The organism is Bacillus sp. MC1252, assembly GCF_056838025.1.
Genome location: NZ_CM166369.1, coordinates 3,044,381 through 3,275,066 on the forward strand (window position 1 = coordinate 3,044,381; position 230,686 = coordinate 3,275,066).

Sequence of the window (230,686 nt, forward strand, 5' to 3'; positions counted from 1 at the left end):
CGCGTTCATCAGTCATTGTCCGAAATTTATATAGCATAAAAGGCCGGCCATATAGACCAGGCCGTTCCTGCCGAAACACCACAGGCGTCCCAATTTTCCACCGAATAAGCCCATAAATAAGAAGAAAAAGAAGGCTGCCTGCGATAAGCAGAGTCAGTGCCACGATCACATCTATCATTCTTTTCATCATTGCACCTCCTTTTCACACTAGCGGGAGACCGCTCGTTCAGCAGCAGCTTGTTTCACCTTACGCATCAGCTGCATCCGCTCTTGTTTTGTTCCTGCAAATTGATACAAGTAGCCCATGTAAACAATGAAACAAAGTCCACCAATACAAAACAGCTCCCACCATGAGGTCACGTCATATACAAACTGAATCCCTGCGCATACGCCCCAAATCAATAGAGCTCCCACTAGCGGAACCATTGTATGTTTGTAAAAGATTGTGCGTTTCTGTTTCGTGATCTTGGACGTATAAAATGGGAGAAACACAATATTTTTGATCAATAAAACAATGGCACCCGCTGATGCAATGCCATATAAACCAAGCTGGAGCATATGAGTCAAACCATAGGCTAAAAGTACATTGGCAGCGCCTAATATCAGCGTGACAACTGCTGGTACTTTAAAACGATTAAAGGCGGTCGGCACATATGTCAGTGGTAAAAACATCAACGTCAAACATAAATAAGCAGCATGAATCATGAGGAGCCATTTCAGCTCCTCAAAGGCTGGTCCAAGCCATAGAAGCATAAGCGGGCCGGCAAGACCTCCTAGGAGTGCGGCTGGGAACGCAACAAATAAACCACTCCACTTAATGGCGTTGGCGGCATATTGAATGAGTCCCTCTTTGTCCTGATTCGAATAGAACCTCGTAATCGTTGGCGCAAACACAACCGCAAGTGTCCCTGCAAGCGTGCGCAATAATAAAGGGAATTGTAAAATGGCGGCATACTGGCCAGTCGCTTCCGCACCAATCAGCAAGTTGGTCATCAATAAATCAATTTGTAAAAACAACAAAATCCCCATTTGCTCAAATGAATGCCATACCCCTGATCGAACAAGAGTGAGACTAGAAGAGAAAGAGACATGCCGCCACTTAAACGAAAACCAAGGAATGAGTTTCTTAAAATAATAGATACCGATTCCCATAGCCGCTAAGCTCCCAATGACGGCCGCAAGCGGTATATGCCAAATGGCTGGGGTCGTCAATGTAAACAACATCACAATGACAAGCGCCCTGCAAAACATCTGAATGGCCTGCCCAGCACTTGATACATATAACTTGTTCGCATAAAACGGCGCAGCCCCAATACCGGACATGACGAAATTGAGCATAAATAAAAGACCCCCTAAAACAAAGGCGATCTGTGTGTCTTTGACGAGATGAATAGGCACATGAAGCCACTCAACCAGCTGCTGAGACAATAAAAGGCAAAGCAAAAAGAGACTGATTGATAAAAAAATCGAACTGACGAAATAGGAAGCGAGAAAGCGCTGCGCCTTTTCCATCTCTCCCTTATGAGCCGCCACAGAAAAAAAACGCACAACAACAGCACTTAATGAAGCTGTAATGACTGATAGATAGTTGATCATATTTTGTGTAAGATGAATTAAGCCAAATGCTTCTACTCCAAGCGTATGAACAATGTAAGGCGTTAAACAAACAGACATGAGCATCATCAAGACAAACGTCATTAAGTTCGCACTGACATTGTAAAGAAACGCACGATTCATTGTGTTGTCACGCAGCGTCTAAGGGCCTTCATCCAGCTTCCTCTCCCTTTTGATCGCCTGTTTTTATAAGCTGAATCATCGCCTCTTTCACAGCTGTCTCATTTGGTTCTTTTAAAAGGGTTACAAACGGAAGTTGCGACACCCATTCATACCCTTCCATCACCTTATGATCAAACGACCTGAGGACAACACATGGTGTATGTGTAATCGCACAAAAGATCATGCCATGCAGCCGGTCTGTCACGACGACTTGCGCTTGTCTTAACTCGGTCCACAAGGCCGATAATTCCTCTAAGCGAGTTGTTCGATCGACTCGTTTGCCAATTGTCGTCGTGATGAAACCAACTTGATCATACGTCTCTTTGACATGCTGCTGTAGTTGCTGCCGCTCTTTTTGGGTGAGATACGCTTCCTTATCCTCTCGCAGACAAAGCAGAACCCCTTCACGCTTTTGATCCTTTGATGATTCGTCTAATGTCAGCACCATATCAGGCTGTTTCCACACATCTTTATCAGGAAAATGCTGCTTCATCCAATCATAGGTTGTTTGATCTCTCGCCATAAGGAGCAGTCTCGGGTGACGTTTGTACGTTTGAATGGCGCGCCGTTCTTCTCTTTTCCCTCTTTTTGTTTCTGTGAAATGAGCAGTAGCGGGCAGCTGAATGACGGGATAGGACTTGAAGATGTTCATGATAAATTGCCTTGTCCATTCTTCGTACCGGTATAAATCCCCCATATTACCCCCACCAATGATACAGACGATGTCCTCCGGGTGCCGCATGCTCTTTAACGGGCGGGCGAGTCGATACATCTCTTTCATGTCTACTTCTATGATTTCATAGGCTGGAAAGTGCTTCTTTAAAAAACAATAGCTCGCATAGGCAATGGCATGGTCCCCCAAATTATCATGCGCTGGCAGCAGCGTGAGAATGATTTTTTTCTGATGGCTCATCTCTGGCAGCTTGCGGCGGCTCAGCCTATACTCAAGCGGATATTTGACCTTTAAGAGCAGCCACTCTGCGGCGTGTGCCTTCAATTGCTGTAATGTCAATCTCATCCCCCCTATTTCCTTGTTTGATATTCAATCCATTTTTGATAGCTTGAAGCGGCGGCAGAAAGCGGATGAACCCACTGACACCTGGCAAGAAATAAAATCATTCGTTTTCGAACGGTGAGCTTCGATCGCTCCACTCGTTTGACTGCATGCTGAAAAGCCTCGTGTGTCACCATTTCCCGCATGTGATCAAGCTTTTCCTGGAAGGAGAGGGAATTCTGGCTTTTCCATTCATTGAGCATACAGTGAAGCGTATGATTGACCATAAAAAAATCTAGGGCCTTCTCATACGGAGGCAGCTCATCATGCTCTTTTAAGAACAAGCGCTGTGCATGATAAAAGGTCAGTCCATGCTGAAAATACTGCTTTTGGTATCGCTGCACAATCGATGACAGATGAACCCGGTAATAATAGAGAGGCTCATGAACAAAGGCAATGACACGTGATAAAGAAAAACAGCGCAGCGTCACATACTGATCTTCAATGTTCTCAAGCTCACCCCGCAGTGGAAAACGGATGTGGTGTTCTTCGATAAAAGCACGCCGATACAGCTTATTCCATGAGAATCCAGTGATGGCTCCATGTAATAACGCTTCTATTAAACTCGTTTTATCGGCTGATCGATGGGTTAAAAGAGTCGTTGGTATTGTTCGTTTTGATTGTTCGAATTGAATCCAATACTCACTTACAACAAGATCAGCCCCAGTCATTTCAGCTCTTTCATACAAGGCTTCACAGTAATGAGGAGCGAGAATATCGTCTGAATCAACAAAGGCGAAATACGTCCCTCTTGCTTCTTCTATGCCCCGGTTTCTCACAGCCCCTAACCCTTGATTGGTTTGATGAATCACCCGAAAACGCTTATCACGCTCAGCAAACGCTTCAAGCAATGCTCCGCTGTGATCTGTAGATCCATCATTGACGAGAATGACCTCTATATCTGAAAAGCTTTGATCTGCAATCGATTGAAGGCATTGCTCCACATATTGACTCGTATTGTAGACTGCGACCAATAGACTGATAGCTGGCATTACAGCATGCCCCACCTTTCTTCAAATCTATTTTGTAAAAATCGTTCTATACGGTAAAACAGAAGAATCGAACGGCATCAGCATGATGCTGTACAAAATATAGCAAACAGCAATCCCTACATACATAAAGACATTAGACCGCTGATCAAAAATGCGTGTGAAATATGGCAGTAAAATGAGCTGATATAAACCAAAATAAATATGAAATCTTGCATAAATGACATCCTTTGTTGCAAGAATGCCAAACAAGAAACCAAGCAAGCAAAAATTCACAACGTAATCACTCTCAGGTGTCAGTTCACGAAGTCGTTTTCGATAAAAGAAAGCAAGCAGGAGCGGCAGAATCAATACACCGATTTTTGTCATATTCATTCCATTCGTATTCGTTGTGAGCCATTCCTCATAATGACCATAAGAACTCCCTTGCAGCATCACCACAAACACAGAGATAAAACGGTCATAAAGAGCGGTTAAGCCTAAGAAAATCATGCATAAGACAAACATCATCCATGACCAAGCCTTTGTTCTCACGATAAAATAAACTGGAATCATGATGAGAGCCGATGAATGAAACAACGAACACACAAGAACGAGCGGAAAATACAATTTCCATTCACCATTGATAACGAGCCGGATGGCATAAAAAAGAACCGCAGCCACCATATACTGACGCATTCCATTAAATGAAGCGTAATAATGAAAGGTGCCGAGAAAAAGCAGCATACTGAGCTCAAAGGGCCGTCCATATCGCACCAGCGTCTTGATAATAAAAAAATAGGTGATGACCCCGACCGAGATATACATCATTTGCGGCTCATGTGATAGTTGATTAAGCATCCATAAGATGAACGTAAACCCCGGATCGGTTGCGGCTTTGTCCACACCGAATCCAAATATATGCCAAGGCTTTTCATAGTTGACGGAGAACTCATACATCTGTCCATAGGTCACAAAATCGGTTCCCACTTTGTACCGAATACCAGCTACGATACAAAGAAATAAAAACGGAAAAAACACCAGAAGCTTGTTAGGCCGCCATCCGCTTTGAATGGTATCATCACGCCTGCCGTAAAATGCAGCAAAGCTCGACCATAAATAGACCATGATCATGTTCACCAAATATACCGCCATCTGCCAATCCTTCCTTACAATCCATATACATTCATCACACGTGTGATGTTCTGCTTCACATCAAATCCTCTTTGGCCAAGCTGAGAAGTAATGGTCTCTTGAAGAGGAGGTTCTGCATGATACGCTTCAAGAATCGCTTTCATCCACTCATGTGCTGAATCGCGCAGTGATTTCCGTTTAACGAGTCCGCAGCCTAGATCAACTTCCTGTGTAATGTGATCTGAGATCACACAAGGCAGTCCAGATGCCTGTGCTTCTACTAATACAAGCGGAAGACCTTCAAACAAGGAAGGCATCACAAACACATCAAATGCTTTCATATACTGCGGAACGTCCGATACGACCCCGGTAAAGACAATGTCCTCCATTAATCCTGCTTTTTTCGCATACGATTCGACCACTTGTCTCAGCGGTCCATCTCCTACGAGGACAAGCTGAAATGAGACCCCCTGCTTCTTTAAAGTCTGTGCCAGCTCGATGAAAAAAACATGGTTTTTTTGCTCATGAAATCGCCCAATATGACCAATAACCAGTTTCTTTTCATGAAGATGAAGCTGCTTTTTCATCTCCACCTTTTCGTCTGGCCCAGGCTGAAAGAAAAGGTTCAAATCAATCCCATTTGGCAAAACCTCAACTCGTCCATTTTTCATTTTTTTCTGCCCGAATAAAAAAACACCGGCATCTTCGCCACATGCGACGAGCTGTGTAGAAAAGGCAAAGATCAGCTGACGAAACCCTTTGAGCATCAAGTGGTCAAGCCAGGTTGAAGACTGTCTCCAAGCCGTATTATGTGAATGACAAATGCGCACCTTAACGCCCGCAAGTTTAGCAGCAAGTGCGGAAAAACCTGTTTGAAAATCCGTATGTGCATGCACTGCCTGATAAGGTCCTGTTCGCTTGATCGTCTTTGTCAATGTTTTCACAAAAGCCAAAGGAGAGGACGCCCCAATACTTGGGACGTAAAAGATGCGCCCCCCGAGCCGACGAATTTCCTCATCATAATCACAGACGTCCTGTCGGTGGGTAATGAAATCAAATTGAAGGACATTTCTGTCGAGTGCACGATAGATGTTCATAATCATCGTTTCTGCTCCGCCGCGGTTCATCCCGCCCACAATATGGAGTACACGCTTTGGCTCACTCATCCCGAATCGTCCTCCTTTTCAGCATAGACGCCTCCAGCTTCCGCTGATGATAAAGCCTCATGGTCTTCGGTGACAAACAGGCCCGGATCACCGGCTTGAGAGCAAATAAATAATCTAGCGGCGACAACTTTAATAGCCAGCATGCTTTTAAAACGAGCATGGCATTATCCATGGAATATCGGAACTTTCGGCGCTGAAAGGCCGCTTCATCCTCTCTCACAAGGTATAACGGCTCTTGCAAGTTAAAGCCTTTCCTTCCAGCAGCAAAAAAGCGAATCCAAAGATCGATATCTTCCATACGCCTTGTTGTTTTCACAGAACGATATCCATTTAAAGCCTTGTATGCAGAAGCTCTCATCATAATGGTCCCGTGACAAAAAGGAGTTCCTCTTGCCAGCACCTTTCGATTAGGTTCTGAGGCAAGTGCACGAACGCCCTTCGTTCCAGACTCATCAAAAATCGTCATCGCCGTACCGACCACATCATATTCAGGATGTGTTTCGAGGAAATAAACCTGTGTTTCTAAACGTGTTGACACCGATAGATCATCACCATCCTGTCTGGCGATCAATTCTCCACTCGCTTCAGCTAGACAGCGATTCAGACTGGCGGCAAGTCTTAGGTTGTGTTTATTTCGGATGAGGCGAATTCTTTCAGGATCATGCTTTGTATAAGGCAGTACTTTCTCATAGGTCCCATCTGTTGATGCGTCATCACATATGATGAGCTCCCAGTTTTTATAGGTTTGATGAAGAATCGATTCAATGCTTTCTTCTACTGTCTCTTGGCAATTGTAGACGCCCATGATGATAGACACCTTCGGCTTACGCATGCTGCATCACCTTCTCTGCATGACCCATATAGGTTGTATAAATCTCTTCCATGGCACTCACCGTCTGCTCCTGTGCAAATGCATGAGCCATGGAACGCCCCGCTTTTCCCATGAGGTGCAGCTGGTCCTTTTGGTGATAAAGCTGCTGCAAATAATCAGCTAAACCATTCACATCTTGCGGTTCGACTAAAAAGCCGTTCACTCCATGTTTGATAAGCTCACAGTGCCCTCTATTTTCAGTGGCAATGATCGGCTTCTCAGCAGACATCGCTTCAAGAAGGTTCATGCCGAGCCCTTCTCTCAGACTCGTTGACACACATACATCACTCACATGCATCCATTCCTCGATTTGTTTGCAAAAACCAGCAAATTGGACATGCTGCTCAAGATTCATCTGGCGTACCAGCTTTTCATAGAACGGCCTGCTTGCCCCTTCCCCGGCAAACACGACCTTCACATTCGGTATTTTCCTATACAGCTGTGCACATGCTTTAATAAGCATCCTTTGATTTTTATTGACGTTTAATTCGCCAGCACACAGCACGATGAAATCTTGCGGGGTAAATCCATATACTGTACGAAGGCGTTGCTTTTCTTTGTCATCGACAGGTGCAAACCGCTTCATATCCACACCCATGCCGGGAACATAATGGACAGATGCCTTCTCTTTTGACAGACGATCCGCTCTTTCATAATCTTCTCCATTAATGGTGATGAGCGCGTCTGTATATTGCACGAGCCATCTCTCAATTGGATAATAGAGCAGCCAGTTTTGAAGCGGCGCCCCCTTCCAAAAGTGAAACCCATGTGCGGTGTAAAGAACCTTCGCCCCTTTTTTGCGCGTGCTTTTGGCTGCAAGCCTGCCAATGACACTTCCCATCGGTGTATGACAATGGATCAAGTCGTAATGCTCTTTCTCTAGCAGCTTCTTCAGCTCCACATACGCGAGCCGGTTGCGCAAATGAAAAGGGGAGCGCTGAATCGGAATGGAATGAGCTTGATCCACATGCGGCAGCTCCAGCTGACCATTTGCCGCTGTGTGCACTTCCCATCCTTGTTCCTGAAACCACCGAAAATACGGAAGGTGGAATGCCTTAAAATGATAATCAACCGTTGCGCAAAACAAGACTTTTTTCTTCATTGGCAAGCGTCTCCTCCTCTCTTTTCATCTGTTCAGACAACAAATCATGCGACTCAATGGCAGCAAATAACGCTTGTCTCATTTGCTCGTCACTCATCATGTCAAATTCATGGATAAAGCGGTTCAGCACATATGGATCACCATCCAGTGCGTGACCGATATGAATTTTCGGGAAAATTTGCTCCTGTGCTTTTTCATGCTGGTTGAGTAACTCCTCGTACATTTTCTCTCCGGGACGAATGCCCGTGAAGGTAATCGGAATCTGGTCTGTAGTGTAGCCTGAGAGGTGAATGAGGTTTTCTGCGAGGTCGACAATTTTCACTGGCTCCCCCATATCTAATACAAAGATCTGTCTTCCTTCTGCCAGTGCGCCTGCTTGAATGACCAGCCTTGATGCTTCTGGGATGGTCATAAAATATCTTGTCATGGCTGGATGCGTGACCGTCACCGGTCCACCTTTTTCGATTTGTTTTTTAAAGATTGGTATGACGCTCCCCCTGCTTCCGAGTACATTCCCAAATCGAACGGCCACAAACTTCGTCTCACTGCTTGCCCCCATTTGCATGATCAGCATTTCAGCAAACCGCTTTGTGGCTCCCATTACATTGGCAGGGTTGACCGCTTTATCAGATGAAATGAGGACGAAGGTTTCGATTCCGTGCTCATGTGCGGCTTCTGCAACATTTTTTGTCCCGATAATATTGTTTTTCACCGCTTCTTTCGGACTGATCTCCATGAGCGGGACGTGCTTATGTGCGGCAGCATGATAAATCATATCCGGCTGAAAATGACCAACGATTTCACTCATTTTCTGTTTATCTTGAATATCCGCAATTTGTGGATAGAGGCTGATGCTGCCCTCATATAATTCTTTCAGCTCTAGTAAAATAGAATGAATGCTGAATTCTCCATGTCCCACTAGCACAATCGCTTGAGGGGCAAACACACAAATTTGACGACAGATTTCTGATCCAATCGACCCGCCTGCCCCTGTCACCATGATCGTTTTTCCCTTTAAGTGAACAGATAGACGACTTGTATCTAATTGAATCGGCTCTCTTCCTAGTAAATCCTCTGGCTGTACATCCCGTAATTGATTCAGTGCATGGGTTCCTTTTAAAATCTGCTCCATTTCCGGCATAATCTGTGTTTTGACGCCAGTCGCTACACATTCCTTATACAGCCCTTTTAAGGTGTGGCTGCTTTTGGACGGAATGGCGATGATGATCTTTTGAATATCCATCATCACGACTGCTGTTTGAATATGTTCTTTTCCCCCTAGGACGGGCAGACCCATGATTTCAAGCTTATGCTTCGTCTTGTCATCATCGATGAAGGCGACTGGCTCAATATGGACATCACTCGACTGCTGAAGCTGACGAACAATAATGGCCCCAGCTGATCCGGCACCAATGATTAATGCCCGTTCCTTTTCTATGTGCAGCCGCTTTGCGCCATCATGAAATAGTCTAGATGCCATACGAGATGCCCCGATGAACAAGATATGGAAAAGCCAAACGATGAATAAAAATCGAAATGGCCATGTCTGTACGAAAAGGTACAGCATCGTCATTGAAAATAAAAAAGAACACACAAAGGTTTTCATTAAAGAAAATAGCTCTCTAACCCCTGTATATGCCCATACTTGCTTGTACACGTGAAAAATGTAGGAAAATACATGGTGCCCAATGAGCAGACTGAGCGAAGAAATGACGAGCATTTCAAATGTATATACGGTTAACGCCGCTTCTTGGACAAATTGAAAGCCAAAAAAGACGGCAACTAAGATGAGATATGAATCTAGTGCCACGATAATTGATAATCTTTGGGCGTAAGTCAACGCTCCTCCCCCTTTTTCAATCACTATTCTTACGTCAAATGGGCATCAAACCCGTCCTCACACCCCACTATTGATGACGAGCATCTAAGGCATCTGATATGCCCACAGCAGGATCGAGTGCCTCCGTTGTTAAAGATTAGGAGACATCACCTATCAATCTTTTTAATACATATACAGCCTGCCCTTTTTCTCTTTCTTTCCATTTAGCATAGCGCCAAGCAGTTTGCCTGTTGTTCCTTCTAATACTTCTTTTGACTTCTTTACGGCAGCGATCTTTGTTTTGCCGCTTAATACAACGAGAATGCTTCCATCCGTACGGTTCGCCAGGATCTTCGCATCGGCAACAGGCAGAAGCGGTGCGGAATCAACGATCACCATGTCATATTGCTGTTCAATCTCATAAAATAGCTGCTTCATCACAGAAGAGGAGAGCAGCTCAGCTGGATTCGGCGGAATGGTTCCGCTCGGAAGCAGCTCTAAATGCTCAATCGGTGTAGGTAAAACGGCTTCCTCCAAACTGCAGTTATTTAATAGCACGTTGGTTAAACCCGTGTGATGACTCAGGTCAAAATATTCATGAACGGCCGGCTTTCGCAAATCAGCATCCATGAGCAGGACCCGCTTTTTCTGCTGTGCAAAAACAGCTGCTAAGTTTGCAGCCGCAAATGATTTCCCTTCCTTCGGCAAGGAGGATGTCACCAATATCGACTTCAGCCTTGTTTGGATCGATGTGAATTCGATGTTCGTTCGGATCGTACGAAATTGTTCCGCAATGACAGAGTGAGGATTTAATACAGAAATACAGGATAAATCTCTCTTTTCTCTTTTCTTCCTCTTAAAGATCAATGTTCTGTCCTCCCGTTATGACGGACTGCTTGTCTTTTTTTGCCCTCCTGTCTGCTTGCATCTGATAGACACTGCCGAGCGACGGCAATCCGATCTCTTCTCTTATTTGATGTGTTCGTTTTACAGTATCATCGAGTAGATTCATTAAGAAAATGAGTGTAATTCCTCCTAATAAAGAGGCGCCTAGTGCCAGAACGATATGAACGAATTTCCTTGAATTCATGAGAATCGTGTTGGACAGCTTGGCTTCAGACAAAACATTAATGCGATCCATATTCATGGTTTTTTTGATTTCTTCTTGCAGCACCTCTGTTGCGGTATTAGCAATCGCTACTGCCTTCGCGCGATCCTCATCTTGTACAGAAATATTTATGACCTCAGACTCATTTTCTGTACTTGTGGCAATTTTGTGTTTTAATCCTTCAGCTGATTCTGTGAGATTGAGCGTTTCTTTTACTTTTTCAATGACGATCGGACTTTTTAATAGGACTTGAAAGGTACGTGTATATTGAAGGTTCATCTGAATATCGTTTAAATTCGCTTGTGCGTCATTGCTGCGTTTATGAACAAGAATTTGAGTGGTTGCCTGATATACAGGAGTCGAGACATAGAACTGATAGTAGGCTGAAATGCCCGTTACGATCAGGACAATCAGGATCAGAAGGGCCATTTTCTCTTTAATGACAGAAAACAGCTGCTTAAAACCTATATTCTCATTCATAGATACCTCCCGATTTCATCATAAAAAGGTTATATATGGTTTCTTTTTGTTAATGATTGGATTATAAAAGATAATACCCGCAAAGAAAAATGTCATAATAGGTCTTATAGTTCTTTTTAAAGAACGAAATCGTTCGTTTTCTTTTGTTTACTTCCTGTTTCTTACGTTTTTGAATTTTATAAAGAACAATTTATTTCTTATAATGAACGAAAAGGTCGCAGAACTATTCGCAAGGGAGAAGGGAGATCATTTATCGAATGATAGGCAAGGTGATACGCATTTACCGAAAGAGGAAAGGATACTCGATTCAGCAGCTGGCTGAAGATGCCCATGTTTCTAAGTCGTATTTGAGTAAAATTGAGCGTGGTGTCCATCGGAATCCATCTGTCCAGTTTTTAAAAAAGGTATCCTCTTCACTAGAAATTGATTTACAAGAGCTGTTTGATGCAGAGACGATGATGTTTCATTACTCTGAGGGCGGTGAACAGGAATGGCGGGAGCATATAGTCAATGCCGTCCAATCCGGCATGCCTAAAGAGGGATTATATCAGCTGCTCCAAACCTACCGAAAGGAGCAGGAAGAAAAGACGTTACATGTCACCCATAGAAAGCTGACCGATTCGAATATGTCAGAGTGGAAGCGTCTTATGAGTGAAGCGAAAGCTATTGGCTTAAGCACTGAGGAAGTGAAAGCATTCCTCACCAACATGGGAGAACGCCGGTCGTAAGCCTTTCAGGAAGAATCAAATTGCGGGGAGAGGCGTTTGACGCTTCGATGAAACAGAGCCTTATATCATGAAAAGGCTCTGTTTTCTCTTATTCTTCTTTTTTTGTTCGTGCTTTTTTCGTAATATCATTGTTTTTCCAATAGGCCCATAGTGATGTAATCCCAAGAAAAGCTAAGGTGATGAATTGCTGAACACCTTCTTCATCAATAGGAATTGGGCTTTTTCCCGCAGCGGTTAGAGCACTGTTAACAAGCGCTAACAAAAGCAGCACAAGCCTTGCAATCGTACCTGCACTAATTTTTTGAACTTCCAACTGTATCCCTCCCTTTCCCCTTCACGCGGGCGGTACTGCTCGTTCCCTCTCATATGTATGCAAAAAGCGAATGAATAGAAGAACGAATCAAAAAAAGAGACATCATTCCTATGTGCGGAATGATGCCTTGATTCATGTGCTTTTTATTTAGAAAACATCTCTTTTGCTTCATCCAATGCCATTTTATTGCCTAGTGCTGAGTAATCAAGCCATGGCTGATCAGCGATCGGATAGACTTGGTTTTTCTTCACGGCTTTTAGGCCTTTCCAGATCGGTGTCTGTTCTAACTGTTTGAATGCCTGCTGCGCTTTATCGTCACGGTTGACGACGACAAAAATAGCATCTGCATCATAGTCAGGAAGAACCTCTTGAGAAATCACTTCGAATGGTCTTTTGCTGTCCAGCTTTTTCACACCATCGACAGGCGTGAGACCTAAATCTTCGTATAAAATAGGACCCATTGGACGCTTCATGCTAAATACTCGAAGCTCCTTTGCTGTCACACGGATCGCCATTACTTTTCCGTTTCCAATCTTATGGTGGATGAGTGATTTCACTTCTTTAGCTTCTTGATTGTAATCCTTGATATATTGATCGGCTTCTTTTTCTTTATTGACGAGCTTGCCGATTTTTTTCAAATGATCCCGCCACGTGCCATCATTTAAATTAAACACTTCGGTCTTGGCAATTTTCTTGTATTTCGATAAGTCTTGTCCAGCTAGTTCTTCATCGACATAAATGACATCTGGTTTTAAAGCAAGCAGTGACTCCATGTCTGGATCTGCTGCAATGCCGAGCTTCTTCGTATGGCTCAGCTGCTTTTTCGCATGTGGAAGGAAATCTTTTAAGTCTCCTCCTACGACAGAGCCGGCGGGCTTGATACCGAGTGCTAGTAAGTCATTTGTTAAATGAATAGACAAAGAAGCAATCTTAGGTGTTCCATGATCATTTTGATTTGTCGTATTTTTTGTTTCCTGTTGACCGCAAGCGGCAAGAAGCAAGAAACAGATCGTTAAACCAAACACAAGTAATTTTTTCATGATGGGTTCCTCTTTCATTTTTTATTTCGTTTTTGTCAATAAATAGAGAAAATAAGGGGCTCCGATAAAGGCCACAACCACACCCGCTGGTATGGCATTTGGAGCAAATATGGAACGTCCGATTGTATCGGCGCTGACCAAAATCAACAAACCAAGCAGCGCACTAACCGGTAAAAAATACTGATGCAGTGACCCGACAAGCCGCCTGGCCAAATGCGGGGCGACGAGGCCAATAAAGCCAATTCCGCCTGTCATCGAAACACTTGCACTAGCCAGGCCAACAGCTAAGGTAAGCAAAAAGAGGCGTTTACGCTGGACACGTACACCTACACTTGAGGCGACAGCATCTCCTAACGTCAATGCATTAAGCGTGCTTGACTGCATAAGCGTAAGCGGCACAAGGCATACAATCCAAGGCAGAAGCGCTAATACATGAATCCAGTCTCTCCCCCATACATTGCCCACAAGCCATCTTGAAGCAAACGTGTATGTATCTTCATCAAGCTTCAATGACAAATATAAGGTCAATGCACTAAATCCCGCCGCAACCGCGATTCCTACTAGGATCAGCCGGATGGGAACAAGCCCTTCATGCCGGTCATACGCAAGGAGCACGATGACCGCTGCCGCAAGCATTCCACCACCAAATGTAAAGAGCGGAATAAGAAGAGATGGATTGCCTTCAAGTGCATGGAAATACGTCACAAAAATAATTAAGCCAAATGCTGCCCCTGCATTCAGTCCAATAATCCCAGGATCGGCCAGTGGATTACGAGATAAACTCTGCAAAATGCCGCCTGCGATGCCAAGACCAATTCCCGCTAGAATGGTCACCACAATTCGTGGCAGACGATAGTCAAACAGCACCGTTTCGCTTTGGAAATCCCCAAAGCCAAATAAGGTTTTGACGACAACGATGGGACTGAGTTTCAGCGTGCCGGTATTTAAACTATACAGCATCACAGCAGCACTCAGACAAAGCAAGACGACTGTCACAACAAGAGCACGCTGTTTCTCCTTCATGACAGGTTCCTCCCTTCTTTTCTGGCAATATATAAGAAGAAAGGAACACCGACAAGTGCCACCATCACGCCAATGGCAAGCTCTCTTGGCGGATTCACTGTGCGGCTGGCAAGATCAGCGAAGACAAGCAGCATAGCGCCTAAAATCGCTGACATCGGAATGACGAAACGATAGTTTACACCAACCAGCCTGCGTGCAATATGCGGGATGACGAGCCCGACAAACCCAATGGACCCAACTGCTGATACAGAAACCCCTGCTAATAAGACAGCAGCTGCCATTCCTAGTATTCGCACTTGTCGTGTTTTCACCCCTAAATTCGCCGCTACATCTTCACCGAGCGATAGTAGCGACAGTGAACGCCCTAATAGCATCGCCCATACGATCACAATCAGAATAACCGGGGCGAGAATCGTCAGCTGCGGCCATTTCACACCAGCCACACCGCCTGCATACCAAAAAGCCAGATCCTGACTCAAATCAAAATAAATGGCGATCCCAGAGCTGAGCGCATGAAGCAACGCGGCAACAACTGCTCCCGCAACAGTCAGGCGCATCGGTGTCAATACACCACCAGCTGCCCCAATGGCAAAGATGAGCAGCGTACTCAGTACAGCACCGATAAAAGAAAAAAACATGAGCGCTGAATAAGGCATGCCTGGGAAAAAAGCAAAACAGAGAGCGACAACAAACATCGCACCGCCATTAATGCCCAAAATCCCCGCATCTGCCAGCGGGTTTCTTGTGATGCCCTGCATGAGAGCACCCGCTACAGCAAAGGCTGCTCCAACAAGGGCTGCGCCTAGAACACGCGGAAGTCTTAATTCATGGATGATCTGCTGCTCTGTTACATCTGACTGGTAGTCAAATACAGCTGTCCAAACCGTTTGCAGAGACAATGTTTTTGCACCGTAAGAAACAGCAAAAAACATAGCAGTAAGCAAACCAATGACTGCGAGAAAAAATATCAAAAAGAACAGAATACGTGATGATCGTTTTTGTTGAAGTGTTCGCTTATCGTGCAAAATCGGTGTCATCCTTTTCTTCATTAAAAGTCAATTTGAAAATGAGAATCATAATCATCAAAATTATAGCCGCCAGCCTCTGAAAAATCAATGTACACCACATTTTTTAATTATTGAAGGTATGTGTGAGACAACAAGATGAGATGATTCTTTTCCTCTGCTTTTTTTTCATTCTGAAAGACCTATCATTTTTTCCGATAGTTTAATAGTAAAATAGTTGACATTCCGCATGAAAATCACCTAAAATTACAAAAGTAAGTCAAATGTTATAAAAATATTACAAACAGATGTCAAACTGATAAAGAATGACCCGTCATGAGAGGAGATTTGAAAGTTGTGTCAGTAAAGGGAAAATGGAGTATCATCTTATTTGCGCTTGCGATCGTCATTGGAGCAGTTGCTTTCTTTCAAAACCAACAAGCAAGCGGTACAGAGAAGAAAAATGTGAAGCAGGATACGAACTATAAAAATGTCGAAATAGTCACTCTCGTAAATGACGGGAAATTTATGAGATATGCAGTCAACTATCCTCTTTTTCACCAAAAAGAGCTAGATGACAAGATTCAAAGCTATGCAAATTCAGCATTAGAGCATTTCAAAAAGACATTCAGTGAAGCAAAGGACATCGATGAAAATAAACGCTTTGAACTGAATATTGATTATGATATGGTGCATTATGCGAAACAATCCGCTGCCATTCACTTTACAACCTATACCTATACAGGTCAGCAAAATGGGACTACTAATCATCTAACGATCAATTTTGATTTTCAGAAAAAAACCTTTCTTGACACAAAAGATTTATTTCTGCCTAAAACCAATTATTTAAAGAAATTATCCTATATTACATACACGGAGCTTCGAAAGGACAAAACCTTGGCTAAGGATCACTCTCTCCTTCAGAAAGGAACAGCCCCTACTGCTCAAAACTTCAGTCAATTTGCCTTGAAAGAGAAATATGTAGAGTTTTATTTCCCAGCTTCTCAAGTAGCCGCAGAGGATCTTGGTCCGCAAACGCTCGCGATCAAAAAGACTTTGCTGAAAGATATCTTGAAGCCAGAATATATAAATAAGACCAAAAATCAGAATGAAATCAAAGAACCGAACCCTAAAAGAAAAGCCGTTAAGCTGCCGCAAAAATCAAAGCTTGATCCGAACAAAAAAGCCATCGCACTCACATTTGATGATGGTCCGAATCCAGCGACAACGACAAAAATCTTAGATGCGCTGAAGGAAAATAAAGGACACGCCACCTTTTTCGTATTAGGCAGCAGGGTCCAGTACTATCCTGGAATGCTTGCTAACATTTTAAAAGGCGGGAATGAGATTGGAAACCATTCTTACAACCATCCTTTATTAACAAGACTGCCTCTCAAGCAAGCGGTGAAACAGGTAAAGGACACGCAGCAGCTGATTGAGAAAGCTAGCGGTTATACACCTACACACTTTAGACCGCCATATGGAGGAACAAATCAAGACATCAATCAAGCGGTTGATATGAAAGTTTCTTTGTGGGATGTTGATCCTGAGGATTGGAAAATTCGTAACAGCCAGCAGATCACAAGCCACGTTCTCTCACATGCAGCAGATGGCAGAACGGTATTAATGCACGATATCTATGAAAGCTCAGCTCGAGCAGCAGTGAAGATCATACATGAGCTCACCAAACAAGGCTACCAGCTTGTCACAGTCAGTGAACTAGAACAATTAAAAAAGGAACGAAATGAACAGGCCCCTGTGCAGTAAACACAGGGGTTTCTTTTTATGACTCCAAAGACTTCTTTCTTTTCAATAATGCTTGAAATGTCTCTTCAAGCTCCTGAGAAGGCTCTATACTTAAGCGACTGAGCACTTCAGACAGCTGCATATCAATCAACAGAAGCTCCTCTTCTCTCTTTGTAACAGGTGGTTTTTCTTCCTTTTGTCTATACTCTTCATATGTGCCATCAAACCCTTCAATGCGTTCTTCGTGAACATGCAGAATACGAGTGGCAACCTCCTCAATGAGTCTGCGGTCGTGGGAGACAAACACAACTGTACCTGGGTAATCCTTCAATAGACCTTCAAGCGCTTCTACTGCCGCAAGATCTAAAAAGTTCGTCGGTTCATCCAGCATGAGGACATTGGCATCACTGACGAGCAATGACGCAAGCATGGTCTTCACCCGTTCTCCTCCGCTTAACACACTAGCAAGCTTATACACATCATCTCCCCGAAACCCTAGTCTCGCTAAAACCGTTCGAACCACTGTCTCATCTTGAACGGCCTCTCTAAGCACATTTTGTAAAATCGATTCATCTACCTTCAGTCCTGAAAGATCCTGACTAAAATAGCCTAATTTGATAGATTCTGAATGAGAAACACCGGGATGTCCATTCACTAGCATTCGAAGAAATGTCGTTTTGCCGCTCCCGTTCTTTCCGATGATGGCGACTTTGTCTCCGCCTCTCACTTCCACATTCGCCTGCTTCCAAAGAACTTTATCACCCGCCTTGCCATCTATATTTTTCACACGCAGGATGGTTCGGCTTGCTACTTCTTTCATCGTATGCTGAGTCATTTGAATGGGCTGGACGTCTTTTACTTTCCCAACCTTTTCTAATTTCTCCATTCTTGTTTCAATGGATTTGGCTGTTTTTTGAAGCTTTTTTTGCTTATTTGCATAGTAGGGCTTTGCAATTTTGGGCCCTGAGGATTTCAGCTTCTGTGATGGCTTTGTGGCTTTGTCCGCTTTTTTCATTTTCTTTTGCAGCGCATGCTCTAACTGCTTTTTCTTTTGTGTATAAGCTTCATAGGCTTCCATCTGCTGACGATGCGCCAGCTCTTTTTGCTGTGCAAAATGCGTGTAGCTGCCCTTGTATTGCTTGAGCACCCCATCATCCAGCTCCCAAATCTCTGTACATAGCGCATCTAAAAAAGCACGATCATGTGAAACGACAATGAGGGCACCTTGATCATCACGCAGCTTCTCTTCCAGCCACTCAATGTGCTCTGTATCTAAATGAGTCGTCGGTTCATCTGCTAATAAAAGGGCAGACGGACGGCTTAAGGCTCTTTCAATATAAGTCTGGGTCATCTCTCCACCACTCTGTCTGCCATCAGCTGTTTTCAGCTGTGGAAGCAAAGTACAGGTCGTTGTGGCAGCAAACGTTCCACTGTCTGGTTTTTCTTGACCTGCCAGCACATGCAATAAAGTCGTTTTCCCACTGCCATTTGCCCCCACTAGACCAATGCGATCGCCTTGATGGATGGCAAGCTCCTCAATATCAAATAACAACCGATCCTTTCGAAATACCTTTAACTGATTGGCTCTGAGTAACATCCAACCCTCTCCTTTCGTATCAGGAGACATGAAAAAGCCTCCCATTCTCAGAATAGGGGGCAAAATGGTGTACAAAAATAAGCGTATTGATACAGAATGACGTGCTGTTCATCGAATGAACACACACATCCCCGTATCAATCCCCTCATTCTTTGATTCCCAAGCTGTACCATCCTATTCCGAAGCTAAAAAATGAAAACGCAGCAAACATAGCAACACATGTCGTTTGCTCATTGCCTTCGTTCTTTCATTTTGCTTACAGGTCATAGGATTAGTACTTCATTGCATTGGGTCACCCTTCCGTCGTTTGTTACGTATACGATAAAAGATTGGTTATTTTTTGTCAAGCTGAAAAGGCATGAGTGAGTCCAGCAGCTTGAGCGTAAATGGATGGGTCGCTTCAAACAGCTGGTCATTTGTACATTCTTCCACAAGTAACCCTTCATGTAAAAAAAGGAGCCTGTCACATAGATACACCGCTGCCTCTACATCATGCGTAATCATCAGGATGGTCATGTCTAATTCTTGTTTTAGTGTCTCAAGCAGCTCCAATATTTGTACCTGAACAGAGACATCAAGTGAGCTAAGGACTTCATCTAATATGAGAATTGCTGGATTCGTGGATATGGCTCTTGCTATGCAAACCCGCTGGAGCTGCCCCCCGCTTAGCTGATGGGCATAATGATTCAGCAAAGACGAGGGAAGCCTGACTTGCTCAAGCAATGACAATACTTTCTGATCCATATTCTTTTCATGCTTTAACAATCGCATGGGTTCAGCAATGATTTCTTTCACCGTAAAGGATGGATGGACAGAAGATAGATAATCCTGAAAGACAACGCTCATTTTCCCCCGATTCTTCTTCCTCCATATGTGAGCTGGCCTCCCATCAATCAATACCTCTCCACCATCTAACTTTTCTAAACCGAGCAGGATACGTGCTAATGTACTTTTGCCACTTCCGCTCTCACCGACTAACCCGATACATTGTCCTTTTTCGATTTGAAACGATACGTTTGATATTCGTGCTTTTGATTCCTTTTGATGAGAGAAAAAACCTTTCGCCTCTCCATGTTTGCGTAATTGATTGGCTGTGATCAACATGGGAACGCCCTCACTCTCTTCTGCTGTCTAAGTGCTTCAAGGGGGGCAGATAAGCGAAGTCTCGTCTCTAGTAAATGCTTTGTTTGGGGATGCTCGGGTGATGTGAATATCTTCTCAGCTGCGCGATGCTCAAGCATCACTCCTTGATGCATCACCATCAACTCGTCAGCGATCGCCTGAACGACGCCTAAATCATGCGAAATGATGATCAAGGCAGCACCTGTTTCTTCTTTCAGCCTCTGTAATTGCATGATGACCTCACGCCGATTGTATGCATCAAGCGACGCAGTTGGCTCATCCGCAATGATCACGTCAGGAGAAAGCATCATCGTGATCGCAATCATGACACGCTGCAGCATGCCGCCAGACAGCTCATGAGGATATTTTTTCATCAATTGATGTGGATTTCTTAAATGGACAAGCTCCAGTCCAGTGATGGCTTGGGCTTTTCCTTCTTTCCCGCGTAAGCCCAAATGCCGCTGAAACGTTTCCATCATTTGATGACCAATGGTTTCGATGGGATTGAACGCATTCATGGCATCCTGTGAGATGAAGCCAATTCGTTTTCCTCGCCACTGCTCTACCGCCTGACTTGTCAATTTCTCACCGTCAAACATGATCGCTCCTCCCACTTCCAGCGAAGGAGGGATCAAGCCAATTAACGCTTTTGCGACGGTTGATTTTCCGCTTCCACTTTCTCCAATAACGGCTAAACAGCGTTGTTGTTGTAATGAAAACGTGATATTCGCCACCAAATTCTTTTGCTTTACTGGATCATGTACGGACAGATTTTTTACGTCGATGAAAGGCAAATGGTTTCCCCCCTTTTTTGTTGATATGATGCATAGCAGGGTTCGTGGCCTGCTGCAGACTATCTCCTAAAAAGTTCAGCGCCATGACCACGAATAAGATGGCAAGTCCAGGCGCGAGCATATGAGCTGGGTGTGTCACCATGACATTCTTCGCCTCGTTTAGCATCATGCCCCATTCCGGTGTAGGTGCACTCACACCTAACCCAAGAAAAGACAGAGCGGATATATTTAAAATCACCCACCCCGCATCAAGTGTAGCAAAGACAGCGATTTCTCCTGAGATGCGAGGGAATAGATGTCTCCTCAGTATGTAAAAGGGGGAACCACCAGACACTTTTGCAAACTGAACAGATGGCTCATTCGCATATTGCAGGACAGACGAACGAATCATTCTTGTATACCAGGCCCATTTCGCAAGGACATTGGCCAGAATAATATTGAAAAGTCCAGGTCCCAATATTCCCACAATGGCAAGGATCATCACCTCTGCTGGAAAGGACAGCATGACATCACACAGCCTCATCAAAACTCCATCAACCTTTCCTCGAAAAAAGCCGGCCATGAGTCCCAGTATGCTGCCAATGAGCATCGTGATACACATCGTCAGCATGGCCGCAAGCATCGTTGTGCGAATGCCATATAAAAGCCGCGACAATACACATCTCCCCAGCTGATCCGTTCCGAGCGGATAAGTAAGACTGACGCCGGCATATTTTTGAAGAATGTTCGTATCTGTCGGGTCATGTGGTGCTAACACTGGTGCAAACAGTCCAGCTAATGCGACAAGTGCTAATAGCCAGATAGAAAGAATGGCCATACGGTCTTTTCTTAATTGATTCCACCCTATCATCTTTCTCAGCCCTCCTTTCTTAACTGCGGGTTCATGATCATTTGCATAACATCAGCGATGAGGTTGCACACAACAAACAGGAACCCCATCACAAACAAATAGGCTTGAATAATCGGGAAATCGGCGTGGAAAATAGCCGTCACACACAACCGTCCAACCCCTGGCCAAGCAAAAAGATTTTCAATAATGACGGTTCCAGCAATGAGCTTTGGAATAGACATGCCAAGTGCTGTCACCGCTAGTTGAAGCGCATGTCTCATGACTTTCAATTGAATAGTACGTTCCTTTAAACCACGGGCTCTTGCATAAAAAACAAATGGCTCGTGCTGAAACTTTAGGATTTGATTTCGAATCAGTCTCACATAGGTCGATAAGTAGCCAAGTGATAGTGTGATAGCTGGTAGAAGAATAGATTTGAAACCTTCCATTCCACTCGTATTGACCCAGTTGAATTTGACAGAAAAAAGCCAAATAAACAAAATTCCCAACCAAAAACTAGGCATTGAAGCTGTGATAAACACAAAGGCTCTCAGTATTCGGTCCACCCAGGTATGAGCCGCATACGCACATACCATTCCGAATAATAAACTCAACACAATGATGAAGAAGAGCGCTGCTCCTGCAAGCTTCAATGTGGCAGGCAGCGCCTCCATAATGAGATCAAAAACCGGCTCCTGTGTGACATAGCTGTTGCCAAAATCACCTGTTAATCCATCTTTAAGCCATGTGGCATAGCGTATGAAAAATGGTTGATCTAAGCCTAGCTCTTGTCGCATCGATTCAATCATTTCTTCTGTTGGGGTCACTTGATTCACACGCAAAGCGACCTCAGCTGGATCACTTGCCCGCATCGTAAGTAACACAAACGCAAAGAAGGTGATGAAGACAATGAGTGGGAAAAGCAGCAATATTCGTTTTAAGATATAGTGTGTCATGTCTCCGCCTCCGGTTTAAGACGAAAAATACAATCGGTCAAAGGGAATCTCATACTGTGATACATGAAAACCTACACCTTTAAGGCGCTTATTATAAACGGCCTTTGTCACAGAGTAAGAGATTGGGATGTAGACATTTTCATCATGAATATACGTCAAAATTTCTCGGTACATTTGTTTTCTCTTTTGCTCATCTGGTTCCACCAATACCTTCGTAATTGTCTCATCTAGCCACTTTTTCTTTTTCAAGCCTAATTGGGCTTGATAATCAGCATGAGATGCAACACGGAATGAAGAGACGTAAGTTTGTGGATCATAAGGAAGTCCCCACGATAGAGAGTACATCAGATCAAACTTTCCTGTTTTTTGACGATCTAAAAACGCCTGTTTTTCTTCTCCTCTAATATCCAGCTTGATCCCAACCTGCTTGAAGTCATGTTGAATCGATTCACTAATCGTTCTTTCGCCTGCATTATCCGAATTATAATAAATGGTCACGCTTAGTGGTTTGTCTTTTTGATAGCGATAGCCGTCTTCTTTTAGCTTCCAGCCTGCCTCATCCAGTAATGCCTCTGCTTTCTTTTTTTGATAGGTTTTCTTTTTAAGCGGGATATCTGCATAAGGGACTGACGAGGCAAGCAGCGTGTGTGCTACTTGTTCCGTTCCATTTAAAATCCCTTCTGTAATCATTTCTTTTTGAATGGCGTATTGAAATGCTTCTCTTACTTTTGGATCTTTTGTGACGGGTTGATTGGAGTTGATCACAATAGATCTTGAACCAACAGGAGGACTCACGGTCACACCGTATTGGCCCGCTTCCTTTAACGCCTGAAATGAGTCTCCGTCGATCATGTCACCATCTGCTCCAAATAAGAGATCAATCTCTCCTTTTTGGAGCGCAAGTAAAATCGTTTGATGATCCGGCATGACCTTCCACTTCACTGTTGAAATCTTGGGCTTTTCCCCCCAATAGTGATCATTTACTTCAAACACGGCGTATTGATTTTTTTTATGTTCCTTTAACACATAAGGACCTGTCCCTGCATACTCTTTGACTCCTTTTGCTGTGGTCCCATCAACGAAGCTTTTTGGAGAAATAAAACGGAAGGGGCGAGTTAAGCCTAGCTCTTCTAAAGTTGGGTAATAAGGTTCTTTCAACGTGAGAACAAATGTATGTTCATCTACAGCCTTTGTGGATTTGATTTCTGATACGAGATTGAGCCAAGCGTTCTTTTCAATATTTTTGACAACTGCATCAATATTCATTTTCACTGCCTTCGCATTAAACGGCTCACCATCTGAAAAAGTCACGTCTTTTCGAAGGTGAAAGGTGTAGGTCTTTCCATCTTTTGAAATGTCCCAGCTTTTAGCTAGGGCTGGTTGAACTCCTTTGTCTGTATTGACGACAAGCGATTCAAATACCATATTTTGAGCGGCCATCTCTCCGCCATATAGATGGGGATTAATGTCCCTTATATCTTTTGTACTTGCATACACTAGCTCATCTTCTTCTCGGTCATGTAAGCTGGAAGATGCCTTATTTTCAGAGCATGATGCCAATAAAAAACAAGCCATGACTGAAAACAGCATCAAGGTATATGTCACATAGGGATGCTTTTTCTCATATTTCTTCTTTATGTAAACAGCTTGATCATTCATATGTACTTCCCCCAATTTGATATTATCGTAATCATTTCGATTTTTAATCGAAATGATTACGAATTGAATATTAGCATACAGAAATGGGAAATACAATGTCTTTTTTCATCAAAAAAACAGACTCATGATTGAGTCTGTTTCGCCTGCATAAATTGATCGATCACACGTAATGCTTTTTCTGTTCCACCTGCTGTTTGGAAGCTTTCTTCAATTTTTTCAATCCCGGCACGGTACGTGTCACTTTCCAGAACAGTCTCCACAGTATCTCTTAGCTGCTTTGTCGTCAGCTGGTCTTTATCAAGCGTCCGAGCAGCGGATAATTCCGTCAGCCTTTGTGCCACCATCGGCTGATCTTTGTCGACCGGAATGACCACCATCGGAACGTGATAATGAATGCCTTCATTGACACTGTTCATTCCGCCGTGTGTCACAAACACATCTGTTAGTTCGAGCACTTCAAGCTGCGGTACATAAGGCTCGATCAGAAAATGAGTCGGCGCCTCTTTTAAGAGAGACCTATCAATTTTTTCACCTGTTGCGATGACCACTTTTCCATCAAAGTCTGCAAAAGCATCAATACACAGATTAAAAAATGCTTCTGTATCCCCAAGAACTGTACCCATCGAAATAAAGACGACTTTTTCTTGCTCAAGTACTTCCAGCGGGAATGGGTGCTGATCTGCTCGTTTTAGAAAGCTCGGCCCAATGAAGACAAACGAATCGTTTAATGCATCGACAGACGGCTGAAAATATTCGCTTGTATACACCATATTCAGTTCTCCGCGGTTTTTCATGAATTGCATCAAACGCTTCGGCTGTACCCCAAAACGTTCATTTATTTCTTCTAACAGATGAGCGGCCTTCTCATCCTTTCTATATAGAGGTGTATCAAAATGCGCCTCTTGCAGCACAAAAGAAGGGTTCGAACCGATCCCTGGAATCTGTAAGTAATCTCGAACAAGCTCGCCTGCCCCAAACATATCGAAATAGACCAAATCAAAGGAATGCTGCTGAGAAAGTGTTTCCACCACCTCTAAAATATCTAATGACGTTTGCAGCATTGCATGAAAGAATGGCTGCATGGAATCTAAATCGTCTTCTTCCACACTTAATGTGCGAATATAGTCTGGATGTATATGTACGTGAGCGCCTAAGCGTTTGATTCGTTCCTGATAATGTTCAGTTGTGACCGCATGAACTTCATCACCTCGATCCGTCAATGCTTTTATGATCCCTAACATGGGGTTCACATGTCCTTCAGCTGGAAACGTAATCAATAAAATCTTCGCCACAAGAAATCCCTCCTCATTGTCAATTCCCTTCCATGTTAATCATATACAGCCAGCAACCTCAACAAATACGCCTAAAAAGGGAAGAAATGAGTCTTATGGCCAGTATTTTAAGAAGATACAAGAAAAAAAGACAAAGCCTCCTGTAAGAGCTTTGTCTTTTTGAACTTATGATTTGAGCAGCATTTTTAATGTATATTAGAATGATATTACTTTAACCAACACGATAGATGTTAGTTGAATAAATTTTGTTAATATATTCCACTGCTATGTTTACAATAAAAGTCTTTTCATATTGGGTGCTTATTAAAAATAACACCCGTTAATTTAAGTACATTCCTTCACATTCCACGATATATTATTTAATATTCTGATGTAGAGAGAAATCAACTTATATTATAGTAACCATTTTTTCAATCTTGACAAATTTTCTTCTAAAAACAAAGCATTTTTTTCAATTCCTCGGCGTTTAGACCATCCAATACTATTGAATGCATCTGTAAATCGATAAAAAGGTAACACATTCTCCAGGTCAATTAATGGCCTGATACTGTTATAGCCTTCTTGGTATGCATTATACAAGCTAACATCATAACTTAAAAAATCACGATACAGTTTGGTAAAATCGACTTCTGTTGAACCAAATCTTACGCTTTCAAAATCTATTATTCCTGAAACTTTATCATTATCAACAATTATATTTGCTGGACGAAAATCCATATGTACAAAGCTTGGTCCATCTGGAGACGGAAGTTTTTGTTTCATCTTTTCAAATTTTTCAATGGCTTTTTTGTATAATTGTTCATCCAAAATATCTCTTACATCTTCAGCAAAACTATAAAATTTCTGTTCAACAAAATGAGACCAGTTCGGAAATTCATTTTTTATACAAGTTAACATTTGCTCAGAAAGAGGACGAATAGAATGCATTTCAGCCTGAAGGACCCCAACTTGGAACGCTATTGTTGGTGTAGCATTAGATGTTAACGGTTTCCCTTTTAATTCAGATAATAAAAAAGCACCTGGACAATCCTCATCACCTGTCCAATAATCCATCATTTCAGGAATAGAGACACTTCCTTTTAAAATTTCATAGGCTTCTAATTCTCGCTGATACTTCAATTTTGTAAAAGGAATTTTCAAAAAAACTTTATCACCATTAGACAAAATACATTTATAAACTGTTGAACTATGAGAGTCTTCAACCTCATTCATTGATAGTACCTTCAATCCAAATTGTTGAATGACACGATTTAACATCAAACTTCCCCCCTATTTATAACCGATCTCCATTTTATTGTTAAAAAGCCACATCTTTTTAAACAAAATCTATATTACAACATTTCTACAACTAAACTCTCCGTTAATAACTTCTACAAAAAAGCGATAAGCCTTCCTGGACTATTGCACCCGTTAACTTAATAAGAATTTACCCAATTTCTTGCCTTTTCCACTAACTCATTAACAAATTTCTGTTTTTCAGTTTGATACTTATAATGATTTTCAGGAAACTGTTTTGATAATTTTATTTTTAAATCTCAATATCTTTTAGCATCATCTGGGTGTTTAATTAAATATTTTTTAAAATCCAGCGGAGTTATTGAAGAAATTAGATATGAAGAAAACAACATTTCACGAACATGGGACTACAAGACAGGAAAAGGTTTTTAGTCCACAAAAAATGACCCTTCTAACAGAGTCATTAAAATGTATATTGAAACAATGAAATTGTTTAAAGATTTTTTCAAAGAAATAACACCAAACCCTTATGAGCTTATTTTATTAGTCCTACAAACCCTAAAAAAGTATTAACATTTGAACGACTTAAAAATTGAACCTGGAACAATTCATGGTTTTAGACACACCCATGCAGTATACTTCATTACAAGAAAATATCTATTTATTATGTTTCAGAAAAGCTAGGACATGCTAGCATTGACACAACCCTTAGATATTATTCTCATGTGGTGAAGGAGCTTAGAGAAGAAGATACTAAAAACACTTTGGATTTGTTTCAAAAAATGTTATCACTCGAAAGAGCCACAAGTGAAAAATTTGTGCAAAATGAAATAATATCGTTTTCTAACGTTTACTCACGTAATTCCATAAAAAACAAAGAAAACCCTTTATTTCAAAGGGTTTTCAGCTTTTTCACAAATGATAAATCGAATCCTATTGGATACTATAGACGCGCTCGGAGGGATTCGAACCCCCGGCAGACGTGGTACCGGAAACCACCGCTCTATCCAACTGAGCTACGAGCGCACGATATGTTTTTTGAACGTCAGCATATCAAATTATAAGGGAAATGCTGCAAGAAAGCAATGATTAATCATCAGACCTGCCCATGTATTTTCTTCTTTCAAATACATATATTCATATGATGGTTTGAAGTGGAAGGGTTTTGGGGAAAATGGATAGAGGTATTTGATTTTAGGTCAGCATTTTGTTTGACCTTTATTGACCAAAAATGTATCATTGAATTACATACTTACCTAAAAGGTGAAGGAGGAACATTATGAATTTAATACCTACAGTCATTGAACAAACAAATCGTGGGGAAAGAGCTTACGACATTTATTCTCGTCTTTTAAAAGACCGTATTATCATGCTTGGTTCTGCGATCGATGACAATGTTGCCAACTCCATCGTGTCACAGCTTCTTTTCTTGGAAGCCGAAGATCCAGAGAAAGATATCTCTATCTACATTAACAGCCCTGGCGGTTCTATCACAGCTGGTATGGCCATTTACGATACGATGCAATTTATTAAACCAAAGGTATCAACTATTTGTATTGGTATGGCTGCATCAATGGGTGCGTTCCTGCTTGCTGCTGGTGAAAAAGGTAAGCGTTATGCCCTTCCAAACAGTGAAGTGATGATTCATCAACCATTAGGCGGAGCCCAAGGTCAAGCGACAGAAATTGAAATTGCGGCTAAACGAATCCTTTCTTTACGCGATAAACTGAACCAAGTACTTGCTGAACGTACTGGTCAGCCAATTGAAGTGATTGAGCGCGATACAGATCGTGACAACTTCAAAACAGCGGAAGAAGCTCTTCAATACGGACTCATTGACAAAGTCTTGACCCGTAATTCAGAAGAACAAAAATAATGACAAAACAAACCGTCTGCTCCTTCGAACAGACGGTTTTTTGTTGTTCACATGCTTTAAGACAGCTCCGTCCATTTCTGCTGAAGAGATGGTGTTTGATAAGAAGCCATCTGTGAAATCAATTCTTCCGGCTCACTGGAGGCATGTAACAATTGAAGGTGTGATTCATTTGAAAAACCTTCCTGTACACTGAACTTCACCATGTCAATGAGCGGCTTGAAATAGTCATTCACTTGATACAATCCGATTGGCTTTTGGTGAATCCCGATTTGTGCCCAGCATAACACCTCAAATAATTCTTCATATGTACCAAAGCCGCCTGGCATGGCAATAAATCCATCGGCCAGCTCGCTCATTTTCGCTTTTCGTTCATGCATCCCTTTTACTTCTATTAATTCTGTTAGCTCTTGATGCACAACCTCTCCTCTAAAAAGCCCTTTTGGCATGACCCCAATGACTTGCCCGCCATTTTTCAATACCTCATCTGCAATGGCTCCCATTAGTCCAATTCGTGAACCGCCGTATACAAGACAAATGCCCTTCTCTGCCATATAAGCACCCAGCTCGACAGCCTTTTGTTTGTAGATGTCATTCACACCTGGATTCGAACCAGCAAACACACAAATCGTTTTCATCAAAACAGCTCCATCTCTCTCTATGATTTCTTCACCCACTCATTCTACTATAATTAATTGTAAAGAAACAGCCGCACCGTCTATATATAGTGTAAAATGAAAAAACGAACACCATATAAGGAGCTGTATAAAGAAAATGCAAACAACTGAGATAGAGAAGTGGATTAAAGAGTTTTACGAAATGAGAAATTGGACAAAATACGGGCCGTTTATTCGGTTAGGCTTCCTTATGGAAGAAACGGGAGAACTCGCTCGTGCCGTTAGAGCCGTAGAAATTGGGCGTGATCGACCTGATGAAAAAATACAAGAGACACTAGAGTTAAAGAAAGACCTTATCGAAGAAATGGGTGATGTATTAGCGAATCTACTCGTTTTAGCTGATCTTTATGATGTGACATTAGAAGAGGTTTTCGCCTCTCATCAACAGAAACTCACAAAACGTTTTTCTACTGAAATAGAACAGGCAAAAAGCACGTGACCAAACTGTCACGTGCTTTTTTTACACCCTTATAGCTGCTGTGGTGAAATATCATCCGTTCGTTCAAAGAAATGCTGCTTTCCAATTTGATGAAAAAGACCCGTACGATGCAAAAGCTCTTTTGGCTGTGATTGTAGTCCGACAATCATCAGTTTTCCATTATGATGCTTTAAACGATTGGAGATGTTCATCAGGACCGCTTCTGCTGATGTGTCCATATAGTTGACTTTATTCATGAGCAGGATGAGCGTTTTCGGCTTTGTCTGAACATGATCCAAAATCGAATTTTCCAATGAATCTGTTGTACCGAAGAACAGTGGTCCTTCAATTGAATACATACTGATATCTTTCTGGTCTGTCTGTTTTTCTAAAGTGGCTGCCGTTTCTATTTGAGGAACAGCGACATTTGTATGAATGTTGGTCGTCTGGCTCATTTTTTTGATAAAGGCGATAAACGCTAAAATGAGACCTGCGGTGACGCCAATAATCAAATCACCGATGACCGTTAAGAGGAAGGTCACGACAAGTACAAGTGAATCCGCATTTCTCACTTTCACAATATTGATAAACTCTTTTTTCTCACTCATATTCCAAGCAACAAACATTAAAATTGGTGCCATGGCAGCAAGTGGAATCATGGATGCATATGGTGCAAAGAGCATTAAGATGAGCAATACAACGACGCCATGCACAACACCTGAAATCGGACTTGCTCCTCCATTTTTGATGTTCGTTGCTGTACGGGCAATGGCTCCAGTCGCTGGAATCCCTCCGAAAAGCGGTGCCGCCATATTGGCGATTCCTTGCCCGACAAGCTCCTTGTTGCTGTCATGCTTAGAGCCTTTCATATTATCAGCAACCATTGCTGACAAGATTGACTCCACACCGCCTAAAAGCGCAATGACAATGGCTGGAGGCAGCAGATAAATCATTTTTTCGATCGTTAATTCAGGAAAAGCGAAGCTTGGCAGCTGGCGAGGGATTTCACCATATGCAGAGCCAATTGTTTCAACTTGTCCTTGGAAAAAGAGAACGGCTACAAATGTTGAAGCCAATAAACCTAATAGAGCACCAGGTATTTTGGGAATGTATTTTTGTGCCACCAAAATCACGATGAGCCCGATGACGGCTGTGATGATGGCGAGACTATTTGTGGTGCCGAGATGGACCACGATTTCTCTCATATTGAGGAAAAAGCTTTCATGCTTTTCAACACCCTTTAATCCGAGGAAGTTGGCAATCTGCCCTGAAAAAATAATGACAGCAATACCAGCAGTAAAACCGATGATAACCGGACGAGGAATAAATTTCATGAGCTTCCCTAGTTTGAATATTCCGAACAATACAAGCAAACAGCCTGCCATAAAACCGGCAATGAGTAAGTTTTCAATACCGTACTGGCTGACAATCCCGAATAAAATCGGAACAAACGCCCCGGTCGGCCCGCCGATCTGATACTTTGAACCACCAAACAATGAAATCAAAATGCCGGCAACGATGACTGTGTATAATCCATATTCTGGTCCGACACCAGATGCAATGGCAAATGCCATGCCTAAAGGAATTGCCACAACGCCCACGACAAGCCCAGCGATTAAATCGCGTCTAAATTTTGATGAATCATAACCTTCAAATCTTCCATAAAAACGCATGGTATGTGTTGGCCTCCTTCAAGTATGTGTAGATGATTTAGGTATACTGTGGATCGATCTGTTTGTCTTTTACAACGACATCCAGCTTTCCTGTTGCTGGATGAATCACTAGTCCATGAACAGCCACATCACTTGGCATCAGCGGATGCTCTTTGACTAATTTCACGCTTTGGGACACGCTCTCTTCAACCGAATCAAAGCCTGTCAGCCAGCCCTTTAAATCAACCCCTGAGTTTTTCACAATGCTCAAACATTTCTCTTCAATTCCGCGTGCTTTGGCCTTTTCAAGTAAAGGCTCTGCCGCAAGACCTGCCATTCCGCATTCATGATGTCCCACAATGCACACTTCCTCTGCTTTCAGCTCATAGATGGCTAGTAAAATACTCCGCATCACACTGCCGAACGGATGTGTAACGATGGCTCCGGCGTTTTTAATGATTTTGGCATCACCGTTACGCAGCCCCATGGATTGCGGTAACAGTTCCAAAAGACGTGTATCCATACAAGTTAAAATGACCAGTTTCTTTTCAGGAAATTTCCCCGCTTTGTAAGGCTCATAATGTCTCTCATTTACAAACTCTGAATTGTGCTGAAGAATCTCTTCTAATTTTGATCCCATGTTGCCATCTCCCATCTTTTTTTAAGTATCGTAACGCCTTGCCTGTCCCCCTTTTCTCTCGTGTGCTCTCAAGCATAGAGAAGAAAAATGATAGAAAAAAAAGAAAAAAATGAGAAAACGATGAGAAAAAATGTAAGCATTTTCTCTATTTTGATCTTTGTACCGCTTCAGCGTAAGGGATATGCGGCCTGCTCTTTCAATCTATTGTTCTCAGTTCATCAAAAGACGATGAAATGGTTTAGTAGAAAATGGACGTCCCGTTTAATACATTTCAAATATAATAAATTTTCTATCAAAAAGTCTCGATCTATTTTCCAGTTTGTCAGATAATCTCTCAAAAAATCTGATAGTTTCCCATGACACATCTACCAATAGCTTATTTTTTATGTTTTAAAAATGCATCAGATGGCTTATGAATATACTTGTTCACTAAGAAAATGTCTCTCCTTCACCGTTATTTCAGTATATTAAATATTGAACAACTCATATTCAAACGTGTGATACCGAAATGGTTGCTTTATAATAAAAGGAGCAAGATGACGATGTGAAAGGAGCGAGTTGACTGTGACACCACATATTTTTGTCGCCAAACCCTTACCTGCCTCTTTTGAGAAAATACTAAAGGAACATTGTACATACGAGGTGTGGCAATCAAAGGACCCCATTCCAAGAGATATTTTGTTTGAGAAGCTGCAACATGCTGATGGCCTTTTGACGTCTGGAACGAAAATCGATCAGGAGCTATTAAATCACTCACCAAAACTCAAGGTGGTGAGCAATAACTCGGTCGGCTATGACAACTTTGATATAGAAGCCATGAAACAAAGAGGGGTGATCGGCACGCACACTCCTCATACACTTGATCATACCGTCGCTGATCTCGCCTTTTCGCTCATTCTCTCCTCGGCGAGAAGAATCACCGAGCTTGATCGTTTTATCCGCGAGGGGAAATGGACGAAATTTGTACAGGAAGAAGATATATTTGGCATTGATGTTCATCATCAAACGCTCGGCATTATTGGCATGGGCCGTATCGGGGAGCAAGTAGCCAAACGGGCAGCACTTGGTTTTGATATGAACGTCCTCTATCATAACCGGAGCCGGAATGAAAAGGCTGAATCGGCGTATGGCGCTGTGTATTGCGCACTTGATGACCTGCTGAAGCAAGCCGATATCATTGTCTTGATCACACCGCTAACCGAAGAAACGTATCATATGATGGGGGAACGAGAATTTAAGTTAATGAAGCAGACAGCTTTATTCGTGAACATCTCCCGCGGAAAAACAGTGGATGAGCAAAGTCTGATTCAAGCGCTTCAGGAGGGATGGATCAAAGGGGCAGGTCTTGATGTGTATGAGCAAGAACCGCTCCAGGAAGATCATCCATTCAAAGAGATGAACCAGGTTACTCTTGCCCCTCACATCGGTTCCGCTACTGAAACAACAAGAGATCTCATGCTAAAACGAGCCATTCATAATGTGATTCACGGAATTGATGGCAAGGCCCCTGTTGATGTTGTGAAGGAGCTTGCCACAACTTAATGGAAAAAGGCGCAGGGAACTGCGTCTTTTAGACTGTGACAAAGGGCTAAAATGATCTTTATTTTAGCCCTTTGTCTTCTTTTCAGCGTGATAGAAAACCTTTGCAGTCTAGGAAGGACGAGTACCGGAGCAGAGCGAATTTGACATTCGTGAGCACCGGCACGCAGGACTGACACAGAATGCGAGGGTTTGTCTACACGCTGAAAGGCGCAGGGAGCTGCGTCTTTTTATTTATTACCTAAGAATGGACTCGGGAGAAAAGACTCATTTTAGCAAAGGTTCTGATTCTTTACATTTCCTTCATATTCGGGTGCTATAATATGGATAGACAAGCAACAAGAGGACAGCATCCGATTTCCTTTATAGGAGGATGAAGATGAAAAAAATAAGTTCGATTTTTACTATGTTCGCTCTGATCGCTGCTATTCTGTTTTCTGGATTTATCCCGCAGCAAGCTCAAGCAGCAACACCTCTTACACCAACAGCCACGAATGAACCTGCTTCCATTCAACTTGCATCAGATTTGCGTACCCTTGCCGTCATTAATACATTTGATGGGGTAGCAGATTATTTAATTCGCTACAAACGACTACCTGATAATTACATCACAAAATCACAAGCAAGTGCTCTTGGATGGGTTGCATCGAAGGGAAATCTAGCGGAGGTTGCGCCAGGCAAAAGCATCGGTGGAGATGTTTTCTCTAACCGGGAGGGACGTCTTCCTTCAGCCAGCGGCCGAACATGGCGTGAGGCAGATATCAACTACGTCTCCGGCTTCCGTAATGCTGACCGCCTCGTGTATTCAAGTGACTGGCTCATCTACAAAACAACGGACCACTATGCGACATTTACACGTATTCGTTAGTCAATGAAAAAAGACAGCCCTAGGTCAAAAGGGCTGTCTTTTTATATTGTTCACGGTATAAGAGTTTTCACGTAGTCCTCAAAAGGCTGTGGGAGCGGCTTTTTCGATACTTCTTCATGTTCATGTGTGGTGACATGATCCTCCGTGACGACAACACGCCCTGTCGGCGTCAGCTTTGAAGCAAGCGGTCTTTTGTTAAATGGGGATGCTTCATTTTCATAAATCTCCTGCCTCATTTGGACCAGAGTGTGCTCGTTGACTTCTTTTAATGTATAAGCATAGCCTGTTTCAGCACCTTCTCCTCTGTCTAATTGGAGCAGGTGTGTCCCTTTTTCGGTTTCCTCTGCTTTGACGCGAAAACGAATAGACGGTGCTTCTACCCATTCACCTGTAAAGGGTACAGGCTGAAGAGGTAAATTGACTCCGAAGCCTGCATCAATGAGAAAGCGTTTGTTGTGATGTTTCAGGACTATGGCTACGTGCGTTCCATCAATTGCCCACGTGTCCGCTTCCTTGTTATACACTGTCCCTTGAACGAGCTGTACAGCGAGTCCTGCCTCTTTTAACACATAATATAAGAGAGGATTGAGGTCATAACAAAGCCCCCCTCTCTTTCCTTCAAGAAGATGCTGCTTCAACCCTTCTTGATCCAAGTCATAGGATTGTTTATTCAGCACAGATCTGTTTTCGAATGGAAAAGTATACGCCATCTTTTTTAATAAAGCAGGCAAGTGATCAAAGGTGATGGACTGACCTTCGTATCCGATCTTCTGTAAAAAGGCTGATTGAATCATCCACATTCCCTCCTAAAAAAACTGAGCCTGTGAAGAGACTCAGTTTTCTTGATTGATAAAATCCGTTAACGCATCAATGGCTTCCTGTTCATCCGCACCATCTGCAATCAGTTTGACAGTGACCCCAGAGCTGATCGCAAGACTCATGAGACCCATAATGCTCTTCGCATTGACCTTTTTCCCATCTTTCTCTAGAAAAATATCCGCACCAAAGCGATTGGCTTCTTGTACGAATAAAGCAGCTGGACGTGCCTGTAAACCTGTTTTCAGCTGGATTGTGACCGTTTTTTCCACCATATGATCTGCCTCCCTTTTTTATTTCCCTATTTAAGTGTAACAGCTTGTCCGTTTCGTAATTGTTCTGCAATTTGATCTAGCTTTCTTAAGCGGTGGTTAATGCCTGATTTGCTGATCTTGCCGCTTTCCACCATTTCGCCAAGTTCCTTCAGCGTGACTTCTTGATAGTCGACTCGCAGTTTCGCAATTTCACGCAGTTTATCCGGCAGAGCATCCAGTCCAATTTTTTCATCAATGAATTGAATGTTTTCGACCTGACGCAGTGAGGCACCGATCGTTTTATTCAAGTTTGCTGTTTCACAATTGACGAGCCGGTTCACGGAATTCCTCATATCACGGACGATTCGCACGTCTTCAAAGCGAAGCAATGAGTTATGGGCGCCCACAACACTTAGAAATTCCGTAATTTTTTCAGCTTCTTTCATGTACGTAATATACCCTTTTTTGCGCTCAAGTGTTTTACTGTTGAGATGAAATTGATTCATCAGCTCACAAAGGGCATCATTATGTTCTTTGTATAGCGAAAAAATCTCAAGGTGATAGGAAGACGTTTCTGGATTATTCACAGAACCGCCTGCTAAAAAAGCACCTCTCATATAGGAGCGCTTGCAGCATCTTTTCTTCACAAGTTCTTCTGAAATATTGCGCTCAAATACAAATTGTTCACCTAATATTTTCAAATCCTCTAAAATGGTTTTCGCTCGTTCTACCAGTCTGACAATATACACATTATTCTTTTTTAATCTCATTTTCTTACGGACGAGCAGCTCGACTGTCACGTCATATTTCTTTTTAAGCAGCGTATAAATGCGTCGTGCAATGGCTGCGTTCTCTGTCTGTATATCTATAATCAATTTTCGATTAGAGAAAGATAATGAACCGTTCATACGGATGAGGGCAGAAAGCTCTGCTTTTGAGCAGCAGTCCTTCACGTCCAGATTAGTCAGCTCTTTTTTTGTTTCGGATGCAAATGACATCCTTGCCACCCCCATTCCTATTTTTTCTGATGCAGCAGGTCGACGAGCAGTGAGGCCACCTTGAGCGTGTCGTGACGAATCACATGTTGGTCATATGTAATGATTTCTCCAGGGATGACTTCCAGTCCCATTGCTTTGAGTACATCGGTGTCGAACTGTACAGGCTGCGCCTGTTCTTCTGCATATTTTGCTTTGATTTCTTCTGGAATTTCTTTATTGTTCACAAAAATGATATCAATGAACGGTCGATCCATATGATCGTTTAATGCCTGCACATGATCAGCTGCACTGTAGGAAAGCGTTTCCCCCGGCTGCGTCATGACATTACAAATATACACTTTTTTCGCCTTAGAGCGAATCACTTCTTCTCCAATATGCGGTACAAGCAAGTTCGGCAAAATACTCGTATATAAGCTGCCAGGTCCAATGACGATCAAATCAGCTTCACGGATGACTTGAATGGAATCTTGGAGCGGCTCAATCGTATTTGGTGTGAGGAACACTCGTTTAATCCTTTCCCCATAGGTTGGGATTTTAGATTCTCCAGTCACCACTTGCCCATTTTCTAATTCCGCGTGAAGAACAACACTTGAATTCGCTGCTGGCAATACTTTTCCTCTCACATTTAAGACCTTGCTCATTTCTGTGACGGCATGAAAAAAATCACCGGTTATATTTGTCATAGCCGCAAGAATGAGGTTGCCGAGAGAGTGGCCTGTTAAGTCATTCCCTTTGTTAAAACGGTGCTGAAATAAATCTTCTACAAGCGGTTCAACATCAGAGAGTGCCGCAAGTACATTTCGAATATCGCCTGGAGGCGGAATATTCAAATCATGGCGCAGTCTGCCTGAGCTGCCCCCATCATCAGCAACCGTTACAATGGCGGTAATATCCACTGGTTTTGTTTTTAGCCCTCTGAGCAATACAGATAAGCCAGTACCGCCGCCGAGAATGACAACCTTTGGTAGTGTCGTCATCTATTTTCTGCTTCTCTTTTCAATGTCCCGGTGAGTGACATGTGTATAGTAATCGTTTTTAAAATACTCCGCTAAATAGTTAGCGAGCGTCACAGATCGATGCTGGCCGCCCGTACAGCCAATGGCGATCACAAGCTGGCTTTTTCCTTCTCGTTTATAGGACGGAAGCATAAAGCTGAGAAGATCGATTAATTTCTCTGTGAACCTTTGCGTTTCACTCCATTTCATCACATAGGAGCGCACTTCTTCATCGTTTCCAGTCTGTGGACGCATGCTCTCAATATAGTAAGGGTTCGGTAGGAATCTCACATCAAATACAAGATCAGCATCAATCGGCAGACCATATTTAAAGCCAAATGACATCACATTCACTGTAAACACCTGCCCTTGATTGGTGGCAAAGTGTGTGACAATTTTTTCTCGAAGCTGTTTTGGTTTCAGATCCGATGTGTCAAAAATCATTTGAGATCGGCCTTTTAACTCCTCTAACAGCTCGCGCTCCATTGCAATACCTTCGAGCGGCAGTCCTGTTGTTGCAAGGGGATGCGAACGTCTCGTTTCTTTGTATCTTGAGACAAGCACCTTATCGTTTGCATCTAAAAATAGAATCCTTGGTGTGATCCAGCCGATATCATTCATTTCATCTAAGGCAGCAACTAAGCTATCAAAGAATTCGCGGCCGCGCAAATCCATCACAAGAGCCACCTTGCTCATCTTTGAATTCGATTCCTTCATAAGCTCTAGAAACTTCGGTAAAAGTGATGGTGGTAAGTTATCCACACAGAAGTAACCTAAGTCTTCAAAGCTTTGAATGGCAACGGTTTTCCCTGCACCTGACATTCCTGTAATAATCACAAGCTGAATATCATCTTGTTTGTGCGTATTCATGCCTGCTCCCTCTCCTTCTTTATGAAAACGGTTCATTTATTAGTCTCCTTGAGGATCTAACCGATAAGCAATTAGTTCAAAATCGGGTGTATACGTAAAAGTGCCGTGGAGAAGTCCTTTTCCCTTTAGCATGAAGTCAAGAATATGGGAATCTCCAGGAGCCATCGGCAAACTAGGCACATCCTGTACGTCATGCCATTTTAAAATACCTTCCTCTGATTCTGTCACGTTTTTCCCGGTAAATGAATCTGCCATAAAGGTGAACATCATCCACTCTTGAACGATTTGATCGCCTTCTTTTATGATAAAGGTAAAAACACCTTTTAGCTGCGGATTTAAAATATAAATGCCTGTTTCTTCTCTATACTCTCGAACGACTGAATCCTTGACCGATTCTCCGCTTTCCATTTTGCCGCCGGGTGCTACCCACCAGCCGCGTCTTGGCTTTTGCAGCAAGAGAACTTGATCTTCGTGATGCAGCACACAATTGGTTACTCGTTGCATCAGCTGTCACCTACTCTTATATGTCTTTTTCTTATTATACAGGTTCATCCTGACTCCCACAATGAACATGCCCGTTCTTCACCGAAAATAGACAGGTTTTCGTCTGAATGATGTCACGTCCAATTTCTCTACTCTTCATTTTACAACATCTAACGGTTCTCCATGCGTCATTTGTGAACATCTCGTGAATTTCTGATTTTATGCAAAAAAAGGACACGGATTCACATCCGTGCCAAACATATATTCTTTATAAAAGGGGGTCAATTACTAGCTTTATCATAACGGATAATTGTTTCACCCGTGTTACATTCCAGTTAAAAGCCCGTGACGCTATATTAAGGATTTACGACAGCCGTTTATTTCGCTGCTTTTAGCTTTTCAGCAAGCTCTTCTACATAATGCTGTGCGCTCTGTGCTGCAATACTTCCGTCACCTGTTGCTGTGACAATTTGACGAAGTGTTTTTTCACGAATGTCACCAGCTGCGAAAATGCCTTCTACTCTTGTTTCCATTCTTTCGTTTGTCTCAATATAGCCTTCTTTATTTGTAATCCCTAGGTTTTCAAATGGTTTAGAAAGTGGCAGCATACCGATGTAGATAAAGACGCCGTCTGTTTTGAAGTCTTCTTCTTCACCTGTCACGGTATCAATTAATGTCACACTGCCGACTTTTCCGTTTTCTTCATTAATCTGTTTTACGGTTTTATTCCACATGAAGTCGATTTTTTCGTTATCAAAGGCACGTGCTTGTAAGATGCTTTGGGCACGAAGTTTGTCGCGTCTATGGACAATCGTTACTTTTGATGCAAAGCGTGTGAGGTAAACACCCTCTTCTACCGCAGAGTCTCCGCCGCCAATCACAACAAGCTCTTTGTTTTTAAAGAAGGCACCGTCACATACTGCACAGTATGATACGCCGCGGCCGCCAAGCTCTTTTTCACCTGGTGCACCGATTTTTTTGTATTCAGCACCTGCTGCAATAATGACAGAGCGCCCTTTGTATTCTTTTGAACCGGCTTTGACGATTTTGTACTCTTCACCGTCAACAATTTCTTTAATATCGCCATACGCATACTCCGCACCGAATTTCTTCGCATGCTCAAACATTTTATTTGAAAGTTCCGGCCCTAAAATGCTTTCAAAGCCAGGATAGTTCTCAACATCTTCGGTATTCGCCATTTGTCCGCCTGGAATTCCTCTTTCAATCATTAATGTTGAAAGATTTCCCCGTGATGTATAAACAGCGGCTGTCATTCCGGCAGGACCCGCTCCAATGATGATCGTATCGTAGATTTTTTCTTCTGACACAACTGTCACTCCCTCTTCAATTGCTGCTAGCATTTCCTATTAGAATGCCCTTGGGTGATGCTTCCATTCATGACAGAAAGCATCATTTCCATTCTTAGCTTTTATTCCTTACCCATATCCTATTAAATCTGCGGGGAATAAGCGAATCATTTGCTCATATCTTCAAAAAAAGAAAAAGCTTCCTTAAACTGCTGTTTAAGGAAGCCTGTTTACGGTTATATACAAAGTAGTGATTTATTCAACGACTCTTCTTACAACGCCATTGAAATATCTCTTCCAATAAGGATTACTCATTGAATCAACTGAAACACCATGGGAGCTGTTATCGTTCAAGAATGTACCGTTTCCTAAGTAAATACCAACGTGTCCATTTACTTTATACGTATCAAAGAACACAAGGTCTCCGCGTTTCATGTCAGATGCACTTACAGCTCTTCCTTTACCTACAAGCGTATCTGTTGTTGTTCCGCCAACTGGTCCAAGGTTGATGCCTGCTGATGCGAATGCCCAGCGGACGAATGAAGAACAGTCAAAACGACGTGCGTTAATATCGGCCTGTGATCTGCCGCCGCCCCATTTATATGGAGATTGTCCAACAATGGTAGAACCTGTGCTGATGGCACCTTCGATTCCGCCTACGTTATTGCTGACAGGTGATCCACCGCCAGAAGATGGCTTCTTGCTTGGTGAACTGCTGTTGTTATTAGATGATCCACTGTTATTTGAAGACGGGCTGCTATCGTTATTTGAGCTGTTGTCTTCTGTTTGAACACTAGCTTGACGCTGCTGTCTTTGTGCTTTTTCTTCTTTTGCTTTTTGAGCTGCTTCTCTTGCTTCTTTTTCAGCTTGCTTTTGTGCAGCAACTGTTGCGTCTTTTTCAGATGCAATGCTGTTAGCCTGGCTGTTTAATTCACTGATTTCAGAAGAAGCACTTCCTTTTTGCTTTTTCACTTGCTTGAATAGCTTGTCTTTTTCATCAAGCTGTTTATTCAAGTCCGTTTGAAGTGTTTCAAGCTTTGCAAGTGTCTTTTGAACATCTTCAAGCTTTGTGTTTAATTCGTTTTCAGACTTTTGGAGTTCAGCTTTATCTCTTTCTTGCTCTTTAATGATTTCGCTGTCTGCGTTGATTAGTGTAGATACAGCACCTGCACGGCTGATGAAATCGCTAAAGCTTTTTGCTCCTAGTAATACATCTATGTATTTCGTAGAACCGCCGTTTTCTTGAAGCGCACGTACACGCTTTTTCAAAAATTCGTTTCTTTCTTCAATACGTTTTTCTGTATCAGCAATTTCTTTTTTCAGTGCTTTGATTTCTTTTTTTGTTTTTTCATTTTCTGCTTGTTTTTCTTCGATTTGATCACTTGTTTTTAAAGCTTTCTCGTCAATTTCTTTCAGCTTTAGTGCAAGTGCCTCTTGTTTTGCTTCAAGTTTTGAAAGCTCTTCTTTTTTCTTTTGAAGATTCTTGTTTACCTCAGATTGCTTGCTGTCTAGTTCTTGTTTCTTTTGTTCAAAGTCCTGTGCATTTGCTTCATGAGTAAATGGGATAAATAAACCGCTCGCTCCGATCACCGAAGCTAAACCGAAAGTGATAAACTTTTTCACGAATAGTTCCTCCTTTGACAATTTCCCAAGCGACATTAGAAAGCAGCAAATTCTCTGCGACCAATCTGTGCTCTCTATGTCTTTCTTCCTGATTGATCAGTCAGATGTTGACCAGATTGTTTCTATCACTAGGTGTTTCATTATGTATAGTAAAATATCTAAATATATGTCTTTGTTTTAATCCACGATTTTCATTATACATGAGACATCGACAAAATGAGCTAATATTTTTATTACATTTATGTTTCAAAAACATGTCGTGATTGTCATACTTCGCCAAATCCTTGCAAATCCCACCTTTTTATCCAAGAAAAAAGCATGACCTTTAGGTCATGCCAGATTGTTGACAAAGGGCTAAAATGATCTTCATTTTAGCCCTTTGTCTTCTTTTCAGCGTGATAGAAAACCTTTGAAGTCTAGGAAAGACGAGTACCGGAGCGGAGCGAATTTGACATTCGTGAGCACCGGCACGCAGGACTGACAAAGAATGCGAGGGTTTGTCTACACGCTGACATGACCTTTTGGGTCATGCTGCTATTCTATGAATCTATTTACCTATTAGTCGATGAACGTATAAATGACATTTTCATATTTAGACAGTGTCTGAACGCTGATCTGAAAAGAGGACGCTACCTCTTTTTTACTGACGGGTGATTCTTCTTGTTCATTCATCCATAGGTAATAAGAAGCTGCTGCCCATGCAGGCGCATTTTTCTTATCTACACCAGAAGCACGTGCCTGCTGAATAATATGGAATAACCAAAAATATGGCATGTGGTTATCAGGCTGCACGGCTTTTTCCAAAGCGGATGCCGCCTGTTTTGCGAAGAGCGCATCTCCTGAAAAAGACCGTTCTTCCATTTGATCTTCATATAAAAGCAGCTCGATGAATTGCTGTTCAAAGGCTGTTTTCGCTGCGCGGGCATCAAGGACAGACTGCAGAACGTCTCGTTCACCTTTTTGTTTACTGACATAGTACGCAGTTAGCCGTTCCTCAATTGAGACCATTGGTTCAGTCTCCTCTGGTTTATCCTGCCACGGCTTGATTTCATCTGCATCTATATCTTCTTCTACCATCTTATCCCAAACGGTTTGTGCCAGCGTTTTGTGGCCCGTTTGATAGGCTGCACTGGCAAGCCAGTATAAAAATGTACTATCTCCCTGAAAGCCTGTTTTATACAAAGAATAAAGCCATTTAAAGGCCCATTCAAATTCTCCAACGAGGGCAAATGTCGCACCAAGCTTATAACGCTGTTCACTTAATATTGGATACACGTGCGTTAATTGCTTCGCTAACACGTTGACCTTCTCTTCTTCTTTTTCATAATGATAGAACACGAGCTGGTTGCAAAGGGCATGCAGATTACCGGGATTTTCATGAAGGACCCGGTTCAACGTCTCTTTCGCTTGATGAATCTGACCAGAATAAAAATAGGCCAAAGCGAGATTATTATAAGCTGACCAAAATTCTGGATACTCAACAATCATCTGTTCTAGCATCTCAATAGCTTCGTCAAGCCTGCCGCTTTCTAACAAATGATTCGCTTGATCCTGCTTCACAATCAGGTCATCCTGATCATAAGGAAAATCTTCGTCCTCTTCGTCACTCATATCGAGCAGGTCGAGAAGATCATCATTTTCATCCGTAAATTCCCCATCCTCTTCCAAAGCAGCATAAGCAGTGGCTGACTTATAGGCCTCTTGAAAAAGTCCGAGATTGGCATAATTATTCGCTTTAAAATAGTGACACTCTGACATGTTTTCATCTACGTGTTCGAGGATGAAATCAAGCAGTTCATTTGATTGTTGGTAATGACCCATTTCAGTATAAATAATGGCAAGCTGTGACAGCATTTCTACATTTTCAGGCTCAAGTACAATAGCCCGCTGTATCAGCTTAACTGCCTTTGGCAGATTTCTTTCTCTATATGCTTTTAGACCTTTATGAAAAAAGTAATGCCCATCTTGGAATAGTTGGACGACTTGTGTGTGATGATTTTGAGAAGTGTATTTACTCACCGATACCCTCCATTTCGAACAGTGTACCGTGTGTAGTATAACATACTTCACGAGTCGTCACATAGAACAAAAGAAAAGGAAGGATTTGTTTTTCACTCAAAAGCAAAAAGCCAGGAGTGTCCCCGGCTTTTCATTCACCTTGGTGACGCTTTTTTAATACCTTTAATACATCATCTAGCGGCAATTGCTGCTCACGTAATAACACAAGGAGGTGATATAGGAGGTCGGCTGTTTCCCATTTCAACTCTTCCTGATCACGGTTTTTCGCTGCGATGATGACCTCGGAAGCTTCTTCCCCTACCTTTTTCAGGATTTTATCGACCCCTTTTTCAAATAGATAGGTTGTATAAGCTCCTTCTGGCATTTCTGCCTGACGCTTTGCAATGACCTGTTCAAGTTCATTTAAAATGGCAAAGCGGTCCTGCTTTTCGCTTTGGGGCTTCACGCCTTCTTCCGAAAAACAGCTATAGCTGCCAGTATGGCACGCTGGGCCACTTGGTGCCACGAGTACAAGCAGAGCGTCCTTATCACAGTCATAGCGAATGGATGTGACTTGCTGGGTATGTCCAGATGTGGCGCCTTTGTGCCAAAGCTCATTTCGCGAACGGCTAAAAAACCATGTTTCGCCTGTTTCCAACGTTTTTTCATAGGATTCTTGATTCATATACGCAAGCGTCAGCACTTCCTTGCTCTGTTCATCCTGTACAATCGCAGGAATCAGGCCTGCCTCATTAAAAGTTAATTCGTTTGCCTGTTTCATCTGACCTTCACCCCGTGTTCTCTCAAGTATGTCTTCACCTCTTGAATCGAGGTCTCTTTATAATGGAATATGGAGGCTGCTAATGCTGCATCAGCTTCTCCTTTTGTAAAAGCCTCCAGCATATGCTGCGCATTGCCCGCGCCTCCAGAGGCAATGACTGGCACTGTGACTGCTTCTGACACAAACTTCGTCAGACGATGATCAAAGCCTGTTTTCTCACCATCGGCATCCATGCTTGTCAGCAAGATCTCCCCTGCTCCTCTCAGCACTGCTTCTTTCGCCCAGTCGCTGACTTCTATTTCCGTTTTACGGCGCCCTCCGTGGGTATAGACCATGTATGCTTTTTTCTCTTCATCGTACTTCGCATCGATCGCGACGACGATGCATTGAGAACCAAAAAAATCGGCTCCTTCTGAAATCAGCTCTGGCCTTAAAACAGCCGCTGTGTTCACCGATACTTTGTCTGCACCCGCTCTTAATATACGCTTCATGTCATCAAGATGGTTAATCCCGCCGCCCACCGTAAACGGTATAGCAAGAGTGGACGCTACTTGCTTGACCACATCCACCATCGTTTTTCGTCCTTCATGAGAGGCTGAAATATCAAGAAAGACGAGTTCATCCGCGCCTTCCTCATCATAGATCTGCGCTAATTCTACAGGATCACCTGCATCCTTTAAGCCTAGAAATTGTACACCTTTGACAACACGCCCTTCCTTCACATCGAGACATGGGATGATACGTTTTGTCATCATATGCTGTCAATCCCTTCAAACGCTTCTGCTAAAGTAAACTGCTTCGTGTAAAGCGCCTTGCCAATGATCGCACCAGAAACACCGGCATGCTTTTGCACTGACAGCTTTTGAATATCAGCGACAGCACTGACTCCACCTGAGGCGATGACTTGTTTTCTGGTCGCTTCTGCTAATCGGACCGTACTTTCCACATTGGGACCAGAGAGCATGCCATCCATTTGAATATCGGTGAAAATAAAGACCTCTGCACCTTCCTTAGCCAGTTCCTTGCCAAGTTCCTCTGCCTTCACTTTCGACGTTTCAAGCCAGCCTTCAGTCGATACAAAGCCATTTCGTGCATCAATTCCAATCGCTATTTTCTCACCATATTGTGCAAGCATTTTTTTCACAAAGGCTGGGTTAGAAACAGCAGAACTGCCAAGAATGACTCTAGATACGCCATTGCTCAAATAAAATTCAACGTCCTCTTCTGTCCGAATGCCGCCGCCTATTTGTACATTCACATCTAAGGAGGAAGCAATCGCCAGCACATGCTCATGATTGACGCGCTTTCCAGCTTTTGCACCATCTAGATCAACGAGATGAATCCATTTCGCTCCTTCATTTGCAAACCGCGCGGCCATATCTAGCGGTGAATCTCCATAAATGGTTTCTTGATCATAGTCTCCTTGCACAAGTCGTACACATTTGCCATTTCTCATATCAATCGCTGGATACAGTGTAAATTCACTCATTTGTTCACCCTCTGTTCTTTTGCTAATTGAATAAACTGTTTGAGCAGTGCCATTCCCGTTGTACTGCTTTTTTCAGGGTGAAACTGTGCCCCAAGCACATTCCCCTTTCCAACAACTGCTGGTACTTGTACGCCATAGGCCGCGCTTGCCAATTGCTCTTCTATATTCATGTCACTCACATAATAAGAGTGAACAAAGTACGCAAACCCTTCCGGCACACCGTCAAATAATGGAGACGGCTGATGAAATGCGAGCTCGTTCCACCCCATATGAGGTACCTTCAGCCTTTGTCCGTCCTGATCGCCATCCTTTAAAAGAACGACACGTCCTTTTAACAGCCCCAATCCTTTTGTCAGTCCTGCCTCTTCACTTTCTTCAAACAACAGCTGCATGCCAAGACAAATGCCAAATAACAGCTTTCCTTCCTGCACGACTTGATGGATAAACGCCTCAAGTCCCGTCTGTCTTAGCAGCCGCATCGCATCACGAAACGACCCCACCCCTGGCAAAATATAAGCATCTGCCTTGTTGAGCTCCTCCACTTCAGAGGAAACAATATAAGGGGCGCCAGCTCGTTCCAGCGCTTTTGATACACTAAACAAATTTCCCATCCCATAATCAATGACTCCGATCATTAGAGCATCCCCTTTGTCGAAGGAATCCCTTTCACACGCGGATCAATGGTTGTTGCTTCATCTAGGGCACGTGCCATCGCTTTAAAAATCGCTTCAATCATATGGTGCGTATTGGTTCCGTAGTGAACGATCACATGGAGGTTCATACGGGCTTCAAGGGCAAATTTCCATAGAAACTCATGAACGAGCTCCGTATCAAAGGTGCCGACCTTTTGACTCGGGAAGACCGCTCTCATTTCCAAATGAGGACGATTGCTTAGGTCGACTACGACCTGGGCAAGGGTTTCATCCATTGGAACAAAGCTAGATCCGTACCGCTTGATTCCTTTTTTATCACCTAATGCTTCCTTAAACATTTGCCCAAGCACGATGCCGATATCTTCTGTTGTGTGGTGATCATCGACATCTGTATCTCCTTTCGCATCTACAGTCAAATTAAAATGTCCATGCTTCGTAAATAAATCAAGCATGTGCGTCATAAAAGGGACATCTGTCTGAATATCCGCTTTTCCTTCTCCATCAATCTCTAACGCTAACGAAATGTTCGTTTCATTTGTTTGTCTCGCAGTTTCCGCCTGTCTCATTTTGATTCCTCCCGCTTTCTCGCTTCAATCGACCTTGCATGCGCTTCAAGCCCTTCTAATCTTGCAAAAGCCGCAATGCTTTCCCTATGTGTCTCAAAGGCTTCTTTACTGTATGAAATAATGCTCGTTTTCTTTTGAAAATCGGTCACGCTTAGCGGGCTTGAGAATCTAGCTGTTCCATTTGTTGGCAGCACGTGATTCGGTCCTGCGAAATAATCTCCCACTGGCTCTGGACTATAACGCCCTAAGAAAATCGCCCCTGCATGCTTGATTTGACCAAGAAACGATTCTGGATAAGCGGTCAGCACTTCTAAGTGCTCTGGCGCTAATTGGTTCACGACATCTACTGCACGATCAATTGATTCTGTCACGTAAATACGGCCATGATCTTGTATGGATTGTGCTGCGATTGATTTTCTTGGCAAAGTGTCCAGCTGTGCCTGCACCTCAGCCTGCACTTTTTCAGCAAGTGCCTTAGACGGTGTCACCAAAATACTGGATGCTAACGCATCGTGCTCTGCCTGCGAAAGCAAATCAGCCGCCACCTCATGCGCAAGTGCCGTTTCGTCTGCCAGGACAGCAATTTCACTTGGACCCGCAATCATATCGATATCAACCTGACCAAATACCTCTCGCTTTGCAAGTGCTACATAAATGTTTCCTGGACCTGTGATTTTATCAACAGGCTGGATGTTGTCAGTTCCATAGGCAAGAGCCGCAATCGCCTGCGCACCGCCCATTTTGTACATTTCTGAAATACCCAATTCCTTTGCGGCAACTAGTACAGCATCAGACAGACGGCCGTCTTTCCCTGGTGGTGTCACAAGGACAATTCGTTCAACGCCAGCGACAAGTGCCGGGATCACATTCATTAAAACCGATGAAGGATAGGCGGCTGTTCCGCCGGGGACATACACACCGACCGCATCGAGCGGCGTCACCTTTTGTCCGAGCATCGATCCGTCCTGCTGGTGATAAAACCAAGAGGATGTCAGCTGACGCTCGTGGTATGTTCGAATATGACGGATAGCCGTTTGGATAATCTGAATCATCTCCGGCTCCAAACGTTCGTAGGACCTTGCCATTTCATCCTCCGTCACAAGCGGCTCTTCAATGGATACACCGTCAAATTGTTTCGTAAATGACCGTACGGCTTCATTACCATTTTTTCTCACTTCTTGAATAATGCGCTGAACAGCCTGACGCTGCTCTTCCGTTCCTGTATCTAAAGACCGCTTAAGTGAGAGAGTGTCTGTCTCACCTTCTTGTATATAGGTGATGTTCATGATGATTCCTCCCCTTCCCCTTCAATGATTCTTGCCAGACGCTGCGCCATTTCATCGATCACCGCATCCTTCATCCGGTAGCTCACAGGATTGACAATAAAACGTGACGTAATATCACAAATATGTTCAGTTTCGACAAGTCCATTTTCCTTCAGCGTTTGACCTGTGGAGACAATGTCAACAATTCGGTCGGCAAGGCCGATGAGCGGTGCTAATTCAATGGAACCATTCAGCTTAATGATTTCTACCTGCTCACCTTGCTCTCTAAAATAGGACGAGGCTACGTTTGGGTACTTCGTTGCCACACGCGGCGCGACACCGCCCCAGCTGGCTCCTGGTAATCCGGCAACGGCTAAATGACATTTGCTGATGTTTAAATCGAGCACTTCGTATACATCACGAGCTTCTTCGAGCATGACATCCTTCCCTGCAATACCAACATCCGCCACACCGTGCTCTACGTAAGTCGTCACATCCATTGGCTTGGCTAAAATAAAGCGGAGGTTTTCTTCCGGTACATCAATGATTAACTTTCTTGAATCCTCGAATTCCTCTGGCAGCTGATACCCCGCCTGCCTTAACAGCCCTGCTGCTTCTTCAAATATCCGGCCCTTTGGCATCGCCATCGTCAACACTTTACCCATTTTGCTCTTCCTTTCTAGCGCCGATAAAATAAGTCACTTGCTCAAATGCCTTGGTCATCGCGTCAATATTTTCAATACCGGCTAAGTCTTGCAGGACGATCTTTTTCCCCTTTGACCGCTCCTTTTCTGCAAAAGCAAAAGCTTCTAGTCTTTGTTCTTTACTAAAAATCACAGCCTCCTGCGGTTCATTGATTTCTTTTGCATCTAGCGCTTCAAGAAGGCGGTCTAAGCGAAGACCGAACCCTGTAGCTGGTGCAGGTGCATCAAAATGAGCAAGTAATTGATCATACCTTCCTCCACTCCCGATGACAGACCCAACATGATCTGCAAATACTTCAAACAAAATGCCTGTGTAGTAGCTCATATGACTGACCATGCTTAAGTCTAAACGGATATATTCTGTACAGCCGTAATCTTCAAGTGTCTCCCAAAGTGCTTTTAACTCAGCGAGCACCTCTTTTCCCTCTTGTGAAACCACGATTTCCTCTGCCTGCTGCGTAACTTCCTCGCCGCCGCGTAAATCTAAAAGCTGTAACAGCCTCATTTTATCGATCGATGAGAGGGGTAATTGCTTTACATGCTGCCGGTATCCCACATAATTCTTTTCATATAAAAATCGCCGAAGGACGTTTGCACGCTCTGTATTTCCCAGTACATCTACAAATAACGTCTCGGCTAAAGCAACATGCCCGATCGCTATTTTGAAGGATTGAAGCCCGGCATTTTTTAATGCAAATACGACAAGCGCAATGACTTCAGCGTCTGCGCTAATTGAACCATCACCAATCAATTCAATTCCGACCTGCTCAAATTCAGATGGTCTTCCGCCTTCTCTTTCCTGAGCCCGGAACACATTGGCTGCATAACCAACCCGAAGTGGATACGCCTGCTCATGAAGCTTTGAAGCCGCCACTCTTGCAATCGGCCCCGTCATATCAGGTCTCAGCACAAGGGTTTGACCGTTTTGATCAAGGAGCTTAAATAGCTGTGTATCTGTAATCGCCGATTGAACACCGACTGTATCGTAAAATTCAAGCGTTGGTGTCTCCATCAAACGGTAACCCCAGCCATTCATGACCTCTGTTAATGAATGTCTCACTTTTTTCTTCGTCTCATACAATCCTGGCAATGAATCCCGCATACCATATGGTTTCTCAAACATAAACATGTTCTTCCGCACCTCCAACACATTAAAACGAAAAATTCCGAATCCTTTAGTTCGCTAATATGATAATATGCTAACAAAATAAAGTGATTAAATCAATCATTTTTATTTTCTCTCTATTTTCATTAAAATTTTGTGGAATTATTACATTCAAGTGACACCTGAACCTTTTCTACATATTCAATGAAGGAACGTGCTATAATACATAAAAATATTGAATAACACAGGAGATTACAGTGAAGTTCATCCAGACATTAACCTTAACTTTATTGTGCGCATGTCTTGTTTATTTCGGCTTTATTTATGTTTCACAAATCGACCAAGTCAAAAAAACAGCTTCGCCACACGAAGCAGCAAAAGAAAACGAAACCGCACTTGCGGCAGAAGAGACACGTTCAACGAAAAAAACGGATGCCACACACCAGTCTTTAAAAGGAAGCAAAAAAGCCATGGATGTCATCCTCTATAATCAAATGGATGCACCAAAGCTATATAACGGCTGCGAAGTCACAAGCTTAGCGATGCTGCTTCATTACAGCGGCTATGAGCGAGTGACAAAAAACACATTGGCAAATGAAATCAAGCGCGTTCCACTAAATTATGAGAATGGTTTAAAAGGAGACCCGAATGATGGGTTTGTAGGCGATATGGAGAATGGGCCAGGTCTTGGCGTATACCATGAACCTATTTATCAACTTGCGAAAAAATATGCGGGTGATCAAGTCGTCGACTTAACTGGAAAGCCTGTCAAAAAGGCCATCTACCAATCACTTGAAAAGGGCTACCCTGTATGGGTGATTACGACATCCACCTTTGACAAAACAGATAACATCGAAACATGGAATACACCAAATGGCAAAATAGATGTGAGCTTTAATGTGCATAGCGTCGTCATCACAGGCTACGACGAGGAGTACGTCTACTTGAATAACCCGTACGGAGAAAAGAATCAACGAGTCGATCGTGACCAGTTTGAGGATTCTTGGAAACAGATGGGCAGTCAAGCGATGATCATTAAAGCATAAAACCCCGCTCTTCAGCGGGGCTTTTTCTCTTCCTATTCAGCTTCAGATATAACAGTAAATCGTTCTCCAACATGGGCAGCCTGCTCAATTTCATCAACTAGCGCAATGGCATAGTCAGCATAGCTCACATAGCTGTCACCCTTTGAATTGACAATTAGATGGTCTTTTCCTTTCACATAAGAACCTGTGCGTTTGCCTGCTGGGTCAAAGAATGCAGCTGGACTGAGGAATGTCCATTTTAATCCTTCGGTCTTTTGAAGATCCTTTAGGTTTTCTCCTTGCTGTGAAGCAGTGGCGATGTATTCTTTTGGAAACTCTGGTGTGTCAACAAGCCTCATTGTTTTGGCGTCATCTACAAATAGACTGCCTGCTCCGCCCACAACGATTAAACGAGTGTCTGGTGCCTCTTTCAAGATATCAATGAGCTTTTTCCCAGCCTCTACGTGAAGATGCTCTTGTCCAGCAGGTGCGCCAAATGCATTCACGATGACATCAAAACCTTTGATGTCTTCTGCCTCCAAGTGAAACACATCCTTCTCTAAAACGGCTACTGATGTATCTGTCACCTTTTGTGCATCTCGGACGATTGCCGTCACTTCATGTCCTCTTGATTGAGCCTCTTTTAAAATTTCTTGTCCTGCTTTACCTGTTGCGCCAATGATTCCAATTTTCATGTTAACTCCTCCTACAATATGGTTTTATTTTTATAACGAGAGGTGTAACTAATTAAGTTACAACAGAGGTAAAAAAAATTGAATAGATCATCCAATTTTTTTGATTAACACCTGCGTTAGTTCACTTAATTTGATCTCAGCAAGCACTTGCTCCATCGCACTTTGGGCGCGGCACAAAATTAATTCGAGTACCGCTTGAATATTTGCCCCGATCGGACAGTCAGGATTTGGGCTTTCATGGATTTGAAACAATTCCCCCTCATCCACGACTTCAACCGCTTTATACAAATCGAGCAGTGTGATGTCGTCTTCACTGCGGTTCAACTGAGAACCACCTTTGCCAAGACTCGTTGAGATTAGGCCTGCTTTTTTTAATTTACTCATAATGCGGCGGATGACCACTGGGTTTGTATTCACACTTCCTGCGATATCCTCCGATGTCTGTAATGATCCTTTTTCAAGTGATAGCAAGGCCAGAATATGGACAGCGACAGTAAATCTGCTGCTGATTTTCATGTTTTCTCACCTCTGTTGTAATCATTATAGTTACACCATGGCAGAATGTCAACAAAAAAGTCTGCCGAGCTACTCAGCAGACGTAGATTGACGTGCTTCCATTTGTTCTTTCGAATAAATCATGCGCATTGGATTTCCTCCAACAAAGGAGCCTGCTGGGACATCCTTATGAACAAGTGTACCCGCCGATACGATCGCACCATCACCGATCGTCACTCCAGGCAGAATGGTTGAATTTGCTCCAATTAAGACTTCATCACCAATATAGACTTCCCCAAGTCTGTACTCTTTAATCAAATACTCATGGGACAAGATGGTCGTGTTATAGCCGATCACACTATTTCGACCGACAGTAATTTTCTCAGGAAACATCAGATCAACCATAACCATTAAGGCAAACGCCGTATCCTCGCCGACTTTCATACGAAGGAAAGTCCGATAAATCCAGTTTTTCATTCCCATAAAGGGCGTGTACCTTGCCAATTGAATAAAGATAAAGTTTTTCACAACTTTGAAAAAGGGGACCGTCCGATAGACTTGTCTAAGCGAATTGACCCCTTTTACAGGATAACGATCTGTTTTTCTCAACTTAATCAGCTCCAACAATCGCCAAGAGATCACTCATTTTCTTCAGCATGAAATCAGGGCGATGCTTTAAAAGAGCCTCTTCTCCCTTAATGGACCAAGCGACACCTGCCGTTTTTGTCCCTGCCGCTTGACCAGACAAAATGTCGTGATAATTATCACCGACCATCACCGCTTCATGTGGATCACTGCCAAGTTTGGATAAAGCCAGCTGGACTGGTTCCGGATGCGGCTTCTCATTTTGTACATCATCCAGTGTCACAATCACCTCAAAGAATGGCTCTAAACCTGTCAGCTTCAATCCCATTAAGACCGTATCACGTATCTTCGTTGTAACAATTCCGAGCTTAAATCCTCGATCCTGAAGGATTTTCAACGTATCTATAACCGTCTCATACTCAGTCACAAGCAGATCATGCTGTTCATGATTAAACGTCCGATACATCTGAATCATGTCATCCGTCAGGTTCGGGTCCATCGCAGAAAATGTATCAAACAGTGATGGACCAATAAAATGAAGGATATCCTCACGACTGTACTGACCAGGATAATAATGATCCAGCGTATGCTGAAATGAAGCAATAATTAATTCATTTGTATTGATTAACGTGCCATCTAAATCAAATAGCACTGTGTTGATAGTTGATTCGTTCATATAGCTTCCTTTCTAACAGCTGCATGTTCCCGCTTCCGCCAAATATAGCTAATGGCAGCTGTCAATAAAATGGCAGAAATCAGGCGGATGACAAGAAGCGGCCATACTGGAATGCCAAGTGGAATAAAAATCAGGGTATCTTCAACCACCGCATGACAAGCAACAAGGAAAATGAAGGCAAGGGTTAAATCCTTTTTGCTCACACCGTCCTCTTCCACTGCCTTCATCATCACTCCCGCTCCATAAGCTAGACCAATGGTTAATCCAGCCACCATCGTCATAGACGTATTTTCTTTCATTCCAAGCATTCTAGTAAAAGGAGACAGCCACTTAGACAAAGTATGCAGCCACCCTAAATCTCTCATGAATTGAATGATGATCATGAGAGGGATGACGATACAAGCCAGCTGGAGTACACCAAGAAAGGCTTTCTGTACAGCAAGAAGAACGATCATATACCAGCTTGAAGGCACATCAGCCGTCTGAGCTGCTGTAAGCAATCCATATTGCGCAGTTTCTTGGCCGCCCTGCCAAACGAGATGAATGACAATAGCTGAAACAACGGCAAGACTGATTCTGACTAACAAAATTACAGACACCCTCAGTCCAACCTTTGCCGCCACTGTCGATTCGATAATCAGGTTATGACAAAAGGATAGCATCACCGCTAAAATGAACACTTCCTTCACAGGAAGCTCTAATGTCAAGATAGCGGCAATACCCGCATACAAGTTCAGCATATTTCCTAATACAAGCGGAATCGCCGCTTCCCCCGAAAGACCAAACAACCCCATAAATGGCCGTATGAATTGTATAATCCAATCCATAACAGGCGTATGCTGCAAGATACTGACGAGAATAGTAACCGGAAAAATGACTTTTCCAAGTGTCCAAGTCGTCGACAGCCCTGCTTTAAAGCCGTTTTTCCATGTCTCCCCCATCTCTTCTGATCCCCCCTGCTTAATTCGATGAGTTGTTCTCTTTATACGGAATGGATGCGTAGCCTTTGATTCTTCTAAAGACAATCAGCAAAACAGCTGCTACCAATATCGCAATTGAAATCATCTGTGCGATTCGAAGATGGTCTGTCAGCATTAAGCTGTCCGTTCTCATTCCTTCAATGAAGAAACGGCCAATTGAATACCAAATTAAATAAGACAAGAAAATTTCGCCTCTACGCAGTGATGTTCTGCGTAATAAAATCAAAATCACAACGCCGGCAAGATTCCATAATGATTCGTATAAAAACGTTGGGTGATAATAGGTCCCATCAATATACATTTGATTAATGATAAACTCAGGCAGATGCAAATTTTCTAAAAAGGCTCTTGAGACAGCCTCACCATGCGCTTCCTGATTAATAAAGTTGCCCCAGCGCCCGATAGCCTGCCCTAGTAAAATACTAGGTGCTGCCACATCGGCGATTTTCCAAAAGGATACCTTTTTCACTTTTGTAAATACAATGGCTGTCAGCACTGCACCTATCAGCCCGCCGTGTATTGCAATTCCGCCATTCCAAATCTTAATGATTTCATTTGGATGCTGCTGATAGTAGTCCCATTCAAAGGACACATAATAAATTCGTGCACAAATAATGGCGATTGGAATCGCAAATAAGATTAAGTCAATAAACGTATCTTTATTGATTCCTCTTTTTTCACATTCTCTCAGTGCGAGCCAGAGTCCAAGCAAGGCTCCGACCCCTATAATCACACCATACCAATGAACCGATATAGGTCCGAGCTGAAAAGCAATCGGATCAATTGGTTGAATTGCTTCGTTCATATAGACAACTCCTATTCATCCTGGCCATTGTCTTCAATGACATCGGCAAGTTTACTTGTAAATTGTTCCGCTGCATTATGCCCCATTCGTTTCAATCTGAAGTTCATCGCAGCCACCTCAATAATGACCGCTAAATTTCGTCCTGGACGTACAGGGATGGTCAGCTTCGGTACATCTGTATCAATGATCCGCATTTTTTCTTCTTCAAGCCCTAAACGATCATACTGTTTGCCTTGTTCCCAAAGCTCAAGGTTCATCACAATCGTAATTCTCTTATAGCTTCTGACGGCGCCTGCTCCAAATAAGGTCATCACATTAATAATACCTAATCCACGAATTTCCAGAAGGTGTTCAATCAGCTCTGGTGCGCTTCCAACTAACGTATCCTGATCCTCTTGACGGATTTCCACGCAATCGTCTGCGACCAGCCTGTGTCCCCTCTTTACTAGTTCTAAGGCTGTTTCACTTTTTCCTACTCCGCTTTTCCCAATTAACAAAACACCTACACCATATACATCTACGAGCACGCCATGAATGGCAGTCGTTGGTGCAAGCTTACTTTCTAAAAAGTTGGTTAATCGACTCGAAAGTCTTGTCGTTTTTAAGCTTGATCGTAAAACCGGCACCCCATTTTCATTTGATGCTTCAATTAATTCCTTCGGCACTTCACGATCTCGTGACAAAATAATAGCAGGGGTAATATCTGTACAAAGAGACATCATTCTCTGCTTTCGTTCGCGTTCTGGGAGTTGTTCAAAAAAGGAAAGCTCTGTTTTCCCTAAAAGTTGAACTCTTTCTTTTGGGTAATATGTAAAATATCCAGCCATTTCAATACCTGGTCTGGAAAGATCACTGATTGTAATGGGACGATTAATCCCTTCTTCCCCACTTACCAGTTCAAGATGAAATTGTTCCATTATGTCCTTCGTACGAACTTTCGGCACGCTTCTTCCTCCTTTTATCACAGGCGTTTCAGAAATACAGCTCTATTTTATCACTTTCAATGATGAACCCAAAATAGTATTTTATCCTGATCCTGTCTCACCCCCTCCACTGGTATAGACAACTATACTTAAAAAGGGTAAACTAAAGATAAAGATAACGAATAAGGGGGCACAACCATGAGCAGCTCTTTATTGCTCTCCAATATTCATATTGTGACAAAGGCACAGATCATTGAACACGGTTTTGTCGGTTTACGCGATGGCAAGATCGACTATATTTCAACATCACCACCGACAGGAAATTATGAAAAAGTATATATTTCCCGGGAAAACTTTTATTTACTTCCCGGAATGATTGATATTCACATCCATGGCGGATATGGTGCAGACATGATGGATGCGACACCAGAAGCCATGAATACACTTGCTGACAACTTACCGTCAGAAGGAACGACAAGCTTTTTAGCGACAACCATTACCCAAAACCATCAAGAGATTGAGCAAGCACTTAAAAATGTCGCTCATTGGAAACAGTATAATGAAGAACAAGCAGGAAGTCAGGCACAATGTTTAGGTATCCACCTCGAAGGTCCATTTATTTCTAAGGATAAAGCAGGTGCACAACCTGCTCAATGGATTAAACAGACGGATCTCCCGCTTTTCGAGAAATGGTTAGATGCATCTGAACAGCTCATTCAAGTTGTCACGTTTGCACCTGAGGAAGACCCTGAATTTGCTTTTCTTTCCCTGTTGCAAGAAAAGAACATCATCCCTTCTATTGGACATACGAATGCTCATCATGACATGATTGAATTAGCAGCAAAGCATGGTGCACGCCATGTGACGCACCTTTATAATGCAATGAGTTCGTTTCAGCATCGTGAGCCAAATGCTGTAGGTGCTGCTCTTACAAACGAGAACCTTCATATTGAGCTGATCACAGATGGTATTCATTCACACCCTCTTTCTATAAAGCTTGCGTATCTCGCAAAAGGAAGTGATCGTTTGATAATGATCACAGACTCAATGCGTGCAAAAGGTCTAGGGGATGGAACATACGAGTTTGGCGGTCAGACTGTCACAGTCAGAGGTGAAAAGGCATTGCTGTCAGATGGGACACTTGCAGGGTCGATTTTACGAATGAAAGATGGCGTCAAACGGATGAGACAGATCACTCATTGTGAGTGGACCGAGATTGCTAAGATGACCTCAACCAATGCAGCCACTCAGCTAGGGCTTGATCATCAGCTAGGTTCTATTGAAGTTGGAAAACTGGCGGACTTGGTCATTTGGGATCAATCTGGCGAACTGATGATGACGATGTGCCGCGGGCAAATCGTTTTTGAAAAAAAGGAGGACAACCACTGATGAACATCATCGAATTTGAAGATAAAGATCAATTAGGAAAAGAAGCAGCTGCCCTCATTGCACGTACAATCGCATCTAAACCAGATGCAGTGCTCGGCCTAGCAACTGGCGGTACACCTATCGATACCTACAAAGAATTAATTCAACTTCATCAAGCGAAGCAACTGTCTTTCAAACAAACAAGAACAGTCAATTTGGATGAGTATGCAGGACTTCATCCCGATCATGAAAATAGTTATATGACCTATATGAAACGACATTTATTTGAGCATATTGATCTCCCTCAGGATCAGTATTTCCTGCCAAATGGCGCTGCACCTAATTTGGAAGAAGAATGCTTAAGATATGATCAGCTCATTCAAGATGTAGGGGGCATCGACCTTCAGCTTCTTGGAATCGGACAAAATGGGCATATTGGTTTTAACGAACCAGGTACCTCTTTCGACTCAAAGACTCATGTTGTTCATTTAGATGAAAACACTCGTCAAGCAAATGCAAGATACTTTTCTTCTATTGATGAGGTACCTACACATGCCATCACAATGGGAATTGCGAGCATTCTTTCAAGCAAAAAAATTCTCCTTCTTGCATCAGGAAAATCAAAAGCGAAAGTGATACAATATTTAGAACAGACAGAGATTCACCCAGACTTCCCTGCATCTGCCCTTAAACATCATCAAGATGTGATGATTTTCATTGATCGAGAAGCTGGTTCACTACGCTAAACACGAGAGGATTTTCACATGTTTATTGATAAACAGTCACCTATTCCGATGTACCATCAGATTATGGAGAACTTGAAAAAGCAGATTGAGGATGGAACATTAGCACCTGATACACTCATTCCTTCTGAAAGAGAGTATGCCGAACGCTTTGATATTAGTCGAATGACTGTCAGACAAGCCTTATCGAACCTTGTGAACGAAGGATATTTGTATCGCCAAAAAGGAAAAGGCACCTTTGTTAGCCGAAAAAAGTTTGAACAACCGCTTCAAGGCTTAACAAGCTTTACAGAAGATATGCGCCAGCGAGGGCTCAAAGCCTCAAGCCAGCTGGTTGATTTCAAAAAAACCGTATGTCCAGAGCACTTGCTGCCAGTCTTACAACTTTCTAATAGCGATGCTGTATATGAACTAAAACGAATACGTCTTGCAAATGATGAACCAATGGCGATTGAAACGAGCTATATACCCGAAACATTCGCTGGAGAATTAACCAAGAAACATTTAACTGGCTCTTTATATGAATATATAGAAAATCACACTGGCCTTGCAATTGCCCATGCAAAACAGGAGCTTGAAGCCAATGTTGCCTCAGAGCAGGAAGCACACGTGCTGTCTATTTCAACTGGCTCGCCTGTGCTATCAATTGCAAGAACAACGTATTTTCAAAACGACCTTCCATTCGAGTATGTTCTTTCCGTTTATAGAGGGGATCGTTACAAACTCATTCATACAATGGAAAGATAAACTGTGCTCCTACATCGAAGCACAGTTTTTTATTTCCGAAGATATGTTGTTTCGTCATCATCTTTTGTATGAATTTTCCATATAGGTGACACAGCTTTCCCTTGAAAACGATCTTTTGCAACAGTATACCAATAATAGTCTTGATTTGGCTTTAAGCCTTTCCACTTAAAGCTTGCTTTTTTGCCGCTTTTTACGCCTCGTGCTTCTCCTAGAAGGACGTTTGTATATACATTGAGTTCAAAATAATTGGTTTTGACGGATTTCATTTTCGGCGTCAAATCCACATCAATTGAAAACTCATCCTGATCTCCATACGTTTTAGGATCATAGAAATGCTCTTGATTCATGTAAGGTGAGTATGTTGTAAAATGAAGTTGATTTTTTTCTTGATCCGCTGTAATCAACCTCATAAATCCTTGACCACCCTCAGGACCTGACTGATAATCAGCAAGGATTTGATATACTTTCCGGTCCACTTTTCCATCATGGTCATCATCAAGCTCATCTACTTTCCTGCTCGCTCCGTGGTAGTGCCCGCTAAATACTGCCACAATATTAGGGTGACGTTTTACCACTTGGTGGAAGATGAGGTCGCCTATCGGACTTCGGTTGCCACTCACTAACAAATACTCGTGAAAGTTTAAAATGACGATACGATCTGGATGCTCAGAAATCACACGGTTTAACCAATCGATTTCATTTTGCTTAATCCCCCAGCCCATGTACACCATCATATAATCATTGCCACCGGCAGAGATGAGATCATAATGACCTCGATTGTTTTGATAGGATTCACCATAGTAAGGTTTTTCTGCAAAGCGTTTCGCTCCAAAGTATCTCCCATATTCCGCATAAAAACCGTCCTTGTGTCTGACATCATGATTTCCTGCTAAAACACCATAAGGAATATGATGATCATCTAACACACGCATAAATGTATCGGCACGATTCCATTGCTTATCCTTTGAATCATCCACAATATCGCCTGTATGGAACACATATTGAATGTTTAACTTATCTCTTTGATCTCTGATCCATTCGACCATTTGTTTAAAGATATGAGGATAGCTCTTTGCATAGTATTGTGTGTCAGACATCCATACCATCCTATATGGCTTTTGCACTTTGCTGATTTCATCCTGTACAAGCAAATCAAACGTTTGATTCTTCATGTACTGTCTCACTGACAGCAGGCCTTTAAGGTAAAATTCCTTTTGATCCTTTGCAAAGTGATGAGTGATTTTATCCCATTTTTCATGCTGATGATTCCATGCGTACATTGTCACCTTTCTCCCTGACAATGATCCTCCTTTCCAAACAGCCTCGACGACATCCTTTTCACGTACATGATGATGCACCTTGATTTGAAAACGATGGTAGGGAAAACGCTGTAAATCCTTCGTTTCGACTGCCTTACCATCAGCAAATGCAATGCGATTCCTTTCTTGATCAGAAAAGATCATTTCCCCCGTTTGGTTAAAACTCTTTGGCGGTTCAGTCTCAGCTGCATATTTAAAAATCTTCATTGATGGATGCAGCGATGTATATTGGTAGGCACGATAAAATGAGTAATCTAACTTATCATTTGTTGGGTCCTTGGTTAACACGGTTTGCTTAGACGATTCCACTTTTGTCTTATCTGACACTCGTTCTGGTATCTCGGGGTGTTCATGTACCGTCTTGAATTCTTTTTTCAAAGTAGACATGTTCCCTGCGGCATCTTTTGCTTTGATTGTAAACGTGTGCTCTCCAGGGTCTAATTCACTAGAAGATGTCTGATAAGGCAAGGAAACCGGTTTACCATCTAAAAATGCCTTCATGTCCTCTATGTCACTCCAACGATCAGTTACCTTTGCCTTTAACGTAAAGGCTCCTTTATATTGTTCATTTGCTTGTATGTTGGTCTTGATTTTCGGACCTGTGTTATCGACTTTTACACGTACAGATGCATGCTCGCCTGCGGTTTTGGCCTCAATAAGATGCGTTCCTTCTTTCAGCCTTCTTGTATCCCACTGAATATAGGTTGAAACATAAGCCTCTTTTGGGATTTCAAATTGAAACGTTCTTACCTTTTTGGCGTTACCACCGTCTCCCATCTTCCATTCTTTTTGCGGCTTGGAATTCACTGGAGCAATTTGTGTTCCATTCGATAAAATCATCCTGACATTTTTCAATTCAAAATCATCGTGATTCTCCCCAGGCAGCCGGTCAACCGGGGAAGACTTCGTTCCAGCATGAATAGAAATCGTTTGTGAACCTGACTGATTCATCTCTGCTTCTGGTATTGGCATTGTATAGGTACGATACACTTTTGTCGAATCATCAAAAATAGAAAGTAAGTGCTTACCTATGGACACTCCATTTCTAAAATATAAATTTGTCCCTTTGACATCAAATGCAATATATGGATCTGCTTCAAGGGCCGAAAATGCTTGTCGATTTCGCTTTCCATCTATCATCAATTGGATGTTTTTTTTCTGATCAGATGTTGCCTTTAATGAGAATATACCTGAAACTGTATCTCCCTCTTCTACATTGAATCGCAGACCGTGGGTTTTGCTGACCTGCTCCACATCAATCGTTTTCTTCATCGTCATTGCTTGATTTTCGCCGTCTGACGCTTCAAGCTGATATTCCAACTGTTCTTTACCAATAAGCTCAGGCGAATAAATAATATGATGAAATAGCCGGTCATTATGATCTTTTTGAAGCAGAATCTCTTTAAAATCATCTTTCCGATTCGTTCGATAACGCAGCTTGACGGTTTTGACGAACTGATCATCCTGTACATCTGCTTTAATCTCTATACTTTCAGTTGGTTTCACCGGTTTCTTGTCCGTCATATCTTCAATGACAGGTTTATGAATATCTTGAGAAATTTCCTTTTTTTCAGATGGAATTTGTGCTTTTAACACTTTTCCAGGTGTTGGCTCTTCCTCAATTTTCGAGATCAGCTTCATTTGCGGCGTACCATCCATCGGATACTTAAACAGCAAGGATTTATGCTCGCTAAACAATGATGGCTTTAAACGAAATGCTGCTGAAGAAATCTCCTCACCTATATTTGTTGTGATCGTGACAAGACGAGATTTGGAATTGGACAGCCCTTTGCTCTCGATCACTGAGATATGCTCTCCTTCTTTTAATTGGCTTTTGTACATAGCATTAAAGTCCGCTACTGTTAAATGCTCCTGCCCTTTTTTTCTTAACCAGAAAACATAAGGCTTTCCAGGTGAAAGGGTGACTGGATTTGTGTGAAATGAATAAACATCATCCATCTCGGTGCCTTGTGCAGGATTGCGGTAGCGCAGCTGATAATGCTGAAGAGAGATAGGAGCATGCGTCGTGTTATAAACTTCTATAAATTCAAATGCATCTTTGCCTTTTCGATTTTTTGAATTAACGACAATCTCCGTGATGAGTAAGTCCGGAATATGTGAGAGATCCTCTTCAAATCCGTTTAAGTGAACAGATTGTTCCGCCGTTTTGATCACAGATTTCTGCGTAAGAAACTCTGTATAGTAATGAACCGTTGAATTCCATAATTGATCTGGCGGGATTTTCGCTGTAAATTCCGGCTTCATTCCAGGTAACCGTTCCATTGGAATCAATCGGTACCCCAGTTCATCACTTTGTTTATAGTACAAGTTTGCAGACAAAATTTGTTCTGACTGACTAATAGACGCCCGAAACTGAAGATCACGACTTTTTCCTTGAACTGGACGAACGTCCACATGAAATTGGTCAAAAATAAAAGGTGAAAACGGCTTGTCCGGTATATTCACTTGTGTTTGGATAAAGGGCCCTGCTGAAGCAGGCTGACTAAAACAAAAAAGAATGATAAAAAAACATAAAAGCATGATTTGTCTGCTCACGTTCACCATCGTGCACCACCTCCCTTCGGATATTGTGTCTCCTGAAGGTGGTTTTTATGACAGATGGAACGGGAAAATGAGACAATTTTACACAAAAAACCGTTAGCTTTTTTTCGCTAACGGCTCCACGATTCCTTTTTGTATCAGCAGATGGAAAATGGATAAAATGACAGCCATCCAAATGGCCGTTCCAAACCCATCAATGTTAAAACTATCGCCCATAAAGCTCGATGTCATCATCAGTGTGATGGCATTAATGACAAATAAGAACAATCCTAGTGAGAGTACGGTCACTGGCAGCGTTAAAATGATCAAAAACGGCTTCACTAAAATATTGAGCAAGGACAAAATGATACTTGCCACAATGGCTGCACCAAATCCTTCAATATACACACTTCCGAGCCCCGGCAGAATGCCCGAATCAAAATATCCAGCAATGACAATTAAAAGTAATGCATTTACTAAAATACTGACGATCCATCTAAGCATTTAGTTAGTGCCTTCTTCCGGAACAACAAAATACCAGATGAAGTAAACAAGGAAGATCGGCATAAATGCTGTCATAAATCCGATAATCACTGTTAAAATGCGAAGCAGGGATGCATCAACACTTAAGTATTCGGCAAGTCCACCAACAACACCCGCTATTTTTTTATTTGTTGCTGAACGATAAAGCTTCTTCATGTAGAATCACTCCTTGTCTGATTGGTGCTTTACTTGTATTGAACCTGTTTTTGTTTCTGCAAAAATGGATATACTGTGCACTGCCTGTTGATTGGCTTTGATCATTTTCTCTTTTTGCAGCGTTTCATTTTTCTCTTTCACCATATCTGCATCAAGCAAATCGTGAGAGATAGACCCGAGATTGCTTTTCAGCTCAGCGGTCACTGCACATGCACGCGGGATCTGAACGTCCACACTGCCTGTTGTGGTTTTCGCATAGATCGAACGGCACTTCTCATCCGACAGCTGGACAGCAATGTTCCCGTTAAAGCTCTGGGCATCAATTGATTCACTTTTCCCACGCAGGTCAATGAGCCCATTGATGGTTTCTACTTCAATCATACCACACTCGTGATCAGCCAGTTTAATTTGTCCGTTTGCTGTTTCAATTCCGACTTTATCTGCCTGTAAAGAGGCAAAAGAGACAACACCATTTGTGGTTTTCGCAGCAAGTTCTTTTGTCATTAGCTTTTCCCCGCGAATCGGTCCATTAAACAGCTTGACCTTGATCTTATCGTATTGGATACGCGGTACATATAAGGTGACATTGACTTTCATCGTCTTCTTTTCGGTTCGAATAAAAAATTTATCCCCTTCAAGCCCGCAGTCCAATTGATTGAGAAATTGCTGTCTTGCCTGCTCTCCATCCTCTGCGCGGTAGATTTTCGCATGGCACTCTGCTCGAATATCTCTATCGTCCCAAGGCATCACATTGAGACTGCCGTTAGCCAATTGAATATCTAAATGAGAGAGTGAGGCATCTTTGAACTGAAAAATGTGATCAACATCGACTGACTGTCCAAAGTTCAAATCAAGATCCACATCTTTTACCTTTTTCACCGCAGAATCTAACCAGCCAAACAGCTTTGCCCCAAGATTCTCGGTGGCGTTTCCGTTACTTTCTGCTCCAGCTTTTTCTTCATGAAAGGTATGATCGGCTGTAGACTTCTCTAATGATACAGTCTGACTTTCTTCTAGCTTTTCTAAAAGCGTAATCGCTTCTTTTGCTGATAATGTCCCGTCTTCTACTAATTTTAAAATTCGTTCTTTTTCATTCATACAAAGCCCTCCTACGATTTGATGGATTGAAGTACTTTAATACCTTGAATGATATTCCAAATGACAGAGATCAAAAAGCCAATAGCTACTAAAAAACACAAAATAAGCATCGTCATGCCTGGAATGAGAGAGTCACTCGCCTGCGTCGCGAGTAAAAATGGGATAGACCCAAAAACCAAAATAATGCCCGCTGCAATTGGCAGCAGATGTGACCAAAATGCCCGCATCGCATGCCGTTTCGTTTCCTTTTGGTCTACTACAAAATACGCCACAATCGGTAAGATAAACGGCATAAAAAATACACTAAAATAACAAATAGATGCAATGATCGACTGATCTCTATTCATATATATTCGCTCCTTCATGACGAAAATTCCTTTCTAACTCATACGTTTATTGCGTATAAAAAGTTTCAAAATCATCCGAATTACATATGACCTTAGACACAAATTATTTCTTTTTCCCCCTAAGTGTAGATTCTTCACGGATTACCCTTTAAAATATGTTGAAAAGATGGTGATTATCATTATAGGGGGTAATTATTTTGACAGATCATCATAATTCTAACCACACAGTCCAAACGCTTTTAGACCTTATACAGAAACAGAAAAGCATGAACAGCGAAATGATCAAGGAGCTGGAGACGATTCATCCGTCTCATCCGAAATATGGTGATATCCGCTATTTAAAAGTACTGCTCGACAGCAGCAGCACCCATATCTTAAAGGATTTAACGCACCTCAGTAATTTAATGCCGAAGGAAGATGCGCAATAAAAGGAAAACCCCTCGGATAAAGAGGGGTTTAGACCGGGGAGAAAGGGCTAAAATGATCTTTATTTTAGCCCTTTCTCTTCTTTTCAGCGTGATAGAAAACCTTTGAAGTCTAGGAAGGGCGAATACCGGAGCGCAGACCTGACAAAGAGTGCGAGGGTTTGCCTACACGCTGAAACCCCGATAAAGAGGGGGTTTTTCTTATGATGATGTCACACTTTCCGTTTCTTTGACCAACTGTTTCATTCGTTCGCGGTCACGTTCTAAAATAGGCTTCAAGTATTGGCCTGTGTAAGAAGCTTCTTCTTTTGCAATGTGCTCAGGTGTTCCAGTGGCAATGATCGTTCCGCCACCTGCACCGCCTTCTGGTCCTAAATCAACGAGGTAATCAGCGGCCTTGATAATATCAAGGTTGTGCTCAATGACCAAAACCGTATCCCCGTTTTCGACCAAACGCTGAAGCACTTTTAATAAACGGGCAATATCATCCACATGAAGACCAGTTGTCGGCTCGTCTAAAATATAAAGAGACCTTCCGTTTGAACGGCGGTGAAGCTCAGATGCCAATTTCACACGCTGCGCCTCTCCTCCAGACAATGTCGTCGCAGGCTGTCCAAGTGTAATGTATCCTAGCCCAACATCATAAATCGTTTGTAGCTTTCGCTTAATTTTCGGGATGTTCTCGAAAAATTGCAGTGCGTCCTCCACAGTCATTTCAAGAACATCAGCAATGTTTTTTCCTTTATACGTAACCTCTAGTGTCTCTCGGTTATAACGTTTCCCGTGACACACCTCACAAGGTACATACACATCAGGTAAAAAGTGCATTTCAATTTTAATGATTCCATCTCCACGACACGCCTCACAGCGGCCGCCTTTGACGTTAAAGCTGAATCTGCCTTTCTTATAGCCTCGTACCTTTGCTTCATTGGTTTGTGCAAAGACATCCCGCACGTCATCAAATACACCTGTATAAGTGGCAGGGTTGGATCTTGGTGTACGGCCAATTGGAGATTGATCAATATCAATGACCTTATCTAAATAATCCATTCCTTTGATTTCTTTGTGCTGTCCTGGCTTCGCCTTCGCTCTATGCAGTTTTTGCGCAAGTGATTTCAATAGAATTTCATTCACAAGCGTACTTTTCCCTGAGCCAGACACACCCGTCACCGCTGTAAAGACGCCTAAAGGAAACTTCGCATTAACATTTTTCAGGTTGTTTTCTTTTGCACCTTTTATTTCGATGTAGCGGCCGTCAGGCTTTCTTCTTTCAATTGGAAGCGGGATAAATTTCTCACCAGATAAATATTGGCCTGTCAAAGATTTCGGGTCCTTCATGACTTCTTCTGGCGTTCCAGCCGAAATCACTTCTCCTCCATGAACGCCTGCTCCCGGTCCAATATCAATCAAATAATCAGCGGCAAGCATTGTATCTTCATCATGCTCCACGACAATCAGCGTGTTTCCGATGTCACGCATGTTTTTCAAGGTTCCAATCAAACGGTCATTATCCCGTTGATGCAGACCAATAGATGGTTCATCTAATATATAAAGAACACCTGTCAGTCTTGACCCGATTTGAGTCGCAAGACGAATCCGCTGCGCCTCACCGCCTGATAGTGTGCCAGCTGATCGGCTTAATGTCAAATAATCTAAACCTACATTATTTAAGAAGGACAAACGTTCTTTGATTTCTCGTAAAATGAGCTGGGCAATCTGCAAATCTTTCTCAGATAACTCGATTTTTTCATAGAGATCAAGTGCATCAGAGACAGATAAATCGGTAATTTCTCCGATGTGCTGGCCATTGATGAGAACCGCAAGCGTTTCTTTTTTCAGGCGATACCCTTTACATGTCGGACAAGGCTGATTGGCCATATATTTTTCCATTTGCTCACGGATATAATCAGAGCTTGTTTCCTTGTAACGTCGTTCAATGTTACGAAGGACACCTTCGAACTCAATTTCATTTTCACGAACCTGACCAAAATCATTTTCATATTTAAAATAAATCAGCTCAGAGCCGCTGCCATATAAAATTTTATCGAATAAATGCGGCGGTATATCTTTGACTGGAATGTCCATGTCGATTCCATAGTGTGTACATACAGCCTCAAGAAGCTGCGGATAGTATTGTGAGCTCTGCGGCTCCCATGGTGCAATGGCATGCTGACGTAAAGTCAAATCCTTATTAGGAATCACAAGCTCAGGGTCGACTTCTAGTTTAGAACCGAGTCCATCACAGCTCGGACAGGCACCGAAAGGACTGTTAAATGAGAACATTCTCGGCTCAAGTTCACCAATAGAGAACCCGCAGTGCGGACAAGCATGATGTTCACTAAATAACAGCTCTTCTTGTCCAATCACATCAATCATGACCCGGCCTTCTCCTAGACGAAGTGCCGTTTCAAGGGAATCAGACAGCCTAGCGGCAACGCCTTCCTTCACCACAATCCGGTCAATGACGACTTCAATGGAATGCTTTTTATTCTTTTCGAGCTCGATATCTTCTGAAAGGTCTTCCATCTCTCCATCGACTCTCACTCGAACATAGCCCTGCTTCCGAATTTGATCAAGTACTTTGACATGTGTTCCTTTGCGGCCAGATACGACCGGTGCAAGCACTTGCAGCTTCGTTCTTTCTGGATATTCTAAAATGCGATCTGTCATTTGCTCAATCGTTTGTGACGTAATTTCAATCCCATGTATAGGACAAATAGGTTTTCCGACTCTAGCATATAATAGACGTAAGTAATCATAGATTTCAGTGACAGTTCCAACCGTTGATCTAGGGTTCCGGCTTGTTGTTTTTTGGTCAATACTAATCGCCGGAGAAAGACCTTCAATGGCATCTACATCTGGTTTATCCATTTGACCGAGAAACTGGCGTGCATATGCTGAAAGAGATTCAACGTACCGGCGCTGACCTTCTGCATAAATGGTATCAAAGGCAAGCGACGATTTTCCTGAACCAGATAAACCCGTAATGACCACTAGCTGGTCACGCGGGATATTCACATCAATATTTTTAAGGTTGTGGGCTCTAGCACCTTTCACCTCTATTCGTTCCATAGCCATCAGGCAATCATCCTTCCGCTTTTAGCTCTAGCAATAGATCTCTTAATTCTGCTGCTTTTTCAAAATCAAGCGCTTTTGCTGCTTCTTTCATTTCGATCTCGACTTTTTCGATCACTTTTTCTCGTTCTTTTTTGCTCATTTTCGACAGCTTTGGTGCTGCTTTTGTTTCATATTCTTCCGATTCCTCATGTATCTTTGTTGCCTTAATGACATCTCGGATTTTCTTATGAATCGTTTGCGGGGTAATCTCAAATTTCTCGTTATATGCTTCTTGCTGTTCTCGTCTTCGCTTCGTTTCTTGAATCGCAATGTCCATTGATTTCGTCATTTTGTCTGCATACATAATGACCCGGCCTTCTGAATTTCTCGCTGCACGGCCTATCGTCTGGATGAGGGATCTTTCAGAGCGTAAAAAGCCTTCTTTATCCGCATCTAAAATAGCCACGAGCGACACCTCTGGAATATCGAGCCCTTCACGAAGAAGGTTGATTCCAACAAGTACATCATATTTGCCGAGGCGTAAATCACGAATAATCTCAATCCGCTCAAGAGTCTTAATTTCTGAATGCAGATAATTGACCTTGATCCCAATTTCTTTTAGATAATCTGTGAGATCCTCAGACATTTTTTTCGTCAAAGTGGTCACAAGCACACGCTCATTTTTCTCCATTCTTGTATGAATTTCTCCAATTAAATCATCGATTTGTCCTTCAATCGGACGGACTTCAATGATCGGATCCAGTAAACCAGTTGGGCGGATAATTTGTTCCACGACCTCTGGCGTTTTCTCAAGTTCGTACGGCCCTGGCGTTGCGGATACATGTACAATATGATTGATATGCTTTTCAAACTCATCAAAGGTGAGCGGTCTATTATCAAGTGCTGATGGCAGACGGAATCCGTGATCAACCAACACTTGTTTTCTTGCTTGGTCCCCGTTGTACATTGCTCGGATTTGCGGGATGGTCACGTGTGACTCATCAACAACAATCATAAAATCATCCGGGAAATAATCAAGCAGTGTGTAAGGTGTTGAACCAGGAGGACGCAAGGTCAAATGTCTTGAATAGTTCTCGATTCCTGAACAAAAGCCCATCTCCCTCATCATCTCAAGGTCATATCTTGTCCGTTGCTCAAGACGCTGCGCTTCAAGCAATTTGCCGTTTTCACGAAGCTTTTCCAGCTGTTCCTCAAGCTCTTGTTCAATATTGATAATCGCTTTTTCCATTTTTTCTTCTCTTGTGACGAAGTGGGATGCTGGGAAAATAGCGACATGCTCACGATCACCGAGAATTTCTCCAGTCAGTGCATCCACTTCACGAATACGTTCAATTTCATCACCGAAAAACTCCACTCTGATACAATGCTCATCTCGTGAAGCAGGAAAAATTTCAACGACGTCGCCCCGTACTCGGAAGGTTCCGCGCTGAAAATCTATATCATTACGAGAATACTGAATATCCACCAGCTTACGAAGAAGCTGATTGCGTTCAATCTCCATTTCAGTGCGCAAAGACAGTACAAGCTCTCGGTATTCCTCAGGCGAACCTAAGCCATAAATACAGGATACACTAGCAATGATGATGACATCTCTCCGCTCAAATAACGAGGATGTGGCGGAGTGTCTCAATTTATCTATCTCATCATTGATGCTGGCATCCTTTTCAATAAATGTATCAGTCTGAGGCACATACGCCTCTGGCTGGTAATAATCATAGTAACTCACAAAATATTCGACAGCATTATTCGGAAAGAATTCCTTGAACTCGCTGTATAGCTGACCGGCAAGTGTCTTATTATGCGCAATGACAAGTGTCGGTTTGTTCACTTCTTTGATCAGGTTTGATACAGTAAAGGTCTTTCCCGTACCTGTAGCACCTAACAGCGTTTGATGCTGTTTCCCCTGATGGATCCCCTCCACGAGCTTTTCAATCGCCTTTGGCTGATCTCCTTGGGGCTGATAGTTAGAAACTAATTCAAAGCGGTCACTCACATCAAAGCCTCCGTTTCGTTACGAAATCTATCTAATGAATATATTATCATAAAAGAACACAAAAATACGAACTAAAGTTCGTGTATCACTTGATTTTTATTTCCAATACAGCCATACCCTCTCTCCCATAGCAAATAACCCTCTAAAGAAACCTTCCTTTCAGTATGGAACATTTTGGAGCGGGATATTCGATGAGCAGAAAAACATCACAAAAAAGAAAGCTGCACTCACTAGAAATCGTAAGCACAGCTCATGTATAAAAAACGTTACCCTTCGGCCTATCACGATCACATCAATGATGTTTTTCAGCCTTCTCTCTTTTTTCAATTTCTTTCTTAGCCATAAACAATGCCCCAGCTACTAAAGAAATAATATCTAATCCTACGATAAAGTAGGTTTCTGTATAGCCTTTCATGTACGAGGCAAATAAAAGCGCTGCTGTTAATGCAATGCCCACATAATGATTATAAGTAACCTTTGAAAATAAAATAACGAGCAGGAAAGGAAAAACAAGTGCAAATATGGCTTTTGTAATCAAAAAAACCCTCCCTCTTCATGGTCTACTCCCTTGATTATAGTAAAGATTGGCATATTGAACAATTCACAGTTTTCGATTTCACCTTTTTTTCTTCACGTTTGGAGACTTTTGTTATAGATATAGAAGAAAATTAGTGAGAACGTCCCCTTTGTAAAGATAGGTCTTTACGTCTTTGACAGTAACATCCAATAAAACCTATGATTAAAATGATAGTGCGCACTATCATTTTGAAAAATAGAGAGACAAACAAACCATTGGCTATTTGGATAAGGGGGCATTCCCATGTATTCAGTGTTATTTCATGCGGCTGAAGAATCCGCATCACTCGCAGGGGCAAAAGGCGTGAATTTGATCAAATTAAACAATCACGGCCTGCCAGTCCCAGATGGATTTATTATTAAAACCAACAGCTTTGCAAGCTTTCTTTCATATCACAACCTGCATTCAACTGAGCAAAACCTTGCACAAAAAATCAAAAAAGCTTCGTTTCCTTCACAAATGGAAGCAGAGTTACTTTCGTCCTTTCAATCATTGCTGAAGGCATATCCCTCAGTTGCTGTTCGATCCTCTTCTGTTGCTGAAGATCTCGACGGTGCCTCATTTGCAGGACAGTACGAAACCTATTTAAATATCAAGACAAATGAAGAATTTTTGCAGGCTGTCAAAGAATGCTGGGCTTCTTATTTTGCAGCAAGAGTCACAGAATATAAGAAAGAGATGGATGAAAACGAGGAAGAGATGCCGCTCATGGCTGTCGTCGTTCAAGGATTGATCCATTCTGACGTTTCCGGTGTCATCTTTAGTGAGAATCCGGTATCGGGAAAAACAAATGAAATCATGATGACAGCAAGCTACGGACTAGGAGAAGCCATCGTGTCTGGTCTTGTGACACCAGACACGTTTATTGTAGACAAAGAGACGTTTTCTATTGAAAAATCACTAGGGACTAAAGAACTACTAATTGTTCCTTATCAAGAGGGCGTCATTGAACAGCCAGTATGTAAGGAAATGGCTGGCCAGTTTTGCCTGCATGATGATCAATTGGAAGAAATTACGCAAATCACCAAACAAGTAGAAGCACTTTACGGACATGGAGTAGATATCGAATTCGGAATATCAAATGGTACTTTTTATTTGCTTCAAGCAAGACCGATTACCGCTTCTCTACCAAAAACAGCAAATGAAGCAGCAGGTGCTTCTTTTCAAATTCAGCCAGAAGAGCTGCAGGATTTCTGGATTTCAATGGACGATCATATGCCCGGCCCAACAAGTCCTCTTTTCTCAAGCTTGATCATACCTGCTTTAAAAAGCGGGATGAAGAAAAATGGAGAAAAGTATCAAGTACCTGATCTCAACATCAAAGATATCAAGCTCTATAGAGGTCACCTGTATTCTGCACCGTCTATGCCTGAAGCGGGAACAGGAACTGCACCAGTTTTTGACGAGAGCATATTTGAGTTATTTCCCCATTTGAGTGAACGTATGTATGAAATTCTAGAGCAAAACTTCTTTCCATTTTACGAAAAACTCGATCGTCAAATGAACGAGCCTATGACCATTGAAGAAGCAATCATTGGCTTCGAAGAATTAAAGTTATTTTATATACAAGCGTACGAGGATCATTTTGATATCGTCATACCACAAGTCATTCTATCTGCTATGATTGAAGACATGCTTGTAACGTATACCGGTGATCAAAAACAAGTCGTCTTGTTACATGAGATGATGATAGGCGTGATGAACAAATCTCTTGAAACAGACCAGAAGCTATCTGATCTAGCAAAGGATGTCCTTCAAGATAAAGAACTTCTTCAAGCATTTACAAATCATGAAGCGAATCCAGAACTATTATATGCACTTAATCACACGGATAAAGGAAAACACTTCATTTCGAAGATGGAGGAATTTCTCCAAATCTATGGCTGGCGATCTGTTAAAAGTCATGACCTTACAGAAGAGACATGGGTAGAGAACCCTGAATTTGTCTTAGACATCATCAGAAATAACATTCAGTACCAATGTGATTTTGATGAAGAATTTGCACAAGCAGTGATCAAAAGACGTGAGACTTATGAGCAATTTATGAGTGAAGTGAAGGATGAGTCTTTTAAGACTAAATTTGAAACACTTTATCACTTTGCCCTTCAGGCAGCCAATATTCGAGATGATCATCACTTCTACATTGATGCCATGTTAGATGCAAAAGCTAGACTATATCTATTAAAAATTGGTGAACTCCTTGCACAAAAAGGAGCCATTCCTCATCAAGAAGATCTATGGTATCTCTACGATGAAGAAGTACACAAAGCGCTCACAACTTCTATCACATACGATTCGGTCATACAGCAAAGAAAAATTGAAATGAAAGAAAATGAAGCCATTCAACCACCAGCTTATACAGGCACTCCATCTGAGGCTGAATTGGAGCAAGTGGAAAGAATGCTCGGTTCATTAAGAGAAAATGAAAACAACACAGACGATGTGATCCATGGAATTGGAGCGTCTAGCGGCATTGTTTCCGGAAGAGTAAGAATCATTACATGCGCTGATGAATTTTCACAATTTCAAAAGGATGACATTTTAGTTTGCAAAACAACCACACCTTTATGGACCAGCTTATTTAGAGACGCAAAAGCAGTAATCACCGATTCTGGAGGCATTTTGTCACATTCCGCTATTATCGCTAGAGAGTATATGATGCCTGCTGTTCTAGGTACAAGAATAGCCACTGAAAAACTCCAAACAGGTGACCTTGTGACAGTAGATGGTGCGAATGGACGTATTCAGTTATTAAAGCAGCATTCACGGGCATAACCCTATCATTTCGGATCATATTGGCGGTCATGGATTTTATCGGTATACTTACTTTGTTGCAAACACATTCATAACCTGAGGTGAGTATGCTTGTTAAAATCAACAAATCAACGAATCATTCGCGCAACGATGGACTTATTGTCTGAAAAGGGCTATCAAAAAACAACAACAAAAGAAATTGCGACAAAAGCGAATGTGAGTGAAGCGACCATTTTTCGTAACTTTAAAAACAAACGCGGCGTCATTGCTGCCATTATGAAAATGAAATCAACACCAACTAAAACGCTAGAAGCAGAATTCAAAGGAGATCTATACACTGATTTAAAATTTCTAGGCAACTATTTCCTTGAAGATTTGACTTCAAAAAAAGAATTTATCTATATCAGCATGAGAGAACCCACTATGTTTAAGGATATAACAGATCATGAAAAACTTTATCCTCAAGAACTGAGGGAAATGCTGACACAATATTTCAAAACGATGGGTGCTCAGCATCATGTATTAAAAGGAAATGAAGAAATCTATGCAGACATTTTCATTAGTACGTATTTCGGTTTTTTCATTCAACAGCTAGAACAAGACTTACAGCTCGTTTTAACACAGAAAGAAGACTTTATCGAGACATGCACACACATTTTCATGAGAGGAATTTCTCCCGCTTAAAGGGTGAAATTCTTCTTTTTTACAAAAGGTGGTATACACATTGAAGTTAAAAAAAGAGAACTTGATCATCTATTCTTTGTTACTTGGTGCTATTTTAGTTCCGGTCAACTCAACCATGATCGCAGTCGCTCTATCATCCATATCAACTTATTACGATCAATCCATTTCAAACATTACTTGGGTTGTCACAATTTATCTTATTGTCATGGCGGTTACTCAACCTATCGCTGGTAAGCTAGGAGATATATACGGCCACCGCAACATGTATTTAGTCGGTGTGACACTCTTTTTAATTGGCTCCATTGGATGTGCTTTCGCACCTAATCTTGCTTTTCTCATCACCTTTCGATCAATCCAAGCAGCAGGTGGAGCTATTTTAACACCGAACAGCATTGCGTTAATTCGTTCAACGGTATCACCTGAAAAACTGTCTAAAACAATGGGGTTCTTTGGTTTTGGAGCAGGAATTGGTGCCGCACTTGGGCCTTTTATTGGCTCGATTCTCATTCAGAGTTTTGATTGGCATTCTATATTCTTAGTAAATATCCCATTTTTGTTCCTTACACTTGTTACCGGTGTTTTACTCATTCCGAAAATGAAGCATATTCGCTTACAAGCAAGTGTAGACATCATCGGTTCATTGTACTTAACCATTGGGATTACCACACTCATTCTGTGCACAAAAAGCCAATTATTAACTGAATACTTGGTCTATGGGATTCTAGCATTGAGCGTGATTCCTTTATTTTTTAAACATGTACGGAAAGTAAAGAATCCGATCATCGATTTGTCTCTATTTAAAAACAGTTCTTTTACAAATGCTAATCTTTCTATCATGCTAAGCAATTTTGTCATGTACGCCATTCTTCTCATTATGCCGCTGTTTATGGAACAACAACTTGCACTTTCTCACACACATAGCGGTATTATTCTTTCTGTCTTTTCACTTTGTATGTCTATTAGCGGCTTGCTCGGAGCAAAGCTCCATCCGATAAAAGGCGCAAAAAAAATGATTCGATTTTCATTTCTCTGCCTTACTTTATCAGGCATCATGCTTATCACACTAAGCAGTTACCCAAGTTTACCACTTCTCATTATCACATTAGTCGCAGGTGGAATTTCATCAGGAATTGGTATGACCAGTATGCAGATGGCTTCTTTAACATCCGTTGATCAAAACTTATCTGGTTCGGCATCTGGTATATTCTCTACCTTTCGATATTTTGGGAGTATCATATCGTCTACATTGATTGGTATCATAAGTGGTTTTCAAGCTCTATTTATTGTATTAATGGGCGCGGGTATCCTTGGTTTCCTTTTATCTCAACGCGTAAAAACAAAATCCACCTCTCCATCATCGGGACATTCTGCCTAATGACTCCCTTCGCTCTATGTTCATTTAGGGCGGGGGAGTTTTGATATTTGTATCACTGTAAGCTATAAAGATCATGATAATCAAACCGTGAAAATCATCTTTTATAGATAGAAAAATGTCATATGATTAGACGAAAAAGGGATTTCAGCTGAAAATTGTCCCACTTCCCCATCTAAAAGCTTTTTTTCATATCTTCCAGCAATAATAACTTCGATTTTTTTTCACAATTTTTGTGGTATGCTTTTTGAAAATAGAGGACGCAAAGGAGCGGAAGGATGGAACGTTTGAAATATTATTTGATCTGTTTGTCAGCTCTACTGATTTTCCTGTCAGGCTGCGGAAAAGACCAGCAATTTACGCCACCTGGCAGCGCGCAATCTGTCGCTGTGATTTCTCAATTAAAAAAAGCCTCCTTTTCAATTGTTGATTTACAAAAGAATAAAATTGTCTCTTCCGTTGATTTAAAACATCCACTCACTGATCTCATTCAAATCAACAAAGACGTCATCATTGCGACAAGTAAAGAAGAACAATCCCTTATAGAAATCAATTTAAAAAAAGGAACAGCAACAGATTATATGGACGTGAATAAAGGGCTGACTTCACTTACATATGATGCAGCTTCTCACACCTTACTTGTAGCGGATTCAAAGAAGAATGTCGTTTATTTTATTGATACACAGAGCAAAAAAATAAAAGCCACTGTGAAGACCGGAAAATCACCCTCTTCTATGGCGCTTTCTTCTTCAGGAACTTTGTTTGTTTTAAATGCAGAAAGTCATACAGTTTCAGTCATAGATATTGAAAAAGAAAAAAATACACGTACGATTTCTGTACTAGAAAGGCCTTCTGGCATTCATTTTGATGGACATTCCATTTGGATTGGCGGACACGGTAAACCTGGCACCTTAAATAAAAGCATTTTTGCTTACGACCCTAAAACAGGTAAAAAGCAGCGCGAAATCAAACTAGGCGTCATGCCAGTTGCATTTTTCTCAGAGAAAGATTCCTCTACTTTATATGTACTATGTCATGGAGACCATACGCTATACAAAGTAGATACAGAGACGAATAAGCAGCTTGCTTCTGTTGAAACCGGTCAAAATCCGAATTATATCACCGCCGATACCGCATCAATATATGTAAGTAACTTAGATGACAATTCAGTATCAGTCATCGATAAACATACATTTATGATGAAAAATCGACTGAATGTCCCATCAGGGCCTTATGCTATCGTGTTGGAGGAAAAAAAATGAAAGAACAGATGCATATTTTAATAGTAGATGATGAGTTAGATATGCTTGAGTTAATCGGCTCCTTTTTGCAAAAACAAGGCTTTCATATTATCACTTCAAATAATGGAATGGATGCCTTACGTCAGCTTGAAAAGGAACCCGTTGACCTTGTTGTATTGGATATCATGATGCCTGATATGGATGGATTCGAAGTCTGCCAGCGTATCAGGCAAACATCCCAAATCCCCATATTATTTTTAACAGCTAGAAGTTATGAGGAGGATCGAATTAGAGGGCTTGAAATTGGAGCAGATGACTACATCATGAAGCCCTTCAGTCTGCGTGAGCTTGCAGCAAGAATTGAAACGACCTTAAGACGAATTAGGGGTCTTTCGCTAAAGCGCAGCCGAATGCAGATCGGCGACTTGGAGATAGATCAAGATGGCAGACAAGTCTACCTCCATCAAGAGCCCATTAATTTAACAAGAAGAGAATTTGATTTACTCATGTTTCTTCTGCTTAATCAAAGCCACGTGTTTTCCCGTGAACAACTCTATCAAAAATTGTGGGAATCACACTCAACCAGTGGTTCTTTAAGAACAGTCGATACACATATTAAAACGCTACGACTGAAATTAAAGGGAGCGGAACGGCACATTAAAACCGTTTGGGGTGTCGGCTATAAATTTGAGGAGGACGAATGAAGCCATTATCCATTAAAAAGAAAGTACTCTTCTTAATCCTTGCAGTTACCGGAATTGTTGCAGCCTCAGCCCTCGCACTTACCTATTATTTATATCAGCACTTATATATTGATAAACAAATTGACTCCTTAAGTTTACAAGGAAAGAAGCTGGCAGAAATCTATCACAAACACGGTAAAGACACGTATTTTACCAATAGAATCGAATGGGCAAATGGCTCAAGTGAGGCGAACATTATTTTCACAGATGACCCAATGGAGCTTTCAAGTGGTATCCCTTTTGATACGAACACCAATGATAACCTCATCACGTTCAAGGAACGCCAAAAGCTTCTTCAAGGGGAAACCGTCGTGTTAATTAGAGAACATCCACAGTTTCATCAAGATATTCTCGGTATCGCCATCCCTGTTTTCTCAAACAAAGATGATCTATCGGGGACAATTTTTCTCTCGATGCCCTTATCCGATGTTTATGAGCCATTTGTCCAAATCAGATTGACACTTGGCGTATCCATTTTATTTATCCTTCTGCTGATTTTCTTTATCGGATATAAGAGTTCCAATAAAGTCGTGCGGACGATTAATAAAATGAAAGAAATTGCAATGGAAATGGAATCTGGTGATTTTTCAAAACGCATGGCTGTGACTAAAAAAGGGGATGAGTTAAATCAGCTTAGCCGTTCCTTTAATAAACTGTCTTCTACCCTCGAAAAGGTTGAACAGCACCGCAGAGAATTTCTTGCGAATGTGTCTCACGAACTTAGGACTCCTTTAAGTTATATGAAAGGATATGCAGAAGGAATTGAAGAGGGCGTCATTGATCAAAAAAAAGGAATGCAAATCATCCAAGATGAAGCCACACGTTTAAGCCGGCTTGTTCACGATCTTTTAGACCTTGCGCAGTTAGAGGGGGATTCTTATCCACTAACGACGGAGCCAATCGTCTTTGCACAGCTTATCCATGATGTTCTTGATCAAATGGCAATCATCGCTAATCAAAAAGGCATTTCTCTCAAACGGACACTTGAAGAGGATTGTATTGTTTATGGTGATAGCGATCGCCTACAACAAGTGGTCCGTAATTTACTGGACAATGCCATTCATTACACTCCATCTGGGAAGTCAATTTCGATTGAATTACATGTTCAGCAAAACACGGCTGAATTGAGAGTGACGGACGAAGGCAATGGCATTCCAAAAGAAGATCTACCGCATGTTTCCGAGCGATTTTATCGAGTAAATAAAGCACGTACGAGAAAGGATGGCGGCTCTGGGCTTGGACTAGCTATTGTCTATCAAATTATCAAAAAACATCATGGCATATTCATTATTCAATCTAAGCCCGGACTCGGAACAACAGCCATCATTCAGCTGCCTAATGCTTCATTCAATGAGAGCTTGCCTACTCAATAACAAATCACAGATCTTGTCATACTCTCATTTGGAACCTCTCCTTTCTCTTATAGATCAGTATCAATAGCATATGTATACAACTTGAACAGTTCTTTTCAACAAGAGCTGTTTTTATTCCACTAAAACATAAAGAATTGGTCTTTTTTTATTAACAATTTATTCATATTTGCTTGTTACACTTTTTTCAAGTTAAGAAAAAGGAGTGACATGCTTTTGATCAGACGTTTTCAGAAATTTGATATTTATTTATTTTTCATATTGATCTTATCTGCCATCTTAAACATTTATCACATTTGGAAAGATGATACGGTGAATGCGTATTATACTGCCGCTGTCACAAGTATGATGCAAAGTTGGCATAATTTCTTCTTTGCTTCATTTGATCCAGCAGGGTATGTCACGGTGGATAAACCACCGCTCACCTTCTGGCTGCAAACGATCAGTGCCAAAATTTTTGGTTTACATGGATGGAGTGTGATTTTGCCTCAAGCTTTGGCTGGCATTGGATCTGTTTATTTAATCTACCGTCTTGTCAAACCTACATTTGGTCAGGCCGCTGCAAGACTGGCTGCACTCATTATGGCTTGTACACCAATCGCAGTCGCTGTATCTCGTACAAATAACATTGACAGCTTACTTGTTTTTATCCTTTTACTAGCAACAGGAATGATGTTCAAGGCTGTGAAACAGCAAAAAGTGCTTTGGGCGATCGCTTCATTTGCAATGATCGGCGTCGGATTTAATACAAAGATGCTGCAAGCTTATATGATCGTACCAGCACTCATCCTTTTTTACATCATAGCTTATCGCACGACATGGAAGAAAAAATTGCTTTCACTGATGATTTCAATGATTGTTCTTTTAGGTGTATCTGCTTCGTGGTCGATAGCCGTTGATCTCACCTCAAAAGACAATCGCCCTTATATGGGATCAAGTCAATCCAATTCTGCATTAGAACTAGCCTTTGGCTACAACGGTCTCCAGCGGCTGACTGGTCAACAGTCTGGCGGAATGGGCGGCGGCTCAAGTGAGAGTGGAAGTCAACCAACTTCACAGCAGGGTGATCAGCAAAACGATAATGATTTATCCACCATGCCTCAGCCGCCATCTAATGGAAATCAAAGCAGCTCAGACAGCTCAAATCAATCTTCCGGTCAGGGACAGCCGTCTATGCAAGGACCGCCAAGCAGTACAAATGGCACGACACCACCTGATATGCCTTCTGGTGGCGATGGAGGAAATGGTGCCGGCCCGCCTAATGGTGGTGGCGGAAAAATGGGAAATGGTTCTGGCATGTTTGGTACAGGAACAAAAGGTCCATTACGTCTGTTCCAATCTGAACTGTCCGATCAAATCAGCTGGCTGCTTCCATTTGCACTCTTTGGCGCTATTGGTATCTTCCTCTCAACAGCATTTGAAAGAAGACGTCTCAATACAAAACAAAAAGAAACACTATTTTGGTTAGCTTGGCTTATACCCGTTGCTGGATTTTTCAGTGTAGCTGGATTTTTCCACCACTATTATTTAATCATGCTGGCACCGCCAATTGCCGTATTAGCTGGAGCAGGCTGGGCCTCTATGACTCAATTATTCCAAACAGGAACCGGCTTTAAAAAATGGCTGCTTCCGATTGCTATTTTGGTAACAACATCATTTGAAGTCTTTATCTTATCCACCTTTACAAGCACGATTGGTTTTGGATTAAGCATTGCGGTCGGTCTCATTGGCGTTGGATCCTTCCTTGCCCTGCTCTTTATAAAAGGAAAAGAAAAGCTAAAACAACTGGCGTCTCTCATCGCCATCCTTGGCATGCTGATCGCACCACTGTTCTGGGCAAGCACACCTCTTCTTTATGGAGGAAACAGCATGCTGCCAGAGGCTGGTCCTCAGCTTGCAACTTCAAGTGGCATTATGGGTTCCCAGGTGAATGAGAAGCTGATCAGCTACCTTGAGAAAAACAATACAGGGGAAGCCTTCCTGTTTGGTACAACAGATGCAACCACAGCTTCCCCTTACATTATTAAGACAGGGAAAGCGGTTATGGCATTAGGTGGATTTAGTGGCTCCGATAACATTTTAACGCTTAGCGAATTTAAACAGCTCGTCAAAGACGGAAAAATCAAATACTTCTATCTCTCTGGTATGAGAGGCGGAAGCTCAGACATTCTGAACTGGATTCAGAAAAACGGCAAAGAAGTGGCTGCTTCTAAATGGCAGAACACTTCTACATCCAAAACGAAACAACAAACAGGCAGCACTGACAGCAAGCAATCTGAACAACCTGATCAGTCAAATGGACGAATGGGCGGAATGGAGAGTGGCACCCTTTACGAACTATCCGTTGATTCATTCATCTATCAAAAGGAGGAAAATGGCTGATGGAAAAAAGCATACAATATTCGATTGTTGTCCCAGTTTATAATGAAGAACTTGTCATCCATGAATCGTATCAGCGGCTCAAAACCGTCATGGATTCGACGGGAGAAGCATATGAGCTTCTCTTCGTCAATGACGGCAGTATGGATCGAACAGCTGAGCTGATTAAAGGATATTGCCAAACAGATCCGAATGTGAGACTCATTGATTTTTCTCGTAATTTTGGACATCAAATTGCGATCACAGCTGGCATGGATTACGCAAAGGGTCAGTCCATCGTGGTGATCGATGCAGATTTACAAGATCCGCCTGAATTGATATTAGAAATGATCGCAAAATGGAAGGAAGGCTATGAAGTGGTCTACGCCGTCCGCACCAAACGAAAAGGCGAATCGGTTTTCAAAAAGTACACCGCCTCCCTTTTCTATCGGGTTCTACGTCAAATCACCGAAGTAGACATTCCCATCGACACAGGTGACTTCAGGTTGATGGATCGTAAGGTGTGTCATGAAATGAGAAAAATACGCGAGAAAAACCCATTTGTCCGCGGCTTAGTCAGCTGGGTCGGCTTCAAACAAATTGCGGTAGAATACGTTCGAGATGAGCGGCTAGCAGGAGAAACGAAGTATCCTCTCAAAAAGATGCTCAAGCTCTCGATGGACGGAATTACGTCTTTCTCCTATAAACCTTTAAAACTAGCCAGTGTGGCAGGCATTGCCCTTTCTGCTATTGGATTCATTTCTATGTTTCTTGTTTTGTACTTAAAGCTTTTTACCAATAGCACGATTACTGGCTGGAGTTCATTAATTGTCATTCAGCTGTTCTTTAGCGGCATCATCCTCTTCATGCTGGGAATGATCGGAGAGTATATTGGCCGAATCTACGATGAAGCGAAGGACCGGCCGCTTTATATCGTCAAGGAGAGCTACGGGCTTCAAGCAAAGCCGCACCCGGTTCAATCCCCTGTTCATTTCAAGCACTACAAACAGCATTAAAAAAAGCGTGCGAGACCTTCTTGATAAGGTCCAGCACGCTTTTTTGTATTAAGCGGCTGTTTCAAACCGCTTTCTGTTGATGAAGAAAGAAAGTGTAATGATGAGATAAATGCCCATTGTGACCATCGTTTGTACAATTGGAGTTGCTGACACAACGCCGATAAAAATGGCCATGATCGCAATCACAGAAAACCATGTTGTGAAAGGATACAGCTTGACGCGATATCCCCCTGGTTCTGCTACGCTTCGAGATTTCAAATGACCAACAGCAATGATAAACCAGATGAATAAGACTGTATAACTTAAAGATCCCATCAAATAATTAAAGGTTTGACTTCCCACAAAAAGAGAAATCAATACCGCTGCATACAATGTGGATGTACACACAAGGATTGCTCTGACAGGCACCTGCTGTTTTGATAGCTTGGAGAAGCCTCTCCATATACGCCCATCCATCGCCTGCGTATAAAGGACCCTTGATGAAGCATACAGTCCAGAGTTCATAGAAGACAAGATCGCTAGTAAAATGATACCGTTCATGATGTCACTTGCATACGGCACGCCAATTGTTGCAAACACTGTGACGAATGGACTCACTTGCTCATTGTTCACTTGATTCCAAGGGATTAAGCTGACAATGATAAAGAACGGCAGTACATAGAAACCGATGATTCGTACAAATGTACTTTGAATGGCCTTTGGGATGACTTTTTCAGGGTTTTTTGTTTCCGCTAATGTAACCCCAATCATCTCAGTTCCGCCATAGGAATACACTACAACCAGCATTGCCGCAATTAAGCCGCCAGTTCCATTAGGGAAAAACCCACCGTGGTCGGTTAAGTTGGATAATCCCGGTGCTGCATGCTGTCCGAATGAGACAAACAGCATCGTTACCCCAATGATAATAAATAAAATAATGACTGCAATTTTAATGGAAGCTAACCAGTACTCTGTCTCAGCAAACATTTTGACTGAACAAACATTGATCAATGTCACAACAAGTGAAATGATTAACACAAGCGTCCAAATCGGCATTTGCGGGAACCAGTACTGAATAAAGATCGCAGACACAATGGCTTCTGCTGCAATGTTCAGCACCCACATTTTCCAATAGATCCAGTCTAAGAAATAGGCCGGATATTTTCCTAACACAGGTTCAATTAAATCACGGAATGTTCTTGCGCCAGGTCGTGCAACAGTCATTTCGGCAAGTCCTTGCATAATAAATAATAAAATAAGACCACCAATCATATATGCCAAAATGACAGCAGGACCTGCAATATCAATGGCAGAACTGCTTCCTTTAAACAGACCGGCACCGATTGCACCGCCAAGCGCAAGCATCATAATATGCCTTGACGTCATTGTTCGTTTTAACTGCACATGTTCCTTTTCCATTTTCTATAGCTCCTTTAAATTTGAATCTTCAGATAAATATAGGATAAAAGCATATAAAAAGGCCAGCCATCTCCTTGAAGAGACGACTGACCTGCAACCGCGTTACCACTCTTATTGATCCAGCTATAGCTGAATCCAACTTAAAACCCGATAACGGAGGTCACACGTAAAGACTTACAATTCATTCAGTCTTACCGCTCTTTGAGCGAGTTCAATGATTCGTTTTACTGCGTTGCACCGACCCGCAGCTCTCTTAAAAAACGGATGTTCATCTACTATTCTCAAGTCAAAACGTTTATAGTCAATTTATATATTCATCAAAGATTTTATTTTTTAAATATACTGACTAACCACGCAATTGTCAACATCCTTTTTCAGACAGCCTCTATTAACGAATCCAAACAGCTACTTCATCCATCGGACGTCGTGTTTTGCCGCGTTTTGGCTCAGTGACACGATAACCAAAGGCTGCCATCACAGAAACGTCGTACTGACCATCCTCAAGCAATCCTTCTTCATCTAGAATACGATGAATCTCATCGTAGCTAAATCCTTCAACTGGGCATGAATCAATGCCGATTTGTGCAGCAGCTGTCATCATGTTTCCAAGGGCAATATACGTTTGTTTTGAAGCCCAATCAAAAAGCGTACGGTCATTTTCTAACAAATGGAGATCGTTCTCTTGGAATTCTTTGTAGCGTCCCTTTACCATATCAAACGTCTCGTCTGTCATTCCTTTGATTTGCTTGTTGATGTATTCTGCATATGCTGAATCATAGCGGGCATCGGTTCTTGCCAAGATGATCACAAAATGGCTGGCAGTTGGAAGCTGTTTTTGCGCCCCCCATGTATACTCTTTTAATTTTTCTCTAAAAGCTTCATTTTGAACGACGAGGAACTTCCAAGGCTCAAATCCTACAGAACTTGGGGAAAGTCTTCCTGTTTCTAAAATAAACGCAAAATCATCCTCTGAAATCTTTTTCGCTGGGTCAAACTCTTTTGTCGCGTGCCGGAACTCATACGCGTCAATGATTTCTTTTTTTAATTGCTCTTTGTCTCGCATTTTATTCATCCTTTCTATTGACAGATAGGGTGTGTGTTTCATCAATCCAATTTCTTTCCATTCTCATATAGAAATTGTTATGATAAGAAAACAAACAGCCCGAATGTGTGATGTGATATCTCTATGGTAAAAGAAAAGCTTCCATCGATTCAAGTACGCACATTTTTGTTCGTTAGGTACAATCATGTTCGTTTATCACCATTTTCGTCTTAGAAAGGAGTGTAAAGATGAGTGCACCATCCAATCCAGTCAGCATTGTGAATCATGGCTGTCCTGTTTCGGTCACAACGAGTGTCATTGGAGGGAAATGGAAAGGAGTCATCCTTTATCATTTGACTTGCGGTCCAAAACGATACAACGAATTACGCCGGCTTCTGCCAAGAATTTCGCAGCGTGTTCTCACGCTACAATTACGTGAGCTTGAACAGGACGGTGTTGTTCACAGAGAAGTCTATGAGGAGGTTCCCCCTCGTGTCGAATACTCACTGACTTCTCTTGGAGATACATTAAAGCCCATCATCTTCGCCATGCGTGAATGGGGCGAATCATACGGAAAAGAAACACGCCCAAAAGAAAAAAGCTGCCATCTCTAGCAGCTTTTTTTTAAGATGAAATCGCTGTTGGTTCTTGCTGTGGATCATCCTTCACAAACAGGATGCCAAGCTGATGATGCTCTCCTTCGTAAGAAGCGCGTTTCTCAAACCTTGTCTGACCGTTTAAGCCAATGATCTCAAGCTTTGCCAGAGCACGGTTGGTTTGTAGAGCTTCATAAAATTCTGAAACCGTTTTGACTTCAATTCCATTTACCTTTGTAATGACTTCTCCGATCTCAAGCTTTAAATCAGCCGCAGGTGTATTCGGAATGATTCCAAGCACCATCAGCCCTTGATTCCGCTTAGAGAAGTAGAACGGCGCAGCATTGTCATTGACCCTCTGCTTCCATGAAAGAAAGGCTCTTCCGACAATCGCTATCATAACAGCTCCCCAAGCTATAGGCTCAAACCAAATACTTGCAGCACCTAGTAAGGCAACAGCGAGTCCGAGCATAAGAATGCGACGAGCCGTAATTTGAATACTGACAATTGGCAGCGATCCTTGAATCCGCTGGCCGAAGCCGATGATATATGGAATCAAAATAAATGAAAAGCTTTGATCATGCACTTGAAGCACCGGCCACCATGGCAGGGAAGAAGTCAATTCACCTGCCGGCATCAGCAAAACAAGCGGTAAAAGCCACAGACGGTTTGCCCGCTGCTGACCAATCAAAAGTCCTCTCGCACTCATCACCATTGCAGGCGATGTACGTAAATGCGCCGTTCGGTATGCTAGAATCCCCTCGGTCATTAATAGGAGCCCTAGCAGAATGACAACGGCTGATGCATTCATCATTGAGAGCTGCGGAAGCCAAGAATGGCTCACTTGGAAATACATCAGTCCAAGTGCCGCAATAAAACTGAAACCGAGTGTGTATGCAGACGAAAGCGCACTCGCCTTAAAGAATAAAGAGAATACGATGGTCATTGCTGCAATCAGCACGATGAATCCAGGCGGGAGGGCAATCCCTAAGCCTACTGAAATGACGGATAGACAAACTCCTAAAACCCATCCCTTTGAATATGTAAATTTAAGCTCATCGTAAACATCTTCTATTCTTGTTTGAAACGCTTTTCTCTCCCGCTTTACGCGGATGTAGCCATACAATAGACTGATTAATATCATGAAATAAAAAAGAGGATGAATTAAAAACAGACCGACCGCTTTTAATCCGGCTCCCATCCACTCCGAGCTCATTATCGTTCACCGCCCAAGTCAAGCATTTTCTCTTATTCTATCAAATAAATCGATGCTTGACATCAGGTTTATTTCTCCTGATTCATCCAAAGTGTGACATTCGACAGTGAAAAATCTTTTAAATAGTGATTCACATCTACATCTAGTATGCCGCCGAGAAGCTGCATCGACCTCTTGATGTCGGTTAAGTTTATACCAAGTCTCTTATGATTATCCATTAAATAATTGAAGTATATCTCAGCACAGTCTTCATCGATTTCGTCGACTGATTCTACCGTTGTGTAATTGACCAAGTATCTGCTTAACAGCATGAGCAGACTTAATGCCTTTGTAGCGGAAAACGTCACATCTTTCGAACGACTCTTAAGTTCCTCTACCAACTCGTAATATTTTTTCTCTCTCACAATACTTGCCCTTTTCAATTGTGTACCCCCATTTACTAGTTCTTTTAAGAAAAGCGCAAACCTCGGTACAGCTTAAAGCTCAAGCTGAATATCCGCAAAAAATAAAATATTTAAAATGAGTGCTACTTTTTATTGTAAGAATTATTTATGTAACATACAACTTTCAAAAGTTTCATTTTCATGACATGTTTAAATCAACAGAAAGTCTCTTATATAAATATGTTATCGGGTAAAATCGAAGGAATGTTATGTTTTTTGTAAAATAAATGAACATATTTCTCGATATAATATATTTTTAAGAATAAATTATTACATGTTCGTGACACTTATGAACCAAAAAAAAGAGGCTTTTATTCGCCTCTTTATTTTTTAAGATATAGTGCTTTTAGTGCAGTCTGCAGCTGGAGATCATTTTTTTCGTAGGATTTTACTTCATCCACCATTTTGTTCATCATTTTCGCTGTCTTCAAATCAATAACACCTGACTTTTCCAAATTATATGTGCTTTGGAAGGCAAGTACGGCTTTTTTCGTTTCTTCATCAAAGTATCCATCTACTCTGCCAGGATCAAATGACAACCCTTTTAACAGCGTCTGTGCTTGTCTAACTTCTTCGTTGTTCATATCAAGCTGAAGCGGTTCTTTTAGCTGTAGCGGGCCGGCAGTAAAGTAATCTGGCTGATGAATCGCAATAGTGGGCACGACACCTTTTTTGTGAATCCAATTCCCTTTTGGTGTCAGCCATTTATACAGCGTTAATTTAATATTACTTCCATCTCCCATTGGAACCGCCTGCTGCACAGTTCCTTTCCCAAAGGAGACATCACCAACCACTTCATACTTTCCGGCTTCTTTCATTGCACCAGCAAGTATCTCAGAAGCAGATGCACTGCCTTTATCAATTAAGACGTTGACCGGGTAAGGTTTCTGTTCTTTCCGTTTTGAAAAATATCGTTTTCGGTCGCCGTTCCGTTCTGCGATTTGAATATATGGCTGATCCTTCGTAATAAAATGCTTCAAAATATCTTCTACACTTTGTAGATAGCCGCCAGGGTTTCCTCTCACATCCAATACAAGACCCTCCATGCCCTTTTTCTCGAGCTTATCCAGGCTTGACGTGAAATCCTTCGCAGTGTCTTCAGAAAAGCTAGAAATCGCAATATAGCCCGTTTTATGACCATTTACCTCTTTCATAGAGGAAGTCACTGTTTCAAGCGGGATTTCTTCTCGTTTGATATGGAATGTTAAATCTTTTTCAATCCCGTTTCGTCTGATTTTCAAGGCGACAGACGTTCCTTTTTTTCCTCGTATTTTCAGCACAGCATCGTTTAAGCTTTTTTCTTTCATCGGCTCACCATCAATACTGATGATTTCATCTTTCGGCTTAAGACCTGCTTTGGCTGCAGGGGATTTTTTAAAGGCAGAGACGATAATGATCTTTCCTTCATCCATCCCTACTTCTGCCCCAATTCCCTCAAAGGAGGAATCAAGCGAATCAGAAAATTGTTTTGCAGTTTGCTTGTCCATGTATACTGAATACGGATCATTTAAAGTTGAAAGCATCCCTTGAATGGCGCCTTCAAGCAGCTTTTGGCGATCCACTTCCTCTACATATTCATTTGAAATGAGGTCATAGGCTTTCTCGATTTTCTCCATTCCATTTTCTTTCGCCCGATCACTTGATTGAGCTTGTCCAGCCATTGCAGAAGCTGCTTTCGGTGACTCCGCATGAGTCCCCTCTTTATGCGTGATAACCCCTGCACTCATTAATAGAACGACACTTACCATAATAGATGCGATTTGTTTTTTCATATTTGGCCTCCTTCTTCAACTCTTCCTGATGACCTGAGTTATTATATGCCAGAAGAAGGGATTTCATGTAAGGACATTCTCCCGCGAAAGCTTGACTAATCATTTCATTAGGTGTAATTTTTATTTTGTTATGATCGAGAAGGAGTCTTTGCAATGTATATTATATTAACTATGCTTTTTTTAGGAATTTTATTAGGATTTGTAGGAGCTGGCGGGGCTGGTTTTGTCATCGCATTGCTTACGTTAATATTTGATGTACCAATCCATACAGCACTAGGTACGTCTTTAGCCGCTATGGCATTTACGACATTATCAGGTGCTTACAGTCACTACCGGGAAGGAAATATTCAGCTCAAATCTGGTTTGATTGTCGGTGCTTTAGCTTGTATTGCATCTTTTGCGGGAGCAAAGGTTGCTCCTTTTATTCCAGAGGAAAGCTTGCACTATTTAACAGCTGGTATGCTCTTTTTATCTGCTGTTTTTATGATGATCAAATTATTTGTTCTCAATGAAGAAGCAGAGCAGCAGCCGCTTTCTTCACGTCAGCTGCTGACAAGGGGCATCATTTTAGGACTTGTATCAGGTATGCTGTCAGGCATGTTTGGTATTGGGTCTGCCCCATTTATTCAAGTGGGACTTTTGATTTTGATGAAGCTGTCTATTAGACAGGCTGTTGGCACGACCATGCTTGTCATTATTCCGATCTCCATTGGCGGTGGAATTGGTTATATTTCAGAGGGCTATGTTGATTTTATTTTGCTGATTCAAATCTTAATTGGAACAGTATTAGGGGCATTTATTGGCGCGAAATTCACACGACTTGCACCGAAGGTCTTATTGAAATCCGCTGTACTGTTAACCCCTATTATTGCCGGGTTACTGCTGTTATTTTAATTTTATCTAGATTAAAAAAGCCGATAACATCACGTTATCGGCTTTTTGTTAGCGGATATATTGCGCTGGATTGACTGCATTTGATTTTGCGCCATTCCATAATCCTTTATGAAGTTCAAAATGAAGATGCTGGCCATGCGATTGACCAGTGTTTCCCATATACCCAAGGAATTGTCCTTGCTCGACTCTCTGCCCTGTTGAAACACTTCTTGTTGACAGATGGGCGTATACCGTTTGATACGTCTGTCCATTGATGTTGTGTGTAATAAATACAACATTCCCGTAGCTTGACGAGTAGCTTGAGTTCGTGACTGTTCCAGATGCTGCTGCAACGACAGAAACGGTGCCTTTTGCCGCAATATCTAATCCGTAATGATGTCCGCCAGAACGTCCACCAAAGCCTGATGAGAATCGGCCTGCAGCCGGCTTAATGAAGCCTGAGCTGCTTGCTGGTGTATCTGACACTTGATCAGAAGACCCGCCGCCATGAGATGCAGGTGCATTTTTTTTAGCAGCTGCTTGCTGTGCTTTTTTAGCTTTTTCCTTTTGACGGCGTGCTTCCTCAGACTTCACAGCCGCTTTTTGATTCGCTAGAATTTCTTTTTCATTTTCAAGCTTGCCCAGTTCATCATGTGCATGTTCTTTTTCTTCCGATACATGACCAAGGACTTTTCCTTTTTCTTTTTGCTGTTTGGATAGGTCCTTTTTCAGGGCTTCAAGCTCTTTCAGTGATGTTTCAAGTCCACTTAGCTGATTATTTAGCTCTGCTTCTTTTTGCTCCACCAGCTTTAAATCATTTTCATGTTCTGTAATCATGTCTTTATCTGCTTCGACAATCGTTGTGACAGCTCCAACACGACTGACAAAATCACTAAAGCTGCGAGCACCTAGCAGCACATCTAAATAGTTGATCGTACCGCCGCTTTTTTGCATAGAACGAATTCGGTCTTTGAAAATCGCTTTTCTTTTTTCAATTCGCTCGTTGATGACTTGAATGTCTTTTTTCAGTTTCTTGATCTCTTGTTTCGTTTGTTTGACTTCTTTTTCCTTTTCAGCGACCTTTTCAGTTGCAGCACTTACCTTTTGGTCAATCTTTTCAATCTCTTGTTTTAGCTTTGTTTCTTTCTTTTCAAGCTTTGCCAGCTCTGATTTCTTTTTCTTCAAAGTTGATTCAGTCTTTGATGTTTTCTCTTCGATTTGTTGACGTTTTTGATCTAGGTCTTCGTATGCGAATGCACGATTTTCGTTTCCTGGAATGTATAGCCACGTTGTTCCAATAAACGCTGCCATTCCAGCCATCATCAGCTTTCTTTTCAAAACGATATTCCCCTCCCATGACAACTGTCGACATGAAGAGTCGACCGGATGAATCGGATCAACCGGTCGCACCTTCTATAGAAACCTCGAGTGCTGCCATCAAATAAGATATATTTATACTTTTAAGAATTTACGGATGGACGTTAAGCTTCCCCACACACCAATGAATGCACCGATCAATAGAAGAATCAGTGATACTTGAAAGACAAACGGGTTATATGGAAGCATTGAAATAAATGAGCCTTGTACTCTCGGCGCCACCCAGCCCACAACATATTGATACGTGCTAAGCAATAGAGCGATTGGTATAATGGAACCAAATACACCAAGCAGTAATCCTTCAATGAAGAATGGCCAGCGGATAAACCAGTTCGTTGCACCTACTAGCTTCATAATCTCAATTTCTTTCCGTCTAGCAAAAATCGTAATTTTGATCGTATTGGAGATCAAGAACATCGCTGTAAATAAGAGCCCAATAATGAGCGCAATGCCGACATTACGAGCCACTCCGACCACATTAAAGAGTCGGCTGACCTCTTCTTTTCCATAGGTTACTTTATACGTACCCTTTAGGTTTTCTAATTTTTTCGCTACTTTTGGTGTATCGTGAGGATCGGTTGTTTTCACAATAAATGCATCGTTTAATGGATTTTCTTGATCAACAAGCCCCATAGATTGTCCATTTTCACCGAAGCTTTTAATCAGTGCTTTTAGTTCGTCATCCTTAGATGAGTATTTCACATCACTGATTTCAGGAATCTTTTCAATTTCTGCTTTTAATTCATCCTGCTGCTTTTGATTTGCCGTTAAATCGATTAATACTTTTACTTCTACTTCTTTTTCAGCGTTCGATGCCATGTTATTCAAGTTGAGCATAATGACAAGAAATACCCCAACTAAAATCAGTGTGACAGTAACCGCACTAATTGATGCAAATGTCATCCACGTGTTTCTTCCAAGTGAACGGAAGCTCTCACGTAAATGACGCGAGAGAGTTTTAATCATAAATTCCGTACTCCCCTCTTGCTTCGTCACGCACAATCATACCATCTTCGATTGCGATGACGCGTTTCTTGATGCTGTTTACAATCTCTTTGTTGTGTGTCGCCATGACGACTGTTGTACCGCGGTTATTAATCTCTTCCAGTGTCTTCATGATTTCCAATGATGTATCTGGATCAAGGTTTCCTGTAGGCTCGTCTGCAATGACAACCTCAGGACTATTGACGATCGATCTAGCGATAGATACACGCTGCTGTTCACCGCCAGAAAGCTGGTCAGGAAATTGGCGCGCTTTGTGCTTTAGCTGCACCAAATCGAGTACATCAAGCACTTTTTTCTTAATGATACTTGGCTGTTCACCAATAACTTCAAGAGCAAATGCCACGTTCTCAAACACTGTGAGGGACGGCAGCAGTTTGAAATCTTGGAATACCACGCCGATTTCTCTTCTCACATAAGGAATTTCTTTTTCCTTAATCGAGCCTAAATCTTTGTTATTAATTAAGATTTTCCCTTTGGTTGGCTTCTCTTCACGATACATCATTTTGATGAAAGTGGATTTACCAGCACCACTGGGACCAACAACATACACAAATTCTCCTGGATGGATAGAGACATTGATTCCATTGATCGCCTTTACGCCATTAGGATAGATCTTGTAGACTTCCTTCATTTCAATCATGTAATCACCTAATCTTTTCTTATTCGCTGACTAACAGCTTATCATGATGTTTTGACACTTATCGTCAAAAAACGTTATGTATGGTCACGCACATACCCTTCGATACGTACAAGCAATTTATGTCCTTTTCATCCAAAAAGATGAAAAAAATGATCATCTAAATTTCAACAACTCCAATTATACGTCATGAATCGACGCAATGGTATTACATTTATATTTCAAAACTTATAAATAAAAGGTAAATAGAACAACCAAAACCGAAAAACATGCCTTTTTACCCTTATTTTTTAAATAAAACTTAATATAATACGCTTTCATACTATTCAAAAGTCTTTTTCTACATATAAAAAAATAAAACCTTGTCGATTAGACAAAGGTTTTATTTTTTCTCTGCAAGCCATTTTGCGACTTCTTTCGCTTGCTTCTCATCTACCATCCCGCTTGGCATAGACCCTTTACCGTTCTGTGCAATGTCTGCGATTTGGCTTTCGTTATATTTCTTCCCTACTTCTTTCAGGCTTGGTCCGCCGCCGCCAGATAAATCTTTCCCATGACAGCCAATACAGTTTTGCTGATAAACTTCCTCCCCACTGCTCACAGTAGAAGTACTCTTACTTCCTTCTTTATCACTGCTGCTTGAATTTCCTCCACAAGCCGCAAGTACAAAAAACATGGCCACAAATAGAAGTGTTAATCCGCTCTTTTTCATCTATTTCCCTCCCTTACAATCATTTGGTCAACGCTATTATATCCTTGTTTACGCCCTTTTAAAACCCTCACCAAGCACCTCTTTTGCGTCCATCACGATGACAAATGCTGATGCATCGATTGCTTTCACGACTTGTTTCAACTTTGTGAATTGTGTTTGCCCAACGACACACATGAGAATCGGACGGTCATGATCGGTATATCCTCCGACTGCCGAGATCTTCGTCACACCACGGTCAATTTGATCAAAAACCGCTTGTCTGACCTCATCCTCATGCCCTGTAATGATCATTGCCATTTTCGAATGACTGAAGCCGGCCTGTACCACATCAATTGTTTTACTCGAGATAAATACACCAATGACAGCGTAAAGTCCTTCTTCGATTCCAAAAACAGTCATGGCAGCGAGGACAATCAGGCCATCCATCATCGCTAAACATGTGCCAAGCGTCAGTCCTGTGTATTTATTAATGATTTTGGCAGCGAGTGCCGTTCCACCCGTTGATCCATTCCCGAGGAACACGAGCCCTATCCCGATTCCAATCACCACTCCACCAAAAATGGCTGCTAACAGTGCTTCATGTGTTACAGGAGCAATTTGTCTTGTTAAGAACACCATCAAAGGTAAAAAAATAGAGCCAACGAGTGTTTTCACACCAAATGTACCGCCTAATAAATAAAAACCAGCGATAAACAGCGGAATATTAAGTCCCCACTGCACATATGCCGCTTCAAAACCGAATGACTGCATAATGGTACTAATTCCGCTCACACCCCCAGCGGCTATCTGATTCGGTAATAATAACGTATTAAATCCAATCGCCACGATGGCTGATCCTATTAAAATGAACAGATAATTTTTCACTTCGATCAAAAATTGAGAATGATGTCCCTGCTTCATGTCTTTCTTCCTCCGTTACTTCTGAATGCACCCCTATTTTAAGCCCTCCTATACAGAATGTAAATAACAGCCAAATGCAGTGCTAATGGATTAATACTTTATCACACAGCCGGATCAGCGTATTCGGCGGTTGGCATGAGAGAAAGTGATGGTATATTTAATATGTACATGAGAAAGAAGGGACATGCGATGAAGAAAATACTGCAGATTACTGGCATTACATTACTTGTACTGATGATCTTAGCTTTTGGTGCCTTCTATACATGGAGCCGCTTTACGTATGGACCATCCGAAGGATTAAAAAAGCAAGTGAACATCGAGCAAGTGGAACATAAAAATGGGGTTTATGCATTTGAGGCTTCAAAAAGCGATACAGGCATCATTCTCTATCCCGGGGCAAAGGTGGAACCACTTGCTTACGCCTATATAGGGGATGCGCTAATGAAAAAAGGCTATTCTGTCTTTATCCCCAAGATGCCGTTTTCCTTTGCGATCTTCAATACAAAGAAAGCACAGGACATCATCAAGGATCATCAAGCCATCAAACACTGGTATATTGGCGGTCATTCACTTGGCGGGACAGCTGCCGCTATGTATGCAGAAAAAAACCAAAGCAAGCTGGACGGACTCTTTTTCCTTGCTTCCTATCCAGCATCAGATGATCTGAAACAAGCGTCCTTCAAGGTACTATCTATATCAAGCGAAAAGGATGGGCTAGCGACACAAGAGAAAATCAAGCAGTCGAAAAAACAGCTCCCCTCTCAAACGGTGTACCATGAGATACAAGGAGGGAATCATGCGCAATTTGGCATGTACGGCAAACAAAAAGGTGATCAGCCTGCTGATATTCCAGCCCTAGCACAGCAAAAAGAGATCATTCAGAGGGTGATTGAATGGTTAAAGCCAGCAAAAAATCTCCCGTAATGGAGGGCTCAGCGTGTAAACAGACCCTGGCAATCGGTGTCAGTCCTGCGTGCCGGTGCTCACGAATGTCACATTCGCTCCAGTACTCGTCCTTCCAAGACGGCAAAGGTTTTCTATCACACTGAAAAGAAGACAAAGGGCTAAAATAAAGTTCATTTTAGCCCTTTGTCAACAATCTGAAGCTCCCGTAATGGAAAGCTTTTCATTTATTATTTTTTCGTCGCTTCTAAAAACTCTTCGGCATCTGCTACTGCCAGAGAAATGGCTTCTTCCCAAAATGCTTTTTGGGTGAGGTCGACGCCTAAATGCTTATATGCTAAATCTTCTACTGTCATTGAAGCTGTATCCTTTAATAAGGCGATGTATTTCTCTTCAAACGATGTACCAGCCTGCAATGCTTTTGCATAAATACCTAGCGAGAACATGTAACCAAATGTATAAGGGAAATTATAAAATGGTACACCTGTAATATGGAAATGCAGTTTAGATGCCCAGAAATGCGGATGGTATTCATCTAAAGAGTCCCCGAAAGCTTCCTTCTGCGCTTCTACCATCAGCTCATTTAGCCGGTCAGCCGGCACTTCTCCATGTTTACGCTCTTCATAAAAGCGCTGTTCAAATAAGAAACGAGATTGAATGTTCATGAAGAACGCCACACTCCGCTGCAGCTTATCCTCTAACAAACTGAGACGTTCCTCTTCATTTGCCGCCTCTTTTAATGAAGCATCAGCCACAATCATTTCTGCGAATGTCGACGCCGTTTCAGCTACATTCATCGCATATTTACGATTGAGAATGCGAACATCCTGCATCACTTCCTGATGGAACGAATGACCAAGTTCATGCGCTAGTGTCGCAACATTGGATGGACTTCCTGAGAAGGTCATAAAAATGCGCGATTCTCCGCTGTCAGGGAAATTTGTACAAAAGCCGCCTACACGTTTGTTTGGACGATCCTCAGCTTCTATCCAGCGTTCATTAAAGGCTTTTTCCGTAAAGACAGCAAGCTCTTCTCCAAATCCAGCGAAATGTTTCACAATAAAAGCAGCTGCTTCTTGATAAGGATAAATTTTGGTCTCACTGCCAATAGGAGCCCCAACATCGAACCAGCTCAGCTTGTCAACCCCAAGCAAGTCAGCTTTACGCTGTAGGTAATCAATGAATGGCTGCTTATGTTCATCAATCACAGACCACATCGCATCAAGGGTTTCTTGTTTCATCCGGCAAATATCAAGCGGCTCTTTTAAAATATGATCCCAGCCTCTTGCTTCATACACTTGCAAACGAAAGCCAGCGAGATGATTGAGCGTGCTTGCAAATATATGTTCATCCTGCGTCCATGCATGCTCTAGGTTATGATAAACGGCCTTTCTGACTTCACGATCTGAATCATCCATCGCATTTTCCGCTTGGCCGACAGAAATCATTTGCGTTTCACCATTTTGCTCAAATGGAATGGAAATCTTATTCACTAAGCTAGAATAAAGCTCATCCCATGCGTGATATCCATCTACGGCTAATTTTTGAATCAACGTTTCTTGTTCAACAGGAAGTTGATCCTTCACACGCTCTCTGCGTTCATTTAATATGTAGCGAACATCTGAGAAGGCTTCTGCATTCATCAGTTCTTCCCACTTGTTCGAAGAAATTGCAGCAAGCGCTTGATCAAGCAGCGCAAGAATGGTTCCTAGTTCGGCTTCCAGCTTGGCAATCTTCCCTCGAAGACTGCCTGCCTTCATATCCTTTGTATTTTGAGATTGTAGACAAGATACAAATGAACCTGCTTGAGACAGTTTTTTATATGTGGTTTCATACGTGTCAAGGACAGACGTTAACCTGCTTTCAATGTGTGTATCTTCTTTTGAAAAGGCATCCACCTTTTGGCGTAATTCATCTAGCAGCTGCTGAATGTGCTGCAAGTATGTCATAAATTCTGGTGAAGAACTGCCTCCTTTAAAAAAGGCATCTAAATCCCACGTCTCTTGTAATGGTTTTAATCCCAAAGTATTTCCCCCTTTATTTGCTAATTTCATCATACAAAGGATATAGAGTCAGTATGGCGTATGTATTCCTTTATATTCATTATATTTTCTCACAATTAAAAAAACCCAGCAAGAAGCCGAGTTTTTATGATAATTTCGAACGTAAATAAGCATCGATAAATGAATCTAAATCTCCATCCATGACCGCTTGAACATTTCCCATCTCCGTATTGGTTCGATGGTCTTTCACAAGAGAATATGGGTGGAATACATAAGAGCGAATTTGGCTTCCCCAGCCAATTTCTTTCTGTTCTCCTCTGATTTCATCCAATTCTGCCTGCTGTTCTTCGATTCGCTTTTGATAGAGTTTCGATTTCAGCATTTTCATTGCACGTTCTCTGTTTTTGATTTGTGATCTTTCTGTTTGGCATGTCACCACGACATTTGTTGGAATGTGTGTGATACGAACCGCAGAGTCCGTCGTATTGACGTGCTGGCCACCTGCACCGCTTGCACGATACGTATCAACCTTAATGTCCTCTGTACGAATATCAATATCTATTTCTTCATTGAATTCTGGCATGACATCACAGGAAACGAAGGATGTATGTCTACGGCCAGATGAATCAAAAGGAGAAATACGCACCAAACGATGGACACCTTTTTCAGCTTTTAAGTAACCGTAGGCGTTATGCCCTTTGATCAGCAATGTCACAGACTTAATTCCAGCTTCATCGCCAGGAAGATAATCAAGTGTTTCTACCTTAAAGCCTCTGCGCTCCGCCCAGCGAGTGTACATTCTCAGGAGCATAGAACCCCAGTCCTGTGATTCAGTACCGCCTGCACCTGGGTGAAGCTCAAGAATGGCATTGTTTTTATCATAAGGTTCGCTTAAAAGAAGCTGCAGCTCAAATTCATTAAACTGCTTCGTTAAGTTCTTCAGCTCTTTTTCAAGCTCTACATGAAGCTCCTCGTCATAATCTTCCTTTAATAAGTCATGCGTCATTTGCAGCTCTTCATGTGACTCACTGAGCTCATGATATGTATTGACATAATCCTTCAGTGCATTGGCTTCATTAATGACACCTTGCGCCTTTTGCTGATCATTCCAAAAATCAGCCTCTGACATCGTCGCTTCAAGTTCTGCGATTTTGGCTTCCTTTGTTTCTAGGTCAAAGAGACCCCCTAAAATCAGCTAGCCTGCTAGCCATATTTTCAAGCTCTTGTCTAATTTCTACTAATTCCATATCCTTCACCTCATAGATGTATGGGGGCTGACATGAATAGAAAGAGGTTTTCACCTCTTCCCATTACTTATTCTGTCTTCCCATGACAATTTTTATATTTCTTGCCGCTTCCGCAGTGACATGGTGAATTACGCCCAATGTCCACAACTTTACGTACCGGCTTCTTCTTCACTGTTTTCTCCTCATCACCCTCTTGAGGCTGATGAGCCGTTGTTTGCCCTTGAACAACTTCTTCACGTTCTAGGTTGTTTTGGATTTCTGATTTTAGGACATATTTGGCTACATCATCTTCAATTGAAGCCACCATATGCTCAAACATCGCAAATCCTTCCATTTGGTATTCACGAAGCGGATTCGTTTGTGCATACGCACGTAAATGAATGCCTTGACGCAGCTGATCCATTGCATCAATGTGATCCATCCACTTCGAATCTACCGCACGAAGGACGATGACTTTTTCAAATTCACGCATTTGTTCATCGCCAAATGTTTCTTCTTTTGCATCGTATTTCTCTTTAATACGATTCATGATGAAGGACGTGATTTCATCTGCTTCTTTACCGAAGATATCTTTGACCGTAATGGCTCCTTCATCTAAATAGTTCGTGTTGATTAATTCAACAAGACCATCTAGTTTCCACTCTTCTGGAAGCTCTTCTTTCGGTGTATAGGATCCAACAGCCCGCTCAATAGAGGATTGAATCATATTGATGACAATCGATTTCAAGTTATCAGAATCGATCACTTCAAAGCGCTGTTTGTAGATCACTTCACGCTGTTGACGCAGCACATCATCATATTGTAGAAGCTGCTTACGGGAATCAAAGTTGTTCCCCTCAACACGTTTTTGAGAAGATTCAACGGCTTTAGATACCATTTTACTTTGTATTGGTGTCGAGTCATCCATGCCAAAGCGATCAAGCATCGCCATCGTCCGCTCTGCACCGAATCGGCGCATCAATTCATCTTCCATGGATAAATAAAATTGTGTAATCCCTGGGTCTCCTTGACGACCAGAACGTCCACGAAGCTGGTTATCAATACGGCGTGATTCATGACGCTCTGTCCCAACAACAGCCAGACCGCCCAGTTCTTTCACACCTTCGCCAAGCTTGATGTCTGTACCACGACCCGCCATGTTTGTCGCAATCGTGACGGCACCTTTTTGACCAGCTTCCTCAATAATTTGTGCTTCACGTTCATGATTTTTCGCGTTTAACACTTGATGAGGAATGCCTTTATTTTTGAGCAGTTTAGAAATGAGCTCAGATGTCTCAACAGCAACCGTTCCAACAAGAACTGGCTGCCCTGTCATATAACGCTGGGCAACATCCTCAGCCACTGCTTTAAATTTACCCTCCATTGTGCGGTAAATTAAATCAGGTCTGTCATCACGAACCACTGGTTTATTGGTCGGGATTGTCACAACCTGCATGTTGTAAATGTTACGGAATTCCTCTTCTTCCGTTTTCGCTGTACCTGTCATACCAGATAACTTTTCATACATACGGAAGTAGTTCTGGAACGTAATCGTTGCAAGTGTCATGCTTTCATTCTGCACTTCAAGACCTTCTTTTGCCTCGATGGCTTGATGCAGACCTTCACTATAGCGGCGTCCTTTCATCAAACGTCCTGTGAAGGAGTCAACAATGACGACTTGGCCATCTTCCACGACATAATCAACGTCTTTTTGCATCGCAACATGTGCCTTCAGGCCCTGAGCGATGTGATGGTTAAGCGCGACATGTTTGACATCAAACAGGTTCTCGATGCCGAATGCTTTTTCCGCTTTCGTCATTCCGCTTTCTGTCAGCTGTACACTTTTTGTCTTAATATCATACGTGAAATCGTCTTCTATTTTTAATGTACGTACAAAAGCATTTGCTTGTACGTAAAGTTTCGTCGATTTCGCTGCTTGTCCCGAAATAATAAGAGGTGTTCTCGCTTCATCAATTAAGATGGAGTCAACCTCATCGATGACGGCATAATGAAGTGGTCTTTGAACCATTTGTTCTTTGTAAAGCACCATGTTATCTCGTAAATAGTCAAAGCCAAGTTCATTGTTTGTTGAATACGTGATATCAGCGGCATACGCTTCTCTTTTTTCATCTTTGTCTAAACTGTTTAAGTTTAAGCCAACCGTTAATCCAAGAAATTCAAAAATCTTGCCCATTTCCTCCGCATCACGGCTTGCCAAATATTCGTTGACTGTCACAATGTGGACGCCTTTACCAGAAAGAGCATTTAAATAAACAGGCATCGTTGATGTCAACGTTTTACCTTCACCTGTTTTCATCTCAGAGATGTTGCCTTCATGGAGCGCGATCCCCCCCATGAGCTGCACCTTAAATGGGAACATTCCTGTCACGCGGCGTGATGCCTCGCGAACCGTTGCAAATGCTTCAACCAACAGGTCATCCACTGATTGTCCTTTTTCCAGTTTTTCTTTCAATTCGATCGTTTTATTTCGTAAAGCCTCGTCAGATAATTTCTCAAAATCTTGAGCGAGAGCTTCAATTTCATTTGCCTTTTTTTCATATCGGCTGATCGTACGTTTCGTAGGATCAAACACTTTGTTTAAGATTCCAAGCATATAATAACGCTCCTCTATTTCATGCAATTTTTCGGCATGTCCAAAAGTTTGACAGGTCCATATTTACCTGCATTTATCATACCATACCTTCCTTCATTTCCAAAGAATTTGCAATGATTTCGCACAAAAAACCCGCCCCTGATCAAGGGAACGGGTTTACTTTTTTTAGGTTGTTTTTAGATCAGCAGAAACTGATGATTAAGCGTTTGGCTCAATGAGTCCGTATTTACCGTCATTTCGGCGATAGACCACATTGGTCAAATTTGTCTCAGCATTTGTGAAGACGAAGAAACTATGACCTAACATGTTCATTTGGAGAATGGCCTCTTCACTATCCATCGGTTTTAAGTTGAAACGTTTTTGTCTGACGATTTCTGTTTCATCAACTTCCTCGTCATCTTGAACCGCTACATCGGCAGTGCCGTTTCCTCCAGCAAATAAGTGCTTTTTCGCACCTTGCTCGCGGAATTTACGGTTTACTTTTGTTTTGTGTTTTCGAATTTGACGTTCTAGTTTACTGGCTGCTAGGTCTACTGCATTGTACATATCCTCATTATGCACCTCAGCTCGAAGTGCTAGATCAGTCATTGGAATGGTAACCTCAACTTTAGATTCTTGATCGTTGTAAAATTTCAAGTTTACGTTGACTGAAGCATCTACATCTGACTCAAAATAACGCTCCAGCTTTCCAATTTTTTTCTCGACATGATCTCTTAGTGCAGGTGTTACTTCGATGTTTTCTCCTCTGACATTGTAATTCATGTAAAGAACGCCTCCTTTAAAATTAAGGATATGTAAATCTATTTCTACTTTTCCCTCCTTTTCTCCTGCTCAAACGTAAAAAAAATGTGAATATTTATTGAAATTTGTCGAATTATGCGGTGCTTCAACTATTGCTTGATAGGTGATGAATATATATTCGGTTGATTCTTGAAAAAGACCAGCGCGCTTTTAAATGTTGAAAGATGAAATAGATGTTTTCAGCGATTGAGACAAGGACTTCAAATCCTCCGCAGATGCTTTCATTTCTTCGTTCGCCGCTAGTGATTCTTCAACAGCTGCCGACATATATTCCGTCTCTTCGGAGTTCCGTTTGGCTCCTTCTTCAATGACACCAACCGTTTGAGAAATTTCCTCTGTACTAGCTGAAATTTGCTCTGCAGTGGCTGAAAGCTCCTCTGCTTTCATCGAGATATCACGAATGGATGCCAGGATTTCATGGAAGCTCTGTTCAGACAATTGCGATACTTTCACACCTTCTGCTACATCTCGTTCAACCTTCGTCATCGATTGTGATGACCTTTCAGTATCTTTGTTCACGTTCGCGAGTAATTGACTAATTTGATCAGTCAGCTGACTAGATTCCTCTGCCAGCTTCCTCACTTCATCTGCTACAACTGCAAAGCCCCTTCCATGTTCTCCTGCTCTTGCCGCTTCAATTGCTGCGTTTAAAGCAAGCAAGTTTGTCTGGTCGGCAATGGCGTGGATATGCCCTAACAGATCTTGAATGCCTGTAAACTGTGCTTGTACCTTGGCCATTGTGGAATGGTGGTCATTCACAGACTCCTTAATAGAGCTCATTTGTTTCACAAACTGTTGAATGAGGGCTGCACCCTCTTCAGCCTTTTCAGTCACTGAAATTGAGTGACCCGAAACATCGGATGTGTGTTCAGCCGCATTTTGCATGCCAGTCGAGACTTCTTGAATGGCGGAAGCGACTTTTCCGACCGCATCTGATTGTTCACGTGAAGCTTCACTGACCTGTTCAATCGAGCTAGACGTCTGCTCACTAGCCGATATGGTTTGGCTGATGGTTTCTTCAAATTGAGCGGCAGAATCAGCTAATTGCTTTGATCCGTTTTGCACCTGTAAAATGAGCTCACGCAAATGAGTCGTCATTTGGTTAAAGGCTGTACCGAGCTGGCCAATCTCATTTTTAGAGGTGACTTCAATCTCTTCAATTGTGAGATCACCATCGGCCATTCTTTTTGCGGCATTTGTCACAGAGACAATCGGTTTTGTCATTCGCTGAACGAATCTGATCCCAATCACCAAAAAGGCGAGCACAATCGCTGCACTGACAAGAATGAGTGTGAGCAATAATTGGTTACTGTCTTGATTGAGCTGATTGATTTTTTGATCTCGTTGTTTCAATTGTGTTTGTGCGAATTCTTTTGTAAAGGTATGTATTTCTTGTTCGATAGGCTGTAATTCTTGATTGAGGCGGGTGTTGAATTCCTTTTGATTTTGCATATTCAGTGAATTAAATAATCGATTGGTTGAGGTGTAGTAAAGGTAATTTTGTTCAGAAATTTGCTCTAACAGATTTTTTGCTTGTTTAACAGCACTAAGTTTTGAAGCTTCATTTGTTTTCTTATTAATATCTTCATATGTTTGCTCAATCTTCTGTAAATTCTCAGCGTCTTGCACGACCACATATGTCTTGATCTGCGCTTCCTGCTTTTGCAGAAGTGCTTCTAATTCAAGTGATGTCTGATAAAGCTTCACTTCTTTGCTTAGAAGCGCCTTATAGGATTGATCTGTTTTGTAATAGATGAAGCTTGAAAACCCTAAAATACTGACAAACAGCACACATATGACAATAAGCCCAAATAAGAATTGATTTTTTAGTCTCATAATTTCCTCCGAATGGTCTGAATTGAACAAAAATTAATGAATGACATACGGCCTCATACAGGCATGTATTTCATCCATCCACTTTCTATATTCAGGTATAAAATATGATGTCAGGAATGATTGGAAGTGTATTGAAGGGAATGTATAGAAAGCTAGTATATCGAAACTTAAAAATATTTGATCAAACGAACGAATCGTTTTGGCAAAGTGCTCATTTTCAATAATTGAAAGCAGAAGGGGATGCGTTGTCTCTAAATGAAAGAAGGCATGGATCAGATCATTAAAGATCCGATCCCCCTCCGTTTTAGCAAAATCCTTCTCAATTTCATCTAAATATCTTAGACTCTCTTCTATCGTATATAGAAGTTCATAATATGTGGTTAATAAAATATAGTCATCTGAACGATACGCCACAGGTCTCACCTATTTATTTCCGTTTATCGTAGTATACGCCGTCACTCGTCAAAGGCTGGTATGGGTTTTGATAATTCAACTGTTTCGTTTTCTTTCTTTGAATCGCTTGAATATCTGCTTTTATCCCTTTTTGGATCACCGTTAATTGCTTCGCCATCTGCTGATCCGTTTGAATGATTTCTTTGATCTTCTCTTTTTCTTGATCGGTCAGCTCATGCTGTATATCTCTCATTAATTCGTCTCTCTCAATTAAAAAGGCGTCAAAGTCTTCAACCAACGTTTCACTTTGCGGATTTGCCTCTATTTCTGCTGCCATTTTTAATGTTTGGTCATGCAGCTGGTCTACAATACTCATAGAGATCCCCCAATAGAGTGGTGACGCCCTTTTCGATCCGTTTGAATAACTTCCTTCCAAGCATCTCGGAAATCAGTTACGTATTGCTCTACTTCATTCAACATCTCTTCGTCATTTTGAAGATTGGCTTCAATAAGTCTCCGATAGATGTAGTCATACATACTTGCCATACTCTTTGATACATCATACGTACGATTTAAGGTGACATTTAATTCTTGGATAATGTTTTGAGCCTTTTTCAGGTTCACATTTCTCGTTTCTGCATCCTCTTTTTGAATGGCATGCTTTGCTAGTCTGATAAACTTTAAGCATCCTTCATAAAGCATAAGCGTCAACTCGGCAGGTGTTGCGGTCTCAATAGAATTTTTCTGATAGGCGGCATAAGGGTTCTGTATTGCCATATGTTATAAACCTCCAATTATTGTCCAAGCAGTTGAGAAAGGTAGCCAGATTGGTTGTTTAGCTTTTGAATCGCACTATCCATGGCATTAAACTTTGTATAGTAACGGGCTTCAACCATCTTCAAACGGTCTTGGAACGTACTCATTCGTTTGGTCAAAGAATCAAGGTCCTTACCAAGTCCGTATTCCTTTAATTCCATCGTTGTGCTTCCAGCCTTTGTTTGAATGCTCTTCTTGAAGGCTGATAAGGAATTTTTGACACGATACATGATTCCTTGTTCTTGATATTGCTGCTGCGCTTTGTCTTGATCTTTTGAATCCACATTTAAACTACCTGAGATGAACATTTGACTGATCTTTTGTGGATCTGCTTCAATGGCTTCTCTTAGTTTCTTTTCATTAATTTCAAGCTTTCCACCATCTTTATACTTGGATGATGTCGTAATACCAATTTGTGTGATGTGAATTTTATTTGCATCACTTGTGGTAATATCAGCATAAAAATCACTTCTTATTTTAGAGGCACCAGCTCGTAAAATGGAATCACTTCTCAGCAAGCCAGACTTCGCGGTCGTTTCCCATAGCTCCACTTCTTTGTCAGACATCGCTTTTTTCTCTTCAGCCGTTAATGGATGATAGTCTCTGTTTTTCTTTTCATTGACTTTACCATTAATCTGCTCAACGAGCTCATTGTATTTATCAACAAATTGTTTAATCTTATCAAAAATTGTATCCACATCTGTTGAAACGTTTAAGCTGACAGGCTCATCCGTTGTTCCTTTAAGCTCGTACGTAATACCGGCTTGCGTAAATGTATTGTTGTTATTTTCCATTTTCAGGCCGTTAACCTCGTATTGTGCCTTCTGTCCTTGCGTGGTCGCAACTAATTTGTTATCTCCATCTACTTGGAATCCTAATTGCGTCATAAATGAAGCCGAATTGCCATCAGTTGCTTTAATACTGACACCTTCACCCGTTGTCCGAGAAGTAAGAGCGATTGTATCTACATAGTTTGTCCCATCAAAGATTTGACCTTTATAAGCCGTCACACCTAATTGAGAGTTATTCAATTTTGTTACAATTGAATCAAGTGTATCTGTATCAGTCGTATTAATTGTTACTGTTTTTGGTTCCGTAGAATCTGGTGTGGTCACCTCAAACGTAAACGTACCGTTTGCAGCAGTAAATCCAGATGTACCAGAAGATTTGAATACGGAAGCTGTAGCTAGTTGGGTTACATGGATTGAGCCAGAGGTAGCATTTGTTGATCCTGTAGCTGTGACAGCAGATTCATTTGAGCTTGTCACTTTTTTAGCGCCATATGTACTTGGAAGCGTTAAGTTTAAGTTGTAAATCAAATCATCTAATTCTTTGACTTTCGAATTCACCTCGCGATAGCTGTCTCTTTGCCATTCAAGTGTTTGTTTCTGGCGAGTCATTTTATCAAGTGGTGCTTGCTCAGTTTTCATTAGCTTTGAGACGATTTCATCAATATCAAATACATTTGAAAATCCAGTAATTCGATTCACCATTATTTATGTTCTCCCTTCAATTACATTCTTTTATCTACAAATAAACCGACAATCTCAGTCATTGCTGCATAGAAATCAAGCCACTCCTTGGAAGGAATCTCTCTAATGACTTCTTCTGTTTGGTTATCTACGACTTTGACATAATATTCATTGAGTTTTTCATGTAATTCAAATTGCAGATGAAATTGCGTAGGCTCAATGAGCTTGTTTGCTCCTTGAAGCGTTTTTTCAATTTCCTCTTTTGAAACGACATTGCCATTTTCTTGTGATTCAGTGTTTACATTGTCATTCTGATGATTCGTAACACGGGTTTGAAATGCATCAATCAGTGGTTCTAGCGAAGTCAACTTACCAACAGACATAGTTATTCAGCTCCTGTGCTTTTATCTATCTTTTATATCGGCTTTGAATTTTCAAATTAAATATAGATGGACCGATTTGTTAAAGTTTCATATAGATGGTGAACATCCACATAGAAACGCTTTCACACGGAGAAGGATAGCTGAATCAGATGAAAAAATCCTCACTTTTGTTGTGAGGATAATTGAGAAAGAAGATCTAAGGACAAGCTCGCAGCACGATTGTTCTCTTCTTGAATAGACAGGTACACTTCTTTCCTGTGAATATCGATGTGCTTAGGAGCCTCAATCCCGACCTTCACTTGATCGCCTTCGATTGAAATAATCTTGACTTCAATATCATCGCCTATTTGAATCGACTGATTTAATTTCCGAGACAGGACTAACATGAGGATGCCACCTCTAACAAATGTTTTGTATGATAGGCAGAATCATGCAAAATCACTTGTTTTGCTTTCATATTTTTCCGGTTCACAATAATAGGCGCTCTTAAATTAGCTGTCGTTTTTTCAATAGATGATTCCATTGTTAAAATAACCATTACTTCCACATCATTGGCATCTTCTACTTCTAGAATGTCTACAACCGTTTCGTCTAAATCAAATTCGTATTGATTGAAGAATAAAAATGGGCTGCTGACAATAAAGCCTAATGCTGCGTTTTTCAATGATTGCAGAACTAAAAATGGAGACTCTTCTGATAAAGGCAAAATGACAAACTGTTTTTGATCCAGAAATCCTGGTATCCCATTTGAGAAGTTGATGATTTGCTCCTCTTTGATTGTCACTTCACCATGGTATTTTGTTTGAATGATCATAATTCACGACCTTTTTCGTTTTTCTTACCTATACCTTATCACCATTTTGACCCGTTTCGTCAACTTCTATTTTTAATTCTGGGTATTGCAACATATCAATATTTACTTTACCTTGCTGGTAGTTAACGATCGGTTTATGCGGTGTTGCCTCAATGATCGCTTTTTGAGGCTCAACATCAATTTGAAGCTCGGATGGCTGATAGTGAATTTTGACACTGAAGAATGAAGGAATTACACCGATGGTGAATTGCTTCGCGGGAGGACTACCATTGATTTTGGCAAACTCAGCAATGGCATTACCTCCATCCTCAATCTTAATCAGTTCGCTTCCTTCTTCCGCTCTTCGTCCCATTCCTTCGCCAACAGCACGTTCCCCTTCTGCTGCCCATTCCTCAGAACGCCTAAAAATCGACTTGATATCCATATCAGCAAATGCCTCTGATTGATCAATGGTTAATTTCGAAGGTGTCCTTGTGATGTTCATGACAGCTCTTGGCTGCTGAATCTCAAGATCAGCTCTTGGCTGCTCTACTTCTTGTCTAGATGGAGTCGTCGACATTTGCAGCTTTGCATAGGTTTGCTGCATTAACAATCTAGGGATTTGCATAAGTTCACCTCCATGATGCAAAAAAGCACCCAACGGATGCTTTTTATTATCTTAAGAAATCGACAAGGGATGGCTGAATGACTTTAGCTGTCGTCGCTAAAGCAGCTCTATTCACAGTTTCTTGTTGAAGAAGATCAAGAATCGCTTTTTCACTTTCAACATCTTCATTATCTGATTTAGCATTTTTCAGCACTTCGAATTGTGAAGTCAAGCGGCTACTTACTAAGTCAATCCGATTCGATCGGGCTCCAAGATCTGAGCGCTCGGCACTCATCACTTCTTTAAACTGATCAATGTTTCCTAATGCATCATCAGAATTCGCAAACGTCCCATTTTTTAATGAATTTTCTAAATCCGTCAGCATTTCAATCACATTTTGACCGCTGGCAGATTGTCCACCAAACGCTGAAATTGGATTTGAGTTCACATTTAATGTGATACCGTCAGAAATGTTCGATTGAACTGAGTTTGCATCAGTATAGTTTTCAAAGTTAAATGTATACGTACCATCTGCATTCTCGACGACTGGTTTTACATTTGTATTCGTCCCATTAAATACGAACTTACCTAGCATCTGAGTGTTCATTGCATCAATGATTTGTTTCTTCATCTGACTAATTTCCACTCCGATAGCTTCTAAATCTTCTGGCTGCTTTGTTCCATTAGCCGCATCAAGTACTTTGTCTCGTACATTTGACATAATATCAATGATTTCAGTGACACTCGTTTCAGATGTATCAATCCAGTTTTGTGCCTCATTTAAATTATTTTGATATTGTTCATTTCGAAATAGGGCTGTACTATACTGAAGACTTTTTACTGCTGCAACAGGATCATCAGATGTTTTCGTGAAACGTTTTCCTGTTTGGGCCTGCTCATTAATTTTAGAAAGTTTTTCATAACTTTTACTAATATTGCGAAGTGAGTTTTGAGAAATCATACCTTGCGTGACTCGCATCAGTTATCCCTACCTTCCTACGACACCCATGCCGTTGATTACTTTATCCAATACTTCATCTTGTAATGTCACAATTCTTGCCGCTGCATTATACGCATGCTGAAATTGGATCATATTCGTCATTTCTTCATCGATGGAGACAGCGCTAGTCGACATTCTACGTTCATTAGCTGAGTTGACAAGAGCCGCTGAACTGCTTTCCAGCGTCATGTTCTTTTTCCCTTGTATCCCCATTTCAGCAATGACATTTTGGTAGTAATCCTGAATTGTCGTTGTATTTCCGCCAATTGCTAGCTTTAAGTTTTGAATATTGGCTAATTGCGTAGCATTCGAACCATCACCCTGCGTTTGATTGACAGATGCGGCAATATTATCTGTTGATGCTAAAATCACATCACTCACTTTGATACGAGCTGCCAAGCCTTTATTCAGATCATTGTTATTTTCGATATCAAAAAAGTCTTGTCCGCTTGCCCCATTTAACGTGTACCCTTGCTTATGCACGTCGTTAAATGTATCCATGAATACTTGTGCTACTTCATCTAGCTCTGCAAGCATGTCTGGGTACATTCCTTTTTCAGCACCATTTGACATGTAGCCATACGCCTCAACAAGTGCTTTTACTTTACCATTCACCTGTAATTGATCTGCTGCAATGGTTGTTGTTCCGAATTGAAGTGAGTCGACAAGTCCCGTCGTATTATCGTAGGAGATTTGCAGTTCAGACTTTTCATTGGTAATGCCATTCAAAATCGTCCCAGCAGATTGTCCATTTGCACCGATAATGTCGATGTTGACGGTTCCTTCAGCAATATTGAGTGCATTTCCGCCAGATGGATTGTAGCTCACCTTAATATCAACAAGTGAGGATAACTGATCGACCAGCGCATCACGCGTATCATAAAGATCATTTGGAAGATATCCATTTGGCTCAACTGTTGCAATCTGTTTGTTCACTTCATCTATTTGAGATAAAAGAGTGTTCACATTTTTTGCTGTTGAATCGAGTTCTGTTTTCAAATTCTTTTGTATCGTTGTTAAAGAAGAATTGAGCAGACGGAATTGATCTACTAAAGCCTGTGCACTTGTTTTAACTACTGTACGTGCAGATGCAGTATCAGCATTTTTCGATTCTGATAGAACCTGTAATGATTTCCAAAGATTATCAAAGGCTCTGTTTAAGCCTTCATCTGTCAAATCATTCATAACCCCCTCCATTTGTGAAAGGGCATCAGACTTCGCTGAATAGTAAGACATATTGTTGTTATGATCTCTGTATTGTAGATCTAAAAAGCTGTCTCGAATTCTTTCAACGGTCCCAACTTGAACTCCTGTCCCCATTTGGCCGTACGTCTTGCCATCATAAACAGAAATTACAGGGTAAGGATTATCTGCTTTAAAGGTAACTCTTTGTCTTGAGTAGCCTTCTGTATTTGCATTGGACACGTTGTTTGATGTGACATAAAGCCCTGCACGCTGGGCTGTGATTCCTCTTTTTGCCGTTTCTAGTCCCATGAATGTAGAACCCATTGGTATCCTCCTTGTTTACGCCTTTGAATCAAACAAAGCCCTATGCTGTTTAGGCTTTGAATTCTCAAGACCATTTTGTCCGTAATTCATATGTTCTTTATTAGGGTTAACGAGATCGAATGTCAGTGAAATAAATTGAAGTGACTGCTGAATGAGCTGTTTGTTTAGTTCATTTACATCTTTCAATTCCACCATGATGTCATTTAGTTTCTCATATAACGAAATGAGCTCTTCTTGTTCCGTACCTTCAGCCTTTTCGATACATGCTGTGATTGTCGGCGGTTGATCACTTTGTAAAAATTGAACTGTAGCTTCAATACGCTTTTCTTCTAATTGAGAAATGGCCTGAATATATTTCTGCTCTAAATTCAGAACCTCTGAAAGAGCATCAATCTCATTGCTTTTCAGCATTTCTGTTTTATCCTTAGACAGCTTTAGAAGCTGTTCATGTAATCCATAGAGACGATGCAGCTCTTCAATAATTATTTTAACTGACATTCGCGCTACTCCTTTTGTTATTGTTGTTTATAAAAATTCAGCATTTTATCTGCAATACCTTTTGTATCTACCTGATATGTTCCGGCTTCAATGCTTTTTTTAAGTTGGTCTATTTTATCTTGACGTTCTTTCATTAAATTCGGCACCTTTTGCATTTCGATTGCCTTTTTAGAAATTTCGACTTTATCAGTTGATTTTGCTTGATTCGATTGCAACGTTTGTTTCTCATATGTTTTCTTGTAAGGATTTACTGGTTGTGTTCCATATCGATTAATTTTCACGGGATTCCTCTCGCTTTCCGTTACAGTCTGTCTTGATTCTATCCATTTTATCGACCAAACTGCAACTTAGTTTAGGGAATCAGTCGTTTTTAGGATTAATGGCATAATAGGTGTCTTTTTTCCTAGATTCAATCTCCTTTTTACGCTCTTCTTCTTGGTTCATTTGGCTGATTTGCGAATGAATATCCTGTTCACATTTGCTGCACAGCTTGTTTTTCCTGATCGGTTGGCCGCATCTTTCACAAGGATAGTTGATATTCGGAAATTGACTAATTTGAAGCCTTTTCAAACGGATAAATTTCAGGATTAATTCTTCATCAACATCTGTTGCATCTACTATTTCAGCAATGGTTGATTGTCTATTACTTTGCTTCCGCAAAAATTTATAAACGATATCAAAAGAACGTTCTTCTTCTTCAAAGCATTTGTTACAAACCGTTTGGATGGTGGTTTTTAAAAATAACTGATTACATTGTGGACAGTTTGCCAATTGATTCATAACCAAAACCCCTTACGTTATTTTCTTTTCTTATTATCGGTTGATTATCATGATTTTTAACTACGTATCAACGTAAAAGAGGAAACACTTTTGGCACCTGCGTCTTTTAAAATTTTTGCCGCATCATAGATGGTCGCCCCAGTTGTATAGATATCATCAATTAATACAATATCCTTTTGAAGGATCGCATCTGACTGCTTTAATTGGAACAATCCCTTTTGATCTAGACGTTCATTTTTACTTTTCTTAGACTGCTTACTTTGATGAATTTTAACGAGTGGTTGCAATATAGGCATACCAATCAAGGAAGCTAGTACGACGGACTGATTAAATCCTCTTTCCTTTAACCTTTCTTTACTTAAAGGGATTGGAATCAGCACAGGTTTTTTAATTGAAAAGGAACGCTTAAACACTGCTCGTACATCTCTTTTAAACAACTCAGCTAAAGCTGTATCACCTCGAAATTTAAATCGAGCAAGGACGCCTTTCATAAAATCGTTGTAAGTATAAACAGACCTATTTTTCACAAGAACTTCAGAAAAATCGGGCCGTTCATTCCATCGGGAACAGTCCTGACACAATTCGTTATTTGACTGTGATCTTCCACATTTTGGACAAATGGTGCTATGAATCTTCACTAGGTGATCCTTACATGCTATACATAAGCTATCATCATTTGATAGAAGTAATGATTTCCATGTAAAAGCAGCCACAAAATGCCCCTCACAAATTGGGCAAATCAACTGTTTTCCTTATTAAGCGGTTGACGATTTTCGCATCTCGGAAATGTCGTGACCTTTGAAGCCGCTTCTGTCAAAATGACCAGCATGGCAGTATTCTTCTGTTTATCCACCATCTCGGATTTACTGTAAGATATTTTATCGATATCTGTTATATATTGCGGCTTCACTTGATTTAGTGAAATCGCTAATACATCTTCTATACACTTTTCACAATGACAAATCATGTTTAATTGATTGAGATATTGATAGAGGATTTCCTTGAGTAGTATTTCTTTTGCATTGAGTAACATATTTTGTCTCTCCTGCCATTTGTGTATTGTGAATATAATGTACCATGATTTAGTTAAACCCACACTATTTTTCAGAAAACTCCTGTGCAGCTGTATCATTCATTTTTACAATATGCTTCTTCGCTTGTTTCATCCTTCTCGTTAAACCAAAATGAAAAAAGAAAACATCTCCTGTAGAATATTCAGGATGCCTCCCCGCCCTTCCAGAAATTTGAACAAGTGCACTTTCTGTGAAAATAGTAGATTCCGCACCTAGTACACCCACCTGAACATTTTGAATGGTTACGCCTCTTTCGAGAATAGTTGTAGTAACCAGTACATCGTATGCGTAATCTCTGAAGTGTTGGACCTTTTGTTTCCTATCTTGATCATCAGCAGATACACCCTCTACATTTACATGATGCTCTCGAAGAATCTTCGTTACCTTCTTCATCGCGGAAATAGAAGGAACAAAAAGTAAAACCCTTCTCTTTCTTTTAATATGTTTCTCAAGCCAGTTCATTACAGCAGATGGCAGCTGATTCTTGTTTAATTTCTTTTTCCAATGTCCAATCCATTGAAATGACGGGACGGGTAAAGGTCGCCCGTGGAAACGCAGAGGAATTTTTATCGCTTCTAATTGTCCATGAACAACATCCTTTTTCATTTTTTTAGATGGTGTGGCACTTAAGTAAATCCTAACCCCTGTGTTTCTCATAGCCTTTAAAACAGCAAATTGAAGACGTTCATCGATTGAAAAAGGAAAGGCATCGACCTCATCTACAATGAGAACATCAAAAGCATTTTTGTATCTCATGAGCTGATGGGTTGTGGCGATCATAAGCGGTGCTATTTGGAACCTTTGAGGACTCCCGCCATAAAGCACAGCTATATTCAGCCCTTGAAATGCCTTTCTAATTCGCGGCTCGAGTTCAAGCACTACATCTGTTCTAGGCGTCGCGATACAGACACTCATTCCTTTATTTAACGCATATTCAATTCCGTGAAAAAGCACCTCCGTTTTCCCTGCCCCGCAAACAGCCCAAACTAGTAGATCAGATTTGTTTCTTATCGCTTCTATCATTTTTTCTGACGCTCTCTTTTGCCCTTTAGACAGCTCTCCCTGCCATGTTAATTCAGATTGAAACGTTTCTTTCATTTGCGGACCCGTCCATTCGTACAGAGAGCCACATTCGGTTACTTTTCCCATCATGATGCATGATCTACAGTACACACATTCTTTTTGGCATATTTCACAAGGTGAGAGAGCAAAGTACCGCTTGTTTGATACACCACATCGGCAGCATGTAAAACCGCTCGCTTTCCTCTCAATGGCAGGAGATCTATTTACTAACCCTTTCTCCTCCAGCCAATCCAAATGAGGCTTTGTGCATCGAGTTTCAATGGTAAGTAGGTGGCGTGATTGCAGTTGTTGCCTTAGTTCCATCGCTTTGTCCATGTTTCTCCTAACACCTTTCAACTGATGTTTGCCTATTATGTACAAAGACAAGACCTTTCGTCCAACTGTAATAATTGAAAAACAAACCCCCTTTTCCATGAGAAAAGGGGGTTTTTGAGATCTATCTAATCATCCAGCCAAGACCTAATGACCCTTCGCCTAGATGAGTACCAATCACGGCACCAAAGTAGCTTTTATAAAATTCGACATGAGGGTACTTTTCTGATAAATGTGCAATCAATTCTTCTGCTTCTTCTTCTCTATTTCCATGAATGATTGCAGCTCTCATCGGTACACCACGTGATGCATCTTCATCGAATAATTCAAAAATGCGTGAAATGGCTTTTTTACGTGTACGAATCTTTTCAAAAGGGACAATTAGCTTGTTGTCAAAATGAAGGATAGGCTTTACCTTTAAGAGGCTCCCAATAAAAGCCTGAGCACCGTTTAATCTGCCGCCCCTTTGCAAATGAGTTAAGTCGTCCACCATAAAATAGGCTTGTTCGCTTTCTTTCAGATAATTTAGATGTGCTAAAATCTCTTCTGGAGAAGCACCCTCTTGGATTTTTTCAGCAGCTTCTAATGCATAAAACCCCTGCACCATACAGCTAGTTTCTGAATCAAACGGGTAAATGTCAATTCCGTCAACTAGATCGTTCGCTGAGGCTGCACTATTATATGTTCCACTAATTCCGCTTGAAAGGTGAATACTAATCACAGCGTCGTATGTTTCACTTAGCTTTTCATATAATTCTACTAGTTCACCAAAAGCAGGCTGAGAGGTCGTTGGAAGATCTTTATGTTTTTTGACTTCTTCATAATACGTCTCCCAATCCATCTCTATTTCTTCACGGTACGATTCGCTGCCAAAGATGACGTTAAGGGGGATCATATGAATTTGATGTTTATCACGTAGCTCTTGTGGTATATAAGCAGTACTGTCTGTTACAACGGCTATTTTCATTCTTAAATACCTTCCTTATTCGTTACTCTTTTTTATTTTAAAAGAATGATCATTGTTTTTCATTAGATTTATAATAGTAATCAAAAAAGCCTGCCTAATCAATAGGCAAGCCTGCAATATCCGAAAAAGACTCCTTATCCTGCCTATCATTTCTCTCAAACTTAAAATGTGAGAGAACCAAAAACAGGTGAAAAAGGAGTACTTGTCCGGAACATTATCTCATTTCTACCCAGCCGTTTTTAATTGCTACAACAACAGCTTGTGTACGGTCGTTTACATTCATTTTTTGCAAAATGTTACTTACATGGTTTTTGACTGTTTTCTCACTAATAAAGAGCGATTCACCAATTCCTCTGTTGCTCTTTCCGTCAGCTAACATTTGAAGAACTTCACATTCACGTCTTGTTAAGATATGAAGTGGTCTGCGAATTTCAGGATATACTTCATGCTGTGGATGTGCTGAAACGCCGCTAGTTGCTAGGCGTCGGAACTCATTTACTAAGTTATGAGTGACTTTCGGATGTAAATAAGATCCTCCGTCAGCTACTACTTTCACTGCTTCAATGAGAGTGTCTGCATCCATTTCTTTTAACAGGTAACCTCTCGCCCCTGTTTTCAATGCATGTGTCACATAGTTTTCATCGTCATGAATAGATAGAATAATGACTTTTGATTCGGGATAAAGCTCTACTAGCTGCTTTGTAGCCTCTACACCATTTACATTCGGCATATTAATGTCCATAATGACAACATCCGGATGATAGTGCTCTACGATACGTGCAGCTTCGTCACCGTCGTCTCCTTCTGCAACTACTTCAAAAGTAGGTTCAAAATCTAAAATCCGTTTGACACCTTCACGGAATAATTGGTGGTCATCAATAATTACAATATTTACTTTAGTCACAAGCTACGCCTCCCCATGTTTATTGTTCTACACCTGAACTTTATGGTCAATATGTCTTTTGACTCTATTTTACAATTTTATTTTGCAATGTTAACGGCACCCGAATCATAACGAATGTCCCTAGACCTATTTTTGAGTCTATGGTCATTTTACCTTCTAGTAAGTCTACGCGTTCTTTCATGCCAAGTAAACCGAAGGATTTGTTTTTGTTTGTTTTAACATCTTTCATATCAAAGCCTTTTCCATCGTCTTTGATCATTAATGTCACAAAGTCTTTCGTTACTTCTACCTTTACAGAGATTTCTTCAGCTTCAGAATGTTTTAAGGAATTTGTGACAGCTTCTTGGGCTAGTCTAAATAGTGCCACTTCAAATTGAGAAGCAATTCTTTCGCTTTCTGTATCGCCTAGGCATTGGAACGTAATCTTGGTTTTCCCATCGTATTCTTCGATTGTGTTTAAATATTTTCTTAGCGTCGGAATGAGACCCAAATCATCTAAAGCCATCGGTCTTAAATCATAAATGATTCTTCTCACTTCGTACAGAGCATTTCGCACATTCTGTCTGAGACTTCTAATTTCTTTAAAGCCTTCTTCTGTACCACGGTCTCTAAAGATCCGTTCAATTAATTCAGAACGCATCATCACGTTTGCCAGCATCTGAGCCGGACCATCATGAATTTCCCGAGATACCCTTTTGCGTTCTTCTTCTTGAGCTTCAATAATTCTTAGTCCAAAATCTTGTTTTGCCTGAGCATCTTCGAGTAAAACGCCTACCTGGCGTAAATCCTGGTTGAGATAGTTCAGAACAACCGTAATTTGACTCACAAGCGTTTCAGAGCGTTCAATGACGTCCTGTAAGCTTAATAATCGTCTTTCTAAATCGTCTCTTCTCTCTCTCAACTGCTTCTCACGCTGCTGGATCATGGTGAGTTCTACTTGCAGATTATGTGCTTTTTCGTAGGCCTCTCGTATTTCTTCTTCGCTGAATTTGTTAAAGTTTCTGCTGACTTCAGATAAGCGATTTCTAGCATGTCTCGTATGTACTTCTAGTTTATCCCCAAAATCAATTACCTCGTTTACTTGCTGCTTGATTTGCTTAAGCTCTTCAACTAGGCTCTCATATTGTTGACGGGACTGTTCGCCTATCCTAAATACTTCGTCCTTGCTGCCATCAACTGTACTTAGCATTTTCATGATGATTGAATCCAATAATTTCGGATCCATTTTGGGTGTTGTCATGGCTTTTCCCTCCCGTAACAGTGATGTCATCTTTTTTTATTATAAATGTCATTGATCTGCATTTTATGTCGAATTATAATGAAAGAATGCGTATAAATCTTGAAGTTTTTATGACGACCCTTTTTCCGCTCCTATCATCATAACAAAATACGCTGTAAAATTCTAAAACCAATGCAAATTTTCTCTAGTCTTACAATTTGCTTGTCAGGAGGGTATGTCTTTTGCTGAATCGCTTTCTTACAGTAAAAAGTCGTGGCGAGCATGAGATCGTCATTGAAAAATCACGTTTTATTTGTCATATACAGCGTGCTGTCTCAGAAGAAGAAGCACAAGCATTTATACAATCCATTAAAAAACAACATTGGAATGCCACACATAATTGTTCAGCATATCTCATTGGTGAACATGACATGATTCAAAAAGCAAATGATGATGGTGAACCAAGCGGTACGGCAGGAGTGCCAATGCTTGAAGTGCTAAAAAAACGGAAGCTTAAAGATACAGTCGTTGTGGTCACTCGTTATTTCGGCGGTATCAAATTAGGTGCCGGTGGATTAATTCGTGCCTACGGAAAATCTGTATCAGAAGCTATCAACCATGTTGGTATAGTAGAGCGCTGTTTAATGCGTACGATGCACACAACAATAGATTATACATGGCTTGGAAAGGTAGAGAATGAGCTTAGAGCCTCATCTTTTCAGCTAAAAGAAATCCATTATGCCGAAAATGTTATTTTTGAGACGTATGTAGAAGAAACACAAACAGAGCAGTTCATTGAATGGATGACAGAGCTTACAAATGGAAAGAGTGTTACAAAAGAAGGCGAACTTATTTATTTAGAAAAGGACATTGGTCCGATAAAGGAGACAGATGAATGGCACAACGAGTAAAAGTGCGTGTACGAAAGAAAAAGAGTAAGAAGAAAAAGATTATCAAACGTATTCTGGTCTTATTTTTGCTTCTCTTCATCTGCATGGGCGGATTTGCAGTGTATAAAATTGTGAATACACTTCAGGCAGCTGACAAAACATATGATGAACTAGACCGCGGAGAGAAATCTAAGCTCCGTGATGCTGTCATTGATATTAAGAAGAAACCTTTCTCCGTTCTATTTGTCGGAATTGAGGATTATGCTACGAATGGTGATCATGGCCGTTCAGATTCACTCATTGTTGCAACCATTAATCCTCAAGATAAAACGATGAAAATGGTTAGTATTCCTCGGGACACACGGGTACATCTTGCAAGTGACACGACCGAAAGTAAAGATAAAATTAATGCGGCATTTGCTAAAGGCGGAAAAGACGAAACGATTGAAACTGTCGAACAATTCTTGAATATTCCGATCGATAAGTATGCAACAGTGGATTTTGACGGCTTCAAAGATGTCATTGATGAAGTGGGTGGAATTGATATAGATGTTCCATTTGACTTCAATGAAAAAAGTGACGTCAAAAAATCCAAAAAGATTTACTTCAAAAAGGGCAATATGCATTTAAACGGGGAAGAAGCACTTGCTTATGCGCGGATGAGAAAACAAGATCCACGAGGTGATTTCGGGCGTAACGATCGTCAGAAACAGATTTTACGAGCCATGATTGATCAAATGGCGAAGCCAAATAATATTGCAAACGTGGATAATATCGCCAAAGAAGTAAGTGATCACATTACGACCAATTTCCGTATCACGGAAGGACTTGCTCTTCAGCAAATCTACAGTGGATTTAAAGGAGACGACACAGAAACGCTTTCTATTAAAGGAGACGACCTTTATCTAGGACCAAATCGAACATATTACTTCGAGCCAGATCAAACCAATTTAGCTAATGTACAGAATGAATTAAGGACGCATTTAAAGCTTCCTTCTGAACCTTCGACTGAAACAGATTCACAGACCACTCCATCATCTGGTGAAACAGGGACAGGAACGACAGATACTGCGCCCACTCCGCCAAATTCATCCGGACAATAAAGAAACAGCCCGATTCCTAGGAACGGGCTGTTTCTTTAATTTCTTTTGACCATGCGTTTATAGAATTTCGTAAATGGTTTGAACTCTTCGTTCACTAAACCAGTGACTTCCGCAATGACTTGCATAAACATGACCAATAAAAAAATAATGATCAGTGATAACCAAATGGTTGCACTTGTCAGCAATATTGCACTTAAGCTAAACACTAAACCAATCATGTAAATGACGATGACGGCTGTTCGATGAGATAAACCATAGGCCATCAGTCTATGATGAATATGCGATTTGTCAGGCGCTGAAATTGGCTGTTTATTTAATATTCGTCTAATGATCGCAAAGGTCGTATCAAAAATAGGGACACCTAAGATGATCACCGGAACAACGACACTAAACAAAGTGACACTTTTGTATAATCCTAAAAGTGACAGCACCGAAATCATATAGCCTAAAAACAACGAGCCTGTATCACCCATAAAAATCTTTGCTGGATGGAAGTTGTAAAATAGAAAGCCGATTGTACTGCCAATGACGACAAGTGATAAAGAAAGAATGAGAATCTTATCAGCAGAAAATGCCATCACTGCAATCGTGGATAAACCGATGACCGAAATCCCAGCAGCGAGTCCATCAAGGCCGTCAATTAAATTGATGGCATTTGTGATTCCGACAATCCATAACACGGTTAGGGGATATGCCATCCAGCCTAACTCAATACGATCTGTTAAGAAAGGAACAGAGAAAAAGTCCATTTTGAGGCCCGTGCTCACGATCAAACAAGCAACGAGAACTTGCACGAGAAATTTAAATTTTGCACTTAAATTATATTTATCATCAAATATACCTAAAATGACGATGAGTACGGCACCAACTGAAATCGCTGTAATTTTATTATGTAGAAACAGCCCGCCTGCTAATGCTCCAGCCGCTACCCCAATAAAAATCGCCAAACCGCCCATTCGAGGCATTACTTTATCATGAACTTTTCGTTTATTCGGCTGGTCCACTGCACCAATCTTAATTGCAAGCTTTTTGACGATTGGTGTCACAATTAAAACTGTAGCCAGAGAGACAAAAAACGCTAATAAGGCGCGTTCGTAATCCATAGGTCAGTCTCCTTCTAAATTGAAATCTGTATTTTGTATATTGGCCGCTCTTTCCATTATACAATTGAATATAGGATGATCACAAGCTCCCCCTGTGAAGAAGAAAAATAAAAACGCACAATCCTGAATGAATTATGCGTTTTCTTTAATATTCGTTAATTCCACCATGTTTGTGAACAGCGCGTGCCAATCTTTTTTCTTCGCCCGGCTTTGTCTTAGATGTCTATAGGTTATGTCATCTTTTTTGCTGATCACTTTCAGGCAGGCTTCTACGAAGAGCGCAGGATCTTCGCCCTCTAAATATTCATACACATCATTCTCTTTTAGCCTTTCCGTTGATGGAAGATTTAAACCGACAACAGGTATTCCTGCAGCTAGAAATTCATATAGCTTGAGCGGGAAAACGGCTTGATTATAAGGAGACTGTTTGTATGGCATCATCCCTACATCAATCAGTTTCATATAAGCAGGCACTTCTTCTGGTGCAACAGCCCCTGTCCAAATGACATTTGGCAGTTTGAGTGCATGCTGAAAAGATGGATCTCCATTTGTTCCATCAGGACCGACAAATAAAAATGTCCAATCTGGCTGCATGTGAGCAGCTTGCGCAATCATGTCAAAATCGAGCTTCGGCTTGATTCCTCCAATAAAGCCAAGGACGGTTCCTTCTCTTCCTTCCAGCACATCCTCCTTACAGGAAAGATTGCTTTTTGCAAACACATCGTACTCAACACCATTTTCTACTGTGAACACATCTTTCGGTTCACCCATGAGACGTTTTTTGATTTGATCATGTAAGTATTGAGAAGAGCATGTAATGCTGTGTGCGTATTTAATGATTCGGTTTTCTGCTTTTACAATGACACGCTGCCTCATATAAGAGAATATGTTGTTTTTCCCGCTTATCGGCTCTCCCCACAGATCACTGCAATCATACACAATATGTTTCCATTCAAATAAAGAAGATAAGAGCGGAAAGCCAGGAAACGTATACCATAAGCAAACGGCTATCCCCTTCTTTTCCTCCTGCCGCAAATGCTCAAGAAGAGGGGACAATTTATGAATATAGAACATATCTTGATATCTTCCAAAGCGAAAAAATTTGCTCTTGAGCACATCAGGAATGGTCAATTGCTTCATTCGATCCGTTATGGGCTGAAAGGGAGCTGTATGACGGGATGCAGACGGGCATACCCAGATGACTTCTTTCGTTTCTGGATCAGATGCTAGAAATTCCGCCAAACGATGCCGTCTGTACCTCAGGCCATCCTGTCCCCATTCTCCCGTCGCTACGATGACATGTATGATCGAGTCTGCTTTCACCTTTATCACCTTTTTTCCCTTCTATTTATAAGCGCTTCTTCACAGCATTTGTCGCATAATGCATAAAACACCATGACGCTTTGACAAAATGAAGCTGCTCAATTTCTCTGTAGACAAACCACGTTTTTTTCGCCGCTTTCCACTTGTTACTCGAGATAGAGTTTCCAACGATGCGATATTCACTGAGCGGCTCACTCATGCCATAGGCTGTAAATCCTCTTTTTAAAATAGACAGCCATGTGGCTAAATCCTGTCTTGTACGGATGTTCGGCATTTCTACATGTCCCACTTGCTGAAGATCGATCATGACCGTCAAACAGCCGATAATGGTATTTTTCAAGGCTTCATTGTAGTTCAACCTAGCTGGTGCAGTGACTGTTTTTTGTAACGGTTCTCCATTTTCGGCAATGATGTCATACGCCGTGAATGTAAAGGCATAATCATTCGCCAGCATAAAGTCTACCTGCTTTTCGAGCTTTGTCTCTTTCCACTTATCATCGCTGTCTAAAAAAGCGATAAAACGCCCCTTTGCCTGTTTGATGGCCGTGTTTCTCGCAATGGCGGCTCCCCCGTTTTCCTCTAAATAAATGACGTTGATTCGGTCGTCCGCCTGACTTAATTCCCCTAATAGCATCCTTGTTCCATCTGTTGAACAATCATCTGCAATGATCAGCTCCCAATTGGAATAGGTTTGGGCAAGGACGGAATGAACTGTATCCGTTAAATAACGTTCCGCATTATACGCCGGTGTAATAATAGATACTAACGGTTGATTGTTCACCTAAGACTCATCTCCAGTTCATCATTAAGATTCTTTGAACACTTCAGGTAACACCACAAACATGAGCGAGATGCTAAAGCCAATGATCAGTCCGAGCAGTGCCCGTTTTTTCGCTGACATGCCTTTATTGCCTTCATCAAGCACTTGAGCCGGGTCCACAATCTTTGCCTGCTTCATTCCGAGCTTTGTAGACTCCAATTCATATAAGAATCGTTCTTTATCCACTTTGGAATCATTGCTGACAGATTCGTCTTCAAGAGCGGATAACCTACTTTCAATGACCTGCTGCCTTTTTGTAAATAATGCTTTGTCTTGCTTTAGAAATGTATCTGACACCTGCTTCACGACAGCCAAGGCTCGATCCTTATCGGCATCTGTGAAAGACAGCTGTAATTGTGTATCTGATTGATTGGTAAGGATCAGGCGGTTTTTCACATCCTGCCTTTCTTCTTCCTTTACATCACTGAGTGCTTCATTTAGAAATGCATCGCTTTTTAATAGAGATGTCACTTCTGCCATATTGTTATACACCCCGTCATCATATTTACCAAGCGTGAGGGTAACAGCGGCTGTGTAACTAGACTGCTGGACTGTTCCTTTGGCAAAAAAGAAACCAAAAGCGCCTAATACGACAGGCAGCAGCACGAGCCAGACGATATACTTTTTGATTCGCTTCCCTATTCTTAACATGAAACCAGACATGTTCATTCTCCCAACATTGACGTATTTGCTTTTTCACTAGTGTAGCCATACAAGCTCAGCACCACACACGATTTACCAAGGCTTGAAACGTTGTTTGTTTTTCAAGATGTTAACCGCTGCGATCACCAGTCCTAAAAATACCCAGTGGAAATATAAATTCGAGACGGAACTAGGACTGATACTTGAGACGAGAAAGCTCAGCATTGCAGCAAATAGACCTTCAATGATCATTTTTGCTGATCTTGTGTCAGCCCATTGGTATTGTTTGTACAGTGTGAACATGAGATAGGCGTACACTGAGATATAGCCTAGCATGACCGCAAAGCCAAAATTCGTCATCACCTCTAGCAGCCAATTGTGCACTTCAACGACTTGATCTGTATCAAAGATTGAAAAGTGGGCTAAATAGTAAGACACATTACCTGCTCCGACCCCGAAGCCGTATGAATTCGTAAAGAAATGCCATGCATTTTTGATCAAATTCGCCCTAGCGATGTTGGACGGGAGTGGTTCACTAAAAGAATGCGCGACCTGAGAAGCGAGAAACAAGTCATAAAAGACCGAATAGATCTTGGCCGAAAAGATGGCGATACAGATGACACCAAGTCCGCCTGCTGCGATGAGTGACCACTTTTTTAGAAAGCGCGGCATAAGCAGCCACACATAAATAGCCACTCCCGCAAATATGCCAAGCAAGCTGGCGCGGGATTCTGTTAACAAAATGAGATACAGAGCTGAGATTGCGCCTAATAATCCAAACGCTTTGATATAACCATTTTTCATTTGACGCATGCACGCCACATATAAGAAAAAGCTAATAGATAAAAACGTTGCAAAGTCATTTTGATTAAAGAATACAGATGTAGGATAGTGCTGTTTATACGCTGGCCCAAGATACAATGATGTGTTAGGTAAATGGTTCAAAGTAAAGTGATTATAGAACCCGATCCCCATCACAAATACGGTCATGGCCAGCCAAATACTATAAAAGGTCACGATTTGATCCATTCGCTCAATGTACATGACCACAAGAAAGACAAACCCGATCCCCATCGCAAGCAGGGACATATATTTCAGACCGTCTGTAACCGAATGAGCCCAAAGCAGTGAGATGAGCCCGTAAAGAAACCATGCAGCAAAAAAACCGAGAATGCCTTTTACACGAATCTGCTGCCACTGTAATATGTACGTCCCCTTATCTCTCATTCGCCATATCAATAAAGCAAAGACGGCAATGAGCATGATTCGGTAGAGGAAAAGACTAAAGAACCCGACACTAATAGAAAAGAAAGCGTTATTGAGAAAGGTCAATGCAATTAAAAGATAGATGGCTGACATGAATACTTGCTCACCATTCATGTATTGCTTCATCAACACGAGAGCTGCCGTGAGGACCACAAGCAGAACCGGGATTGCCACCATCTTCTTTAACCCAACGGGCTGCGCGGATGCAATTTGTACAATCCCTATCCCTGCTGCAAACAAAATACATCCGATCATGATTTGCCATGCTGTTTGTTTCACACTCATACCCATTTTCCTCCTAAGCCATCCATCCGATTTGAGGGATTAAGCCTTTACTTCCTGTTGATAGTAGGAAATGGTACGAGCCAAACCTTCCTGTAAAGTCACGACAGGCTCCCATGCTAAGACTTGTTTCGTTTCCTCATTCGCCAATGTACTATGCACAATATCTCCTGCACGCTGCGGCTTATAAATCGGTTCAAGATGTGATCTCGTCACTTGCTTCATCGTTTGAAACAGCTCATTCACAGTGATGGAATCACCACACGAGACATTTAAACAAACGTTTGATTGGGCTGTTAAAGCCGCAACATTCGCTGCTGCTAGATCCCCTACATAGATGAAATCTCTTGTTTGTTCCCCGTCTCCGAAGATGAAAGGTGCTTCATGCTTTGCAAACTTATCAGAGAAAATAGAGACAACCCCGCCTTCGCCAAGTGCATCTTGGCGCGGACCATATACATTGCTGTATCGCAGAATACAATAGTCCACATCATAGAGTGCTTTTGACATTTCTAAGTATCGCTCTACTGTGAGCTTTGCTAAGCCATAAGGTGAACCAGGCTGCAGCCGGTGAGCGGTGTCCACTGGCAGATAAATTGGGTCTCCATAGACAGCAGCCGATGAGGCAAATATCACCTTCTTGACACCAATCTCTGAAGCAGCTTTGATCACATGCAGAGATCCTTTAATATTCACTTCCTGATCATATATATAATCTTTGACCGATACTGCGACACTTACCTGTGCAGCAAGATGAATGATGTAGTCTGGTGCGATTTGTTTGATGATTTCAACCACTTCTGGTTTTGTTATATCCTCTTCAATACATTGAACAGATAAATGGGCAATATTTTCCTTACTACCTGTCGAAAAATTATCAAGCACGATGGCCTCATATCCTTTTTCTATTAATTTTTCAACAGTATGTGAACCTATAAATCCACTACCTCCAGTAACCAATACTTTCTTCATCCAAGTTTCCTCCTAAATCAAGCTTCTAATAACATCTTAACATCCTGTACATGCGGACGACCGATTGAATGATAAATAAAGCCGTTTTTTCTCATTTGATCTGGTTCAAATACATTGCGTCCATCGATGATGACTGGACGTTGAAGAAGACTTCTGACTTTCTCCATATCCATTTTTAATACTTCTTCCCATTCAGTCAAGATTAAACAGGCATCTGAATTCTCTATTGTTTGATATAGATTGTTGCTAAATATCGTCTGGTTTCCAAGGATCTCCTTCGCTTCTAAGTGAGCAATGGGATCGTACGCTTTTACGTTAGCTCCCAGATCTTGTAGCATAGGAATAATATCAAGGGCTGGAGAGGATCTCAAATCATTTGTATTAGGTTTAAATGCCAATCCTAATACCGAAATGGTTTTTCCCTTTATTTCACCATAGACATCCATCAATTTTTTTACAAGGTACGCTCGTTGATGTGTATTTGTTTCAACAACTGATTCAATTAGTTTAAAACGATAGCCTACTGTTTCAGCTATTTTTAAAAGTGCCTTGGTATCTTTCGGGAAACAGGAACCTCCAAATCCCACTCCAGCTTTTAAAAATTTCTGCCCAATCCGGCTATCTAGGCCAACACCTTCTGATACTTTCTCAACATCCGCCCCCACTCGATCACAAATGTTGGCAATATCATTGATAAAGGAAATTTTGGTTGCAAGCATCGCATTTGCAGCGTATTTAATCATCTCTGCACTTTCTAAATTGGTTTCGACCACTGCTGTTTGAAATGGTTCATGTAACTCCTTAATGATCTCCAATGCATGAGAACTTGTAGACCCTATGACAACTCGCTCCATATTCATCGTGTCTTTAATCGCAGAGCCTTCTCGAAGGAACTCTGGATTGGATACGACGTCAAAAGGATATTTACTGCGTGACGCCTTTTCGACAATGGCTTGAACAAGGCGGCCTGTTCCAACTGGCACGGTGCTTTTATTGACGATGATTTTATAGCCATTTAAGTGTTCACCGATCGTTTGAGCGACGGCTTTCACGTAAGTTAAATCCGCTTCACCCTGTGGTGTCATCGGTGTCCCTACAGCAATATAGATAATCTCTGATTCCCGGATCGCGGCAGGAATATTGGTTGTAAAACACAGTCTTCCTGCTTCTGTATTCTTTTCAATCAATTCCTTTAAACCCGGTTCATAAATGGGAACGACACCACTTTTTAAGCTGTTGATTTTTGATTCATCGATGTCACAGCAGATGACGCGATTTCCGATATCAGCAAAACAAGTACCCGATACTAACCCGACATACCCTGTTCCAATCACAGCAATTTTCTTCAACATTTTTCATCCTCTCAGTAAAAGCATATTGACCGTTCCAAGCTGTTGATCTATCATTCTTTGCACATTTCATCCTGTTTAAACGATGGATATTGATTGAGCACCTTTTCATATTGCTGAATGAGATGCTTCGCATTATTTGTTGATGAATATTCTGTATGAACAATTTCATGAAGATCGTTCTTTACTTTCTCACTCCATTTGTTTTCATATAGGTAGGCGTGAATGGCCTCTTTTAGCTGACTCGTTGAACGTGGTTCAATGAGCAGGTGTTGATAGGTAGAAAATAATGATGGGAGACCACCAACTCGTGTTGCAATGACAGGTACTTTTAAAGCGAGCGCCTCAAGGACGACGGTCGGCATTCCTTCACTATAGGAAGGAAGTGCAAACAGATCGGCTGCCATCAAGTAGTCTTTCACCTGATCGTTTGGCACCTGCCCTGGGAGTAAAATCGATTCCCCAGCCCGTTCGGTCAGCTCCTTTGCAAGTGGGCCCTTTCCGACAAAGACCACTTTCACACCATCCATCCCACTGACAGCATCAGCTAATTCAAGTAAGCCTTTCTCTTTCACTAAGCGCCCCACGAAGACAATTAGCTTTTCGTGAAGCGGTAAGCCTAACTGCTTTCTGATGTCTTCTTGATCTCCATCCGTTTTAGAAAATGACTTGAGCGGAATACCGAGTGGGAGAAATTGCGCTTCCACCTTTGTCATATCATGTGTCTTTTTTGCCAGCTCCTCACTCACTGTCAGCACAGCAGATGCCTGTTTCACCGCTGTTTCAAAGGCTGTGAAAGCTCCTTTGCTATAGCTCGGATACACGTTCACATCACTGCCGTGTAAGGTCAGAAGATAAGGGATATGCGCTTCTTTTTGGATCACAGCCGCCGCTCCGCCAGACGGCATGGCAAAGTGTGCATGGATAAAATCTGGTGACAGCTGATGACGCTGCATTGTGCGCAGCACAGAATCCGCTATTCGTTTACTCGGCTGTGCCCATTTCAGCTGTCCAGGTAACGCTGTATAGGGCGGCCTGTAAACCGTCACTCCGCACCGCACTTCCTGTTCGGGAATATCTTTTTTCTGCCGATAGGATGCCTTGAGCATCCGCAAGACGGGCGGATTCACTGGATTGGGACAAAGGACGGTCACTTCAATTCCTTGTTTGATCAGCTCCTGCACTTGTGTTTCGTGAAAGACACCCTCACTCGGATGTTTTTCACTAGGATATACACTTGTCAGCCATAGCACCTTCATGACGAACGACCTCTTCTCAATAATTTGCCTGCAATCTGTGGATACATTTTGACGAGCAGCAGGCCATACAAAGCAGCACTTAAACAAACAGTCAGTAATAATTGAAGCGAAATATCAGCTGACGTCAGCTTCATCCCTTGATGTAAAGCTACCGCACAGGCGGCCATCAATAGCGTCATGACAGCAGGCTTTCCGAGTGATTTCAAATACACCTTCATATCAAGCTGAATGACATAGGCCATCAGCCATCTGCCAACAATGAAATTCAGCAGGCTGACACCTGAGTAAATCCAAGCCACCGTCAACAGACTGCCTGTGCTGACTCCTGCATATAACGCACATCCATAAACGATGAGCATCCCCGTATCCCAATAAAAGGCCAAGTCCGCTCTCCCTTTTGCAAGGAGTATTGAACCGTTTGGATTCATGAGCACACGCAGTAGTCCGACTATGCACAAAATATTGAGAACCGGAACTGCCACTAGCCATTTCTCTCCAAACACAACTTCTATAAAGCTATCTGATACAGCAGCAAGGCCGATTAATAACGGGAAACTAATCAAGGCGAGCATATTCGTCATACTTAGGAAGCCCTCGCGCAGCATGGAGTGATCACGCTGACTTTTTGCAAAAACAGGGAAAGCCACCCTCGTCACAATCGGATTAATTTTCAGCACAGGAATCGTCACAATTTGATAAGCCAAGCTGTAAATACCTAACGCCTCCGCTCCAAGAAACCGGCCGATTAAAATCATGTCAATGTTCGATCCTGCCCGATTGACGAGCCTTGATGCCAGCTGGAAAGCGCCGAATGAGAAAAATTCTTTCACTTCTCCTATTGCAAAGACTGGTGCTGGACGCCACTTCTTCCAATAAGCCGCTGCATACAATAGACCTTTACTTGATTGCAGCAACACTTGAGAGATGACATAGGCAACAATCGGATTGATGAAAAAAGCTAAAGCGAATAAAACGAGCAGCGATATGATGGCCGCAATGGCTTCAATGGTACTTAATGTTTTAAAAGCTAAATCTTTTTGCATCATATATTGGTATTGCTGGCCAATTGGTGCAATGAGAAACATCATCGATAATAGCTTGAGCAGTCCTTCTAGCTCAGGACGGGCATAAAAGGCGGCAATCATTGGGCTTGCAAGGATAAGTAAACAAAACAAGACAAGACCTGTGAGTAAGTTGATCCAATATAATGTTGATAATTGACGTTCCGTTGTTTGTTCCTTTTGAATGATCGCTGCACCGATGCCTAGATCAAGTAAAATTTGCGTAAATATTGTGACAGTTGTGATCATGCCAACGAGCCCAAACTCTTTAAGTGACATCACGTTCCCTAGAAAGGCGAACTGTGCAATTTGGATGATGGTAATGATCAATGCGGACAAGCTTGTCCATTTTGCCCCGCCTAGCATGCGATTTTTCATACTTGCCATTTCTCTTCCCTACTTTACTTATCTGGCTCCGTCACCAGTCATGATGACTTTTAACGTTTTTACCATAATCTTCGTGTCAAGAGAAAATGTCAAGTTTTGAATATACTGTAAGTCATGTGATAACTTTTCACTTGGACTCATTTCATACCCTCCATTTACTTGAGCAAGGCCTGTCAGCCCCGGCTTCACCGCCAGCCTTTTTGTAAAGCCTGGAATCGTGCGGTTAAATTCTGCGGTAAACATTGGTCTTTCCGGCCGCGGACCTACGATACTCATTTCTCCTTTTAACACGTTGATAAATTGTGGCAGTTCATCAATTCTTGTTTTACGGATGAATGCCCCCACTTTGGTGATACGCGGGTCATTTTTTTGTGCCCATTTCGCTCCTCCGCTTTCTGCGTCGGTTCTCATCGATCTGAGCTTCCATAATTGAAAGTAAACACCGTCTTTCCCGACCCTTTCCTGCATATAAAAGGCTGGTCCCGGTGTTTCTAACTTAATCAAAAGGGCAAACAGCAAAATGATTGGCGTACTCAAAATCAATCCGATGAACGAGAACACTAAATCTATGACACGTTTTGCAAATAAATAACGAACCATATGTTCTGTTAAGGCAAAAGAGTGGTTTCGTCTCACTTCATATTCTCTATAAAGATTCATCGCTTTCTCTGCGCTCACTGACCTGCACCTCACCATTCAAAGTAGTTGTTGTGTAAAGAGATGTTCTATGAAAGTCAGTTTAGCAGAGCAACATTAAGCAAATGTAAATGGGCTGTTAAGTCTTGTAAAATTGTGTTAAGAATGTGCACTTATATCAAGTTATGCCCTTTTAAACGTAAAAAAGACCCGCAATTCTGCGGGTCTACGGGTGTTCTCTTTATTTTGCCTTTACGGATTCGATTGTTTTAAGTCTGAGTGTTCCGTTTGCATCTTTTGTATAGGTTACTTTCACTTTTGATTCTTCTTTCAAGCTGTTTACTTGTTTAGAAAATGTATTTCCAAATTGAATGGCTACTTCTTTTCCATCAATGTTGACAGCAATGGTATGTCCATCAGCCAAACCGACATATGTGCCTTCTTTGGTGACTTCTTTTTTTGTTGTGGACTCAGCTTTTGATTGATCCTTCGCAGGTTCTTCTTTTGTGATTTCTTTACTTGAGCTTTCTTTTGCATCTTCATTGGATTGACCTGCTTGGTCTTCTGTTTTAGCAGCCGTTTCTTTGCTTTGATCGTCTGTTTTTTCACTTGCAGACTTATCTTCCGTTTTTTCGTCTGATGCATTTTCTTTGTTTTGATCAGCCGCTTCAGTTGTTTCTTTTTTGCTGTTATCCGTATTGTTGTCGTTTGATTGATTTGTTGTGCCGCATGCTGTAAGCACTACACCTAGAAGCAATACTAAAAACGGCATTGTGATTAATTTTTTCAATATTGTCACCTCTTCATGATTTGTCGATTTGCTGTTATCGGAAGGTAAACACGTAAAAAAGCTACCCTCTATGTTTCGATTATAACAAAAATAGCCTAAATTGAAATGTATTTTTAACTTGACATACAAATGGTCGTTTTCATTTTAATCAAAGTAAGTGGAAACACTCCTGTTTGACCACTGACCCTCCATGGATCAATCTAGGCAGGTTATCCTCGTCACTGTCTGTTGCGCTCATACAGAGTTGTGTGCACGATTAGTAAAGACATTTGATAGCCTATGAAGACCGCATCCTTAGAGTGAATCCTTCATCCTAGAACCACTTCATATACCATTGATAAAAAAGGCTGCCGAGAGACGTTCTCGAGCAGCCTAAGAGGAGTATCTTAGCCACCCCTCATGTTTTTCTTATCTAAAATAACCTGAAACGCCGCTTGAAATACCAGCTGCTAATCTATCTTTATAAGTAGCAGATTTCAAAATATTTGAATCGACTGGACTGGAAACAAAGCCAGTTTCAAGCAAGACACTCGGCATCTTTGAATACTTAATGACATAGAAGCCAGCCGTTTTGACACCACGATCTCTTGTACCTAGTGCACTAACCATTTTAGGCTGGATGTTTTGCGCAAGCTTCAGGCTGTTCGTTGCCGCATATGTTTTGTCATAATACGTTTCTGTTCCATTTGCGCTGCTGTTGTCATTTGCATTCGCATGGACACTAATAAAGATATCTGCTTTCGCAGAAGCACCTTTGCTTACTCGTGTTTGAAGACTGTCAAATGTATCAGATGTACGTGACATGACTGGTAGTGCCCCAGCACTAGTCAATTTTGTATTTAGACGCTTAGCGACATCAAGGTTCACGTTCTTCTCAAGAAGACCATATCCAGCAGCACCAGAATCTTGATCTCCATGACCAGGGTCAATAAAAACTTTTTTTCCAACGACTGGATTTTTCAATTGGGAAGTCACAGTATTCGTCACAGTAGATGTACCACCTAGAACACTAAATGAAGTGATCTTCTTTGAACCAATGATTTTTCTTGTTGCTTTCGGTAATGTTTTTTCATTTGTGAAAATAAAGGCTTTACCCTGCTTGGCAGCAATACTAGCTCCTGAAGCGGCATCAGCATATGCAAAACCATTACTAATATACGTATTACTTGTACTCATATTGTATTTCGTCACAATATTTGCAGCGACTTCATAACGATTGGCCCCGCCAATTCTTCCAGGTGAAGGTAGTTTAGCATAAGTTGATTTATTTACACTAGACTCTCCACCAATGACAACGGTCTTTTTAATTGCTCGGCTTTTAATCACAGCTGAAGTTTCCGAACGTAAACCTTTATCATTTGTTAATAAGATTGGATAGCCTTGTTTTGCAGCATAAGGTGCAATGGCAACTGCATCTGCATAAGCAAAGCCATTTGCTACAACAGCCGTACTAGAGCTTTTCATTTGCTTTGCAATATTTGCTGCTAAGTCATAGCGGTTCTTACCACTAATACGTTTCACAGAGATACCCATTGATTTTAGCTGAGTTGTCACCTTGCTAGAGACACTCTTTGTTCCACCGAGAATAGTCACATTCTTTGTTTTTAGACTTTGAAGGCCTTTTTTTGTATCTGTAGATAAACTGCTACTGTTAGTAAACAGAACAGGGGCATTTTTTTGGTATGCATAAGGAACCGCACTTAATGCATCCGCATATGCATCTTTCCCTACAAGAACAGCCGTACTTGATGTTGTCCAGCCTTTTTTCGCCGCGTTCACCGCAACAACATACCGGTTCTTCCCATCAAGCCTTGTAACTGAATTGTCAGCAAGTGCAGATGGAAGAAACAAACACATGGTTACTACACTTAAAAATACAACTTTTATAATAGAGCGCACGTTTATAACCTCCTTTGATGTTTTAATTTGTTGTTAATTTTGCACCCGGATAATAGAATGACAAAATACTTGAGTATGAGCTTCCTGATTCAGCTCTCTTTTTCGCTCCATATTGACTCATTCCAACTCCATGACCATACCCTTTTCCTGAGATGGTAAAATCATTGGTGTTATTCTTCACTGATGCATACGTGCTTTTTAAATTAGTCGCTCCAAGTATTGATCTAAATTCAGTCATTTTAAAACTAAGTGTCGCTGATTTATTCATACTATAAGAACCCGTTTTATTTTTTAAGTGATAGCTGATTTTCATAGAGGCTGTTTTTGCTCTCTGCCCTTTTGTCTTACCTGAAAAGGATAGGCTTGAAATTGTCGCTATCTTGATGTCTGAAGCTGAAGTTTCTTTATTTTTTAGAATCCAGTTCTTCAAGCCTTTCAACTGACTCACATTTGATTCTGTTGTCTTACTCCACCAAGATGCAGGTTCTGCTGTGCTAAGCGATTTACTCAATTGTGTTTTTGATAGTTTAAGTGTCCATGCATTCACTGGATCTTTTGTATCTGTTTTTGCTACTAAATAAGGAAATGCACTTGACCACACTTCTTCACTCGCCTCAGTGTAGCCTCCATTACTAGAATAGTAGGTAGCAGAAATCAGTTTATTATTATATTTTAGTACCTTACCTTTTGTAGCATCTACAGCTTTTGTAGAATTTGTATACCAGCTGTATCCACCGTACACTTGGAATGCTGTTGTATCTGGCACAACCTTCCCAATACTGTTCACAGAATATGTACGTGCTGCAACAGCCTGTGCTTTTAATGCCTCAACATGCCAGCTTGCTGGCATTTCATTCGGTACAACCCCTTTAAGATAATCTTCAAAAGGGATATTTTCATTTGTTGGACGAATATAGCCTGATTCTACAGCAAAGTTCATTTTCCCCAAGTATGCTTTCCCAGCAACTCGAATGACATTTTTAGTTGAATATTTCTCTGGAACAACTCTTACTGAAGATCCAAACGTCTTGATGCCCTTGATAGAAATTTTCCCGTTAGAAACATTCAATTGATAATCCTTATTATTCTTCAAATAAAATTCATTTGATAATTTTGTTTGTAAACTTGCTAAAATGGATTTTGTTCCGCCAGACAATTGAAACGAGTACGTCCCCTGTTTTTTCACAACTGATGTCACAGGTGATGTTAGACTATTGTCTTTTACAAGTACCATAGGACTGTTATTTTTGGCTGCTAAAAGCGAAAATGTAATAGCATCTGTAAAGATAGAACCATTTGCTAAGTATAGCTTATTAGCATTCATGTTTAATTCAGTTACAATATTTGCTGATACCTCATATCTATTAGCTCCACCGATTCTTTTCACTGTGGACGTTTTTTTGATTTGAGATTCAACTTTTTTGCTAACACTCTTTTCTCCACCAACAATGATGACTTTACTTGGAAGCTTGTAAGTTGGTAAGCTATCTTTCTTCGTTAACAGAATAGGATAGCCGTTTCTTGCAGCGTATGGTGTTACTGAAGCACTGTCAGTAAAAATGCTTCCTGTTGCCACTATAGCTTGACTATAGTTCCCCATCTCTTTTGCGATATTTTGTGAAACAGCATAACGTGATTTACCACTGATCCTTTTGATCTTCCCGTATTTTTTCAATGTTTTCTCTGTTGCTGAAGAAACACTTGTTGTTCCACCGATAATCAGAATATTGTCAGGATTCATCTTGTTAATTTGCTTTTCAGTGGTTTTTGTTAATCTTTCAGCATTCGTATATAAAATAGGTGCATTCAATTTATAAGCTAAAGGTGTAGCGGAAATTGCATCTGCAAACGCATCACGATTTACAATGACAATTGTAGATGGATTTTTCCAGCCTGCTGAAGCAATATTATTGGCTACCTCATAACGGTTCTTACCATCATATCGAGCTATTGAAGATACATTTGTACCAGTCACTTTGTATAAGCCGGATGATGATATGTTAAAGTTTGTTTTGTTTCCAACATAGTTTGATAATTTCACAGAAATTGTTGAGCTTGCCGCTGAAGCATCTTTTGGGATGAATACAAGCAAAAGTAAGATGAACATTGTGAAAGTTAGACTGATTTTTTTCAATTTAATGATCCCACCATCTCTCTATTGAACTTTTTTAATTTCTTGAATTTCCTTTTGGCCACTGTCATTTAGAATGTAAAAAATGTCTACATGATCTCCTGGTTGAAATTCATTCAATACTTCATTGAAGTTTTCAGTAAATTCAAAATTCAAAGTAACATTTGACTTTTTCACTTCAATTGTATGGGAGTCTGCCATTCCTACATAGTTGGCTGTCTCCTTTAACGTTTGAGAAGTTGAACTGCTTGTCTTCTTTTCTTCTAAGGACTGCTCAGCCGTTCCACATGCTGTGAGCACGATACCTAGTAGTAGTATTAAGAACGGTAAAACGACGATTTTCTTCATTTTTTTCACCTCATGTCTTTGTATCGTCTTATAACTTAATATTTTAAGGTAAATTTAAGGTTTTTTGAAACCTTTTTTTTGTTACAACGTCTATATCTAGGTTCAGAGTAAAAAAATAACTTGTTTATCAAGATTCATAAACCTATAATCATGGAAGAATCATAGAAAAGGTGAGGGACATTATGAGAGCTGAGAGAAAAAGAAAGAAGAAAAAGGTTCTTTGGATTGTTTTATCGATTATTGGCTTATTCGTATTAGCTACTGGCGGATACGCATATCATCTTTGGAACACAGCAGCATCAACCGTCGCAGGCATTCAGGAGAACTTAAAGAAGTCAGATAAGCGTGACAAAGATGTCGATTTAAATAAAAAGGACCCGATCTCCGTTTTGGTTATGGGTGTCGATGAAAGAAAGAATGACCGCGGCCGTGCAGATACATTAATATACATGACAGTGAATCCAAAAACGAAAACAACTGAGATGGTGAGTATCCCGCGTGATACGTACACGAAGATTGTCGGGAAAGGCACAATGGATAAAATCAACCACTCCTATGCATTCGGCGGCACACAAATGGCAGCTGATACAGTAGAGGAACTGCTTGATGTACCTGTTGATTATTTTGTCAAAGTCAATATGGAAAGCTTTAAAGACATTGTCGATACACTTGGCGGCATTACCGTGAATAGTACGTTTGCTTTCAGCTATGACGGCCATTCATTTGGTACAGGAGAAATTAACCTGAATGGCGATCAAGCACTTGCCTATACAAGAATGAGAAAACAAGACCCAAAAGGGGATTTTGGCCGCCAGCAAAGACAGCGCCAAGTCATTGAAGGCATCATTGCGAAGGGTGCCAACATTTCGTCTATTACAAAATTCGGCGATATGTTCAAAGTCGTTGAAAACAACATGAAAACCAATATGTCCTTTGACGATATGTGGACAATGATGAATGATTATCGCGATGCAAGAAAGCGTGTCAAACAGCACGAGCTAAAAGGAACAGGCACACGAATCAATAACATTTATTACTACCAGCTTGATGATAGCAGTTTAGCGAAAGTGAAGAAGGAATTGAAGGAAAGTTTGGAGCAGTAAAAAAGAAGACAAAGGGCTAAAATAAAGATCATTTTAACCCTTTGTCAACAATCTGAGAAGGCTACAATGACGTAGTCTTCTTTTTTATGATTTAAACGGTACTGGCTTTTCCTTACTGAATCCAAAACGATGAAGGAGCTCTTGGACAATTCGTTTCGACGCTTGTCCATCACCATAAGGATTAGAAGCCTTCGACATTTTGTCGTACTCTTGCTGGTCTTCTAGCAGCTCTTTTGCCATCTGGTAAATGGTATTCTCATCTGTCCCTGCAAGCTTGAGCGTGCCAGCTTTAACGCCTTCTGGTCGTTCTGTTGTATCACGCAGCACCAATACTGGCTTCCCTAAAGAAGGAGCCTCCTCTTGAACACCGCCGGAATCCGTTAAAATAAAGTGTGAAGCTGCCGCAAAGTTATGGAAGTCAACCACTTCAAGCGGTTCAATTAAGTGCACCCGGTCGAGATCACTGAATTCCGTCTGAGCCGCATCACGAACGGCAGGATTTAAATGAACAGGGTATACGACCTGTACATCTTCGAACTCTTCTACAACACGTCTAATCGCTCTAAACATGTTTTTCATCGGCTGTCCAAGATTCTCCCTGCGATGAGCCGTTAACAAAATCATTTTATCTGTGCCTATTTTCTCTAAAATAGGATGTTGATATTGTTCTGTGACCGTTGTTTGCAGGGCGTCAATGGCAGTATTCCCTGTCACACAAATGGTCGCTTCTTTTTTATTTTCTATCAAAAGATTCTGCTTCGCCTCATCTGTAGGTGCAAAATGAATATCGGCAATAGTGCCTGTCATTTGACGGTTCAATTCCTCTGGGAATGGTGAATACTTATTGTGTGTTCTTAAGCCTGCCTCCACATGACCAACTGAAATTTGGTGATAAAAAGCGGCCAGACTTCCCGCAAACGTAGTCGTTGTGTCTCCATGAACAAGCACAATATCAGGCTTTTCCTCTTGAAATAACTGATCTAGCTTCAACAGTGCATTTGATGTAATTTCTGATAATGTTTGGCGCTGTTTCATGATGTTTAGATCATGATCTGGTTGAATGTCAAAGGCTTTCAGCACTTGATCAAGCATTTCTCTGTGCTGAGCAGTGACAGTGACTGTGGATTTGATTTGCGGATGTTTTTTCAGTTCAAGGACTAGTGGTGCCATTTTGATCGCTTCAGGCCTCGTCCCGAATACAGTCATAACATGTAATGTTTTCAATGTCGATGCCTCTTTCCTTCTCAATTATCGTATGTTGTACATTATACAAAAGAATAAGAACGAATCCTAATCATTCTATTCGCGTAATCTTTACATCGCCTTTACTCTTTTTAACATGAATATTTACACAAGTTCTTTACAATTGGTTTTAAATCAGATCATTTAATTCTCGTAAATCATTTGTCATTTCTATCATTTGTAAGTTACACTTTATGAAAGATGAAAAATGAAGGTCATATCATTTTTTCTATATGTAAGGAAGGTGCAAAGTTCATTGAAAAAAGTACGTAAAGCCATTATACCCGCTGCAGGTCTCGGGACACGTTTCCTCCCTGCCACAAAGGCCATGCCTAAAGAAATGCTGCCAATCGTTGATAAACCAACCATTCAATATATTATTGAAGAAGCTGTTGAATCAGGAATTGAAGACATTATTATCGTCACTGGAAAAGGAAAAAGAGCCATTGAGGATCATTTTGATTTTGCACCAGAGCTAGAGCGGAACCTTGAGGAAAAAGGAAAAAGCGAGCTTTTAGAAAAGGTGAGAAAGTCCTCTAATATTGCTGACATTCATTACATACGTCAAAAGGAACCGAAGGGACTTGGACACGCCGTTTGGTGCGCACGTAACTTCATCGGTGATGAACCTTTTGCTGTTTTACTAGGTGATGACATTGTTCAAGCCGAAACACCTGGGCTTCGCCAGCTGATGGATGAATATGAAAAAACCCTTTCATCTGTGATCGGCGTTCAGCAGGTAGCAGACAGCGATACGCATCGCTACGGGATCATTGATCCTCTTACACAAGAAGGACGCCGCTACCAAGTGAAAAACTTTGTTGAAAAGCCGGCGCAAGGAACAGCACCATCGAATTTAGCCATCTTAGGCCGCTACATTTTCACACCAGAGATCTTTATGTACCTCGATCAACAAGAGATTGGTGCAGGCGGAGAAATTCAGCTGACAGATGCCATCCAAAAGCTCAATGACATCCAGCGTGTATTTGCCTATGATTTTGAAGGAAAACGATACGATGTCGGTGAGAAACAAGGCTTCATCGAAACGACTCTCGAGTTTGCCCTTCAGGATGAAGAGCTGAAAAAGAAACTCATTCCATTTATGAAACAGCTTCTTGAAAAAGAAGAAGTCAATTAAAAAAGCTGCCGGCATCGGCAGCTTTTTATTTGATCGCTGAAATCGTCAGCGTATGCTGTTCATTATCAATGACAAACAGATTGTTTTCGCCCTTTACTGCGAATTTCGTTTGTTTCTCATTCATCCAGACATTTTGTTCAGTCAGCCCAAGTGTTGAAGGAGAAATGGGCATAATCTCGCGGAACACAATCGCGTGTGCCTGACCATTTTGAATCACATAATCAGTTTTCTCTGTGGTCAATCGCTCAATCGTGTCGCCTTGATCACTTTTGACCGAGCTCAGCGTTTGCATTCTTTGCTGAAGCACAGATTCTTCTTTTCCAAGGAAAGATAGTAAATACTCATACGAACCTGCTGATGCAGGTGATACGTAGGAATTGAACTGTCCTGGTCCAATGGATAATGGCTTCAATTCATCTGCAGCTTGCAGTGCATCACGTTTCACAAAATACGTCTCTGACGCTGTTTTGATTTGAACAGTTTGTTTATTTTCAGCCACAGCCTGTACTTCTTGTCCAAATGGTAAAGTGACATCCGCCTTTTTTTTCATGGCTTGATCTTTGTAAACCGTCATTGAATCTGCTGTGACAATGGCTTGTTGATCTACCTTTTTCATATTAGGCGCACCCTTCGTCTTAGGATCCTTTGACTGAGGCGCCTCTGTCTTATCTGATGGTATTGCACCAAATGTTGCCAGCGTACGAAGCGGTCGATCCGAAAACATAGAAAGGGCAAGCAAGATGGTTAAGAGCGCTATAATGGTCACTTGAAACGCTGGTCCAAAAAATGAACGTCGTTTCCCGTTTTCATTATAACGAGACACCTTTGCTGTCTTTTGTACGCCTTTTCGACCTTCCTTGTGTTTCAATTGGTATTCTTTTTTCTCTTTCTTAGAAAGCTTGTTAAACCAATCAACAAACTCCTTATATTCTTTCACAACCTTTTTCGTATCATCAAACATACGAAGCTCACCATAATGCATCCAAGCCACCCGATCACAGATTTTTTGGATTTGGCTAATGGAGTGACTGACAAAAAAGATCGTCTTGCCTTGTTCTTTGAATTCTGTGATTCGATCCACACATTTTTGATAGAACGTTTGGTCTCCGACAGATAACGCTTCATCAATAATCAGGATATCTGGATCGATATGTGCTGAAATGGCAAAGCCTAGACGGGATTTCATTCCGCTTGAATAGCTTTTTACAGGCTGATCGATAAAGTCGCCAATATCCGCAAACTCTACGATTTTTTCATAAAGCTCATCTATCTCTTTATTCGTCAGCCCCATCATTAAGCACTTTAATCGAATGTTGTCTTTACCGCTTAACTGGTTGTTCAGCCCTGCCGCAATGGCAATTAACGAAGGCTGGCCGTCCATCTCAATTTCACCATTTGTCGGTGGAATGATTTTCGCTAGAAGGTTCGACATCGTTGATTTACCAGATCCGTTGATCCCTACAAAACCAATCGTCTCGCCTTCATATACATCAAAGGACACATCACGAACAGCAAAGAAACCTTTTTCATTTTTATTAGGAAAAAACAGCCCTTTGATCTTATCCGACTGTTTTTTATATAAGACGTATTGCTTGGATACGTTTCGAAACGAAACCTTTAGTTTCATCGTATAATCTCCTTACTTTTTAAAGAAAATCGACAAATTTATCCCTAAATTTCATATGAAGCAATGAACCGACTGTTAAAAGAAGAAGGGTAATCAGCCAAAAATAAAGCGTATATTTCACATCATGGAAGAACCATTCTCCCTTTAACAAGCTATTTCTGAAACCATCAATAATGTAGAAAAGTGGATTCAGTCTTAATATATCTCCAATCCACGCTTTGTCTCCAGTTAGCTTCTCTGAGATATTCCAAAAAATCGGCAGCAAAAAGAAAAGCAAACGTGTCACTGATTGTAAAAGAAATTGATAGTCTCTCACGAGTACGCTAATCGTTGAATTAAACAAACTAAACGAAAACATAAACGCGATCATACAAATAAGATAGTATATATATTGCAGCCAATGTGCGTCGGGATATATGCCATAGGAAATCAGCACAATCAGATAGACACCCATCATGACAAAGTAGCTGAACAAGTTGGACATAATCACCACAGACGGCAGCGCACTAATCGGAAAATTCATTTTCGATACCATATTAATGCGTTTAAACACACTGTTTGATCCATCAAGAATCGTCGGACTAATGAAGAACCACGGTATTAATCCAGCAAGCATCCAAATGATAAATGGAACTTCCATGCCTCCAATGACAATTGGCTGTCCTCCGCGAATACCCAAACCAAAAACAAACCAGTAAGCCAGCATTTGAATCAATGGATTTAAAAACTGCCATAAAACACCTAAATAATTCATCTGATATTTTGATTTTGTTTCATAAACAGCAAGTCGCATAATCAGCGGAAATGAACTGATTTGCTCCTTTAGTATCGTCAACATTGCGTTCATTGTTATCTTCCTTAGATATAAGTTTTTGGGATTACTTTTTTAAAAAGCACCGCTCATAATTGTAACAGATGTTGAGGAATATTTCACTTATCAGGAAATGCACATCACAAACAATACAAAAAGGAGGAAGCTACTTCCTCCTCTCTTTAAAGTTTAACCTTAAATTTTGATAAGAGCCGGGTGAGATACGTTGAACTTTTTAAAGAAATGTTCCCTTTGGCCGTTTCGTATACTTCTACCTGAAAAGGTCTTAAGTTATACATATGATATAGTTTATCTGTTAATAAACTTTTTCTTAATCTAAAGTGTCGATCCTGAGAACAATAAAAAAAGTCATATGTTTTAAACCCTTCAAAGAAATGGTTCCATTTAATATTGAACTCTGTACTTGATGTCCTTTTAAGAAAAATTATTTCTCTTGTTATTCGATTTTTCAAATAGAATGTACCTGTTTCTATTATTGGCTGTTCTGCTAATATAGAAATACCTTCATCATTCAAAATCAAGTGTTCTACTTTCACATCTATATTTTCAATAGATAGTTTTCCGTTATTAGTGAAAAAGAGATGAAAATTCGATTGATTAAAATTATTAAGGGTATTATTATACATTTGCTTAGAGATTCTAAATTTATCTTCTTTATCGTTTCTTTGAACAATAATGTAAATATCATATGTTGCAACTTGATTAAAATCTTCTAAAGAAAGTTCCGCGTTTAATTGACCAACATCATTTGTAAATGTATCGATCACTGTTTTTTCAGTTAAATTATGTCTTGACTCAAAAGAAATAAATACTTTTGCGTCATTAAACGTTTTTGGTATGTCGATATCTTTAAATATGATTTTTTCACCATCAACATCTATTTTATTTATTTGTATAAATTCTTCTTTTAGCACTTTAATTTCAAAGAGTTCATCTGGAATATTGAGACTTTCATTTTTAAAAAAGGGAAGGGCCCAATAATATTTACCATTCTCTTTTAATATGGTTCCTTTTTGATTACCAGCTAAATAATAGATTAATTCCTCATGAAGATCGTTCAAGATAAAGTAGATATATAGATTACAAGTAATTCCTAAATCATTTTCAAAAATATTATCAACTTTTTGTAAAATCGGTTTAATTTCTCTATAAAACACTTGCCTAAACTTTTTATCCCATACGATATTTTTAATCGGGAAGAACAAACGTTCAATATTTCTTTTAAGAAATTCATTTTCAAGTTCTTTATCACCATAATCCTCGAAATATCCCATTTGGTATTCAAGTGATTCTATCCGATCTTGAAAGTTTCGCAAATCACCATTTAATTGAGTTATCGACTTTTGAGTTGCTTCTTCTCCTCTTTTTCTCCAAAGATAGACAACATCCGTAATAATTGCTATTTTCTTCGCATATAAAAATGCCTTATGGACCATTGGACGATCTGCATATAGCATACCTGGAGGCATAAAACATTGATGTTCAAAGATCAGTTCTCTCCGAAATATTTTATTCCAATAAAATCCATCATAAAAAATATCAGGATAATCTTTTGCTCTCTCGATTAATTTATTCTTTTGCCAAACTTCTCTTTCCTTTTTATAAATAATTTCTTTTTGAACGCCGTTTATTAAAATATTAGGCCTTCCGATCACAATATCAGCCTCAGTTTTTTTTGCTTCTAAATATAATTTTTCATAGGCATCGAGAGGAAGAATGTCATCTGAATCCATGAGCGTGATGTATTCTCCTGTTGCATATTTTAATCCGTGATTACCTGCATTGGCGCCTCCACTATTTTTTTGATGGATTACCACCATATTTGAATACTTCTTTTCATATTCATCTAAAATTTCGGCACTATTATCAGGACTTTCATCATTTACTGCGATAATTTGCAAATCAGATAATGATTGATTGACAAGTGAATCAAGGCACTCCTTCAAATAGTATTCTGTATTATAAACCAATACAACCACGCTTAGTTTATACTGACTCATTCGATATTTCACCCACTTGATTCGTCATTCTTTTGTTGACTTGATTATGAAAATTCTCCAAAACAATTTTAATGATGGTACAAACTTGTTCAACTTCACTTAAAGATAGTTCTGAATACATTGGCAACGCTAATATTCGATTACTAACATATACTGCTACTGGTGTTTCACTCGAATCAAACATATAACAGCCGAAGTCATTACAAAGAGGATAAAAATATTTTCTAGTAAACAAATTATATTCTTTCAATTCTTCATTTACATAATTTCTCATCTCTTTATTTTCTAATAAAATTGGAAAATATGAATAGTTGTGATGAACCTTCTCATCAATTGATACAACGTTAATTCCTGGTATCTCAGATAAATTTTTTTCATATTGATGATAAATTTCTTTTCTGGTTAATATGTCTTGATCAATTTCTTCTAAATTCACTAATCCCATAGCAGCTTGGAATTCATTCATTTTTGCGTTAATTCCTATATAATCAACTGATTCATTAGAAGTAATACCAAAATTTTTCAAAGCTTTCAATTGTTGAGTTAACCTTTTCTGTTTATAACAAAGCACTCCACCTTCAATAGAATGAAAAACTTTAGTTGCATGCATACTAAACATAGATGCATAGCCAAATTCTGCAATAGATTTGCCATTTACCTTAATTCCAAAAGCATGCGCTGCATCATAGATAACAGGTATTCCATAATCCCTTGAAATTCGATCTAATTCATTCACATCACAAGGATTACCAAAAACATGCACTGCTACTATTGCTTTTGTTTTTTCCGTAATGAGTTTTTCAATATGATTGACATTGATATTGAATGTATTTGGTTCAATGTCACAAAAAACTGGCTGAAAACCTGTATTTTTTATCGCATGAACTGTAGAAGCAAAAGTAAAAGGTGTTGTAATCACTTCCCCCTTTTCTTCTATCGTTTTCAAGGCAATTTCTAATGCTAAGTGACCATTGGTGAAGAGTTCAATTTGGGATGAGCCTAGATATTCTCTAAGATTTGTTTTAAATTCTTCATGTAATGGTCCGTCATTTGTTAACCATTTATTCTCCCAAATATTTTTTATCTTATCTATATACTCTTCAAATTTAGGAAGTTTTGGTTTTGTCACATGAATTGGTGTTGGAAATTTAAATTGTTTTGTCATTTAATTTCTCCAATCAATTAATGCTTCAATCGAATCTACGTCAAAAACTGGAATGTCAATTGTTTTAATTTGGTCTCTTTCGCTAAAAGAATCATCAATAAATATAGAAGGTATTTTATTATCTATATATTTTGATTTCATATCTTCTTTTTTCAGATGAATTACACGATCAAAAAGATTCTTGTGGATTCGAAGCTTTTCCAGAGTTTCTTTGATATCACTGATATGCTTTGTAATTAGTATGATTTCTTTATGATTATTAAGGCATTGATATAAAAATAGCATTAAATGTGGATTAACCTTGTCTTTATACGTAATCGTATCATCAAAATCTACATACACCCTTTGATAAGAGTATTGAAGAGTGAATCGATTAATCAAAGCTCTATCTACTTCAAGATTCACACCGTTATCTTCTATTTTTATATCAAAATCCATTCGATCGTATAAACTCAGCAAAGGGAAATTAACACCTTTGTTACGATACAATGCCATAGTTCCTGCTATACGCGGTGCCACTTCCAACAACTTGTAATGGCCATTCACATCTTCTTTAATTTGAAAGAACCAAGCTCCTCTAAATTGAAGATGTTTATTAATTTCGTGCGCTATCTGTGTTGTTTGCTCATCCATTTGTAACGTGGCGGAGTTCACACTTATACCACTCTTAATACGTTTTCTTTCTCGTCTGCCAGTATATTTAAGTTCTCCATTTCTATTTGTAAAACAATCTATTGTATATTCTTTCCCTGGGAGATACTCAAGTATTAATAAGTCAGATTGATTATTTTTATAGAACTCCAGCTCTTTTTTATCTCTCGCAAGAGCTACTCCTTTTGACCCTTGTCCAACATCTGGCTTTAAAAATACGGGGAATAGATCAACATCTTCTACTTTTTCATACATTTTAGGAACAAAAGATTGCTTTTCAAAAAATTCATACGTTCTCTTTTTTGATCTTGAAATCTCACAAGTTAATTGATCTGATGTTATAACTATGGCATGGAGCTGTTCTCGATTTTGTGCTAATTTTAATACTACACTATCATGTGCAGGGAAAATAAAATCAATTTTGTTTTCACTAATTATACGGTTCAATTGATCAATAAAGCCTTCGTCATGGATATTTGGCATACCCTCTATATAATTTTTATATACATACTTACCATGATCAGAGACGCTGGAAGCACCGATCAATTCAAAGTCCTTTGAGTACTTAAGGGAATTGTGAATCTCCAAACCAATCTCTGAACCACATGGAAACACTAGAACTTTTTTCATTGTTACCTCCAATTATTGTTTAAATACTGTTTCGATAACTAATTTTGCTGAATTTCCTGTTTCCAGGCTGCAATATTCTTGGAAAAATTCATTGTATTTTTCTTTATATTCTTCTTCCACATGATGAATATTTTTTAATGCATCAAACAACTGTTTTTGTTCCTGTAATACTGGGCCAGGTAATCCCTTGTACATATCTAAGTAAAAACCTCTTATCTCCTCTTTATAAAGTTTATAATCATAAGCATAGAACAAAATCGGTTTTTTACTATTTGCATATTCAAAAAACACAGATGAATAATCCGTGATTAAAATATCACTGATTAAATACAACTCTTGAATATCATCGTATTTAGATAAATCAATGATTGAAGAATGTTTGCTTGGATTAAGCGCTAAATAATCTGAGATTAAATGATGCATTCTTAAGATTAATACATAATCATCACCAAATTCATCCTGGAACTGTTCTAAATCGAATTGTATTTCAAATGAATGGTTCCATGATCCATTTGATTCATTATCTCTCCATGTTGGAGCATACAATATAACTTGTTTTTCCTTAGGGATGTTCAACTTTCTTTTAATGGATTCGATTTTTTCTACCTTGTTATTTTTATAGAAAATATCATTAGATGGATAGCCGTTTAACATTATCTCTTTTTCAAACTTAAAAGCCCGCTTAAAGATATCACTAGAGTATTTATTAGCTGCTAATAGATAATCCCAATTACGAGATTCCAAATAAAAATTTTCCCTAGCCAATTTTTCAGGACCATCTACTTCTATGTCATACCCTAATCTTTTTAGTGGGGTTCCGTGCCACGTCTGAATATACACATTACCTTCCCTTTTTCGATGTACAGGGAAAATAATATTGTTAACCCAATATTTTGAAAGCGCTAGGTATCGATAATAATCTTCTTCTTCTCTATTTACTATGATTGGATTTCCTGGTAATTTTGATTCTCCTTGATAAGACCATACAAATTGATACTCTTCACCATATCCATTTTCCAATAAGTATTCATAAATATATTTTGGATTTCCTGAGTAACTTTTTCCCAGGAAACTTTCAAAGAAAATCATCTTCTTATTTATTGGGTGATTCTCACAAATGTTATTAAAAATTGTTTTGCCTCTAGCTATATTGTAGGTCTTAATATATTGTTCATTGTCAGTAAACCAGCATGCTAAACTCTCTTTCCCCATAGTTACATATATAATAAGCCTGAAGTTATCTTCATAATCATTATTAAATAGATATCTATCCTCTTCTTTTGAGAAATCAGTATAGCCTGTCATATCTACTAGTTCCTTATAACAGATTCGTTGCTTATCATCTCTTATTTGCAAAAAGAAATCCCATCTGCTATTGAGATCCAAATGTTGTTTTAACTTATCTATCATAATAATTTTTTTAAAAATATATTTATTCTTTTCTTTCTGGAAATCTAAAGAGTAACCATATGACTTGTTATTATCTCTTCTTACTGCAATTAACTCTAGTTGTTTCACTGAATATTCATTTGAAAATTGAGTAACTTCTCCTTCAATATAAAAGTTTGAACCTACACTTTTTAAATTGTTTATATACTGAGTAAAAATATTTTTTTTATAATCAAAAGATAAATTTCCATTTTTCGTTTTAAAGCTTTTTAATTTTAAATTCAAATCCTCTGAATATGATGTGAACCCTTGATTTTTCAAGCTAAATACAGTTCTTTTTCGCAGATATCTACTATAAAATCGAAGGGTAATATACACATCTAAAGTGCCGTTACTATTAAGGTCTGCAATATCTTTAAGATTAAAAATAGATATGTTATTTTTTATCTTGCTCTTTAAAAATCTGCCACTCTCACGATCTTTCAAAATCACACTTTTATTAATTGGAATAAAGCCTAAATTACTAACAAATAAATGGAGTTTTTCTTCTTTAACTTGAATTTCCACTTTATGTTTACTTATTATTGATTTTAATATTTTAGAAACTAATTTTTTAATTTTCATTTTTAATCTTCGTAACCTCATCTCAACTACATTTTACACAATAGCAAAAAGTAAAAATTCCCCATTCATAGTGCTGAATAGGGCTTTTTAGAATTAGAATATTACTTTATTTCTCCGTATGCTTTTTGATAGTAATTTTTATATTCATCATCTATAATATTTTTAAACCATGCAGAGTTATCTAAATACCAATCAATTGTTTTTATAATACCTGTTTCAAAATGATATTTCGGCTTCCATTGAAGTTCTTTTTCTATCTTTGTTGGATCAATTGCATAACGTCTATCATGACCTTTTCGATCTCTAACAAAGGATATTAAGTCTTGTGTAATCTTGTGATCTACCTTCTCATTTAAATAAGTTATGATTTTTTTTACAAGGTCAATATTTGTTTTTTCGTTATGTCCACCAATATTATATATTTCTCCAAGTTGGCCATTTTGAATAACTAAGTCTACAGCGCTGCAGTGGTCTTCAACAAAAAGCCAATCTCTAACGTTCAATCCATCTCCATAAACAGGGATGCTCTTTTTTTCAATACAGTGATGAATAACAAGTGGTATCAATTTTTCTGGAAACTGAAATGGGCCATAGTTGTTAGAGCATCTTGTAATGTTCACAGGGAATTTATACGTATCAAAAAATGACTGCACTAATAAATCGCCCGAAGCTTTACTAGCTGAATACGGACTATGCGGGTCTAAAGGTGTTTCTTCTGTAAAATATCCTTCCTTGCTTAAGGAACCGTACACTTCATCGGTTGAAATCTGAATAAACTTTTTTCCCTCTTTATAAGAGTCGTCATCTTTTTGCCAAAATTCTTTAGCTGTATTCAAAAGATTCAATGTACCAAGCACATTGGTTTCCACAAATACTTTTGGGTTTTCGATACTCCTGTCTACATGAGATTCAGCTGCAAAGTTCACTACATAATCAATTTCGTTATTTTCAAAAACTTCACTCAATAATTCAGAGTCCTTAATATCACCTTTAATAAATTGATAATTTTCAAAATGTTCATAACGAACTAAATTTTCAAGATTTCCTGCATAAGTTAGTTTGTCAAGATTTATAATTTTAATATCTTTATACTTGTCTAACATATATGCTATAAAGTTAGAACCAATAAAACCTGCTCCACCTGTAACAAGGTAAGTTTTCATCATTCTCTCCTTCGTAACTTCTATTTAATAACGACTTCTTTATTTTCAGCTAGATCTAATAAGTATTTACCATATTCAGTTTTAGATAATGGTAGGGCTAAACGGGAAAGTTGTTCTTCATTTATATAGCCTTTGCGATAAGCAATTTCCTCTAATGAAGCGACATACAGCCCCTGTCTATTTTGAACTGCTTCAATATAATTACTTGCCTCTAGTAAACTTTTATGTGTACCAGTGTCTAGCCAAGCCATTCCTCTACCCATGATTTCTACTTTCAATTCACCGCTTTGTAAATAAAAATCATTGATGGAACTAATCTCTACTTCGCCTCTTGCGGAGGGTTTAACATTTTTAGCAATTTCTATCACTTTATTATCGTAAAAGTAGAGACCAGGTACCGCATAGTTTGATTTGGGTTGGCTAGGTTTTTCTTCAATGCCAAGAACATTACCGGTATGATCAAATTGCACAACACCGTAATCTTCTGGATTCTTTACATAATACCCAAATACAAGCGCACCTGTCGTCAGTTTTACTGCTTTGTTTAAGATTTCAGTCAAACCTTGTCCATAAAATATATTATCACCGAGCACAAGACACACATTATCTCGACCTATAAATTGTTCTCCAATAATAAAAGCATCTGCAAGTCCTTTAGGTTCTTTTTGCACCTCATAACTTATTTGTATTCCTAAGGTTTCTCCCGTCCCTAAAAGACGTTTAAATTGTTCTAAATCACTTGGGGTAGTGATAATAAGTACTTCTTTAATCCCACTTAGCATTAGAACTGATAATGGATAATAAATCATTGGCTTGTCGTAAATCGGAACTAATTGTTTAGAGATACCCTTCGTAATAGGATAAAGCCGTGAGCCTGTACCACCAGCTAAAATTATTCCTTTCAAGATGATCCTCCTATGAAAAAATACTTAGAAAAGCCTTAAATCCTGAGAAATTCACTATTTTTTATTTGAATATCAGTTTTATAATAACATATACCTAATACAAAGTTAATAGTTAATATTCGGGCTTAAATTACAATTTTAAATAAACAAACCAAAAAAAGCACTATTAAGGGATTCGCTCTTAGGTTTGAGGATCCCTTAGTAATGCTTGTCAATATTCCTATTTAAACACAACCTCAACCACCCGTTTCGATGATTCCCCGCTCTCTAAATAGCAGAATTTTTCATAAAACGGTGCAAATGAAGCTGGTAATGCAAAGGCTGGCTGTTCTGTTTCTCTTACCCAGTCAATGACACTTGCTGTCTCTTTCACAAGCGGTCCAGGTGCTTCTTGTTCAAAGTCGAAGTAGAAGCCTCTGAGCTTGTCACGATATGTTTCGATGTCTGGCACATAGAACAGCATCGGACGTTTGAGATTTGCATAATCAAAGAACACGGATGAGTAATCTGTGATGAGCAGATCAGAAATCATATAAAGGTCTCTGATGTCTTCGTAATGAGAGAAGTCATAGGCAAAGCCTTCATATGGTCCTAAATCAAAGTTTTCAGCTACTAGATAGTGCATACGAAGAATGATGATATAGTCGTCTCCGATAGATGCTCTTAGCTCATGCAGATCAAGGTCTAAATCAAATTTGTACTGCCCTTTTTTATAAAATTGATCGTCTCTCCATGTCGGTGCATATAAGATCAATTTTTTATCAAGCGGCAGGTTCATTTTTTGCTTGAGTGCCCTCATCGTTTCTTCATTGTTTTGATTGTGAAGGAAGTCGTTTCTCGGATATCCTGACTCAACCATCGTCTTTTGAAATTGGAACGCACGTGTAAAGATTTCAGTCGAGTATGCATTAGGAGAAATGAGGTAATCCCAATTCGATGCTTCTTTCGTGAAATTCTTTTTGTATTTCTTCGTGTTCGTTCCAGGCATATGCACCTCGTCCATGTCCATCGCCAGTCGTTTTAACGGCGTACCGTGCCATGTTTGCAGGTATGTTGTATGGTCTGGTTTTGGGACCCAAAGCGGCAATCGACTGTTGACGACCCAATACTCAGCTCTTGCCATCGCAAAAATCCATTTGAATGACAGACGATTGATATAGTAGATGTCCTTTTCCTTAAACGGTGCTTCATGCCCTTTTTTGACGCTCCAGATCAACGTATATTCAGGGTGATTTTCTTTCATATACTCATAAATAGCACGCGGGTTACAACTGAATTGTTTTCCATTAAAGCTTTCAAAAACAACGGTTTTCTTTTTCACGGACAATTTACTTGCTAGCTTAAAGGTCGTTTTGAAGGTTCTTGTCACCAATTGATTACGGACTTTTTTGATTTTGCCAATTTTCTTTTTGAATTTCTTCCACTTGCTTTTGACATAGTACTTCGCACGGGTTTTGATTGTGTAATCATTAATTCGGATGCCAAGCGTTTGCCTCTTTTTCTTTCGATATACTTCATATCGAATCGGGATATCGTTCTTTTTTTGTATTTGGACAAGCCCTTTTAATTGATTAGATCGATCTCCAAGCACAAGTGACGGTGTTGTTAAAGTCTCTTCTATTCCGTTAACTTCACATATAAATTCAAAGTACATTCTATAGATATATCGCTTATCTGTAGAATAGGTTAATGCCCCTAAAGGGACTTCAACTTTGAAAGGATATATCTCTGGCATCTCCCCGTCTGTTCTATAATAATCAATTTCACTTTTTTGCTGGAAATTTACGGGGAAGCGGTGCTCCATTTCGGGGGCACTGTTCCTTTTGACCAGGATTTGTATTCTTTTGATTCGATAAGAGTGCTCAGCACTTATCACACCACAATATCCATTTAGAGTCAGGATATTGGTCTCATCGAGTGATATCTGCTTCATTTTCGTGATCTTCATTTCTCGCTTGACCTTAATAGAAGCATTCCCTTTGTCCGTACGATATGGTATGGCAAGGAGCAGAGCGTTTTGATTTTCTATGAAACAGACTTCAGGCGTTTCGACATCCAGCTTTAGACGACGCTTATAATAAGGATTGTCGTCTTCATCTATGAATTGTCCTTCTTCCTCTTCCAATTCCGCCTCTTCGTCCTCTCCATCAGAATCATACGAGGAGTCTTCGGTTTCATCTTCGCTCTCACTACTATCAATCATTTGAGAAAAATCCGTCACATATAAATTATACGTTTGTCCTTGTTCCATTTTATTCGAGAAAGAATCTTCATGAAGCACTATTTTAAACCGATTTTCTGCTAGATGTTCAAGAGGAAGGTAAACTTCCTGCTTTGAGAACCTTTCTCTCATGAGCAAGTAAAATATTCGACCTTCTAATGGCCTATCATCATCTATTTTCAACACAATTTCCAGTTGTTGGTGATGGTTCTTTAAACTTTCAACAACACTTTTCTTCTGAACGGTCTCTTCAATCATCAATCATTTATCTCCTCTGTTCATCGAAATCTTATGCTTGTCATACTCATAACACGATGTAGTATAAATAAAAGTTTCTATTTATTTATTCAACTTCCAAGAATAATTCCCTTTAATTGTCTTGTAAGAAACACCATCCATCTTTGACACACCTTTTTCATTGAGCAAATGCTCGGCGATTGGTAACCGCTGAGTGATTTCATTGAATTCTTCATCTCTCATTCTCATATAGAAATCAACGTATTTTGTTTTGTTTCGCTTCAATGCCGCCTTTATGAATGCATGTCCAATTGGGAAGGATACCTTTAAATTTTCGACTTTTTTAGAGAATAACTCAGCATGGTTATCCCGATCGTATCCGACAAGTTCTAATATAACCTTTTTTCGCTTTTCAATCACACCTTCTATTTGCAAGTCCAATGAAAGAACATGATGTTTACTACTAATGTCTACCAATTTGAAATGAATAGGCTTCATCATGCGTTGAATTTGGTCTCTTTTTTCTCGAACTTCTATCATTTTGTGGAGTGCCGTTATCCAGTTTTCATAATAGTTCGGGATTGAATATATCTCTGCAATCTCCTGACAATTTTCTGAAAAAATTTGATGCTGTTCATCGTTTTTTAACAATTCAATGATTTTGTTAGCTAGCTGTTTCACTTCATATTGCTCTACAACAAAGCCATTAAACTCATTTTTCACAAGCGTGCTAGCACCATAATCGTAATTATAAGTAATCACAGGGCAATTGTTAACAATTGATTCCATGATAGATAATGGACAGCCTTCAAAGACAGAGGTAGAGATAGACATTCTAGCTGTTCTAAATTCAACATCAGGTTTTTGAGTGAACCCTTTCAAAAAGACATTCTTTTCTAAATTTAATTTTTTAATTTCCTGTTTTAGCTGCTTTTCTTGAGGACCAGAACCAAAGATTTCAAGCCTCGCACTTGGTACTTCTTTTATCACAAATTGAAACGAACGGATGGCATCTATGACATTCTTGATTTTAGTTAATCTCGCCATCATCAGTACCTTATGTGGATCAGCCATATAATGATCTTGTACTTGATGTGACGAACGGTCTAGTGTATGTGGCGTTAAAAAGAATATATTTTGATGACCGAATTGTTTTACTACATCTGTTTTTTGCTCTTCAGTGATAAAGAAGACGGCATCTACTTTTTGTTTTCTTATTTGGGTAAATAACTCATTGTAATCAGAACGTAATGCTGTCTTTTCTGTTTCGTAGTGTTTACTGTGAATAATTGCTGAGAAGTAAGAAGAGCTTCTTTTTTTTAATTGAAAAACATACTTATCCTGCTTCCGACTATCAACTAAAAAGAGCTTTTTCCGATCATTTTTATACTGAATAGTCATGAGCCACTCTTGTCTTAATGCCTTTTCATTTTTAAAGGTTTTTATCCCTTCCTGAGCATACCATATCATTTCTTTTAATTTATTTTTAGACTCTTCTTCAAGATGAACATACTCCTTTTTCATATAAATATAAGTGTGCTCATAAATGAATAGTTCTTGATAGACTTTGCCCGTTTCCTGAGAGAAATAAGAAACTTTATGCAACTGCCCTTGTGTATTGTATTCCTCACGCTTTTCCATTTGCTGATTTTGATGAAAGAACTCAATCATCTCAATTTGATTTGTTTGTTCATTCCTAATGAATCGAACAGATGGATCTTCATGATCAATTACCACTTCATTGATGTTGTCAGGGTGATAAGATGGGTGATACTGTTCCTCTGGTTTACTATTTGGAATAAGGAAGTCTACATACATATTTTGAATTTTTGTCATTTTAGGATTCACTATTTGTTTGTCAATGATCCCTTTCACTTTCCGAGAAAATTCAGGATCATATGAAAAGGTTAAAAAATGAGATGAAATATTCTTCAACCCAAATAGTTTCGCACGTAGCAATAACGACTTCGTCATACCACCATATTTCTCTTTAATTCTCCCAGTAATAAAGTAATAATCCATATCCGGAATTTGTAAGTGTGGTTGCGGTTGACTTTGATTATTTTTAAGTGTCTTTCTTCTATGCTTGTTAAACCATTTTCGGATCAAAACACTCAACCTTTCATTGTTGTCCATTTATTCCGTCGATATTTAAATAAATTTTAAAAGAATATTTTAACATGAAAAAATACTTCTCACCAAATGATAAGAAGTACTCTTATTTCAATCTATTAAAGTCCTGCAATTTCTTCCTTAATTTGTGTTGTAGAGATGCCTTCTGTTCTCTTCAAGTATACGACTTCGCAATGCTCTTTCAAGAAATCGAATTTACCTTCCCAGTCATCTCCCATGACAAACACATCGATGTCGTGCTCTTGCACGTCACGGACTTTTTGATCCCAGCTGTTTTCTGGAATGACTTCGTCTACATAACGAATTGTCTCTAAAATCAGCTTTCTATGCTCGTAGCTATGATAAGCCTTTTTTGATTTTTGTAAATTAAACTCGTCTGTAGAGATGGCCACCACTAAGTAATCTCCGAGCTGCTTTGCACGCTCCAGCAGCTTAATGTGACCCCAGTGTAATAAATCAAATGTACCGTAAGTAATAACTTTCTTCATTGCAAACTAAACTCCTTTCTTTAAATCCTTATTCGTCTGCTTCAAGCAGTAATGTTTATCCGTAATCCCATTATCTTCGATCAGTTTTTTCGCTCTTCGGAACCTCATTATATCACAGTGCCCATTAAACGTTAAGCAGATGTAAAGACAAACTATTTCCAATTTAATGGGCACGGGAGGAAAAGTCCGAAAAATCAATGTTTCACCGATCTTCAATTATATGAAATTATAAAAATGTCATGAAATTTAAAGGATTGTAAAGTTATTGTTAATATTTCATGGAGCAACTATGATAAAATGATGAGTAGGCTAAGAATGAATTTACAATGAACGTTCATAGATAACAAGATGAAAAAGGAGGTCTAAACAATGCAAACAGAAGTGGTCTCTAACCTTTCTTATGTAAACGGCGACTTAGATGAATTTATCAGCTATATCAACCAGCATCATATTTCTCAGAAAAGAGGCGCCATGATTGCGACTGTGAATCCAGAGATTGGCTATGCCGTCATGAAGGATGATGCGTACCATCAAGTAGTCTCTTCTGCGGATTATGTATTGCCGGATGGTGTGGGCGTCGTGTTGATGTCACGCATGACACAGAGTCCGCTTAAATCAAGAATTGCAGGCTTTGATGTCTTCATGTCTATGCTTGATCTTGCAAACAAGCAGTCTAAAAGTATCTTTTTATATGGTGCGAAAAAAGAAGTGCTTGAGGCTGTCAAACAGCGAATTGATACGGAATATCCAAATGTGGTCATTGCAGGCAGCTGTGACGGCTATCAAGCCGATAAACGTTTCGTTGCGAAACAAATCGCTCGCTCGAAAGCACATATGGTGTTCGTTGCTTTAGGTTATCCAAACCAAGAGAACTTCATTTATGAATACCGCCATTTATTCCCGCAGGCTGTTTGCATCGGTTTAGGCGGAAGCTTCGATGTATTTAGCGGCACAGTGAAGCGTGCACCACGCTGGATGATTAAGACAAATACGGAATGGCTGTACAGACTGGTTGTCAATCCGTGGAGATGGAAACGAATGCTGAATATTCCAAAGTACGCCTTTGCCGTATTGAAGGAAAACAAAGGGAAGAAACGTTACTATCCTGAGCAAGTAAAGGATCAGACGAAGCAGCTATGAGAGATTGATCAATGATGAATATACGCTCAATAATCATTTCATGTTATGCAGCTTTCGTTTCTTTTATTGGATGGCTGATGAGCGGAGTGAAACCGCGTGAAAACCAGGTGACGCTGCTTGTTTCATTCCAGGAGAATGCGGCTGCTCTCATTGATACCTATCAACAACAAGCGAATATGACGATGAAGCTGACAGTCCTCTATACGAAGCATGCTTCCAATATAGAAAAGGACGGGTCTCATCTGTCATTTCGCTATTTTCATGAAAAAAATCCCTTCCATCTCATTCAATGTATGTATACGATGCTGAAAAGCAAGGTCGTTGTGACGGATAATTACTTTCTCATGACAAGTGTGCTAAGAAACAGACCTTCTACAACCTGTATTCAAGTATGGCATGCCAATGGCGCTTTGAAAAAATTTGGCCTTGAAGATGCTTCAAATTCATGCCGGAGTCCACGTGATATCGAACGCTTCAAGCGGGTCTATGCGTCTTTCGATTATATCGTCACGGGTTCAGATCGCATGCGTGAGATTTTCAAGTCATCGTTTGGGGTAAATGACGAACGTTTTTTACCAACAGGTGTGCCGCTGACGGATGTGTACTATGATCATCATCCGCCTTCCTTAAAGCCGGATGATTTTCCAAGAGGGAAAAAAATTCTGCTTTATGCACCGACCTATCGAGACTTTGCCATGGACGGTCTTGTCCTGCCCTTTTCAAAAGAACAAATGCATACAGAGCTAAATGGAGACTATATTCTGCTCGTCAAGCTTCATCCTGCGGTCAAACATTTAGCGAAGGCTGAAACAGATGGTGAATGGATATTTGATGTGTCCGAGCAGCCGCTTTATCCTTTGCTCTGTGCTTGCGATGTTCTGATTACGGATTATTCGTCGATTGTGTTTGAATATGCGCTGCTCGAAAAACCTGTTTTGTTCTTCACTTATGATTTAGAAACTTATCGAGATAAACGGGGATTAGTCGATCGTTATGAAGACATCATTCCCGGAAAGGCTTGCGTCTCTCAAGACATGCTCTTGAAGGAGCTTTTACATCTAAACGAATCAGCCAATGGAGATCTATTAAAAACCTTCGCTGAGGAATGGAACCAATATTCAAAGGGACAATCAAGTGAGCAGCTCTTAACATTTATTGAACAGCAGCTCTTACACAAAAAACGTCCGGCTTCTTATTAGGAAGCACGGACGTTTTTTTATTTGTTATAAACCGGGATATCATAATACAGCGTATAGTTATCAAGTAAGTTATACAAACTATACATACGAGTGACTTGCTTATAAGCCCATCCAATATCCGTAGCATATTGATGAGTAGCTGAACTAGACCAGCGCATTTTATAAATGGTATCTTGTTTGTAAGTGGCGTGATTGATATAGCTGTTGCCAATGAATTTTGCCCCGCCAATAATGGCTGCCTCTGGCGTGAACCATTGCTGTTCATACGCATACTTTGCACCGAGATAATTCGGATTGCTGTCGTATGCGCCAATGCCATACATGTTATACACTTTCTTTCCATTAAACATCGTACCATTCGCTAAAATTGAACTTCCGTTACCTGTTTCAAGCAGCGCATGAGAAATCAAATAGATTTCGTTAATATGATACGTTTTCGCTGCTGTTATAAAGGCTTGTCCTTTTCCAGCAAGAATCCCTTTCCCTGCTAAAATCTTCGAATTGACTTCGGTCGGATTGAGATTCGCAGCTTCAGAGAGTTTGAGAAATTGAAAATACGATTGAGTGCCCTCAGCGATATTAGCTGGGTCTACATATTTTAACACTTCTGCTGAACTCGCATTTCTCCAGCCAAGGCTGATCTTTATCCAATTCCCTTCTTTCCCGAGCTGTTTCACTTTTGTGCCTTTGTTCAGCTGTGCCACGATGTTGCTTGCAGAGCTTGAATCAGGTGTAGAACGTACATTTAACCCATCCGTATTCACTGTTGACGTCGCTGGATCTACATATGTCGCATAAACATAAGCCGCACCATCTGTCTGTGGTGACACCTTCATTTGTTTGTTCACCATCTCATTGACAGTGAGGTTATAATTCGTTTGCATGACCATCGGGCCATTTTTGATTTTTGTTGCGGTGGCTGTCCAGCCATATTGGCTTTTCACAAAAGCAATGGCCGCATTTGCATTTGCTAACCCTGTGAATTGCTGCGTTATGTTGATTTTATATGCCGGTTTTGTTGTCGTTGTATAAGCAGCTGTTTCATTCCGTTTTTTGAAAAATGCCATGCCTTGATCACGCAATGCAGCAGTCGCAATGACCCCTGTTTTCATTTGATATTGCCCATAATCAGTTGTACCCGTTTTTTGGGCAGCTGCCTTCATTTTTTGTTTCGTCAAATAGCTAAGTGCTTGATTGAGTTTTGTCTGATTCACAGTCGCCTCTGTCGTAATACGGTATTGCTTGACAGCTTCTGTTAAAGTTTTTGTACTGCTGGCAACCCCATTTTTCTTGATGATCTCTTGCGCCTGCTTCACTTTGCTTTGATCATATACAGGTGTTGTCATCAGGCTATACGCTTTGGTGACGGCTTGTCCCTTACCTGTTGTGATGTTACTTGTCACCTTTTGTGCCTTTAAGTATGCGGCACCTTTGTTCACTTTTGCTTGATCCGTTGCTTGATTGACAACGAGTCGATACGTGCTATCAGATACCTTGCCCGTTTTTTTCGTTGTCGCAGATACCTTTTTCTTTTGGAAGAAGGCCGTCGCTTTTTTCGCTTGATCATCTCCTAAAAGGTTCCCAGTCACTACTTGATATGGCTGTGTAGAAGAGATTTTTTTGGACGTATAGCGCCATTTCTTTTTCTTGAAAAAGGCAACTGTTTTTGCATAAGCTGTATCGTTTAATTGATTGAGCTTCACGATATAATTTTTCGTTTTTCCTACTCGCTGCACAGTACCTGCAGCACCGGTTTGTTTCTTAATCTGAGCCGCAGCTGAGGCTGCTTGTTTGCTGTCTTTGAAATAGCCTGATTCCATGCGATAGACATTTTTAACGGCTCCTGCCTTCTGAATCTTCCCGCTGATTTTTGCTTCTTTTTGCAGCTGGGTAAGAAGTGTCTGGGCTTTCGACTGGTTAGCTTGTGCAGCTGATGTGACGATGTAATATGGCTTGCCTGCTGTCACCGTTTGACGCACTGCTTTTAAACCAGATTCCTTTTGAAAGCCTTGCAGGATGGTATTCGCCTTACTTTGTCCAACAATACCGCCTGAGATCAGCTGATACACGGTGCCAGCTTTGTTTTCGGTTTGGTATGTACTGGTGACTCCTGCCTTCTTTTGTAATTCTGTTTGAATATTTTTGACTTTCGTTTCAGAATCAATGGCTCCTGATATGACCTGATAAGAAGGTCTGCTTTGACTGATGACTTCATAGGAGCTCTTTAGCCCTGATGTTTTTGCTAGCTCTAGCGAGAACTTTTTTGCCTGACTTTCATCGTTGATCGGGTCAGATACGACCTTTTGTAAAGGAAGGCGGTCACCAACTGGAGACACAGTGCCATTTATGCCCACCTCTTTTTTTAACGCCGCCGCACTTGCATTCGCTGCATCTTGTGAGTCATATCCTGAGGCAGTGAGCTGATAGGTCGACGTATTCCCTGAGGTTTGATAACTTGCTGTCCACTTTTTATCTTTTTTCAGTGTTTCTACTGCTTTTTTCACTTCTGATTCTGTCGTAAATACCTTTGAGGTGCTAATCGTATAAATGGATTGATCGACATAGGAGGCTGCTTGCGCTTCTTTGCCTGTGTGTAATGTCATACCAAAGGCAGCTGCGAGTAACATAATCTTGATGGTTTTTTTCACGTTCCCTGTCCCTCTCTTAACTTTGCATAATAGTCTACTAATCTCTTTATCGACAAAAACAAGTCTTCTTTCAAGTCATTCATGCAATAGCAAAATAGAGGACCCCATTTAAGTCCTCTTTTCCTTTATATATGTGACACAATCAGTTCACAAGATCCTTCAATCGAGAAGCTCCCTGTTTCAGCTGGCAGAATAAAATGAGCCCCTTTTGGCAGTGGATATGTGTTCCCATCATGCTCTATAGACCCTTCTCCCTTAATGACACTGCACAGCAAAAATGGATCATCTTGCGAAAGCTCTACTTTTTGATCAATTTCCCATTTATACACAGAGAAATATTCTGCTTCTACAAATGTTCTAATGGTCATTCCTGGACGTGTTTCGACTGATTCATCTGCATAACCGTCTACATGAGGAACCGTTGTGACGTCAATGGCTTGCGCAAAATGAAGTTCACGTTCATTGCCATCTTGGTCTTTTCGTTCATAATCATATACCCGATAGGTTGTATCTGAGCTTTGCTGCGTTTCGAGGACAAGCGTTCCTTCGCATAGCGCATGAATGGTACCGCTTGGCACATAATAAAAATCACCAGGCTTAATCTTCACTCGCCGTAAAAGACCTTCCCAATCTCCGCTGTTCATCATGGTCACTAGCTCAGTTCTTGTTCTTGCATTGTGTCCATAGATCATTTCTGCTCCTTCTTTGCAGTCAATGATATACCAGCACTCTGTTTTCCCAAGCTCTCCATTTTCATGTCTTTCAGCATAATCATCTTCTGGATGAACTTGAACGGACAAGTCTTGGTTTGCATCTAAAATTTTTGTTAACAGCGGGAAGCGATCGCCTTCTATTCCCCCGAACAACTCCCTGTGATTGTCCCATAGTTCGATCAACGTTTTCCCTTTATATGGACCGTCTTGCACGACACTTGGTCCGTTTGGATGAGCAGAAATTGCCCAGCATTCTCCCGTTTGATCAGAAGGAATATCATAGCCAAATTGATCCCTTAAGGCTGTACCTCCCCATATTCTCTCCTTCAATTCAGGCAGTAAAAAAATTGGTGACTGCTTCATTCAGGATGACTCCTCCCTTTGCTACCCTTTGATAATCCTTGCCTAGCATGATGAAAACTAGTAAGTCTCAACTTTTATTATGACGCTATCTAAAGAGAAGTCAATCCTTTCAGTACACCAAATGAAAACGATAACATGAAAATTTCTTTATCCTTTGACAGAGCCTGCGAGAAGCCCCTTCACAAAGTATTTTCCGAGCAGAATATACACCAAAAGTGTCGGCAGTGCGGCCAAAATAGCTCCTGCCATTTGGACGTTCCATTGCACAATTTGGCTGCCTGATAGATTTTGCAAGGCGACCATGACTGGCTGATGCTCCGCAGTGGTCATCGTGACTGCAAATAAAAATTCATTCCACACATTGGTAAACTGCCAAATGGCGACCACGACAAATCCTGTGATGGAAAGCGGAAGAATCATATGTCTGAAAATCCCGATAAACCCTGCGCCATCCATTTTGGCCGATTCAATCATTTCATCAGGGATGCTCACATAGAAATTGCGAAACATGAGTGTTGTGATCGGAAGACCATATACGACATGGACAAGCACTAGACCTGGAATCGAATTATATAATCCGACTTCACGTAAAAATTGAATGAGTGGAATGAGGATGCTTTGATACGGAATAAACATACCAAACAGCATCAACGTAAAAACCACTTCTGACCCTTTAAAACGCCATTTTGATAGCACATAGCCATTCATCGCACCTAATACGGCTGACAATAAGGTAGCAGGAATGACAAGATAAAGTGAATTCATCAAATTAGGCGATAGCTTTTCAAAAGCGATTTGATAGCTAGAGAAATCAAGCGTTGATGGCAGCGACCACATTTGCTCAAGGGTGACTTCACCTAATGGCTTTAAGCTTGTGACGAGCATGACATAGACAGGCATTAGAAAAAAGAGGCTGCACAGAATCAATAAAGCATAGAGAACTGGACGGACAAACCATCTGGCTGTCATGATGAAGCCCCCTTCCGGCTCGACAGGAGATATGGCACGATAAAGACCGCAACAGAGATCAGCATGACGATTGCAATGGCAGCACCGCCTGCATAATGGTTTCCTCTAAAGGTCATTTCAAACATATAAACGCCCGGTACATCCGTGACAAAGTTTGCACCCGGTCCTGTCATCGAGTAAATCAAATCGAAAATCTTTAAAGAAATATGAGCCATAATAATAATGACACTTGCAGTAATCGGTTTTAAAAGCGGAAAAATGATTTTTCGGTAGATTTGCCACTCAGTTGCTCCATCCATTCTAGCAGCCTCTCTCACTTCCTCTGGAATTCCTCTAAGACCTGCCAAATACATCGCAAGCGAGAACCCAGTCATTTGCCACACAGCTGCAATGACGACTGCAATCATCGCCGCTGGTACACCAAATTCAATTTTCCCCCAGACAAATCCAGCTAAAATATTCGTATCCGTGTACCACTTAGGCTGGATGCCTAGCGTTTTCAAAAATAAATTCACTCCAGTTGACGGATTTAAAATCCATTGCCACACGACACCAGTCACAACGAAGGAAAGGGCCATCGGAAAAAAGAATAAATTCCGGAAAAGAGATTCACCCTTGATCTTCTGGTCTAGTAAAATCGCAAGTGCGAGCCCAGAGGCTATGACGGCTCCAATAAAGAATAAAGTAAAAAAGACCGTGTTTCGTAGATCTGACTGAAAGCGGAAATCTTGAAACAGCATGACATAATTGCGAAGTCCTGCAAAAGAGAAATCCGGAACAAGCGAGGTCCAGTTTGATAATGAAACATACCCTGTCCAGCCAATAAAGCCGTAAACAAAGATGAATAATAAAACAGCTGACGGGGCTAAAAATAGCAGTGCAAGCAGCTGATCTCCATTCCATTTTTTCCGAACACGTTTCACTTTCGGCGCTGACGCTTTTGTGTTCGGCGATGTGTCCATGCGCATGAAGCTACACTCCTTTTTAAAAAAGAGGCGGTGCCTGATCGCCGCCTCCTTCGTCTTTATTTCATAGAGTCTTTTAAAGATGAAACAAACTGGCTGCTGTCTTTTTGTGTCACAAAAATATTGACGGCTTGGTTTGCTTTCGTCACAAAGCCTTCTTCAGCAGCTGAGCCATGGGCGAGTGACGGCGCCAGCTTTGACTCTTTAAATGCCTTCATCGCCGATTTTCCGTATTCATCATATTTTGATACATCCGCATCAACCCGTGCCGGAATCGATCCCTTCAGCGGATTAAACGCATCCTGTCCTTCCACAGATCCTAAGACAGATAAGAATTTTTTCACGTTTTCCGGCTGTTTGACACCCTTCGGCAGTCCGAACGTATCGGTGATCACCATAAAGCTTCCCTCCGTTCCAGGGGTCGCCACGTAACCAAAATCTTTGTTGACCTTCAAGTCCAGATCGTTGACAAAGTATCCCTTCGCCCAATCGCCCATGACATTCATCGCCGCTTCCCCTTTTGCCACGAGCTGTGAGGCATCCTGCCAGTTACGGGAGCTATGATCGTCATTGACGTATTCGAGCATGCGTCCAAAGATGTCTGCCGCTTCCTTCACTTTTGTGTCATCCATTTTCAAGTCGCCCGCCCAAAGTTTTTGATAATCTTCTGCGCCTAATACACCAAGCAGAACACTCTCAAACAAGTGAGTCGCTGCCCAAGGCTCTTTATCCCCAAGCGCAAGTGGAGTAATCCCTTTTTTCTTTAAAGCATCTGCTGTTTTGAAAAATTCATCAAATGTCGTTGGCGGCTCTAAACCTTGGTCTTCAAATACCTTTTTGTTATACCAAAGCACATTGCCTCGGTGAATATTCACTGGAACCGAATAGATTTTCCCATCTTTGCTCACAAGGTCAATCAGTGATTCTGGGAATTTGTCCTTCCAGCCTTCTTGTTCATAAAGATCATCAAGCGGCTCCATTTTGCCTGCCGCGACCCAGCTCTCGTTCAGCTCTGCCCCGCCATGTACTTGGAAGGAAGCTGGCGGATCATTTCCTTGCATCCGGCTCGTCAAAACAGCCTTTGCATTCGTACCAGCACCACCTGCGACGGCTGCATTTTCAATTGGAATCTCTTTATTTTTCTCTTCAAACAATTGAATGAGTGCTTTCAGTCCGTCTTCCTCACCTGCTCCTGTCCACCAAGAGAAAATTTCAAGCTTCTCCGCTCCGCCCTCTTTTTTTGCATCTGAGTTCGTCGATGTACTGCAAGCCGTGATGAGAAGCATGCAGAGTGCCAACAAAGTAAAGCCTAATTTGAACTTCATGATTGATCCCCCATCCCTGTTTTGTAAGCGTTATCAAAATAAGTATAATGGTAGATCATTGCTTTTTTTCAGGCAAACTTCTTCACTTTTTTATGAAATTCTTCATTTTTTTATGGCCAGTTTTCGATATTCCTTCGGTGAACAACCGACCATTTTCTTAAAGACACGGCTGACGTAATTGGGGTCGGTATATCCTGCCTGATAAGTAATTTCTTTTAAACTAAGCGAGCTGTCTTTGAGAAGCTTCTTGATTTTATCCAGCCGGCAGGTCGTCACATATTCTTTAAAGGTCAGACCCGTCTCATCTTTAAAGCGCTTTGTGAAATAGGTTGGGCTTAAGTCAACATAGGCGGCAGTTTGCTCGAGCGTGATATGTTCGCAGAAATGTGTTTTGATGTAACGTTTTGCCCGCTCGATGTCATTCACGGTCTGGGTTCTCGCTTCATACACGTCAAATAGATGCTCACAGCACTGGCGGCATTCTGCTGCTGTGCTGATGGCCAGAATGGAGAGGTCTGCACGGAGTCGTGATTTTAATAGAATCAGCAGCTCTTTTACATGTGTAAGTGCCGCCCCCTCTAATTCAAAGGCATCAAATAAGGCAAGCGCATCCTCTCTTCTTCCTTCTTCCAGTGCCAGCATTATGTCGTCAGCAAGCTCGGGAAGATTGATCAACAGATTGGACTGCACTTCTGTATTGTAAAAACCATAACGAACAACGCCGCCATCCTTTTTTCGCTGATAATAAGAAAGCTTTGCTTCCGCTGCACTTTTCTGAAGATGAAGTGGGTTTGAGACTGGGTGCCCTATGCCAACGACAGGTGAAGGATGTCCGCTTGTCATGGCAGCTCGAATGGCTTGCAGTACATCTGCCTTTAGCTGACCTGTTCCTTGGTGACTATAAATGAAGCATGTAAACAGCTCACCGCCCATCTGAATAGGCACCGCTTGAAAAAGAGCGGATTGCTGTAAATCACTCAACAGCTGATCCCCGCCTGCCCGCTGAACAGCGATGACGAGACCTGCTTCACATTCTTGGAACAATTGTTGAAACTCAGTGAAGGTATAAGATTGACCGTTGATCACATGGGCTTCCAGCCACTTTGACTGCTGATTGACCGTCGCTGCCTGCCGCTGAGACGCCTCCTGCTCAATTTCTGCCGCAACAGATCGAATGGCTGCAATGGTTTCGTCTTTATCAGCTGGTTTGACGAGGTATTGTTTAATCCCTTCCTGCATCGCTTGCTTGGCATAATTGAACGTATCGTAGGCTGTCAGCATAATAAATTTTGTATGCGGGCTGCCTGCTTTGATCTGTTTGATGGCTGTCAATCCATCCATGCCAGGCATCTGAATATCCATGAGCACAAGATCAATCGGCTCCGACCGCGCAAATTCAACCGCCTTCTTTCCATTTTCAGCTTCACCTGCAATATAACACTCCGGGAGCCATTCGGTCATGAACTTCCGCATCGCCATTCGTTCTATTTTTTCATCATCCACAATCAGCACGTTCAGCATACAGGTCCCTCCTTTATCGGAATCGCCAATTGAATGGTGGTGCCTTCGTTTGGATTTGAATCAATTTGAAGGGCATCTTGCACCCCGTAAAACAAACGCAGTCTTGACACCACATTTCGAAGACCAATTCCTGTAGAATGGCCTTTACTCAGTGTGTTCGGATGATCCTCTTCTTTTTCCGATAGCAATCTTTTTTTCTCTCTTTCATTGATTCCAGTCCCATTGTCCCGAATCCGAATCATCACAAAGCCATTGTCTTGATAGATAGAGAGCTCAACAAGCCCGCCTTCCTCCTTTGGTTCTACTCCATGAATAAAGGCATTTTCGACAAGCGGCTGTAATGTGAGACTTGGAATGTGAACAGATAGACACGACTCATCTATGGTCGTTTTGCATGTAATACGATCGGCAAATCTCGTTTCTTGGATATGAAAATATTCTTTGACCACTTTCACTTCTTGTTCCAATGTAACGGACGTACTGAGAGCAGACAGTGAATACCGCATCAGCGTGGAAACCGATTGAATCAATCTCGATGTGGCATCTGCTGATTCTAAGTAAGCCATGCGTGATACGATGTTTAATGTGTTAAATAAAAAGTGTGGGTTCATTTGGTTTTGCAGCGTTTTCAACTTCATGTCTTTGATTTTTTGATCTAAGGCAGCCTTTTGTTTCATCTCTTCAATCATCATTTTCATCTCCTGCCGCATTCGTTGAAAGGCCTCATTTAACACAGATATTTCGTCCTTTGATGTGACATGCAAATTCGCTCCATCAAAATTTCCTTCTGATACTTCTTTGGCACTTCGAGACAGGTGGACGATTGGCCTTGATATCCCGCCAGCAATGATATATGCCATCCATAATGCGACCCCAATCGATAACGTAAACAGACACAGGGTAAAGAGCGCATAAGTTTGATGTCTTTTTTGAAGTGATTGATAGAGTACCTGATACTCAGATAATTCATCATCTAGCAGGGTCATCGTCTGCTCTTGTATATAGGAGGAGACTGTTCTCACCTCCTTCACACTTGCAGCATATTCTTTGATTTTCCCTTCTTTTACATGTGTCATGGTCGCATCACTTTCATTCATGAGCGTCCGCATCATATATTGATATTTTTCAATAGAGGGTATCGCCGCATGAAGCCCGGCATCTTTTAGCAGCGCCTGATCATAGGTTTTCATTTTCTGTTTTGATTCAATATATTCTCTGGCAAACTGCCGATCTTTCTCAATGGCATAGGCATTGACCTTTTCATACATCGTTTTTGCCTCTGTGGATATATCATTAAGCAGGAGAAAAGAACGAAAGCTCCTGCTATATTCTGAGGTTAATTTCGAGCTGCTCCAATAGACAAAAAAAGCAGCCACGTTACCAAGGAGCACAAGGGTTAAAAACGCCAATAACAATTTACTTCGAATCCTTCTCATGGCTGAACCCCCTGTGGTCTTTCTGTTTGATGAAGAGGCAAATCCCCGCGCCGAATCACACTCGTTCCTGTGTACTGCAGCGCTTCTTCCTTTTCGCCTTTCTGCAAACGAACAAGTGATTCAACCGCTTGGTAGCCCATTTCATAAGGGTGCTGCACGACCACCGCATCGATTTTTTCATCATCAAGCGCCTGAATCGTATCAGGCAATGTATCAAATGTGAGCACATAAAAATCAGCAGCTGATCGATATTGCTCTGTTGCTTGAATGATGCCGACACCATCTAATGCACTTGTTCCATAAAATGCGGTCAGCTCTGCATGATTGTTTAATAGTTTATACGCTGCACCGGAAGCCCCTGACTTCGTAATGGCTGATTCTTCTATTCCAGCAATATGAATGCGTTTTTCAGCAGAAACGGCATCTCGAAATCCCTTAACGCGCAGCTTCTGGTGGATGGCATCAAGCCGGCCCGTGACAATTCCTACATACTGTTCGCCTGTTGTATCTGCGATGAGCGCCTGCCCTGCGATAAAGCCTGAATAATAATTATCCGTTCCAACATACACTTGACGCTTGCTCCCCTCTGCATCCGTATCGACTGTGACGACATCAATGCCTTTTTCCCTTGCTTTTTGAAAGAGCGGTTTGTATTTCTTCGCATCAAGTCCCTGCGTCATAATACCATCTACATGCCCAGCAATCGCCATATCAATGGTTTTAAGATGATCATCCAAATCAGCCTGCTTTGGGCCCAGGTATTCGAGATACACACGATGAACGGCCGCCGCATCAGCAGCTCCCTTTTGCACCAGTTGCCAATATTCGTTATCAAGTTCCTCCGGTACAAGGACAAAGTGATATTGATAGGTTGATACCACTTTGTCGGAAGCGCTTTCAATCTTAAATAAATCTTGACCTAATACACATAAAGAAATGACGGATAGCACACAAACTGTGAGAAGAGCGCCTATTCCAATCAACTTAGACAGCTTCACTCACATCCCCCTCCTTTCATTGTTGCCGCATAAAAAAAGAGCTGCTTATAAGCATACTCTCTCGACCTCTATAATTCCTTTGTCATAAATAAACTGTTTGGATCTTCTTGATATGAACCAAAAGGCGGACAATATTGAAACCCAAAGCTTTCATATAGTCTTCTTGCTGGTTCAAAGAAAGCCATCGCACCTGTTTCGAGGCTGACACGTGTATAGCCTCGCTGTTTGGCTTCTTGGAGAAGGTAGGTCAGCATTTGCCTTGCTACCCCTTTTCGCATATGGAGAGCTGCCGTCCTCATCGATTTGATTTCACCATGTTCACTTGATAGCTCCTTTATCGCTCCGCAGCCAAGAAGTTCCTCTCCATCCCATACACTCCACACTGTGACATCTTGTTTTTTCAAATCGTCTAATGGAAGGGCATGAATGCTTTCTGGCGGAGAATGCTCCTTCATCTCTTCTACATGACCGGTGATCAGCTGATCTATCCGTCCATCTGTGAGTGCATCTTGTTGAATGTACATTCCAATCCCTCCTTCACGATCATTGTACGTGAAGAGTCGAATCTTACCCGCTGTTATGTCAGATAAACGAACAAACAACCGGCATCCATGAGCCAGTTGTTTGTGTCATATCAAGTATTTATGAAGAAAGAACCGCTTGTAATTCTTCTGCTGTACTGCTTCCAAGCTGACTGCCGACACCTACTGCCACAGCACCTGCTGCGAGCCATTTTGGGACATCGGCTGGATGAATGCCGCCTGTTGGAATAAATTCAACCTCTGGAAACGGGCCTTGTAAGTTTTTCATATAGGACAAACCGAAGGAGCCGCTTGGAAAAAGCTTGAGCAAGCGGTAACCATTTGCTTTTGCCTGCATGATTTCACTCGGGGTCAGGACACCTGGCACATAGAGTGTATCGTGAAATGATAGATGCTCTCCAATCACAGGGAGATATCCTGGACTGACAATAAATTGCGAGCCTGCCTCAATGGCTGATTGTGCCTGTTCAAGCGTCGTGATCGTTCCTGCTCCTACAATGAGTTCTTGCTCATGCCGAAAGGATGCGATGATGCGTTCAGCATTTGGAGTGGTATACGTTACTTCAATGGCACGCACCCCTTTTTTCTTTAAACACTGAATCATCTCAATGCCTTCTCCTTCACTATCCGCTCTAACCACTGCGATCAGTTTACAGACTGCGAGCTGCTCTTTAACGTTCAAACTTGCTGACTTTCCCATCTCTCTCATCCCCCTTCATATACTCCCGCCTGTGATACCGTTTGGCTTCTTTCATAAACGCCTGAAGCTCCTCCCGAGTGGGCAGTCCATCCTTATCTCCTGGAGACATCACCGCAAGTGCCCCAATGGCATTACCCCTTGTAACGGATTTTTCATAGGATAAGCCGTCAAGTAAGCCACTAATGACCCCCACTGCAAATCCATCACCAGCGCCGACCGTATCAACGACATCATGAACATGAAACCCGCTCACAATTCCCTGACCGGCGGCACTTTTATAAAAGGCACCTTCCGCTCCGAGCTTAATGACCACTAGCTTGACACCTTTTTGTAAATAGACCTCTGCAATCTCTTCCGGCTCATGGCATCCCGTGAGCCTTTGCCCTTCTGCAAGTCCCGGGAAAAACCAATCGACTTGATAGGCTATCTGGTTCACCGTATGAATCATATCCTCTTCCTCTTCCCATAGCTGAAGCCTAAGGTTCGGATCAAATGAAATGGTTTTGCCTGCTTCCTTCATGGCTTGAAGGACAAGAAAAGAAAACGCTCTCATTTCACTAGACAGTGCAGGCGGAATACCTGTCATATGAAGGTGTCCAGCCTGCCGGAAATAGTTGGAGGGAAAGTCACTTGGACTCATTGTGCTCGCAGCAGAGCCTTTCCGGTAATACGTCACGTCAGGGTCTCCATCAATGACTTTTGATTTAAGCAATAACCCAGTTTGGGACCCATCATTTGAAAGGAGCACTGCACTTGTATCGACCCCTTCTTTTTGAAGCTCTTCTAAAATAAATGTGCCAAGTGAGTCTGCCCCGACTTTGCTCATCCAGCCAACCTTAAAACCCAGCCTTGAAAGGCCGACAGCGACGTTACTCTCTGCACCAGCAAGCGCCTTTTGAAACGTATGCACTTGATGAAGTTCTCCAACTTCTTTTGCGTAAAACATCGCCATTGATTCCCCAAATGTGACCGCATCCAATGCTTTCACTCATTTCTCCCCTCTCTTGGTACCGGTTTCAAATTAGTTGAAAAAGAGAGAGCATGCACGTATGTATACTCTTCTCTGCCTTTCGCTTATAAAGATTTCCTGACAATGATTTCTCCATCGAGTTGAATGGTTTGGGGCGCACTTTCATCGCCTTCAAGCCGTGTCTTGATTTTTTGCATGGCCGCTTTCCCCATTTCATGAGATGGCTGCGCAACAGTTGTGATCCCTGGCCCAATCAGCTTATACCATTCTGTATCATCAAACCCGGCAATGCCTATCTCATCAGGAATCTTGATCCCAAGCTCCACGAGTTCACTAATGAGCTTCAGCATGAGTAAACCATTGCCTGCTAAAATCGCCTTTTTCTGATGGTTTGATTGTAAAAAACGGACAATCTCTTCTCGTATTTGTTCCTTTTTCTTCAAATTGATTTCTGAAATGATAGGTTTCTTATGTTTACTCATGGCCGTCTGTTCATATGCATCTTTTCGTTCTTCACGAGGACTAACCCCATCAACCGGCTCAGTAAAGAAAGCGATGTGATCGTAGCCTTTCTCATACATTTGTCGAAGCAGCCGGATCGTGATATCACGGTTATTCGTTGTCACTGTGTCGACTTTGAGTTCAGGTAATTTACGGTCAACAAGGACAATCGGTACACCGTTTTTCTTAAAATCCTGTAGAATGTCATTGTTTTGACCTGTCGTATTGATGATGAGCCCTTCAATATAATGCGCATTCAGCTTCAGTAGCATTTCTCGTTCTTTTTCTGGACGATTATCTGTGTTACAGACCATGATGCTGTACCCATATTCATCACAAATCTCTTCGACACCGCGAAGCGTCGCCACAGAGAATGGATTCGTTATATCGGCTACAATAAAACCAATGACCTTACTTTTTCTTACTTTTAGTCCTTGAGCGAGCTGACTCGGGCGATAATGGAGCTCCTCAATGGCTTTTTTAATCTTTTTTACCTTTTCAGAAGAAATTTCATTTGTTCTGCCATTGATATATCTGGATACTGTTGATTTTGAGACACCTGCATAAGCTGCAACTTCGTTAATGGTCACTTTCATTTGCTTCTTCTCTTTCATTCAAAAAACTCCCACGATTAATCTTCTGATTTGTTTCGAAACCGATTTCAAATAAACTTAAAAAGAGCATACCATAATTTGATGAATACCAGAAGAATTTTTTGAATGATGTTGAAAAAATCGTAGTAATAAACAATAAAGAAAGCGATTTCAAATTAACGGTTGACGCCGCTCTCTTTTTCCTCTAGAATTTTCCTTGAAACCGATACCAAATAAAACACCAATATTTTGTTTCAGATGGAAAGGGAGGCTTATTTCAAATGGAAAATCGTTATGCTGTACATCCTGAGCAGGTCAAACGTTTTACAACAGAGGAACTTCGTCGTCATTTTCATATTCCTACGCTATTCGTCAGCGGTGAATTGAAGCTCTATTATTCGCATGAGGATCGTGTGGTCATTGGCGGGGCAATGCCGACAGCAGAACCGATCAAGCTGGATGCCGGCGACTTTTTACGCACGGATTATTTCCTTGAAAGACGAGAAATTGGCATCGTGAATGTCGGCGGGCAAGGAACGGTTACAGTCGATGGTGAGTCTTTTGTGCTGGAGCATAAAGATTTCTTATATATTGGTCTTGGACACGAAGATGTGCAGTTTACTAGTTCATCAGGCGAGCAGGCCAAGTTCTATCTTGTATCAGCAACGGCTCATAGAGCATACCCTACGCAAAAGGCAGCCATTGCTGAATTAACACCGAATCACTTAGGGGAGGCGTCTGCCTCAAACGTGCGAAACCTGTATCAGGTCATCCATGCAGACGGCATCCAAAGCTGTCAGCTCATGATGGGAATTACTCAGCTTGAAACGAATAACACATGGAACACAATGCCTGCTCATATTCATGACCGGCGTATGGAAGTGTACTTATATCTTGATATAGAAGAAGAGGCACGTGTCTTTCATTTTATGGGGGAGCCCTCTGAAACGAGACATCTCGTTGTCGCAAATGAGGAAGCGATTATTTCTCCTGCCTGGTCCATTCATTCAGGCTCAGGTACAGCGAATTATTCATTTATTTGGGCAATGGCGGGAGAAAACTATACGTTCAAAGATATGGACTTTGTCCCAATGGACCAGCTGAGGTAACGAGGGTGACGACATCATATGTTGCGTCCCTCTTTTCCCTCGAAGGCAAAACAGCCCTTGTGACAGGTCCTGGAACTGGCATTGGTCAAGGTATTGCTGTGGCGCTTGCCCGTTCAGGTGCAGATATCATCGGCACATACCACCGCACACCACTTGATGAAACAAAAGCGCTTGTCGAACAGACTGGCAGATCATTTCATGCATATCAGGTCGACTTTGCCGATCCTCAGTCTGCACAGCGGGATGTCGATACCATTTTAAAGCAGCATACCATTGATATTTTAATCAATAATGCTGGAACCATTAAAAGAGAAGAGGCCGCTCACTATTCAGAGGAAAATTGGCATACTGTCATGGATGTGAATATCAACAGTCTCTTTTTTCTCACTCAAAAGGTTGGGCAGCAAATGCTGAAAAACGGGCAAGGGAAAATCGTCAATATCGCCTCCCTCCTCTCGTTTCAAGGCGGCGTCTTTGTTCCCGCTTATACAGCGAGTAAGCATGCTGTCGCTGGTCTGACCAAAGCTTTTGCGAACGAATGGGCGAAACATCAAATTCAGGTAAATGCGATCGCACCTGGTTATATTGCAACCAATAACACTCAAGCCATTCGTGATGATGCGAATCGAAATGAAGAAATTCTCAAAAGAATCCCCGCCGGGCGCTGGGGACAGCCTGAGGATCTAGCCGGTGCAGCTGTTTTCCTTAGCACACCAGCTTCCGATTATATGAACGGCCACATTTTAGCTGTTGATGGCGGCTGGCTTGCGAGATAAACATATCGAGAGAATTCCTATTTTCAGGGATTCTCTTTTTTCTATTTGCATAATTCTCCTCCTTCCGAGTCACTCTATAAAAAACATGACATGAGGGTGGTGAGGTATTATGAAAAGTCGTATTGAACAAGATATACAGTCCGTCATCAAGCGCGTCAAAAGCTTTGCCGGGCAAAGTGATGATATCGTGTTCCACTCTTTTTCATTTGGTCCTTCTGCTGTCTCTGCATGTCTCGTGTACGTTGAGGGACTCACAGAATTTGAGATGCTTTCCAAACAAATCATTTCACCTATGCAAAAGGAACTGGACATCACCGAAGTCGATCACACCACACTTCCTTCCCTGTCTAAGAAGTTCTTTGGCATTCAAAATGATGTGCTGGAAGATATGAACCTTGCCATCGAGCAGTTATATAGCGGCAGGGCTATTTTATTTGTAGATGGGGCGACGCAAGCTCTTGCGCTTCATACGAACCTTTTTCAATTTAGAGAAGTAGAGGAGCCGCAATCTGAAGTACTTGTAAGAGGACCACGGATTGGATTTATTGAGAACCTTGAAAAAAATACCGCTTTACTACGCGAGAGGGCAAACGATCCTAATCTTGTCATTCAAAAGGTGAATGTAGGCACTCGTAATAAGAAAACTGCCGCTCTCGTGTACGTTCGTGATATTGCTGATCCAAAACTAGTAGAAGATGTTCTATCACGCATAAAACAAATCAAAATGGATGATATCCCTGAAACCGGCTATATTGAACAGCTGATTGAGGACAGTCACATTTCCATTTTTCCACAGATTCAAAACACGGAACGCCCTGATCGGGTGATCGCATCTGTGCTTGAAGGCAAGGTTTCCATTTTGCTTGACGGCACACCTTTTGCTCTTATTCTGCCTATGACACTTACAGCCTTAATGCAATCACCAGAGGATTATTATCAAAGATGGACAAGCGCGACTCTTTTACGCCTACTCCGTTATGTCGCCGTACTGTTAACGATTTTTTTACCCGGGCTCTACATCGCCCTTGTCTCCTATCACCCCGGTTTATTACCGACACAGATGGCACTCACCATCGCAGGTAGTAGGCAAAATGTCCCGTTTCCTCCTGTGGTTGAAGCCATTCTCATGTCTTTTACGATTGAACTGCTGCGAGAAGCTGGACTTCGTCTTCCTCGAGCGATTGGGCAAACAATTGGATTGATTGGCGGCGTGATTATTGGTCAGGCGGCTGTACAAGCGAATATCGTCAGTGCCTTAATGGTCATTATTGTTTCACTAACTGCATTGGCTGATTTCACAGCGCCATCATATGACTTTAGCTTCCCGTTACGAATCCTTCGGTTTATGGCGATTTTCAGCTCTGCTATTTTGGGTTTGTACGGCTTAATCATGTGTTATTTATTCGTGCTTTGTCATCTCATGCAATTGAAGACCTTTGGTTTTGATTATTTTACACCTATTTTGTCTTCACCATATTCAGATTTAAAGGATACGTACGTTCGTTTGCCTATAGGACTATTTAAATCAAGACCGAAAACCGCCAAGACAAAAAATATCAAAAGACAAGGGGAGTAAGCAATGTACAGAGCTGATAAGCTATCATTGTTACAAGTCACCATTCTGTGCAGTTCTACAATGATAGGCGCTGGAATTTTAACCATTCCTCGCAGTTCTGCCAATTCAGGATTCCCTGATGGCTGGATCATTGTATTAATACAGGGAGTCATCTTTGCTTTCGTTGCTTTTTTATTAGGCTGGATTGCCGAAAAGAATGCACCGGATACGATCTTTGATTCTAATACAAAAGGCGCCGGTGCCTTCTTCGGCACGTTCTTTAATTTAATCATGATTGCTTATTTACTAGCCATTGTTGGTTTTGAGGCGCGTGTACTCGGCGAAGTGGTTCAGTTTTTCCTTCTTCAATCGACCCCTATGGCCGTGATTGTGATGATTTTTCTACTTGTAGCGATCTATCATTTAAAAAGCGGTATCTTTCCATTGGTGAAGATAGTGACGTATGTTTACCCTATTACGATGGTTATTTATATTGGGCTGATGCTGTTTAGCCTGAAAATATTTAATTTTGATTATTTGCGGCCCGTCATGGCGCACGGATTTGAAGATTTCGGTAAAATTTTCTCTCAAACCTTCATTCAATTTACAGGCTTTGAAGTGATTTTGTTTGTCGTACCGCTCATTTATAAAGACAAATGGTCGAAAGCAAAATGGGCCGCAGCCATCGGGGTCGGAATTACATCACTTGTGTACTCCCTCACGCTCTTTGTTGTGATTGGCTCCATGACTGTTGGAGAAACGATGTCACTCACATGGCCCACCGTCTCACTCATTCAAGCGCTAGAACTTGAAGGGGTGTTCATTGAACGCTTTGATATTTTCTTACTGACGATATGGACATGCCAGCAGTTTATTTGCATGCTGGGCTTTTTCCAATTTGCCATTAAAGGGTGTCACACAGTCTTTAAGAAGACCAATTTAACGAGGTTGCTATGGCTGTTGTTTTTCTTAACCTCTGCCCTATCTCTTTTTCCAAAAAATATTAATGAAGTCTTTTATTTTTCCACTTTACTCGGCTACGCTCTGTTCATCATTTTAGCCATTCCTTTTATCACATTTATGCTGCTGGCGATACGTAAAAAATGGGGAGGTCGTTCTGCATGAGACGAAGGCGTTTACTTTTATCCTGCTTGTCCTGCCTTCTTTTTCTTCTAACTGCAGGGTGCTGGGACATAAAGGACATTGAGACATTAACGTTTGTGCGCGGCGTTGGCATCGATGAAACAGATGATCAAGGCGTGAAGCTCACCTACCAAAACCTTGTGCCAAATATGGGGGGAACACAAGAAGCCACTTCAACCGGCTATGTCAATGTCGTATCGAAGGGGGAAAATGTGCTTGAGGCTGTCAGTCGTGTCGCTTTGAAGAACCAGCCGATCTACAGTGATCATCTCAAAATCTTTTTGTTCGGCAAAAGTCAGGCAGAGCATCACGATATTCAAGGGACACTCAATCACTTTATACGAGATGACGAGGTTCGAAGAAGCAGCTATCTCTTAGTGACACGGGATAATGCTTCAAAGGTAATCAATCAAAAAATAAATTCGCAGCAAAAAGCACCGGTTGAGCACATCTTTGAAACCTCAAAAAACCGGGACTATAACGGAAAAATTTTACTTCCAACACGTATTGGGAGAGCGTCCGATTACTTTCAGATGGGCGTAAGCTTTCTTGTTCAAAGTGTGGATGCCATTAACGACGAGCTTATCTATGATGGAGCAGGTATCATTCATGGAAAAACACGAAAACTCATAGGGTTTATTCCAGCAAATGATGTTCAAGCTTTAAATTGGATGATGAATCGTATCTCAGGCGGAGTTGTTCCTGCAACCTACAAAGGCTATCCCATTACATTTGAAATCAAGAAAGCCGCTTCCAAGGTCGAACCTTATTTAAAGGATGGAAAGATTTCCTTTAAAGTCAGTGTAAAAACAAATGGTAAACTATCTGAAGATCAATATCCTTCTGAAAACTCATTCGATGAACAGTACATCAAGCGTTATGAGCGCATTTTTTCCCAAAAAATCAAGGGGCGGATTCATAAAGCCGTCCGCCACATGCAGACCGAAGTGGGTGTTGATCCGATCTTTTTAAGTCGTCAGGTGCGCATCAAGTATCCTGACTTTTGGGAGAAGCATCGTGACGAATGGGACACGCTATTCCAAGAAGCTGATATCCAATATGATGTAAATGTCAGCATTTTGAACTTCGGTGCAGAAGGCGGAACGAAAAGCTTTAAATGGTAACAGCAAAAAGGCGGTTAGCCTGAAGGGGCGCCGCCTTTTTTACGTGCCACAATCAGAAGCTGATATAGTGTCACTTGATCAGATAAAGCTTTTGTTTGAAATCCAAGTGACTCTCCTACTCTCGCCACTTCGTCAAAAAACAATTGGACGTTTTGATCAACCTGTACATTGATTTGTTGTTCTATCACAGGGTCAAACAAATGGTCTGGAAATAGTGCATGCATCGTTTTTGGTGTGAAGAATCTCATATGCGTTCGATCTAAAATCCCTACCTCTTGATACGTAAAATCCCCTGTCATTAATGGAAGGAGCACCTCCGCATGCATCATGTTAGGCAAGCAGCAAATGATGACGCCACCTGGCTTTAAAGACGTGTGCGCTTGTGTAATGATTTTCCATGGATCTGACACATGCTCTAATACATCAGAAAAGATGACCGCATCAAAAAAGGCTTCCTTCTCTGACCACGGGTACTCATCCGCTTTGGCCTCGATGACTTCTTGGTAATACGCCTTGGCAATCTCTGCTTTTAAAGCATCGGCCTCTACCCCGTACATGTCAACAGACTGACTATTGATGAGCTCAAGACCAGTTGCCCCTGCGCCGCACCCAACATCCAGCACATATTTAGCCTCTTGAGGCAGCAGTGCCGTAAAATATGGATGAGGGGTGATCAGGTTTAAATCAATGCCCCATTTATCTAAAAACCGAAGCCTGTTCTCTGCAAACAGTGTAGAGATGTTCGTTTCTTGATTCGCACGGAAGGTTGCATGACCGTGATGATGCACAAATGAATCATGGACAATTTGCAGTTGATATCCCTTCAGCAATGAACGCAAACAAAGATCGTCATCCTCAAATGATCCGTACACAAACCGTTCATCAAATAACCCCACATCCTCGATCAGCTCTTGTTTCACCAGCAGACAAAAACCCACAAGTCTATGCACGTACGTCCTCTGACCTTTTCTAGCAGCTGTATATTCCTTAGCGAAGGCTGGGAGCTCCTTCACATCTGTATACGATGGCTGGACCATCTGAGGACCACTCACATAATTGGAGACAGGTCCCACCATTCCAATACGATCTGATGCAAATAGCGCCTCTTTTAATGGAGAAAGCCAGTTTTCAGTCACCATCGTGTCATTATTTAAAAAGAGAATGCTATCTCCTGTCGCTTTTTTCGCTCCTTGATTACACCCCTTTGCAAAACCTTGGTTCTTCTCGTTTTCAATGAAAATAACATCTTCCAACTCTCTCACATATTCCTTCGTGCCGTCTGTTGATGCATTATCGACGATGATAAGTTCATATTGGCCACTTCGAGTATGCTGCTTGATACTGTCGATACATTTTTTGGTTAAATGCAGTTCGTTGTACGTCAGCATGACAATGCTCGTTTTTCCTTTCATCTTATTTCCACCTTTCGCCCGCCTGTTCCATATGTATGTCATATGCAGCACGTTCAGAAGATGAGCGTTTTTCCTTTCTTGATTAAACGTTTGTTTAACAAAGGGCTAAAATGAACTTTATTTTAGCCCTTTGTCTTCTTTTCAGCGTGATAGAAAACCTTTGAAGTCTAGGAAGGACGAGTACCAGAGCGGAGTGAATGTGACATTCATGAGCACCGGCACGCAGGACTGACACCGAATGCGAGGGTTTGTCTACACGCTGAACCAGCTGCATAAGGCAGCTGGTCTTTTTTCACACCGTTTCCCCTTCGTCACTTACGACGGCACGGTTTCTCTTTTTTAAATCCTCTTCAATTTCTTCAAGGCTTTTCCCTTTCGTTTCTGTCACTAAGTATTTCACAAATAAGAAGGCACCTACGCCGATGACTGCATAAATGAGGAAGAGATTGCTGATGCCCATCGCACTTAATAAAGCTGGGAACGTTAGCGAGATGATCAAATTCCCTGTATGAAGAAGGAATGTAGATACACCTGTGCCAATACCCCGAACATGTACTGGGAACAGCTCTGGAAGCATCACCCATACGACTGGACCCCAGCTGACGGCAAAGATCACGATGAAGAGTCCTAAACAAATAATCGTTGTCCATCCTGCGGCTGTTGACCCCTCAAAAAATCGATTCACCACTGACAGAACAATTAAACTGAGGACCATTCCAGCATTCCCAAATAGGAGTAACGCTTTCCGTCCTACACGGTCAATCATTTTGATCGCCACAAACGTCATGATCACATTCACTGCGCCAATTCCTACGGTTCCTAAAATCGCCGCTGAATCACCAAAGCCGACACTTGTGAATGTTTTTGGTGCATAATAAATAATCGTATTGGTACCGATAAACTGCTGTAAAAAAGCTAAACCGACACCAGCGATCAATGCTGGGCGAACCCACGGCTCAAATAATTCCTTAAGACCGCCTTTCTCTTCACTTTCCGCCTTTTGAATATCTAAAATTTCTTCTTCGACTTCTTCCTTACTCTGTCTAAGTTTTGATAATATCGCCTTCGCTCGGTCAGCCTGTCCATGGACAAACAGCCAGCGAGGACTTTCTGGCATAAACAAAATACCAAATAATAGAAGGGCAGAAGGAGCCACTGCAATTCCAAGCATCAGACGCCATGCCTCCGCATCTGCTAAAACGTAGTTCACAATATAGGCGAGAAGAATACCAAATGTGATCATGAGCTGGTTTAAAGAGGACAGTGCCCCCCTTGATTCCTTTGGAGCAAGTTCAGATAAATATAATGGAACAATCGTCGTCGAGCAGCCTACAGCAAGCCCTAATACGATTCGAAATAAGACCATCACTTCCGTATTTGGGGCAAAGGCTGTTCCAAATCCGCCGATAATAAACAAAATAGCTGCGGCGACGATTGCTTTTTTCCGCCCAAATTGGTCTGTCAGTTTTCCAGAAAGAGTGGAACCAAACATCGCTCCGATTAAAATCGAGCTGACGACAAGCCCCTCTGTAACCGTGTTTAAACCTAAATCCTTTTTCATAAATAAGATGGCGCCAGAGATGACACCTGTATCATAGCCATATAAGGCGCCGCCAAGTGCGCCAAAGAAATAAAGCCATCCATTCCGATTTTTCATCAACATAACCCCTCTTTTGTCTGTGTTTACTGGATGTTTCTCTAATAAAAAATCATTTTCCTCACTTCCTGTCATTTCAAACATTTCGATGTTTTATGACAAATATATTTCATTTTCGTATCAATGAAACTTTTTACGATAAGGAAACGTCAATTAAGCGTTGGCGAAAAAATGTCGCACTATATCCCGTTTTAAGGTATATTTGTTTTAGTTTGTAAGCATAAGAAAGAACATCTTTACTATAAAAATCATAGGCGAGGGTTTAAAATATATGGATCAATCACGAAGCAAACGCAAAGGAAAAAAGCGTTTAAAACCATGGGTGAAAGTCACTCTTTTTATATTCGGTATTCTTTTACTGACAACCGCTTCTGTCACAGGCTATGCCTACTATAAAGTGACAAATGCTGCCAAAAAAGCACAAGTGTCTCTAGATCGAGGCGCACAATCTGTCAAACGGATTGAAGCATTTGATCCAGGAAAAGACAGTTTTTCTGTTTTGCTGCTCGGAATTGACAGCAGACCAGGCGAAACAGTTAAACAGGCACGAAGCGATGCAATGGTCTTGGCGACGATTAACCGCACTAATAAAACCGTTAAATTATTAAGCATTCCAAGGGACTCATACGTCAATATTCCAGGTCATGGTTATGACAAAATTACTCACGCACACGCATTTGGCGGTGCAGATTTAACGGTGAGTACAGTTGAAGATTTACTAGATATTCCGGTCGACTTTGTCATTCAAAGTAATTTCAAAGCATTTGAGGAAATTGTGAATGAACTAAACGGCGTTTCTATTAACATTAAGGACGAATATCTTGTCAAACAAATTCAAAAAGATACAAAAGGCAAGGTTGTGCTTCAAACAGGAACTCATACACTAGACGGCGATCAAGCTCTCGCATATGTGAGAACGAGAAAAGCAGATAGTGATTTAATGCGCGGACAGCGTCAAATGGAAGTTTTAAAAGCCATTTTTGATAAATCAAAATCATTAACGTCTATTCCGTCATATGACAATATCATTGATACACTTGGTGATAATGTCTCAACGACCCTTTCTATGAAAGAATTAGTCGGTCTTTTCCCGCTTCTGACTTCATTAAAATCTGTTGATACGATTCAGCTAAAAGGTTCAGACTATCAGCCAAACGGCGTCTATTACTTCCAATTGGATCAAAATCAACTAAACGAAGTAAAAACTGAATTGAAGAAGCAGCTTGAATTATCTTAAACAGAAAGCGTCCCTGTGGGGCGCTTTTTCTCATCTCACCATTGATCATTTGGACATTTTTGTTTAGCCTTGATATAGAGAGGAATCAAATCTCCTCACTCTTTCATGAGAATGAAGGAAATCGTACATACTTTTAAGAGGCTATTGCATGAATGAAGGAGGATTTGACAGCGATGAAAAAAATGATTGCGATTGATTTAGACGGCACACTCTTGAATACAAAAAGTGAAATTTCCGCTCAAAACCGGCAGGCATTGATTCGTGCGAAGGAAGCTGGCTATATTGTCACCATCTGCACAGGGCGGGCGACTTTTGATGTGAAGAACCTTCTTGGCGATTTGGACATTCCAATTATTGCGGCAAACGGCGGGACCGTCCATACCGAAGGATACAAGCTCTTCAGCCGAATCACACTTGATCAAGAAGCTGGGAAACGTGCGGCAAAGGCATTAGTGGAACGGAACATTTACTTCGAGGTATATACTGACGATGCCCTCCTCTCCCCATTTGATGGAAAAGAGAAGCTGAAAGCAGAATTTGATGTGATCAAAAGCGCAAATCCAAATGAGGATGTAGCTGATTTATGGGAAGGGGCAATGACCCAATTTAAACAATTTGGCATCAAATCAGTGGATGATATCCGCCAGATTTTTGAGTCGAATGAAGCGACCTATAAATTACTGTGCTTCTCATTTGATATGAACAAGCTTCAGGAAGCACGAGATCTTCTTGCCGAGATGCCTGAGCTCTCATTGACCTCGTCTGGAAAACATATCATTGAGGTGCTGCCAAAAGAGTCAGGGAAAGGACATGCCCTTAAAAAACTCGCAGCCCATTATGGCGTAGACCGCTCCAATATTTATGCGATCGGTGACAGCCCTAATGATCTATCCATGTTCGAGGAAGCAGGTCACCGGATTGCGATGGGGAATGCGGTGGACGTCATTAAAGAAAAGAGCACATACGTCACAAAAGGCAACCATGAAGATGGCGTCGCCTATTTTATTGATCTGCTTTTACAGAATCAATTCCAAGAAAAAAAGACGCTTGTCTAATCAGCGCCTAGTGAGAAGTCCAGAAGTCCGATCCAAGTGTTGATCGGGCTTTTTCTTTATTTTTTAATTCTAACAGCCGTCTCATATTTATCCTTCCAGTACGTACTTGTTTTCATATTGGTAATGACAACACCATTTGAGACGGTCACATGAATGACTTGATTTGATCCTGCATAAATGGCCGGCATCAATGAAGTCCCTTTGAAGAAGACAAGATCTCCTGGCTTAAGCTCCGAACGTTTTACAGGCGTGCCTGCCTTGACTTGTCCTGACGCATAGCGCGGAAGCTCAATGCCAAGCACTTTTTGATATACATACTGTGTGAATCCTGCTGTATCAAACCCTTTCTCTGGGTTCGTACCGCCTTTGACATAAGGGACTTCCCCAATATACGTAGCAGCTTTTGATACGATTGGGTCTTCTTTCACTAGTTTCAGCTCAGTTAATCGTTTCGCACCTGTCCATTTCTCGCGCCAATACGATTCGGACAAATAAGAAATCGTCACACTTTCAGAACGGCTCGCATGAATAAAACGATCGCCCCCAATGTACATCCCTACATGAGAAATTCCGGGTTTATATGTGTTGCTAAAAAAGACAAAGTCGCCAGGACGAATATCGTCTAGTGCTACTTTTTCTCCGACCATCCATTGCTGTTCAGCACTTCTAGGCAAATAAATGCCAAGTGATTTTTCAAATAAATATTGTAAAAAACCTGAACAATCAAAGCCAACCTTTGGATCTGCTGCACCAAACACATAAGGGACACCTAAATATTTCATCGCATCTTTCACAACAAGATCATCAGAGATTTCTTGAGAAACAGGCAGCCGTTTGACCGCATAAAATCGGTCTGTCCAATATTTGCTTTGGCTGACATCTGTTTTCACCACACCTTGACTAAGTGTGATGTGGATTACTTGATGGTTTCCAGCGTACAAAGCCACATGTGTCGGGATCTTTTTTGTTTCCTCTGGACTACGGAAATACACGAGGTCTCCGGGTTTGGCTTTTTCCCATGATACCTTTTCTCCAATCTGATATTGATCGATGACCTTCCGCGGCAAATCAAATGTGCCTGATGTCTTGTATACATATTGAATAAACCCAGATGCATCAAAGCCCGTTTTTGGATCGGTTCCCCCTTTATGATAAGGTGTTCCAATCAGCTTTTCCGCTTGCTCCAAAGGAGACTTTGTTTGAGCAGACACCTCTGATTGGGACATGAACATCAGCCCTACGAGCGCACAGCCTCCAATCAACATTCCTTTCCATTTCATGATCTTTTCCCTCCTTTCTTCTATAGTTTCGGCATGACACCTTTCATTTTACACCTTTTTTCGACAAAAAAGAGCACGCAAGGCGTGCCCCTTCTATTCACCATAACTCTATTTATTCGCTTCCGCTTTCGACTGCTTTTGCTGCTCGATCTTCTGCATTTCAACTGAGATCTTTTGCTTCTCATGATCTGTCAGACTGTCACTAAATTTAAAAGCAGACATAAAGACAAATACTAAAATTAACGCAACAAACGGCCAGCTTGCTTTTAGGAATCTCATTTCTTATCTTTTCCTCCGTTTTCTTTTAATGTTTGAACTTTATCAGCATGATTGACTTCAAAGAAAATGTGTCCGTCTTTTTCTTTCCAATCCGCATTCGTGCCATTGGTCAGCATACGAATAATGGATTTCGACTCAAGAGATCCTGCCTTTACTGGAGCAGGCGTTGCTTCTTTGATATACATTGGGACAACTTCAAATGTCGCTTTTCCATCTTCATTCAGATGATATTGAACAAGGGCAGAATCACGTGTTCTAGACCAGCCTTGGTCAAAAATAAAGTTCCCCAGGCTATAGAAGATCGCCGTTCCATTGTAGACCTCCATTGGCTCAAGGACGTGCGGGTGTGCACCGATGATGATATCAGCACCAGCCTTCGACATCGCTCTTGCTAATTCTCTTTGTCTATCGTTTACTTCATTGTTGTACTCCTGACCCCAGTGAGCATGAACAACGACGATATCTGCCTTTTCAGAAGCCTGAGAAATCATCGGAATAAAAATAGATGGATCGGCTGGCAGAATACCTGCTTTGCGATTCGTTGCTTTAAAATTTTTCCCATACACATCTGTAAAACCGAGTGTAGCGATTTTGACACCGTTCACTTCTTTATAAGAGATGTTCTGCTTCGCATCTTGGAGGTTACGACCTGCTCCGGTGTAATCCATGTCAGCTTTTTCAAAGGCATTGATCGTGTTGTTCAGACCTTTTTCACCAAAATCTGCCGCATGGTTATTTGCAAAGTTTAATACAGAGAAATTCAAATCCTTCAATGCTTGGACAGAATCTTCATCCGTTTTCAAATGAATATTCTTTTGCGCCGCCTGTTCCTGATCTGATGCAACTGGATGCTCAAAGTTACCTGTTACATAATCTGACACATCAAAATATGGTTTGGCATAGCGAAAGAGATGCTGTTTCCCGTAGCGATCGGTCACTTTCTCTACATTTCTTCCAAACATAATGTCACCGACAAACGAAGCGGTCAGGATGTTTTCTGGATTCTTTTCTACAGTTGGCACTTGCGCTTTCCCGATAAATGTAAATAGAAATGTACAAGCAATGACGATCGGTAAAGCAATCAGTACATGTTTATTCGTCTTTTTCTTTTGATTCTTTGTGATTTTCAGCAGCTTTTCCTGAAAGCTCAATTTTTTATTCATGATTGGACACACCTTATCTTAAAATAGATAGTAAACATACATGATGGCAAATGTTGCACCACTTAGAAGCAGCGTGCTTCCAAGGGTAATCGTAAGACCTTGCTTTTGAATCGTATTTGCAATCAAACCAGGTACGATGATCCCGATTCCGCGAAATTCTGCTATTTCAAATGGGACCACTGGATAGAAGAAATCAAATACGAGCTTTAAGGCAATCCCTGTAATCAGCATCGCAGCAAACTTTCTGCGTCCGTATAAAATCATAAATTTTGATAGACCAAAGCGAACGATGACATACGTAAGCAAGCTGACAGATAAGACGACTAAAATGAAGACTGGCTGGTTAAATACAAGCGCAAGATAACCTGGAACAACTAGCCCAGCTGGTACAATTCCTGTTTTTTCTGCAAAGATTAAACTAAGTAGAACACCTAAAATTAACGAGATATAAAGATCTGATCCGAACATTTTCTATATTTCCTCCTAGCTGACAAGCTGCTTAATTTTGTATTCTTGAATTTTTTCGATTAACGGTTCAGCGGCGCCATGAATATTACCGACTCCATAAACCACTCGATTATGAAGCTTCTTCTCAAGCATGTTCATAATTTCTTCTGTAGATTGATATTCAAGGTTGTGTAAGTGGTCAGCCGGAATTTTTCCATCCTCATATGCCTTCACGATTGGATCTGTTGTTTCACCAATTAAAACAAGATCACTTGCTTCAATATAAGGAAGTACATCCTCCGCAAACTGGATCGTTCTATCTACACGATCCGCACGGCAGTTCATGATAATAATCGGTTCATCTGTTGGATATCCAATTTCTTTCACACGCTTCCAAATGTTCAATGTAGATGATGCGTCATTTGCCGCAAATCCATTTACAAAGTGTCCAGGTGTTTTTGCATCCATTAATGGAAGAATTCTCATCGCTCCTGGATCAGGCGGCGCATTTAACATTCCTCTGAATGCCGTATCTTCATCAATCCCTAATGCTTGAGCGACACCAAGTGCCAGCGAAGCATTATCCGGGAAAACCATGTACTCAAATTTCCGTAAATACTCATCGGTAATCTTGGAATTATCTGCAACAATGACTTCCGTGTTGCGTTTTTTCGCAATCTCTTTAAAGAAATCCGTATATTCACTATCCGTAATAACCAAGTGTCCATTGTAAGGAATTGTGGCTGTAAAGGCTTCTGCTATTTCATCAAGAGTTGGCCCCATTACATCCATATGATCTTCAAGAACGTTTACGATCACGCCAATATTCGCTTGAAGCAGCTCTTCCTGAAAGATAATTTGGTAATCTGGATTTACCGCCATACATTCACTGACGATGGCATTTGCTCCTCTTTCAACTGTTTCTCTCATAACTTCCTTCTGCTCTCCGATATTCGGTCCTTGCGGTTTCCTTTTAATCGGTTTCTCTTCTGGCGTATCCCAATAAATCATTCTTGCATCCGTTCCCGTTGTTTTGCCGACAGTTTTATAACCTGCCTCCATTAAGATACCGGTTGTCAATCTTGTAACGGTGGACTTTCCGCGAATACCATTAATATTGACACGCACCGGCAGGGCATCGATATTTTTCTGATGACGCTTCTTTTCAATAAAGCCAATCCCTAACATGATGACGCAGGCTATAACGATTAACCACATCGATTATCTACATCTCCTTTTTTTATGAGTGTGATATGTAAATTCAATCAACAGTATATCTGTTCAGCATAAAATCACAATCGGTATTATGTAACATAATCTTTCACTTCCTCGTATGCCAAATTCCTCTAATCCTAAGGTGTAAATGCCTAGCACTCCCTCAAATAAAAAGGACAAAAGACGGACAAAATTCAGACTGAATTTCTGCTTCATTCAAGAGAAAGCGTTACCATCAATCATCGAAAAATCTTTTGTCCTTTTCTCCCTAAATTTTTTGACAATTATTAAGATGTATTTTGAATCAATGTTTTAAAACCCTCTCATCCCTACAAAATCAGTCATATCAGTGCTTTAAATGAATAGTGCGTGTTTTGGAATGTTTTATCTTTTTGAATGAACAGGTTAGAAAGTCATCCTCAACGGTCAGAATGCTATACGTTGACCTATGACAAAGGTCACCTCTCAAAAAATCAAGTCATATGCTTATTTTTGGGTCACGAAAAATTGGGATAAGATGTCAAAGTTTGATCATTTCGTTATACCTTCTCTTTACGATATTCACTCCTTATGACCTAAACAATGAAACAATATTCATTTGTTTTTATCAAGATTCATCATTTCTTAACATTTTTAATATGATTTTAGTTGAAAGTTGTCGGCTCATGTCATGCATTCCCCAAAGGTGACGAATAAAATCAGCTTCTCCGCTTACACTAAGGTTAAAAAATAATGTGAGAGGAGGCTAAAGATGCCAAACACCAATGAACAAACACGCTTGCACTTTTTATCAGGCAGCTTTGAGGAGAAAATTCGGATCCTGAAGAAAACATTTCAGCAAAGCGGCGATTTTGAATACCGGGAGTTAATGGTGAATGAAACAAAATCAGTCCTGTTCTTTATTAAAACGAGAATTGATGAAGGCAAACTGAACGATTTCATTATCGGCAACTTGTTAGGCCCTCCCGGGAAGCAGGACTATACAAAGTCTCTTAGTGCACTTGAAACAGGTGATTTGACACTGATCACTGACAGTATTATTGCAGGAAGCATTGCCTTTCTTGATGAAAATTCCTCGCAGATGAAATTGTTTGCTGTTGGACAGCCGCCGCTGCGCTCTATTTCTGAGCCTTCTTCTGAAAGTATTATTGCGGGCGCACATGATGGATTTGTCGAAAGTTTAGATACGAATTTATATTTGCTGCGTTCACACTTAAATGATCGAAAACTGGCTATCCAATATCATAAGATTGGTACAAAATCTGAAACAAAGCTTGCGACTGTTTATATATCTGATATCGCTAATCAAGAAAAGATAGAAGAGGTAAACAAACGGATTTCTTCTATTAAAGTAGACACGCTGCTAAGTCCTGGCTCTATTGTTGAGGCGATTGAGGATGATTCATTTTCTATTTTCCCGCAGCTGATTGATACAGAGCGCCCTGATAAGGTGAGATCTGCAATCCTTGAAGGGCGAATTGTGGTGATGATGGATGGCAGTCCGATGGCCATCATTCTTCCTGTCACCTTCTTTAGCTTCTTTCAATCACCTGATGATTATAATAGCCGCTGGATTCCGGCTACGTTTATCCGTGTTCTCCGCTATCTTGCCTGTATCATCGCAGTCATTTTGCCATCTTTTTATATTGCTGTCATTGGCTTTCATTATGAGGTCGTCCCAGATGAATTAGCCATTACGATGAAAAATTCAATTATCGGTATCCCATTTCCTCCTTTGATAGAAGCGATGCTAATGGAGATCACCATTGAACTCATACGCGAGGCAGGGGTGCGTCTGCCAAAACCAATTGGTCAGACGATTGGAATTGTAGGCGGTTTGGTCATTGGGGATGCCGTTGTAAAAGCAGGACTCATTTCGAATGTCCTTGTTATTGTGGTTGCAGTGACAGCCGTCGCTTCTTTTGTCCTTCCATCCTTTGAAATGACGTTAACCATTCGAATGCTGCGTTTCCCGCTCATGTTCATGGCATCGATGTTCGGTTTTATCGGTATTTCATTTGGACTGTCTATTGTCCTCATGAACTTATGCCGCTTGGAATCGCTAGGAGTACCTTACTTATCACCAGTTGCTCCATTTAACTGGCAGGACTTAAAGGACACGATCATTCGATTACCGATGTGGATGTACAAAATGCGCCCTGTTTATTTAAATCCGCAAAAGAAAGAGCAAATTGAAAATTTGAGAGGGTGGAAAAAGAAAAATGAACAATAAAATATCTCCACCTCAAGCTGTCTTTTTTATCATCCAATCTCAAATTGGTGTCGGTATTTTAGCCCTCCCCCATTTGCTCATGAAAGACATGGGTCACGATGGGTGGATGACGATTATTCTAGCCGGATTATTCATCCAAATCATCAACACCATTTTTATTTACATTATTCATAAATATCCTGACACATCGTTTTTCCAAACGTTAATCAACGTGTTTGGAAAATGGATCGGCCGGACCTTGATCGTACTCTATACGGTATACTTTGCCTCAGTCTGCATTGTTGTTCTATCGATTTTCACAAGAATTCTTGGAATATGGGTGCTGCCGCTTACGCCAAATTGGGTCATTGATTTTTTGCTGATGATATCCATTATCTACATCGCAAAGGAAAAACTCACAGCAATTGTCAGGTTTAACTTTATTTTGACTCCCTTTTTGCTCATGCTGTCTCTATTGATGATTTATGCATTAAAAGGAACGAATATCGACTACCTCATGCCTTTTTTCCAAACAGATTTTTCTCAATTTCAAATTGGATTGAAGGACGTTGTGCTGTCCATGAATGGATTCGAGATGATTCTTATCATCTCTCCATTTATGAAGGGTACCACCAAGGAACGTTATAAGGTCATGACCATTTCTAATATATGCACAACGCTTTATTACCTATTTATTACATTGATTTGTTTTATGTTTTTCAGCCCAATTGAGCTTAATGTCATTCCCAACCCTGTTCTTTATTTATTAAAGACCATTTCATTCGGTGTGATTGAGAGGACAGACTTAATTTTTCTCAGCTTTTGGGTGTTTAACATTCTTGCCACCCTCAGCAATTATCTCTACTTTTGTGCAAATGGCGTATCCAGCATTTTGAAGAAAAAAGGGCATAAAAAATATGTCTATTATTTTGCCATTTTGATCTATGTCGCTAGCTGTTTTCTTGCAGAAGATAATTTTAGAATTCAGCGCTTTAATGACTTTACGACTTTTTCTCAATATTCAGTTATTTATACACTTCCGATCATTATGGCCATCACCATCTTGATCAAACATCGCAAAGGGAAGGTGAAATCACATGCGTCATAAGTACATACTGACGCTGCTTATGTGTATTTCTCTTATATTCATGCCTGGCTGCTGGGATCAGAATTTGTTAAAAAACATCTCTCTTGTCTTAACTTCAGCTGTCGATCAAGGAGAAGAAGACAATGCGAAATTCTCAATTACCTATCGAAAGGTGCAGCAGTCTCAAAGTATGGAGCAAGGAAATACAGGCAACTATTCAACCACTGTTCTTACAACTGAAGCACCGACTTTAAGAAAAGCAAGGACCAACTTTAGCCGGATTGTCGACCAAAAAATTGATATATCGAAAATGCGGGTCATGCTGATCGGCGATGAATTTGCTCAAAATCGCCTTCTTCCCTATTTAGATATGTTTTATCGAGATCCCAAAAGCCCTTTACTCGCAAACCTTGCTGTGGTTCAAGGGGGAAGCTGTGTGGAATTGATCAACCAGCTGCTCAAGGAAAAACTTATTGTGAGCGACTATTTAAACAACTTAATCACTACCGCATCACAGTCCTCCCTAGTAGCACCTAAAAACATTCAAAATGTCCGGTCCAAAATGCTGCAAACGGGAGAGGATTTCACACTGCCGTTACTTCACTTCGATCAATCAAAGCAGTTAATTAGTGTAAAAGGTGTAGCCCTATTTGATAATGAAAAAAAGAAAGGCGAACTGTACGGTCAAGATGCGATTCTGCTCACCGTGATGGACGGGAAAATGGGGAGCTATGCAACCTTCACAAAAAAAGTCAGAAGTGACATGAAATCAAAAGAGAGCAATTACATCACCATTCAAGTAACAGACTCAAAGAGAGACATCAAGATTGTCAATCCTGATCACCGAGACTTAACATTCTCTCTCAATTATGAATTCACGACATCTGTGCTCGAGTATCCGAAAGATAACCTAGATACAGATAAGAACATTGAAATGCTCAACAAAAGACTTTCAGCCATTTTGACAAAAGAAGCCGAAAAAGTCGTTGCTGCGCTGCAAGAAGCAAATTCTGATGTCCTAAGCCTTGGCAGAAAATATCGAGTAAGACATTATGATGAGTATATGAAAATGAACTGGGTAACCGATTATCCAAAGGTGAAAATTATTCCAAAAATCAAAGTGAATATTAAAAAAACAGGTATTACTAGCTAAGAAAAGGAAGAAGTCATCTTTCTTTTCTTTTTTTATTTTTTTAAGATTGTCATTTCGATACTTTCGTGATAATCTATCTATGTAAACGGTTACACATTCACGAAGGGAGGCACTCCATTGGCTACAATTAAAGATGTTGCAAAAGCCGCACAAGTGTCTGTTGCTACTGTTTCACGCGTGCTCAACGATACTGGATATGTCCATACAGATACGAAAATCCGCGTGACACAAGCGATGCAGGAGCTGAACTATTTCCCCAATGAAGTGGCTAGATCCCTTTTTAACAGAGAATCACGCTTAATCGGTTTAATCTTACCTGATATCACAAACCCCTTCTTCCCTCAGCTGGCTAGAGGCGTTGAGGATGAGATTCATGCTCATGGTTTTCGGTTATTATTCGGAAACAGTGATGAAGATCGCGAGAAGGAACTGGCTTACTTACAAACCTTTAAACAAAATCAAGTGGTCGGTGTCATTGCTGTCACCAACGAACCTGAATCGGATATGTACAATGATGATTTACCCGTTGTGTTCTTAGATCGAACTGTGCCAAATGCACCTTCTGTGTTTGCAGATGCTGCAACTGGCGGGAAAATGGCCGCAATGGAATTGATTAAGCGCGGCAGCCGGCAGATCACACTGCTAAAAGGACCTTCCCATCTTCAAACAGCGCGGCAGCGATTCAAAGGTGCACTTGATATTCTCACTGAAAAAGGTGTCGACTTTCATGTGATGTCTAACGCTTCTTTTTCCTTTCAAGAAGCCCGAAAAAGCGCCAAGGCTCTTTTCCAGCTGTACCCTGAAACAGATGGCATCATCGCCAGCAATGATATCGTCGCAACAGCAGTCATACACGAAGCGCTTCGGATCGGAAAAGCCATTCCAGATGAAGTCCAAATCATTGGATTTGATGATATTCCGCAAAGCGAACTGCTCTTCCCTTCCTTATCAACGATCAGGCAGCCTGCCTATGATATGGGGAAAGAAGCAGCGAAGCTGTTAATCAAGTTCATTCAAAAGCAACCAATAGATCAGCCAGTTATTCAAATGCTCGTCTCTTTTATTGAACGAGAGACCACGAGAAAGGTGGATTCACAATGAATCATATTGTTGTAATAGGAAGCTGTTCAATGGATTTAGTCGTCACATCGGATAAGCGGCCAAATGCCGGAGAAACGGTTTTAGGCGAATCATTTAAAACCGTCCCAGGCGGAAAAGGAGCAAATCAAGCAGTTGCAAGTGCCAGACTAGGTGCAGATGTATACATGGTCGGCCGAGTCGGTGATGACGCTTATGGTCAAGATATCGTAAGCAATTTACAAGCACAAGGTGTCCGCACCACATATATGAAACCGGTTACCGAAATGGAAAGCGGTACAGCTCATATCATTTTAGCAGAAGGCGATAACAGCATTGTTGTGGTTAAAGGAGCAAATAACGAAGTCACACCTCACTATGTAGAAAATGCTCTTTCTACGATTGATGATATTGGGATGGTTCTCATTCAGCAGGAAATACCTGAAGAAACGGTCGAAGCTGTCTGCGCCATTTGCAGCGAAAAAAAGATCCCAGTGATCTTAAATCCCGCACCAGCCCGCAAAGTGTCACAGCAAGTTTTAGAGCAAGCTGCCTATATTACACCGAATGAGCACGAAGCAGCTCTTATGTTTGATGGTCTCACAATTGAAGAAGCCCTGCGTCAATTCCCTAATAAATTACTGATCACAGAAGGAAAAAATGGGGTTCGATATTTTGACGGATCGAGAGAAGTTTTAGTCCCAGGCTATCCTGTTAAAGCAGTCGATACAACAGGAGCTGGCGATACATTTAACGGCGCTTTGGCTGTGGCATTAATAGAAGGCAAATCCCTATACGACGCGCTTGCCTTTGCCAATCTTGCAGCATCTATCTCTGTCACAAAATTCGGCGCACAAGGCGGCATGCCAGCAAGAGAAGAATTGGAGAGAAAGAAATGAAAAAAAACGGCATCTTAAACAGCCATATCGCCAAGGTGCTTGCTGACCTTGGTCATACAGATACAGTCGTCATCGCAGACTGCGGTCTACCTATTCCAGAAGGCCCAATCAAGATCGACCTTGCGTTATCGATCGGCACACCGTCCTTTCAGGAGGTCACCTCCCTCCTTCTTCAGGAAATGGCCGTTGAAAAAATCACTGTAGCCAGTGAAATCAAAGAAGCCAATGAGCGAGATCATTTGTTTTTAAAGAAAGCGTTTTCACAGCCGTTACATGATGTAAATCACGAGACTTTCAAAGATATGACCAAACAGGCAAAAGCAGTCATTCGAACGGGTGAAGCCACCCCATACGCAAACTGCATTCTTCATGCCGGTGTCATCTTTTAAAAGGAGGAGCCAGAAATGAACATTGAGATGCATAACATCCATAAGGCCTTTGGAAAAAACACCGTTCTCTCCGGGGTCTCCTTTGACCTCGTCACAGGTGAAGTCCACGCGCTCATGGGTGAAAACGGGGCTGGAAAATCAACTTTGATGAACCTGCTGACAGGCCTTTATTCATTAGACCAAGGAACGATTCAAATCGACGGAAAAGAAACCGCTTTCAAAAATCCGAAGGAAGCTGAGCAGCACGGAATCGCCTTTATTCATCAGGAGCTGAACGTATGGCCTGATATGACCGTATTGGAGAATCTATTCATTGGTAAAGAAATCTATACGAAGCTCGGCCTCCTAGACACAAAAAAAATGAAAGCCCTCGCTCAAACGCAGCTGGACCGATTGTCTGTTAACCTATCACTTGATCAAGATGCAGGCAGCTGTTCTGTTGGCCAAAAACAGATGATCGAGATTGCGAAGGCGTTAATGACCGATGCGAAGGTCATCATCATGGATGAGCCTACTGCAGCTTTAACAGACCGTGAGATTGAAAAGCTATTCCAAGTCATTGAATCACTCAAAAAAGAAGGCGTTTCCATCGTCTATATTTCTCACCGTATGGAGGAAATTTTTGCGATCTGTGATCGTATTACGATCATGCGTGATGGGAAAACGGTCGATACGAAAGCCATACCTGAAACGGATTTCCATGAAGTCGTCAAAAAAATGGTCGGCCGAGAATTAACAGATCGTTACCCTAAGCGTACGCCTTCTAAAGGAGATATTGTCCTAGAAGTAAAACAAGCAACGAGAAAAGGACGCTTTCAAGATATCAGTTTCTCAGTCAAAGCTGGAGAAATCGTCGGTGTCGCAGGCTTAATGGGCGCTGGCCGAACCGAAATGATGCGGTCGCTGTTTGGCCTCGATCCTCTTGACAAAGGTGAAATCTGGGTCCACGGGAAAAAGGCTGTCATTAAAAAACCAAGTGATGCCGTCAAGCTCGGCATCGGCTTTATCACAGAGGATCGCAAGGATGAAGGACTCATGCTTGATGCCTCCATCCGAGAAAATATCGGTTTGCCAAACTTAGACAGCTTCTCTCCAAAAGGGCTGATTGATAAAAAAAACGAACAAGATTTTGTCGACCTGCTCATCAAGAGACTGACGATTAAAACGGCTTCCTCTGAAATCTCTGCCCGGAGCCTTTCTGGTGGAAATCAGCAAAAAGTCGTCATTGCCAAATGGATTGGCATTCAGCCCAAGGTCTTGATTTTAGATGAACCGACAAGAGGTGTTGACGTCGGGGCAAAACGAGAAATCTATCAGTTAATGAACGAGCTGACCGATCGAGGCGTTGCGATGTTGATGGTCTCCTCTGAGCTCCCAGAGATTCTCGGGATGAGCGATCGAGTGCTTGTCATTCATGAAGGAACGATCAACGGAGAATTAGATCAAACAGAAGCGACACAAGAACGAATCATGACACTAGCTACAGGAGGGAAGTAACATGAAACCACTTACTTCAAATGGACGATTTGATTACATCATGCAAAAGCTTGGGCCATTCTTAGGACTCATCATCCTTGTCGCCATTGTTTCTATTTTAAACCCGGCCTTTTTAGAGCCATTAAACATTTTAAACTTACTGAGACAAATCTCCATTAATGCCCTCATTGCCTTTGGGATGACGTTTGTTATTTTAACTGGAGGTATTGATTTGTCTGTCGGTGCGATTCTAGCCCTGTCTAGTGCTCTGACCGCAGGCTTTATCGTTTCTGGCATGGACCCGATTCTAGCCATTATCGTGGGATGTATCATCGGTGCGATCCTTGGGATGGTCAACGGTCTTTTAATCACAAAAGGAAAAATGGCTCCTTTCATTGCCACTCTTGCAACGATGACCATTTTCAGAGGATTGACGCTTGTTTATACAGACGGAAACCCGATTACAGGGCTTGGCTCTAGCTATGCATTTCAGTTATTCGGGCGCGGATATTTCTTAGGCATTCCTGTTCCAGCGATCACGATGCTTCTCACCTTTATTGTGCTTTGGGTGCTGCTTCATAAAACACCTTTCGGCAGAAGAACGTATGCCATCGGTGGGAACGAAAAAGCCGCTCTCATCTCAGGAATAAAAGTACCGCGCGTCAAAATCATGATTTATTCATTAGCAGGTTTCATGTCTGCTTTAGCCGGTGCGATTTTAACCTCCCGTCTAAACTCTGCTCAGCCAACAGCTGGTATGTCCTATGAGCTTGATGCGATTGCTGCCGTTGTTCTTGGCGGGACAAGTCTATCTGGCGGAAGAGGAAGAATTGTCGGCACACTGATCGGGGTGCTGATCATCGGTGTCCTGAACAATGGTATGAACTTACTTGGTGTATCATCATTCTACCAATCTGTTGTGAAAGGGATTGTCATCCTGATTGCAGTCCTACTAGACAGAAAGAAATCTGCTTAAGGAGGCAGCTGCTATGAAAAAATATCTCATTCTCATCCTGACTCTCTCATTGTTCATGCTCTCTGCCTGTTCACTTGAACCGCCAGAGTGGGCCAAGTCATCAAAGGATGGCAAGAAAAAAGACATCAAAATCGGGCTATCCATCTCGACCTTAAATAACCCATTCTTCGTTTCTCTGAAAAACGGCGTGACAAAAGAAGCGAAAAAGCTTGGCATTGAAGTCGTTATTGCAGATGCACAAAATGATTCAGCCAAACAAACGAGTGATGTCGAAGATTTAATTCAGCAAGGGGTCGACGCATTGCTCATCAACCCAGCGGATTCTTCTGCCATATCAACAGCTGTCGAATCAGCGAATGCTTCAGATATACCTGTCATCACATTAGACCGCTCAGCAGAAAGCGGAAAGGTGGAAGCACTTGTTGCATCAGATAACGTCAAAGGCGGCGAAATGGCAGCTGACTTTATGATCGACAAGCTCGGCAAAGGAGCGAAGGTCGCTGAATTAGAAGGTGTGCCAGGAGCTTCCGCCACACGTGAGCGCGGAAAAGGGTTCCATCAAATAGCGGACAAAGATCTAGATGTTACAGCAAAACAAGCCGCTGACTTCGACCGGACAAAAGGATTGAATGTCATGGAAAACCTGCTTCAAGGAAACCCAGACATCCAAGCGGTCTTTGCACACAATGATGAAATGGCACTTGGCGCTTTAGAGGCCATCCAAAGCTCCGGGAAAGACATTCTCGTCGTCGGCTTTGACGGAAACGAAGATGCACTAAACTCGATCAAAGCCGGAAAGCTTTCCGCAACGGTCGCACAGCAGCCAGAGCTAATCGGTAAACTGGCCGTTGACGCTGCAAACGACGTATTAAAAGGGAAGAAAGTAGAAAAGAACATCGCCGCTCCGCTAAAACTTGAACAAAAGAAATAAACAAAACCCCCGACAGCCTCGGGGGTTTTTCACATTATTCTGGTCTTTTGAGCACAAATGACGTGCCTAAATGAGCATAATCATTTCCTGCTAAACGTGCGACTGGCTTTAATTCATTAGTAGAAATATATCCTTTTTCCGCATCATAGACAGCCTCATCTAAATGCGCACATACAACCCGGCCAATGATATGATCGACCGTGATCTCTCCTTCATCATTTTGAAAGGTCAGATGCTGCTCTAACTGACATTCAAAGCGAATGCGTGCTTCCTTGATGCCAGGAACTGAAACAACACTGCTCTTTACTTGATGAAGACGGGTTCGATCCAGCTCACTCTCTTCCTGCGGCAAAGTAGCAGCCGTTTCATTAATATCCTGTATGATGTCTTCATCACTGACATGAACAACAAACTCTTTCCTATCTATGATATGCTGCGCCGTATCTTTCATCTCTCCTTGACGTCGTCCGATGGAAACAGCGATGAGCGGCGGGTGTCCACTGATGACATTAAAGAAACTAAACGGTGCGGCATTTACGACATTTTCTTTAGACAGACTTGTAATAAACGCAATCGGTCTTGGAACAATGGAGCCAGATAATAATTTATATGCTTCTTTTCGTGACAGCTGATCCATTTGGAATGTAATCACTTCAGGCACGCCTCCTCTTTTATGTAACGACATCATACCATATCTACTTCTTTATGCCCTTACTCAGGCTCAGCACGATGGAGAATATGATGAACAAGATGAAATAAAGCAGGATTATGATTTTCTCGTCTATAGGAAATAGTCCATTCTGCCAGAAGCTGTTCATCTTCAATCGACCGATACACAACATCTAGATTAAATAAACGCCGGGCTGATTTCGGAATGACCGCAATGCCGATACCAGCTGTGACAAGTCCAATGACCATTTGATATTCCGCCGCTTCCTGCACGATATTTGGAGAAAATCCGTACTTTTCACATAGCAGGACAAAGTGCTGATAAAGGGACGGCCACGATTCCTTTGATAAAGAAATAATCGGTTCTTCACGGATATCTTCGATCGTGACCGCCTCTTTTTTCGCCAGTGGATGATTTTTCGGAATTGCAAAAATACATTCACTTTGTTTCATTAAACGACTGACCAGTTCTTCATGCGGTGATGTGGGATGCAAAAAGCCAATATCAATCTCCCCATTCAAAAGCGCCCGCAGCTGCTGCGAGACAGAAAGCTGCTTCAGTTCAATACTGACTGAGGGATACAGCTCTCTGAATTCACGGACAACGGGCGGGAGAATATCATACGTCGCTGTTCCAACAAACCCTATGATGATTTTCCCAAGCTCCCCTCTTGCTGTATGCCGGGCATGATCAACAGCTTTATCAAGCTGTTGCAGCACCCCCCGCACCTCATGTAAAAAGACCTTCCCAGCAGATGTTAACTCCACCACTCGTTTAGACCGGTGAAACAAAGGAAACCCCAATTCTTCTTCAAACTGCTTAATTTGCTGACTAAGTGGAGGCTGTGTCATATTCAACCGTGCGGCCGCTCTGCCGAAATGCAGCTCCTCCGCTACTGTGGCAAAATACTGCAAATGTCTCAGTTCCATCCTTTCACTCCTCGTACACTTATTCGTAAAACATATCAAAACCACGTTAAACATATATTGGAAATTTTATTTTGTGAAATGTATAGTAAATCATATCACGAAAATATATTTTCATAAAAAAATTTACTTGCCGAAAGGAGTGCGGGGTATATGAATTCTCAAGCACAACCCCTAACAAAACGAGGAGCAGAGTTGATTGTCGATACGTTGATTGCTCAAGGTGTGACCCATGTTTTTGCGATTCCAGGTGCAAAAATTGACGCGGTATTCGATGTATTGAAAGACAGAGGTCCAGAACTTGTTCTATGCAGACACGAACAAAATGCGGCCTTTATGGCAGCTGCTGTCGGTCGTTTAACTGGCAAGCCAGGCGTTTGTCTCGTCACATCAGGTCCTGGTGCATCTAATTTAGCAACAGGTCTATTAACAGCAAATACTGAAGGTGACCCTGTTGTCGCAATCGCTGGAAACGTCATTCGTGCGGATCGGCTGAAACGAACACATCAATCACTCGACAATGCGTCATTATTCAAACCAGTGACAAAATATAGCGTTGAAGTACAAGACGTAAGCAATATACCAGAAGCATTAACTAATGCTTTTCGCGCGGCACAAAGAGGTCAAGCTGGAGCAGCATTTATCAGCTTTCCACAAGATGTCGTGACAGAACACACCACACAAACATCAGTGTCTGCTCACCCTTCTCCAGAACTAGGTCCTGCACCGGATGCTCTCATCAGTTCGGCCATCGCCAAAATTCAAAATGCACACTTACCTGTGGCAATTGTGGGAATGAAAGCTAGTCGTCCAGCTGCTGCAAACGCCACAAGAAAATTATTAAAAACACTTGGTATACCATTTGTCGAAACGTACCAGGGAGCCGGCGTTCTCTCAAGAGAGCTCGAGTCTCAATATGTGGGTAGAATCGGCTTATTCCGTAATCAGCCGGGAGATCTTCTCATTGAGCAAGCAGATGTCATTTTGACCATCGGCTTTGATCCGATCGAATATGATCCGAAGTATTGGAATATCAAGCCGCAGCAGCGCCAGATCGTCCATGTTGATGATATGCAGGCGGATATTGACCATTTTTATGAACCTACGCTTGAGCTTGTTGGCAATATATCTGAAACCATCCAACACCTAGCACACGACAGTGTTCCACTTTCACTATGCAAAGAGAAAGTAGAGCTAGTCACTGATTTACAGGACCTATTAAACGATATCGAAAAAGCAACAGAAAGAGAAAGTCATCTGTCTCACCCGCTCGATGTCATTCATACATTGAGACGCCTGATTCATGATGACACGAAGGTCACATGTGATATCGGATCTCACGCGATTTGGATGTCCCGTCACTTCCGCGTCTATGAACCGAACACATTCCTAGTAAGTAACGGAATGCAAACACTCGGCGTGGCATTACCATGGGCAATTGCTGCCTCTATTTTGAATCCAGATGAGAAAATTATTTCTATCTCAGGCGATGGTGGTTTTCTCTTCTCTGCAATGGAGTTAGAAACAGCCGTCCGCATGAAAACAAACCTCGTTCATCTCGTTTGGAATGACAGCACATATGATATGGTGGCGTTCCAGCAGGAAATGAAATATGACCGCACGTCCTGCGTTGAATTCGGACAGATCGACTTAGTGAAATATGCGGAAAGCTTTGGAGCAACTGGGTTACGTGTAAACTCACCTGAAGAGCTTTCAACCGTCCTTCAAAAGGGTATAAACATAAAAGGACCTGTCATTATTGATATTCCGATTGACTATCAAGACAACCCAGACCTCGCCAGTCAAAAATGGCCAGAAGTCTTTCGCGAAACACACACATTGAACGTCAGATAAGATTTCTATACATTACATCAAAGGAGTGAGCGGATATGGGTAAGATGCACCCAATGAATCAACACAGCGACACAAGACAGCATGACAAACAGCAAGAGGTCTATCAAGTATCGACGATGACCTCCCTGCTGGAAGCCGTATACGATGGAGATTTCTCCCTCGCGCATATTCCTGAACACGGTGATTTCGGCATTGGTACATTCAATCAATTAGATGGAGAGCTGATCGGCTTTGACGGCGCATTTTATCGACTGCGCTCGGATGGAACAGCGACACCGGTAACAGATCAAGATTATTCACCATTCTGCTCTCTAGCATTCTTTGAAACGGATATCGTTCATCGAATTGATGCACCAATGACTTCTAAAGAGCTAGAAGAAGAAATTGACCGCATTTTACCAAGTAAAAATGTTTTTTATGCGATCCGCATTGATGGATCATTCAAAAAGGTTCAAACCCGAACGGTCGAACAACAGGAAAAACCTTACGTTCCAATGGTGGAAGCAGTTAAGTCACAGCCTATTTTCGATTTTGAGGATATTCATGGAACGATCGCAGGGTTCCGTACACCGCAGTACGCACATGGTATTGCGGTGAGTGGATATCACCTTCACTTTATTGATGATGATCGGCGTGTCGGCGGGCACGTATTTGATTACACCGTTGATCAAGTCACCATCCGAATCTCTCAAAAACGTCATATGAATTTACACCTGCCAAATACGCAGGATTTCTTCCAAGCTGACCTTGATCGAGCTGACCTTGCACAGCAAATAGCCAGTGCGGAAAGCAGCCCAGATAAATAAGATGAAGACACCCCGGTGATACCGGGGTGTTTTTTATACACATCGATTGTTTATCAAACATAACGATTTCATTTCGTTTGTAAATTGAAATTCAATCATTCTATTCGTAATAAAATATGATAGAATATCAACAGAAGAAAGGTGGTCATACGGTGTCAAACGATTATAGCATTCCAAACTTAACATTAGATGAAAGAGATAAACAAATTTTATCCCTATTACACGAGGACGGGCGTATGTCCTATACAGATCTCGGGAAACAAGTCGGTCTTTCACGTGTTGCCGTGCAAGTCCGAATTCAGCAGCTCATTGAAGCAGGTGTCATTGAACGATTTACCGCTGTGATTAACCCCGCGAAGATCGGCATTCATGTTTCTGTCTTCTTTAATGTAGAGGTTGAGCCGAAATTTTTAGAAATGGTAGCCCTTCAGCTTGAGCAGGAAACAGCTGTCACAAGCCTTTACCATATGACAGGACCAAGCAAGCTGCATATGCATGGCATTTTTCAAAATGAACAGGAAATGGAGACATTCCTCACAAAGAAGCTATATCCGCTTGAAGGCGTCGTCAGTGTCGACTGCCAGATGCTCATTAAACGATACAAAAGCCGAATGGGCATGAAATTGTAGACAGGAGTTGAACCATTTGCAATCATATATCGAACTCATCATCGCAATGGTACGAACCGGTATTCTCGGCTTTGGCGGAGGCCCTTCCGTGATACCGCTCATTCGTCATGAAGCGGTGGTGAAATATCAATGGATCAATGATGACGAATTTGGAGAAACACTCGCCATCGCCAATGCATTACCCGGTCCGATCGCCACTAAGATGTCGGCATACCTCGGCTATCGATTAAAAGGGGCATGCGGCGCCATTGTCGCAACAGCTGCTCATATTTTACCGACATGTCTCGCCATGGTGGCACTTGTCACACTTGTCAGCGTCTTAAGCTCCTCACAAATCATTCAAAATATGATTGGCGCTGTGACACCAGTCATTGCCGTTCTATTAGGCATCATGGCATATGATTTTGGGCAAAAAACGCTGAAAGGCTTCGGAATGATCTTCGGTGTCACTCTGTTCCTTCTTGCATTTATCGGCCTTCAGGTGCTATCCATTCATCCAGGAATCATTGTCATCATCTTTTTATGCTATGGCGCCTTTCATTTCAAACTGAAACATCACTGGAATCGAACAAATAAAGAGAAAGGAGTGTCTTCATGATGCTGATTCTCTTTTTATTCTGGGCATTCTTCTTGTCCAACCTGTTAGGCTATGGCGGAGGCCCTGCATCGATCCCGCTCAATTATGAAGAAATCGTCAATCATTTTCATTGGATGACGAACGAAGGATTCTCCAATATGCTTGCTTTAGCCAATGCACTTCCAGGACCAATCGCTACGAAAATTGCGGCATATGTGGGCTATGATGTCATGGGCTGGCCAGGCTTTATCGTAGCACTGCTTGCAACTGTACTTCCCTCCGCTGTTGGATTGATTTTATTACTAAAGCTCATTGACCGCTTTCGCCAATCTCATGTCGTAAAAGGCATGACCTTATCCGTACAGCCTGTCATTGCCATGATGATGCTTTTATTAACATGGGAAATCGGCGGAGATGCAGTGAAAGCCATTGGCTGGACTCAATCGCTCGCCATTGCTGCCATCTCATTTTTCTTTATGACCAAATTCAAGATGCACCCTGCCTTTCTCATTGTGGCTGCATTTTTATATGGCGGATTCATTCTTCCGCATTAACGTTAAAAACCGATAACATCATCTGTTATCGGTTTTCTTTTACATAAAAATAGGAGAGACGGGCCTGCGTCCAATAGAATGATATTCGACCCCTGCTCGTTCTGCTGCTTCAAGCGTATGGCAGTTTCGACCATCAAAAATGAGCGGCTGGCTCATCCATTTCTTATAGGCCGAGAGCGGAAAAGCCTGTATATCCGCCCACTCTGTTAATATACAGACCGCATTGGCATCCTTTATCGCTTCTTCAATGGTTTGAGCAAAAAAGACTTGATCAGGCAGTTCACGGGCTGCCTTGCGTACGGCAACAGGATCATAGGCCACCAGTTCCGCGCCTAATTGATGGAGCTCATGAGCAATCGGGATCGATGGCGCCTCCCTCATATCATCTGTATTTGGCTTAAAGGACAGACCAAGAAGTGCGATTCGCTTCCCTTCCAGATTAGCCCCCAGCCGCTCCTGAATACTTCGGATAAAACTGGCTTTCTGCTCATTGTTTACTTTGATCACAGCCTTTAACAGCTCAAAATCATGGGACACATGCCCTGCGATTTGGACAAGTGCATTTGTATCCTTTGGAAAACAGGAACCTCCGTAGCCAATGCCCGCCCTGAGAAACGAAGAACCGATCCGCTGATCAAGCCCCATTCCCTGTGCCACCCATTCAACATCAGCACCTGTTTTTTCACAAATCGAGGCAATTTCATTCATAAAGCTGATTTTTGTCGCTAGAAAAGCATTTGATGCGTACTTGATCATTTCTGCACTTTTACGATCTGTTTTCACAACTGGAAGATGAAAATCAGCATACATGCCCTCTAGCTGGTCTAATACGCCTTTTGTTTCAGCCCCAATCACAAGCCGATCCGCTCTCAATGTATCTGAAATGGCGGACCCTTCCCGTAAAAATTCTGGATTAGATGCGATAGATAACGGCTCATTCCGCCCTAATTCTTGATGAATCAAACGATCGAGTTGATCACCCGTTCCTACAGGCACCGTACTTTTCACCACAAGCACCGCACCTGGCTTCGCTTTTATGCCCATCTCTTTTGCAGCCTGAAACACATACTGCAAATCGGCTTGGCCGTCTGCCTGCTGCGGGGTACCGACGGCAATCATTAACACATCAGCCCGCGGGTAGGCTGCCGCTCCATTGACATGAAAATGAATTCGTCCTTGCTCAAGATTCCGTTTCAGCAGCTCTTTTACCCCGGGTTCATACATCGGAGGATTTCCCTGCTTCAGCTGCATGACCTTTCGGCGGTCAATATCAATACACGTCACGTCATGTCCTGCCTCCGCTAAACACACACCCGTGACAAGCCCCACATACCCACAGCCTGCAATCGCAATATTCATGACACCATCAGCTCCCCATACCCCTTATGCTTATAATGTCATCGTATGCCGGGAGTTTTCTTTCCATTCATAAAAGCATATAAAAACCCCCTGCCGAAACTAGCAGGGGGTCACCTTTATGAAACAAGACCATTTCGAATATGAGCAATCAAATTTTCAAGCATTTCTTTTGTTGTGACATCATTTGAATTTTCACCAATATCATGAGCGTACATCAAAATCTTTAAAAACTCTTCTTGATTTAAACCCTTATTATCCATGTCTGTATCCTTTCGATTCCACTAATTTCATTATTATATGCTGTAAGGTTGGTTTATGCAATACTCTAATACATCATTCGACAGCTTTTAAAATTTATGACCATTTTCATGAAAAACTTTTTTATAAATCACCATTGAGCTATAATAAAAGAATTGGAATCTTTTACTTGGTTAGGAGCGGATCAAATGCTTCAGCACAACTTCAACGAAGAAGAAGTCAAACAAACAGCCGAACAGATCAAAGAACTTCTTCCTGCGACAGATGAAAACAAACAACTCATCAAAAAAGCATTGATTACTTATAGACAGGACAGCGTATATCGTCTCAAGCAAGAGTCTGATACCGAATGGTCAGCTTATGTACATGATGTCGTGGCAGCAAGAGTCCACTTTCATGTGCTGTTTCCAGTGAGAAGCAGCTGCTCATGTCCAGCTGAAGGACTTTGTAAACACATCCTCGCTGTCTTCTTTTCGCTATACGCTCAAGTAGAGAGTGTGACCGGCTTTACAGAAAATTGGTCAGAACAGGATGAGTTACAGCGCAGCAAAGAATTGATTCGACAGCACTTCCAAGTGAAGCGCCCAGACGAACAATCACTCCAAAGCTGGCTGACTTTTTTCCAGGATGAATTTAATCTCTGGCTGAAACGGACACCGAAGCATCAGCAAACACCACAGCATTTGTATTACGGCTATTTATCGATCCTAAAAAAACACGCACCCACTTCACCTGAATTCAAGAGTTTGTATGCGATTCATACGTCCATTGATGTGTGGTTACGGCTCCATGAGCTTATTGACCTCGGCCGGCTCGATGCCGAAAAAGACTTTTATTCCATGAATCCATATGTAGAACAGCTCATGAACACCATTTTTGATTCAGTGGATCATTTGAAGACATACGCCCTTTCCTTTTCCCTCGATCCGTTTCTTGAAAACACACCAACTGCCGTTCGGACACTTCTTCAAATAAGCGGACCTTTCCAGCATGAACGAGTAGCGGTCTTTATGGAGATTTGGGGAACCATATTAAATAGAGGGAAATGGGTCAAAAAAGAAACAGAATTGCTCAAGAACGCTCAGCAGCAAGAACAAACGGTTGAACGTACCATCGGGCTCATGCACATGGATTATTTGCTCAAAGAAGACGAAAGGCTCTTTCAGCAATTACAGCTGCTCAATGCACATATACTGCCAAATGTGCTCAATTGGCTGAAGGATCTCACCAACCGCAAGGACTGGAAACGACTCAAGCTTTGGTATAACGAGATCTCCTATGTATTAGAAGAATATTGCCAGCTGGATCTTTCCTACAGAGAACTGCGAGCAGCCGTCAGTGATTTCTTCTTTTATTTAGATGCGTACTTTAAGCAGACGAAGGATCATCATTTATATGAACGCTACCTCCAAATCTGCATGCCCTATGCTTTTACTGAATATAGTCAGCTTTTATATGCACAGCAGCGATATGCAGAATGGATTGAGATTCACAGCCTTGTTGGTTTCTCCATCAGTGAATTGGAAAAGGAACTGATCAAACAGATTGCAAAAGAGGAGCCTGAAGCGCTCATTCCATCTTACCACCGTGAAATCTCACTGCTTCTCGATCAAAAGAATCGAAGTGCCTATCGAGAGTCTGTGAAAATGCTCAAAAAACTGCGTACGCTTTATCATAAAACGAAAAAAACCGCGATTTGGGAAAGATATGTGAAGCAGCTGCAAGATTCAACGAAACGGCTGCGAGCGTTCCAAGAGGAATTGAAGAAAGGAAAATTAATTGATGACACGCCATAAACAAATTGTCATTCATGCAGAACAAACAGAAGATTTCTCTTTCACCATTTCAGCCCAAGCAGAGGACGGACACCCTGTTCCGCTTAATGAAATGAAAAGACAGCTTTTCCAATGGCACGAATCTTCTTTTTACGGAACGTTCTTAGAAGATGTGAGCTTTATTGGCACACCTGCCTTCCTGTTAAGCCCTTGGATGACCGTTGAACTGCTAGGAAAAAATTCATTTAATACCTTTAGTCACGTGACATTAACGGATGAAACCGAGCCGCTTATGAAAACAGCCTCTACCATTTACGAATTCATCGAGGATGAAGATTTCGTTCCCGATTACGAGGCATGGACAGAAGGTGTACTTCGGTTTAAAGACAAAGAAGGCATATTAGATGGCTATACGGCTGATTGGTTCTCCTTTGCTGTACAGGATTACATTCAATATGATGATGCCCTGCAGCACAAATGGAACCGCATGACTGCACAATCGCCTGCGCTCTCATCCTTTCAAGGGCATTTTTTAGATGAGCAGGATTTTTTGGAGACGATTGGCTGGATTGATGATGAGACACCTTTCACTGTCGGCCTCCGCTTAAATGAGCCGGAATACGACGGGGATGATTGGAAAATCGAATTGTTTTTACGTGATAAGAAAAACAGCGATCTTCACTTCTTTGAAGGCATCCGATCATTAAAAAGATCCTGGCGTCCGTATGAAGAAAAAATCTCACGAGAGCTGGAGCGATTCAGTCAAATTGTTCCTTGGCTCTCTTTCACATCTGGCACGACGCTCATGTCAGAAGAAGAAGCATGGCTCTTCCTATCTGAAGCAAGTGAAACACTTGTGAATATGGGGATTGAGATTCTGCTCCCATCATGGTGGCAAATCGTAAAGGAAAGCACGATGATGCTAAAAGCAAGGATTTCCTCAACACCACGAGGCGAATCGCATGTCGGAATGGATGCCTTAATGGACTTTAATTGGCGCTTTGCGACTAACGGCATCGAGCTGACAGAAGATGAGTTCAACGAGCTTGTTCAAAGTAAACGCCGCCTTGTCAATATTCGCGGGCAATGGATAAAAATAGATCCGACCTTCATCCAGCAAATGAAAAAATGGATGGAGCGTGCCGAAAATGAAGGACTTCACATGTCTGATATCTTGTCACGTGAACTGGCAGATCAAGAGGCATCCTCTGAAGCCATCCCAGAGCTTTTAGATAGTTCGTCATTTGCCCATATTCAATTTGAACTTTCATCTCAATTAAGAGGGCTGGTCCATCAGTTAAATGATACACATGAGCTGCCTTCTTACAAAATGAGTGAGTCCTTTAAAGGCACACTGCGTCCGTATCAGCAGCACGGTGTGAACTGGCTTTTATTTTTAAGATCTCATGGGTTCGGGGCTTGTTTAGCAGATGATATGGGACTTGGAAAAACAATTCAAATGATCGCATATTTCACCTATTTGAAGGAGCAGCAGCAAACGACCGCTCCATCTCTCATCATTGCGCCGACCTCTGTTTTAGGAAACTGGCAACGAGAGCTTGAAACATTTGCACCACATTTGAGTGTCGCCTTGCATTACGGGCCATCACGTCCACAAGGGGAGAACTTTACAAAAGCTTACGAGTCAACAGATATTGTCCTGACGTCTTACGGGCTCTCACATTCTGATCGCGATGAATTAACATCAGCAAAGTGGAATACCATTTGTTTAGACGAAGCCCAGAACATCAAGAATGCCCATACGAAACAATCGAGAGCGATTAGGCAATTAAAAGGGCTGCATCACATTGCCCTCAGCGGAACACCGATGGAGAACCGCTTGACGGAGCTTTGGTCCATTTTCGACTTCGTCAACAAAGGGTATCTCGGCAGCCTGACCAGCTTTCATAAGAAATTCGTTCTTCCGATTGAAAAAGATCGTGAAGAAAAAAGAATTGAACAGCTGCAGCAGCTGATCAAGCCTTTCTTATTAAGACGAACAAAACAAGATGAAGAGGTCGCTCTGAATCTGCCTGAGAAACTAGAAGAAAAAGAATTCATCCCACTATCCGCTGAGCAGGCTTCTTTATATGAGCAGCTCGTCAAGGATACATTTGAACATATGGCTTCATTAACAGGGATGCAGAGGAAAGCCATTATTTTAAGTATGCTCGGCAGACTCAAACAGATTTGCGATCACCCTGCTCTCTATTTAAAAGAAAGCGGGACAGATGTGAAGCTGCTGAAACGTTCATTAAAAATGGATAAATTAGCAGAGCTGTTAAAAGCGATACATGAACAAGGTGAAAGCTGCCTCATTTTTACGCAGTATATTGAAATGGGCAACATGATCAAGCAGCTAGCGGAGAAGATGTTTGGAGAACCTGTTCAATTTTTAAATGGCAGCTTATCAAAACAGGAGCGGGACAAAATGGTGGAACGCTTCCAGAAGAAAGAGTTCAACATCTTAATTCTTTCTTTAAAAGCAGGAGGAACAGGGCTTAACTTAACCGCCGCAAATCATGTCATTCACTACGATAGATGGTGGAATCCTGCTGTGGAAAACCAAGCGACAGACCGTGCTTACCGTATTGGACAAAAACGATTTGTTCACGTCCATAAGATGATCACAACCGGCACAATCGAGGAGAAAATCGATCAAATGCTCGAAACAAAACAAACATTAAATGATCAAATTATCCAAAGTGAAAGCTGGATTACAGAGCTATCGACGAACGAACTAGAAGATTTATTCACATTAAGTGCGGCAGCTCAATCATCTTAATCACAGCAAAAGAGGACTTTTCTCAAGCTTGATGAAAAGTCCTCTTTTTTAATTTCAATTCATGATAGAAGATTGTTAAATTTGCAGCTTTTTCAATGCAGATTTCACGTTCATATACGTATTCAAATCACGGAAGTCCTCTTTCATTTCTCCCATTTTCATCGCAAGATTTGGTTTAATTCCTGTCACAATCAGTTCAGTGCCAGTCATTAAAATCAAATCGTTCAGCTTAAAGATCGCATCTGCCACAAATGAATCCACCTCTAATAAACCAGACAGATCCACAATAAAATAATCATCCTTGGATTGAGAGATATAGGTGGAGACCGTTGAGATGATTTTATCAAATCTTGGCGCTGTTAACGTACCAATGATCGGTAACACAGAGATACCATCCTTCACCGGAACAATAGGGACAGAAATATTGAGCACTTCATCAATCGATTGCTCAAGAAGCTCCTGCTGTTCCTTCTCTTTCGTAACATCTTTTTGCAGACCAACGAAATAAAGACGTTTTCCTTCATTCTCATCAATCCAAAGAGGAGCCACACTTAACTCGTTCCAAAACATTTGTCCAGATTTTTTGTGATTTTTCAGCTGAACAGTGACAGCCTCTTTGTTCTCAATGGCTGTTCTAATTTGCTTTAAAGCGATTTGCTCAGTTTCATCTCCTTGAAGGAAACGACAATTCTTCCCTAGTACTTCTGCTTCTTGATAGCCTGTCATATCTAAAAAGCCCTTGTTCACATATATTAAAGGATTATCAGGTAAAGACGGGTCCGTCACCGTCAGGCCAACCTGAGTATAGTCTAAGGCTTCCTTGATTAAATGAAGATTTTCGGACTTATAAGATTCCAGCGCCATTCGTTTACTCTCCTTAATTTCCTTACAAGCGGGTTATATTCATATTTAAATTATATGATGTTCCACAGCAGGTGTAAATAGAAGTAGTTCTGAATTCCTCTTTTGTAGAATGCGCTTTATCCTATGTGATTTATACAAATACATCCGATTCGTCTATTTCAAAAGATGTCGAATCATATGCGCCACACCATGTTCATCATTTGTTAACGTGACGTGATCAGCTATTTCTTTTATATCCTTTCTTGCATTACCCATCGCAACCCCAAGACCAGCTGCTTGAAGCATCGATTCGTCATTTAAACTGTCTCCTACAGCTGCTGTCTGGCTTAAAGGGATACCAAGCCTTTCTGCCAGCCTTGTTAATGCCTGCCCTTTAGACGCATCCTTTGAACCAATCTCAAAGTTATGATCAGCCGAACTGACCACAGTTAACTCTGAATCATGTCCAAATGTATCCCATCCGGCTTTCAGTCTGTCTTGAAAGAAAGAGAAGCCTAAAATGTTGTAAAATGAAAGCTTTTGATCCTCACGAAACAATTCTTCATATGTATCAATATAGGCAAAACCCGACTGGCTGTATTGAACTTCTGCCGCTTGCTTTAGAACACTTTGATCCGTTTCTGGATTTGCACTTTTTAAACGATCCATTTCGATCGCAAGAAGCTCTCTGCCGTGATTCGGTGTGAAAATGGCCTCATTCGTAAAGACTTCATAGTAATAGTCACGTTCCTCAAGCCATGATAATATGTGTTTGGCCTTTTCTTCTTGTAAATCAGCTGAGTGATACACTTGTCCACTTGGATCATGAATCACAGCTCCATTTGCACTAATCACCCACGTATTCATACCAAGCTGATCAAAAATAGACTTCACATCAAAATACGCTCTTCCTGTTGAAACGACAACCTCAATCCCGTTCACTGCTGCTTCCTTTAATGCCTGCTCGTTTTCCTGACTCACTTTGTGTTCACTGTTCAATAAAGTACCGTCTAAATCCGTTGCGATTAATTGAATGTTTGTCATCGTTCTCTCCTTTTTTGTCTGCATTTTCAATTGATATACCATTGATCATATCCATCATCATTATGAAATGAGTATCCACTATTCGCAAGGGATGATCGGCTTATCAATGAATAAAAGTGTACCCGGCCATGAAACATGACCGGATACACATAAGGGGATGATAGGGGACACATGACCTATACAAAGAAGCATCGGTTCTATTACGCAGTGTTCATTTGCACTAGGCAACGTCTATCAGCTTTAGCTAGAGGGGGGCTATTAGGTGCTAGACGTTTACCTTTTGATTTAAGACTGGCCTCCTTTCCTGTCAACTGCCCCTAGTCTACTGAGAAAAGTCGTATGTGACAAAACATGAAAATGACAAAATCGCCCTTCAAATTCTCTATTCCCTCTTTAATTTTTGTTTTTTACCGCTTGAGTATAAAACATCATCTTGTTTTGTTTGACGAAATACTTATTTTTCATAAATTGATAAAAAATATCTGAGTGAATCCAATTACTAGAAGGCATGTGAATATAATCAGATCCGTCCCACGCAAACCAATAAAAACAAAGCCGCCCGTCATGAATCGACAATTGAAATTCAAAGCAGTCCATTTGATCCTCTGTGACGTATTGAAAAGTGAGAGACTCGCCTTCTTCCATGTACACATCGCAAAATGAAAGAATGTCTCCCCATGAATATACTCGCATATTGCTTTTTTCCTTCTTCTCGCCAATATGTATTTTTCGCAGTTGATAGGACTCCATAAAACATCTCCTTTCACTTATATACAGCTAGTTCTGAGTAGGCAGCGGTTTCATTTATACAGATGTTGTATGCTATAATGATACTTACGAATAATGAACGTTGTGAGGTGATAAATATGAAAACCTTTAGGCTGATTGATCTCAAAATCGAACTTGATCCAAAGCAAGATAAAATGTCCAGCATTCCCCTTCGTGACGGTTTAATCATTAATAAAGAAGACGGTGAAAATCACTGGATGATCGAGGCACTCATTCCAAAGAAGCATAGACAAGTGTTTGAGGTGCTCTTTCAGCAGCACACAGAAGTGAAGATTCTCGTGACGATCACAAAAGAAAACAACCGCCCTGTTCATCTATCTGTCCAAGTCAAAAACATCGTTGCCTTAGAAGAAAACATTTCTGTGTTACTCGATGGTAAAATGATTACAAATCGTTACAGAACAGAAACCGAAGAAGTATTAAAAGACCTCGTCAAAGAGGGGCTTTCAGGAGAAAAACTGCTGGATGCTTTTAAACAAAACACATAAAAAAGAGCGGATCAGCCGCTCTCAGATTGTTGATGACAAAGGGCTAAAATGAACTTTATTTTAGCCTTTTGTTCTTTTCAGCGTGATAGAAAGCCCTTGAAGTCTAGGAAGGACGAGTATCGGAGCGAAGCAAATGAACGATTCGTGAGCACCGGCACGCAGGACTGCGGGCGAATGCGAGGGTTTGTCTACACGCTGAGAGCGGGGTTAGCCGCTCTTTTTCTATTGCACATCTTTAGATTGGCTTTGATTTTTCAATAGATCTCTAATTTCAGTTAGTAAAACTTCTGTTTGATCTGGTGTTTCCACAACCTCTTCTTCCTCTACCTTTTTCCGTTTTAATTTATTCAAATAACGAATAAAGATAAAAATGGAAAACGAGATAATCAAGAAATCAACCACTGTTTGAATGAAGTTACCATACAAAATTTGAGCATCTCCGATTTTAATGGCTAAATCGCTAAAATCATGCCCCCCAATAATAATACCGACAAGCGGCATGATCAAATCATTCACAAGAGAAGTGACAATTTTGCCAAATGCTCCCCCAATGATGACACCTACAGCCAAGTCAATGACATTCCCCTTGACTGCAAACTCTCTAAATTCTTTCAGCATCCTTTATCACCTTCATCTTTTTTTGTCTAATATGACGTTTTTTTGTCAAAAATGCAAGTCCTGATCCTTTCAGACTGAGCTTTTCCCATATAAAAAGCGGTTCATGCAAGATGAACCGCCAGGCAAATCATGATACTTTAGGACCGATAGAAAATGTAAGTTCTGCTTCACATGCAACTTCGCCATCTACTGTAGCTACCGCTTTTCCTTTTGCGACAGGACCACGGAGACGCGTCACTTCAACCTCTAAACGAAGCTGATCTCCAGGCTTGACCTGTCTTTTGAATCGGCAGCCGTCAATCCCTGCGAATAAACCAATCTTCCCTTTGTTTTCTTCTTTGCCTAACATAATCACTCCAAAAACCTGTGCGAGTGCTTCCACAATAAGTACACCCGGCATGACTGGATATCCTGGGAAATGACCGTTAAAGAATTCTTCATTGACTGTGACATTTTTAATCCCAACCGCTTTTTTCTCACCTTCAACCTCTAAAATACGGTCGACCAATAAGAATGGGTAACGGTGTGGAATAATCTCTTGAATTTGCTGAGCATCAAGCATATCTTGATCTCTCCTTCTTTTCTATATGGCTGATCTTCATTTGATTCCTATCAAAGTATATTATGAATGCTGTCATTTTTCAATATCCACTCCACATTTATGGTAAAAAATAGAATCTACCATTACCAATTGTCATCAAATATAATCCACACTACACTCATTGTTTTTTCACAAATATGGTAATATATATTACATCATTGATTGAATAAGAGGGTAAAAATGAATTTTATGAGCGATAAATCCATTAAAAAACTTCTCCATTCGTGGTATACAATGCTAAAGCATCGACATTTTTCGAAGGCTGAAGATATCAAAACAACTCTATCAAAACATAAACGTAAATTATCAAAGAAACTGGAGCTTTATTTACATTATCAACTCATGCTATTCCGTCATCAGCTCTGGATGAATCAGACAGAGGACTTAGAAAAACTCAAACATGAACTGATGCTCCATAAGGATCAAATGAACGAAGAACTGCAATATTATTTTTACTTCTTTCTCGGACTATACGAATCTTTAAACAGCGATCAAAATGACGCCATTCATTATCTTGAAAAGGCAGAAGGACGCCTTCCCTTACTAAACGATGAGCTGGAGGAAGCAGAATTCCATTTTCGTACAAGTGGTGTTTATTATAACAACCGCTACTCGTTGTTATCGATTCGTCATATTCAAAAAGCCATGGATATCTTCGCCAAGCACGGGGATATCCATAGCATTTATCGTTGTAAAATTGTGCTCGCCCTTAACTTTAGCGACCAAAAGAAATATGAGGAAGCAGAAGCTATTTTCATTGAGATTATCGAATACGTGAAAATGATTGATGACCAAGAACTGCTTGGAATCGTTTATTATGATGCTGGTTTTATTCAATCAAGACAAAACCGCCATAAGGTAGCACTAGAATACTTTAAAAAAGCGCTTCGTCTCCCAGCATACCGGAAGTCCGCGCACTCCTACGTATCGTGTCTCTACGAAACTGTGCGTTCCTGTTTTAAAGAAAATTTAACAGATGAAGGAATGAAATATATACAAAAAGGGCTAAAAGAAGCGGTTGCTTCTCAGTTTGATATATTAAGAATCAAGTTCCAAATCCTATTCCTTCTCTACAGCGAAACGCCCAAAGCAGATGAGCAGATTGCCACGCTCGTCACATGTCTTGAACGAAAAGAAGCCTGGATTGATCTTGAGGATCTACTTGCAGATGTCTCAGATTTTTATAAAAAAAAGGGCGACTTTGAGAGAGCCGCCTTTTTTATCATGAGAGGCTGACATCAGCCTGCTGATTATCTAATCGTATTCACTAATCCCAGCATCTGATCACCCATCGTAATGGTTCTTGAGTTCATCTGATAAGAGCGCTGTGTTGTCATTAAATCAGTTAATTCTTTAGACATGTCCACATTTGAGGTTTCAAGTGCACCTTGCTGAAGCTGAATGGCTTGGCGGTTTGCCCCATTCAGTGCCGTTAATGCGCCTTGATAATTACCGTCTACTGAGAACAAATTCTCTCCTTCAGAGATGAGTGCTGAAGAATTATTGACTTGTACAACGCCTAGATTCACCTGCTGATTCGGTTGATTATCTCTAGAAATAGCCGTGAGCCGTCCATTTTTATCAATGGAAATATCACGAAAATTAGCATTTAAGACGATCGCATTTCCGTTTTCATCAAGAATCGGATGGCCTTCACTTGTAACCAGCTGAACTTGGTTACGGTTATTGCCTGGCTGTAAATAAAGAGAACCGTCTCTTGTGTAACGGATATTACCGCCGGCATTGACCTGCAAATACTGCGATGGCGCCCCAAATGCAACATCAAGATCACGGCCTGTTTCTTTAATAGAGCCTTGCAATGAGTTAATGGATGCATTGACCATTGTACCAGTTCCAAGCCGTAGCCCAGCAGGTGTCAGACGACTGTTTGCCACCTGCTCATTTTTTTCATCTACCTGATTAAACTGCTGTCTGACCAGCTCTGAGAATCGGGTGTTTTTCGCACGATATCCTGTTGTTTCACTGTTGGCAATGTTGTTACTGATGATATCAAGCTGCTTTTGCACCTCGTTCATCGACACAGCTGCATTAATCATCGTTCTAAGCATGAGAATCCTCCTTTCACTTTCATTTCTTGATTAGTATACTCTTCCGATTTCATTCACAGCTTTTTCTAAGCTTTTATCATACGCCTGAACAACTTTTTGGTTTGTTTCGAATGCTCGATAGGCTGTTGTCATTTCTGTATATGATTTTGTCACATCAACGTTCGACAGCTCTGATACACCTTGACTTAACGTATAGGACATTTGACCGTTATTTACTGCACTTGGCAGGGGCTGGTTATCAGCCGTACGGTATAAATCATTTCCTTCACGCGCAAGATTTCTTGTGTCCATTGCGACACGTACATCGATTTGCCCGAGATTTTGTCCATTTTCACTTACAGTACCATCTGCGTTCACTTTGAAATTCTCACTCTGAACTGTAATCGGCTGACCCGTCACTGAAAGAAGGGCACGGCCACCAATGGTCAACTGATTTTGTGCGTTCAATGTAATGGAACTACTTTTCGTATAACGAACGCCTTCTGGTGTGTTGACGGCATAAAACAGCGCTGATTTTTGATTTGTCTCCGGGTTGATTGGCACATTATTTTCTACTAATGCGACATCAGTTGTTTGATCCGTTGTTTTTAATGTTCCTTGTGTAAATTGAGGGATCAGTTCCTGCATATATGTCCCAGTATTAATTCCACCAATCGGCGTTTGTTGCGGGACATTAAAGCCTTTGCCTGAGGATGCTTGGAAACGTCCTGATTCCATTCGGCTCAGCAGCATTTCTGGAAACGCCCGCATTGCCCCTTCATCAGCTTTATACCCTGGTGTATTTGCATTTGCGATATTATTTGAAAGCATTTCTGTCCGCCGCTCTTGAGCGATCATGGCAGATGTTGCGGTGTATAGTCCTTTTAACACGTGCTCACCTCATTAAGATTCTTTCACATGACCTCAACACAATCTTCTATGAAATATATCGGCATATTTGCAGGGTTCTTTAATAAAAATCCCCCATTCTTTCTAAAAAGAATGAGGGGAATCATTAGCTGAGTTTACGCTTTGGCAGCTTGTCCATATTATCAAGCATCACGCCAGTACCAACTGCTACACAGTCCATAGGATTTTCAGCAACGAAAACTGGTACTTTCAGCTCTTCTGCAAGCAATTGATCAAGCCCGTTTAGAAGACCTCCGCCACCTGTAATGATGACTCCGCGATCGATGATATCAGCTGATAATTCGGGCGGTGTTCTCTCAAGAACTTGCTTCGCTGCCTGAACAATCGCAGATACAGATTCACGTAATGCTTCTTCTACTTCTTTGCTTGTGACGGTAATCGTTCTTGGTAATCCTGTCACCATGTCTCGTCCACGAATCGAAATCTCTTCGTTACGTGCGTCTGGGAATACCGTTGCAACTTGGATCTTAATATCCTCTGATGTACGCTCACCGATCAACAGCTTGTACTCTTTTTTAATGTAATTCAAAATTTCCAGATCAAATTTGTCTCCAGCCATTTTAATAGAAGAGGCGGTTACAATGTCACCCATAGAGATGACAGCAATATCTGTCGTTCCGCCTCCAATATCTACGACCATGTTTCCACTTGGCTGAAAAATGTCCATACCAGCACCAATGGCTGCTACTTTTGGCTCTTCTTCAAGAAATACATGCTTCCCGCCGCTTTTTTCAGCAGCTTCTTTGATCGCCTTTTGCTCAACAGATGTAATGTTTGTTGGGCAGCAGATGAGCATACGAGGCTTAGAGAACAGCCCTTTTACATTTAATTTGTTAATAAAATGCTTGAGCATTGCTTCCGTTACTTCAAAATCAGCAATTACGCCATCTTTTAATGGTCGAATCGCAACAATATTCCCAGGCGTACGTCCAACCATACGTCTAGCCTCTTCTCCAACAGCCAGTACTTTCCCGCTATTTTTGTCAAGTGCTACTACAGATGGTTCATTCAACACAATTCCTTTTCCTTTGACATGAATCAGTACATTGGCAGTACCAAGATCAATTCCAATATCCCTAGCAAACATCTATATATATCCTCCTTGAAAATCTGTTTCCATAGCAAATACCACATTCTGCCCTAATTATATATTCTATCATAATTTGCAGAAAAAAAGATATTTCTTTACAAAAGTCTTTACAAAATTTGTGGTTAGAAACTACCGATATGAGGAAGATATATATATCATGTTTATGAACAAAGAACTAAGCTTACTGTTTCACAGGCTCGCCTTCTAAAATTTCTTCTTTTTTATACTTTAACTTGGTGGCTTCTCCTCCTCGCAAGTGGCGGATTGATTTATGATAATCCAGTATCTCCTTCACTTCATTAGCCAGATCTGGATTAATTTCTGGCAGTCTTTCTGTTAGATCCTTGTGTACAGTACTTTTAGAGACTCCAAATTCTTTCGCAATAACACGAACGGTTTTCTTTGTCTCCACGATATACTTTCCTATCTTGATTGTTCGCTCTTTGATGTAATCGTGCACACCACTCGACCTCCCTAAAATGGATGTGAGAAGTGTGAAATGAGATCCGTATGAAGATTATCCATTTTTAGCAGCGCTTGTTCGTCGTAATTTCTCATCCATTAGGTAGTAAATGCCAAACACGATCCCTCACCTCAAACACTCTCTTTGTCAGGTTTGTAACAGTGTATTAGCATTGCATAGGGAATATGCTAAAAATGAAGATGGGACAAGGGATTTATCAGAAAAGGCAAAATAAAAAATTCATTTCGGGTGGCGAAAATTTTCACTTTACAAGCATGGATCAAGCACGTAAAATAGAAAAGGTGAATTTATTTACCTAGATAAATATTTAATAAAGGTGAGCATATGGATACGTTAAACAGAGAGTGTTTACATCAAATACATCAAAGCGCCAGGCTGCTGTCTAAAAAGGCGAACGAAGCGCTTGCTGCTTATGACTTGTACATGTCCCAGTGGACTGTACTTTTTTGTTTGGATACATTCGGCCCGAAAACACAAAAAGACATTTGGACATATTTGAACGTCGAAGCACCAACCATTACCAGAACCGTCACCCGTCTAGAAGCAAACGGCTGGGTGAAGCGCGTACAAGGAAAAGACAAACGTGAAAATCTCATCGTGATGACAGATGATGCAAAAGCTCGATTTGAAGAAATTAAGCACACGATAGAACAATTTGAAGAAGAATGTCTTTCAGACTTTACCTACGAAGAAAAACAACTCCTCCATACCCTTTTACACAAATTATCAACTGAATAGGAAGTGACATACATCATGAACGAACGCATTTGGACGAGAGACTTTATCATGATTGTCCTGGTGAATTTATTTACATTCACCTCTTTTTATGCCCTTTTGACATTGTTGCCCATTTACACAATGGATGAACTAAATGGAACAGAAACACAGGGCGGACTCCTTGTGACGGTCTTCTTATTATCCGCCATTGTGACGAGACCGTTTTCCGGAGCCATTATTGAGAAATTCGGCAAAAAACGCATGGCAATTTTCTCTTCAACGGCTTTTGCCTTACTCACTTATTTATACATTCCGATTGATCAATTCCAACCGCTGCTCATGCTGCGTTTTGTACAAGGAATCTTTTTTAGCATTTTGACGACAGTAGCGAGTGCCATTGCTGCCGATATGATCCCGAAAAACAAACGCGGGGAAGGCTTAGGATACTTTGTGATGTCAATGAACCTCGCAGTGGTCATTGGTCCGTTTATCGCACTGAATCAAGTAGGAAAAGTAGGATTCCATTCCTTATTCCTTCTCTTTTCCATCATCGTGACCATCGGAGCAGCTTTTACTATCATGATTAGACAGCCAGAGCCCGAAAACGGAGGAAGCGTCGTCTTTCGATTCACTTTTTCTCACCTGTTTGAAAAAGGTGCATTAAAAACAGCGGCAGTCGGAATCATTATTTCCTTCTGTTATTCGCCAATCATTTCATTTATTTCAGTTTATGCCAATTCACTTCATCTGATGGATGCAAGCAGTTATTTTTTCATTGTTTTTGCGGCTGCGATGCTTGGATCACGTCCGTTTACAGGCAGACTTTTTGACCGAGTAGGACCTCACATTGTGATCTATCCATCCATTGCCCTTTTTGCAATAGGTTTATGGATGCTGACGGCTACACATTCAGCGACAATGCTTCTTTTATCAGGCGCTGTGATTGGCCTTGGCTATGGATCTTTGGTGCCTTGTTTGCAAACACTAGCGATTCAGCACTCTCCAGCTCACCGTACGGGCTATGCAACGGCCACTTTCTTTACACTATATGATACTGGCATTGCTGCTGGTTCATTTGTATTTGGTCTTCTTGTCAGCTTCACAGACTTCTCAAATGTGTATCTCATTGCAGGCATCGTTGTCTTGCTAAGCATGGGCGTTTTTTACTGGAGCGAACGAAAACCCCAAGAAGCAAAAGCACAAAAGGTCTCACTATCAGAATAGGATTCTGTTTTAAACTTCACCGGAAACATGCTAAAATATAGGATATTTCAAATAAAGCATACAGGCTTGTTTGAAAAATAGTTGGCGTTAAGCGAAGGTATAGGTGATGTTTTGAATTACGAATTGTTTAAAGTCATACACGGGATGGCTCATCATTCTGAGTTTTTAGATCAGGCCATGATTTTCATTACGAAAAAGGCCATTCTTGTGTATGCCCTTGTCTTATTGATATGCTGGTTTTTAGGTAATCACAAATTTAAGAAACATGTCTTCTTCTCCGGTGTAACAGGCATCGTGGCACTCATCGTCAATTTTGCTATTACACTGTTTTATTATGAAGAGCGGCCGTTTGTGGCGCATAAAGTCGACACACTCATCCCGCACTCAGCAGATGCTTCCTTCCCAAGTGACCATACAACAGGCGCACTGGCTCTTTCATTAGCCATTAGATCCCGTAATAAAAAGCTCGGCAACATTTTGCTCGTCTTTGGATTACTTACAGGGTTCTCCCGCATCTGGGTCGGGCACCATTATCCACTTGATGTCTTAGGCAGCTTGGTCGTATCGATTGTGGTTGTCTTTATCATGAATAAATTATGGAAGTTCTTTGACTCTCCAATTGATCGCATCGTGACGTTCTATGAGACAATGATGGGGAAAATATTCAGAAGGAAGCAAAAGGATCAGGGCTCTGACCTGTCCAATTCTTAAGCGGCTTGCGATAAAGTGATGAAGATTCTTCTTCCACTTTATCCGGCCGCTTTTTTTATGGGCTGTCTCCCTCTGACCATATTTGAAAAATAAAGACTTACGCCAATGCCAATAAGAGAAATGATGATTAACGTCCACCCTAACTGCTCAAAATGTGAACCAGCGATTTCCTCACCAAACAGCATGCCAAGCACGGCAGATGACAGAATGGAACCAAGGTACCGGCATGTTTGAAAAAGCCCGGAGGATGTACCAATCATTTGCTGAGGACTCGCTTTTAGCATTGCAGCTTGAAGCGCCACATTTCCAATGCCGTAACTAAGTCCAAGTAACGCAAGAACCACTCCTTTCCCCCATAAGGGCGCAGGAATAAAAAAGAATGTCATCGCAGAAGCTCCACCCAGCATCAATACTGTGCTTGCTAAAATCGGATGTCGTTCATCCCCGCGATCCACCCACTTTCCTGTCAGCGGCGACACAATGATGCTCACCCCAGACATACACAGCATAAAAAGACCCGTCATCTCCACACGCCAGCCTAATTCATCTTGGAAATAACTCGGCAAACCAAAAAAGAGACAATAGAAAAAAATATTTAAGATGATAAATTGCACATACACAAATGACAGCCGCTTCTCCTTGCGAAACATCCGAATTTGAATAAACGGTTCATCCACCTGATATTCCCACCAGATAAAAGCACCTGCACTCAGGAGACAAAGAATGCCCTGTACATACTGAATACCATCTGCAAGTGATAATAAAAATGAAAGCAGGAGTACAATACAAGCTGTAAAAAGAAGCATCCCTGGCAAATCGAGCTTTCGTACAGTCTCTCCTATGCGGAGCTTTCTCTTCTTCTGCTCCTTCGGAAACAAAGATAGCCCAAGAAAGAAACTAATCAGAATAAAAGGCAGATTCACTAAAAAGATAGCCGGCCAGCCGCCGATTGTCATCAAAAACCCGCCAAGCGTCGGTCCGAGTGCTGTCATCGCTGAAGCAAAAATGGACAATACCGCTAATGCCGATCCCTGTCTTTCCTTAATATGATCCCGAATGAGTCCAACACCCGAAGGATAAATGGCACTACTTCCAATCGCCTGCAACAGCCGGATCACAATCAGCACCGCAAAAGTCGGGGCAAAAGGGGCACAAATGGCCGAAATGGCCACGAGAGCCAACCCAAATAAAAATAATGTTCTCCGGCTCATCACATGATCCCCAATCCGGCCGCTCACCGGCTGCGTCACCGCACTGGCTAAATAAAAAGTTGAAATGAGCCAGGATACGGTCGTAAACGACAAACCAAACTCATGCTGAATTTGATGCAAGGCCAAAGAAATCATCGAGGAATTCAGTGGATTTAACATCGTTCCAAAGGCAATAGCGGTCAAAAAGACCTTTCGGTTGTCTCTCCACTTGTTCATACACCGACCCCCCTCTTTGTTATATGCCATGTTCTTTGCCTATCCTTCCGTTATTATGAGATTCATTTCCCTTTTTTACCCTTATCAATTCAAGTTCTCTCTTGGAACAGCAAGACATACATTTTAAAAAGGGAGCACCTTAGAAAAGCACATACAAAATTGAGAATATGAGGAAGAGATGGTAATATTCATTTCGTGTTTGAAAGCCTACTTTCTCCTTATAGGAGAACGGCTGAAAAGGAGGAGAAGCATATTATTAAAAAAAGACGGTTTTGGGTCCCAGCCCTTTTTTCGGTTGCAGTATTACTTCTGTCTTCGTGTGGTTCAGATGAAACAAATGGGAACGGAGATAAACGTAATTCTACAGCGAAAGGGTCGCCGATTTTGGAAGATGGAAAATTTGTTTTTGCAGCATCAGGGGAATTTCACCCATTCAGTTACATGGATGGAAACGAGATGTCCGGCTTTGATATCGATGTAGGCAACGCGATTAGCGACAAGCTCGGTCTCGAGCCTGTACAGAAAAAATATAAATTCGCAGGTATTGTCGAAGGCGTGAAAGCAGGGAAATTTGATGCGGCAGTTGCGAGTCATACCATCAATGAGGAACGAAAAAAACACGTCCTTTTTTCTAAACCCTACTACTATTCCGGTCCGCAAATCTTCACAAGACCTGGAGCAGACATTCAAAGTGCTGATGACTTAAAAGACAAAGAAATCGCTGTATCAAAAGGCTCGTCCTACGCTGATATTGCGAAAGAACATAGCGGGCAGGAACCAAAATATTACGATAGTGATGTGGTCGCTTTAGAAGCACTAGCCAACGGAAAACACGATGCGGTCGTGACTGATTTTGCCACAGGTGCAGAAGCCATGAAGAAAAAATTAAAAATCGAAGCGCAGGAAAGACTCGGACAAAGTGAGCAAGCAATCGCTGTGTCAAAAGAGAATAAACAGCTCATAGAAGAGATCAACGATGCGATTGATGCACTAAAAAAAGACGGAACATTAAGACAAATTAGCGAAAAGTATTTTGACGAAGATATTACCGTTAAACAGGATTAAAACCACGATTGTGCGCCCTTTTCCAGGCGCACTTTCTTCAAATGGAGATGATTATTTTGCCTACCCTATCACACTTTTTTCAGACGCTGATTGATTCTAGAGGCATTTTCTTAGAGGGGATGCTGCTCACCTTACAACTAACTGTGATCAGCATCTTCATCGGTATGTTCATTGGGCTCTTCTTTGCTTTACTGAAAATATCCCGCGTCGCGATTTTCGGATATATCGCCAATGCCTATATCTTTCTTGTACGCGGAACACCACTGATTGTGCAAATCTTTATCCTATATTTTGGACTCACGGAATTAAATATACCTGACTTCTGGGCTGCTTCCATTGCACTTGCCTTTCATAATGGTGCCTATATAGCAGAGATATTCAGAGGCGCCATCCAATCAATCGACCAAGGTCAAAAAGAGGCAGGACGTTCTCTTGGAATGGGCCGCTTTTTAACCATGAGACGTATCATTCTCCCGCAAGCGATGCGGCGCGCCCTTCCCCCTCTCGGTAATCAGTTCATTATCGGGTTAAAAGACTCATCACTTGCCGCCTTTATCAGCGTCAATGAACTATTTAACGTAGCCACCACTCAAGGCTCCAACAGCTTTGACAATATGACGTATTTACTTGTTGTGGCTGTCTATTACTTAGTTCTTGTCCTGCTGTTAACATTCGCTGTCCAAACCTTTGAGAAGAAACTTTCAGTCAGTGACCATTAGGAGGAGAAGCATGACAGAATCAAAGGAAATCATTCGTGTTGAAAAACTCAATAAATACTTCGGGAATCTTCATGTCTTAAAGGATATCGATCTCACCGTGTATGAAAATGATGTCGTCGTCTTAATTGGGGCGAGCGGCTCTGGAAAAAGCACCTTGCTCCGCTGTATGAACTTTTTAGAAATAAAAAATGACGGTCAGATCATCATCGATGGCAGCCCTGTTCAACCAAAGCGTGATCAACTAAACGAAATGAGACAAAAAATAGGCATGGTGTTTCAGCATTTTAATCTCTTTCCGCACAAAACTGTGCTTGAAAACATCATCGAAGCGCCTTTGATGGTGAAGAAAACAAAGAAAGCACATGCCATCGCTGAAGCCAAAGTCTTGTTAGAAAAAGTCGGACTTGCGGATAAAGCCAAGGTGTATCCTTCTAAACTATCAGGCGGCCAAAAGCAGCGTGTTGCCATTGCACGGTCTCTCGCCATGAAACCTGATGTCATGTTATTTGACGAGCCTACGTCTGCCCTTGACCCAGAGCTTGTAGGCGAGGTGCTGCAAACCATGAAAAGCCTCGCAAAAGAAGGCATGACAATGGTCATAGTTACACATGAAATGGGCTTTGCAAAAGAAGTCGCCGATCGTGTCGTCTATATGCACGAAGGACGTATCGTCGAAGAAGGGATCCCATCGGAATTGTTCGATTCCCCTCAAGAGGAGCGAACCAAACTGTTTCTCAGCTCCATTTTATAGGTCAAACGACCTTTATTTTTCGTGATCAACGCACGTTTTTTCTCATTTTTTACGAACGTTTCATCCATTTATATTGAACATAACCAAAAACCATGTTAGATAAACTTACATGTATATGTTATATGTGACTTTTCTCTCTATAATGAAGAATTAAGAAATCAATTAATTCTGAATGATTCGGGGGAATGCAGCATGCAAATGGGTGATACAGTATTTATGTTCTTCTGCACACTACTCGTGTGGTTAATGACACCGGGTTTAGCTTTATTCTACGGGGGACTTGTGAGAAGTAAAAACGTGTTAAGTACAACAATGCACAGCTTAACATCACTGGCCATCGTCTCGATCGTCTGGATCGTGTTTGGCTATTCCTTGGCTTTTGCGCCAGGCAATGCATGGATCGGGGGCTTTGAATGGGTTGGGTTAAAAGGCGTGGGCTTTGAGCCTGGTTCATATAGCGATACCATCCCACATTCATTGTTCATGATGTTCCAAATGACCTTTGCCGTCTTAACAACAGCCATCATCTCAGGTGCCTTTGCCGAACGTATTCGTTACTCGGCAGTGATCGTGTTTACACTCCTTTGGGTCACATTTGTATACGCGCCAGTCGCACACTGGGTATGGGGCGGTGGTTGGATTGGAGAAATGGGCGCGCTTGACTTCGCTGGAGGAAACGTGGTTCACATCTCATCCGGTGTTGCCGGTCTAATCATTGCAATTGTTCTTGGGAAGCGAAAAGAAGCAGCAAGTTCTTCCCCGCATAACTTGATCTACACACTTCTTGGCGGAGCTGTCATCTGGTTTGGCTGGTTTGGTTTTAACGTTGGGAGCGCCCTGACGTTAGACAGCGTCGCCATGTTTGCCTTTATTAACACCAATACAGCAGCTGCCGCAGGAATCATCGGCTGGCTGTTAGTCGAGTGGATGATCAACAAAAAACCAACAATGCTTGGCGCCATCTCTGGAGCCATTGCAGGTCTTGTCGCCATTACACCTGCCGCAGGCTTTGTTACTCCATTTGCTTCTATTATTATAGGAATCATTGGCGGGATCGTCTGTTTCTGGGGAGTCTTCTCCCTCAAAGCCAAATTCGGCTATGATGATGCCCTTGATGCATTCGGCCTTCATGGAATTGGTGGTACTTGGGGAGGCATTGCAACAGGACTTTTCGCAACAACCTCTGTCAATGATGGCGGAGCCAATGGCTTATTTTACGGAGATCCAAGCTTACTTTGGAAGCAAGTTGTCGCCATTGTTGCCACTTACGCCTTTGTTGCTGTTGTAACATACGTGATCATCAAAGTCGTCAATATCTTCTTCAAGATTCGAGCAACCGAAGAAGAAGAATCAGTGGGTCTTGATTTAACCATGCACGGCGAAAAAGCATATCAAGATTAAAGAAAAAGGGGTGTCTCGATGAGCAAAATGTATAAAGTGGAGATTGTCACACGTCCAGCTAATTTTGAAACATTAAAGGTGGAGCTTGGAAAGATTGGTGTCACCTCTATTACCTTTTCAAATGTGCACGGCTGCGGCTTACAAAAGGGACATACAGAGCTATACCGCGGCGTCAAAAAGGAAAGCAACGTGTACGAACGATTAAAGATCGAAATCGTCCTGAGCAAGGTACCTGTCGAACAGGTCGTTGAAACAGCACAAAAAGTACTTCGCACAGGCGAACCAGGGGATGGGAAAATATTTATATATGAAATAGAAAATACAATTAACATCCGAACAGGTGAAGAAGGACCTGCCGCCTTATAGCCTTATAGTACATCCTCCGCCGCGTGGCGGAGGATCTTTTTAAGACAGAAAAAAACTCTGTGTAGTCATCTACACAGAGGATCTTGCAAGACATTAAGATTGTTTTGTTTCTTCTAACTGACTGCTGTCTTTAGAGGAATCTGAAGACTTTTCTTGATCAGAGGATTTCCCCTTCTCATCAGACTTTTCTTCAGATTTTTCTCCAGCAGGCTCTTTGGCCTTATCTTCAGCAGCAGGTTCCTTCGTTTTTTCATCAGCCTTTGGCTGAGCAGGTTCTTTTGCTTCTTCCGTCACTTCTTGTGCTGCTTTTTCAATAGTAGAAACGGGCTTATCAATGAAGCTAAGTGGATTGAGAGCTAAACCTTCCATACGAATTTCAAAATGGACATGGTTACCGCTTTCAGCACCATAAAGATTTTTACCTGAAGCACCGATAACATCATTCTGCTTCACTTCATCGCCTTCTTTTACACTCACTTGCGACAACGATTGATAAACAGTTGACAATCCATCTTCATGTTCAATTTCAACGACATGACCGAGAACTGGATCTTTTTTCGCTTGAACCACTGTTCCACTAAGAGCAGCTGTGACATCAAACACTTTGCCATCTTTATCTGCAAGATCAATACCTTTGCTTAAGGTATAGGTGTTATTATAGTTTACAAGTGCTGCTTCTTTTTCTTTTTGATCAGCATCTGCTTCATAGAACTTTTTCACGACAGAAACATTATCAGAATTCTGGACCGGCATTGCAACATTTTCAATTGGCTTTCCAACTTCAACGGCATCATCACGCTGTTCTTGTCCTGCTTGATTTCCATCAGATAGTTGATCTTTCACATCTTTTGATACAGCTTGATACCAAAGAACTGCTGTTAACACGACCGCTGCGCTGACCAAGTAAATAGCAGGGAATACCCAGCGCTTACGGAAAAATTGCTGAACTTTTGTGATTTTGGAAGTACGTTTCTTTTCTTCCTCTCTCATTTTTCATCACCTCAGCAACATTCTGAACACTTTTCAAAAAATATATACACACGAAATCATTTTTCTTTTTATTTTGCGCAATCGCATCGATAATATGTATGATGAATGAAAAAAAGATGGGGGACTTTATTGTGAAAACTTTCAACCGCATTGCAACAGAAGATGACCTCAAAGCGATCGTCGATATCTACAATTCAACCATTGCTTCAAGAGAAGCGACCGCCGATACAGAACCTGTTACAGTTGAAGACCGCAGGCAATGGTTTTTGAATCATTCAGAGAAAAGACCTCTCTATGTAAAAACAGATGAAGAAGGAAATATCTATGGCTGGCTCAGCTTTGAAACATTTTACGGCAGACCTGCATACAACGGAACCGTTGAATTGAGTATTTATTTGAACCAAGACTATCGAGGAAAAGGCTTAGGATCGCTTTTCTTACAAGAGGCCATTGAATTGGCGCCCTCATTAGGCATCCGAACATTGCTTGCCTTTATTTTCGGGCACAACGAAGCCAGCATTCGACTATTTAAAAAACACGGCTTTGAGACTTGGGGACACCTGCCACGCATCGCAGAAATGGACGGCAGCAGGTACGATTTAGATATACTAGGAAAAGAATTATAAAACCAGTATCTCTAACCATTCAGATTGTTGACAAAGGGCTAAAATGATGTGTATTTTAGCCCTTTGTCTTCTCTTCAGCGTGATAGAAAACCTTTGAAATCTAGGACGCAGCGGAGCGAATTTGACATTCGTAAGCTCCGGCACGCAGGACTGCGGGCGAATGCGAGGGTTTGTCTACACGTTGCAGCGTCTCTAAATCAAAAAGACGCTTTTTTATGAAACGTGCAACAGCTGTTCAAACTGTTTCGCATTTTGAAGAGATTTTCTTTGCAGGATGATTCCGTGTTCATCAATGAGAATCGCTTGCGGGACAACAGTTACCCCATACAGCTCCATGATTTGTGAAGAGCGCATATAAACGGCTTGATCCGGCAGCAATTGAAGAAGCGACGCATCATCCGCTTGTTCATCTCCATTAATAAAAATGAACTGAGCATCATCACTAGAGATCTGCTGCTGCATATCAGCCAAAATGCTTTTGCACGTCATACAAGTAGAATTCACAAATAACAGCATCACGGCTCTCCCGCTTTGCAAATATTCCTTTAAAATCACCTTTTCCCCTAAATGCGTATAGTTTCGAAATAGCGGGGCCGGATCACCCACTTCTGCTTCCTTCAACTCAATCCCATCAAGGGTTTTTATTTTATTCATAAATTTCCCGATAAAACGGGCAAGCAGAAACACCACAGCCAGCTGAGCAATGACAATCAATAACACAATGATTAATAAAATATCTGTCATTTCATTTTATCTCCTTCTATAATTGATCCAAATTGATTGATCCACTTTCGCTTGAATAACATGATTTCTTGACTGACCGCTATGATGAAACAGACAGCCACTGCAATTAGAAAACAAATGATTTTGAAGTGCCATGGAATCGTCACTACATAGGAATGCACATAAAATAACCCCAGTACAAGAGCCAGCATCAGCACATTTCGAATCACAATCCCCCAATGAAGGCGTTCATTTTCAAGAAGACCTCCACAGCCGCACGAAATATCACGATGCCCTCTCAATAAATTGAACGTGACCGCTCCAGTATAGATACATAAAAGTGCTGTAAGACCAATCGCAGGTACGAGAGACATGTTCCAAATGAACAAATGAACAGTACAAACCAGTTCAACAGACAAAAATAAATAAAACATTGGTGCTGCGAAAGATGGAGGCATCAGCCGATAAGCATTCATCTGCTGCACATGCTCCGTCTGTTTTCTCACTTTATCCAGCCATGCACCTGCAAAAATGATTCCTAGTAGATAGACACCTATGAAATAAAAGACACTCACCTTACACC

The 230,686-nt window shown here is 41.3% G+C and carries 216 protein-coding genes, 1 tRNA gene, 1 pseudogene and 1 other annotated feature (2 of these 219 cut by a window edge); of the genes and pseudogenes, 62 read left to right on the forward strand and 156 right to left on the reverse strand.

The window, feature by feature from the left end:
- The 11 genes from ACYH0L_RS15805 to ACYH0L_RS15855 form a co-directional block, all read right to left on the reverse strand.
- Positions 1-187, reverse strand: partial view of a sugar transferase gene (locus ACYH0L_RS15805; RefSeq protein WP_099727947.1) — the 5' end (the start) only. It extends 407 nt beyond the left edge of the window; 187 of the gene's 594 nt are visible here — the first part of the coding sequence; its start codon is at positions 185-187; its stop codon lies beyond the left edge, outside the window.
- A 20-nt stretch (positions 188-207) separates the two neighbouring features.
- On the reverse strand, positions 208-1,737 hold the full coding sequence (locus tag ACYH0L_RS15810) for an MATE family efflux transporter (protein ID WP_099727948.1): 1,530 nt from the start codon (positions 1,735-1,737) through the stop codon (positions 208-210).
- A gap of 28 nt (positions 1,738-1,765) precedes the next feature.
- Positions 1,766-2,794 (reverse strand): polysaccharide pyruvyl transferase family protein, encoded by a 1,029-nt coding sequence (locus ACYH0L_RS15815; protein WP_099727949.1) that lies wholly within the window; start codon positions 2,792-2,794, stop codon positions 1,766-1,768.
- A 5-nt stretch (positions 2,795-2,799) separates the two neighbouring features.
- Entirely contained in the window at positions 2,800-3,822 is a 1,023-nt protein-coding gene (locus tag ACYH0L_RS15820; RefSeq protein ID WP_099727950.1) for a glycosyltransferase family 2 protein, read from the reverse strand.
- A 27-nt stretch (positions 3,823-3,849) separates the two neighbouring features.
- The gene (locus ACYH0L_RS15825; protein WP_099727951.1) at positions 3,850-4,953 is read right to left on the reverse strand and encodes an EpsG family protein; all 1,104 of its coding nucleotides are present in this window, start codon (positions 4,951-4,953) and stop codon (positions 3,850-3,852) included.
- 14 nt (positions 4,954-4,967) lie between these two features.
- A complete protein-coding gene (locus ACYH0L_RS15830; protein WP_099727952.1) occupies positions 4,968-6,098 on the reverse strand; it encodes a glycosyltransferase family 1 protein in 1,131 nt (376 codons plus the stop codon).
- Positions 6,091-6,930 carry a glycosyltransferase EpsE gene (gene epsE / locus ACYH0L_RS15835; RefSeq protein ID WP_099727953.1) on the reverse strand — a complete coding sequence of 280 codons (840 nt, stop codon included), beginning with the start codon at positions 6,928-6,930 and terminating at the stop codon, positions 6,091-6,093. Before epsE ends, ACYH0L_RS15830 begins: the two co-directional genes overlap by 8 nt.
- Positions 6,923-8,071 carry a glycosyltransferase family 4 protein gene (locus ACYH0L_RS15840; protein WP_099727954.1) on the reverse strand — a complete coding sequence of 383 codons (1,149 nt, stop codon included), beginning with the start codon at positions 8,069-8,071 and terminating at the stop codon, positions 6,923-6,925. The genes epsE and ACYH0L_RS15840 overlap by 8 nt, the downstream gene beginning before the upstream one ends.
- The gene (locus tag ACYH0L_RS15845; RefSeq protein WP_099727955.1) at positions 8,037-9,911 is read right to left on the reverse strand and encodes a polysaccharide biosynthesis protein; all 1,875 of its coding nucleotides are present in this window, start codon (positions 9,909-9,911) and stop codon (positions 8,037-8,039) included. Before ACYH0L_RS15845 ends, ACYH0L_RS15840 begins: the two co-directional genes overlap by 35 nt.
- A gap of 162 nt (positions 9,912-10,073) precedes the next feature.
- Complete coding sequence (locus ACYH0L_RS15850) at positions 10,074-10,757, reverse strand: CpsD/CapB family tyrosine-protein kinase (protein WP_099727956.1); 684 nt, start codon at positions 10,755-10,757, stop codon at positions 10,074-10,076.
- Positions 10,747-11,478 (reverse strand): YveK family protein, encoded by a 732-nt coding sequence (locus tag ACYH0L_RS15855; protein ID WP_044138999.1) that lies wholly within the window; start codon positions 11,476-11,478, stop codon positions 10,747-10,749. Before ACYH0L_RS15855 ends, ACYH0L_RS15850 begins: the two co-directional genes overlap by 11 nt.
- 257 nt (positions 11,479-11,735) lie before the next feature.
- Here ACYH0L_RS15855 and slrR point away from each other — a divergent pair, with 257 nt between their 5' ends.
- The gene (gene slrR, locus ACYH0L_RS15860; protein WP_099727957.1) at positions 11,736-12,206 is read left to right on the forward strand and encodes an HTH-type transcriptional regulator SlrR; all 471 of its coding nucleotides are present in this window, start codon (positions 11,736-11,738) and stop codon (positions 12,204-12,206) included.
- Positions 12,207-12,294: 88 nt separating this feature from the next.
- On the opposite strand, the gene ACYH0L_RS15865 is transcribed toward slrR, so the two are convergent.
- The 4 genes from ACYH0L_RS15865 to ACYH0L_RS15880 form a co-directional block, all read right to left on the reverse strand.
- Positions 12,295-12,519: a phage holin gene (locus ACYH0L_RS15865; protein ID WP_024423530.1), complete on the reverse strand. Its 225-nt coding sequence runs from the start codon at positions 12,517-12,519 to the stop codon at positions 12,295-12,297.
- A 143-nt stretch (positions 12,520-12,662) separates the two neighbouring features.
- Positions 12,663-13,562, reverse strand: a complete 900-nt coding sequence (locus ACYH0L_RS15870) for an iron-hydroxamate ABC transporter substrate-binding protein (RefSeq protein WP_371930243.1) — start codon at positions 13,560-13,562, stop codon at positions 12,663-12,665.
- Between the two features lie 18 nt (positions 13,563-13,580).
- Entirely contained in the window at positions 13,581-14,582 is a 1,002-nt protein-coding gene (locus ACYH0L_RS15875; protein WP_256499034.1) for a FecCD family ABC transporter permease, read from the reverse strand.
- Positions 14,579-15,631 (reverse strand): FecCD family ABC transporter permease, encoded by a 1,053-nt coding sequence (locus tag ACYH0L_RS15880; protein WP_370461111.1) that lies wholly within the window; start codon positions 15,629-15,631, stop codon positions 14,579-14,581. Before ACYH0L_RS15880 ends, ACYH0L_RS15875 begins: the two co-directional genes overlap by 4 nt.
- 312 nt (positions 15,632-15,943) lie before the next feature.
- On the opposite strand from ACYH0L_RS15880, the gene ACYH0L_RS15885 reads away from it, so the two are divergent.
- Positions 15,944-17,353 carry a polysaccharide deacetylase family protein gene (locus tag ACYH0L_RS15885; RefSeq protein ID WP_305881443.1) on the forward strand — a complete coding sequence of 470 codons (1,410 nt, stop codon included), beginning with the start codon at positions 15,944-15,946 and terminating at the stop codon, positions 17,351-17,353.
- Positions 17,354-17,369: 16 nt separating this feature from the next.
- On the opposite strand, the gene abc-f is transcribed toward ACYH0L_RS15885, so the two are convergent.
- The 9 genes from abc-f to ACYH0L_RS15930 form a co-directional block, all read right to left on the reverse strand.
- Positions 17,370-18,929, reverse strand: coding sequence for a ribosomal protection-like ABC-F family protein (abc-f, locus tag ACYH0L_RS15890; RefSeq protein WP_482354491.1), 1,560 nt, complete (start codon positions 18,927-18,929; stop codon positions 17,370-17,372).
- Between the two features lie 333 nt (positions 18,930-19,262).
- Positions 19,263-20,033, reverse strand: a complete 771-nt coding sequence (locus ACYH0L_RS15895) for an ABC transporter ATP-binding protein (protein ID WP_099727963.1) — start codon at positions 20,031-20,033, stop codon at positions 19,263-19,265.
- Positions 20,027-20,845: an ABC transporter ATP-binding protein gene (locus tag ACYH0L_RS15900; protein WP_099727964.1), complete on the reverse strand. Its 819-nt coding sequence runs from the start codon at positions 20,843-20,845 to the stop codon at positions 20,027-20,029. The genes ACYH0L_RS15895 and ACYH0L_RS15900 overlap by 7 nt, the downstream gene beginning before the upstream one ends.
- A complete protein-coding gene (gene opp1C, locus ACYH0L_RS15905) occupies positions 20,808-21,695 on the reverse strand; it encodes a nickel/cobalt ABC transporter permease (protein WP_230030711.1) in 888 nt (295 codons plus the stop codon). Before opp1C ends, ACYH0L_RS15900 begins: the two co-directional genes overlap by 38 nt.
- A 5-nt stretch (positions 21,696-21,700) precedes the next feature.
- Complete coding sequence (gene opp1B, locus ACYH0L_RS15910; protein WP_099727966.1) at positions 21,701-22,630, reverse strand: nickel/cobalt ABC transporter permease; 930 nt, start codon at positions 22,628-22,630, stop codon at positions 21,701-21,703.
- Between the two features lie 15 nt (positions 22,631-22,645).
- A complete protein-coding gene (nikA, locus tag ACYH0L_RS15915; protein WP_367307967.1) occupies positions 22,646-24,289 on the reverse strand; it encodes a nickel ABC transporter substrate-binding protein in 1,644 nt (547 codons plus the stop codon).
- Positions 24,290-24,411: 122 nt separating this feature from the next.
- Positions 24,412-25,581, reverse strand: a complete 1,170-nt coding sequence (locus ACYH0L_RS15920) for a macrolide family glycosyltransferase (RefSeq protein WP_249704616.1) — start codon at positions 25,579-25,581, stop codon at positions 24,412-24,414.
- A 393-nt stretch (positions 25,582-25,974) separates the two neighbouring features.
- Complete coding sequence (locus ACYH0L_RS15925; protein WP_099727969.1) at positions 25,975-26,838, reverse strand: aminoglycoside phosphotransferase family protein; 864 nt, start codon at positions 26,836-26,838, stop codon at positions 25,975-25,977.
- A 929-nt stretch (positions 26,839-27,767) separates the two neighbouring features.
- Positions 27,768-27,843, reverse strand: a tRNA-Arg gene (locus tag ACYH0L_RS15930).
- A gap of 253 nt (positions 27,844-28,096) precedes the next feature.
- Between ACYH0L_RS15930 and clpP the strand changes: the two genes are divergently transcribed.
- On the forward strand, positions 28,097-28,693 hold the full coding sequence (gene clpP / locus ACYH0L_RS15935) for an ATP-dependent Clp endopeptidase proteolytic subunit ClpP (RefSeq protein WP_024719872.1): 597 nt from the start codon (positions 28,097-28,099) through the stop codon (positions 28,691-28,693).
- Positions 28,694-28,749: 56 nt separating this feature from the next.
- Here clpP and ACYH0L_RS15940 read toward each other — a convergent pair whose 3' ends face one another.
- Positions 28,750-29,328: an LOG family protein gene (locus tag ACYH0L_RS15940; protein ID WP_099727970.1), complete on the reverse strand. Its 579-nt coding sequence runs from the start codon at positions 29,326-29,328 to the stop codon at positions 28,750-28,752.
- Between the two features lie 136 nt (positions 29,329-29,464).
- Between ACYH0L_RS15940 and ACYH0L_RS15945 the strand changes: the two genes are divergently transcribed.
- The gene (locus tag ACYH0L_RS15945) at positions 29,465-29,806 is read left to right on the forward strand and encodes a MazG nucleotide pyrophosphohydrolase domain-containing protein (RefSeq protein WP_034316625.1); all 342 of its coding nucleotides are present in this window, start codon (positions 29,465-29,467) and stop codon (positions 29,804-29,806) included.
- 29 nt (positions 29,807-29,835) lie between these two features.
- Here the strand turns inward: ACYH0L_RS15945 and ACYH0L_RS15950 are convergent, their stop codons facing one another.
- Positions 29,836-31,458 (reverse strand): SulP family inorganic anion transporter, encoded by a 1,623-nt coding sequence (locus ACYH0L_RS15950; RefSeq protein WP_099727971.1) that lies wholly within the window; start codon positions 31,456-31,458, stop codon positions 29,836-29,838.
- Positions 31,459-31,495: 37 nt separating this feature from the next.
- Positions 31,496-32,077, reverse strand: coding sequence for a beta-class carbonic anhydrase (locus ACYH0L_RS15955; protein ID WP_099727972.1), 582 nt, complete (start codon positions 32,075-32,077; stop codon positions 31,496-31,498).
- A gap of 564 nt (positions 32,078-32,641) precedes the next feature.
- On the opposite strand from ACYH0L_RS15955, the gene ACYH0L_RS15960 reads away from it, so the two are divergent.
- Together ACYH0L_RS15960 and ACYH0L_RS15965 are read left to right on the forward strand one after the other, a co-directional pair.
- On the forward strand, positions 32,642-33,619 hold the full coding sequence (locus tag ACYH0L_RS15960) for a 2-hydroxyacid dehydrogenase (protein WP_482354152.1): 978 nt from the start codon (positions 32,642-32,644) through the stop codon (positions 33,617-33,619).
- Between the two features lie 376 nt (positions 33,620-33,995).
- Positions 33,996-34,484 carry a ribonuclease gene (locus tag ACYH0L_RS15965; RefSeq protein WP_099727976.1) on the forward strand — a complete coding sequence of 163 codons (489 nt, stop codon included), beginning with the start codon at positions 33,996-33,998 and terminating at the stop codon, positions 34,482-34,484.
- Between the two features lie 50 nt (positions 34,485-34,534).
- Here ACYH0L_RS15965 and ACYH0L_RS15970 read toward each other — a convergent pair whose 3' ends face one another.
- From ACYH0L_RS15970 to ACYH0L_RS16050, 17 genes are all read right to left on the reverse strand, one after another.
- A complete protein-coding gene (locus ACYH0L_RS15970) occupies positions 34,535-35,278 on the reverse strand; it encodes an arylamine N-acetyltransferase family protein (protein WP_230030706.1) in 744 nt (247 codons plus the stop codon).
- A gap of 39 nt (positions 35,279-35,317) precedes the next feature.
- Positions 35,318-35,575 carry an HPr family phosphocarrier protein gene (locus tag ACYH0L_RS15975; RefSeq protein WP_008348124.1) on the reverse strand — a complete coding sequence of 86 codons (258 nt, stop codon included), beginning with the start codon at positions 35,573-35,575 and terminating at the stop codon, positions 35,318-35,320.
- 26 nt (positions 35,576-35,601) lie between these two features.
- Positions 35,602-36,552, reverse strand: coding sequence for a DNA-binding protein WhiA (whiA, locus tag ACYH0L_RS15980; RefSeq protein ID WP_099727979.1), 951 nt, complete (start codon positions 36,550-36,552; stop codon positions 35,602-35,604).
- A gap of 17 nt (positions 36,553-36,569) precedes the next feature.
- A complete protein-coding gene (locus tag ACYH0L_RS15985; RefSeq protein WP_099727980.1) occupies positions 36,570-37,529 on the reverse strand; it encodes a gluconeogenesis factor YvcK family protein in 960 nt (319 codons plus the stop codon).
- Positions 37,530-38,417, reverse strand: coding sequence for an RNase adapter RapZ (gene rapZ, locus ACYH0L_RS15990; protein ID WP_180275536.1), 888 nt, complete (start codon positions 38,415-38,417; stop codon positions 37,530-37,532). It abuts the gene before it with no gap.
- A 39-nt stretch (positions 38,418-38,456) separates the two neighbouring features.
- Positions 38,457-38,921 carry an 8-oxo-dGTP diphosphatase gene (locus ACYH0L_RS15995; RefSeq protein ID WP_099727982.1) on the reverse strand — a complete coding sequence of 155 codons (465 nt, stop codon included), beginning with the start codon at positions 38,919-38,921 and terminating at the stop codon, positions 38,457-38,459.
- Positions 38,922-39,277: 356 nt separating this feature from the next.
- Positions 39,278-40,228 (reverse strand): thioredoxin-disulfide reductase, encoded by a 951-nt coding sequence (trxB, locus tag ACYH0L_RS16000; RefSeq protein WP_099727985.1) that lies wholly within the window; start codon positions 40,226-40,228, stop codon positions 39,278-39,280.
- Between the two features lie 234 nt (positions 40,229-40,462).
- On the reverse strand, positions 40,463-41,830 hold the full coding sequence (locus tag ACYH0L_RS16005; protein ID WP_099727983.1) for a C40 family peptidase: 1,368 nt from the start codon (positions 41,828-41,830) through the stop codon (positions 40,463-40,465).
- Between the two features lie 558 nt (positions 41,831-42,388).
- Complete coding sequence (locus ACYH0L_RS16010; protein WP_327924381.1) at positions 42,389-43,849, reverse strand: tetratricopeptide repeat protein; 1,461 nt, start codon at positions 43,847-43,849, stop codon at positions 42,389-42,391.
- A gap of 130 nt (positions 43,850-43,979) precedes the next feature.
- Positions 43,980-44,609, reverse strand: a complete 630-nt coding sequence (gene hisIE / locus ACYH0L_RS16015; RefSeq protein WP_230030702.1) for a bifunctional phosphoribosyl-AMP cyclohydrolase/phosphoribosyl-ATP diphosphatase HisIE — start codon at positions 44,607-44,609, stop codon at positions 43,980-43,982.
- The gene (hisF, locus tag ACYH0L_RS16020; protein WP_230030701.1) at positions 44,606-45,364 is read right to left on the reverse strand and encodes an imidazole glycerol phosphate synthase subunit HisF; all 759 of its coding nucleotides are present in this window, start codon (positions 45,362-45,364) and stop codon (positions 44,606-44,608) included. The genes hisIE and hisF overlap by 4 nt, the downstream gene beginning before the upstream one ends.
- Positions 45,361-46,098: a 1-(5-phosphoribosyl)-5-[(5-phosphoribosylamino)methylideneamino]imidazole-4-carboxamide isomerase gene (hisA, locus tag ACYH0L_RS16025; RefSeq protein ID WP_099728851.1), complete on the reverse strand. Its 738-nt coding sequence runs from the start codon at positions 46,096-46,098 to the stop codon at positions 45,361-45,363. Before hisA ends, hisF begins: the two co-directional genes overlap by 4 nt.
- Complete coding sequence (gene hisH, locus ACYH0L_RS16030; RefSeq protein ID WP_327924377.1) at positions 46,095-46,733, reverse strand: imidazole glycerol phosphate synthase subunit HisH; 639 nt, start codon at positions 46,731-46,733, stop codon at positions 46,095-46,097. Before hisH ends, hisA begins: the two co-directional genes overlap by 4 nt.
- Complete coding sequence (gene hisB / locus ACYH0L_RS16035; RefSeq protein ID WP_099728849.1) at positions 46,733-47,317, reverse strand: imidazoleglycerol-phosphate dehydratase HisB; 585 nt, start codon at positions 47,315-47,317, stop codon at positions 46,733-46,735. The genes hisH and hisB overlap by 1 nt, the downstream gene beginning before the upstream one ends.
- Positions 47,314-48,603, reverse strand: a complete 1,290-nt coding sequence (hisD, locus tag ACYH0L_RS16040; RefSeq protein ID WP_327924374.1) for a histidinol dehydrogenase — start codon at positions 48,601-48,603, stop codon at positions 47,314-47,316. Before hisD ends, hisB begins: the two co-directional genes overlap by 4 nt.
- A complete protein-coding gene (hisG, locus tag ACYH0L_RS16045; protein ID WP_099728847.1) occupies positions 48,600-49,247 on the reverse strand; it encodes an ATP phosphoribosyltransferase in 648 nt (215 codons plus the stop codon). The genes hisD and hisG overlap by 4 nt, the downstream gene beginning before the upstream one ends.
- Positions 49,240-50,415 (reverse strand): ATP phosphoribosyltransferase regulatory subunit, encoded by a 1,176-nt coding sequence (locus ACYH0L_RS16050; RefSeq protein WP_099728846.1) that lies wholly within the window; start codon positions 50,413-50,415, stop codon positions 49,240-49,242. Before ACYH0L_RS16050 ends, hisG begins: the two co-directional genes overlap by 8 nt.
- A gap of 233 nt (positions 50,416-50,648) precedes the next feature.
- On the opposite strand from ACYH0L_RS16050, the gene ACYH0L_RS16055 reads away from it, so the two are divergent.
- Positions 50,649-51,437: a C39 family peptidase gene (locus ACYH0L_RS16055; protein ID WP_327924371.1), complete on the forward strand. Its 789-nt coding sequence runs from the start codon at positions 50,649-50,651 to the stop codon at positions 51,435-51,437.
- 32 nt (positions 51,438-51,469) lie between these two features.
- On the opposite strand, the gene ACYH0L_RS16060 is transcribed toward ACYH0L_RS16055, so the two are convergent.
- The 7 genes from ACYH0L_RS16060 to hprK all read right to left on the reverse strand — a co-directional run bounded on the left by ACYH0L_RS16060 (position 51,470) and on the right by hprK (position 56,596).
- On the reverse strand, positions 51,470-52,111 hold the full coding sequence (locus tag ACYH0L_RS16060) for an NAD(P)-dependent oxidoreductase (protein ID WP_327924369.1): 642 nt from the start codon (positions 52,109-52,111) through the stop codon (positions 51,470-51,472).
- Positions 52,112-52,198: 87 nt separating this feature from the next.
- Entirely contained in the window at positions 52,199-52,627 is a 429-nt protein-coding gene (locus tag ACYH0L_RS16065; protein ID WP_099726339.1) for an Rrf2 family transcriptional regulator, read from the reverse strand.
- A 69-nt stretch (positions 52,628-52,696) separates the two neighbouring features.
- Positions 52,697-53,215 carry an acyltransferase gene (locus ACYH0L_RS16070; protein ID WP_099726340.1) on the reverse strand — a complete coding sequence of 173 codons (519 nt, stop codon included), beginning with the start codon at positions 53,213-53,215 and terminating at the stop codon, positions 52,697-52,699.
- A 1-nt stretch (position 53,216) separates the two neighbouring features.
- A complete protein-coding gene (gene ppaX, locus ACYH0L_RS16075) occupies positions 53,217-53,867 on the reverse strand; it encodes a pyrophosphatase PpaX (RefSeq protein WP_099726341.1) in 651 nt (216 codons plus the stop codon).
- Positions 53,864-54,808, reverse strand: coding sequence for a nucleoside recognition domain-containing protein (locus ACYH0L_RS16080; protein ID WP_249705590.1), 945 nt, complete (start codon positions 54,806-54,808; stop codon positions 53,864-53,866). The genes ppaX and ACYH0L_RS16080 overlap by 4 nt, the downstream gene beginning before the upstream one ends.
- Before the next feature lie 19 nt (positions 54,809-54,827).
- Positions 54,828-55,652: a prolipoprotein diacylglyceryl transferase gene (lgt, locus tag ACYH0L_RS16085; protein WP_099726343.1), complete on the reverse strand. Its 825-nt coding sequence runs from the start codon at positions 55,650-55,652 to the stop codon at positions 54,828-54,830.
- A gap of 11 nt (positions 55,653-55,663) precedes the next feature.
- Positions 55,664-56,596, reverse strand: a complete 933-nt coding sequence (gene hprK, locus ACYH0L_RS16090) for an HPr(Ser) kinase/phosphatase (RefSeq protein ID WP_003212943.1) — start codon at positions 56,594-56,596, stop codon at positions 55,664-55,666.
- Positions 56,597-56,773: 177 nt separating this feature from the next.
- Between hprK and nagA the strand changes: the two genes are divergently transcribed.
- From nagA to ACYH0L_RS16105, 3 genes are read left to right on the forward strand one after another with little or no spacing between them, the layout of a single operon-like run.
- The gene (gene nagA, locus ACYH0L_RS16095) at positions 56,774-57,964 is read left to right on the forward strand and encodes an N-acetylglucosamine-6-phosphate deacetylase (RefSeq protein ID WP_249705591.1); all 1,191 of its coding nucleotides are present in this window, start codon (positions 56,774-56,776) and stop codon (positions 57,962-57,964) included.
- The gene (gene nagB / locus ACYH0L_RS16100; protein WP_482354153.1) at positions 57,964-58,689 is read left to right on the forward strand and encodes a glucosamine-6-phosphate deaminase; all 726 of its coding nucleotides are present in this window, start codon (positions 57,964-57,966) and stop codon (positions 58,687-58,689) included. The genes nagA and nagB overlap by 1 nt, the downstream gene beginning before the upstream one ends.
- A gap of 18 nt (positions 58,690-58,707) precedes the next feature.
- Positions 58,708-59,433 carry a GntR family transcriptional regulator gene (locus tag ACYH0L_RS16105; protein WP_099726346.1) on the forward strand — a complete coding sequence of 242 codons (726 nt, stop codon included), beginning with the start codon at positions 58,708-58,710 and terminating at the stop codon, positions 59,431-59,433.
- Between the two features lie 29 nt (positions 59,434-59,462).
- On the opposite strand, the gene ACYH0L_RS16110 is transcribed toward ACYH0L_RS16105, so the two are convergent.
- The 5 genes from ACYH0L_RS16110 to ACYH0L_RS16130 form a co-directional block, all read right to left on the reverse strand.
- Positions 59,463-63,317 carry a lamin tail domain-containing metallophosphoesterase family protein gene (locus ACYH0L_RS16110; protein WP_249705593.1) on the reverse strand — a complete coding sequence of 1,285 codons (3,855 nt, stop codon included), beginning with the start codon at positions 63,315-63,317 and terminating at the stop codon, positions 59,463-59,465.
- A 93-nt stretch (positions 63,318-63,410) separates the two neighbouring features.
- Complete coding sequence (locus ACYH0L_RS16115; protein WP_024423577.1) at positions 63,411-63,797, reverse strand: phage holin family protein; 387 nt, start codon at positions 63,795-63,797, stop codon at positions 63,411-63,413.
- The gene (locus ACYH0L_RS16120) at positions 63,798-63,992 is read right to left on the reverse strand and encodes a PspC domain-containing protein (protein ID WP_099726348.1); all 195 of its coding nucleotides are present in this window, start codon (positions 63,990-63,992) and stop codon (positions 63,798-63,800) included.
- Between the two features lie 6 nt (positions 63,993-63,998).
- Entirely contained in the window at positions 63,999-65,090 is a 1,092-nt protein-coding gene (locus tag ACYH0L_RS16125; RefSeq protein ID WP_367307950.1) for a DUF4097 family beta strand repeat-containing protein, read from the reverse strand.
- An 11-nt stretch (positions 65,091-65,101) separates the two neighbouring features.
- The gene (locus ACYH0L_RS16130; protein ID WP_230030691.1) at positions 65,102-65,437 is read right to left on the reverse strand and encodes a hypothetical protein; all 336 of its coding nucleotides are present in this window, start codon (positions 65,435-65,437) and stop codon (positions 65,102-65,104) included.
- 197 nt (positions 65,438-65,634) lie between these two features.
- On the opposite strand from ACYH0L_RS16130, the gene ACYH0L_RS16135 reads away from it, so the two are divergent.
- A complete protein-coding gene (locus ACYH0L_RS16135) occupies positions 65,635-65,865 on the forward strand; it encodes a hypothetical protein (protein WP_099726351.1) in 231 nt (76 codons plus the stop codon).
- A gap of 198 nt (positions 65,866-66,063) precedes the next feature.
- Here ACYH0L_RS16135 and uvrA read toward each other — a convergent pair whose 3' ends face one another.
- The 3 genes from uvrA to ACYH0L_RS16150 all read right to left on the reverse strand — a co-directional run bounded on the left by uvrA (position 66,064) and on the right by ACYH0L_RS16150 (position 71,471).
- On the reverse strand, positions 66,064-68,940 hold the full coding sequence (gene uvrA / locus ACYH0L_RS16140) for an excinuclease ABC subunit UvrA (protein WP_099726352.1): 2,877 nt from the start codon (positions 68,938-68,940) through the stop codon (positions 66,064-66,066).
- Positions 68,941-68,947: 7 nt separating this feature from the next.
- Positions 68,948-70,933, reverse strand: a complete 1,986-nt coding sequence (gene uvrB, locus ACYH0L_RS16145; RefSeq protein WP_230030690.1) for an excinuclease ABC subunit UvrB — start codon at positions 70,931-70,933, stop codon at positions 68,948-68,950.
- Between the two features lie 292 nt (positions 70,934-71,225).
- Complete coding sequence (locus ACYH0L_RS16150; protein ID WP_034318699.1) at positions 71,226-71,471, reverse strand: CsbA family protein; 246 nt, start codon at positions 71,469-71,471, stop codon at positions 71,226-71,228.
- A 282-nt stretch (positions 71,472-71,753) separates the two neighbouring features.
- Here ACYH0L_RS16150 and ACYH0L_RS16155 point away from each other — a divergent pair, with 282 nt between their 5' ends.
- From ACYH0L_RS16155 to ACYH0L_RS16190, 8 genes are all read left to right on the forward strand, one after another.
- Positions 71,754-74,285, forward strand: coding sequence for a PEP/pyruvate-binding domain-containing protein (locus tag ACYH0L_RS16155; RefSeq protein ID WP_230030689.1), 2,532 nt, complete (start codon positions 71,754-71,756; stop codon positions 74,283-74,285).
- 90 nt (positions 74,286-74,375) lie between these two features.
- On the forward strand, positions 74,376-74,948 hold the full coding sequence (locus ACYH0L_RS16160; RefSeq protein ID WP_230030688.1) for a TetR/AcrR family transcriptional regulator: 573 nt from the start codon (positions 74,376-74,378) through the stop codon (positions 74,946-74,948).
- Positions 74,949-74,988: 40 nt separating this feature from the next.
- On the forward strand, positions 74,989-76,323 hold the full coding sequence (locus ACYH0L_RS16165; protein WP_230030687.1) for an MFS transporter: 1,335 nt from the start codon (positions 74,989-74,991) through the stop codon (positions 76,321-76,323).
- A 275-nt stretch (positions 76,324-76,598) separates the two neighbouring features.
- Positions 76,599-77,582 carry a YncE family protein gene (locus ACYH0L_RS16170; RefSeq protein ID WP_249705596.1) on the forward strand — a complete coding sequence of 328 codons (984 nt, stop codon included), beginning with the start codon at positions 76,599-76,601 and terminating at the stop codon, positions 77,580-77,582.
- Positions 77,579-78,265, forward strand: coding sequence for a response regulator transcription factor (locus ACYH0L_RS16175; protein ID WP_099726358.1), 687 nt, complete (start codon positions 77,579-77,581; stop codon positions 78,263-78,265). The genes ACYH0L_RS16170 and ACYH0L_RS16175 overlap by 4 nt, the downstream gene beginning before the upstream one ends.
- Positions 78,262-79,677, forward strand: coding sequence for a HAMP domain-containing sensor histidine kinase (locus ACYH0L_RS16180; protein WP_099726359.1), 1,416 nt, complete (start codon positions 78,262-78,264; stop codon positions 79,675-79,677). The genes ACYH0L_RS16175 and ACYH0L_RS16180 overlap by 4 nt, the downstream gene beginning before the upstream one ends.
- Before the next feature lie 213 nt (positions 79,678-79,890).
- On the forward strand, positions 79,891-82,056 hold the full coding sequence (locus tag ACYH0L_RS16185; RefSeq protein WP_482354154.1) for an ArnT family glycosyltransferase: 2,166 nt from the start codon (positions 79,891-79,893) through the stop codon (positions 82,054-82,056).
- Positions 82,056-83,048 (forward strand): glycosyltransferase family 2 protein, encoded by a 993-nt coding sequence (locus ACYH0L_RS16190; protein ID WP_099726361.1) that lies wholly within the window; start codon positions 82,056-82,058, stop codon positions 83,046-83,048. Before ACYH0L_RS16185 ends, ACYH0L_RS16190 begins: the two co-directional genes overlap by 1 nt.
- Before the next feature lie 48 nt (positions 83,049-83,096).
- Here the strand turns inward: ACYH0L_RS16190 and ACYH0L_RS16195 are convergent, their stop codons facing one another.
- Both ACYH0L_RS16195 and ACYH0L_RS16200 read right to left on the reverse strand, forming a co-directional pair.
- A complete protein-coding gene (locus ACYH0L_RS16195) occupies positions 83,097-84,446 on the reverse strand; it encodes an amino acid permease (RefSeq protein ID WP_230030684.1) in 1,350 nt (449 codons plus the stop codon).
- A 75-nt stretch (positions 84,447-84,521) separates the two neighbouring features.
- Positions 84,522-84,745, reverse strand: a binding site (T-box leader).
- A gap of 89 nt (positions 84,746-84,834) precedes the next feature.
- Positions 84,835-85,509: an NAD(P)H-dependent oxidoreductase gene (locus ACYH0L_RS16200; protein WP_099726363.1), complete on the reverse strand. Its 675-nt coding sequence runs from the start codon at positions 85,507-85,509 to the stop codon at positions 84,835-84,837.
- A gap of 227 nt (positions 85,510-85,736) precedes the next feature.
- Between ACYH0L_RS16200 and ACYH0L_RS16205 the strand changes: the two genes are divergently transcribed.
- Positions 85,737-86,102, forward strand: a complete 366-nt coding sequence (locus tag ACYH0L_RS16205) for a winged helix-turn-helix transcriptional regulator (RefSeq protein WP_099726364.1) — start codon at positions 85,737-85,739, stop codon at positions 86,100-86,102.
- A 10-nt stretch (positions 86,103-86,112) separates the two neighbouring features.
- On the opposite strand, the gene ACYH0L_RS16210 is transcribed toward ACYH0L_RS16205, so the two are convergent.
- The 3 genes from ACYH0L_RS16210 to ctpB all read right to left on the reverse strand — a co-directional run bounded on the left by ACYH0L_RS16210 (position 86,113) and on the right by ctpB (position 89,515).
- A complete protein-coding gene (locus tag ACYH0L_RS16210; protein ID WP_249705599.1) occupies positions 86,113-87,300 on the reverse strand; it encodes a PDZ domain-containing protein in 1,188 nt (395 codons plus the stop codon).
- A 68-nt stretch (positions 87,301-87,368) separates the two neighbouring features.
- A complete protein-coding gene (locus ACYH0L_RS16215) occupies positions 87,369-87,722 on the reverse strand; it encodes a swarming motility protein SwrAA (protein ID WP_003212923.1) in 354 nt (117 codons plus the stop codon).
- A gap of 344 nt (positions 87,723-88,066) precedes the next feature.
- Positions 88,067-89,515: a carboxy-terminal processing protease CtpB gene (ctpB, locus tag ACYH0L_RS16220; protein ID WP_099726366.1), complete on the reverse strand. Its 1,449-nt coding sequence runs from the start codon at positions 89,513-89,515 to the stop codon at positions 88,067-88,069.
- A gap of 153 nt (positions 89,516-89,668) precedes the next feature.
- On the opposite strand from ctpB, the gene ACYH0L_RS16225 reads away from it, so the two are divergent.
- Positions 89,669-90,409 (forward strand): sulfite exporter TauE/SafE family protein, encoded by a 741-nt coding sequence (locus tag ACYH0L_RS16225; RefSeq protein ID WP_327924349.1) that lies wholly within the window; start codon positions 89,669-89,671, stop codon positions 90,407-90,409.
- Positions 90,410-90,457: 48 nt separating this feature from the next.
- Here the strand turns inward: ACYH0L_RS16225 and ACYH0L_RS16230 are convergent, their stop codons facing one another.
- The 5 genes from ACYH0L_RS16230 to ACYH0L_RS16250 form a co-directional block, all read right to left on the reverse strand.
- Entirely contained in the window at positions 90,458-91,726 is a 1,269-nt protein-coding gene (locus ACYH0L_RS16230; protein WP_327924347.1) for a murein hydrolase activator EnvC family protein, read from the reverse strand.
- A 114-nt stretch (positions 91,727-91,840) separates the two neighbouring features.
- Complete coding sequence (ftsX, locus tag ACYH0L_RS16235) at positions 91,841-92,731, reverse strand: permease-like cell division protein FtsX (RefSeq protein WP_099726369.1); 891 nt, start codon at positions 92,729-92,731, stop codon at positions 91,841-91,843.
- Entirely contained in the window at positions 92,724-93,410 is a 687-nt protein-coding gene (ftsE, locus tag ACYH0L_RS16240; RefSeq protein ID WP_099726370.1) for a cell division ATP-binding protein FtsE, read from the reverse strand. The genes ftsX and ftsE overlap by 8 nt, the downstream gene beginning before the upstream one ends.
- A gap of 379 nt (positions 93,411-93,789) precedes the next feature.
- On the reverse strand, positions 93,790-94,119 hold the full coding sequence (gene cccB / locus ACYH0L_RS16245; protein WP_249705602.1) for a cytochrome c551: 330 nt from the start codon (positions 94,117-94,119) through the stop codon (positions 93,790-93,792).
- A 48-nt stretch (positions 94,120-94,167) separates the two neighbouring features.
- Positions 94,168-95,019, reverse strand: coding sequence for a YitT family protein (locus ACYH0L_RS16250; RefSeq protein WP_099726372.1), 852 nt, complete (start codon positions 95,017-95,019; stop codon positions 94,168-94,170).
- Between the two features lie 189 nt (positions 95,020-95,208).
- Here ACYH0L_RS16250 and ACYH0L_RS16255 point away from each other — a divergent pair, with 189 nt between their 5' ends.
- On the forward strand, positions 95,209-95,943 hold the full coding sequence (locus ACYH0L_RS16255) for an alpha/beta fold hydrolase (protein ID WP_256499050.1): 735 nt from the start codon (positions 95,209-95,211) through the stop codon (positions 95,941-95,943).
- 209 nt (positions 95,944-96,152) lie between these two features.
- On the opposite strand, the gene ACYH0L_RS16260 is transcribed toward ACYH0L_RS16255, so the two are convergent.
- The 24 genes from ACYH0L_RS16260 to degS all read right to left on the reverse strand — a co-directional run bounded on the left by ACYH0L_RS16260 (position 96,153) and on the right by degS (position 118,232).
- A complete protein-coding gene (locus ACYH0L_RS16260; protein WP_327924343.1) occupies positions 96,153-97,946 on the reverse strand; it encodes a M3 family oligoendopeptidase in 1,794 nt (597 codons plus the stop codon).
- 124 nt (positions 97,947-98,070) lie between these two features.
- Positions 98,071-99,172, reverse strand: a protein-coding gene (prfB, locus tag ACYH0L_RS16265) for a peptide chain release factor 2 (RefSeq protein ID WP_327924342.1) whose coding sequence is annotated in 2 segments (ribosomal slippage) — positions 98,071-99,099 and positions 99,101-99,172 — 1,101 coding nt in all. Because the reading frame shifts where the segments join, the coding sequence is not laid out codon by codon here.
- Between the two features lie 67 nt (positions 99,173-99,239).
- Complete coding sequence (gene secA / locus ACYH0L_RS16270; protein WP_099726377.1) at positions 99,240-101,765, reverse strand: preprotein translocase subunit SecA; 2,526 nt, start codon at positions 101,763-101,765, stop codon at positions 99,240-99,242.
- Positions 101,766-101,963: 198 nt separating this feature from the next.
- The gene (gene hpf, locus ACYH0L_RS16275) at positions 101,964-102,527 is read right to left on the reverse strand and encodes a ribosome hibernation-promoting factor, HPF/YfiA family (RefSeq protein WP_099726378.1); all 564 of its coding nucleotides are present in this window, start codon (positions 102,525-102,527) and stop codon (positions 101,964-101,966) included.
- Positions 102,528-102,716: 189 nt separating this feature from the next.
- Positions 102,717-104,402, reverse strand: coding sequence for a methyl-accepting chemotaxis protein (locus tag ACYH0L_RS16280; RefSeq protein ID WP_327924341.1), 1,686 nt, complete (start codon positions 104,400-104,402; stop codon positions 102,717-102,719).
- A 33-nt stretch (positions 104,403-104,435) separates the two neighbouring features.
- Positions 104,436-104,816 carry a DUF8042 domain-containing protein gene (locus tag ACYH0L_RS16285; RefSeq protein WP_099726380.1) on the reverse strand — a complete coding sequence of 127 codons (381 nt, stop codon included), beginning with the start codon at positions 104,814-104,816 and terminating at the stop codon, positions 104,436-104,438.
- Between the two features lie 13 nt (positions 104,817-104,829).
- Positions 104,830-105,171 (reverse strand): flagella biosynthesis regulatory protein FliT, encoded by a 342-nt coding sequence (gene fliT / locus ACYH0L_RS16290; protein WP_099726381.1) that lies wholly within the window; start codon positions 105,169-105,171, stop codon positions 104,830-104,832.
- Entirely contained in the window at positions 105,168-105,572 is a 405-nt protein-coding gene (fliS, locus tag ACYH0L_RS16295; protein ID WP_099726382.1) for a flagellar export chaperone FliS, read from the reverse strand. Before fliS ends, fliT begins: the two co-directional genes overlap by 4 nt.
- A 17-nt stretch (positions 105,573-105,589) precedes the next feature.
- Positions 105,590-107,104, reverse strand: a complete 1,515-nt coding sequence (locus tag ACYH0L_RS16300) for a flagellar hook-associated protein 2 (RefSeq protein WP_249705606.1) — start codon at positions 107,102-107,104, stop codon at positions 105,590-105,592.
- 20 nt (positions 107,105-107,124) lie between these two features.
- A complete protein-coding gene (gene flaG, locus ACYH0L_RS16305) occupies positions 107,125-107,466 on the reverse strand; it encodes a flagellar protein FlaG (protein WP_099726384.1) in 342 nt (113 codons plus the stop codon).
- 161 nt (positions 107,467-107,627) lie between these two features.
- Entirely contained in the window at positions 107,628-107,852 is a 225-nt protein-coding gene (csrA, locus tag ACYH0L_RS16310) for a carbon storage regulator CsrA (RefSeq protein WP_099726385.1), read from the reverse strand.
- Positions 107,846-108,280 (reverse strand): flagellar assembly protein FliW, encoded by a 435-nt coding sequence (fliW, locus tag ACYH0L_RS16315; protein ID WP_041088051.1) that lies wholly within the window; start codon positions 108,278-108,280, stop codon positions 107,846-107,848. The genes csrA and fliW overlap by 7 nt, the downstream gene beginning before the upstream one ends.
- A 28-nt stretch (positions 108,281-108,308) precedes the next feature.
- A complete protein-coding gene (locus ACYH0L_RS16320) occupies positions 108,309-108,887 on the reverse strand; it encodes a DUF6470 family protein (protein ID WP_327924335.1) in 579 nt (192 codons plus the stop codon).
- A 46-nt stretch (positions 108,888-108,933) separates the two neighbouring features.
- The gene (gene flgL / locus ACYH0L_RS16325; protein ID WP_099726387.1) at positions 108,934-109,845 is read right to left on the reverse strand and encodes a flagellar hook-associated protein FlgL; all 912 of its coding nucleotides are present in this window, start codon (positions 109,843-109,845) and stop codon (positions 108,934-108,936) included.
- Positions 109,846-109,854: 9 nt separating this feature from the next.
- On the reverse strand, positions 109,855-111,375 hold the full coding sequence (gene flgK, locus ACYH0L_RS16330; protein WP_230030676.1) for a flagellar hook-associated protein FlgK: 1,521 nt from the start codon (positions 111,373-111,375) through the stop codon (positions 109,855-109,857).
- A gap of 15 nt (positions 111,376-111,390) precedes the next feature.
- A complete protein-coding gene (locus tag ACYH0L_RS16335; RefSeq protein ID WP_099726389.1) occupies positions 111,391-111,873 on the reverse strand; it encodes a flagellar protein FlgN in 483 nt (160 codons plus the stop codon).
- A 17-nt stretch (positions 111,874-111,890) separates the two neighbouring features.
- The gene (flgM, locus tag ACYH0L_RS16340) at positions 111,891-112,154 is read right to left on the reverse strand and encodes a flagellar biosynthesis anti-sigma factor FlgM (RefSeq protein ID WP_034318592.1); all 264 of its coding nucleotides are present in this window, start codon (positions 112,152-112,154) and stop codon (positions 111,891-111,893) included.
- 79 nt (positions 112,155-112,233) lie between these two features.
- Positions 112,234-112,653, reverse strand: a complete 420-nt coding sequence (locus ACYH0L_RS16345) for a TIGR03826 family flagellar region protein (RefSeq protein WP_099726390.1) — start codon at positions 112,651-112,653, stop codon at positions 112,234-112,236.
- A 56-nt stretch (positions 112,654-112,709) separates the two neighbouring features.
- On the reverse strand, positions 112,710-113,066 hold the full coding sequence (locus tag ACYH0L_RS16350; RefSeq protein WP_249705624.1) for a ComF family protein: 357 nt from the start codon (positions 113,064-113,066) through the stop codon (positions 112,710-112,712).
- A 326-nt stretch (positions 113,067-113,392) separates the two neighbouring features.
- Complete coding sequence (gene comFB / locus ACYH0L_RS16355; RefSeq protein WP_099726391.1) at positions 113,393-113,686, reverse strand: late competence protein ComFB; 294 nt, start codon at positions 113,684-113,686, stop codon at positions 113,393-113,395.
- Between the two features lie 64 nt (positions 113,687-113,750).
- Positions 113,751-115,124 carry an ATP-dependent helicase ComFA gene (locus tag ACYH0L_RS16360; protein ID WP_142353656.1) on the reverse strand — a complete coding sequence of 458 codons (1,374 nt, stop codon included), beginning with the start codon at positions 115,122-115,124 and terminating at the stop codon, positions 113,751-113,753.
- Between the two features lie 121 nt (positions 115,125-115,245).
- Positions 115,246-116,088, reverse strand: a complete 843-nt coding sequence (locus tag ACYH0L_RS16365) for a DegV family protein (protein WP_099726393.1) — start codon at positions 116,086-116,088, stop codon at positions 115,246-115,248.
- A 214-nt stretch (positions 116,089-116,302) separates the two neighbouring features.
- Positions 116,303-116,992 carry a two-component system response regulator DegU gene (gene degU, locus ACYH0L_RS16370; RefSeq protein WP_008348273.1) on the reverse strand — a complete coding sequence of 230 codons (690 nt, stop codon included), beginning with the start codon at positions 116,990-116,992 and terminating at the stop codon, positions 116,303-116,305.
- Positions 116,993-117,056: 64 nt separating this feature from the next.
- The gene (degS, locus tag ACYH0L_RS16375; protein ID WP_099726394.1) at positions 117,057-118,232 is read right to left on the reverse strand and encodes a two-component sensor histidine kinase DegS; all 1,176 of its coding nucleotides are present in this window, start codon (positions 118,230-118,232) and stop codon (positions 117,057-117,059) included.
- A 221-nt stretch (positions 118,233-118,453) separates the two neighbouring features.
- On the opposite strand from degS, the gene ACYH0L_RS16380 reads away from it, so the two are divergent.
- Both ACYH0L_RS16380 and ACYH0L_RS16385 read left to right on the forward strand, forming a co-directional pair.
- Positions 118,454-119,122 (forward strand): YigZ family protein, encoded by a 669-nt coding sequence (locus ACYH0L_RS16380; protein ID WP_249705609.1) that lies wholly within the window; start codon positions 118,454-118,456, stop codon positions 119,120-119,122.
- Positions 119,107-120,204 (forward strand): LCP family protein, encoded by a 1,098-nt coding sequence (locus ACYH0L_RS16385; protein ID WP_327924327.1) that lies wholly within the window; start codon positions 119,107-119,109, stop codon positions 120,202-120,204. The genes ACYH0L_RS16380 and ACYH0L_RS16385 overlap by 16 nt, the downstream gene beginning before the upstream one ends.
- Before the next feature lie 35 nt (positions 120,205-120,239).
- Here ACYH0L_RS16385 and ACYH0L_RS16390 read toward each other — a convergent pair whose 3' ends face one another.
- From ACYH0L_RS16390 to ACYH0L_RS16455, 14 genes are all read right to left on the reverse strand, one after another.
- The gene (locus tag ACYH0L_RS16390; protein ID WP_099726397.1) at positions 120,240-121,307 is read right to left on the reverse strand and encodes a glycosyltransferase family 4 protein; all 1,068 of its coding nucleotides are present in this window, start codon (positions 121,305-121,307) and stop codon (positions 120,240-120,242) included.
- A 132-nt stretch (positions 121,308-121,439) separates the two neighbouring features.
- The gene (gene tuaH / locus ACYH0L_RS16395) at positions 121,440-122,636 is read right to left on the reverse strand and encodes a teichuronic acid biosynthesis protein TuaH (protein WP_327924395.1); all 1,197 of its coding nucleotides are present in this window, start codon (positions 122,634-122,636) and stop codon (positions 121,440-121,442) included.
- Between the two features lie 19 nt (positions 122,637-122,655).
- On the reverse strand, positions 122,656-123,411 hold the full coding sequence (gene tuaG, locus ACYH0L_RS16400; RefSeq protein ID WP_099726399.1) for a teichuronic acid biosynthesis protein TuaG: 756 nt from the start codon (positions 123,409-123,411) through the stop codon (positions 122,656-122,658).
- A 24-nt stretch (positions 123,412-123,435) separates the two neighbouring features.
- Entirely contained in the window at positions 123,436-124,113 is a 678-nt protein-coding gene (tuaF, locus tag ACYH0L_RS16405; RefSeq protein ID WP_099726400.1) for a teichuronic acid biosynthesis protein TuaF, read from the reverse strand.
- A 72-nt stretch (positions 124,114-124,185) separates the two neighbouring features.
- Positions 124,186-125,643, reverse strand: a complete 1,458-nt coding sequence (gene tuaE / locus ACYH0L_RS16410) for a teichuronic acid biosynthesis protein TuaE (RefSeq protein WP_327924326.1) — start codon at positions 125,641-125,643, stop codon at positions 124,186-124,188.
- Positions 125,644-125,682: 39 nt separating this feature from the next.
- Positions 125,683-126,612 (reverse strand): NAD-dependent epimerase/dehydratase family protein, encoded by a 930-nt coding sequence (locus tag ACYH0L_RS16415; RefSeq protein ID WP_482354156.1) that lies wholly within the window; start codon positions 126,610-126,612, stop codon positions 125,683-125,685.
- Between the two features lie 17 nt (positions 126,613-126,629).
- Positions 126,630-127,964, reverse strand: a complete 1,335-nt coding sequence (tuaD, locus tag ACYH0L_RS16420; RefSeq protein ID WP_099726403.1) for a UDP-glucose 6-dehydrogenase TuaD — start codon at positions 127,962-127,964, stop codon at positions 126,630-126,632.
- A gap of 50 nt (positions 127,965-128,014) precedes the next feature.
- Complete coding sequence (gene tuaC, locus ACYH0L_RS16425) at positions 128,015-129,220, reverse strand: teichuronic acid biosynthesis protein TuaC (RefSeq protein ID WP_230030670.1); 1,206 nt, start codon at positions 129,218-129,220, stop codon at positions 128,015-128,017.
- On the reverse strand, positions 129,217-130,668 hold the full coding sequence (tuaB, locus tag ACYH0L_RS16430; protein ID WP_099726405.1) for a teichuronic acid biosynthesis protein TuaB: 1,452 nt from the start codon (positions 130,666-130,668) through the stop codon (positions 129,217-129,219). Before tuaB ends, tuaC begins: the two co-directional genes overlap by 4 nt.
- A gap of 18 nt (positions 130,669-130,686) precedes the next feature.
- The gene (locus ACYH0L_RS16435) at positions 130,687-131,346 is read right to left on the reverse strand and encodes a sugar transferase (RefSeq protein ID WP_099726406.1); all 660 of its coding nucleotides are present in this window, start codon (positions 131,344-131,346) and stop codon (positions 130,687-130,689) included.
- A 199-nt stretch (positions 131,347-131,545) separates the two neighbouring features.
- Complete coding sequence (locus ACYH0L_RS16440) at positions 131,546-132,094, reverse strand: hypothetical protein (RefSeq protein ID WP_099726407.1); 549 nt, start codon at positions 132,092-132,094, stop codon at positions 131,546-131,548.
- A gap of 408 nt (positions 132,095-132,502) precedes the next feature.
- Positions 132,503-133,993 carry an N-acetylmuramoyl-L-alanine amidase gene (locus ACYH0L_RS16445; RefSeq protein WP_099726408.1) on the reverse strand — a complete coding sequence of 497 codons (1,491 nt, stop codon included), beginning with the start codon at positions 133,991-133,993 and terminating at the stop codon, positions 132,503-132,505.
- A gap of 22 nt (positions 133,994-134,015) precedes the next feature.
- On the reverse strand, positions 134,016-136,127 hold the full coding sequence (locus ACYH0L_RS16450) for a SpoIID/LytB domain-containing protein (protein ID WP_370461109.1): 2,112 nt from the start codon (positions 136,125-136,127) through the stop codon (positions 134,016-134,018).
- Positions 136,128-136,148: 21 nt separating this feature from the next.
- Complete coding sequence (locus ACYH0L_RS16455) at positions 136,149-136,472, reverse strand: LytA (protein WP_230030667.1); 324 nt, start codon at positions 136,470-136,472, stop codon at positions 136,149-136,151.
- Positions 136,473-136,654: 182 nt separating this feature from the next.
- Between ACYH0L_RS16455 and tagU the strand changes: the two genes are divergently transcribed.
- Positions 136,655-137,575: a polyisoprenyl-teichoic acid--peptidoglycan teichoic acid transferase TagU gene (tagU, locus tag ACYH0L_RS16460; protein WP_230030666.1), complete on the forward strand. Its 921-nt coding sequence runs from the start codon at positions 136,655-136,657 to the stop codon at positions 137,573-137,575.
- An 84-nt stretch (positions 137,576-137,659) separates the two neighbouring features.
- Here the strand turns inward: tagU and wecB are convergent, their stop codons facing one another.
- Complete coding sequence (gene wecB / locus ACYH0L_RS16465) at positions 137,660-138,799, reverse strand: non-hydrolyzing UDP-N-acetylglucosamine 2-epimerase (RefSeq protein ID WP_327924317.1); 1,140 nt, start codon at positions 138,797-138,799, stop codon at positions 137,660-137,662.
- Between the two features lie 274 nt (positions 138,800-139,073).
- Here wecB and galU point away from each other — a divergent pair, with 274 nt between their 5' ends.
- Positions 139,074-139,955 carry a UTP--glucose-1-phosphate uridylyltransferase GalU gene (gene galU, locus ACYH0L_RS16470; RefSeq protein WP_230030664.1) on the forward strand — a complete coding sequence of 294 codons (882 nt, stop codon included), beginning with the start codon at positions 139,074-139,076 and terminating at the stop codon, positions 139,953-139,955.
- 25 nt (positions 139,956-139,980) lie between these two features.
- Here the strand turns inward: galU and tagH are convergent, their stop codons facing one another.
- The 11 genes from tagH to tagD form a co-directional block, all read right to left on the reverse strand.
- Positions 139,981-141,582 (reverse strand): teichoic acids export ABC transporter ATP-binding subunit TagH, encoded by a 1,602-nt coding sequence (tagH, locus tag ACYH0L_RS16475; protein WP_482354158.1) that lies wholly within the window; start codon positions 141,580-141,582, stop codon positions 139,981-139,983.
- A 19-nt stretch (positions 141,583-141,601) separates the two neighbouring features.
- Positions 141,602-142,429, reverse strand: a complete 828-nt coding sequence (locus tag ACYH0L_RS16480) for an ABC transporter permease (RefSeq protein ID WP_060597419.1) — start codon at positions 142,427-142,429, stop codon at positions 141,602-141,604.
- A 146-nt stretch (positions 142,430-142,575) separates the two neighbouring features.
- Positions 142,576-144,414, reverse strand: coding sequence for a glycosyltransferase family 2 protein (locus ACYH0L_RS16485; RefSeq protein WP_256499055.1), 1,839 nt, complete (start codon positions 144,412-144,414; stop codon positions 142,576-142,578).
- Complete coding sequence (locus tag ACYH0L_RS16490; RefSeq protein WP_256499056.1) at positions 144,401-145,579, reverse strand: DegT/DnrJ/EryC1/StrS family aminotransferase; 1,179 nt, start codon at positions 145,577-145,579, stop codon at positions 144,401-144,403. Before ACYH0L_RS16490 ends, ACYH0L_RS16485 begins: the two co-directional genes overlap by 14 nt.
- The gene (locus tag ACYH0L_RS16495; protein WP_256499057.1) at positions 145,580-146,860 is read right to left on the reverse strand and encodes an ATP-grasp domain-containing protein; all 1,281 of its coding nucleotides are present in this window, start codon (positions 146,858-146,860) and stop codon (positions 145,580-145,582) included.
- A gap of 12 nt (positions 146,861-146,872) precedes the next feature.
- Positions 146,873-148,873 carry a CDP-glycerol glycerophosphotransferase family protein gene (locus tag ACYH0L_RS16500; protein ID WP_327924310.1) on the reverse strand — a complete coding sequence of 667 codons (2,001 nt, stop codon included), beginning with the start codon at positions 148,871-148,873 and terminating at the stop codon, positions 146,873-146,875.
- A gap of 101 nt (positions 148,874-148,974) precedes the next feature.
- Positions 148,975-150,036 (reverse strand): dTDP-glucose 4,6-dehydratase, encoded by a 1,062-nt coding sequence (gene rfbB, locus ACYH0L_RS16505; RefSeq protein ID WP_327924308.1) that lies wholly within the window; start codon positions 150,034-150,036, stop codon positions 148,975-148,977.
- 20 nt (positions 150,037-150,056) lie between these two features.
- The gene (rfbA, locus tag ACYH0L_RS16510; protein WP_256499059.1) at positions 150,057-150,941 is read right to left on the reverse strand and encodes a glucose-1-phosphate thymidylyltransferase RfbA; all 885 of its coding nucleotides are present in this window, start codon (positions 150,939-150,941) and stop codon (positions 150,057-150,059) included.
- A 220-nt stretch (positions 150,942-151,161) separates the two neighbouring features.
- Positions 151,162-153,420, reverse strand: a complete 2,259-nt coding sequence (locus ACYH0L_RS16515) for a CDP-glycerol glycerophosphotransferase family protein (RefSeq protein ID WP_327924392.1) — start codon at positions 153,418-153,420, stop codon at positions 151,162-151,164.
- 81 nt (positions 153,421-153,501) lie between these two features.
- Positions 153,502-155,508 carry a glycosyltransferase gene (locus ACYH0L_RS16520; RefSeq protein WP_482354159.1) on the reverse strand — a complete coding sequence of 669 codons (2,007 nt, stop codon included), beginning with the start codon at positions 155,506-155,508 and terminating at the stop codon, positions 153,502-153,504.
- A 122-nt stretch (positions 155,509-155,630) separates the two neighbouring features.
- Positions 155,631-156,020, reverse strand: a complete 390-nt coding sequence (tagD, locus tag ACYH0L_RS16525; protein WP_008343212.1) for a glycerol-3-phosphate cytidylyltransferase — start codon at positions 156,018-156,020, stop codon at positions 155,631-155,633.
- Positions 156,021-156,389: 369 nt separating this feature from the next.
- Between tagD and ACYH0L_RS16530 the strand changes: the two genes are divergently transcribed.
- Positions 156,390-157,160 carry a WecB/TagA/CpsF family glycosyltransferase gene (locus ACYH0L_RS16530; protein WP_099726419.1) on the forward strand — a complete coding sequence of 257 codons (771 nt, stop codon included), beginning with the start codon at positions 156,390-156,392 and terminating at the stop codon, positions 157,158-157,160.
- Between the two features lie 11 nt (positions 157,161-157,171).
- Positions 157,172-158,359: a CDP-glycerol glycerophosphotransferase family protein gene (locus tag ACYH0L_RS16535; protein ID WP_249705613.1), complete on the forward strand. Its 1,188-nt coding sequence runs from the start codon at positions 157,172-157,174 to the stop codon at positions 158,357-158,359.
- A gap of 17 nt (positions 158,360-158,376) precedes the next feature.
- On the opposite strand, the gene ACYH0L_RS16540 is transcribed toward ACYH0L_RS16535, so the two are convergent.
- The 12 genes from ACYH0L_RS16540 to ACYH0L_RS16595 form a co-directional block, all read right to left on the reverse strand.
- Complete coding sequence (locus ACYH0L_RS16540; protein ID WP_230030657.1) at positions 158,377-161,007, reverse strand: N-acetylglucosaminidase; 2,631 nt, start codon at positions 161,005-161,007, stop codon at positions 158,377-158,379.
- Positions 161,008-161,132: 125 nt separating this feature from the next.
- Positions 161,133-162,083, reverse strand: coding sequence for a mannose-6-phosphate isomerase, class I (gene manA, locus ACYH0L_RS16545; protein ID WP_482354160.1), 951 nt, complete (start codon positions 162,081-162,083; stop codon positions 161,133-161,135).
- Positions 162,084-162,230: 147 nt separating this feature from the next.
- Positions 162,231-163,052 carry a carbohydrate ABC transporter permease gene (locus ACYH0L_RS16550; protein ID WP_099726423.1) on the reverse strand — a complete coding sequence of 274 codons (822 nt, stop codon included), beginning with the start codon at positions 163,050-163,052 and terminating at the stop codon, positions 162,231-162,233.
- Complete coding sequence (locus ACYH0L_RS16555; RefSeq protein WP_180275475.1) at positions 163,049-164,020, reverse strand: carbohydrate ABC transporter permease; 972 nt, start codon at positions 164,018-164,020, stop codon at positions 163,049-163,051. Before ACYH0L_RS16555 ends, ACYH0L_RS16550 begins: the two co-directional genes overlap by 4 nt.
- 56 nt (positions 164,021-164,076) lie before the next feature.
- Positions 164,077-165,342, reverse strand: a complete 1,266-nt coding sequence (locus ACYH0L_RS16560) for an ABC transporter substrate-binding protein (RefSeq protein ID WP_230030655.1) — start codon at positions 165,340-165,342, stop codon at positions 164,077-164,079.
- A 102-nt stretch (positions 165,343-165,444) separates the two neighbouring features.
- Positions 165,445-166,863 (reverse strand): response regulator, encoded by a 1,419-nt coding sequence (locus tag ACYH0L_RS16565; protein ID WP_482354161.1) that lies wholly within the window; start codon positions 166,861-166,863, stop codon positions 165,445-165,447.
- On the reverse strand, positions 166,857-168,299 hold the full coding sequence (locus tag ACYH0L_RS16570) for a sensor histidine kinase (RefSeq protein WP_482354162.1): 1,443 nt from the start codon (positions 168,297-168,299) through the stop codon (positions 166,857-166,859). The genes ACYH0L_RS16565 and ACYH0L_RS16570 overlap by 7 nt, the downstream gene beginning before the upstream one ends.
- Positions 168,296-169,297: a sugar-binding protein gene (locus ACYH0L_RS16575; RefSeq protein ID WP_099726427.1), complete on the reverse strand. Its 1,002-nt coding sequence runs from the start codon at positions 169,295-169,297 to the stop codon at positions 168,296-168,298. The genes ACYH0L_RS16570 and ACYH0L_RS16575 overlap by 4 nt, the downstream gene beginning before the upstream one ends.
- Before the next feature lie 68 nt (positions 169,298-169,365).
- Positions 169,366-169,821 (reverse strand): GNAT family N-acetyltransferase, encoded by a 456-nt coding sequence (locus tag ACYH0L_RS16580; RefSeq protein WP_249705615.1) that lies wholly within the window; start codon positions 169,819-169,821, stop codon positions 169,366-169,368.
- 118 nt (positions 169,822-169,939) lie between these two features.
- Entirely contained in the window at positions 169,940-170,539 is a 600-nt protein-coding gene (locus ACYH0L_RS16585) for a bifunctional 4-hydroxy-2-oxoglutarate aldolase/2-dehydro-3-deoxy-phosphogluconate aldolase (protein WP_482354163.1), read from the reverse strand.
- Positions 170,511-171,527 (reverse strand): sugar kinase, encoded by a 1,017-nt coding sequence (locus ACYH0L_RS16590; protein ID WP_482354164.1) that lies wholly within the window; start codon positions 171,525-171,527, stop codon positions 170,511-170,513. Before ACYH0L_RS16590 ends, ACYH0L_RS16585 begins: the two co-directional genes overlap by 29 nt.
- Before the next feature lie 86 nt (positions 171,528-171,613).
- Positions 171,614-172,624, reverse strand: a complete 1,011-nt coding sequence (locus tag ACYH0L_RS16595; RefSeq protein ID WP_482354165.1) for a LacI family DNA-binding transcriptional regulator — start codon at positions 172,622-172,624, stop codon at positions 171,614-171,616.
- A gap of 260 nt (positions 172,625-172,884) precedes the next feature.
- Here ACYH0L_RS16595 and kduI point away from each other — a divergent pair, with 260 nt between their 5' ends.
- The 5 genes from kduI to ACYH0L_RS16620 all read left to right on the forward strand — a co-directional run bounded on the left by kduI (position 172,885) and on the right by ACYH0L_RS16620 (position 178,310).
- Complete coding sequence (gene kduI / locus ACYH0L_RS16600) at positions 172,885-173,712, forward strand: 5-dehydro-4-deoxy-D-glucuronate isomerase (protein WP_482354166.1); 828 nt, start codon at positions 172,885-172,887, stop codon at positions 173,710-173,712.
- Between the two features lie 5 nt (positions 173,713-173,717).
- On the forward strand, positions 173,718-174,488 hold the full coding sequence (kduD, locus tag ACYH0L_RS16605; protein WP_482354167.1) for a 2-dehydro-3-deoxy-D-gluconate 5-dehydrogenase KduD: 771 nt from the start codon (positions 173,718-173,720) through the stop codon (positions 174,486-174,488).
- 109 nt (positions 174,489-174,597) lie between these two features.
- Positions 174,598-176,064, forward strand: coding sequence for a spore germination protein (locus tag ACYH0L_RS16610; RefSeq protein ID WP_230030647.1), 1,467 nt, complete (start codon positions 174,598-174,600; stop codon positions 176,062-176,064).
- Positions 176,065-176,067: 3 nt separating this feature from the next.
- Positions 176,068-177,168, forward strand: coding sequence for a GerAB/ArcD/ProY family transporter (locus ACYH0L_RS16615; protein WP_249705619.1), 1,101 nt, complete (start codon positions 176,068-176,070; stop codon positions 177,166-177,168).
- Positions 177,165-178,310 (forward strand): Ger(x)C family spore germination protein, encoded by a 1,146-nt coding sequence (locus ACYH0L_RS16620; protein ID WP_249705620.1) that lies wholly within the window; start codon positions 177,165-177,167, stop codon positions 178,308-178,310. Before ACYH0L_RS16615 ends, ACYH0L_RS16620 begins: the two co-directional genes overlap by 4 nt.
- A gap of 14 nt (positions 178,311-178,324) precedes the next feature.
- On the opposite strand, the gene ACYH0L_RS16625 is transcribed toward ACYH0L_RS16620, so the two are convergent.
- Together ACYH0L_RS16625 and ACYH0L_RS16630 are read right to left on the reverse strand one after the other, a co-directional pair.
- Positions 178,325-179,722 carry a bifunctional glycosyltransferase family 2 protein/class I SAM-dependent methyltransferase gene (locus ACYH0L_RS16625; protein WP_249705621.1) on the reverse strand — a complete coding sequence of 466 codons (1,398 nt, stop codon included), beginning with the start codon at positions 179,720-179,722 and terminating at the stop codon, positions 178,325-178,327.
- A 292-nt stretch (positions 179,723-180,014) separates the two neighbouring features.
- Positions 180,015-181,379 (reverse strand): sugar porter family MFS transporter, encoded by a 1,365-nt coding sequence (locus tag ACYH0L_RS16630; RefSeq protein ID WP_482354168.1) that lies wholly within the window; start codon positions 181,377-181,379, stop codon positions 180,015-180,017.
- Between the two features lie 271 nt (positions 181,380-181,650).
- Between ACYH0L_RS16630 and ACYH0L_RS16635 the strand changes: the two genes are divergently transcribed.
- The gene (locus ACYH0L_RS16635) at positions 181,651-182,616 is read left to right on the forward strand and encodes an LCP family protein (protein ID WP_099726441.1); all 966 of its coding nucleotides are present in this window, start codon (positions 181,651-181,653) and stop codon (positions 182,614-182,616) included.
- 173 nt (positions 182,617-182,789) lie between these two features.
- A complete protein-coding gene (locus ACYH0L_RS16640) occupies positions 182,790-183,671 on the forward strand; it encodes a Cof-type HAD-IIB family hydrolase (protein ID WP_482354169.1) in 882 nt (293 codons plus the stop codon).
- Between the two features lie 56 nt (positions 183,672-183,727).
- Here ACYH0L_RS16640 and ACYH0L_RS16645 read toward each other — a convergent pair whose 3' ends face one another.
- The 5 genes from ACYH0L_RS16645 to pgsB all read right to left on the reverse strand — a co-directional run bounded on the left by ACYH0L_RS16645 (position 183,728) and on the right by pgsB (position 188,058).
- On the reverse strand, positions 183,728-184,951 hold the full coding sequence (locus tag ACYH0L_RS16645; RefSeq protein ID WP_482354170.1) for a C40 family peptidase: 1,224 nt from the start codon (positions 184,949-184,951) through the stop codon (positions 183,728-183,730).
- A gap of 108 nt (positions 184,952-185,059) precedes the next feature.
- A complete protein-coding gene (gene edmS / locus ACYH0L_RS16650; RefSeq protein ID WP_099726444.1) occupies positions 185,060-185,230 on the reverse strand; it encodes an extrachromosomal elements maintenance protein EdmS in 171 nt (56 codons plus the stop codon).
- Positions 185,227-186,393 (reverse strand): CapA family protein, encoded by a 1,167-nt coding sequence (locus tag ACYH0L_RS16655; RefSeq protein ID WP_099726445.1) that lies wholly within the window; start codon positions 186,391-186,393, stop codon positions 185,227-185,229. Before ACYH0L_RS16655 ends, edmS begins: the two co-directional genes overlap by 4 nt.
- 18 nt (positions 186,394-186,411) lie before the next feature.
- Positions 186,412-186,861 (reverse strand): poly-gamma-glutamate biosynthesis protein PgsC, encoded by a 450-nt coding sequence (gene pgsC, locus ACYH0L_RS16660; protein WP_012011488.1) that lies wholly within the window; start codon positions 186,859-186,861, stop codon positions 186,412-186,414.
- Positions 186,862-186,876: 15 nt separating this feature from the next.
- Positions 186,877-188,058 carry a poly-gamma-glutamate synthase PgsB gene (gene pgsB, locus ACYH0L_RS16665; RefSeq protein ID WP_099726446.1) on the reverse strand — a complete coding sequence of 394 codons (1,182 nt, stop codon included), beginning with the start codon at positions 188,056-188,058 and terminating at the stop codon, positions 186,877-186,879.
- A gap of 748 nt (positions 188,059-188,806) precedes the next feature.
- Here pgsB and ACYH0L_RS16670 point away from each other — a divergent pair.
- The 9 genes from ACYH0L_RS16670 to rbsB all read left to right on the forward strand — a co-directional run bounded on the left by ACYH0L_RS16670 (position 188,807) and on the right by rbsB (position 198,255).
- Positions 188,807-190,288, forward strand: coding sequence for a spore germination protein (locus ACYH0L_RS16670; protein ID WP_099726447.1), 1,482 nt, complete (start codon positions 188,807-188,809; stop codon positions 190,286-190,288).
- Complete coding sequence (locus tag ACYH0L_RS16675; protein WP_230030641.1) at positions 190,278-191,375, forward strand: GerAB/ArcD/ProY family transporter; 1,098 nt, start codon at positions 190,278-190,280, stop codon at positions 191,373-191,375. The genes ACYH0L_RS16670 and ACYH0L_RS16675 overlap by 11 nt, the downstream gene beginning before the upstream one ends.
- A complete protein-coding gene (locus tag ACYH0L_RS16680; RefSeq protein WP_099726449.1) occupies positions 191,365-192,507 on the forward strand; it encodes a Ger(x)C family spore germination protein in 1,143 nt (380 codons plus the stop codon). Before ACYH0L_RS16675 ends, ACYH0L_RS16680 begins: the two co-directional genes overlap by 11 nt.
- 117 nt (positions 192,508-192,624) lie before the next feature.
- Complete coding sequence (locus tag ACYH0L_RS16685) at positions 192,625-193,608, forward strand: LacI family DNA-binding transcriptional regulator (RefSeq protein ID WP_482354171.1); 984 nt, start codon at positions 192,625-192,627, stop codon at positions 193,606-193,608.
- Positions 193,605-194,483 carry a ribokinase gene (gene rbsK / locus ACYH0L_RS16690; RefSeq protein ID WP_482354172.1) on the forward strand — a complete coding sequence of 293 codons (879 nt, stop codon included), beginning with the start codon at positions 193,605-193,607 and terminating at the stop codon, positions 194,481-194,483. Before ACYH0L_RS16685 ends, rbsK begins: the two co-directional genes overlap by 4 nt.
- Complete coding sequence (rbsD, locus tag ACYH0L_RS16695) at positions 194,480-194,872, forward strand: D-ribose pyranase (protein ID WP_099726452.1); 393 nt, start codon at positions 194,480-194,482, stop codon at positions 194,870-194,872. Before rbsK ends, rbsD begins: the two co-directional genes overlap by 4 nt.
- Positions 194,873-194,887: 15 nt before the next feature.
- Complete coding sequence (locus ACYH0L_RS16700; protein ID WP_256499065.1) at positions 194,888-196,369, forward strand: sugar ABC transporter ATP-binding protein; 1,482 nt, start codon at positions 194,888-194,890, stop codon at positions 196,367-196,369.
- Position 196,370: 1 nt separating this feature from the next.
- Entirely contained in the window at positions 196,371-197,324 is a 954-nt protein-coding gene (gene rbsC / locus ACYH0L_RS16705; RefSeq protein WP_099726454.1) for a ribose ABC transporter permease RbsC, read from the forward strand.
- Between the two features lie 13 nt (positions 197,325-197,337).
- A complete protein-coding gene (gene rbsB / locus ACYH0L_RS16710) occupies positions 197,338-198,255 on the forward strand; it encodes a ribose ABC transporter substrate-binding protein RbsB (protein ID WP_249704869.1) in 918 nt (305 codons plus the stop codon).
- 34 nt (positions 198,256-198,289) lie between these two features.
- On the opposite strand, the gene ACYH0L_RS16715 is transcribed toward rbsB, so the two are convergent.
- Both ACYH0L_RS16715 and alsR read right to left on the reverse strand, forming a co-directional pair.
- Complete coding sequence (locus tag ACYH0L_RS16715; protein WP_230030862.1) at positions 198,290-198,907, reverse strand: flavin reductase family protein; 618 nt, start codon at positions 198,905-198,907, stop codon at positions 198,290-198,292.
- A 59-nt stretch (positions 198,908-198,966) separates the two neighbouring features.
- Positions 198,967-199,854, reverse strand: coding sequence for an acetoin biosynthesis transcriptional regulator AlsR (alsR, locus tag ACYH0L_RS16720; protein ID WP_327924270.1), 888 nt, complete (start codon positions 199,852-199,854; stop codon positions 198,967-198,969).
- Between the two features lie 150 nt (positions 199,855-200,004).
- Between alsR and alsS the strand changes: the two genes are divergently transcribed.
- The 5 genes from alsS to chrA all read left to right on the forward strand — a co-directional run bounded on the left by alsS (position 200,005) and on the right by chrA (position 204,271).
- A complete protein-coding gene (gene alsS, locus ACYH0L_RS16725; RefSeq protein ID WP_482354173.1) occupies positions 200,005-201,705 on the forward strand; it encodes an acetolactate synthase AlsS in 1,701 nt (566 codons plus the stop codon).
- A 35-nt stretch (positions 201,706-201,740) separates the two neighbouring features.
- Positions 201,741-202,511: an acetolactate decarboxylase gene (gene budA, locus ACYH0L_RS16730; RefSeq protein WP_230030639.1), complete on the forward strand. Its 771-nt coding sequence runs from the start codon at positions 201,741-201,743 to the stop codon at positions 202,509-202,511.
- A gap of 152 nt (positions 202,512-202,663) precedes the next feature.
- On the forward strand, positions 202,664-203,140 hold the full coding sequence (gene chrS, locus ACYH0L_RS16735) for a chromate efflux transcriptional regulator ChrS (protein WP_099726460.1): 477 nt from the start codon (positions 202,664-202,666) through the stop codon (positions 203,138-203,140).
- 16 nt (positions 203,141-203,156) lie between these two features.
- The gene (gene chrB, locus ACYH0L_RS16740; RefSeq protein ID WP_099726461.1) at positions 203,157-203,738 is read left to right on the forward strand and encodes a chromate efflux transporter ChrB; all 582 of its coding nucleotides are present in this window, start codon (positions 203,157-203,159) and stop codon (positions 203,736-203,738) included.
- Entirely contained in the window at positions 203,738-204,271 is a 534-nt protein-coding gene (gene chrA, locus ACYH0L_RS16745; RefSeq protein ID WP_327924390.1) for a chromate efflux transporter ChrA, read from the forward strand. Before chrB ends, chrA begins: the two co-directional genes overlap by 1 nt.
- 39 nt (positions 204,272-204,310) lie before the next feature.
- Here chrA and ACYH0L_RS16750 read toward each other — a convergent pair whose 3' ends face one another.
- Entirely contained in the window at positions 204,311-205,630 is a 1,320-nt protein-coding gene (locus ACYH0L_RS16750; protein WP_327924267.1) for a UDP-glucose dehydrogenase family protein, read from the reverse strand.
- A 116-nt stretch (positions 205,631-205,746) separates the two neighbouring features.
- Positions 205,747-205,890 carry a YwzD family small protein gene (locus ACYH0L_RS16755; protein ID WP_003214884.1) on the reverse strand — a complete coding sequence of 48 codons (144 nt, stop codon included), beginning with the start codon at positions 205,888-205,890 and terminating at the stop codon, positions 205,747-205,749.
- A 186-nt stretch (positions 205,891-206,076) separates the two neighbouring features.
- Between ACYH0L_RS16755 and ACYH0L_RS16760 the strand changes: the two genes are divergently transcribed.
- Both ACYH0L_RS16760 and ACYH0L_RS16765 read left to right on the forward strand, forming a co-directional pair.
- The gene (locus ACYH0L_RS16760) at positions 206,077-207,684 is read left to right on the forward strand and encodes an SWIM zinc finger family protein (protein ID WP_256499067.1); all 1,608 of its coding nucleotides are present in this window, start codon (positions 206,077-206,079) and stop codon (positions 207,682-207,684) included.
- Positions 207,671-210,448 carry a DEAD/DEAH box helicase gene (locus ACYH0L_RS16765; RefSeq protein WP_249704865.1) on the forward strand — a complete coding sequence of 926 codons (2,778 nt, stop codon included), beginning with the start codon at positions 207,671-207,673 and terminating at the stop codon, positions 210,446-210,448. Before ACYH0L_RS16760 ends, ACYH0L_RS16765 begins: the two co-directional genes overlap by 14 nt.
- A 75-nt stretch (positions 210,449-210,523) precedes the next feature.
- Here ACYH0L_RS16765 and ytvA read toward each other — a convergent pair whose 3' ends face one another.
- The 3 genes from ytvA to ACYH0L_RS16780 all read right to left on the reverse strand — a co-directional run bounded on the left by ytvA (position 210,524) and on the right by ACYH0L_RS16780 (position 213,085).
- Entirely contained in the window at positions 210,524-211,312 is a 789-nt protein-coding gene (gene ytvA / locus ACYH0L_RS16770) for a YtvA family blue-light photoreceptor (protein WP_099726465.1), read from the reverse strand.
- Positions 211,313-211,465: 153 nt separating this feature from the next.
- Entirely contained in the window at positions 211,466-212,326 is an 861-nt protein-coding gene (locus ACYH0L_RS16775; RefSeq protein WP_218964428.1) for a Cof-type HAD-IIB family hydrolase, read from the reverse strand.
- Between the two features lie 402 nt (positions 212,327-212,728).
- Positions 212,729-213,085, reverse strand: a complete 357-nt coding sequence (locus tag ACYH0L_RS16780; RefSeq protein WP_099726467.1) for a hypothetical protein — start codon at positions 213,083-213,085, stop codon at positions 212,729-212,731.
- Between the two features lie 116 nt (positions 213,086-213,201).
- Here ACYH0L_RS16780 and ACYH0L_RS16785 point away from each other — a divergent pair, with 116 nt between their 5' ends.
- On the forward strand, positions 213,202-213,612 hold the full coding sequence (locus ACYH0L_RS16785) for a YwpF-like family protein (protein ID WP_003215215.1): 411 nt from the start codon (positions 213,202-213,204) through the stop codon (positions 213,610-213,612).
- 222 nt (positions 213,613-213,834) lie between these two features.
- Here the strand turns inward: ACYH0L_RS16785 and mscL are convergent, their stop codons facing one another.
- Positions 213,835-214,230, reverse strand: coding sequence for a large conductance mechanosensitive channel protein MscL (gene mscL / locus ACYH0L_RS16790; protein WP_230030635.1), 396 nt, complete (start codon positions 214,228-214,230; stop codon positions 213,835-213,837).
- Positions 214,231-214,357: 127 nt separating this feature from the next.
- Positions 214,358-214,792 carry a 3-hydroxyacyl-ACP dehydratase FabZ gene (gene fabZ, locus ACYH0L_RS16795; protein WP_099726469.1) on the reverse strand — a complete coding sequence of 145 codons (435 nt, stop codon included), beginning with the start codon at positions 214,790-214,792 and terminating at the stop codon, positions 214,358-214,360.
- 219 nt (positions 214,793-215,011) lie between these two features.
- On the opposite strand from fabZ, the gene ACYH0L_RS16800 reads away from it, so the two are divergent.
- Complete coding sequence (locus ACYH0L_RS16800; RefSeq protein ID WP_099726470.1) at positions 215,012-216,067, forward strand: tetratricopeptide repeat protein; 1,056 nt, start codon at positions 215,012-215,014, stop codon at positions 216,065-216,067.
- Between the two features lie 14 nt (positions 216,068-216,081).
- Here ACYH0L_RS16800 and ACYH0L_RS16805 read toward each other — a convergent pair whose 3' ends face one another.
- The 4 genes from ACYH0L_RS16805 to spoIIID all read right to left on the reverse strand — a co-directional run bounded on the left by ACYH0L_RS16805 (position 216,082) and on the right by spoIIID (position 219,359).
- Positions 216,082-216,900, reverse strand: a complete 819-nt coding sequence (locus tag ACYH0L_RS16805; RefSeq protein ID WP_099726471.1) for a flagellar hook-basal body protein — start codon at positions 216,898-216,900, stop codon at positions 216,082-216,084.
- 30 nt (positions 216,901-216,930) lie between these two features.
- The gene (locus ACYH0L_RS16810) at positions 216,931-217,770 is read right to left on the reverse strand and encodes a flagellar hook-basal body protein (protein WP_099726472.1); all 840 of its coding nucleotides are present in this window, start codon (positions 217,768-217,770) and stop codon (positions 216,931-216,933) included.
- A gap of 124 nt (positions 217,771-217,894) precedes the next feature.
- The gene (gene mbl, locus ACYH0L_RS16815; protein ID WP_034318394.1) at positions 217,895-218,896 is read right to left on the reverse strand and encodes a cell shape-determining protein Mbl; all 1,002 of its coding nucleotides are present in this window, start codon (positions 218,894-218,896) and stop codon (positions 217,895-217,897) included.
- A 184-nt stretch (positions 218,897-219,080) separates the two neighbouring features.
- Positions 219,081-219,359 carry a sporulation transcriptional regulator SpoIIID gene (spoIIID, locus tag ACYH0L_RS16820; RefSeq protein ID WP_008343327.1) on the reverse strand — a complete coding sequence of 93 codons (279 nt, stop codon included), beginning with the start codon at positions 219,357-219,359 and terminating at the stop codon, positions 219,081-219,083.
- Positions 219,360-219,707: 348 nt separating this feature from the next.
- On the opposite strand from spoIIID, the gene ACYH0L_RS16825 reads away from it, so the two are divergent.
- The 3 genes from ACYH0L_RS16825 to ACYH0L_RS16835 all read left to right on the forward strand — a co-directional run bounded on the left by ACYH0L_RS16825 (position 219,708) and on the right by ACYH0L_RS16835 (position 222,035).
- The gene (locus ACYH0L_RS16825; protein WP_099726473.1) at positions 219,708-220,121 is read left to right on the forward strand and encodes a MarR family winged helix-turn-helix transcriptional regulator; all 414 of its coding nucleotides are present in this window, start codon (positions 219,708-219,710) and stop codon (positions 220,119-220,121) included.
- A gap of 15 nt (positions 220,122-220,136) precedes the next feature.
- Positions 220,137-221,324 carry an MFS transporter gene (locus ACYH0L_RS16830; protein WP_230030633.1) on the forward strand — a complete coding sequence of 396 codons (1,188 nt, stop codon included), beginning with the start codon at positions 220,137-220,139 and terminating at the stop codon, positions 221,322-221,324.
- A gap of 111 nt (positions 221,325-221,435) precedes the next feature.
- Positions 221,436-222,035, forward strand: coding sequence for an undecaprenyl-diphosphatase (locus ACYH0L_RS16835; protein ID WP_099726475.1), 600 nt, complete (start codon positions 221,436-221,438; stop codon positions 222,033-222,035).
- Positions 222,036-222,073: 38 nt separating this feature from the next.
- Here the strand turns inward: ACYH0L_RS16835 and ACYH0L_RS16840 are convergent, their stop codons facing one another.
- Positions 222,074-223,462, reverse strand: coding sequence for an MFS transporter (locus ACYH0L_RS16840; protein WP_230030632.1), 1,389 nt, complete (start codon positions 223,460-223,462; stop codon positions 222,074-222,076).
- A 178-nt stretch (positions 223,463-223,640) separates the two neighbouring features.
- Here ACYH0L_RS16840 and ACYH0L_RS16845 point away from each other — a divergent pair.
- From ACYH0L_RS16845 to ACYH0L_RS16865, 5 genes and pseudogenes are all read left to right on the forward strand, one after another.
- A pseudogene (locus ACYH0L_RS16845) lies at positions 223,641-224,527 on the forward strand (transporter substrate-binding domain-containing protein).
- Between the two features lie 41 nt (positions 224,528-224,568).
- The gene (locus ACYH0L_RS16850; RefSeq protein ID WP_099726477.1) at positions 224,569-225,246 is read left to right on the forward strand and encodes an amino acid ABC transporter permease; all 678 of its coding nucleotides are present in this window, start codon (positions 224,569-224,571) and stop codon (positions 225,244-225,246) included.
- 10 nt (positions 225,247-225,256) lie between these two features.
- On the forward strand, positions 225,257-225,997 hold the full coding sequence (locus tag ACYH0L_RS16855) for an amino acid ABC transporter ATP-binding protein (protein WP_283775099.1): 741 nt from the start codon (positions 225,257-225,259) through the stop codon (positions 225,995-225,997).
- Between the two features lie 192 nt (positions 225,998-226,189).
- Positions 226,190-227,398, forward strand: a complete 1,209-nt coding sequence (locus tag ACYH0L_RS16860; RefSeq protein WP_099726479.1) for an ammonium transporter — start codon at positions 226,190-226,192, stop codon at positions 227,396-227,398.
- 18 nt (positions 227,399-227,416) lie between these two features.
- Positions 227,417-227,764, forward strand: a complete 348-nt coding sequence (locus tag ACYH0L_RS16865; protein ID WP_007497589.1) for a P-II family nitrogen regulator — start codon at positions 227,417-227,419, stop codon at positions 227,762-227,764.
- Between the two features lie 93 nt (positions 227,765-227,857).
- Here ACYH0L_RS16865 and spoIIQ read toward each other — a convergent pair whose 3' ends face one another.
- Positions 227,858-228,754 (reverse strand): stage II sporulation protein SpoIIQ, encoded by an 897-nt coding sequence (spoIIQ, locus tag ACYH0L_RS16870; protein ID WP_099726480.1) that lies wholly within the window; start codon positions 228,752-228,754, stop codon positions 227,858-227,860.
- Positions 228,755-228,870: 116 nt separating this feature from the next.
- Between spoIIQ and ACYH0L_RS16875 the strand changes: the two genes are divergently transcribed.
- A complete protein-coding gene (locus ACYH0L_RS16875; protein WP_180275478.1) occupies positions 228,871-229,380 on the forward strand; it encodes a GNAT family N-acetyltransferase in 510 nt (169 codons plus the stop codon).
- A gap of 213 nt (positions 229,381-229,593) precedes the next feature.
- Here ACYH0L_RS16875 and ACYH0L_RS16880 read toward each other — a convergent pair whose 3' ends face one another.
- The 3 genes in view from ACYH0L_RS16880 to ACYH0L_RS16890 are tightly spaced (at most 1 nt apart) and all read right to left on the reverse strand, a layout consistent with a single transcriptional unit that may run on beyond the window.
- Complete coding sequence (locus ACYH0L_RS16880; protein ID WP_256499068.1) at positions 229,594-230,124, reverse strand: TlpA family protein disulfide reductase; 531 nt, start codon at positions 230,122-230,124, stop codon at positions 229,594-229,596.
- Positions 230,121-230,678 carry a MauE/DoxX family redox-associated membrane protein gene (locus ACYH0L_RS16885; protein WP_256499069.1) on the reverse strand — a complete coding sequence of 186 codons (558 nt, stop codon included), beginning with the start codon at positions 230,676-230,678 and terminating at the stop codon, positions 230,121-230,123. The genes ACYH0L_RS16880 and ACYH0L_RS16885 overlap by 4 nt, the downstream gene beginning before the upstream one ends.
- A gap of 1 nt (position 230,679) precedes the next feature.
- Positions 230,680-230,686: the 3' portion of an ABC transporter ATP-binding protein gene (locus ACYH0L_RS16890; protein WP_256499070.1), read on the reverse strand. The gene runs 1,793 nt beyond the window's last position; only the last 7 of its 1,800 coding nucleotides appear in the window; its start codon lies beyond the right edge, outside the window — the gene reads right to left on this strand; its stop codon occupies positions 230,680-230,682.

Coding starts and splice junctions, on each gene's coding strand:
- ACYH0L_RS16620 (WP_249705620.1), top strand. CDS start 177,165: ATGAGACGAAGGCGTTTACTTTTATCCTGCTTGTCCTGCCTTCTTTTT.
- opp1C (WP_230030711.1), bottom strand. CDS start 21,695: ATGATAGGGTGGAATCAATTAAGAAAAGACCGTATGGCCATTCTTTCT.
- degS (WP_099726394.1), bottom strand. CDS start 118,232: ATGACAACACCCAAAATGGATCCGAAATTATTGGATTCAATCATCATG.
- ACYH0L_RS16515 (WP_327924392.1), bottom strand. CDS start 153,420: ATGATTGAAGAGACCGTTCAGAAGAAAAGTGTTGTTGAAAGTTTAAAG.
- ACYH0L_RS16255 (WP_256499050.1), top strand. CDS start 95,209: ATGAAGAAAATACTGCAGATTACTGGCATTACATTACTTGTACTGATG.
- hisB (WP_099728849.1), bottom strand. CDS start 47,317: ATGAGACAGGCGGAAACTGCGAGACAAACAAATGAAACGAACATTTCG.
- ACYH0L_RS16580 (WP_249705615.1), bottom strand. CDS start 169,821: ATGTACATTCAACAAGATGCACTCACAGATGGACGGATAGATCAGCTG.
- ACYH0L_RS16385 (WP_327924327.1), top strand. CDS start 119,107: ATGGCACAACGAGTAAAAGTGCGTGTACGAAAGAAAAAGAGTAAGAAG.
- ACYH0L_RS16765 (WP_249704865.1), top strand. CDS start 207,671: ATGACACGCCATAAACAAATTGTCATTCATGCAGAACAAACAGAAGAT.
- ACYH0L_RS16565 (WP_482354161.1), bottom strand. CDS start 166,863: ATGCTGAACGTGCTGATTGTGGATGATGAAAAAATAGAACGAATGGCG.
- ACYH0L_RS16250 (WP_099726372.1), bottom strand. CDS start 95,019: ATGAAGCAGGGACATCATTCTCAATTTTTGATCGAAGTGAAAAATTAT.
- fabZ (WP_099726469.1), bottom strand. CDS start 214,792: ATGCTTGATGCTCAGCAAATTCAAGAGATTATTCCACACCGTTACCCA.
- ftsX (WP_099726369.1), bottom strand. CDS start 92,731: ATGATTAAAACTCTCTCGCGTCATTTACGTGAGAGCTTCCGTTCACTT.
- tuaD (WP_099726403.1), bottom strand. CDS start 127,964: ATGTTGAAGAAAATTGCTGTGATTGGAACAGGGTATGTCGGGTTAGTA.
- ACYH0L_RS16840 (WP_230030632.1), bottom strand. CDS start 223,462: ATGAACAAGTGGAGAGACAACCGAAAGGTCTTTTTGACCGCTATTGCC.
- ACYH0L_RS16190 (WP_099726361.1), top strand. CDS start 82,056: ATGGAAAAAAGCATACAATATTCGATTGTTGTCCCAGTTTATAATGAA.
- ACYH0L_RS16205 (WP_099726364.1), top strand. CDS start 85,737: ATGAGTGCACCATCCAATCCAGTCAGCATTGTGAATCATGGCTGTCCT.
- ACYH0L_RS16535 (WP_249705613.1), top strand. CDS start 157,172: ATGATGAATATACGCTCAATAATCATTTCATGTTATGCAGCTTTCGTT.
- ACYH0L_RS16175 (WP_099726358.1), top strand. CDS start 77,579: ATGAAAGAACAGATGCATATTTTAATAGTAGATGATGAGTTAGATATG.
- ACYH0L_RS16335 (WP_099726389.1), bottom strand. CDS start 111,873: ATGTCAGTTAAAATAATTATTGAAGAGCTGCATCGTCTCTATGGATTA.
- ACYH0L_RS16065 (WP_099726339.1), bottom strand. CDS start 52,627: ATGAAAATCAGCAGCAGATTTACTGTCGCTGTCCATATTCTGGCCTTG.
- ACYH0L_RS15945 (WP_034316625.1), top strand. CDS start 29,465: ATGCAAACAACTGAGATAGAGAAGTGGATTAAAGAGTTTTACGAAATG.
- ACYH0L_RS16210 (WP_249705599.1), bottom strand. CDS start 87,300: ATGAGCTCGGAGTGGATGGGAGCCGGATTAAAAGCGGTCGGTCTGTTT.
- ACYH0L_RS16750 (WP_327924267.1), bottom strand. CDS start 205,630: ATGAATATTGCGATTGCAGGCTGTGGGTATGTGGGGCTTGTCACGGGT.
- uvrA (WP_099726352.1), bottom strand. CDS start 68,940: ATGGCTATGGAACGAATAGAGGTGAAAGGTGCTAGAGCCCACAACCTT.
- rbsD (WP_099726452.1), top strand. CDS start 194,480: ATGAAAAAAAACGGCATCTTAAACAGCCATATCGCCAAGGTGCTTGCT.
- ACYH0L_RS15815 (WP_099727949.1), bottom strand. CDS start 2,794: ATGAGATTGACATTACAGCAATTGAAGGCACACGCCGCAGAGTGGCTG.
- opp1B (WP_099727966.1), bottom strand. CDS start 22,630: ATGACACACTATATCTTAAAACGAATATTGCTGCTTTTCCCACTCATT.
- ACYH0L_RS15875 (WP_256499034.1), bottom strand. CDS start 14,582: ATGAAGGAGAAACAGCGTGCTCTTGTTGTGACAGTCGTCTTGCTTTGT.
- ACYH0L_RS15880 (WP_370461111.1), bottom strand. CDS start 15,631: ATGAAGAAAAGGATGACACCGATTTTGCACGATAAGCGAACACTTCAA.
- alsS (WP_482354173.1), top strand. CDS start 200,005: ATGAATTCTCAAGCACAACCCCTAACAAAACGAGGAGCAGAGTTGATT.
- ACYH0L_RS16585 (WP_482354163.1), bottom strand. CDS start 170,539: ATGGGAAAGTCAGCAAGTTTGAACGTTAAAGAGCAGCTCGCAGTCTGT.
- tuaE (WP_327924326.1), bottom strand. CDS start 125,643: ATGAGTGTGAAACAAACAGCATGGCAAATCATGATCGGATGTATTTTG.
- ACYH0L_RS16830 (WP_230030633.1), top strand. CDS start 220,137: ATGAACGAACGCATTTGGACGAGAGACTTTATCATGATTGTCCTGGTG.
- hisH (WP_327924377.1), bottom strand. CDS start 46,733: ATGATCGGAGTCATTGATTATGGGATGGGAAATTTGTTTAGTGTATCA.
- flaG (WP_099726384.1), bottom strand. CDS start 107,466: ATGTCTGTTGGTAAGTTGACTTCGCTAGAACCACTGATTGATGCATTT.
- flgL (WP_099726387.1), bottom strand. CDS start 109,845: ATGCGAGTCACGCAAGGTATGATTTCTCAAAACTCACTTCGCAATATT.
- tagU (WP_230030666.1), top strand. CDS start 136,655: ATGAGAGCTGAGAGAAAAAGAAAGAAGAAAAAGGTTCTTTGGATTGTT.
- ACYH0L_RS16610 (WP_230030647.1), top strand. CDS start 174,598: ATGAAAAGTCGTATTGAACAAGATATACAGTCCGTCATCAAGCGCGTC.
- secA (WP_099726377.1), bottom strand. CDS start 101,765: ATGCTTGGAATCTTAAACAAAGTGTTTGATCCTACGAAACGTACGATC.
- fliT (WP_099726381.1), bottom strand. CDS start 105,171: ATGAGTATTGTAGACCAGCTGCATGACCAAACATTAAAAATGGCAGCA.
- ACYH0L_RS16800 (WP_099726470.1), top strand. CDS start 215,012: ATGAATTTTATGAGCGATAAATCCATTAAAAAACTTCTCCATTCGTGG.
- ACYH0L_RS16060 (WP_327924369.1), bottom strand. CDS start 52,111: ATGAAAATTGGAATCATTGGCGCAACAGGTAAAGCAGGACAAGAAATT.
- ACYH0L_RS16760 (WP_256499067.1), top strand. CDS start 206,077: ATGCTTCAGCACAACTTCAACGAAGAAGAAGTCAAACAAACAGCCGAA.
- ACYH0L_RS15965 (WP_099727976.1), top strand. CDS start 33,996: ATGAAAAAAATAAGTTCGATTTTTACTATGTTCGCTCTGATCGCTGCT.
- ACYH0L_RS15830 (WP_099727952.1), bottom strand. CDS start 6,098: ATGAGTGAGCCAAAGCGTGTACTCCATATTGTGGGCGGGATGAACCGC.
- ACYH0L_RS16500 (WP_327924310.1), bottom strand. CDS start 148,873: ATGAAAATTAAAAAATTAGTTTCTAAAATATTAAAATCAATAATAAGT.
- ACYH0L_RS16860 (WP_099726479.1), top strand. CDS start 226,190: ATGCAAATGGGTGATACAGTATTTATGTTCTTCTGCACACTACTCGTG.
- ACYH0L_RS16865 (WP_007497589.1), top strand. CDS start 227,417: ATGAGCAAAATGTATAAAGTGGAGATTGTCACACGTCCAGCTAATTTT.
- ACYH0L_RS16195 (WP_230030684.1), bottom strand. CDS start 84,446: ATGGAAAAGGAACATGTGCAGTTAAAACGAACAATGACGTCAAGGCAT.
- ACYH0L_RS16390 (WP_099726397.1), bottom strand. CDS start 121,307: ATGGATTACGAACGCGCCTTATTAGCGTTTTTTGTCTCTCTGGCTACA.
- ACYH0L_RS16115 (WP_024423577.1), bottom strand. CDS start 63,797: ATGCTTAGATGGATCGTCAGTATTTTAGTAAATGCATTACTTTTAATT.
- ACYH0L_RS16050 (WP_099728846.1), bottom strand. CDS start 50,415: ATGTTTATGTTTGAGAAACCATATGGTATGCGGGATTCATTGCCAGGA.
- ACYH0L_RS15840 (WP_099727954.1), bottom strand. CDS start 8,071: ATGAAGAAAAAAGTCTTGTTTTGCGCAACGGTTGATTATCATTTTAAG.
- ACYH0L_RS16555 (WP_180275475.1), bottom strand. CDS start 164,020: ATGCGCATGGACACATCGCCGAACACAAAAGCGTCAGCGCCGAAAGTG.
- ACYH0L_RS16595 (WP_482354165.1), bottom strand. CDS start 172,624: ATGAAAGAGAAGAAGCAAATGAAAGTGACCATTAACGAAGTTGCAGCT.
- whiA (WP_099727979.1), bottom strand. CDS start 36,552: ATGTCATTTGCATCCGAAACAAAAAAAGAGCTGACTAATCTGGACGTG.
- rbsC (WP_099726454.1), top strand. CDS start 196,371: ATGAAACCACTTACTTCAAATGGACGATTTGATTACATCATGCAAAAG.
- ACYH0L_RS15955 (WP_099727972.1), bottom strand. CDS start 32,077: ATGGGATCAAAATTAGAAGAGATTCTTCAGCACAATTCAGAGTTTGTA.
- ACYH0L_RS15925 (WP_099727969.1), bottom strand. CDS start 26,838: ATGTTAAATCGTGTCATTCAACAATTTGGATTGAAGGTACTATCAATG.
- ACYH0L_RS16495 (WP_256499057.1), bottom strand. CDS start 146,860: ATGAAAAAAGTTCTAGTGTTTCCATGTGGTTCAGAGATTGGTTTGGAG.
- pgsB (WP_099726446.1), bottom strand. CDS start 188,058: ATGTGGTTAATCGTTATAGCCTGCGTCATCATGTTAGGGATTGGCTTT.
- ACYH0L_RS15855 (WP_044138999.1), bottom strand. CDS start 11,478: ATGAATGAGAATATAGGTTTTAAGCAGCTGTTTTCTGTCATTAAAGAG.
- rfbB (WP_327924308.1), bottom strand. CDS start 150,036: ATGAAAACTTACCTTGTTACAGGTGGAGCAGGTTTTATTGGTTCTAAC.
- ACYH0L_RS15975 (WP_008348124.1), bottom strand. CDS start 35,575: ATGGTGGAAAAAACGGTCACAATCCAGCTGAAAACAGGTTTACAGGCA.
- hpf (WP_099726378.1), bottom strand. CDS start 102,527: ATGAATTACAATGTCAGAGGAGAAAACATCGAAGTAACACCTGCACTA.
- ACYH0L_RS16700 (WP_256499065.1), top strand. CDS start 194,888: ATGAACATTGAGATGCATAACATCCATAAGGCCTTTGGAAAAAACACC.
- ACYH0L_RS16875 (WP_180275478.1), top strand. CDS start 228,871: ATGGGGGACTTTATTGTGAAAACTTTCAACCGCATTGCAACAGAAGAT.
- ACYH0L_RS16180 (WP_099726359.1), top strand. CDS start 78,262: ATGAAGCCATTATCCATTAAAAAGAAAGTACTCTTCTTAATCCTTGCA.
- ACYH0L_RS15820 (WP_099727950.1), bottom strand. CDS start 3,822: ATGCCAGCTATCAGTCTATTGGTCGCAGTCTACAATACGAGTCAATAT.
- csrA (WP_099726385.1), bottom strand. CDS start 107,852: ATGTTAGTCCTGTCTCGGAAATTAAATCAGTCGATTCAAATAGGCGAT.
- ACYH0L_RS16170 (WP_249705596.1), top strand. CDS start 76,599: ATGGAACGTTTGAAATATTATTTGATCTGTTTGTCAGCTCTACTGATT.
- rbsB (WP_249704869.1), top strand. CDS start 197,338: ATGAAAAAATATCTCATTCTCATCCTGACTCTCTCATTGTTCATGCTC.
- ACYH0L_RS16655 (WP_099726445.1), bottom strand. CDS start 186,393: ATGAATAAAAAATTGAGCTTTCAGGAAAAGCTGCTGAAAATCACAAAG.
- ACYH0L_RS16670 (WP_099726447.1), top strand. CDS start 188,807: ATGCCAAACACCAATGAACAAACACGCTTGCACTTTTTATCAGGCAGC.
- ACYH0L_RS15940 (WP_099727970.1), bottom strand. CDS start 29,328: ATGAAAACGATTTGTGTGTTTGCTGGTTCGAATCCAGGTGTGAATGAC.
- ACYH0L_RS15950 (WP_099727971.1), bottom strand. CDS start 31,458: ATGCGTTTTTATGGAAGATTTGAAGGTTATGATTCATCAAAATTTAGA.
- rapZ (WP_180275536.1), bottom strand. CDS start 38,417: ATGAATACGCACAAACAAGATGATATTCAGCTTGTGATTATTACAGGA.
- ytvA (WP_099726465.1), bottom strand. CDS start 211,312: ATGGCGCTGGAATCTTATAAGTCCGAAAATCTTCATTTAATCAAGGAA.
- ACYH0L_RS15810 (WP_099727948.1), bottom strand. CDS start 1,737: ATGAATCGTGCGTTTCTTTACAATGTCAGTGCGAACTTAATGACGTTT.
- ACYH0L_RS16365 (WP_099726393.1), bottom strand. CDS start 116,088: ATGAAAATAGCCGTTGTAACAGACAGTACTGCTTATATACCACAAGAG.
- ACYH0L_RS16200 (WP_099726363.1), bottom strand. CDS start 85,509: ATGCGAGACAAAGAGCAATTAAAAAAAGAAATCATTGACGCGTATGAG.
- abc-f (WP_482354491.1), bottom strand. CDS start 18,929: ATGTTACTCAGAGCCAATCAGTTAAAGGTATTTCGAAAGGATCGGTTG.
- ACYH0L_RS16615 (WP_249705619.1), top strand. CDS start 176,068: ATGTACAGAGCTGATAAGCTATCATTGTTACAAGTCACCATTCTGTGC.
- budA (WP_230030639.1), top strand. CDS start 201,741: ATGGGTAAGATGCACCCAATGAATCAACACAGCGACACAAGACAGCAT.
- ACYH0L_RS16225 (WP_327924349.1), top strand. CDS start 89,669: ATGTATATTATATTAACTATGCTTTTTTTAGGAATTTTATTAGGATTT.
- hisF (WP_230030701.1), bottom strand. CDS start 45,364: ATGATGACAAAACGTATCATCCCATGTCTCGATGTGAAGGAAGGGCGT.
- fliW (WP_041088051.1), bottom strand. CDS start 108,280: ATGATCATTCAAACAAAATACCATGGTGAAGTGACAATCAAAGAGGAG.
- hisG (WP_099728847.1), bottom strand. CDS start 49,247: ATGGGTAAAGTGTTGACGATGGCGATGCCAAAGGGCCGGATATTTGAA.
- fliS (WP_099726382.1), bottom strand. CDS start 105,572: ATGGCAATACAGAACCCTTATGCCGCCTATCAGAAAAATTCTATTGAG.
- ACYH0L_RS16300 (WP_249705606.1), bottom strand. CDS start 107,104: ATGGTGAATCGAATTACTGGATTTTCAAATGTATTTGATATTGATGAA.
- ACYH0L_RS16635 (WP_099726441.1), top strand. CDS start 181,651: ATGGATCAATCACGAAGCAAACGCAAAGGAAAAAAGCGTTTAAAACCA.
- ACYH0L_RS16415 (WP_482354156.1), bottom strand. CDS start 126,612: ATGAAGAAAGTATTGGTTACTGGAGGTAGTGGATTTATAGGTTCACAT.
- chrA (WP_327924390.1), top strand. CDS start 203,738: ATGCTGATTCTCTTTTTATTCTGGGCATTCTTCTTGTCCAACCTGTTA.
- ACYH0L_RS16105 (WP_099726346.1), top strand. CDS start 58,708: ATGTTTATTGATAAACAGTCACCTATTCCGATGTACCATCAGATTATG.
- tagH (WP_482354158.1), bottom strand. CDS start 141,582: ATGAAACTAAAGGTTTCGTTTCGAAACGTATCCAAGCAATACGTCTTA.
- spoIIQ (WP_099726480.1), bottom strand. CDS start 228,754: ATGAGAGAGGAAGAAAAGAAACGTACTTCCAAAATCACAAAAGTTCAG.
- ACYH0L_RS16345 (WP_099726390.1), bottom strand. CDS start 112,653: ATGAATCAATTGGCAAACTGTCCACAATGTAATCAGTTATTTTTAAAA.
- ACYH0L_RS16850 (WP_099726477.1), top strand. CDS start 224,569: ATGGAGATGATTATTTTGCCTACCCTATCACACTTTTTTCAGACGCTG.
- ppaX (WP_099726341.1), bottom strand. CDS start 53,867: ATGAACGAATCAACTATCAACACAGTGCTATTTGATTTAGATGGCACG.
- ACYH0L_RS16480 (WP_060597419.1), bottom strand. CDS start 142,429: ATGAACGCAATGTTGACGATACTAAAGGAGCAAATCAGTTCATTTCCG.
- ACYH0L_RS16080 (WP_249705590.1), bottom strand. CDS start 54,808: ATGGGGGAGACATGGAAAAACGGCTTTAAAGCAGGGCTGTCGACGACT.
- tuaC (WP_230030670.1), bottom strand. CDS start 129,220: ATGAAGGTGCTATGGCTGACAAGTGTATATCCTAGTGAAAAACATCCG.
- ACYH0L_RS16485 (WP_256499055.1), bottom strand. CDS start 144,414: ATGAGTCAGTATAAACTAAGCGTGGTTGTATTGGTTTATAATACAGAA.
- cccB (WP_249705602.1), bottom strand. CDS start 94,119: ATGAAAAAGAGCGGATTAACACTTCTATTTGTGGCCATGTTTTTTGTA.
- alsR (WP_327924270.1), bottom strand. CDS start 199,854: ATGGAACTGAGACATTTGCAGTATTTTGCCACAGTAGCGGAGGAGCTG.
- tuaB (WP_099726405.1), bottom strand. CDS start 130,668: ATGGCAAGTATGAAAAATCGCATGCTAGGCGGGGCAAAATGGACAAGC.
- ACYH0L_RS16130 (WP_230030691.1), bottom strand. CDS start 65,437: ATGAATAGAGATCAGTCGATCATTGCATCTATTTGTTATTTTAGTGTA.
- lgt (WP_099726343.1), bottom strand. CDS start 55,652: ATGAACGAAGCAATTCAACCAATTGATCCGATTGCTTTTCAGCTCGGA.
- tuaF (WP_099726400.1), bottom strand. CDS start 124,113: ATGTCTGGTTTCATGTTAAGAATAGGGAAGCGAATCAAAAAGTATATC.
- comFB (WP_099726391.1), bottom strand. CDS start 113,686: ATGTTACTCAATGCAAAAGAAATACTACTCAAGGAAATCCTCTATCAA.
- ACYH0L_RS15970 (WP_230030706.1), bottom strand. CDS start 35,278: ATGATTCAATCAGCCTTTTTACAGAAGATCGGATACGAAGGTCAGTCC.
- hisD (WP_327924374.1), bottom strand. CDS start 48,603: ATGAACATCACCTATATACAAGAAGGTGAGACAGACACTCTCTCACTT.
- flgK (WP_230030676.1), bottom strand. CDS start 111,375: ATGGGTTCTACATTCATGGGACTAGAAACGGCAAAAAGAGGAATCACA.
- ACYH0L_RS16780 (WP_099726467.1), bottom strand. CDS start 213,085: ATGGAGTCCTATCAACTGCGAAAAATACATATTGGCGAGAAGAAGGAA.
- ctpB (WP_099726366.1), bottom strand. CDS start 89,515: ATGAAAAAACAAATCGCATCTATTATGGTAAGTGTCGTTCTATTAATG.
- rbsK (WP_482354172.1), top strand. CDS start 193,605: ATGAATCATATTGTTGTAATAGGAAGCTGTTCAATGGATTTAGTCGTC.
- ACYH0L_RS16680 (WP_099726449.1), top strand. CDS start 191,365: ATGCGTCATAAGTACATACTGACGCTGCTTATGTGTATTTCTCTTATA.
- mbl (WP_034318394.1), bottom strand. CDS start 218,896: ATGTTTGCTAGGGATATTGGAATTGATCTTGGTACTGCCAATGTACTG.
- ACYH0L_RS16110 (WP_249705593.1), bottom strand. CDS start 63,317: ATGGTGAACGTGAGCAGACAAATCATGCTTTTATGTTTTTTTATCATT.
- ftsE (WP_099726370.1), bottom strand. CDS start 93,410: ATGATTGAAATGAAGGAAGTCTACAAGATCTATCCTAATGGCGTAAAG.
- manA (WP_482354160.1), bottom strand. CDS start 162,083: ATGAAGCAGTCACCAATTTTTTTACTGCCTGAATTGAAGGAGAGAATA.
- ACYH0L_RS16880 (WP_256499068.1), bottom strand. CDS start 230,124: ATGACAGATATTTTATTAATCATTGTGTTATTGATTGTCATTGCTCAG.
- hisA (WP_099728851.1), bottom strand. CDS start 46,098: ATGAGTGAATTTACACTGTATCCAGCGATTGATATGAGAAATGGCAAA.
- ACYH0L_RS16560 (WP_230030655.1), bottom strand. CDS start 165,342: ATGAAGTTCAAATTAGGCTTTACTTTGTTGGCACTCTGCATGCTTCTC.
- ACYH0L_RS16825 (WP_099726473.1), top strand. CDS start 219,708: ATGGATACGTTAAACAGAGAGTGTTTACATCAAATACATCAAAGCGCC.
- ACYH0L_RS16360 (WP_142353656.1), bottom strand. CDS start 115,124: ATGGACAAAGCGATGGAACTAAGGCAACAACTGCAATCACGCCACCTA.
- ACYH0L_RS16805 (WP_099726471.1), bottom strand. CDS start 216,900: ATGCTTAGAACGATGATTAATGCAGCTGTGTCGATGAACGAGGTGCAA.
- ACYH0L_RS15825 (WP_099727951.1), bottom strand. CDS start 4,953: ATGGCGGTATATTTGGTGAACATGATCATGGTCTATTTATGGTCGAGC.
- ACYH0L_RS15895 (WP_099727963.1), bottom strand. CDS start 20,033: ATGTTGATCACAGCCAATCAATTACGCAAACATGGAGAGGCGAAAGGT.
- edmS (WP_099726444.1), bottom strand. CDS start 185,230: ATGAGATTCCTAAAAGCAAGCTGGCCGTTTGTTGCGTTAATTTTAGTA.
- ACYH0L_RS16320 (WP_327924335.1), bottom strand. CDS start 108,887: ATGCAAATCCCTAGATTGTTAATGCAGCAAACCTATGCAAAGCTGCAA.
- ACYH0L_RS16455 (WP_230030667.1), bottom strand. CDS start 136,472: ATGAAGAAAATCGTCGTTTTACCGTTCTTAATACTACTACTAGGTATC.
- clpP (WP_024719872.1), top strand. CDS start 28,097: ATGAATTTAATACCTACAGTCATTGAACAAACAAATCGTGGGGAAAGA.
- hisIE (WP_230030702.1), bottom strand. CDS start 44,609: ATGAAACAGGCAAACGAATTAACTTTTAATGAGGCAGGCCTGATTCCT.
- ACYH0L_RS16630 (WP_482354168.1), bottom strand. CDS start 181,379: ATGAAAAATCGGAATGGATGGCTTTATTTCTTTGGCGCACTTGGCGGC.
- ACYH0L_RS16550 (WP_099726423.1), bottom strand. CDS start 163,052: ATGACAGCCAGATGGTTTGTCCGTCCAGTTCTCTATGCTTTATTGATT.
- epsE (WP_099727953.1), bottom strand. CDS start 6,930: ATGCGTAAGCCGAAGGTGTCTATCATCATGGGCGTCTACAATTGCCAA.
- ACYH0L_RS16280 (WP_327924341.1), bottom strand. CDS start 104,402: ATGAGACTAAAAAATCAATTCTTATTTGGGCTTATTGTCATATGTGTG.
- ACYH0L_RS16675 (WP_230030641.1), top strand. CDS start 190,278: ATGAACAATAAAATATCTCCACCTCAAGCTGTCTTTTTTATCATCCAA.
- nagB (WP_482354153.1), top strand. CDS start 57,964: ATGAACATCATCGAATTTGAAGATAAAGATCAATTAGGAAAAGAAGCA.
- ACYH0L_RS15995 (WP_099727982.1), bottom strand. CDS start 38,921: ATGCAACGAGTAACCAATTGTGTGCTGCATCACGAAGATCAAGTTCTC.
- mscL (WP_230030635.1), bottom strand. CDS start 214,230: ATGCTGAAAGAATTTAGAGAGTTTGCAGTCAAGGGGAATGTCATTGAC.
- ACYH0L_RS16640 (WP_482354169.1), top strand. CDS start 182,790: ATGAAAAAAATGATTGCGATTGATTTAGACGGCACACTCTTGAATACA.
- nagA (WP_249705591.1), top strand. CDS start 56,774: ATGAGCAGCTCTTTATTGCTCTCCAATATTCATATTGTGACAAAGGCA.
- ACYH0L_RS16625 (WP_249705621.1), bottom strand. CDS start 179,722: ATGAAAGGAAAAACGAGCATTGTCATGCTGACGTACAACGAACTGCAT.
- ACYH0L_RS16645 (WP_482354170.1), bottom strand. CDS start 184,951: ATGAAATGGAAAGGAATGTTGATTGGAGGCTGTGCGCTCGTAGGGCTG.
- tagD (WP_008343212.1), bottom strand. CDS start 156,020: ATGAAGAAAGTTATTACTTACGGTACATTTGATTTATTACACTGGGGT.
- ACYH0L_RS16530 (WP_099726419.1), top strand. CDS start 156,390: ATGCAAACAGAAGTGGTCTCTAACCTTTCTTATGTAAACGGCGACTTA.
- ACYH0L_RS16125 (WP_367307950.1), bottom strand. CDS start 65,090: ATGAATGAAAAAGAACGAATTTTAAAATTAGTAGAAGACGGGACATTA.
- ACYH0L_RS16570 (WP_482354162.1), bottom strand. CDS start 168,299: ATGAGAAGGATTCGAAGTAAATTGTTATTGGCGTTTTTAACCCTTGTG.
- ACYH0L_RS16755 (WP_003214884.1), bottom strand. CDS start 205,890: ATGGATAATAAGGGTTTAAATCAAGAAGAGTTTTTAAAGATTTTGATG.
- pgsC (WP_012011488.1), bottom strand. CDS start 186,861: ATGTTCGGATCAGATCTTTATATCTCGTTAATTTTAGGTGTTCTACTT.
- kduI (WP_482354166.1), top strand. CDS start 172,885: ATGGAAAATCGTTATGCTGTACATCCTGAGCAGGTCAAACGTTTTACA.
- nikA (WP_367307967.1), bottom strand. CDS start 24,289: ATGAATGATCAAGCTGTTTACATAAAGAAGAAATATGAGAAAAAGCAT.
- slrR (WP_099727957.1), top strand. CDS start 11,736: ATGATAGGCAAGGTGATACGCATTTACCGAAAGAGGAAAGGATACTCG.
- ACYH0L_RS16120 (WP_099726348.1), bottom strand. CDS start 63,992: ATGAAGAAGCTTTATCGTTCAGCAACAAATAAAAAAATAGCGGGTGTT.
- ACYH0L_RS15985 (WP_099727980.1), bottom strand. CDS start 37,529: ATGACGACACTACCAAAGGTTGTCATTCTCGGCGGCGGTACTGGCTTA.
- ACYH0L_RS16855 (WP_283775099.1), top strand. CDS start 225,257: ATGACAGAATCAAAGGAAATCATTCGTGTTGAAAAACTCAATAAATAC.
- ACYH0L_RS16155 (WP_230030689.1), top strand. CDS start 71,754: ATGTATTCAGTGTTATTTCATGCGGCTGAAGAATCCGCATCACTCGCA.
- ACYH0L_RS16490 (WP_256499056.1), bottom strand. CDS start 145,579: ATGACAAAACAATTTAAATTTCCAACACCAATTCATGTGACAAAACCA.
- ACYH0L_RS16785 (WP_003215215.1), top strand. CDS start 213,202: ATGAAAACCTTTAGGCTGATTGATCTCAAAATCGAACTTGATCCAAAG.